This is a genomic window from Paraburkholderia kururiensis JCM 10599 = LMG 19447, from assembly GCF_003986935.1.
Classification (GTDB): Bacteria; Pseudomonadota; Gammaproteobacteria; order Burkholderiales; family Burkholderiaceae; genus Paraburkholderia; species Paraburkholderia kururiensis.
Genome location: NZ_RJZE01000001.1, coordinates 114,673 through 340,282 on the forward strand (window position 1 = coordinate 114,673; position 225,610 = coordinate 340,282).

The following is a 225,610-nucleotide window of genomic DNA, read 5'->3' on the forward strand; positions in this document are numbered from 1 at the left end:
GCATCGGCCGGCACGAAGAGCGGCAGATCGGCACCATCCGGCACGGATCGCACGAGCGCGATTGCCATTTCATAGCCCACGCGCTGCACGCCCGTCATGCGCTGCGAGGCGAACTTTCCGTTTATCGCGAATGTTCCGCCTGCCAGCTCACGCACATGAGGTTTGTCGGCGGCGCTCGCGAGGGGGACTGGTGCGGTCGCGGTGGCGGCTTTGGCCGACATCGTGATCGGATTCATCAGGCACAGCTCCATAGCGTGGATTGCGGTCAAGCGTGGCGCGATGATGCGGCGCACGATTGCATTAGGCGATCACGCAAGGGGGCTGCTCAGTACGATTTCGCACTTAGCTCCAGGCAGATCGAAATTGTTCTCGTGCATCTGCCGGGCATCCCATGTGCTTTCAGTGCGGTGTGTGCCGGGCCTGCAACCGCCCACCGCTAAGTACGGTTCCGAACTGAGCGGCCTTCGGGCGTCGCATAACCTGGCACTTTCAACGGACGGCCGGTGCCGCTGGAGAGCCCGATGTACGCCCGCACCATCTCGATGCTGTTCTATATGTTCTTCACCTGCGTGATCTTCAATCCGCAGGTGAAAGGCGTGACGATCTATCTGTACGTCATGCTGCCGCTGCTCGACCCGGGCTTTGCCTCGTTCGCACTGGCCACCGTGCGCCGCTGGGCGCTGCCGCTCGCCATCGCCGTGGCGGCCTGCCTGATCAGCAGCCCGATGGCGGCTGCACGTGTCGTCTCCATTGCGATCTGCGTGGGTTATCTGATGTACACGTACGCGCGCAAGATCGACTACCTGCACCTCTGGATGGGCATTAACGTGTTGTTCGCCATCGTGCAGTTCATCACGTACTACGCGGACTACAGTCTTGCGGTGCAGCTTGGCCCCGATGAAGTGTCGAAGATGCTCTGGGGAGACTCGGCCACACAGACCAATACGAATTTCTACGAGATCCTCTATTTCGCGCGCGTCTGCGGCTTCTCCCGCGAGGCCGGCTTCTTCTCGTCGTTGCTGGCTGCGTCGTTCGTGCTGTATCTCATGCAGCGCGAGAAAACCAGCAAGTTCATGATGACGCTCTACTGGATCGGCCTCTTCATCAGCCTCTCCAAGGCGTCGGCCGTGCTGGGCATTTTTGCCGTGCTCTACTTTGCGCGCCGTTCGCTGCGTTCGATTCACCCGCTGGTGGCCATTGGGATCTTCACCGGCGTGATGGGAGCGATCGGCCTCTACATGCGAGCGCACGGCTTCTTCGGCGTGCCCACTTTCGCGCACCGCATGGGCGGATACCCGTTCCTGCTCGATGCGCGGTTCTCGGACCTCATCAAAGGTGTGTCCACGCAGCAGTTGCTCAACGACTACGGCTATCTGCCCTACGTACACATGAATCGCGAGGTGTACTACATCAACGAGGTGACGTTCGCGAGTATTCCGGGCCTCATCATCGACATGGGACTCATCCCAGCGCTGATCCTGCTCGGCGTGCTGGGCTTCACCGCGAGCGACGGTTTCGTGATGCTCATGACGCTGCTCATCACGGCCACGCTGGGCCCAACGATGGTGACATCGTTCGTGCCGCTGGCGTACCTGATCTGCTACTGGCCGCGCTTCTCCATCTGGCTTGCCGATGCGCGTGCCCGCATGCCCGTGCCGCAACGAATGCGCCTGCTGGGGCGCCTCAAGCCCGCCCCTGCCGCGCCGCCACCATGGCACGCATTCCGCTAGTAGCGGCTTCGCCTCGACCATTGCAACCCGCACGGCTTTCCACCGTGCAGTCCGCACCATGCCGAAGAAAAAGTCTGCCTCGCGTATCCGCGTCCGTGTCCCGTTTGCCTTTGCGCTGCGTGCGTCCGTGTTGGCGCTCGCGTTTGCCGGCCTGCCGGGCGCGAACGCAGCCGAGCTTCGTGCTGCGAATCGTCCCGACGCATTGATCTCGGCGCCGGGCAAAGCGGTAGCGCTGCAGTTCCAGACGGGCGTGGTCGACTCGCCCGGCGCGACGCTGCGGCTCACGCTGTTCCCCTACGACGACGAGGGCAGACTATCCACCAGGCCTGCGGCTTCGTACCGCACGATGGTTGGCGCAGCGGCACAAGGCAAGACGGTGCAGGTGAACATCACGCCACCGGGGCCCGGACTTTACCGTGTAGATGCCGAACTCGTTGCACAGGACGGCGATGCGTCGGGGCGCACATCGGTCAACATGGCTGTCGTCACGCCGCGCGACAGCGTAGGCCCCTCGGATTTCGGCGTGGTCACGCACTTCGTTCAGGGGCAAGGCTCGCCGCAGGTGGTGCTGCCGCTCGTCAAACAGGCGGGTTTCTCGTGGATTCGCGACGAACTTTACTGGCAGGAAATTGAAAAGACGCCGGGCCGCTTCACGTTCCCGGCCCGCTACGACGACTACGTGGCGCGGGCATCGCAGCTGGGGCTTTCCGTGCTCGGCGTGCTCGATTACGGCAATGCCGGCGTTTATCCCGACCTCTTCAACGGCTCCACGTTCCCCATGACGCCACAAGCGCGGGCCCTGTTCGTGCGTTACGTGGACGCTGTGGTGCGCCATTACGGCAAGACCATCACGCACTGGGAGATCTGGAACGAGCCGGATTTCAACCGCATCGGCTACGACCGCTACCTCGCGCTGCTCAAGGACGCGTATCACAAGATCAAGCAGATCAACCCCAACGCCACGGTCATTTCGTGCGGCGGCGGCGGTTCAGGGGGCGGTCCGGGCGCCGACTGCATGGTTGCGCTCATGAAACGCGGCGGGCTCAACGACCAGGACGGCTTCAGCGTGCATCCGTACATGACGCCGAACACGCCCGAGAAGGGCTATGCGGCGCAGGGCGCGCCTATCCCCTCAGTCAGCATTCCGTCCACGTGGCCGTACCTCAAACGGTTCGCCACGGACAACATCAAGGCCGACGGACGCCCGCTGCAAGTCTGGATAACCGAGCTAGGCTGGCCCGTGAATCCCAAGGTGCCCGGCCAGGACGAAACGAGCCAGGCCGCCAACATTACGCGCAGCTACCTGCTCTCGCGCCGCTACGATTCCGTGCGCGTGCTGTTCTGGTATGACTTCATCGACGACGGCACCGACCCGAACAACTTCGAGCACAACTTCGGACTACTGCATCACGACCTTTCGCCAAAGCCGGCGTTCGTCGCCACTTCTGTGCTGGCTACGACGCTCGGCAATCGTCGTTGGCAGTCAGCGCTTGTGGATACCGACGACGTGAAGGCCTATCGCTACGGCACGCAAGGCGGCGATTCGATCATTGCGGGCTGGACGGTGGGCACGGACGAACGCACCGTGTCGTTGAAGCTGCCGCCGGGCTCGTATGTGGAGCGCGACTGGCAAGGAGCGCAGCGAACGGTGACCGTATCTGACGAAGCCTTCACGTGGCGCGTGGGGCCGTTGCCGCGTTATCTGATTCCTGCCGCGCAGACGGCGTCGCAGTAAGCGACGCACCGTTGTTCAATACGCGCCGTCCCGCCGCAATACCACGCCCACGGTCTTGAACAGAATCGCGATGTCGTACCAGAGCGACCAGTTGCGCACGTACCACGCATCGAGAAACACGCGGCGTGCGTAGTCCGTGTCGTTGCGTCCGCTCACTTGCCAGAGGCCCGTCATGCCCGGTTTCGCGAGCAGATAGTAGGCGGCCTCGTCGCCGTAGCGCGCAATTTCCTTCTCCACCACGGGGCGCGGGCCCACGAGACTCATGTCGCCGCGCAACACATTCCAGAGCTGGGGCAACTCGTCGAGACTCGTCTTGCGCAGCAGCGCACCAACCGGCGTGACGCGAACGTCGTTCTTGAGCTTGAAGTCCTTCTCCCACTCCGCGCGTGCAACGGGGTCGCGATCCAGCAGATCTTTCAGCACCTTGTCCGCATCGCGCACCATGGAGCGGAATTTGTAGCACTTGAAGCGGCGTCCGTTCTGGCCGATGCGCGTGTGCCCATAGAACGGCGATCCGCCGTCTTTCGCCACGAGCGCTGCAAGCAGCAGGAAGATGGGCAGCAGCATCAGCATGAGGAAGCCGCCCGCGAGCACGTCGAAGACGCGCTTGAGCACCTTCGCGGAGAAACGCTCCAGGTTGTTCTGCATGCGCAGCATCATCACTTCGTGGCCGAAGAAGTACGAGATGTCGGTGTTGCAAAGCGGCACGCCGCGCATCGACGTCATGACGGTCACGTCGCGTACGCCGTTCTGCGTGAGGCCGCGCACCCACGCGTTGCGCAACGCTTCCTCTTCTTGCTCCAGTGCGATCACCACCTGCGTGCCGGGCAGCATGCGGAACGTGGCCGGCGTCATGCCGTGCAGCACCGGCGCATCGACTCGGGCCTTCGCTGTGGGGCGGCCGTCCGGTGCGATGTACGCCACCACGTCCGCGCCCAGAAAACGCTGGCTCGTGAGCGCCTGTTTCGCTTCGAGCGCGCTTTCGCCGCAACCCACAATGAGCGTGGAGCGCTTCCAGAGATTGGCCGCATCCAATGCGCGTTTCGTCAACGCCCTGAATGTCGGCACCAATACGAACGCGCCGCTCCACGTCAACGCCCACCAGCCGCGCGAGAACATGCCTTTAGTCAGCGTAGTGAGCGCGAGGTGAATCACGGCGAGCACGAGCAGCGCCTGGAAGATCTCTTCGATCTCGCGCCAGAACGGACGACGGCACGTGTAATGACGCCACCGCAGCCAGAACCATGCGGTACCGGTTCCTACGAGCACCATGTAGATCAGCACGGGGTGCTTCGCCATGGAAGCCCAGACGCTCTGCTGCCCTTCGGTGGAAAACGAGCCGAGCACGTGCGTGGTAATGAGCAGTGCCACGGTGAAGCCCAACACGTCCGAAGCAGCGAGCGCCGCCTTGTTCGTCAAGGACGGGAACGGGCGCAGGAGCTGTCGGGGCGCTGAAGCATAGCCGACGCTGACGGTTGAGTTCACTTGAAATTCCCTCGCTTTACTTGCATGCAGTTCTGGTTATCAGGGACAAGCGCGGAACATCGATGCTCCATGTCAACACGCGGCAACACACTCGAACGGTTGCGGTCGCCGCCGCGTTCAGGTGGGCTCCGCAAGCATCTGTGCATCGAGTACACCGAGCGAAGCCGGCCGGTGCAGCATGGATGGCGCGAGTGCCGCACGAATCCGCTCGCCTGCCGGCAGGTGGCTGCGCGACTCGCTCGCTTCCAGCACCGCGGCGAGCAGGCCGCTTCGAAACGTTGCCTTCGAAAAACGCTCGGCGTTTGCGCGGCAATTCGCCGGTGTGAAACGCTCCTGGTTCGCCTCGAAGCGATCCACGGCGCGGCGAATCGAGTCCACGTTCTGCTCGTCGAAGAAAAGCCCCGTGGGATGCGCGTGCTTTTCGTCGATCACGGTTTCACGCGCACCGCCGCGGCCAAACGCGATGACCGGCGTACCGCATGCCTGTGCTTCGACCACGGAAATACCGAAGTCTTCTTCCGCTGCGAACACGAATGCGCTCGCGCGCTGCAGGTGGTCCTTGAGTACGTCGAAAGGCTGGTGTCCGAGAATTTCGATGTTCGGTCCGGCCTTCGCCCGTACCTTCTCCATGTCGGGTCCATCGCCGATCACCACGAGCTTGCGCTCAGGCATGGCGGCGAAGGCCTCCACGATGAGGTCCATCTTCTTGTACGGCACCATCCGCGAAACGGTTACATAAAAGGGCTCTTTCCGTGCACGCGGCTCGAACGCCTCGATATCCACGGGCGGATTCACCACCACTGCGTCACGCCGGTACACGCGCTCCACACGCCGCGCAATGAAGCTCGAATTCACGACGAACAGATCGACACCGTTCGCCGTGCGCGTATCCCACGTTCTGAGGTAATGCAGCACGATGCGTGCGAGCCATGAACGCAGGCCCTTCGTGAGCCGCGCCTCCTGCAAGTACTGATGCTGCAAATCCCACGCGTAACGGATGGGCGAATGCACATAGCTCACGTGCACCTGGTCTGGACCTACGAGCACGCCCTTGGCCACTGCATGCGAGCTCGATATCACGAGGTCGTAACCGGAAAGATCGAACTGCTCGATCGCCAGCGGAAAAAACGGCAGATAGCTGCGGTAATGACGCTTCGCAAATGGCAGCTTTTGCACGAACGACGTTGTCGCCTTTTTCCCATGCAGGCACGAACGGTCCGACATGAAATCCACGAGACTGAAAACGTCCGCATCGGGAAAGCACTCGATGATCTGCTCGAGCACCTTCTCCGATCCGCCATACGTGACCAGCCAGTCGTGAACAAGCGCGACCTTCATCGAATAAGCCTCCATGAAACGCGCGCCGCGCAACGGCGCACGCGCTTGATCTTCACTGCCGATGCTAGGGGCCGGCCCATTGCCCTTCGGTTCGGATTCGCACAGAAGCCCTGGCGGACAAAAGAGGGCCACGCCCTCATGCAAGAGATGCAGCGGGCCGCACCGCCTGGTCGCGCAACAGATTCATCAGATACGTGCCGTAACCGTTCTTCGAAAGCGGCTGTGCAAGCCGTTCGAGCTGCTCGCGATCGATCCAGCGCTTGCGCCATGCGATCTCTTCGGGGCACGCGATCATCATTCCTTGCCGCTTCTGCAAGGTTGCAATGAAGCTCGTCGCGTCCGTGAGCGAATCGTGCGTGCCGGTGTCGAACCACGCATAGCCGCGCCCCATGATCTCGACGTGCAACTGCTCGCGCCTGAGGTATTGCATGTTGACGTCGGTGATCTCCAGTTCGCCGCGCGCGGAAGGGCGAATGTCTGCGGCGATGTCGCACACGTGGCGGTCGTAGAAATAGAGACCCGTCACTGCGTAATTCGAGCGCGGCGCCTTAGGCTTCTCTTCGATCGAACGTGCCTTGAAATTCGCATCGAATTCCACGACGCCATAGCGCTCCGGGTCGTGCACGTGATACGCGAACACCGTGGCCCCTTCGGTACGCCGGTTCGCGCTTTCCAGTTGCTTCACCAGATCATGGCCGTAGAAGATGTTGTCGCCGAGAATCAGCGCGGAAGGACGCTCCGCCACGAAGCGACGGCCGATCACGAATGCCTGCGCGAGTCCATCGGGCGAGGGCTGCTCCGCGTATTCGATGTTCATGCCGAACTGGCTGCCATCGCCCAGCAGCGCGTGGAAGCACGGCAGGTCGCGCGGCGTGGAGATCACGAGCACGTCGCGTATGCCGGCCACCATCAGCGTGGAGAGCGGGTAATAGATCATCGGCTTGTCGTAGATGGGCAACATCTGCTTCGACACGGCATGCGTGATCGGATAAAGCCGGGTGCCGGAGCCGCCCGCCAGAATGATTCCCTTTCGGTTCACAGCGCTCTCCTTGCGTTTGCCGGCATGCCGTCTGCCACCTGCTGCAATCGCATGCCTTCGCCGATGCCGCGCAGCACGCTGCGTCGTCCTGCCGGCGTGAAGCGCGGGCACTTCACGAGCATGGCGAGCACCGAATACGCCTGCGCCACTGCAGACAACGGAAACCGCAGATTCTTGCGGCTGAAGTAGAGCCGGTTGCGCGTGCAGTAGAACAGGCTGAACGGCGTTTCGTCGCCGCCCGTCGAAAAGCTCACCTTGTGGGCCACATGCGATGCCGGTACATACAGCAGGTGAATGCTGCAACGATTCATACGCCAGACGAAATCGGCGTCGTCGTAGTAGACGAAATAGCGTTCATCCATCATGCCCACGCGTGCAAATACGCTCGCGTGCAGCGCCATGAAGCACGTCGGCGCGTACTCGGAGAAGCGCGTGTGGTCGAACTGACCGTGGTCTTCGTCGCCGTCGCCCACGTGCGTGGTAATGGCTTTCAGCGGCCAGAAGCGGCCACCCGCGCACCAGATGCGATTGGTGCCGTGATACGTGATCTTCGGAAACGTGGCGAGCGACGCGCCGTCGCGTATCGGCTCGATCAGCCGCGCGATGGTCTGCGGGTCGCGAAACTCGACGTCGTTGTTGGCCAGCAGCACGTACTCGCAGTCGTCTTCGAGCGCCATCGCAATGCCCTGGTTGTTGCCGCGCGCCACGCCCACATTCGCGTTGTTGAACAGCACGCGCGCGTCGATACCGGCTTCGGCCGCGAGCTTGCGGGCCAGCACACTGCCGCTGTCTTTCGCGCTGTTGTCGATCACGTAGAGCGTCATGTCCACGCCCTCTTGTGCTTTGAGGCTCGCAAAGAAGTCCTCCAGCACGGCGTCCGACTGATACAGCACCGTGACCACGCCAACGCGACGCCTGGTACGCTCCATGTTCATGTTCCGGCGCTCCTTGGCTCAAGCCGCACGGCTTGCGCGATACAGGCCGCGTGCCTGCATCTCCACGATGCTGCGTTCGTAGCGGTCCGGCTGCACCTCCTGCGCGTCCACCCACTGCGCGAAGCGCTTGATGCCCTCGTCAAAGTTCACCTTCGGCGCATAGCCCAGCCGTTCGCGCGCACGTGTGAGGTCGGCGTAGTTGTGGCGGATGTCGCCCAGGCGGAATGCGCCCGTCACCTTGATGGGCACGTCGCTGTCGTAGAGTTCGCGCAACTTGCGGGCCACGTCGATCACGGGCGTGCGTTCGCCCGAGCCGATGCCGAACACGTAGTCGTTCGCTTCGCTACGAATCAGCGCGGCATGGGTAGCGTCTATCACGTCATCGATATAGACGAAGTCCCGGCTTTCCAGCCCATCTTCGAACACGCTCACCTCGTGGCCGTTCTTGATACGCGTAGAGAAGATGGAAAGAATGCCGGTGTAGGGATTCGAGAGCGACTGACCCGGTCCATAGACGTTCTGATAGCGCAGTGCAGACGCACCGATGCCAATGGAGCGGCACACGGTCATCACCATCAGTTCCTGGTCGTACTTGGTGATGCCGTACACCGATGACGGATGGATCTTCGAATCCTCGTCTGTCGGCAAGCACTCCAGCGGCTCGCCGGATACGGGGCACAGATGATCGAAGCGCCCCTCGCGCAGATCCTCTTCGCGGCGCGCGCCGGGATAGACGATGCCGGCCGCCGGCGAACGGTATTTGCCTTCGCCGTAGATCGCACGCGACGACGCAACCACGACCTTCTTCACCGTGTTCTCGCGGTTCTTCACGAGAATGTCCAGCATCAAGCCGCAGCCGCCCACGTTCACGTCCACGTAGCGACTGACTTCGTACATGGACTGACCAGTTCCCGTTTCCGCAGCAAGATGCACGATGGCGTCCTGGCCTTGCATCGCACGTTCGAGCGCGCGCCGGTTCGCAACCGACCCTTCGATGAAACGCACCGATGGGTCCAGCGACAGAAACAGCGCCGACTTGTGATACGGGTCGTCGCCGTGAATCTGCTGCGAGAGGTTGTCGAGCACCGTGACGTTGGCGTTCTGCTTCGCCAGCTTGTTGGCAAGGTGCGATCCGATGAATCCGGCGCCGCCGGTAATGAGTACGTTCATGATTCGCTTCGCTCCCATGTTCGCGTCTGCCAGTCAAAGCGCTTGATGATGCGAGCCGGATTTCCGGCCACTACGCTGAAGTCCGGCACATCTCGTGTCACTACGGAATGGCTTCCCACCACCGCGTGGCGTCCAATGGCTACGTTTGGCAGGATCACCGACCCGAAGCCGATAAAGCTGCCGGCGCCGATCACGACGCGATTGCCGCGCGTCCTCACACGGCAACCGATGCGCACAGGGTCGTGAACGTCCTCGTACGGATGCTCGACGTCCACAATTGCGCACCCTCCGGTAATCGTGACGTCATCCTGAATTTCGATGGACGACCCGCAGACGATGTGCACGTTCTGCTCGATGTTCACGTCGTTGCCGATGGTGAGATTCGGAGGCGCGGCGGGATCCGTCAGGATCAGTTCGATGCGCGCGCCCTGGCGGATCAGTACGCGTTCGCCGATCCACGCGTGATGTACGTTAGCGAGCAGCATCGGCCTGAAAATCGCGCTGCCTTTACCTACCTTCGCGAACGCGTGCGCGTACCAGAGTTGCGTTTTTGCGCGGTAGTAAGCGAGCTGCAGCGCGTTGATCCGGTCTATCCCGCGCAGTTCGCCGAAGCGGGCAATGGGGCCGGTCAGGACGCTCATGCCCGCACCGGCTGCCGGCCGGCCATCTGCTTCGCGAAGGTGTATAGCGGCCGCAGCGTGCGCGGCCAGCGCCGCATCGCGTACAACCCTTCCTGTTTCGCGCCCACACGCGCGAACTTCACGCTGGTTTCAATGCAGCGCTCGAATGCTTCGTAGTGGCCGCTTTCCAGATACAGAATGGCCGAGCGCAGGAAGAGCCTGGCCCGGGCGCGATCGGTCACGTCTTTTGCCATGCCCATGGCGTCGGCCATCTCGAAAGTGCGCATCATGTCGCGGATGCTGGTTTCGTGCCGCGCGGGGTTGCGGATGACCGTGGACGTGAATCCATTCGGGTTCACGCGATACAAGCCGAGTTCCTCGTCCAGATAGCGCGCCTGCGTGCCATGAAATGACTGCAGCAGATTGGCGACGTCCGCCACCACTTCCAGCTGGAGGTCTACGGCATAACGCTTGCGCAGCGCCGTGCGGAACATCGTGGAGCTCGTGAAGAAGAACGGGCCGTTCTCGATCATGTATTCGCCGTCGAACACCGGCGGCTTCACACGCGGCAACGGGAAGTCCACGGGTTCTTTCGTCATGGCATTTACGGTGCGCATGCGGTGCGTGACCATGCCGAACTCGCGCTGCGTTTCCAGAAGCTCGTACTGCCGCGCCAGCTTGCCGGGCAGCATGAGGTCGTCGCCGTCGATGCAGGCGATGTATTCGCCGCGCACCGGCGCAATGGCGTCGGCAAAATTGCGCGAGTAGCCCACGTTGTGCTCGTGCCGCACGATGCGGATGAGGTGCGGGTAACGCGCCTTGAACGATTCGATGACGGCGAGGGATGCGTCCCTCGAACCGTCGTCGCTCACGATCACTTCGAACGGCACGTCGATCTGCTGGGAGACCACGCTGTCCAGGCATTCGCCGATATATTTCTCCAGGTTGTAGCATAGGACTACTACCGAGATAATCGGCTGATCGGGCGTTTTGACGTGTGATGCGCTCATGGCGGTCCCTTTTAGTTCAGCACGAAGCGTCCGGCCAGGTCGCGGGCCTTGCGCTGCAAAATGGGCGACACGGCCACCGCGGCCGCCACCATCAACAGCCAGATGCAGGGCAACAGGAAGAACAAGGCAATGCGCGGCTGTTGCGAGAGGTCCGCATAGTGGAACGCCACGCCGAGCAGGCCCACCACCGCTACGCGCGTAAACAGCCCCTTGTACCAGGCCAGGTTAATGCCGGGCAGAAACTTGCGATGCACGATACTCACCCACACAAGCAACTGATAAACGTTGACCGCGAGCCACGCGTAGCCCACGCCACGCGCGCCAAGATGAAGCGCGCCGAACAGCACCGCAGGCACGAGAATCGAGATGAACAGCAGGTTGCCCTTGATATGGAGCGACAGGTTGCCGGCCGCGTATTGCACGAGAAACGACAATCCCGCAATGGCAGAGCACGCGTTGCCGATCGCATAGCATTGCAGCACGCGCCACGCTTCCGGCGTGGAAGGCGCACTGGCCGACCACAGTTTCATCACGAGGTCCGGCATGCACGCGAAGATGGTGGCCACCGGAATCACGGCGATCATCATGATTTCGCTCGCGAGGAAGTAGCCAGGCCCAACCTCGGCTTTTTCGCTCGCGCTATCTGCCGTAAAGCGTGGAATGAACGCCTGCTCGATGGGGCTCGCCATCAGCAGAATGCCGCTCGCGAGCAGCGTCGCCATGCTGAATACGCCGAACGCGGAAAGCGGCAGGATCTTCGAGAGAATGAGCTTGTCGATCTGCGTGGACGTGGCCCACACAAGCGCGGAAAACGCGATGGAAAGCGACAGCTTCGCGCGGGCCATCAGCACGGCGCGCGAGAAGGTGCGCGTAAGAAGCGGTGCGTCGATGGCGCGGCCGAGCAGCAGACGCATCGTGAGGCTCTCGCCCACGATTGCGCCCAGTTGCCACAGAAAGAACACCTCCACGCGCGGCCACACCGATATCACCGCCACCACGAGCACGGCTCGAATAATGGCGAACGTCACCACCACGACATTGAGCGTGGCCTGGCGGTTGATACCCACCATACCGCCGCGATACAGCGACGAAAGCCAGCGCGCGGAGACGGTGAACATCATCAGCACGAACGCGATCCTGATTTCCCCCGCCGGCAGCGCCTTCGCGTTGAGCCAGTCCGCCGCGAAGAACGGCGCGGCGGCGAGCGAGCAGAGAATCAGGACCGAACACGTGCCCGCCACGAACTTTTCGAGCGACTGCAACAGCAGGCGTGCTTCCTTCCTCGACGCGCTGTCGCGCATACGCGCGAGCTCCCGTGTCAGCGTGGGCGAGAGACCGAAGTCGAGCACCTGCACCCAGGCGAGCAGCACGGCATTGAAAGCGATCAGGCCATATGCCTCCACCCCGAGGTGGCGAACATAGGTGGGCACCATGACAAGACCGAGCGCGACGGTCACGGCCTGCCCTGCATAGTTGGCGATCAAACTCCGTTTGAGCATCGTGATTGGCGTGAAGGATGGAGGTGGGTTGAAACGGTATGCTGCGCTGCATCTACCGGACCACTGTAACGACGGAACATGCCGAGTAATGTACGGAGTCGAACACACCCCCTGGCACGAATCGGTCATACAGCGGCTTGCAGCAAGGCTTTGCGCGAGAGCGGCAAACCAGGACCCGCGGGCGTGACACGCATGGGGACGGCAACAGGCCGGGCGTATACTCGCCGCAGCAATGGGTCCGGTATTGACGGCACCAACGGAAGGAAGCGGCCGGCAAAATTTCCCGCTTCGCGCCACGCGTCGAATTGCGCCGCGAATCTGCCGCTGTTCGACGAACCGGCGTGCCATGCGGTCGTGGCAAACTTCTGCTGTCGATTCCGTTGCAGATAACGAAGTCGGCACCGTGCTGCCCCGACCCGCAGCCCTTTCTTCGTGAGCGCCATGTACTTCCTCATCATTCTCGCCGTGCTGCAGGTCCTCGCGATCATCGTCGTCGTGGCGCTGTGCGTAGCGGCCCGGCGCGCCGATGAGCGCACCGAGCGCATGCTTACGCGCGACGAAATCGCTGCACGGCGGCAGACGTCCGGCGTACCCTACAGCACGCCGCTCAAGACGCCCACGTGGCTCGCCGCGGGCCGCTGGCTGGCGCGCATCTTCGGCTACGGCAGTAGCGGCGGCACGCGCAGCTAAACCCAGACCACGGGAAAAACGCGGCACGCGCATTGCTGCCCTCGCATTCCGCTTCAATTCAACGCTCCCGCAGACCGATGCATGCCCCACAGGTCTGGCCCCACGACAGGGAACCCCAGCCGCTTTTCGAACCGCACCCTCGCCGCGACAAAGTAGAGCGCGAGCGGAAATGCGAGGCCCATGGCCATGCCCGCCGCGAGATGCACATACAGGTTCTCGACATGCAAATGCATGAGCACCACGCGCGCGCCTGAAGCGCCAAGAATGTGCCCCAGATAGATCGGCATAGAGGCCACGCCGAGCAGCTTGAGCGCCGCAAAGCGTACCGACCCGCTCATTCGTAGCGCGAGCTGGCACACCAGCAGCACGCCGAGGGTGGTGGCCGGCAATGCGCCAATGCCGTTGTAGTCGCCGAGGTCGCGCGCGAAACCGATGGCAAGCCACAGCATGACGGCCACGAGCGCGATCCAGCCGAGCGCCGACACGCGCGCCACGATGTCGCGAAACTGCCCCGCGAGCAGAATGCCCGCTGCGAAGAACAGGAAGAACTTGAGCGCCGTTGTGAAAATGCCGTAGTCCAGAACGCTGCCGATTACATACGCGACGACGGCGAACGGCACGAGTACGACGCGCTGCGTGCCGGTCACGCATACGAATACCTGGCACAGGAAGAGCGCGTAGAGAAACCAGAATTGCCCGAACGGGTCCCACAGAATCGACATGAGTTGCGCGAGCGTGAACGGATGATTCGTATCACCCGACGCCGCCCACTGCACGAGCCCTTGCAGGATCGACCAGAGCAGATACGGATACACCACCGTCTCCACCTTCCGTGTCAGAAAGCCGAGGCGGCCGCGCTTGAGGCTGCGCTCAACGTGCAGCCCGGACAGAACGAAGAAGAGGGGCATGTGGAACGTGTAGATCGCGTAGTCGGTCTGCGCGATCCACTGGTCCGCGTGCACGATGCCCGCACTCATCAAACCGCGCAGCACATGCCCATACACGACGAGCACAATGCCGATGCCGCGGGCGTAGTCCTCGAAGTCGTCTCTCAACAAACCGATGCCCTCCATGTGGGGCGCATGCAGGGGCTCATGCAGCCACGTGGTTATGGTTCGAGTAGACGGACATGTAGCTGTAGCTGCGCCGTTCGCTACGCCGCAACGGCACCGCGTTGAACACCGCGCCCACCACCCAGGCACCCGCGCGTTCCAGCTTGGTCACCGTTTCTTCAATCTCTTCCTCGGTCTGCGTGCCCGAGCGCAATACGAGCACCGTCTTGCCTGCGCGATGCGAGACGATGGCCGCGTCGCTCACGGCGAGCAGCGGCGGCGTATCCACGATCACGAGATCGAAGCGCTGCTTGAACTCTTCGAGCAGACTGCGGAAGTGCGGCATCATCAGCAGCTCCGACGGATTGCCCGGATAGCGCCCGCACGAGAGCAGCGACAACCCGGGCACGCCGGTCTGCCGTATTGCCTGATTGATCTTGAGGCGCCCCGCAAGCAGTTCGGAGAGCCCGTCCGCATTCGGCTGATCGAACAGCGACGCGATGCGGCCGCAGCGCATGTCGGCGTCCACGAGCAGCACACGTCTTGCCGTTTCCGCTTCCAGCACGGCGAGGTTCGCAGCGAGAAAGCTCTTGCCCGTGCCGGGCGTGGGGCCCGTCACCACGATCATGTTGTCCGAGGTCTCCTGCACGTTGAGGTGGAGCGCGGTACGCACACCTCGCAGCGCCTCCACGGAAGGGTCTTGCGGAAAGCTGCGCGCCAGCAGCCGCTGCGCGGCGGGCGGCCACGCCACGGCGTCGGAGCGTCTCTCGCGCTCCGTGCCGAGCAGCGGCATGGCGGGCTCGGCCACCACAGCCCCCGCGCCCGCCGCGGATGCCGAACGATCCAGCCGCGCCTGCTGCGCGCTGTAGAGGATCGACCCGAACACGGGCACGCTCATGCTTCGCTCAACGAAACGCGGGTCCGTCACGCCCGTAAACAGGCGGCGCCGCGTGAACACATAGAGCGAACCGATCATCAAGCCGACGCCGCCACTCGCACCCAGCACGAGCGGCACGTCGGGCGAGACGGGATCGGCAGGGCGCACTGCACCGTCCACGATATGTACGTCACCGGTCGTCGCGCCGCGGCGTACCGTCAGTTCTTCGGCCTTGTTGACCATGGCAACGTAGATCGATTCGGCCACCTTCGCACTACGCGTAAGGTCCGCACTGGTGCGCTCCGACTCCGGCATGCTGTTGAAGCGCGCATCGAACTGGGCCTTTTGCGCGTTCAACTGCGCAAGCTGCTGGTCGATGTTCTGCACCGGCGGGCTGCCGGGCTGGAAGTGCTGGAGCAGTTGCGTGCGTTGCAGTTGCAGCGTCGCGATCTGCCGCTGGAAGTCGATGCCGCCCTGCAGGTACGACTGCGATTCCGCGGTCGGTTGCAGCGAACCCACCTTGGCGCGGTAGTCGGTGAGCCGCGTTTCGGCCTGCTTCAGTTCATCGCGCAGCCGCGGCAATTCCTGGTTGATGAAGTCGAGCGTCTTGCTGTCGTTCGCGCGGCGCTGCGTGACGGTAGCCGCCACGTAGCCCTGCGCAATGGCGTTGGCCACGTTCGCGGCCGTGGCGGCGTCGCTGCTTTCGAACGAGATCTGCACCACACCGGTTTCCTTGCCCTTTTCCACGACCTTGAGGTCCTTCGAAAAGCGCTTGATCGCATTCACTTCGTTCAGCGGCGTAACGTAGAACTCCGTGCCGGGCCGCGCATCGAGCTGCGTGACGACCATCGAAACAGGACCATCGGCGGCGGGCGCGCCCGCGGACCCCGTGAGCAGCGCATTGCCGTCGGGATCGAGCAGCACGTAGCGGCCGTTTTCGAGCACGCGCAGGCGCAGCCGGTTGTTTTCGAGCGTATAGGGCACATGCACGGACTCGACACGAATGCGCTCGCCTCCCCAGGCGAACGCATCGAGCCCGAACCAGGGACGCGACGGCTTGCCGGGCGAAGCGAGCTTCTCCGCGATCGTGCCAAGCACCGGCACCTTGCGCGGCGTGACGCTTACTTCGTAACCGAACTGCCGCATCACGGGCTCCAGCACCCGGCGGCTTTGCATCATGGCGATTTCCGCATCGGTGGCGAGCGGCTTCTGCCCCACCACGATCTCGCCTTGCTGCGCAATGCCGAACGCGTTGGGGTCCTGCGCCTCCACGCGCACCAGCACGTTCGCCGAGTAAGTGGGCTTCATCAAGAACACCACTGCTGCAGCGAGAACGACCGTTCCAGCAGCGATGGCGATGACCGTCCACAAGTGGTCGGATAGCAGGCGGAGTACTTCACGCACGTCAGGCGAGCTGTCGTGCGGTCCTGGTCCTCCCAGATGTCGTGCGTCGATACTGGACGTATTCACGTTTGTCACCCCTCAAGAAAGCAGGATGGTTGGTACAGATTTGCAAAGGCTTTGCAAAAACGACAGGTGTCGTGGTTCATTTGCCCACCGAATAAATGAGGTACAGACTCGTCATGGTCGGCAGCAGCTGTTCCAGCAGGCGGTTGAAGCGTGCGACTTCCGCCGTGCCCACGTACACCACGTCGAGCGGTTGAAGCTCGAATTCAGTGGAAAGCAGAATTGCGTCCACCTGCGTCATATCGAGCTGATAAATGGTTGGCTTGCGCGGATCGTTCGGCGTGCGCCGGATCACGAGAATCTGGCGCGGCTGCGCCGCACGCGGGTCGATGCTGTTCACGTCCGCAATGGCATCGGCGAGCGTGAGCTTGCCCTTGTTCATGAAGAGCGTTTGCGGCTTCGTCACTTCACCCAGCACGAACACGCGGCTCGCGTTGTGATCCGGCACGTAGAGAATGTCGCCTGCACGCAGCACGATGTTCTGCGATACGTCGCCGCGGTCCAGCGTGCGCTGCACGTCGAGCGTGTAGACCTTGCCGTCGCGCGTGAGCTGCACGCGCTGCAAATCGGCATCGGGCTGCGCGCCGCCGGCACGTGCAATGGCGTCCACCACGGTCATCTTGACGTCGGTGATAGGCATGGTGCCCGGGTTCTTCAGATCACCTGCCAGTTGCACCTGCTGGCTGCGAAACTGCGCGACACGCACGTCGAGCTGCGGCTTCACCGCGTAGCTGCCAAGCCGCGTGCGCAGCGTGGCGGCAATTTCGCCGGCGGTCATGCCGGCCACGTGCACGCGGCCCACGGTCGGAAAGTAGATCGCGCCATCCGCCGAAACGCGCTCGCCGTTCGGATCCACGAGCGCGCCCGGATTGCCGGCCCCAGTGGGACCGTTCAGCGCATTGGGGTCCGTCACGTTACCCGGTGTGGCAGCCGTCGCGCCGCCGTTCACCGTGAGTTCGGGGTGCCCCCATACGATGATGTTGAGCACGTCGCCCGCGCCCACCCGGTAATCTCCCTGTCTCGCCACCTCTTGTGGAAGCGCCTGCGTATTGCTCTCGTCGAACTTGATCTGCTGCGCAATGACGCCTGCGTCGATCATATGCACGGGGTAGACCGGCTTTTCCGTGCTCGCTTCGGGCTCTTTCTGCATGCGCGAAGGGTCGAGGTACGGCCCGGGCACTGCGGAACAACCCGCTACTGCCCCACTCACGAGGCAGGCAATGATCCTGTTTTTTCTGCTCATGTCGCTCTTCCGGTAATCGCCGGGCGCTCCAGTCCCGACGAAATGCTCTCCGCTACCGGCCACTGCCGGCATCGAAAATCCACGTTCGAATGGGAAGTTGCCGGCGTCAGGCGCGCGCTTCGAACGAAGCCCGATGCGCGAGGCGCCGCGCACCCGCACTCAGCATTGCGCGGCCTGGGCCAGCCGGCCAAGGTCGAGGCGCGGGCGCGACGGCAACGCCATTGATTCTCGGGAGCCGATGCTTCTGTTCTTTTCTTCTTCAGCAGCGCTGAGGAGCCGCTCGAATTCACGCTTGACGATGCCGTAGCATTCGCAGGCCTGCTCTTCGAGCCCGTCGCGGTCGAGGATGGTGATATGACCACGGCGCTGGCAGATGAGACCCGCGTCGTGGAGCTTGCCGGCGGCTTCGGTTACGCCCTCCCTGCGTACACCGAGCATGGTGGCAATCAGTTGCTGCGTCACGTCGAGCTCGTTGGTCTTGAGCCGGTCCTGCGTGAGCAGCAGCCAGCTGGACACCTGACGCATGATGTGGTGATGCCGGTTGCACAGCGAGCTTTGCGCGATCTGCGTGAGCAACGCCTGGATGTACAGCAGCATCAGCCGGTGAATGAGGCCGTGACGTTCGAATTCGCGCTTGAACGCCTGCGCGCTCATGACGTACGCGTACCCGGCGCTACGCACTTCGATACGTGTGGGCATGGCGAATCCGCCCATGAGTGCGGGCACGCCCACTACGCCTTCATTTCCGACTGCGGCCACTTCGGCGGTGGCGCCGTCGGCCATCAAAAAAATCATGGAAATAATGGCGGTGGCCGGGAAATACACCTGTTTTACAGCCTCGCCGGAATCCGACAGCAATTGGCCGGCTTGCAGCCGCCGCAGTTGCAGGTGAGGAGAGAGAGCATCGAACTCGGCCTCGGGTAGCGCACTGAGCAGGTGGTTCTCGAGTTGCTGGGTCATCAAGTCGGGCATGATCGTTTCCACTGGGTCTGGCCACACGCCTCGTGGGCGTGCGTAGGGTGAAAATGACAGGCTGGCTTACACCGCAGTTACCGCAGTGCACCAGGCGATCTGCCGGTGCATCGGGGCGTCTGGATACCATCCTCCGTTTTGCCGCCGTTCCCAAAGCCAGTTGCATGCCATGTGAATCAATGCCCTGTTTACCAACGATTTTTTTCTGAAGCCATGAAACGGCTTCTACGCGGCATCGCCCGACTGTCTCATATATGAACCATCCGGACGCCAAATGAAGGATATGGATGAGTAGATACAAATAGCTACATTTTGTTGCATTGCGTTCATGCAGATGGAATGCCCCGCCATTAGGGGAATCACGGAATCACGTGTGGCTTGCCGCGCCGCTTCGAGGCCATGAAACACCGCTTGCGGCACATTGCCCGGCGGCCCGAACTGTCTCGTCGATGAAACATTAAAAGGCAAATGAAAGCGATAAGGACGGGCAAGAAATATTGCACGACCGGCCTTTTCCCATTAATTCACACGGTAATTCTCTTATTCAGCGGTGCGAGAACCAAACAAAATGAGTTCTTAAGAGAATCTTAAATATCGCAATTCGCCTTCACTTTGCGTCAGTATTACCGTTTAAAAAGAATAATGAAAGCAGATGAATAACGAAATTACTGATGTGGGAAAGCGCACGTCGCATTTCCCATCAGGTGTGGTACACATCGGGCTTCACCGGCCCACGCGTCGCGGCACTCGTCCCGTACCGCGCAGCAAGAACGCACGTGGCCCCTGACAACGACAACACGGACGCTGTCATGCACCTCATCCTGCACCTTCTGCTCTATCTCACAAACTTCGGAGATCCGTATCTCACCGTGCCGCTCGCGGCACTCGTGCTCGCATGGTTCGCCGCGCAGCGCTTCTGGCGGCCGCTGATGACGTGGGCGTGCTGCTTCAGCGCGGGCGCATTGCTCGTAGCAGCGAGCCGCATCGCCCACGCCGGTTGGGGCATGGCGATGCCCGCACTCGACTTCACTGTGATCAGCGGCCACACCATGCTCTCGAGCGCCGTGTACCCCACGCTGCTCGCGCTCTTTGCGAGCCGCAATTCGCCGCGCACGGTCATGGGTCTCTTCGGGCTGGGGTTCGCGTTCGCCATTGCTATCGGCGCTTCGCGCGTGCTGATCGGATTTCACTCCACGTCGGAAGTGGTGAGCGGTCTTGCCATCGGCACGCTCGTATCGCTCGCCACGTGTGCGCCCATCATGATGCGTCAGGCGCGCGAGGCAACGGGCAACGTCACGACGATGCGCGACCCCACGCCGTTCACCGCATTCGCGCTGGCGCTCGTGGTGATCTGCCATGGGAAGGTGGCGCCGGTGTCGATATGGATCGATCACAAGGCGCCGCAACTCTCGCAGTGGAGCAGAACGCAGTTCGACGACGCGCGTTGATCGAGACGGAGCGTCATGCTCCTTCTGACGTCGTGCTTCTTCTGATCGGCTCAGACCTGCTTGCCGAAGCTGGAGAGCTTCGAACTCATGCTCACGTTCAGGTCCAGCGCTTCATGGCTCGCGGCCGCCGTGACGGCCGCGGTTTGCGCGGCGAGCGCGGCAGCGGTGGTCGGATCGTTCGCTGCGGGGTCTGTCACGGCCCCGGAAAGCGCGCCGTGTGCGCCGTCTGCTTCCAGCGCGCCCGGCACTTCGCTCAACACCGCGTGGCATGCGGCCAGCACGTGCTCGCGCGCGCCGCGATTGAGCACCTCGTGGTCCATGCCGGGAAAGACGAGCGCCTTCACGTACGGCATACGTCTGAGGCTGCGCCCGCCGATGCCGAAGTACATGTAGAACTCGTCGAGGCTGTGGTCCTCCAGGCTGAACACGAGACGCACGCGCACGCCGGAAGCATCGAGCCGCTTGAACATCGAACGCACCTGGTGGTTCGGTGTGGACGTGTAGAACGTGTCGCGCGAGAGCGTTGCAATCGCGGCCTGCACCTGGGCGAGCGCGTGCCGCCACATCGTGTGCAGCACGGGCCGCAACTGCACTTCGCCCCGTACGACCTGGCTCCACTTCGCCGCGCGAATCATGGAGCGCAGATGCGCGCGCGGCGACCCTCGCGGACGCTGCGTGGCGCCCTGAATCGTGCAGTCCTCGGGCAGCAGGAAACTCGCAGGGTTCACGAGCACGAGGCCCCGCACGGCGGGGTTCAGCGTGGCGGCGCGCAGGCCCGCATACGCGCCCGCGCAGATGCCCACCACGACGACATGATCGTAGCCCTGGTCCACGAGCCAGTTCGCGGCATGCGAAAGGTCGGCTGCCATCGCGCCATAGGAAGTCTGACCGGCCACACGCGTATGCATGGCACCCAGGCTCTCGCCGATACCATCGGCATCGATGCGCAGCGACGCGTGGCCGAGTTGCGCCACCTGCCGCGCAAGTTCGACACCGAAGCGGCCGTCGCCCACGTGGTGTGTGGCGCCCGTATTGGCGATCAGCAGCACGGAGCCGTGCCCTTGCGGCCCGCGATGCCGGGTCGGTTCGCAAAGCACGCCGAAAAGGCGCCCGTCGCCGATGCGCAGCGGCGATTCCACGGCGCCTTGCAGCGCGAGCACGGGCGGCACGGTGCTCACCGCGCGCGCCGGCTGCGTGCGCGGCACGGCGTCTTTCGCGAGCCACGTCGCGACACGGCGCAAAGTGGGGTCCGGCGTTTCCGTGAGCCACGGCGGCTGTAGCGTCTGAAGATAGTTCTCGAACGCGATGGAGCTCACGTCGAGGCCCTGTGCGCTCCAGTGCTCCGCGAGATTCGCGCTGCCGTCGCGCAGCCCGCTGTGTGCAATCAGCACGCGTTGCACGGGCGGCGCTTCGAGCTTGCAGAGGTCGAGGTCGCGCAACGCCTGAAGCCCCGCTTCGCTGAAGCGATGACCGAAGATGTCGTGCGCGCCCGCGGCAGGCACCGCATCGGCGCGCGAAATACGGGCTTTTTCACGCCATGTCTGGTGCAGCACGCCCATTTCGCGCATGAAAAGGCGCATGGAAACCACCGGGGCCAGCATGACGAGCGATTCCACGGGTGTGAGCGTTGCGGTCAGCGCGGCCACTGTGGCGCCCAGGCGAAAGCCCGCCAGCGAGACGCGCTCTACCGACGTTTCCCGCTTCAGGTAGTTCACCGCGTCTGCCGCTTCAGCGGCCCATTGAGCGGGGCGCAACCAGTCGCCCGTATCGGCGGAATCGCCTGTGCCCAGATAATCGAAGCGCAGCACGGGCACGCCGCGCGCCGCGAGGTCCATCGCGAGATGGCGTATCGCCTGATGCAGCCACATCGCTTCGTGTCCCGCCGGGTTGCAGAGCACGACGCCCTCGCCACCCTCGGCGTCATGCAGCCAGCCGGCGTGTCCGTTGAAAACGACCGGTCTCATGTCTTTATTTCCTGTTGTGGGTTGACGCGTGGCGTCACGTTGATGTCTCCATCAGCCCTCCCTGCCATTGCAGTATGGGTAAGGAAAATGCATGCGTTGGTGCGTTTTCACACTTACGTGCCGGCGCCCGGCGGGCACGCTGCTGGCTGCATCCTCGGGGTTAGCGAGCGCCGCGGCGGCCAGTAAGTTGGCTTCCGTACAGAGGTCGAACCCCTCGCGCCGTATGGTGATTGCGCATTCTTCGCCAGCATGGAGCCCCGTCGATGAGCACCGAACTTGTGCCACAAGCCGCACGACAGACCAGCACCGCCCCGCACACGACCCTCGTCGTGCAACCCGTGATCCTCGCCGGCGGCGCCGGCACGAGGCTATGGCCGCTGTCGCGCGAGCAGTATCCGAAGCAGCTGATCGAGCTGCTCGGTGAAGAGTCGCTGCTCGCCGCAACGGCGCGGCGGCTGGATGGTCTCGAAACATCGTGGACCGTATCCGATGAATTGCTGCTCGTGTGCGGCGAATCTCATCGACATATCAGCGCCTCGCAACTCGACGAGTGCGGCAAGTGCGCGCGCATCGTGCTGGAGCCGTGCGCGCGCAATACCGCGCCTGCGCTGACCGCGGCAGCACTCGTTGCCGAGGCGAAAGGCGAAGACGCAATCCTCGTCGTCATGCCTGCCGATCACGCGGTGCCGAACGCGGCCGCATTCCAGGAAGCGGTTTCGCGCGCCGCGCGTTACGCGGCCAACGGCGCGGTGGCCACCATCGGCGTATTGCCGCGTCATGCGGAGCCCGGCTACGGCTACATTCGCGTGGGCATGTCGATTGGCGCGGATGGCGGCTACACGATCGAGCGCTTCGTTGAGAAGCCGCATCGCGAGCTGGCCGAACAATACGTGCGCTCGGGCGAATACTGGTGGAACAGCGGCATCTTCGTCGTGCGCGCTTCGGTGTGGCTGAAGGCTATCGAAACGCTGTGCCCCGACATTCACGCAGCCTGTGTGGCAGCGCATCGCAACGCAACCTCGAATGGCCGCTTCGTGCAGTTGCATCCCGAAGACTTCGCGCGTTGCCGCAACGACTCCATCGACTACTCGGTCATGGAACGGCTCGCGGAATGCGGCAACCTGCCGGGCGTCGTGGTGCCCATGGATGCGCCGTGGTCCGACGTGGGTTCATGGGACTCGATCTGGGAAATCATGCCCAAAGATGCGGCGGGCAACGTGTCTCGCGGCCGCGTGATGTTCGAAGACACCACCAACACGTTCGCGCACTCGCAAGGGCGCCTCGTCGCATGTGTGGGGCTACGCGACGTCGTGGTGGTGGAAACGCCCGATGCCGTGCTGGTTGCCGACCGGCGCAATGCCCAGCAGATCCGCAACATCGTTTCGCGCCTGCGCGCGGAGCGCGGTCCCGAGGCGGACAATCACCGCAAGGTGCATCGTCCCTGGGGCTACTACGATTCGCTCGATTCGGGCGAGCGCTTCCAGGTGAAGCGCATCGTCGTGAAGCCGGGCGAAAGCCTCTCGCTGCAGATGCATCACCATCGCGCCGAACATTGGGTCGTGGTGCGCGGCACGGCACAGGTGACGTGCGGCGAGAAGACGTTCCTGCTGACCGAGAACCAGTCGACTTACATTCCGCTCGGCACCGTGCACCGCCTCAGCAACCCGGGCAAGACGCCGCTCGAAATCATCGAGGTGCAGTCGGGCACGTACCTGGGCGAAGACGACATCGTGCGCTTCGACGACAACTACGGTCGGCTCGACAAGGCCGCGGCGACCCAGTCGTCAACGCTGCCGGCGCAGGGGGCGCCGCAGATGCAGGCGCAGGCACACGTCCAGCAACAGCAGCAAGGTCGGAAGAATCCGCGCATTCGCGTAGGCCGCAACGTCAAGACGAGTTGAGCGCCGCGACAGCTTCACGGCGGGCCGTACGAATCGAATCGTGCTAGCATGCAGGGCCCAACGGCGCGTCTCACCGCGCGCCGTGACTCGCCATTAACCGGTACAGCGTGGCGCGCGAAATGCCCAGTTCGCGCGCCGCGCGATGCGGCCGGTCGCCGTGACGCATGAGCGCCACCTCGATCGCCTCGCGCTCGGCAGCGGCCCGCGCCTGCATGAGCGTATTCTCCAGCTCCCCCACGCGGTCCTCCAGTTCGAGGTCCGCGGCCGTGATCACACGCTGCTCCCCCATGACGATGGCCCTCCTGATGCGGTTGATGAGTTCGCGCACGTTGCCGGGCCACGGGTGCTCGTACATCGCGCGGATCGCGCAAGAGGAAAAACCGCGTATCTGGCGCCGTCCGTCGATGGGCAGGTAGCGGTCCAGTACGTGCCACGCGAGCAGCGCGATGTCGCTGCCGCGCTCGCGCAACGGCGGCTGTTCGATGCCGAGCACGCAGAGGCGGTGATAGAGGTCCGAACGAAAACGCCCTTCGGCCACGGCCTCCTCCAGGCTCACGTTGGCCGCGGCGATCACGCGCACGTCGACATCGATCTGTTCCGTGCCGCCGAGCCGCTGTATGTTTCTCTCCTGCAAAAAGCGCAGCAGGATGGTCTGGCTGTCGAGCGGCAGGTCTGCTATCTCGTCCAGAAACAGCGTGCCCCCGTGCGCGGCTTCCACAAGCCCGATCCTGCGCTGCCAGGCGCCCGTAAACGCGCCGCGTTCGTAGCCGAACAGAATCGACTGCGCGAGTTGCTGCGAAAGCGCACCGCAATTGATGGCGACGAAAGGACCGTTACGCCGCGACGAACGTTTGTGGATCACGTTCGCCGTGAGTTCCTTGCCGGTGCCGGACTCGCCCGATATCAGCACAGACGCCTCGCTCTTGGCCACCTTCGCGATGGAGCGGAAGAGTTCTTTCATGGCGTCGCAGGCGCCCACGATCTCGCCGTCCATGCTTTCGCCGGGCGGCGGCGTGTCTTCGAGCATCGCCATGCTGTGTTCTCGCTCCACGGCCTCCACGATCCGTTCCGTTTCGCACGGCAGCGCGACGAAGCGCGAGAAATAGCTGTGGATGGCATGGCGCAGCGCTTCGCTTCCCGTCTGGCCCGGGCCCACCACGCCGACCCAGCCGGGCTCCCGTCGGATGAATGACGAGCGGAATGTGGCGATTTCGAGCGGCGAGAAGCCGCTCGCGAAGTCGAACACGCCCACGGTGGGGCGGTTGCGCGCCAGCTGGCGCCGCAACTGGCTTGCGGAGTTCGCGATCATCACGTTCCAGCCGTGCTGCAGCAGCACGTCGCCGAGCCCGTCGGCGGGCGCGCGCGAAACGAGCACCAGCGAGCGGCGAGCAGGCGCATTCATGACCGCGGGCTCATGCTGAAATCCATGCGCCGCGCGAAGGCCACGCGACGCGAACGTACGCGACTCATACGAGGAAAAGCACCTCGGCCGATTTCAATGAGGGTCGCAATACGCATTGAAAAGCGCGCCACATGAACCCGTAATGGCGCACTCGTGAATTCACGGCACGGCAACGCAAATCGACCGGCAAATGCAGGAGCGTAAAAATTGCCATGCAAAAATAGAACCCTAAACATATCTACCGACTCGCCGTTGATTGAAAAAATCCACGCTTGAATTGTTGTGCCCACCGCTTTTCATCGAGCCTGCTATAGACATAGTTTGAAACGCCATTAACAAACGCTCACGAAACCGCAGTCGCAGCGGTCGCGAATACGAGCAACAAAGAAAGCACGGGCCGCAGCCTCATCGCGGGCTGCGAACCGTTATCCAACCCTTGTTTTGCGGGCTTTTGTGCAATCTGACGCGCGGCGCAGAAGGCGCTGCTTTCGTCAGCGGGCAGCTAAATTTCCAGTACGCAGAAAACGAACTTTCAATTGCCGGAGCGGACGCCAACGCAGTTTGACTGCGCGCTGGCGAGAGAATAATTGCAGCCGTGCTGCCGGTACTTATGTACGCTACCGAACCGAATATGACCCTCCTCGTAAATAGCATCGCCGTAACATATACAGCCCCCTGGCTTTATATGCCGCTGCAAATCAGGCAATAAATACCGCATTAACATTGATACAGGTAAATATCCGCGGTGATGGCCGGCATCGGGAATGACCGAGGCCTGCGGGGCTTGAGTGGGTGCCATGGTCATCAGCGCGGTTGCGAAGCGGCGGTGTCGTGCCCGCAGGGTGACGACGCGGGAGTTCGCCGTTCGATGCACTACCCTACTGCGCCCGCTTCCCGTCCGGCTAGCGGCGCTTACATCCTGTTGCTCCTGCAACAGTTTCCACCGGCTTGTGACAGCCTTTTACGTCGCAGCCCCAGTGTGCCGGACTGACCGTTGTATCCGGGCATCGCATCCACCCTGGAAGGCGATGCGCGACTGCCGAGGGCACCGTGGCAACCCTGCTCACTGAAACAGACGTTCGTGCGAATGAGGGCTTCACCAGGCTCTCAACAGAACAGTTGCACGAACTAAAAGAACGCGGCTTCGTCACCGTACGTGCGATCGCCCCACCGGCCGACGTCGCCATCATGGACGCCGTGATCCGCGACCTGCTTGCGCGCGGCGTGGGCTTCAAGGAAGGCGCACGCCGCGATCTGGTGGACCCGGAAGATGCACGCAGCGCGAACAGCCTGACGGAACTCGTGCGGCCGCAGAATTACGCAGCCGTACTGCGCCGCAGCGCCTACTTCGAATCCGCTTACGCCATTGCGCGCCAGGTGCTGGGCGACGACGCGGAATTCGCGTTCGACCACGCCATTCTCAAGCCGGCCTTTCACGGGGCCGAAACGCCCTGGCATCAGGACGAGGCGTATCAGGCCGAACGCGATAGCGAGCGCGACCAGATCGCATTCTGGATGCCCACCACTATCGCAACCGTCGAAAACGGCTGCATGCGCTACATACCGGGCTCGCACAAGCTTGGGGTGCATCCCCATCAGCCGCTGGGCGGCGACACGCGCGTTCACGCGCTGCAATGCATTGGCGACTTCGATCCGGACAGCGCGGCGTACTGCCCGCTGCAGCCCGGCGACGCCGTGATTCACGCCGGCCGCACGCTGCACTCCGCAGGCCCCAACCTGACCGCGGACCCACGGCTCGCCTATATCCTCGTATTCGCCGGCCCTTCGCGCCGACCCGCCGCGCCACGCGACCACAGCTGGTTGAAGCGGCCCAACGAGACGGCCGCGAGGCGTCGCAAGCTGTGGCTCTGGCGAGGCGGCGCCGTGATCGAGCTGGCACGACGCGTGGCGCGCAACCGCTATTACCATCCGGCGTTTTATGTGGGACGGCTGCGGCGTCTGCTGGCGCGGCAGAGCCGGACGTAAGCCCTTAGCCTCTGCCCGCGCTTGCCGTGCGAGCTTCCCGAGAAGGCGCTACATTGATCGCCATTCACTTCACGAGGAGCCGCGCATGTCCGACGTCAAGGCGAATTCCGCTTCGTCCACGCCCGTGCAACACAGCGTGCAGCCTGTTCGCGAGCAAACCCGCCATCTCGCGATGGCCGCGCGGCTCGACGCCGCCATCGACCGCGCGCTCGACGAGCAACGCATCGTGGGCACCGTGGTGCTCGTGGCGCACCGCGGCGAACGCGCTTACGCGCGCGCCGCAGGCTTCGCGGACCGCGAGGCACACGTCGCCATGCGCGAAGACAGCCTGTTTCGCCTTGCCTCCGTCACGAAGCCCATCGTGAGTCTTGCCGCGATGCGGCTCGTGGAAGAAGGCAAGCTTGCGCTGGACGACGCCGTCACGAAATGGCTGCCCGACTTCACGCCGCATCTGCTCTCGGACGGCCGCAGCACTGCACCGCGCATCACGATCCATCAGTTGCTCACGCACACGGCGGGGCTGCGCTACGGCTTTCACGAGCCGCCCGATTCGCCGTATCACCAGTTCGGCATTTCCGATGGCATCGACCACGTGCCGTTCGATCTCGACGCAAACCTGCGCCGCATCGCGAAGGCCCCGCTCGTCTACGCGCCCGGCACATCATGGCGTTATTCGGTGGCCATCGACGTGCTCGGCGCGGTGCTGGAGCGCGTCACGCACATGACGCTGCCGCAGGCGGTGGAAGCGCTCGTCACGGCCCCGCTCGGCATGCGTCAGACGACCTTCCATGTGCCGCCCGGCACGCCGCTCGTCGTGCCCTACGCCAACAGTTCGCCTGCGCCTGTGAAGATGCATGACGACATGGACGTGTTCCTGCCGCCCGAAGTGGGCTACGCGGTGCGCTTCTCGCCTTCGCGCGCATTCGACGCTCACGCCTTCCCCTCGGGCGGCGGCGGCATGATCGGCACCGCGCCGGAGTTGCTCCAGTTCTTCGAGACCATTCGCACGGGCGGCGCGCCCGTCGTCTCGCCGGAAACGGTGGCGCTCATGATGAAGAACCACGTGCCCCCGTCCATCGAGACGCGCGGGCCCGGCTGGGGCTTTGGATACGGCTGGGGCGTGATCCACGATGCCGCGCTCGCGCAGACGCCGCAACCGGCGGGCACGATTCAATGGGGCGGCGTGTACGGCCACATGTGGTTCGTGGACCCGATCAACCAGTTCACGGTGGTGGCCTTCACGAACACCGCGTTCGAAGGCATGCGCGGCCAGTTCAGCACCGACGTGCGCGACGCCATCTACGGCGCCGCGCCTATCCGTTAGTGCCGCCTCAGAGCCATGACTCAGTGGTTATGCCTGGATTCGCCGCGCGTTTCGATGATGTTGAGGTACAGCGTGGCCGGTTCCAGGCACGCACCGGTCGCATGCTGGCCCACCATGCTGCGATAGATCTCCTCCCACGGCGTCTTGTGCTGCAACACCGGCGCCTTCCACGCAGCACGGCGCGCGGCCATCTCGGCCTCGGGAATCAGTACGTCCACCTTGCGCGTGTTGAGGTCGATGCGGATACGGTCGCCGGTCTTGAGCAGCGCGAGGTTGCCGCCCACCGCGGCCTCGGGTGACACGTTGAGAATGGACGGACTCGCCGATGTGCCGCTCTGCCGGCCATCGCCGATAGTGGGCAGCGTATCGATGCCCTGCTTGAGGAGCGCCGCGGGCGGCTGCATGTTGACCACCTCCGCGCCGCCGGGGTAGCCCACCGGTCCGCAGTTGCGAATGACGAGCACTGAGTGTTCGTCCACGCCCAGCGCCGGGTCTTCGATGCGCGCGTGGTAGTCCTCCGGGCCTTCGAACACCACGGCCTTGCCTTCGAACACGTCGGGGTGCGCCGGGTCGGAGAGGAAGCGCTTGCGGAACGCCGGGTCGATCACGCTGATCTTCATCACCGCGCTTTCGAACAGATTGCCCGTCATCACCACGTAGCCCGCGGCCTCCTTGAGCGGCTTGCCGTAGCCGCGGATCACTTCGCGGTCCGGCTCGGGCACGTCCGCCAGGTCTTCGGCCAGCGTGCGGCCGGTCACGGTGCGCACGCTGCCGTCCAGCTTGCCTGCGGCCAGCAGCTCACGCATCACGGCCGGCACGCCGCCCGCGCGGTGAAACGCTTCGCCGAGAAAGCGCCCGGCCGGCTGGCAGTCCACGAGCAGCGGTACCTCGGGCCCGAGGCGCTGCCAGTCGTCGAGCGAATGGTCCACGCCCATGTGCCGCGCAATGGCCACCATGTGAATCGGGCAGTTCGACGACGCCCCCAGCGCCGCCGCCGCCACCACGGCGTTTTCGAAGGCGCCCTTGGTCATGATGTCCGAGGGACGCAGGTTCTCCGCCACCATCCCCACGATGCGCCTGCCGGTCTCATAAGCCATCCAGCCGCGCTCGCGATGCGGCGCCGGAATCGCGGCGCAGCCGGGCAGCGACATGCCGAGCGCTTCGGCCAGCGAGTTCATGGAAAGCGCGGTGCCCATCGTGTTGCAGTGCCCGGCCGACGGCGCCGACGACGCCACCATGTTCATGAAGCCGTCGTAATCGATCTCGCCCGAAGCGAGCAGCTTGCGCGCGTGCCAGATCACGGTGCCCGAGCCCGCGAGCTTGCCCTGCCACCAGCCGTCCAGCATGGGGCCGCCCGACAGCACGATGGCGGGAATGTTCACGGTGGCCGCGGCCATCAGGCAGGCGGGCGTGGTCTTGTCGCAGCCGGTGGTGAGCACGACGCCATCGATGGGATAGCCGTGCAGCACTTCCACGAGGCCCAGATACGCGAGATTGCGGTCCAGCGCGGCGGTGGGCCGCTTGCCCGTCTCCTGAATGGGATGCACCGGGAATTCGAGCGGCACGCCGCCCGCGTCGCGAATGCCGTCGCGCACGCGGCTTGCCAGTTCGAGGTGGTGTCGGTTGCAGGGCGCGAGGTCCGAGCCCGTCTGCGCAATGCCGATGATGGGCTTGCCCGACTGCAGTTCCTCGCGCGTGATGCCGTAGTTCATGTAGCGCTCCAGATAGAGCGCGGTCATGCCGGGGTCGGAGGGGTCGTTGAACCAGCGGCGGCTGCGCAGTCTGCCCTGTGTGGTGTCGGGTTGGGAGGCGCCGGTTGCTGCGTTGTTGGCCGGATCAGTGGGCGAATGCTTCGACACGCTTGTCTCCTTGTTTTGTCGTGTGGACGCGCGCCACACGGGAAACAAGGCTTCCCGCGCAACGGCACGCCTGAGGAAGCATCAAGCTTAAACGGAACGCGCTGTTCGTGCTGCGCAATAGACGCAAGCGATGCAAACGACGCACGCGACGCAAGCAAAGCAAGCGGCGCGTCCCGTGGTTCCGGCAGGTTCAGTTGGCGCCGCTCGCCGCCTTGGGCGTGCCGCCTTCGTCCGGCGTGAGCTGCGCGTAAACGTCGTGTGCGATTTCGAGCAGTTCCTTGCGGTTGATGCCGCCCGACACCGCGTAGCCCACGTCGCCGTCAATCCAGTAGAAGACGTTCACGGGGCCGTCCTGATAAAGCTTGAATGCCGTGGTGTTGGTGCTCGTCTTGCGCCGCGAAATGCACAGCGTGATGCGCTCGCCGTTGTGGTCGTGGTACATGAACTGCGCCACGGGGCCGTCGGCGCTGGGCAAGAGCCGCCCGCCCATCAGCTCGAAGCCGGTGCGCGTGAGAACGGGCGGACGCACGTCGGTGCCCAACCGGCTGGACACCCACTTCACGAGTTCCTGCTCGCGGTCGGCGCCGACCTCGACGGGGCGCGTCACCTCCGGCGCGTAGACCACGTGCGCGATGGCGGACTGCCGCGCGAACGACTGCCCCGGGTCCGGCGTGAAGCTCGCGTCGCGCACGGGCGCCTGCCCTGCTGCCGGCCCCATGCGGCCCGCCATCATGATGCTGCTGCCGAAGTTGCTGCCAATGCCGATTCCCACGCCCACCAGCAGCGCCGCGGCAATACCCGCGAACTGCGGCCAGTTGGCCGCGTCGCGCCAGCGCCGCTTCGCGGGCAACTGGAGACGCGCCGGCACCGGCTCGTCGAGCACGCGGTCGTAGCGTTCGTGCAGCAGGTTGTTGAGCGAGAAGTAGTGGCTGATGCGGTCCGCGAGTTCGGGCTGCCGCTCCAGCATCTGATCGATCTCGTCGCGGCGCTCGGGCGCGAGCGTGCCGTCCACGTACGCGTGGATCTCTTCTTCGCTGATCGTCGTTTGCCGTTCGTTCATCGCACCACCTTCAGTTTTGCGCTGGATTGCGTGCCCACCATCAAGGCGCGCAGCCGCTCCCGACCCCGCGAGAGCCGCGACATGACCGTGCCGATCGGAATGTCGAGCGCAAGCGCGACATCCGCGTAACTCATTTCCTCCAGCCCCACGAGCAACACCACCTCGCGCTGCTCGGCGGGCAGGCGCTGCAAGGCGAAGTCGAGATCGCGCACCTCCAGCCCGCTGGACGGATTCGTATGCACGGCGAGATCGTTCTCGAACGTGTGCGCTTCGTCGTCGACGGAAACGTGCGTGGCGCGCCCGGCCGGGCGGCGCATCTGGTTCGCGAAGACGTTGTGCATGATCGTGAAGAGCCACGCGCGCAGATCCGTGCCGCGCTGGAACTGATGACCGTTGCGCAAGGCGCGCTCCAGCGTGTCCTGCACCAGATCGTCGGCTAGTTCGCGATTGTGCAGCAGCGCGCGCGAATAGCGTCGCAGGCGCGGTACGTGTTCTATCAGTTCGTCGCGGACACTCATCGTGCTTCCTTTGCGGCTTGGGGCCTCGTGCACGCGCGGGTTACACGCGGATTCACGCGGCGGACGTCGGGGCAAACACGCCTCGCGGTGTTTTATTCCAGCGGTGACAGTTCATGCTTTGCGGCTTTGTCACCGTACGCCGATTTCCCCGGCCCTGCGCTGAACCTGTGCATCGTGAGCGCGTCGGCTGCGTGCATCAGCCCGCGTGCGGCGGCCGCGCCCACCAGCACGTAGCGCGTGTGGCCGTCGGTCCAGTAGAGCGCGCGCATCGTGCCCTGGCGGTAGGCGCGCCACTGCGGCATGGGCTGCGCGGTGAGGTCCCAGGCACGCAGCAGCACGACAGGCTCGCCCGCTGCGTTGCGGTAGACGAAGCCCGAGGCGCGGGTGAACCAGCCTTCCTGCACAGCGAGCGGTGCCACGGGGTACAGGCCGACGCTGGAGATATCGGGAGCGACGCCGGCAAGCGTGGCGCCAGCCTCGCCCGAAGCGCGCACGACGCTGCTGGTCTGATCGGCGGCGGCATGCTGCAAAGCCGTGAACGCCAGATCCGCCAGTTCGGCTTGCGGCACGCGTGTCGCGGCTATCAGCAGACCGCCTGCAACCGCGCTCGCGGCGAGCCCACCTGCAAGCACGCGGACGGCACGTCGCGCGGCGGCGCGCAGCCACGCGCGCCAGAAGGCAGCGCCATCGATGGAGCCTGCGTCGCTATCGTCGGCGGCACGAAAAGCATGCTGCAACTGCGCATTGAGCCGGCCATAGAACGCGACGCGGCGCGCCTCCGAAGGCCGCATTTGCAGATAGCGGTGCAGGCGATCGGCCTGCGCGGACGCTAGTTGGCCGTCGGCGAACGCCTGCAGGTCCGCTTCGGAAAGCGACGGTTCGTGGCGCAGATCGGTGCGGTTCATGGCAGCAGCGGCAGTGGCGCAAAGGTTCGTGGCCCGTCGGGGCACATCGGGGCACATCGGGGCGTTGATCGGGATGCTTATCCGGCTAACACGATCCGGCGCGCGTTATTCCCTTGCCGACCTTTCCGGTCTTTCAGGCCCTTTCGGCCAATTCAGGTTCTTTCCGGCCCGGCGCGATCGATTCGCTCCGCAGGCGAACCGTGCTCAGGGGAAAGCCTCAGGGGAGAACGTTAACCGCCCGCACCGCCTCGCTATTCCTGGCTCGCAACTTTATTTCGCCTTTCATGGTTTTCGCGGTGGGACCGGGAATATCGCCCCCGTGCTCATGGTTCGCCCGTTGCAATCCGCACCACTCCCAAGGAGTCACCATGAAGCTCTCTTCCATGCTCGTTCTCTGCGCCGCCGCGCTCACCTCCACCGCCGTGTTCGCCGAAGGCAAGACGCGCGCGCAGGTGTATCAGGAGTTGATCGAAGCCCAGCAGAACGGCCTCGATTTCGTTACGGACACCTCGTACCCCGACGTCAATCCGATCTTCGCCAACGTCGTCGCGCAGAGAAAGCAGCAGCGCCTCGCGCAGCAACCGCAGGCCGCGCCCGGCGTCGCGAATCGCGCCACGTCCGATGCGGCTTCTCAGTAAGCACGTGCGCAAAATTCGCCCGCGGCGGGAATAAGCCGCATCGGGTGCTGTTCACGGGTTCACCCACCCTGCTCAAACGAGGAATACCCGTGAACAGTCCCTTCAACGCTGCGCCGGTCTGCGTGCCATGCCGGCTCGCTGCCATAGGCGCAGTCGTGCTGCTCGCCGGCGGCGCATTCGTCTGGACCGCCGGCTGGCTGACGCCCAAGCGCCTCTCCGCTACCGCTGTTGTCGATCAATTGCAGACCGACGGCGGCACTCACGCTGGCTACCGACGCAATCATGCGAAGGGCCTGTGTTTCGAGGGCCATTTCGAAAGCAACGGTGCGGGCGAATCGCTTTCCCGCGCGGAAATTTTTCGTGCTGGCGTGACGCCGCTCATCGGGCGCTTTTCGATGCCGGGCAGCAACCCGGGCGCGCCGGACAACAGCGTGCCGGTCAAAAGCATGGCGCTGCTCTTCAAGCTTCACGATGGGGAGCAGTGGCGCACAGGCATGAACACGGTGCCGGTGTTTTCGGTACGCACGCCGGAGCAGTTCTACCAGCAGTTGCAGGCGCTGCAGCCGGTTGCCGCTACGGGCAAGCCCGACCCGGCGCGCGTGGCGGCCTTCTATGCGGCCACGCCTGATTCAGCACCACTGCGCCAGTGGATCGCCACGCACCAACCTTCGTCGAGCTTCGCGAACGCCACGTTCTACAGCGTCAACGCGTTCCGCTTCACCAACGCGAGTGGCCAGACGCAAGCGGTGCGGTGGTCGATGGTGCCCGAGTTGCCGTACATGGCGCTCGATCCGCAGGCGGTGGCGCACAACCCTGGCTTCCTCGCGCAAGACCTGACCCAGCGGCTCGCCGCGGGGCCGTTGCGCTGGCATTTGATATTGACGGTGGCGGCACCCGGCGACCCGGTCAACGACGCCACGCGCGTCTGGCCGGCCGATCGTCCGCACATCGATGCGGGCACGCTCGTGATCGAGCGCAGCGTTCCGCAGGCCGTCGGTGCGTGCCGCGACGTGAATTTCGATCCCACGATTCTGCCCGCGGGCATCAGTCCGTCGGACGATCCGCTGCTGGCCGCGCGTTCGTCCGCGTATTCCGTGTCGTTCAACCGCCGCACGCGCGAAGAAGCGCAGCGTGCCGCGCCGTCCACGCGCGAGAGCGACGAGAACAACGAGGGCAACCCGGGAGACCATTCATGAGGACCACGCGCACCCACTTCAGCCTCGCGGCCCGCGCGCTGCACTGGATCATGGCGGCCGCCATCATCGCCATGCTGTTCATTGGTGTGGGAATGGTCGCAACGGTCTCGCGCGCGCATGACGTGCTGATCGCCATTCACAAGCCGCTCGGCGTCACGCTGTTGCTGCTCGTGCTGGTACGAGCCGGCGTGCGGCTCACGCATGGCACGCCGGCGCTACCCGACGATATGCCCGGCGTGCAGCGCGCCGCCGCGAAGCTCTCGCATCTCGCGCTGTACGCCTTGATGCTGGCCATGCCGCTGATCGGCTGGGCGATGCTTTCGGCCGCGGGCTATCCCGTCACGCTGTACGGGCCGTGGCATCTGCCGCCTATCGCACCACACAGCGTGGCGCTCTACGCGACGCTGCGCACGCTGCACACGGTGCTGGGGCTCACGCTGTTCGCGGTGGTGCTGCTGCACCTCGCCGCCGCGCTGTATCACGGGTTGATACGTCGCGACGGCGTGCTCGCCAGCATGGCACGCGGGGAAGGCCGCGCTTGACGGAAGTGACGAATCCTCAGGGCCACTTCGGGTCGCGCATCGTGCCCTGCTCGACATAGCGCTGGTGCCACGACAGCGACTCGTTGAGCAGATGCGGCGTGTGCTTGCCGTAGCTTTCGCGGCTCGCGCGCTCGAAGTAGTCCATGAGCATGGGCCGATAGTCGGGATGCGCGCAGTGCTTGATGACCTCGCACGCGCGCTGCTTCGGCGAGAGGCCGCGCAGGTCGGCAAGGCCCTGTTCGGTCACGATCACGGCCACGTCGTGCTCGGTGTGGTCCACATGGCTCGCCATCGGCACGATGCGCGAAATCGCGCCGCCCTTGGCCGTGCTCGCGGACATGAAGCACGAGAGATAGCCATTGCGTGCGAAGTCGCCCGAGCCGCCAATGCCGTTCTGGATGCGCGTGCCCATCACGTGCGTGGAATTCACGTTGCCGTAGATGTCGGCCTCGATCATGCCGTTCATCGCGATACAGCCCAGGCGCCGCACCAGTTCCGGATGGTTGCTGATCTCTTGCGGCCGCAGGATGATGCGCTGGCGGAACGTGTCGAGGTTCTTCGCGAAGCGCGTCACGGCGGCGGGACTCAGCGAAAGCGCGGTGGCCGACGCTACGGAGAGCGTGCCGTTCTCGAGCAAATCGAGCATGCCGTCCTGAATCACCTCGGTGAAGGCGGTGAGGTTCTGGAACGCGCCCTTGCCCAGTTCGGCCAGCACGGCGTTCGTGATGTTGCCCACGCCCGATTGCAGCGGCAGCAGCGAGCCCGGCACGCGGCCGTGGCGCACTTCGTGGCGCAGGAATTCGATCAGGTGCCCCGCGATCTGCCGCGAAACGTCGTCCGGCTCGGAAAACGCATTGCTGCGGTCCGGCGCGCTCGTCTTCACGACCGCGATGACCTTCTCCACCGGACAGTGCAGCCACGGCTCGCCGATGCGGTCGCCCGGATGCACGAGCGGAATCGGCCTGCGCCGCGGCGGGAGCGCCGTGCCGTAGTAGATGTCGTGCATGCCGTCGAGCCCTTCGGGCTGCTGCTCGTTGACCTCGATGATCACGCCCGCGGCCTGCTCGATCCACGTCTTGTTGTTGCCCACCGAAGTGGACGGAATGAGCTGGCCATCGGGTGTCACGCCGCTCACTTCGATGACGGCGACGTCGATCTTGCCGAAGAAGCCGAACCACGCGTGCTGCGCGACGTGGCTCAGGTGAATGTCGAGGTAGTCGATGCGGCCCGCGTTGATCTGCTCGCGCAGCGTGGGGTCCGACTGGTACGGCAGCCGCATCTGGATGCCGTCCACGCGCGCCAGCGCGCCGTCGAGTTCGGGCGCCGTGGAAGCGCCGGTCAATACGCGAATGCGGAAGTCTTCGCCGCGCGCGTGCGACTCTTCGATGTGGCGGGCCAGCGCGGCGGGCACCGCCTTCGGGTAGCCGGCGCCGGTGAAGCCGCTCATGGCGACGGTCATGTCAGGGCGAATCAGCTTCGCGGCGTCTTCCGCCGACATGACGCGTTCGAGGAGTTGAGTGTTCAAAATGCGTGTCGATCCCATTGCGGGTCCTCCAGATGAAATCCTCTGATGCCGGACGGTCCCGCCAGGTACGACGCGTGGTGCGAGTAGGTGGAAGCGGCCCGTGGCCGGCGTAACTTCGTAGCTTTTGTCGAGTGCCTGAATGTTCGACGCTGGGCCGCTTCCGCCGCTTGACGTGCGTCAAGCGGTAACGATTCCAGACCTGCAATACAGCGTTACTTGGCCGCAGCCCACAGCGTGCGGCCGAGGAACGTCAGCGTGCGGTCCCATGCCAGTTGCGACCAGACCGGATCGAACTGCGTGGCGGCGATGCGGCCCGGCCCTACGGCCGTTTCGTTGGCGAAGCCGTGATGAGCCAGATAGCGGTGGAACTGCAAGTCGACCTTCGCCTCGGTCAGCTTCGCTTCGAGCCCATCCACGAGTTCCGGCGTGAAGAAGCCGTCCTGCGAGGCCCAGTGGCCCATCACCGGCACCTTGATCTTCGACGCATCCACGTAGTCGAGCGGCGGGCAGCCGTACCAGAGCACGCCCGCGGAGGCTTCCGGCACGTTGCACAGCGCGAGCACCGTGAGCGCGCCGCCCATGCAGTAGCCCATCACGGCCACGCGCTCCGAATGCTGCTTGAGGTACTGCACGGCGCCGCGAATGTCCTGCGTGGCGGCGTCGCCGAAATTGAGCCCGTCCATCAGGTGATGCGCCTCTTCTTCTTCCACCGTGGATTTGCCGCGATAGAGGTCGGGCACGAGCGCGATGTAGCCGCATTGCGCGAGACGGTCGGCCACGCCGCGAATCTGGTCGTTCAAGCCCCACCATTCCTGAATGACGACGACAGCCGGCGCGCCCTCGGGCTTTTCCGGCTTGGCCAGATAGCCTTGCAGCTCCTGACCGTCAGGGCGGCGAAAGGGAACCATGGTTCCCGTCGTGGTACCTGCATTCGGCTTCATGCGACGCTCCTTGTTTGAGGGAGTCGCTAGCATAGCGAAAGTGGTGAGGCGGCGTCGGCAGGGCGCGCAGGCGTGTAAGCCACGAGGGTCACGATAGCGGCCGCACCGCTACTCACGCGCCTCTGCGCCATACACCTCGATCCGGTTGCGCCCGCGCGCCTTGGCCGCATAGAGCGCTTCGTCGCCGCGCGAGAGCGACTGGTAGGCGCCGGTATCGTCGGCGCGCATCGAATCGATACCCACACTCACCGTCATCACGATGGCTACGTCGCCGTGCATCATCGGCGTCTGCAACACGCGCTGCTGCACGCGTTGCGCGAGCACGACGGCCGCCTCCACAGACGCGCCGGGCAGCACCATCGCGAATTCCTCGCCGCCCACGCGTCCGACGATATCGCCCGCGCGCACTTCTTCGCGCAGCAGCGCCGCGAAGTGACTGAGCGCGCGATCGCCCAGTGCGTGGCCCCAGCGGTCGTTGAGCCCCTTGAAGTGATCGAGGTCGAACATCAGCACCGCCGACACGTAGCCGCGCACGCCGCGCAGCCGCACCAGTTCGGCCTCGCTCTGCATGATGAAGTGACGGCGATTGGGCAACTGCGTGAGGAAGTCGATGGTGGCGAGTTCCTGCAACTCGGCCTCCACGCGCTTGAGTTCGGTGATGTCCGTGGAGGTGCCCACCATGCGCAGCGCGCGGCCCTCGCTGTCGCGGCTCACCACTTTCCCGCGGCTGCAGATCCACTTGTAGCGCCCGTCCTTGCAACGGATGCGGTGTTCCACCGAGTAGGTCTGCGTTTGATTCTCGAAGTGCGCCTGCATGGCGGCTCTCACGTAATCCACGTCGTCGGGGTGCAGACGCGCGATGGCGTCTTCGATGCGATCGGTGAGATCGTGCGGCGCGTAGCCCAGCATGGCTTTCCATTCGAGCGAATAGCGGATGGTGCCGCTCGGGATGTCGCGGTCCCACACGCCGGTGCCGCTGCCCGCGAGCGCGAGCGTCACGAGTTCCGCGCACGCCTCCAGTTCGCCGACGCGTGCGCGCAGCGCTGTCACAGACTCGACACGTTCGATGGCGTCCGCAGCGAGCCCGGCGAGTTCGTGGAGAAACGCGCGCTGCGCGTTGTCGAACGTGCGCGGCGTGTGGTCGAGCAGGCACAGTGCGCCCAGATGCCGACCGCTCGATGCCGTGACTGCGCAGGCGGCGAAGAAGCGCGGCCAGCGCGACGGAGCGTCGGACGTGGCGCCCGCCGCCCGCATGGGGATGGCGCGGCTTTGAAAGCGCTCGTCGGCGTGCGTGTCGGGCACGACCACCACAGTGTCCAGCAGGTTTCCGCCCGCCTGGGAAAACGCGAACAGATCGGGCGGCAGCGCCACGGGCAACGGGCCCGAACTGGCCAGCAGACGCTGCCCGTCGCCACCCGCGCGCGTGAGCAGGGCAGCCGCTACGCCGAAATGCGCTTGTGCGAGCCGGGCCAGCGCGGCCCACTCGGCATCGGCCGGACGAGCGTTCGCCGACACCTCTACGGCAGGCGGCCTGGCATCGTCATTGGGATCGGCGCACGTGGACATAGGGAACGCGTGTTCAGAAGACTATCGGGTCTGCCCAGGTCTGCCGGGCTCTGCCTGACAGGTCGGTTTGTTCGGTCCGCTTTCGGTCCGCTGGTTCGGTCCGCGGCGGAATTCATTGATCAGATCAAACAGCCCGTCGAGATGCAGAGCGGGTCAGTTTATAACGGCATTGCATCGGACGGAATTGAGGACTCGCTGCGCTGCGGCACGCGCGCGGGGGCAGGCTGCATGCGGGCGGCGAATTTTGTTCGCGGCCTGCAATGCGCTATTGTTCGTCGCCACAAAAAGAGGAAACCCATGAGCGCCATCCGACTGTCCCGCGTCACCCGCGCCGACGCCGCCGACCTGATCGCCGCCAACCGCGCGAACCAGTCGTACCACCTGCCGTGGGTGGCTTCGTTCACGGACGACGCCGGCTTCGACGCCTGGTTCGGCCGCGGCCTGACGGGGCCGAACGTCAATCTCGTTGCACGTGAGGCGGCGTCGAGCCGCGTGGTGGGCGTGGTCAACATCAACGAGATCGTTGGCGGCGTTTTTCAGAGTGCCTACCTCGGCTACTACGGCATGCAGGAATTCAGTCGCAAGGGCCTCATGACGCAAGCGCTGCGCGCGGCGATCCGCTTCGCGTTCGGCGATCTCGGGCTGCATCGGCTCGAGGCCAACATTCAGCCTGAAAATCGTGCCTCCATTGCGTTGGTGCAGCGGCTGGGGTTTCGGCAGGAAGGCCTTTCGCCGCGGTATCTGCACATCGGCGGCGAATGGCGCGACCACGAGCGCTGGGCGCTGCTTGCCGACGAATCGCCTATCGCGCCGGACGACAACGCGCGCTGATCGCGCCCCGTGGTCTGGTCGTCCCATCGCCCCATCGCCCCATCACGGTAGCCACCACCGGCCGCCCGGCCAAACCGCAAGCCTCAATCATTGCTGCGATCACTGCGATTGCTGCGACTGCTGCGCGCGTCCCGCCGCGAGTTGGTCGTTGCGTTCCTTCAGAAACGCGATGAGCCCATCGATCCCGCTTTCGGTGATCTTGTCGCTGAACTGCTGACGGTACGTCTGCACGAGCCATGCGCCCAGCACGTTGAGGTCGTACACGCGCCAGCCCTGCGGCGACCGGTAGAGCCGATAGTCGATCTCCACGGGCCGCTCGTTGGTCTCCGCGATCGTGCGCACCACTACGTCGGTGTCCGTGGGGGCGATGTGCATGGGCGGGTACTGGATCTTCTGGTCAGGCTTCAGCTGCGCGAGCGCGCCCGAATAGAGATGGATCAGCAGCAGCCGGAACTGTTCTTCCACCTGCTGGCGCTGCTCGGGCGTGGCGGTTCGCCAGTAGCGGCCCATGGAAAGCCGCGTGGTGCGCTGAAAATCGATGTACGGAAGAATGTCGCGGTTCACGATATCGAGAATGCGCGTCATGTCGTCGGGCTCGATCTTGCGTGTGCGCACTTCGTCCAGCACCTGCTGCGTGGCGGTGCGGATCAGCGCCTGCGGGTCCGACTTGTCGTCCACCTGGGCACGCGCCGCGCTGCTGAACGTGAACAGGGCAACGAGCGCAAACGACACAGCCACAACGGGATTCACGAAGAGTTTTCTCATGGATTCAACCTGAGCAAGGGGTTCATGCAACGGTCACGCAAGCAGCACGTGAGCGTCATATAGGCGTTATGCGAGCAACGCGGTGTGCGCGAGCATTTCCCGGTGCAGCGCTTCGGTTGCGGCGGCGAGCACCCGGCCGTCGCTGCCCATGCCGAGGGGCCGGCCCTTCCAGTCCGTCACCACGCCGCCCGCGCCTTCTATCACCGGCACGACCGCGAGGTAGTCATAAGGCGCGAGCCCGGCCTCCACCACCGCGTCGATGTGGCCCGCGGCGAGCATCGCGTAGCTGTAGCAGTCGCCGCCGAAGCGGCGAAACCGCGCGCGTCGGCTCAGCGTGTCGAAGATCGCGTATTCCTCGCCTGAAAACATGTCGGGAGAAGTGGCCGAGACATTGGCCGCCGCGAGCGCCGTGCAGCCGCTGGTCGTGCAGCGCGTGCCCGCGCCGGCGTCGGCGCCCGTTGAAGCAAAGCAGCCTTCGGCCGTGCCGATCCATCGCTCGCCCAGCGCGGGGGCGTCGATCACGCCGAACACGGGCCGCCCGGCGTCGAGAAGCGCAAGCAGCGTGCCCCACAGCGGCATGCCGCTGATGAAGCTGCGCGTGCCGTCGATGGGATCGATCACCCAGACATGCTGCGCGCCGAGGTTTTGCTGCCCGTGCTCTTCGCCATAGATGCCGTGCTCCGGAAACACGGCGGCAATGCGGGCACGAATATGCGCCTCCACGGCGCGGTCCGCGACGGTAACCGGGCTCTCGTCGGCCTTGGTCTGGATGTCGAGGGGCTGCCTGAACTGGGCGAGCGCGATGCGCCGCGTCTCTTGCAGTACGGCTTCCGCAAAGCGGCGATAAGGATCGCTCGGGTCGGTCGGGTCAGTTGGGTCGGTCGGTCCGGTCATGGCTTTCATCCTCTGCCTTGCGGGCGGGCCCCACGCCCGCCCGTCGGTCTTGACGCGTCGCCACATGATCCCATAGCCGCCGCCCGTGCGTGCGCGTGCGGGCACGCCGCGCCCGGTTTTGCCGCTTTTTGCTGCTTTTGCTGCGTTAGCGCATATTCCAGCCGGTTGGACGCAGTAGACGACATGATCGCGTCCCCTTAATTCTTCCGACGAATTGCCGTAAACGCGGTCAAGGCCCCGCCGGAGACCCAAAGGACGGTATTGCACACCGTCGCTGCGGCAACAGAGGGCCTCGGCAGCATGCCCCGGCGACTTTTATGCGGTCGGCATCGGCGTGCGCCACCTTCCTTGCCCCTATGCGGTTTGCAACGGTATCGCAAGTCTTCTGCATCCGGCCTGTCCTGGGCCGGCACGCATGGGTCTTGCCGTTCGCGTTGCGCCGATCTCAAGCATCGTTGATATAGGAATTGCGTTACATGAGGATCTCAAACCTGAGAATCGGGGTCCGGCTCAGTTCGGCATTCGGCCTCGTCATCGCCCTGTTGATTGGCACGGCGCTGGTCGGTGTCCAGCACCTGGACTCGAGCATGGCCAAGATGGACTCCATCGTCAGCGAACGCTACACGCTGATCGCGCTGAGCAACCAGATCAAGAACAACGGCTACAAGGCCAACGGCATTCTGAGCAACCTCCTGCTCGCCACCACGCCCGAGGCCGCGAAGAAGTACATGGACGACTACGTCGTCATCAGAAAGGCCAATGCCGACGCCTACGCGCAGCTGGAGAAGCTGCTCTCGAGCGACGAGGGCAAGGCGCTCTACAAGGAGCAGTTCGACGCGCGCAGCGCCTACGGCGTGGACGTGCGCAAGTTCTTCGACCTCGTGGCCCAGAACCGCCAGCAAGACGCGCGCGAACTCTACCAGGGCGAACTCGCGCAGCGCCAGGACCAGTACTACGTACTCGTCGACAAGATGGTGGACTACCAGGCGGCCCAGATGCAGAGGGACTCGGACCGCGCGCGTGAAGAAGGCCACAACGCCAAGATCCAGATGGTGCTGCTCTCGCTCACCGCGCTCTTCGTCGCGGTGGCCACGGGCTACGTCATCACGGCCAGCATCACGCGGCCCGTCAACCGCGCCTTGAGCCTTGCCGAAGCCGTCGCGCAGGGCGACCTCACGCACCGGCTGGAAGGCGACTCCGACGACGAGATCGGCCGCCTGCTCGGCGCGCTCAAGCGCATGACCGAAAACCTGCACGGCATCGTGGCGAAGGTGCGCAAGGGCACCGAGACCATCACGATGGCTTCGCGCGAAGTGGCGAGCGGCAACATGGATCTGTCGAGCCGCACAGAGCAGCAGGCGAGCGCACTGGAACAAACCGCAGCGGCAATGGAAGAGCTCACGTCCACGGTGAAGCAGAACGCGGACAACGCACGTGAAGCGAACCAGGTGGCGTCGAACGCTTCCGTGATCGCGTCGCGCGGCGGCGAAGCCGTGAACCGCGTGGTGGACACGATGAGCGCCATCAACGAGTCGTCGCGCAAGATCGTCGACATCATCAGCGTGATTGAAGGCATCGCGTTCCAGACCAACATCCTCGCGCTCAACGCTGCCGTGGAAGCGGCGCGTGCCGGCGAAAACGGCCGCGGCTTCGCGGTGGTGGCGGGCGAAGTGCGCAGCCTCGCGCAGCGCAGCGCGGTAGCCGCGAAAGAAATCAAGACGCTCATTCAGGACTCCGTGAGCCACGTGGACAACGGCAGCAAGATCGTCGAGGAAGCGGGCGCGACCATTCGCGAAGTGGTGACGAGCATCACGCACGTCACGGCCATCGTGAGCGAGATGAGTTCGTCGAGCCAGGAGCAGAGCGACGGCATCGAGCAGATCAACCACGCCGTCACGCAGATGGACCAGGTCACGCAGGAAAACGCCGCACTGGTGGAAGAAAGCGCCGCCGCCGCGCAGGCTTTGCGCGACCAGGCCGCGCAACTCACCGACATGGTGGCCGCGTTCAAGCTCGACGACACGTCTTCGTCAGACCGCTGGCAAACCGCTCGCACCACGCGCGGCGCGAGCACGGCCGGCGCACTGGACGTGACGCCGCGGCCGCTGCTGCTCGGCAGCTGACGCAAACGTTTCAAACCTGACAGATACACAAAGAGGACGGAGACACGGGCCGGCCGCGAGGCCGGTCCGCAGATGAAGCAAAGGGGCGCGCGTGCGCGCTCCGGCTGTCTCGCCGCCCGCACGAGGGCACCCGTCCTGCTGACGTATCGCGTCGGCGCCGCGCGCGCCGTACGGACCGGACGTGTGACTCTGGTGCAGACGACGAGATCCGATCAACGGTTTCTCTCGAGTGCCTACCAGACATGTCCAACGACTATTCCGATCACGTTGCCGTTCCGCGGTTTTCTTTCGGCTCGTCGGCCCAGCATGCCGCGGCCGCTGCGGCCGTTCCCGCATTGCAGATTGCGCGGTTCATCGAGGCGCACCGCCACGAGGGCTACCGCATCGCCAACCTCGATCCGCTCGACCTCGCCCCTCGCGCGGACGTGCCTGAACTCACGCCCGCCTTTCATGGGCTCGACCCCGACCAGATCCGGCCTTCGGACAAGGACGGTTTTCCGGCCGCCGTCACCGTCGAAGAACTCGAGCGGCAACTCAAGCGCGTCTACTGCGGCGCGCTCGGGCTGGACACGAGCGGCATGCGCAGCGAAGCGCGCCGCCGCTGGCTCTTCTCGCGCATGGAGGCGGAGCTGCTGTATCCGCGCGCCGCGCCGGAGCAGGGCAAAGCAGGCGAAGCGCTGCTGCGCCGCCTCGTGGAAGCGGAGATGTGGGAACGCCTCGTCGCCGCGCGCAACGAACACGCAAAGCGCTTTTCGCTGGAAGGCTGCGAGAGCCTCATTCCGCTCGTCGACGCGCTGATCGAGCACGCCGGCAGCCACGGCGTGCAGCAGATGTTCCTCGGCATGCCGCATCGCGGGCGCCTGAATACGCTCGTCAACGTGCTGGGTTTTCCGGCGGAGAAGATGCTGGCGTGCCTCGACTCCGAGTCCGACGTCGCGGCCACGCTGACCGATCTCGCCTACCACCTGGGCAGCACGGCGCGCAAAGCAACGCGCCACGGCAACGTGGACGTGTTCCTCGCGCACAACCCGTCGCATCTGCAAAGCGTGTATCCGGTGGTGAGCGGCATGGCGCGCGCGTGGCAGGACGAGCATCAGGGTGCGGGCTGCGTGCCTGTGGTCGTGCATGGCGACGCCGCGTTCGCGGGCCAGGGCATCGTGATGGAAACGCTGAACCTCACGCGCAAGAGCGGCTACGCGCTGGGCGGCACCATTCACGTCATCGTGAACAACCAGATCGGTTTCACCACGCCGAACCTCATGGATGTCTGCGAGCAGACCTGGTGCACAGACATCGCGCGCATGATCGACGCGCCCGTGATCCACGTGAACGCCGACCATCCCGAAGACGTGCTGCGTGCTGCGCGTATCGCGTTCGACTACCGCATGAAGCACGGCGCGGACATCGTCGTCGACCTGATCGGCTACCGGCGCCTCGGTCACTCCGAGCACGACATTCCCGCCATCACGCAGCCGCTCACGCAGGCCGCGGTGGGCGTGCATCCCACGGTGACAGAGCTGTATCACGACGCGCTCGCGCTCGCCACGCCACTCGACGCGCTGCGCGACGAAGCGCTGCGAAAGCTGGAGGCGCAGCAGCCGGAAAGCGATCGTGCGGCTGCGGCTGACGCTATGGCACACCGCGCGCCGCGTACGTCGTTCCAACCCGTCTCGCTCGCGCGCCTTCAGTCGTTGACGAAGACGCTCACCCGCGCCCCCGCCGGCTTCCGGCTGCACGAATTCGTGCGCAATATCGCGGCGCGCTGGCAAGCCACGGTCGCAAGCGAAAGCAATGCCGCAGACTGGACCTTCGCCGAAAACCTCGCCTACGCCACGCTGCTCGAAGACGGCCACGGCATTCGCCTCTCGGGCATGGACGTGGGCCGCGGCACCTTCATGCATCGGCATGCCGTGTGGCACGCCCAGGCCGCACTGCCGGGCATGGGCGGCGTGCATGTGCCGCTCCAGCACATCGGCGAACGGCAAGGCGCGTTCGATATCGTGAACTCGCCGCTCACCGAAGAAGCCGTGCTCGGTTTCGAGTACGGCTACAGCGTGCAGGCGAAGCGCCGGCTCACGATCTGGGAAGCGCAGTTCGGCGACTTCGCGAACGGTGCGCAGGTCTTCATCGATCAGTACATTGCGGCTGGCGAGTACAAATGGGGCTACCAGTCCGCGCTCGCGGTGCTGCTGCCGCACGGCCACGAAGGCGTGGGACCGGAGCATTCGAACGGCTATCTGGGACGCTTCCTGCAACTGTGCGCGGGCGGCAATCTGCGCGTGGCGGTGCCGTCAACGTCGGCGCAATGGTTCCATCTGCTGCGCGAGCAGGCCATGGCGCAGCGGTCCGTGCCGCTTATCGTGATGTCGCCGAAGGGACAGCTCTATGGCAATCCGGCCTCGCATGCGCGGCTCGAACAGTTCGTGGAGGGCGCGTTCCAGCCGGTGATAGGCGATACGGAGATTACGGACGCCCACGCCGTGACGCGCGCCGTGCTGTGCAGCGGCAAGCTTTTCTACGAACTGCAGCGCGCGCGCAACGAGGCGCACGATGCCACGGTCGCGCTGATCCGCGTCGAACAGCTGTATCCGTTTCCGCACGCTGAACTCGCGAGCGAGCTGGCGAAATTCGCGAACCTCACGGAAGTTGTCTGGGCGCAGGAAGAGGACCGCAACCAGGGCGCGTGGCGTTCCGTGCGCGAAGACCTGGAGCGCGTATTGCGCCTATTGCGCGAATTGCCCGCAGGCTGCCGTTTGCGCGACGTGTGCCGCACGGCGACTGCGGCAGGCGCGCATTCGTCGATGCGGCCGCACCGCGAGGAGCAACAGCGTCTCGTGACCGAGGCGCTGCGCACCGTGGAGGACGCACTCATCGGGTAGCATGGCCTTCCACGCCACTCATGCGGCGCGCGGCCTGCCCGCGCGCCGTCGCCTCTTCCCGCATGTCGCGCAGCGCAAACCGGCAGCCCGCGCCGACCATCGTGTTCGGCGCCTTCGATCGACACAACTTCGGCGACCTGCTGTTTGCGCATGTCGCCCAACGCATGCTGCCGGGTCGCGACGTGCACTTCGCGGGTCTCGCCGACCGCGATTTGCGTGAGTACGGCGGTCATTACGTCCACGCGATCGGTCTGCTGCTCGCCACGTTGAAGGGACGCGCGCCGGATGTGATTCACGCGGGCGGCGAGTTGCTCGCGTGCAATGCATGGGAGGCGGCCGTCATGCTCGCGCCGCCGCACGACCTGCAAGCCACGCTCGCGAGCGAAGACGCCTGGAAGCAAGACGGACGCGAATGGGCACAACGCCGGTTCGGCGTGGCCGCGCTCGCACCTTATGTGCTCTCGCGGGCGTCGCTGGGCGGCCCTGGCGAGCGCGACCTGAATCGCGTGATCTTCAATGCCGTGGGCGGCGCCGATCTGGCGTCGCGCGATCCGGCATTGCGCGCCGAAGTGCTCGCCAGTCTTCAAGACGCAAACGACGTGAGCGTGCGCGACCATCAGACGCACGCCGTCTTGCAGGCCCACGGCATCAAGGCGCGGCTCGTGCCCGACCCGGCCGTGATGGTGGCCGAGCTGTTCGGCAAAACGATTCGCCGCCGCGCAGCCGGCAGCATGCTGAAGGCGCTTCACGCCGCCTTCCCGCACGGCTACGCCGCCGTGCAGTTCAGTGCCGACTTCGGCGACGACGCGACGCTCGATACACTCGCCCGTGAAATCGACTGCATGGCGCGCCGTACGGGCCTTGGCGTGGTGCTGTTTCGCGCGGGCGCCGCGCCGTGGCATGACGACGCCGCCTGCTACGAACGGCTGGCCTCGCGACTGAGCGCCGCGACGTCGGTCAGCGTCTTTGCGTCGTTGAACGTGTGGGACATCTGCGCGCTGATTGCGAAGAGCCGCGTGTATTGCGGCAGCAGCCTGCACGGCAGGATCGTGGCCATGGCGTTCGCGCTTCCCCGCGTCAATCTGCAACGCGCTTCGGCCAGGGAATCGACAACCAAGCAGACGGCTTACGCAGCGACCTGGGAGCCCGAGGAAATTGCGCCGGCCGCAGTGGGCATCAACGAAATGGCCGACGGCATCGGCCACGCGCTGACCGCGCCCGCCAGCCTGCTGCGCGACACCGCCGCGGACCTCGCCCGCCGTTACCGCGAAGGATTCGAGCCCGTCCGCCTGGGCCTTGGCTGATCCGATCGAGCGTTTCAATAAGCACGCAGCCCCTCGCCAGGACTCACGCCCCGCAAGGCGTGGCGGCCATACGACAAGCGGCGCTTGTCGGTTGACGACCGTCCTTTTCGCCGATATCGTTGCCGACCATGTCCGATCGCGAATTCATCCACCCCGGCGTTCTCGTCCGTCAGAACTGCCTCGAACGCTTCAATCTGAGCGTGACGCGCTGCGCCGAGGTGCTGGGCGTGAGCCGCCAGGCGCTCACCAATCTGCTGAGCGGCAAAGCCGGCATCTCCCCCGAAATGGCGCTGCGGCTCGACAAGGCGTTCGGCGGCGGCGCCGAAACGTGGCTGCAACGGCAGTTGCTTCACGATCTTGCGCGGGCCCGGCTGCGGCTGGATGAACTGAACGTCACGCCGATGGTGCCGGAGCAGCAAGGCGCGTTGTTCTAGCGCGCGGGTCCGCGCGATTCGCGCCGCCAGGCCTTTGCCGTCGCGTTTGCTGCACCTGCACTACAATGCATGCCGTCTGATGTGTCTTGCAGGTCTCCCACACCATGTCCCCGTTTTTCCGAGCGTCTTCCTTCCTTCTCCTGCCGCTTCTGGCCGTGCTGGCCGCGTGCTCGTCCACGCCACAGAAGAAGTTCCAGGACGAAGAGTTGTTCAACTCGGGCACGAGCCCGTATCTGCACAACTTCGACAACGACAACGCGCGCACCTGCGAAGCCGCGCGCCGCGCGCTGCTGAGCCAGGGCTACATGACCACCATGACGCGCCCGGACACCGTGGACGCGACGAAGAACTTCCAGCCCGCCAGCGATTCGCACGTGGTCATCGAATTCCACGTGGTCTGCACGCAAGGCGACGCGGCCAATACGAGCGTGGTCTACGCGAACGCGGTGCAGAACGGCTACGAAATGAAGAAGAGCGATACGTCGGCAAGCGTCGGGCTTTCCATTCTGGGTTCGCTCTCGCTGCCTATCCGCTCGAACAACGACGCCATGGTGAAGGTGTCGAGCGAAACGATTCAGTCAGGCACGTTCTACGACCGCTTCTTCGACCTCGTGAGCCGCTATCTGCACAGCGAGGCGCAGTCCACGCCGGTGCCGGGCGGCGCAATCGACGTCACGCCACTGCCGCCGCCCCTCGTGCAGCATGTGACGGCGCCTGCTGCGATCCCCGTCGCCGCTGTCGCCGCTCCCGTCGCGGCAAGCGCAGCGAAGGCCGCAGCAGCGAGTGTCGAGACGACCGCGCCCGGCAGCGTCTCTGCAACGCAGGCAGCGGCAAGCGGTAGCGCGCCGGCGAACGTGACGGTGCCCGGTTCGACCTCGGTCGCGACGAGCAACACGCATGCGGCAAACGACGTAGCGACCCACGTTGCCAACAGCGGCAACACCGCCACCACGAGTTCCATCGCGACCGCGGCGGCACTCATGGGCGTATCCGCCACAACGAATTCCACGGCCGCCGCCACCGCTACACCCGCCGCCGTCCCCCTTGCACCGGCCGCGCCAGCAGCCAATCAGTGAGCCGCGCGAGAGGATGGGTAGCGCCACGCGCCTGACCATCCCGCTCACACTCTTCACAAATCTTTCCTCGCACGACGGCCAGTAACGGAAGTCATGCACAAGCACGACGCAAGTCGTGCGCGCCGCACGTGCCCCTCACCGCGCCAGCGCTTTCACACACACTTCGGCGCACGCGCGTTTAGCCCCTGCAGCAAGGGGCGAAACGCACACCACGCCAGTTCAGCAATCCCCTCTCCTCATCGATTACGTCCCGCCGCCGCGCCTCATTACACGCGCCGCGCCGCGAAACGCGCCGTAATCGCGCGCGTTGTCGAAAACCGACAGCGCCGCGCAGCCAATGCGCTTTAATCGCGGCCTGGCGGTCCGCAGAAGACGGTCGCCGGATACGCAACGCATGGCCGGTCTGCAGCGCGGACCCGCTCTCGTCGCCTCTCATTCAGCACTCAAGCAAACGATCTTCGGAGAAGTTTCGATGAAAAAGACACTCATCTCGCTCAGCGCAACCGCGGCGCTCGCGCTCGCGGGAACGGCCCACGCACAAAGCAGCGTGACGTTGTACGGCCTGATCGATGCGGGCATCACGTACACGAACAATCAGGGTGGCCACAGCAACGTTCAAGAAACGAGCGGCGCGGTGAACGGCAGCCGCTGGGGTCTGCGTGGCGCCGAAGACCTGGGCGGCGGCCTCAAGGCCGTGTTCACCCTCGAAAACGGCTTCAGCATCGCCAACGGCAAACTCGGTCAAGGCAGTCGCGAATTCGGTCGCCAGGCATTCGTGGGTCTCGCCAGCTCGCAATACGGCGCGCTCACGCTGGGCCGCCAGTACGATTCCGTGGTCGACTACCTCGGCCCGCTCGCCCTCACCGGCACGGGCTACGGCGGCACCCAGGCTGCGCACCCGTTCGATAACGACAACCTCGACAACTCGTTCCGCGTCAGCAACTCGGTGAAGTACCAGAGCGTGAACTACGGCGGCCTGAAGTTCGGCGGTCTGTACGGCTTCTCGAACGATGCGGGCGGGTTCGCCACCAACCGCGCGTATAGCCTCGGCGTCTCGTACAACTGGAACTCGCTCAACGTTGCGGCCGGCTATCTGCAACTCAACAACAGCGGCACCTCGCTCAATTCGAGCGGCGCCGTCAGCGACGACGCGACGTTCACGGCCAAAACCCAGCGCACGTGGGGCGTGGGCGCGAACTACGGCTTCGGCGGCGCAACCGTCGGCCTGCTCGTCACGCAGACGCACCTGAGCAGCCTGACGGGCATCGGCTCGTCGGCATCGGGCACGTCGAGCGGTCTCACGCTCGCAAGCGGCAGCGCACGCTTCAACAACTACGAACTGAACGGCCGCTATCAGCTCACGCCGGCCCTGTCGGTCTCGGGCGCGTACACGTACACGGACAGCCGCATCGCAGGCGTGAGCCCGAAGTGGAACCAGTTCACGCTGCAGACCGACTATGCGCTCTCGAAGCGCACGGACGTGTACCTGGAAGGCGTGTACCAGCACGTGAGCGACACGGGTAACAGCAGCATCCACGCAGTGATCAACGGCCTCTCGACGTCGGACACGAACCAGCAGGTCGCCGTGACGGTGGGGCTGCGTCACCGGTTCTGAGCGTTATGCGTTTGAGGGTCGAGGCGCTGGAGCTTTGAAGTATTGAGGCTTTGAATCCCGGCTCATCGGACGCGAGAAGCCGTAGCAAGCAGGAAGGGCGAAGTCCGGATAACCGGACCTCGCCCTTTTTCTTGATGCAGCGTGTTGTGCAGATCAATCGCGCCGTGCCAAACGCGCACCGCGAATCAATCCTCCGCCCGCACGCCCACCAGCAACGCCACCCCGCTCGCAAACAGCAGCAGCGCCAGCAGATACAACGCGTTGTCCATGCTGCCCGTGTGCGTCTTGATGAGCCCAATGGCCCACGGACTCACGATGCCGCTCGTAATGCCGATGCTGCTGATCATCGCAATGCCGGAGGCCGCAGCATTGCCCGAGAGCCACGTGGGCGGCACGGTCCAGAAGATAGGCAGCGCCGCGAAGATCAGCACCGCAGCAACAGAAAGAATCGCGAGCATCGCAGCGAGGCTCGAGAGATGCAGCGTGAGCAGCGCCAGCGCGATGCCGCCGCCCACGGTGCACGTCGCAAAGTGCCAACGTCGTTCGCCGCGACGGTCGGAACGACGCGCGATGAGCATGAGCCCCACTGCGCCGACAGCGTTCGGAATCACGGTGTAGAGGCTGATCCACAGCACGTCGTGCACGCCGAAGTCGCGGATCATCAGCGGCATCCAGAAATTGAGCGTGAGCGATGCGCACGTCAGCGAAAAGTAGATGAACGCAAAGAGGTACACGCGCGGGTTGCGCAGCGCATCGGCGAACGAGCGCGACGAATGAGCGTGGCCTGCCGCGCGATGGTCCGCATCGCGCTGTGCGATGAGATAAGCCTTCTCGCTCGCGGTGAGCCAGCGCGCGGCCTGCGGTCCGTCGACGAGCCACCAAGCCGCCATCAAGCCCAGCAATACGGCGGGCACGCCTTCGATGGCGAACATCCATCGCCAGCCTTCAAGGCCCAGCGTGCCGCTCATGTCGCGCATGATCCAGCCTGAGAAGAGCCCGCCCAGCACGCCCGCCACGGCCACGCCCGCAAAGAACACGGAGAGCACGGCTGCCCGCCGACGCGCGGGATACCAGTAGGTGAGATACAGCACGATGCCAGGAAAGAAGCCTGCCTCGAAGACGCCCAGCGCGAAGCGCAGCACGTAGAAATGCGTGGGCGTGGAAACGAACATCATGGCCGTGGAGGCGAGCCCCCACAGCAGCATGATCCGCGTGAACGTGCGCCGTGCGCCGAAGCGCGCGAGCAGCATGTTGCCCGGCACCTCGCACAGCACGTAGCCCACGTAGAAGACCGCTGCGCCCAGGCCATACATGGCGTCGCTGAAGCCCAGGTCGTGCTTCATCTGCAACTGCGCAAAGCCGATGTTGATGCGATCCAGAAACGACACGACATAGCAGACGAACAGGAACGGCACGATGTGCCACGAGACCTTCCTGTACAGCGCATCGTCGTGGGCATGAGCGGCGGGCTGCGCGACGCCGGGCGACGCGCTTCCCTCGGACCCGAGGTCCGATGCAATCGATTGAGGCATGTGTCTCTCTCCAAACAGGGATGAACCCGGAGCCGGGTTTGTCTCGATGCGGCGTCTGGTGCGCCGCTGGTCGTGGGCAATGCGGTTGTGTCTGGGGTCAGGCCGCCATGGGATGCGGCACGGAGGGCGCCTGCGGCGGCTCGCAACCGGGGCGCCGCTGCGCCAGCGCACCTTCGCGCGCGATACGCATGGCTTCGGTCAACGTCTCGTAATCGCCGATGTGATTGGCGAGCAGCAGGATCAATTGCGCGTTGGCCGACTGGCTCTGCGCGTCGTCCAGATCGCGATGCATCTCGATCAGTGCCTCGTAGAAATCGTCGGGGCGCGCGAGGTTCGGTTGAGTGTTGAGTGTCATCTGTCTCCTCCTTATGCCGTGCCGGCCACGCACAGTGCGCGTTTCAGGGCGCTTTCCACGCGGTCCGCATCCGTGTGCCGCCAGCGTGCGCAGACGTGCTGGTCAGGGCGAATCAGATAGAACGCGCCAGGTGTCGCGTCGTAACGTGCAGCCGCAAGGCCTTCCACGTCGCGCAAAACAATGGCCGATGACGGCAAGCCTTCGGGCACGTTCGCGCCATCGCTCACCACAGCGACGATCTTCGTCGGCACTGCGCCTTGTTCGATGCGTTGCAGCGCTGCCTGCGTCTGCGCGTCGAGACGATCAACACCACCGCAGAACAGCAGCCCCGTGAACGACTCTCCAAGCCAGTGCAGCAACCATGCAGACGCGCCCTTTACCTCTGCCGCCGAGGAAGATTCGCCGCACACCTGCACCGGCGCATCACAGCATGCGGCGCCCGGCATCATCTGGCCGGCGAAGCGCTCGACATCCGGCGTATTGAGCACCGACTCGTGCAGCACCGCGGGCACCGAGAGCCGTCCGCTGTTCACGAGTTGGCGCGCAAACGCGTGGTCGCGCGCCAGCGTGAGCACCGCGTCGCGGAACACGCGACTCACGGCGCTCTTCGGCGTGATGAAGTCGGTGGAGCGCGTCGAGTTGCGGATGTTCTCGTCCGCCGCGTATTCGCGTTCGCGGGCGTAGGTGTCGAGCAGCGCGTCCGTGGCGCGCCCTTCCAGCACCATCGCGAGCTTCCATGCGAGGTTTTCCGCGTCCTGCACGCCGCTGTTCGCGCCGCGCGCGCCGAACGGCGACACGCCGTGTGCCGAATCACCCGCAAACAGCACCTGGCCGTGACGGAAGCTGTCCATGCGCAGGCACGAAAACGTGTAGACGCTCACCCATTCCAGTTCGAACTTCGCATCGGGACCGAGCAGTGCGCGCACGCGCGGAATCACGCGCTCCGGCGTTTTTTCGAGCACCGGGTCCGCGTCCCAGCCCAGCTGGAAGTCGATGCGCCAGACGTTGTCGGGCTGCCGATGCAGCAGCACCGACTGGTTCGGATGAAACGGCGGATCGAACCAGAACCAGCGTTCCGTGGGGAAGTCGGCTTCCATCTTCACGTCGGCAATCAGGAAGCGATCCTTGAACGTGCGGCCGTGGCTGTCCAGACCCATGAGCTTGCGCACCGGGCTGCGCGAGCCATCGGCCGCCACGACGTAGCGCGCACGCAGCGTGTAAGTGCCGTCGGGCGTTTCCACGGTGAGCGTCGCGCCGGCATCCGGCGAGCCCGGCGTGCCGTGTTGTTCGATGCCCGTCACGCGGCTCTTCCAGCGCAGATCGATTTGCTCGAACGCCTGCGCGCGTTCCACGAGAAAGCCTTCCAGGTAGTACTGCTGCAAGTTGATGAACGCCGGCCGATGGTGGCCGCTTTCGGGCAGCAGATTGAACGTGTAGACCAGTTCGTCTTTGAGAAAGACCTTGCCCACGTTCCAGCTCACGCCCTTTTCGACCATGCGCTCGGCGCAGCCCAGACGGTCGAAGATGTCGAGCGTGCGCTTTGAAAAGCAGATGGCCCGCGAGCCCGTGGAGAGCGTGCAGTCGTCGTCCAGCACGACGACCGGCACGCCGCGCTGCGCGAGGTCGATGGCCGTGGCAAGCCCGATGGGCCCCGCACCCACGACCACCACCGGATGCACGTTCGCTTCACTGCCTGGCTGTAGTTCGGCACATGGCTTGTACTCGAACGACAGCGTCTGATAGTTGATCATGTTTCGTCTCCACCCTTCTCTTCCTCGCGCTTTTTTCGCTTTGCCTCGCGTTGCGGTGCGATGTCTTCTGGCGCGGGCCAGCCGCGCGCGAGGCCGTTGTTCGCGCGCCGGTCTTAGCCCTGCAATGCCTTCCACATTTCCTTATCGCGCTCGGCGGTCCAGATGCGCGGATGCTCGATGCCGCTCGCCTCGTCGTAGGCGCGCGTCACGTCGAACGGCAGGCAGTGCTCGTAGATGAACACGCTGCCGAACTTCGGGTCCATCGCTTCACGCGTGAGCGCCATCGCGCCCTTGAGGTCCATCTGCTTCGCCACTGCCGCGCGGCCTTGCGCGAGCAGCGTGGTCACGAAGTCCTTCGTGTAGTCGAGCCCCTTGTTCACGTCTTCGGGCGTGGTGAGCGCGGGCCCGCGGCCCGGCACGAGCTTTTCCGCGCCGAGCGCACGCAGTGCTTCGAGCGTGGCGGGCCACTGCGCGAGTTGCGCGTCGCCGCAGTAGCAGGCCGCGTCGTATTCCACGAGGTCGCCCGAGAACAGCACCTTCTGCGAGGGCAGCCACACCACCGTATCGCCCTTCGTGTGACCCGCGCCCAGGTGCGCGATGCGCACTTCGAGCTTGCCGAGAAACAGCGTGATTTCGCGCTCGAACACGAGCGTGGGCCACGTGAGGCCCGGCACCGTTTCGACACCGGCAAAGAGACGCGGAAAGCGCTCGATCTCCGACTTCATGTCCGCCTCGCCGCGCTCCACGATCATTTCGTAGGTGCCGCGGCTTGCGATGATCTGCTGCGCGCCCTCGGCGAAATACGCCGAAGCACCCAGCACGCGCACCGCGTGATAGTGCGAGAGCACGACGTATTTGATGGGCTTGTCGGTAATGGTGCGGATCTTCGCGATGAGGTCTTGCGCCATCGCGGGCGTGGCCGTGGTGTCCACGATCAGCACGCCGTCGTCGCCGACGATCACGCCCGAGTTCGGGTCGCCTTCGGCCGTGTAGGCCCAGGCGTTTTCAGAAAGCTGCGTGAAGGTGATCTGCTTCTGCTCCAGGTCGGCCTGCGAAGCGAATGCCTTTGCCATCGTCTGTCTCCGTGAAAGTCGTGAACGAGGCGAGAGGCCGTGCCGCAACGCAGCACACCGATGAGCGCGCGCGGGCAGCGCCGCGCCGGCATGACGGGAATGTCTCGCCCCGCTTGGACTGGTTGAGTGGCTGTTGTGTCGGGGTGAATCCATCATAGGACGTCGCCTTGTTATTTGTCAATAACGAATGTTGTTGCTATACGCTAATCTCCAGACGCGGTGCCGCGGACCGCACTACAGCAGCCCTACGGCGCCCGCCGGCATGCGGGAAACCCCGAAACCTTCGGTTAACATGAGACCTTTTCTTCCAGCGGACGGAAACGGCGTGACGAGACCAGCCAGGAACGCGACGGCGCAGGCACGCGGCAAAGTGCGCGACGATGCGGGGCACGAACGCCTTGCGGATAACGCCGCGTCTGCCCCCGCATCGGCATCGGCGAGCCGCACGCAACGCGGCATTCAGAGCGTCGAGGTAGGCGGCCGGCTGCTGCGTGCGCTCGCGGACGCGCGCGGACCGCTTGCGCTCTCGGACCTCGCGGCAAGCGGCGACCTGCCGCCGGGCCAGGCCCACGCGTATCTGGTGAGCCTCACGCGTCTCGGGCTCATCAAGCGCGACGAGCTGTCGGGCCGCTACGAGCCGGGGCCGCTCGCGTTGCGACTGGGGCTGCTGCATCTCGAACATCAGCCCGCGTTTCGCGCCGCCGTGCCGCATGCCGCCGCGCTCGCGCAGGAAACGGGCTTTAGCGTGGCAATCTGCATCGCGGGTCCGCAGGGGCCCACCATCGTGCGCTACGAGCATGGCGGTTTGCCGCTGCATGTGAACCTGCATGTGGGCACGGTAATGTCGCTGCCGGGTACGTCGACGGGCCGCGTCTTCTGCGCCTTCCTGCCGCCCGAACGCCTGCAACCGATGTGGGCGAGCCAGTCCGCATCCGCCGAAGGTTCGAGTGCAGCACAGCGCAGCGACAGCACCGAACAAGATGTGCAGACCGCATTCGAAGCCCTGCTGGAAAGCATTCGCGCACGCGGCATGGAGCGCGGCGTCAATGCGCCCACGCCTGGCGTGAGCAGCCTCTGCGTGCCCGTGTTCGATGCGCATAACCAGCTTTGCCTCGCGCTTACCGCCATCGGCGCAACGGGCGCTATCGACGTCAAATGGAACGGCCCCGTTGCGCGCGCCATGCGGGCCGCCGCGCTGGAAATTGGCGCCGCGCTTCAATCTTCGTCCGTCGACACATCATGCGTCGCGTAATGCCGCCCAACGCCGCCCATGGCGATGCCACACGCGGTGGCGCAGCGACCACAGCCCGCAAGAAGCCGCGCGCCGGCATCGACGAAACGGCGAAAGTCGTGGCAACGGCTGAAACCGTGGAAACCAGACAGCAACGCGGCATTCAATCGCTCGACAACACCGGCGAGTTGCTCGCGGCACTCGTTGCGGCCAACACGCCGCTCACGCTACGCGACCTCGCGGCCGCGGCCGGCATGCCGCCAGCGAAAGCGTTTCCGCATCTGGTGAGCCTGCAGAAGATCGGCCTGCTGAGCCGCGACAGCGCCGGGCGCTTCGAGGCGGGACCACTGGGCCTGGAACTGGGGTTGATCGCGCTGGCGAGGCTTTCGCCGCCGCGCGAGGCCGAAGCGGAGATCGTGGCGCTTGCCGCATCCACCGGCATGAGCGTCGCGATGGCCGTGCTCGGGCCGCTCGGGCCTACGGTGGTGCGGCTCGAGGAATCGCCGCGGCCATTGCACGTGAGCCTGCGCCCAGGCACGGTGATGTCGCTCGTGAACACGGCCATTGGTCGCGTGTTCGCGGCGTATCTCGACGACGACGTGCTGGCCCAGCTTCTGCCGCAAGACGATCTGCGGCTCGCGGGCGAGGTGGTCACCAATGCGGCCACAGACACGGCCACAACCACGGCTGCGCTGCAAACCACGCCGCACTACACGGAAGTCCTTACGCAAATCCGCACGAACGGCGCGGATACCGCCATCGATAAGCCCATTCCCGGCATCAGCACGGTGGCCGCGCCCGTCTTCGACCACACCGGCAGCGTGTGCCTCGTGGTCGCGCTCATGGGTCCGTCGGGTGCCTTCGATGCCGCGCTCACGGGCAACCCGGCGCATACGCTCTGCGCCGCCACGCAGCGGCTCTCGCGGCGCTTCGGCTACATCGACATGCAAGCCGCACGCGAAGCCTCCGTTCGCGAACAACCAGGAGAGTGATGATGAACGCCGCAGCCGAACCTCGCACGTCGTGGCGCCAGGTCGCCGACCTGCCCTGCCCGAAGGGTCTGCCGCTCGTCGGCAATCTGCTCCAGCTTTCGCCCGCGCGGCTGCATCTGATTCTCGAACGCTGGGCCGAAGAACTGGGCGCGCCGTTCCGCTTCCAGGTGGGCAACATCCCCATCACGGTGTGGACCGATACCGAACTGATCCAGTCCATCATGCGCGAGCGGCCGCACCGCTACCGCCGCTATCAGCCCATTGAAGCGGTGCTCGAGGAAATGGGCTGCAACGGCCTCTTTTCCGCGGAAGGCGCCGCGTGGGAGCCGCAGCGCAGGCTGGTCATGCAGGCGCTCTCCATTCCGAACGTCCGCGCGTTCTACCCGACGCTCGCGGAGATCACCGAGCGCCTGCGGCAGCGCTGGCTACGCGCCGCGCAACGCGGCGAAACGGTGGAGATGACCGAAGACCTGAAGCGCTTCACCGTGGACGTCACGAGCGCACTCGCCTTCGGCGAAGACCCGCGCACGCTGGAAAAAGAGCACGGCGTGATTCAGGAGCATCTCGAACTGATCCTGCCCACGGTGATGGCGCGCATCAACGCGCTCTTTCCGTACTGGCGCTACGTGAAGCTGCCGCGCGACCGCAAGGTGGACCACGCGCTCGCCGAAGTGCACCGCTACGTGCGCGAGATGATGCAGCGCGCCCGCGACCGCATGCGCGACGAGCCCTCGGAGACGCCCCGCAATCTGCTCGAAGCGATGCTCGCCATGCGCGACGAACCGGGCTCCATACTCACCGACGACCAGATCGCCGCCAACGTACTCACGCTGCTGCTGGCGGGCGAAGACACCACGGCGGATTCCATCGCGTGGACGCTGCCGTACCTCGCCGAAGACCCGGCGTTGCAGACGCAATTGCACAAGGACGCGCGTCGTATCTTCGACGCGGGCGGCAAAGACAACGAACGCGGGGTGTGCCCGGACTACGCCACGCTCAAGGAACTGGACCTGTTCGAAGCCATCGCGACGGAAGCCACGCGGCTGCGGCCCGTGGCCTCCGTGCATTCGTTCGAACCGCTGGAAGACGTGCGCGTGGGCGACGTCGAATTGCCTGCGGGCACGCGCATGTTCTTCCTCGCGCGGCCCGCCATGCTCGACGCGAAGAATTTCGTGGACCCGCAGCGCTACGCCCCGTACCGCTGGATCCGCAAAGGCGAGCACGGCGCCCACGACGTACGCGCCTATCTGCAGTTCGGCGCCGGGCCGCGCGTGTGCCCGGGCCGGCACCTCGCGAGTGTTGAAATGCGCCTCGTGCTTTCCATGCTGATGGCGAACTTCTCAATGGAACTGGCCACCGACCCGGCGAATATTCACGAAGTGCAGGCCTTCACGATGGTGCCCAGCACGATGCCGGTGAAACTCACGTTGCGATAGTTGCGATGTCTTCGCAGCGAAACGTTTTCTCGGGAACAAGGCTTGCTGGCTCTCCGGCGTCAGATGTCTGCACCTTGTCTGCACTTTTCCAGGAGAAATCATCGTGCTGAAATGGGCATTGGTATTCGCAATCATTGCAGTCATTGCCGGCCTGTTGGGGTTCACAGGCATAGCCGCCGGGGCCGCGGCAATCGCCAAATTGCTGTTTGGCATCTTTGTCGTGCTGTGTATCGTCTTTCTGGTGCTGGGGTTGGTTATCGCCAAAAAGGTGGTCGATTAGGGGCGCCTGCCTCCTGACGCCTCAACTTTCGTCGGCCCCGTCCGTGGCCGACATTCGATAAAGCGCGTCGAGGAACGCCGGGACGAAGCTGCCCGGCCCCTCGCTTGCCGCCACCGCCTGCTCGCCCGCGCGCGACATGGTTCGGCATGCCGTGGCTACGGCGGCGAGCCGGTCGCCGTTCGAGTCACGATTCGATGCGCAGAACGCCGCCACCACGGCCGATAGCGCGCAGCCTGTGCCCACCACGCGCGTCATCAGCGGGTCGCCACCGCTTACGGCGTAGTCGCGCGTGCCGTCTGTCACGTAGTCCACCGCGCCTGTCACTGCGACCACGGCGCCCGTTTGTCGCGCGAGGTCGCGCGCGGCAGGCAACGCGGCCAGCGATTCGTCGGCGCTGTCCACACCGCGCCCGCGTGCATCGCGGCCGGCAAGCGCCATGATCTCCGACGCGTTGCCGCGAATGGCCGCGGGCTTCAACGAAAGCAGGCCGCGCGCGAAGGCGGTGCGATAGTCGAGCGCGCCTACCGCAACGGGGTCGAGCACCCAGGGCTTGCCGGCACGCGTGGCCGACGTGATGGCTGCCAGCATGGCTTCGCCGCGTGCGGGATACAGCGTGCCGATATTGATGAGCACCGCGCCCGCTATCGCCGCGAACTGCGTGGCCTCGCTTTCGTCCACCACCATCGCGGGGGACGCGCCCAACGCGAGCAGCACGTTCGCCGTGAAGGTCTGCACCACCTCGTTCGTGAGGCAATGTACGAGCGGCTTCGCCCGGCGAAATTCGGCGAACGTGGTGGCCGCGATGTCGTCGGGCAATTCTTGAACGGATGTGTTTGTCATGGTCGTTGGCATCCCGAATGATGCATATGAGAGAGCGCGCTGCCCTGGTTCGTGAACGCAGACGCGTGCAGCGTTCGTCCAGCGCTGAAAGCGCCGTCACGCTAACCGCGCGCCGCGCGCGACGCAAGCCGCGCCGTGCCGTTTTACGCGCAAACGCAAACTCATTGCATTTCGTCTGCGCTGCCGGCCACCGGTTCGGCATCGTGCGTCAGACGCGCTTTCGCGTGGCGCATCTTCTCGAGCGTCTTCGGGCCCAGTTGCAAGGCCACGCCGATCGAAAGCGCATCCACGATGGAAAGATGCACGAGCCGCGACACGCCAGGCGTATTCGGATCGATGGGCGCCGGTATGCGCAGCAGCAACGGAATATCGACGAGCCACGCCAGCCGCGAGCCCACGTTCGTCAGCCCCACCGTAGTCGCGCCGCGCTCCTTCGCGATCTGGATGCTTTCGTTCACTTCCACGCTGCGCCCCGAATGCGAGATGGCGAACGCGACGTCGCCGGGTTCCATCAGGCCGGCGTAAAGGCGCTGCAAATGGCCGTCCGCGAACGCCGTGGCCGCAATATCGAGGCGCAGCAAACGCAATGCCGCGTCCTGCGCGACGAGGCCCGAACCCGAGCCTACGCCGAAAACGTAGACGCGCCGCGCCTGCGCGAGCGCGGAAATGGCGGCCTCGAACGCGGCGGGGTCGAGCGCATCGCGTGCATGCGTGATGCCCTGCACGGCGGCCTCGCCCACTTTGTCGAGCAGCGTGCGCACGTCGTCGCCATGCGCCACCGCTGTGGAGGCATAGGGCAAACCGCCTGCCACGCTTTGCGCCAGTTGCATCTTGAAGTCGCGCAGTCCATGCGCGCCCACGGCGCGGCAAAAGCGCGTCACGGAAGGCTCCGACACCTCGGCGCGTTGCGCGAGTTCGGTAATGCTCGCGCGCATGGCGAAATCGACGTCGCCGAGCACCATCTCGGCAACCTTGCGCTCAGCGGGCCGCAAACCGGTCAGGGCGTTGCGGATATGGGGAATCAGGTTCGGTGCAGCCAAGCTCTTGCGCTTCCTCTCGTTTACGTGCAACGCGTACCGCTCTGCGTATCGAACAGATGCAGATGCGCCGCGGGCAATCTCAACGTCACGCGCGCGCCGGGGCCTATCGTGGGCCGCTGGCGCGTGGTGACACACCACGTGCTCCCCCCTATTTTCCCGTACAGATGCGTTTCGGCGCCGGTAGGCTCGATCACTTCGATCTCCATCTCCACGTCGCCGGCACGGTTTGCGTCTTCACCGGCAAGTTCGATGTGCTCGGGACGAATGCCGAGCGTGACGCGCGCGCCCGCAGGGGTGGCCACGGCCGCCCCTGCCGGCAGCGCAATGCGGCGTCCGTCTTCGACCAGCAGCGCGAGGCCTGCGTCGCCCGCCACCACTTCCCCTGTTGCGAAGTTCATGGCCGGCGAACCGAGAAAGCTCGCCACGAAGAGATTCGCGGGACGGTCGTACAGCTCCAGCGGCCGGCCGATCTGCTCGATGCGGCCCGCGTTCATCACGACGATGCGGTCGGCCATGGTCATGGCCTCGATCTGGTCGTGCGTCACGTAGATCACGGTGTTTTTGAGCCGCTGGTGCAGCGCCTTGATTTCGGTGCGCATCTGCACGCGCAGTTTCGCGTCCAGATTCGAGAGCGGTTCGTCGAACAGGAACAGCGCCGGCTCACGCACCACGGCGCGGCCCATCGCCACACGCTGACGCTGGCCGCCGGAAAGCGCACGCGGCAGGCGGTCCAGGTATCCCGAGAGGTTCAGCATCTTCGCCGCGGCCTCGATGCGCGGCTTGAAGCGCTCCGTGGGCTCTTTGCGAATGCGCGGACCGAACGCGATGTTGTCGTACACCGAAAGATGCGGATAGAGCGCGTAGCTCTGGAACACCATCGACACGTTGCGCTGCTGCGGCGCGAGCGTATTGGCGCGCGACCCGCCAATCGTGAGTTCGCCGCCCGTAATTTCCTCGAGCCCCGCAATCATGCGCATCAACGTGCTCTTGCCGCAGCCCGACGGGCCAACCAGCACGACGAACTCGCCGTCGTCGATGTCGAGATCGACGCCGTGCACCACTTGCGTCTCGCCATACCGCTTGTAGATGCCGCTCAATTGCACTGCTGCCATTCCAGGACCTCTCCAGTGATGCGTTGCATTCGATGCTGCGATGCGCGGGGACTTCTCGAGCGCGCACTGCGATACCACCACGCTTTTGCTGCGACGAATTACAGCGATTCCAGCGTCAATTCCGCGGCCATCAGCCGGTTGCCCGCCATCAGGCCGCCGTCCACGGGCAGCGCCACACCCGTAATCACGCGCGCCATGGGCGAAGCGAGAAACAGCACGGCGTCCGCGATATCGTCGGGCGTCGCGAAGTCGCCGAGCGGGTACCACTTCTTCAGTGTCTCGAATACCTGGGGATCCTTATCTACGCGCGCCTGCCACGCTTGCGTCTTCACGGTGCCCGGGCAAACGATGTTGGCACGAATGCCATAACGCCCCAGTTCGATAGCCAGCGCCTTCGTGTAGCTGATGAGCCCCGCCTTCGCTGCGCTATACGCGGGGTGCCCCAGCGCCGTTATCCCGTTGACCGAGCCGATCAGCACGAGCACGCCGCTTTTACGCTCGATCATCGATTCGCGTACCGCTTCGACCGTGTGATACGTGCCGTTCAGGTTCAGATGCACGTCGTGCTGCCAGCTCGCGGCATCGGTCTGGGCAAGCGTGCCGGCCAGTGCCGCGCCCGCGTTCGCCACGACCACATCCACTGGACCGCGCTGCGCGACCGCCTGCGCCACGGCTTCGCGCACGGCGGTGGCGTCGGCCAGGTCCGCGACCACGGGCGTGACCTGCGTCGCATCGAGCGTGTCCGCGAGGGCCGCGAGCGCCGTCTCGTTCATATCGAGCGCGAGCACGGTATCGCCCGCTTCCACAAAACGCCGTGTGAGCACGCTGCCGATTCCCCCGCATGCTCCCGTCACCAGCACCACGCGATTCATCGCTGCTCCTCGTGTAAATTTCCTACATAGTGCGCATCGACCGGGATATCGACCACTCGCAGGCGACCTGCCCACAGACGCCGCATCGCACAAAAACGCCTGTTTTACAGTATGTTAGTCACAAAATTTGCCCACCACGAATATCGACAATCCTACGTGACAAGCTTTTTTTCGTCATGTAGGATTTTTTCAAACAATTCAGCCCAAGCCGCCGGCGCTACGGCAGCGGACCCACCCAGGAGAGAGAGAAATGTCGTTACAGGCACGTGTATCCACCGCGCTCGGCAGGCTCGCCGTGGCGCTCGCGTTCGCAGGTATCGCCCATGCGGCGCAGGCCGATACGGTCCGCGTCACCGTCGCGCACTACAGCGACGCCACGGCGCCGTACTTCGAGAAGATGGCCCGCCAGTTCGAGAAGGCGAACCCGGGCACCACCATCAAGATTGAAGACGTGAACTGGGACACGCTGCAACAGAAGTTGCAGACCGACATTTCGGGCGGCGCCAACGCGGACCTCGCCATCGTCGGCACGCGCTGGCTGCTCGACTTCGTGAAAGACGACGTGGCCGAACCGCTGGACGGCTACATGGACGCGAACTTCAAGTCGCGCTTCATCGGCCCGTTCCTCGCGCCCGGCGTAATCAACGGCAAGACCTATGGCCTGCCCATCGCGGCCTCGGCGCGCGGGCTCTACTACAACAAGGACCTGCTCGCGAAGGTGGGCTACCCGAACGGACCGAAGACGTGGAACGACGTGATCGCCGCCTCGAAGAAGCTGAAGGCGATGGGCGTGGCCGGCTTCGGCCTGCAGGGTAAGGAAATCGAAACGGACGTGTACTGGTACTACGCGCTGTGGACCAACGGCGGCGACGTGATCGGCAAAGACGGCAAGGCCGCGTTCGCTTCGCCTGCCGGTGTGAAGGCGGCCACGCTCTACAAGTCGATGATCGACGACGGCCTCACCGAACCGGGCGTGACGGGCTACAGCCGCGAAGACGTGCAGAACCTCTTCAAGCAGGGCCGCGTGGCAATGGTGATCTCCGCGCCGTTCCTCGCGAAGCAGTTGAAGAAGGAAGCGCCGAACATCAAGTACGGCATTGCGCCGGTACCGGTGGGCACCAACAGCGCCACGTATGCGGTGACGGATTCGATCGTGATGTTCAAGAACTCGAAGGCGAAGAAGACGGCGTGGAAGTTCCTCGACTATCTGTTCACGAAGGAACCGCGCGTGGAGTTCACGAGCACCGAAGGCTTCCTGCCCACCACGAAGGCTGAAGCAACCGACCCGGCCTTCAACGATCCGGACACGAAGGCGTTTATCGCGCTGCTGCCGAACGCGCGCTTCGCGCCCACGGTAACGGGCTGGGAAGACACGGCCAAGGCGGTCACCAACGCGATGCAGGCCATCTATCTGGGCAAGGCGAAGCCCGCCGATGCGCTCAATGCCGCTGCGGCCGACGCCAACAAGGCGCTGGGGCATTAACAGCACTAAGGGCACCAGCGGCACTAGCAGCACGGGCCGCAAATGCCGGGCGGTTTGCCACGACGAGTCTATGAACTCATCGCGGTAAGCCGCCCGAAGACCGACGCAACGCACGACGCACCCCGAACGTCAGCAGGAACCCGCAGGACCGCAACGTGACCTTCAACACGACTTCCGGCCGAACCCCGGACACCGCACCTGGCGCGTCGCAGTCCGGCCGCACACGCCTGCGCCGTTCCGCTTCCACGCAGCCACCCGCGCCGTGGCTGCTGATCGTGCCGAGTCTGCTGCTCGCGCTCTTCATCATCAGTTATCCGATCTACAACATCGTGTTCCAGTCGCTGCACGAAGTCTCGCGTTTCGGGGCGATTCGCGGCTTCAGCGGCTTGCAGAACTTCTACAACGTGTTCGCCGACCCCGTGTTCACCGATTCGCTGCGCCGAACGCTGATATGGACGGGCTGCGTGGTGGGCGGCACGGTGCTGATCTCGGTACCTGTCGCGCTGATTCTGAATCAGGACTTCTATGGGCGCGGCGTGGCACGCACCATCATCATGCTGCCGTGGTCCGTTTCGCTCACCATGACCGCCGTAGTGTGGCGCTGGTCGTTCAACGACGACTACGGCATGGTCAACGTCACGCTGCAACGACTGGGACTGATCGCCGGCCCCATTCATTGGCTCGCTACGCCGGAACTCGCGTTTGCAGTGGAAATCGCGGTGGGCATTCTGGTCTCCATTCCGTTCACGGTCACGATCCTGCTGGGCGGCCTGTCTTCCGTGCCCGCTGACATCTACGAAGCCGCCCGCATCGACGGTGCCAACGCATGGCAGCAGTTCCGCAAGCTCACGCTGCCGCTGCTCAAGCCGTTCATCAACATGGCGATCCTGCTCAACGTGATCTACGTGTTCAATTCGTTTCCGATCATCTGGGTGATGACGCAAGGCGGCCCCGACAACGGCACGCACATTCTCGTGACGTATCTGTATGAACTGGGTTTTCGCCTTGGGCGGCCGGGCGAAGCGGCGGCGGTGTCGCTCATCATGCTGGCCATGCTGTTCGTCTTTTCGATGGCCTACCTGCGGCTCCAGGCGAAAGGCGGTAACGCACAGGGAGAACTGGCATGAGCGCCAAGGCCAAACGCACGCTCTGGTGCTGGCTCGCGCTTGCGCCGCTCATCGCGATCGTGCTGTTTCCGTTCGCCGTGATGTTCTTCACCGCACTCAAGCCCGCCTCCGAAGTGTTCGTCTACCCGGCGCGCTGGCTACCTGTGCATTGGCACTGGCAAAACTTCGTGGATATGTGGGACGCCGCGAACTTCGGCGTAGCGCTGCGCAACAGCCTCATCATCAGTTCGCTTTCCACGCTGCTCGCGCTCGCCGTGAGTCTGCCCGCGGCCTACGCGATGGCGCGCTTCCCGTTTCGCGGACGCGGCGCGTATCGCCAGTTCCTGCTGGTTACGCAAATGCTCTCGCCCATCCTGCTCGTGGTGGGCCTGTTCCGCCTTGCCGCGATGATTCCCTACGGCGACGGTAACCTCGTGGATTCGAAGATCGGCGTGATCGTTTCCTACGCGGCGTTCAACATCGCGTTCGCGGTATGGATGCTCTCGTCGTATTTTCAGACGGTGCCGCGCGATCTGGAGGAATCGGCCTGGCTGGAAGGATGCAGCCGCACGCAGGCCGTGCTGCGCGTGTTTCTGCCGCTTGCGGTGCCGGCTGTCGTGGTGACGGCGATCTTCACGTTCATCAATGCGTGGAACGAGTTCGCCGTGGTCTACACGTTGATTCGTTCGCCCGAAAACAAGACGCTCACGGTGCAGGTCACGGACATGGTGGCCGGCAAATACACCGTAGAGTGGCATCTGGTGATGGCCGCTACGCTGTGTGCCACGTTGCCGGTCTCCGTGGTGTTCGCGTGGTTGCAGCGGTATCTGGTGAAGGGGCTGGCGCTGGGCGCGGTGAAATAAGCGCGCGAATGACGAGCCGAGAATTCAGAAGCCCGATTCGTCCCACCGCGCATCGCGTACCTGGACGATGCCCGCTTCGATCTGCACCGGAAACACGGCCACATCTTCATAAGCAGGCGGCGCCAGCACCTTGCCGGTTCTGATGCAAAAGCGCGCGCCGTGTCGCGGGCAGATCACCTCGTCGCCTTCCACTGCGCCGCCTGTCAACACGCCGCCGTCGTGCGGGCAGATGTCTTCGATCGCATAGCAGGTGCCGTCCAGATTGAACACCGCCACCTGAACACCGTCCACGTCGACGCTGCGCACGGCGCCCGGCGGAAAGTCGTCTATTGCGGCCACCTCAACCCAGCGTGACATCTCAAAGCATCCCTAACTGAAGGCGCGCCGCTTCGGACATGCGTTCGAGCGACCACGGCGGTTCCCACACCAGTTCGACGTGAACGTCGTTCACGCCAGCCACGGAAAACACGGCGTCTTCAACGGTGGCGGGAAACGTCTGCGCAACGGGGCAGCCCGGCGCCGTCAGCGTCATATCGATCGCGACCTTGCCTGCGGTGTCGTCTACCTCGAGGCCGTACACGAGCCCAAGGTCGTAGATGTTGACCGGTATCTCCGGGTCGAACACGCCACGCAAGGCTTCGATCACACGGCTGCGCAGTTCGTTATTGCCGGGCTGCGGCAGCTCCTCTTGCCGCGTTTCGTCGAATGCATTCATGGTGCTTTCCTCGCTTCATTCCTCGTCTTATTCGGTAGAGACGGCGTCGCGCTCGCCATGCAGTGCCGCGTGCAACGTATGCCAGGCGAGCGTCGCGCACTTCACGCGTGCGGGAAACTCGCGCACGCCACCCAACGCCGCCAGCTTGCCTAGCGCAGCCTCGTCGTGCACCGGCTCGCCTGGGGGCGCCGTGACCATCTCGTGAAAGCGGCCGAACAGCGTCTCGACTTCGGTCTGCGGGCGGCCCTTGAGCGCCTCCGTCATCATCGAGGCCGACGCCGTGGAAATCGCGCAGCCCGCGCCGTCGAAGGCGGCCTCTTTGACCACACCGTCTTCCACCTTCAGGTACAGCGTGATGCGGTCGCCGCAGAGCGGGTTGTAGCCCTCGGCCTTATGCGTTGCATCAGGCAACGGATGGCAGTTACGCGGGTGCCGATAGTGGTCGAAGATCACTTCCTGATAGAGGTCGCGCAAATCGCTCATGCTCCGAATACCTCCCTCACATGGGTCAGTGCCTGCACGAGTGCATCCACGTCGGCCCGAGAGTTGTAGAGCGCGAACGACGCCCGCACGGTGGCCGGCACGCCGTAGCGCTGCATCACGGGCATCGCGCAGTGGTGCCCCGCGCGCACAGCTACGCCGCAGCGATCCACGATAGTGCCGACGTCGTGCGCATGCACATCTCCAAACACGAACGAGAGAATGCCGGCTTTGTCGGGCGCCGTACCGATCAGCCTGACCTGTGGAATGCCCTGTATGGCCCCGGTCGCGTAGTGGAGCAAATCGGCTTCGTGTGCGCCGATCGCCTCGATGCCGATACGGCTCACGTAATCGAGTGCCGCCGCAAGTCCGACCGCGCCCGCAATGTTGGGCGTGCCCGCTTCGAACTTCCACGGAATGGCGTTGTACTGCGTCTTCTCGAAGCTCACGCTGCGAATCATGTCGCCGCCACCCTGCCACGGCGGCATCGCCTCCAGCCGTTCCGCCTTCGCGTAGAGCACGCCGATGCCAGTGGGGCCGTAGATCTTGTGGCCGGAGAACGCATAGAAATCGCAGCCGATCGCCTGCACGTCCACCGGCACATGTGCAATGGCCTGCGCGCCGTCAACGAGCACCGGCACGCCGCGCGCATGCGCTGCCGCCACGAGCCGCCGTATCGGGTTGATGGTGCCAAGCGCGTTGGACACGTGCGTAACAGCAGCCATGCGCGTGTGCTCGCTCAGCATGCTTTCGAATGCGTCTACGTCGAGCGTGCCGCTTTCGTCGATCGGCACCACCTTCAAGACCGCGCCCGTCTGCTCGCAGACCATCTGCCAGGGCACGATGTTCGAGTGATGCTCCATGGCGGTGATGAGAATTTCGTCGCCCGGCTTCGCGAGTGGGCGCACGAAGCTCTGCGCGACGAGATTGATCGCCTCCGTCGTGCCGCGCACGTAGACGACTTCCTCCTTGCGCGCGGCGTTGAGGAAGCGCGCGATGCGTGCACGCGCGCCCTCGTAGGCATCTGTCGCGCGCTGCGAAAGCAGATGCACGCCACGATGCACGTTCGCGTTGTCGTGCTCGTAGTAGGCGCGCTCGGCTTCGATCACCGTGCGCGGCTTCTGCGTCGTCGCGCCGTTGTCGAGGTACACGAGCGGCGTGTCGTACACGCGTTCGTCCAGAATCGGAAAGTCGCGCCGCCACTGCGCCACGGTCTCTTCATCCACGCCCTGCATGCGTTCCATCGGCTTCATACCATCTCCCGAATACGCTCACCTTCCGGCATGCGCGCGAGCAGCAGCCGCGTGAGCCTGGCCCGTACGCTCTCCATGCCGACGCGGTCTACGCTGTCGCGCGCAAAGGCCCAGATCAGCAATGCGCGCGCCATACGTTCGTCGATGCCGCGTGCACGCAGATAGAAGAGCGGATTCTCGTCGAGTTGACCCACGGTCGCACCGTGCGTGCACTTCACGTCGTCGGCGTGAATTTCCAGTTGCGGCTTGGTGTCGATCTGCGCATCGCGTGAGAGCAGCAGATTGTGATTCGCCTGATGCGTGTCTGTCTGCTGCGCGTCGGGATGCACGACCACGCGCCCGTTGAACACGCCGTGCGAGGCGCCATCCAGCACGCCGCGGTAGTACTCGCGACTCGTGCCGTGCGGCTTCTCGTGATCGACACGCGTGTGATGATCCACATGCTGCCGCGCGCCCACGAAGTAGAGCCCGTTCAATTCCGCATGCGCGTCCACGGCCGAAAGGCGCGTGTCGATCTGCGTGCGCGAAAGCGCGCCGCCAAACGCAAACGAGTGCGACGTAAAGCGGCTCGCCTGCTGCTGCGCGACGTCGACGCGTGAGAAGTGAAACGCGGTGCGTGCCTCCTGCTGCAGCCGGCAATGTTGAATGTCCGCCTCGGCCGCCGCGACGATCTTCGTCACGGTGTTGGCGAGATAGGCGTCATCCGCCACGCCGACGAACTGTTCGACAATCGAGCAGCGCGCGCCGGCATCGGCGAACACGGCATTGAACGCGTGCATGGCAAGCCCGGCTTCGTCCGTGATGAACAGCATCTGCAACGGCGCTTCGATATGCGCTCCGCGCGGTAGCACGACGACGTAACCGTCGCTCATGAACGCTGTGTTGAGCGCCGCGAATGCGTCATGCGGCGCGTGCTGCGCAATGACTGCTTCGAGCCGCTGCGGAATCTCGCGCATCGCGCGCGTGAGGCTGCCGACGAACGTTCCCTCGGGCAGATCGGGTAGACGCGAATAGCGGGGAATGTGCCGTCCGTTCACGAACACGAGTCGTCCTGCGGCTTTGTCGAGCACGAGGTCATTCACGATGCTCGCCACATCCACGTCGTCTCCACGCGGCGACGTGAAGTGCCACGGCCGCTGCGCGACAGTGGCGACGTTCGTGTACTTCCAGTCTTCGAGTTGCGTAGTGGGAAAGCCAAGCGCCTCGAACTGGTCCAACGCATGGCGCCGCGCACTGCGCAGCCAGCCGAGTTCCGCGCCAGGCAGCGTGCGCGCCAGCGTCTTGAACGCGGCGTGGAAAGGGTCGAGCGTGGATGCGCTCATGACTGTGACTCCTGTTTCGATGTCTTTACCGTGCTCAGCGTGTCGCGCGTTGTTCCAGCGCCGGTTGCGGAGGCTGGTCGGGCTGGTCGGGTTGGTCCGCTTCGTCCGCGAGCCAGCCATAGCCCTTGCGCTCCAGTTCCAGTGCAAGCTCACGCGTGCCCGACTTCACGATGCGGCCGCGAGAAAGCACATGCACGTAGTCGGGCACGACGTAGTCGAGTAGCCGCTGATAGTGCGTCACGAGCACCATGGCACGATCCGGACTACGCAGCGCGTTGACGCCGCGTGCCACGAGCTGGAGCGCGTCGATGTCGAGGCCCGAATCGGTCTCGTCCAGAATCGCGAGCCTGGGCTCCAGCACCGCCATCTGGAGCATTTCGTTGCGCTTCTTCTCGCCGCCCGAAAAACCCTCGTTGACGGCGCGATACAGCAGGCTTTCGTCCATCTGCATCAGCGCCATCTTCGCCTTGACGATCTGAAGGAATTCCATCGCATCGAGTTCGGGCTCGCCGCGATGCCGGCGCTGCGCGTTCAACGCAGCCTTGAGCAGATACACGTTGCTCACACCCGGAATTTCCACCGGATACTGAAACGCGAGAAAGAGCCCTTCGCGTGCGCGTTCTTCGGGCGCAAGCGCAAGCAGATCGTGGCCGGCGTATTGCACCTCGCCGCCCGTCACCACGTACTGCTCCCGCCCCGCCAGCACATGAGCGAGCGTGCTCTTGCCCGAACCGTTCGGGCCCATGATGGCGTGCACTTCGCCTGCCTTCACCTGCAGATCGAGACCACGCAGAATCGGCTTGCCTTCCACTTCAACGCTGAGATTGCTGATGTCGAGCATGATGTTTTCCATTCCATTTAACCGACGCTGCCTTCCAGGCTTACGCCGAGCAGCTTCTGCGCTTCCACGGCGAATTCCATCGGCAGTTCCTTGAACACTTCCTTGCAAAAGCCGTTGACGATCATCGACACGGCATCTTCAGCCGACAAACCCCGCTGCCGGCAGTAGAAGAGCTGGTCTTCGCCGATGCGCGACGTCGATGCCTCGTGCTCCACCTTCGCCGTGGGGTTCTTCACCTCGATGTAGGGAAACGTGTGCGCGGCACAGCGATCGCCCAGCAGCAGCGAGTCGCACTGCGTGTAGTTGCGCGCGTTCTCCGCCGCACGGCCCACCTTCACAAGTCCGCGATACGCGTTCTTGCCGCGCCCCGCGGAGATGCCTTTCGAGACGATCGTGCTGCGCGTGTTGCGGCCCAGGTGAATCATCTTCGTACCCGTATCGGCCTGCTGATAATGGTTGGTCAGCGCCACTGAATAGAACTCGCCCACCGAGTTGTCCCCACGCAGGATCACGCTCGGGTACTTCCACGTAATGGCCGAACCCGTTTCAACCTGTGTCCACGAAATCTTCGCGTTGGCCTCGCGACAGTCGCCGCGCTTCGTCACGAAGTTGTAGATGCCGCCGCGTCCGTTCTCGTCGCCCGGGTACCAGTTCTGCACCGTCGAATAGCGAATCTGCGCGCCTTCCAGCGCCACCAGTTCCACTACCGCGGCATGCAGCTGGTTCTCGTCGCGCATGGGCGCCGTGCAGCCTTCCAGGTAGCTCACATACGAACCCTTGTCCGCAATGATCAGCGTGCGCTCGAATTGCCCCGTATTGCGCGCGTTGATGCGGAAGTACGTGGAGAGCTCCATCGGGCAACGCACGCCGGGCGGGATGTAGCAGAACGAGCCGTCGCTGAACACCGCCGAATTCAAGGCGGCGAAGAAGTTGTCCGTGTGCGGCACCACGGTTCCCAGGTACTTGCGCACCAGATCCGGATGTTCCTGTACAGCCTCGGAAAACGAACAGAACACGATGCCCAGTTCACCGAGCTTCTTGCGAAACGTGGTGGCAACGGAAACGCTGTCGAACACGGCATCCACGGCCACGCCCGCGAGAATTTCGCGCTCCGCGAGCGGCACGCCGAGCTTCTCGTACGTACGCAGCAATTCCGGGTCCACCTCGTCGAGGCTCTTGGGCCGGTCTTTCGATGCCGCTCCGCCCACAGGCGCCGAGTAATACGCGATGTCCTGATAGTCGATGGGTGCGTGCTGCACCGTTGCCCAGTGCGGCTCGGTCATGGTGAGCCAATGCCGATAGGCCGCAAGGCGCCATTCGAGCATGAACGCGGGCTCGTTCTTGCGGGCCGAAATCAGGCGAATTACGTCTTCGGAAAGACCTCGCGGCAGCGTGTCGGACTGCACGTCGGTGACGAAGCCGTGCTCGTATTCGCGCCGGATCAGATCGTCGATTCTCGTGGTGACGGTACTCATGCCTGTTCTCCGCTCGGTTCTTGCTGCGCTATTTCTGCTGTGTCCGGGCCGCTGCCTTGCGCGGCGCTCCTGCCGCGATACGGGCCGTGCGTGAAGTCACGACTGGCGCGACTGGCGCGACGGACGGCGACTTCGGCACGCTGCGCGCGCGAATCGCGCTGATATCCACGGCACGCAACGCAGGGCCGGCCATATCGGCGAGCGACACCTGCCGCAGCGCCTCGAATATCACGCGATTGATGCGTTGCCAGTTCGCACGCGCCCCGCACATGGCCTCCTGCTCGCACTGCCCCGGCATGGCGCTGCATTCCGTCATGCCGAACGGGCCATCCACGGCGGTGATGATGTCCGCAAGCGTGATGCGCTGTGCCGCGTACGGCAGCAAATAGCCACCGCTTACGCCGCGCAGCGAAATCGCCATGCCGCCGCGCGCCAGAATCTTCATGACCTTCGATACGGTGGGCGCCGGAATGCCGCTCGCGGCAGCGAGACTGGCGGCGCTCTGTATCGTGTCCGGGTCGCGCGCCATCACGGTCATCATGACGGTGGCGTAGTCCGCCAGCTTGCTCATTCGCAGCATTGAAATGCCTCCGCAAACACGTGCACAAACACGTAAGAATTCGGACTAAATCAGTCCTGATTAAAGGGTTATTGATCCGCGCGGTAAAGCGGAATAGCCCCTACGTCATGGTGGAATTGATGCGTGCGGGCGCATAGCGACATGCGCCGCGACAACGGAATTCATTCTAGACCCGTATGCAAAACCCTGTTACATGCATGGGTCTTGCCACGGTGGGCGCGAGTCGCGAAAACGTGCGGAGGCTTAGTCCGGCCTGTCAGTCAGAATCTGCACGTTAATGGTGTGGTTCTTCCAGTAGATGTTCTGGACGCGTTCCTGGAGCAGGCGCAGCGCCTCGTGCGACAGATCGCCGAACGTGATGAGCGCAGACGGCATGTTGCCCGAGCCGCTGAGACGTTCTATCGCAGTGAAAGGGGGAAAGCCGTAGCGTTGCAGGAATTCGGAGATTTCCTCGTCCGGCACGCTGTCTTCGACGTTACTGAGCAGGATTTCGGCCATGATGTGTCCCTCTTGTACGCCCGGCGCTCGCGGTGTTGCGCAAGCGTGTGGTGGAAGTGTGCGGTCATGATGGACGGCACGGACCGTGCAGTCAATTGCGTGCGCCTTCGTGGCTGATTTGTGCGTTCGCCGGTGCGTCGACTTGTCGCGCGAAGGGCGGCTCTTCACGTCGCGCGATTGCGCGCCCCGCGGCGCGAAGCGGCAACACGGCGGTCAAGACGTGCAGTGCTAGACTCGACGTCCCACCGGCCGAAGCCACGGAGCCACGGAGGAGACCTCATGCAAGCGCTCAATCCCTATTTGCTGTTCGACGGCAACTGTGCGCAGGCGCTGCGCTTCTACCAGCACACGCTGGGCGGCGAACTCGAGGCGATGATGACCTACGCCGACGCGCCCGATACCGCCGACTGCGAGAACTTCGCGCCCGGCACGAGCGAGCGCATCATGCATGCGCGCCTCGTGCTGCACGGCGGCGCCGTTCTGATGGCGTCGGACTGCCCTGTCGGTTATCCCTACGACGGCATGAAGGGTTTTCATCTCTCGCTCACGTACGCCACCGTCGCGCAAGCCCAGCACGTGTTCGCGGCGCTCGCAGAAAACGGCAACGCGATCATGCCACTGCAAAAGACGTTCTGGGCCGAAGTGTTCGGCATGGTGGTGGATCGATTCGGCGCGCCGTGGATGATCGCGGGCGACGTCGTACAAGGCTAGCCAGGAGCCCAACGAATGACGCATAACATCGAAGACCGCAAGCGGTGGCTCGCACTGCTCGTACTCTGCCTCGGCGTGCTGATGATCGTGCTGGACAGCACCATCGTGAACGTGGCGCTGCCTTCCATCGCTGCGGACCTGGGCTTCACCGAGACCTCGCTCGTGTGGGTGGTGAACGCCTACATGCTCACGTTCGGCGGGTTCCTGCTGCTAGGCGGCAGGCTGGGCGACCTCTACGGACACCGCCGGCTCTTTCTCGGCGGCATCACGTTGTTCACGCTCGCGTCGCTTGCGTGCGGCATCGCAAACTCCCAGACGATGCTGGTCTGCGCGCGCGCGGTGCAGGGACTGGGCGGCGCGGTGGTCTCCGCGGTATCGCTCTCGCTCATCATGAATCTTTTCACCGAGCCAGGCGAGCGCGCAAAAGCGATGGGCGTATATGGCTTCGTGTGCGCGGGTGGCGGCAGCATCGGCGTGCTGCTCGGTGGTCTGCTCACGAACGTACTCAGTTGGCACTGGATCTTTCTGGTGAATCTGCCCATCGGTATCGCCGTCTATGCGCTGTGTCTCACGTTGATTCCCGCAGGTCGCGGGCACGCGCATGGCGAGCGCCTGGACGTGAGTGGCGCGGTGACGGTGACGGCTGCGTTGATGCTTGCCGTCTACGCCATCGTCAACGGCAACGAAGCGGGCTGGACTTCGACGCAGACGCTCGGCCTGCTCGGCGCCGCCGTGGTGCTGCTTGCGGCGTTTCTCGTCATCGAGTCGCGCGTGCAGCATCCGCTCATGCCGCTCGGCCTGTTCCGGCTGCGCAGCATCGCGGTGGCCAATGTGGTGGGCGTGATGTGGGCCGCGGCCATGTTCGCGTGGTTCTTCATTTCGGCGCTGTATCTGCAGCGCGTGCTCAACTACCGCCCGCTCGGCGTGGGCCTTGCGTTCCTGCCGGCCAATCTCATCATGGGCGGCTTTTCGCTGGGGCTTTCCGCGCGCATCGTGATGCGCTTCGGCATTCGCGCCCCGCTCGCGGCAGGGTTGCTGCTGGCCGCCGCGGGTTTGCTGCTGTTCGCCCGCGCGCCTGCAGACGGCCACTTCGTCATGGACGTGCTGCCCGGCATGATGCTGCTCGGCTTCGGCGCCGGCATCGCGTTCAACCCCGTGCTGCTCGCCGCCATGAGCGAAGTGAAGCCCACCGAATCGGGCCTTGCGTCCGGCATGGTGAATACCGCATTCATGATGGGAGGCGCATTGGGACTCGCGATACTCGCGAGCCTGGCGGCCGCGCGCACGTCGTCGCTTGCGCAAGCGGGTGCCGACACTACGACAGCGCTGAACGGCGGCTATCACGTTGCGTTCATGTTCGGCGGCGCGCTGGCCGCGGCGGCAGCGCTGATCGGCGCCACGCTGCTCAAGCGCACCATGCAGCCGCCCACGCACGACGACGCGCAAGCGTCGCATCAGCATTCCGAAGCGGGAAGTGAAGCACCGAACGCGTGACGGGCTGCATCGGTGAGGCTCGCGTAGAACCCGCAACCTGTCACATCACCGCGCAAGCGCCGGCCTCAACTGCGTCGTCGCTTGCGCTTCCCGTCCTGCCTCAAGGCTGCGCGTTCGTGTAGTCCGGATTCAGATGAATCCTGTCGCGGATGTTCGCGATGGAGCCGATCCCCTGCGGGTGATCGATCACATCGTCGGCGTCTTCCACCGAAACCCAGCCCACGACTGCCGAATTCGGAATGTGGGTCACGTTGACCTCGCCGCCCGTTTCGTCGGTGTTCTTGTAGCCGTTTTCCATGGTGATGCCGGCCATGTCGTAGGCATGTTCGTTGGGCGGAAGCCGGCGCGTGTCGACGATATAGACGTACCCGTCGCGCTGGCCGCTGTTGCAGTAGGGCAGTGCATGTTCGATCTGCTTCGCGGTGGACACGCCCGACTGCCCCGTGGCGCCCTTGCCCGCAGCAAGGCCCTGCGCTTCGAGTCGGTTGGCGGGCACGTTCAGGTCATTGCGGCTGCGAAACCCGCCGTCGGTTCTGATCTGCTGCGGCGTGCGCGAATCGCCGCGGAAAACCAGGCCTTGAAACTCGAAGAGCCGGTTCTGATCGGCGAGCAGATCGGAGCGGCCGGTCTCCACAACCGTCCCCACTGGCCGGCCGCCTGTGACGAACCGATGCAGGTCGTCGCGCGTGTGGATCGTGGTGTCGGCAGGCGGCTGCGTCCGGGTGCTCGATACGGTGCTCGCCGACGAGGACGAGGATGACGACGACGACGAAGCAGAAGTCGAGCGGCTCAACATGGAACTGCTGGCGGTACTCGCCGCCGGCGACATACCCAGGTCCGCGAAAACACTCCGCGTGAAAGCGCCCTCTTCCTCCAGCGCGGGCATTGGCACCTCAGGCGCCTTCGGCGATACGCGGGTTCTGAGCCGCTCCGCGTCGCCGCCGTGCAGCGCGAACGTGCGGCCCGTTTGCCCGTCGTAGCAGAGCACGGCCGCCACCGGCGCGCGAGGATTGTCGCGGCCCGCGCCCACGCGTTCGGCCTGCCCCTGTCCCGACGCATTCACGATCTTCACCGTCGCGCCCGGCTTGCCGAACACCTGCCCCGCAATGCGCACAATCGCGTCGCGATGCTGCGTGACGTCGACGTGCGTGCCGGGCTGCGCCTGCGTGACCTCTGCGATCACGCGGCGCCGTGCGTCCATCACCTTGCGCTGCATCGCGCTGGACGACGAATCGGTCTTGCCCGACATGTGCTGATACAGCGCGTGCAGCATGGAATCGAGACCCGGCGTGCCGGCGTTGTCGATCACGTTGATGCCCGCGCCCTCCAGGTTGTGCCGCCACGTGAGCGGCTCGCGCGCGTCGGCTTCGTGTTGCGGCATGTGGTCCACCGCCTGCGATGCCGCGTCGCGCCCGCCCTGGTCGAGCATCTGTGTGGAAAAGCGGCGCCGCAGGTTCTCGCCGAAGAGGTGACCCTCCAGCCACGTCGCCGCATCTTTCTTGCCCATGCCTTGCAGCTGCGAGATTTCCGTTTCGCTGAAGCGAAAATCGCGCAGCATGTTGCGCGCGGCGATGGCACGGTCGCCGCCGCCGAACAGGTCGGCAGTGAAAAGCCGCGTGGCAAACGACGGATTGTCGCGTGCGAAACGCTGTTGCAGATCGCGCGCGATGTCTTGCGCAGGCTGGCCTTCGTAGCGTGCCTTGTTCTCGAGACCCATGTCCACCATCGCGGTGCCTGACGAAAGCTGGTGCGCGAGCGTATCGATGCCCGCGGCCGGGTTGTACGAAACGTCGTCGACAAGGTGCTTCTTCAGCGCCTCGAACGTGGCGTCCGGCTCGGACATGTGATTGATTGCAGCAAGCGTGCCGTTTCCGCTCGCCGCAGCTTCGTTGGCAATGAAGTGCAGCGCGTTCTGCTGGTGCCCATCCGTACCCAGCCCCGCGCTTTCTTCGGACAGCACGCGCAGCGCGATCAGCACGTTTGCCTCCGGGTTCTTTTCCGCGAGAAACGCGCGCGCCTCGGCGCCCTTGCCGTCGCGCTCCAGCGTCTGCACTTTGCGGATATCGCCGTCGCTGAGCTTGAGTTCGTCGCGCAGGAACTGCTGCGGATGACGCAAGCGGCTCGTCTGCGCCCCGCCCGCCACGATGCGTTCATGCACCTGCGGCAACGCGCGCAGCAAAGCCTCTTCGCGCATCGCGGCGTTCACGGGTTTCGCGTTCTGCGAGTTGATTTCGCCCACCACGCCGCGCCGCCCCGCATAGGCGAGATAGAACGGGCTCAGCACCGCGCGCGTCGCGCTGATGCCCGCGGCAGCGCCAGGGTTCACCGCGAGTTCGGCCACGCCCGCAGCCGCATTGACCACGCCGTAGCCCACCTGAATCTTCGCGTGGCGCTTTTCTTCCTTGAGCGTGCTGAGCGTGTTGTCCTGATGCGCGAGGATGTGCGCGCGCATCGTATCGACGGGTGCGGGTTGCAGATGCGTGCGGCCCGTTTGCAACGGCAGCACCTTCTGGTTGTAGCGCACCTTCATTGCGTCGAGGCGGTCCAGACTCGCGCCACCCGCGAACTGCTTGATGAGCGCGGCGCGAATGTCGGAGCGCTGATGCTTCGTGGTGGGCAGCGTGGCGTCGCTCTTCCAGAAGCGCCACGAGCCGAAATGCAGCGTGGATTGCAGACGCGTCTTCTCCTCGGGCGGCAGCGCGTTGTAGCGCGCAACGAACGCGGCCTGCTGCCCCGATGCCGCGATCGCCTTCAGCGTATTCGGGCTGAACTGGCTCGCATCGATGCCGGCGTCTTGCATGGTTCGCTGAAGCGCGGCCACGTCGGGCGATGTCTTCGCGCCCAACGCCTCGTTGCGCACGGTCTTGAGTTCATCGAAAAGCGCGGCCGTGCGGCCCGGCCGCACTTCTTTGGAGATGAACGCGTCGATCACTTCTTCGCGCGCGGCGCGGCGCATGCTGGCCGTGTTCAGGTTCGTGGTGCGCCCCATGTTGAGCACTTTCATCGCAATCTGCTCGCCGGGAAAGTGCAGCACTTTCGCGAGGCGCTGCTGGCCGATCGCGCCCAGCGCCGCGAAGTTATCGACGAAGCGTTGCACCTCGGCATCGCTGCGCGTGCGCAGAATCGAATAGACGTTGGGACTGAGATGCCCTGACGCAAAGGCGTCGTCCAGCCTGCGCATGGCTTCGCTTTGCGAGTCCGTGCGCGCACTGGGCGGATTGAGCACCGACGAGCGCAGTGCCTGCGTGCGGTCCACGCCGCGGTCCACCTTCGCGCTTTGCAGCGCGCCCGTTGCGAGATACATGGCGCCCGACGGAATGGCGAGCGCGCCGTCTGCCGTTACGGAGGCCGCCTTGTCGCCGTACATCGAGTGGCCCGGGTGCGCCGCCGTATAGATGCGCCCCGCCAGCCCCGCGGACCCCAAGCCGACGTCGCGAATCGCGCCGGGCGTGGCGCGCGCCAGATTGCCGCGCGCCTGGTTGAGCGCCGTGGACGCGTCGCGTCCCTCCACGCTGCCGGGCGTTTCGGACTTCGCCTTCTTGCTGGCGTCTGCGAGCTTGAACGCCTTGTTGCCGAAGCCCACCGCGGTGGCCGCGACGTCGAGCGCCGAAGGCAGCATGCCGATACCGTTCGCCGCCGCGGATGCCGCCGAGGTGGCGTGATTTGCGCCGCTGAACGTGCTGGCAAGCCCCGAGCCCGCGCCGATCGCGTTGCTCGCCGCCCATAGCTCGTAGCCGGCGGCGGCCGTGGGCGCGAGCACGGGGTCGGTCTTGGCAAGGCCGTTGCGCGTGGCATCCACCGCTTTGCCGCCCACTCGCTTTGCGCCGTTTGCCAGCGCGCCGAGCGTCGAGTGATTGGCCGCCGTGGTGGGCTGCGTGGCCGGCGTGGGTTGGGGAGTGGGTTGGGCGTTCGCGTTCCGGCCATTCACGGGCGCGTTGCCCGTCGTGTGGCCAGCGTTTGCGTCATCGGTGACAGTCGGGTTGTGATGACCCGTGGAACCGGTGATGGGCGTCGACATTGCTCGCTCTCCTGCAAGGCGAGGTCCGGCGCAGGCCGGACCAGCGGGCGCCCGAAACGGCGCCTGACCTTGCAGTACAGCGCAACGGAAAAGACAAACTACTGCGGGGCCGGAACTTGCGTCGCGTCACGCGAAGCTGGCAGGGAATCTGGCCCGCGCTCGCTCATCAGAACATCTGCCGCAGACCCACTGCCGCGCCGACGTTGTTGGTGCGGCCGATGCGATCCACATTGCCGGTGGCCGGATTGGTCACGCCCGGGTAGTCGGCGGCGAAGGCGCCGGTGCCCCGTGCGAAGTCCACCGTGCCATACACTTCGGTGCGCTTCGAGAGCGAGTATTCGGCCAGCATCGTGGCCGAGTAGTTGACGCCCGAGCCCAGCGTGCCGTCCAGGCGTTCGGCATTGCGCGCGTGACCGTAATAGCCGGCCACGGTGATCAGCAGCGGCGGCGTGGCGCGCCAGTTGGCGCCAACGTAAAACGTGTCGTCGATGCGGTTCGGGCTGTGGCCGTTCAGCGTGGGCGCGCCCGCTTGCTGCATGTTGGCGTCCGTCGTGCCGGTCTTGTCCTGACCGTGCAGCCAGCCGGCGAGGAGCCGCACCGTGGAGGTGATCTGATACGCGCTGCTCACGTGCAGGAAGTTGACCTTCGCGCCATTGATCGCGCTGCCATTCGCCGACGACACCGAAGACTGCTGGAAGCCTGCGTTGAGCGACGCGGGGCCGTGCGCATACGTCAATTCGACGCCATACGTGCTGTCGAGGCCCATTGCACCGGCGTGATTGCCGAAGCCATAGATAGCGTCGACGGAGAGGCCGTTGTACGAGGCCGCGTACTTCACCGAGTTCGGCACGGTCAGGTAGTTGCCGATGCCGTTGTACGCCCAGCTGTCTTGCCAGTAGTCGCCCACCGTCATCGGGTCGAAGATGTCGCCCATGGTGTCGTAGAGCGGCGCGTACTGATTACCGAACGTGAGCGCGCCGTAGCGCTTGCTCGACAGACCCACGTAGGCTTGCCGGCTGAACAGCGTGTTCGCCACGTGCAGCCTTCCGTCGCCCAGTTCGAAGCCGTTCTCGAGACGGAAGATGGCCGACAGGCCGCCGCCCAGGTCTTCGGTGCCGCGCAGTCCCCAACGGCTGTGAGTTTCGGGGCCAACCGTCATGCCGATCAGATCTTTGCCATCGGGACCAGCATTGGTCTGATAGCGAATGGCCGTATCGACGAGGCCGTACAACGTGACAGAACTTTGTGCAAACGCCGACGACGCGGCCACCGTGAACAGCGTACCGACACCCGCTGAAATAGCGATTTTCTTCATAAGTTTGATCCCCTAAGCAACTGATTTTCTTCGCGGCTCAACAGCTTGTACATTTGCCGACTGATACCACGGCCGCGAGCATAGTCGGCCAATTCGACGGGTCATATTGCTGGATCCGGATGGGACCTTTGCAGAATCGGCGAGAATCGCGTCACGATGCCGCACGGGCCGCTCCGGTCGGTACGCGGGCCGATGGGTGGTCCGATGGATGGGCCAGCCGGTCCGAACCAACGTGTGGGCAAAAACCGACAAACCGAGGTGGACGATGACGACGCGATACGTGGCGCTGCTGCGCGCCGTGAATGTCGGCGGTACCGGCAAGCTGCCGATGTCCGACTTGCGGGCGATCTGCGAATCCGTTGGCTTGACCAACGTGCGCACCTACATTGCGAGCGGCAACGTGGTGTTCGAAAGCCGGCTCGCGGAAGCGACGGTGAAGGCGCGGATAGAAAGCGGGCTGCAAGCTTATGCCGGCAAGCCGGTGGGTGTGCTGATCCGCACCGGCCCGGAACTGATGGCCGTGCTGGCCGGGAACCCGTTCAAAGCGGCCGCCCCGAACCGGACCGTGGCCATCTTCCTCGATGCCCCGCCGGCCGCGGACGCGCTGTCACGGGTAACCGGTCAGCAGGACGAAGAGATCGCGCTCGGCACGCGCGAGATCTTCGTGCACTACGGCAGCGGCATGGCACGCTCGAAGCTGAAAATTCCGGCTGCGAGCGCAGGAACGGCGCGCAACATGAACACGATAGAAACACTGGCGACGTGGGCGACCGAATAGCTCGCGACGTCGCCCATGTCTTGCGCGATGCCGCCGCTCAACCCTCGCGGAACAGGAAGCTGTAGGCATTGAGCGCCGGCACGCCGCCCAGGTGCGCGTAAAGCACCTTCGACCCTGCCGGGAATTCGCCGTTTCGCACGCGCTCGATCATGCCGTGCATCGATTTGCCCTCGTAGACAGGGTCGGTCAGCATGCCTTCCATGCGCGCGCACAGCCGGATCGCCTCCAGCGTGCCTTCGTTCGGCAGCCCGTATTCGGGACCGCCGAAGCGCTCGTCGAGCACCACGTCGCGTTCGGTGATGTCGCGGCCCAGGTCCACGGCTTCAGCCGTTTGCTTCGCGATACGCGTGATCTGTTCGCGCGTTTTCTCGGGCTTCGCCGAAGCGTCGATGCCAATCACGCGGTCCGCGCGGCCGTCCGCTGCGAAGCCCACGACCATGCCCGCCTGCGTGCTGCCCGTTACCGAACACACCACCACGTAGTCGAACTTGAAGCCCAGTTCGGCTTCCTGCTGACGTACTTCCTCGGCAAAGCCTACGAAACCGAGCCCGCCTAGCGGATGGTCCGAGCAGCCCGCGGGAATCGCGTAAGGCTTGCCGCCCGCGGCGCGCACGCTCTCCAGCGCGTCTTCCCAACTGCGCCGAAAGCCGATGTCGAAGCCGTCCGGCACGAGCCGCACGTCGGCGCCCATGATGCGCGACATCTGGATGTTGCCGACGCGGTCATACACGGCGTCGTAGTAGTTCACCCAGTTTTCCTGCACGAGCACGCACTTCATGCCCAGATGCGCGGCGACCGCCGCCACCTGGCGCGTCTGGTTCGACTGGATGCCGCCGATGGAAACGAGCGTGTCGCAGCCCTGCGCCAGCGCTTCGGGAATCAGATATTCGAGCTTGCGGGTCTTGTTGCCCCCGAACGCAAGGCCGCTGTTGCAGTCTTCGCGCTTGGCGTACAGCTCGACCTTGCCGCCCAGATGGTCGGATAGCCGCTTGAGCGGCTGGATCGGCGTGGGGCCGAACGTGAGCGGATAGCGGGGGAAGCGCTTGAGGTTCATCGCGAGGCTCCAATGCGTAAGCGAGTGATGACGAGTGAGGAAGGGGATGCGTGTGACGCAGAGGCGGTTGCGCCAACGCCGGCACAGAGCGTTCATCTTAGAAAAGCCGCGCGGAAATGAGCTTGCGAAAAAAATAACGTTGCCCTACTTTGCACAGCGTAGTGGGCAACTTTGCTTAACGAAATTGCACGGGAGTCTTTATGCCGACAACGAAATTGCGCGCCTCTTCGTCGCGCCGCACGGCCACCATGCGCCGCCGGACCACCGCCGCCACTGCCGTGCCACGCGGCGCAGACACCGCGGCGCCCGCGGTCGAACTCGATCGCATCGACCGCGCCATCCTGCGCGTGTTGCAGCGCGATGCGTCCATCTCCAACGTGAGCCTCGCGGCCACCGTGAACCTCAGCGCGCCGGCCTGCCTGCGCCGCGTGGAGCGGCTCAAGGCGGCGGGGCTCATTCGCGGCGTCGTGGCGCTGCTGGACCCGAAAGCGCTGGGCGCGGGCATGCTGGTGGTGATCGGCGTGGTGCTGGACCGTTCCACGCCCGAGTCGTTCGCGGACTTCGAGAAGGCCGCCCAAAAAGTGGCCGGCTGCATGGAGTGCCACGTGGTCACCGGCGAATTCGACTATTTCATGCTGGTGCGCACGAAAGACAGCGACAGCTTCAACCGCCTCCACGCCGAACAACTGCTTTACCTGCCCGGCGTGCGCCAGATACGCACGTTCATGGTGTTGAAGGAAATTCTTTCCACCACCGCGTTCCCCATCCAGGGCCTGAAATAGGTTGTCTATTGCCCACTGTTCACTGGATCGGCACGCGGTATGCGGCCCTATGCTCGATTCATGCAGTCTGCTGGAATACCGGCGCAGCGCCAGGTGTTAACGAGGCATGGCAAACGCGCAAGCAACCTTGTCGCGCGGCCACGTCAGCCACGCAAGGCAAACTGAGCAGACCCTATAAGCCAATTACAGGCGTGTGCACGACACGTAGACGCCCAAGGGAGCCGGTTCATGGACATTCTCGAACTCGCACGAAAAGCCGGCATGCAAGTGCTGCTCGATGCGCAGATCGGACAACAGAGCTACCACAGCGTGTGTGGCTCGCTCACGGCGCTGCAGCGTTTCGCCGATGCGGTGTGCGCAGCGAAGACGGAACAAGCGACGGTGCAGAGCAACGGCGCCGTTGCGACGTCCCAGTCCTCTGCTGCAACAGCGGACAGCACGGACGCCGCGCCGCCGCACCCAATGCGCTGAATCGCGCAAGGGCCGCGCAGTCACGCACGGCCCGTCGGTCCTTCGACTTTCACGCGGGCCGATAAACCACGATCGTGAAAGGCTTGTCTTCCTGCGCTTCGAAGCGCCTGATCTGTTCGATCTGATGCGCGTTCACCACGCTCCCCCTCGTCATCAGCAGTACGCCGCGGCCGGTGCGCAGGTCGTCGGCAAGCCGCATACCCTCGCGTAACTGTCCGCTCTGAATCTGCTCCAGCGGGTCGCCGCCCGCCTGCTTCGCCCGTTCCTCCAGCACCGAGAAGAAACGCTCCACCACGAGCGGGTCGTAACGCAGCCCGGACTGCGAGCGGATCATCGCCGCGGCCTTTTGCGGCGTGACGTGGTCTTTCACGAGGCCGCCGCTGCACAGACCCTCGAAGTCGCGGGCCAACGCCAGAATGCGCGCACCCGTCACGATGTCTTCGCCAATCAGGCCATCCGGCACGCCGCGGCCGTTGTACCGCTCGTACTGCTGCCGGATGATCTGCGCGACGTGCGCGAGCTGCGTCACGGGCGTGAGCACCATCTGCGCCCGCAGCGGGTGCTGATAGAAGAGTTGCAGTTCTTCCGGCGAAAGGCGGTCCAGCGACTTGCGCAGCAGTTCGTCGGGCAGCGCGAGTTTGCCGATGCCGTGCAGCAGGCCGGCGTAGAACACGTCCTGTGCCTGCAAGCCGCTCATGCCCAGCGCAAGCGCGATCTGCTTCGCGAGATCGGCCACGCGCGTGGACTGTCCCGCCACGGCGCCGCAGCGCAGCTCGATCATGTTCGCGCACACCTGCACCATGGTCGCGAAGTTGTTCTTCAGGTCGTGCTGCGCGTCTTCGAGAAAGAGCACCGTCTGCCGAATTTCCTCGGTTCGCGCGTGAACCTGTACTTCCAGTTCCGTATTGAATTCGCGCAGCGCCTCGTTCTGCTGCCGCGTGAGTTCCGTGAGCCGTGCGGCCTCGCGCTGCAACGCGCGCTGCTCGACGGCGTTACGCAGCGTCAGCAATAGTTCCTGGTCGTCCCAAGGCTTGTTGAGATAGTGATACACGCCGCCTTCGTTGATGGCATGCACCGCGGAGTCCAGTTCGGAATATCCCGTGAGCAGGATGCGCACAGTGTCGGGATACAGCGCCTTCACGGCAGCGAGAAACTCGGCGCCGTTCATGTTTGGCATGCGCATGTCGGATACCACGACGTCCACTTCCACGGACGCAAGCAGTTCCAGCGCCGCGGCGGCGCTCTCGGCGGTGAACACTCGGTAGCCCGTGGGCCGCAACAGCCGGCGCAGCGCGGAGAGCACGCCGGGCTCGTCGTCCACGAGCAGCACGCAAGGCGTGTTGTCGTCGACGAGAACCGCCTCTACGCGGGCGGCGTCCGTGCCTGCGCCCGCTTCTTCAGTGGCTGCAGGCTGCGCGGCCACCAAAGGCCCCGCCACGGAAGATGCCGAAACGTCGTGCACGTTGTCTTCATACGCCGTCATGAGCGCCCCCATCGTGGTCTTGTTCTCCGAGTCTCTTCACAGCGCCGCAAGAAACTGTTCGAGCGCGGACTTCATCTTCTGGATGGCCGCATCGGGCAACAGCATCACGAGCTTCGCCACAAAGCCGCCGCGTTCCAGCGTGAAATGCACTTCGAGCAGGAGCGCCACGTCCCAGCGGCCCAGGTGCTGTTCGCCGAGCGCGCGCACGAGTCCATCGGGCAGCACGAACGTGGGCCGCGAAAACGACAGCCTCCGGCCCAGTTGCTCGAACACGCTGCACACGCACGCGCCCACCAGCAGGCTCGCAATGTCGGCCAGCACTTCGCTCTCTATATCGCTCGACACGTCCTCGTAGCCCATCAGCTCCTTGAGTTCGCGGCGGCCGTCGCGCCCGAACAGCACGATGGCCTCGCCCGAAATGTCGGACTGAAACGACTGACGCACGGGCGGCGGCACGTCTTTCGCCTGTTCCGCGGCAATCAGCTCGGCGCGCAACTGGTCTGCGCTCACCAGCTTGATGTCGGGGACCGACAGCGTAACGAACGCCCCCAGCAACTCCGCCAGCGCGGCACCGGCCTTGCCCATGCCGATGTTGGAGATTTCCTGGAGCGCGTCGCGGTGCTCTTCGTTGAGAAACAGTTCATTCATAGAGCCCGTACCCCCTCAAAATCGGCACGATGCGATCGGTCGAAACCGGCTTCGGCACGAAACCGATCGCACCCAGCGCCTTCACGCGCTCCACCGCGCCGGACTGAATGTCGGCGGATACCACGATGACGAACGTGTCCATGCCTTCGTGGCGAATGCTTTCGAGCACCGTGAAGCCATCCATGACGGGCATGGTCAAGTCCAGAAAAATCACGGCGCCCTTGCCGGCGCGGTACAGGTCCAGCGCTTCGGCGCCGTTGGACGCCTGCGCGATTTCCACGTCCCAGTCGTCGGGCAAGGACTTGATCAACAACTTGCGAGCGAGCATCGAATCGTCCGCAACGATTACGGGTAAAGCCATACCACCTCCTCATCAGCCTGTTGCCGGCAACGCGGCGTCCGCCGCGCCGTCCACCGGCAGCGCAACGCGGAACGTGGTGCCCACGCCGCGTTCGCTTGTTACCGTGATCCGTCCGTGATGCGCGTTCACGATGCCGTAGCTCACCGAGAGCCCGAGCCCCGTGCCCGTGCCAACGGGCTTGGTCGTGAAGAACGGATCGAAAATGCGCTTCAGGTTCTCCGGTGCGATTCCGCAGCCGGCGTCCTCAATTTCGAACCACACGAAAGGCACGCCGCGCCCCTCATTCGCTTCGTAGCCGGTGCGAATAGTGATCGTGCCGCGCCGGCCTTCGCGGCGCGCACCATCGCCATGCAGCCCCGCGTACGATTGCGCAGCGTTCACCACCAGATTCAGCACCACCTGATTGATCTGCGACGGAATGCAATGCACCTGCGGCACCTCGCCGTACTCGCGCACGAGTTCGGCCAGATACTTGACCTCGTTGTGCACGATGTTCAGCGTGGATTCGATGCAGCGGTGAATGTCCACCCATTCCCACTGATGCGCACTGTCCACGCGCGAAAAATCGCGCAGATCCACCACGATGTCGCGCACGCGCGCGAGCCCGTCCTTCGATTCCGCCACCAGCGCCGGCGCGTCGTCGCGCACGTAGCCCAGGTCCGCCTGCTTTTCGAGCGCAGCCACGGCGGACTTCAAACCGGCGTCGCCGCTGCGCGCCACCGCCGCGCCCACGTCTTCCACGTAACGCGTCAACGTGGCGAGGTAGCCCGAGAGCGTGTTCAGGTTCGAGAGCACGAACCCCACGGGGTTGTTGATCTCGTGCGCGATGCCCGCGGCAAGCTGACCGATGGCCGCGAGCTTCTCGGACTGCAGCAACTGCTGATGCGCCTGCGCCAGCTCGTCGTTCAGCGCCGAAAGCTGCGCGTTGCGTTGCGTCAGTTCCGCAAGCATGTTCGTCGCCATCTTTTCGCGCTCCTGCAACTCGCCATACGCCATGCAGATGTCCGTTGCATCCACGATGGTCACGCCCACGGCGATTACGGCTCCGCTTCCGTCGTCGATGGGAACGAAGCTGCAGTTCTGGCGCATGGCGTCGATCGTTCCCGTAATGGGACGCGAATGCTCGAAGCGAAACAGATACGGCCGGTGCTCCCACGACGAAAACATCGACACGCCCAGCGCGAACACGCTTTCCACTTTCTTCGTGAGCCAGCGGCGCGGCAGGTCGGGGAACAGCGCAAAGAGGTCCTGCCCCAGCACGTCGTCGCAAAGCCGTCCGCTGTGGTACTCCATGAAGCGGTTCCACGAAAGCACGCGCATGTCGCGATCCACCGAGAACACGCCGCAGTTGACGAGTTCGACAATGGCTTCCGACAACTGCGTTCTGGTGACGTCCGGCATGGCGAGAACAGCGCGTTGGCAAACAGGCTGCCTGCTCTAACGGAAGGCTGAGGCGGAACCTGCGCACGCACGATAACGTGATCGACATCTGCGTTAACGGCCGCCGTTCCGTATACAGAATGCGGGGAATCCCTGTGATGCGATGGTGGAGGGGAGCGCGATGAGTAGATCGAAATGAAATGCGGCCCTTTTTGGGCCGCCTCCATGCGTTGTGCACTGCAGGCAGACAGCGCAGGCTACTTGCCGAGTTCGTGTCCGATGATGCCGCCTGCCACCGCGCCGCCTACCGTACCTACGGTGCTGCCGTGCGTCGCCTCGTGGCCCACGTAGCCGCCGGCGGCCGCGCCGCCCAGCGTGCATCCCGAAAGCGGCGCAGCCAGCAACGCCGCGGCCCAGACGCTGACGAAAAGAAGTCGTTTCATGGTCTTGTCCCTGAATTGAAACGGATGTCTCTTATTCAGCAAACGACGTGCCGTTCTATCGTTTTTGATGGTTCGCGACATGGGCGTGAAGCTTGCTCACGGGGTGGCGCCCATTGCGTTCACGCCATGAAGCCAAGGAGAACAACGTATGCGCAAACGTTTCACATCGGTTCATGGTGATTCGACGCTCGCAATGCACGTCGTCATGCGTGCTTTCGGCGTGGTGCTGGCCGCACTGCTCGCCGCATGCAGCACGTTGGGCCATGACGGTGGCGCTGTTTCCGCTGGCACGCCCGATCGAGGCGTAGCCACGGCGCCCGTGCGCTATGCGTTGCCGCCAATGGGCTGGAACTCGTGGAACGCGTTCTCGTGCCGCGTCGACGAAAAGACGATCCGCGCGGTGGCCGACGCGATGGCGTCCAACGGCATGGCCGCGGCGGGGTACCGCTACGTCACCGTGGACGACTGCTGGGTAGGCGGCCGCGATCCGAAGACCGGCAAGCTCTATGCGGATGCGCACGCGTTCCCAGGCGGCATCGCCGCCCTCGCGCGCTACGTCCATAGCAAGGGCCTGAAATTCGGGCTGTACACGTCGGGCAACGTGAGCACGTGCGCGGGCATGACCACCGACCGGCATCCCCCAGGCTGGCCGCAAGGCGCGAAGGCGGGAAGCCTCGGGCACGAGCGCGTCGATGCCCAGACCTTCGCGGATTGGGGTGTCGACTACATCAAGCTCGACCTCTGCGGCGGCCAGCTCAGCACGTTCGCCGCCATGCGGGCGGGCATCGCCGCAACGGGGCGGCCCATGTATCTGAGCATCAATCCGTACAGCTACAACCGCACGCTGCGCACGCGGTTCGCCGACGACGGCGCGTTCTACGCGCCCGCCTACGCGGACACGTCGCGCATTTCGCAGGACATCACGGAACGGTTTGCGTCGGTGGAGTCGATTGTCGATATCGCCGCTGCCGACGTGGCGTGGGCCGTGCCAGGCTATTTCAACGATCTCGACATGCTCGAAGTGGGCCACACGCTGAGCGCCGATCAGGACGCGGCGCACTTCATCATGTGGGCCATCATGTCGAGCCCGCTGAACGCGGGCAACGACGTACGCACGCAAAGCGACGCCACGCGCGCGTTGCTCACGAACCCCGGTGTCATCGCCGTGAATCAGGACGCGCTCGCCCTGCCTGCTGTGCTCGATCAAGCCGACAGCACCGGCGCCGTGCAGGTCTGGACGAAACCGCTCGTGCAAAGCGGCACGCGCGCGGTGTCGCTCTTCAACCGCGGCGCGTCGCCCGTACAGGCGGCCGTGCGATTCGCGGGTATCGGTCTGAATGAGCCGCAAAAGGCGTGGGATCTGCTGACAGGCACGCCGCTGACGATCACAAACGGCGGCGTAAGCGTCACGGTGCCGGCCACGGGCGCGCGACTCATCCGGCTCGATGGACGCGATCCCGTTGCCGTGACGGGGCCGCTCGCCGCGCAGCCGTGGATCTGGATGGCCACGCGCGCAGGCGCGGCGGCGAATGCGCCGGATAGCGAGGTTGGCGTGAAGGTATGGCCGCCTGCCACGGCGCGGCGCCATCTTCCTGCGGGCGCGCGGCCCGCCGCCGCGATTGAGGCGGGCGGCGTGGCGTATCGCGACGGCATCGCCGTCAGCGTCCCCGCCCAGATCGTCTACCGGCTCGGCCGGCAGTGCCGCTCGTTTCAGAGCGACATCGGACTCGACAGCCATGCGCCCGCCACGAGCCGCGCAACGTTCCAGGTCTGGGCCGACAACGTGCTGCTCTACGACAGCGGTCCGCTTACCGCTGCCACGCCGCCGAAGACGGTGCGCGTCGACATCTCCGGGCGCGATACGTTGCGGCTCGTGGTCACGTCGCGCTCGGGCGGACAGGCCGGCGATCGGGCAGCGTGGGCGGATCCCTCGGTGGTGTGTACGAACGACTCGGTGGGCGGGCCGTAGCGAAACGCGTCTCGGCGCGTCTTGCGTCTACGTCTTGTGTCTGCGTCTTGCGCCTGGCCATCCGCCACGAGGCAAGCTCCATTACGCCACCCAACCAGCCACACCGATAGAAACCCTCGCGCGCGGATACAATTCCGGCTTGGTTTGCCGGCTGTCCCTTCCATCACCATTCGAACCCATCCATGCGCCCTGCTTCCCGGGAGTTTCTGCTCGGCCCGCTGCTCAAAGGTGTCTCGCGTTCCTTCTACCTCACGCTGCGCGTGTTGCCGGCAGGCATGCGCGATCCCGTCGGGCTCGCGTATCTGCTGGCGCGAGCTGCCGACACGATTGCCGACACCTCGCTGATTCCACCCGAGCAACGGCTTGCGCTGCTGCTCGCGCTGCGCGCCCACGTGAACGGCACGAGCGACGGTGCGCAGGAGAGCGAAGCCGCGTTCACGCAACGACTCGCCACTGAAGTGGGCGCGCAGCAAACCCAGTCCGACGAAAAGACGCTGCTCGAATCCGTGGCCCCCGCGCTTGCCGTGCTCAGGCAACTGGACGAAACGGACCGTGCCGCCGTGCGCGACATCGTCACGACGCTCACGCAAGGCATGGAATTCGATCTGCGCACGTTCCCGGACGAACGCTCCGGGCAGATCGCCGCGCTCGGCGAGCCGGACGCACTGGACCACTACACCTACCTCGTCGCCGGTTGCGTGGGCGAGTTCTGGACGCGCATGACGTACGCGCATCTGCCCGGCGTGCTCAAGGGCGAGCGCACGGCCACGCTGCAACGCGGCGTGCGCTTCGGCAAGGCCCTGCAGATGACCAACGTGCTGCGCGATTGCGGCAAAGACCTGCGCATTGGCCGCTGTTATCTGCCGGCGTCGATGCTGGCGCGCCATGGCCTGACGCCGCAAGAGCTGTTGCTGCCCGATGCCTCGCGGCGCGCGCGGCCGCTCATGCTCGAACTGGTCGGCACAACGCTGGACCTGTACCGCGACGCCATCGAATACACACTCGCCATTCCCGCGTTTCAGCTGCGGCTGCGCCTTGCCTGCCTGTGGCCCATTCTCATCGGTCTCGAAACGCTGCTGCTGCTCGTGAGCAACGACGCGTGGCTCGACCCGGCGAAGGTCTCGAAAATTCCGCGCAGCCAGGTGTATGGCATCGTGACGCGCTCCACGCTCGTGGCGCCCTCGAACACGATGCTGCGCACGTGGACGGGCCGGCTCATCCGCCGCATCGAGGCGCGGTCATTGCCTGCCAGGTAATCGAAGCAGGTGATCGAAGCAGGTAATCGAATCGCGGCGGCGCGCTCGCCATGATAGAAAACTGCGCGCCGATGCATGGCCCGCGCTCGCGTCACTGGCGTCACACGCGCCTCGCGCTCTGCAAGGTATAGTGCGCGAGCTACGTTGCCAGCTATCAGGTGCCAGGCACCAGGAGCCTTCATGTCCGCTTCCGAATACGCCGTCTACGATGCCGCCCAGCCCTACTTCGATCTGGTTCGACGCGCGCTTGGCGACCTGGTCGACGGCCAGCATTTCTTCGACATCGTCGCGCACGACATCGTCTATGAGGTGCTTTACGACTTTCCCGGCTGGCCTCGCATCATTGAAGGACGCGCCGATTTGATGACGCGGTTCAGGGCCTACAGCGACAACGTCGCGCTTCATTGCGCCGACGAACTCGTCGTACACAAGACCCATGACAACCGCGTGGTCGTGCTCGAATACGAAGTGCACGGCACGATTCTCGCGACCGGCGTCGCATACGACAACCGGTTCTGCTCGATCGCTACGATCGAAAACCGCAAGATCGCGCACTGGCGCGATTACATGGACTCCCTCGCGGCATGGAACGCGTTCACGACGCGTGCCCGCGAAACACCGGGCGCTTAGACTGGCCCAGCCAGCCTTGCCCGAGCGGGCCTGAGGCCGTCCCCCAAAAAATTTTTTGGCCCGATGTCACACGGGCCGTCGTCCATCTCGTCATGTCAGGGAACCCCCACGAAAGGAGATGGAACCATGACTGCCAGACTCGACCCGTTCGCCGCCGCCCCCGCGCTGATGAAGTCCTGGATGAGCACCTCGCTCGCCGCAGCCGGCAGCCTTGAGCCCGGCCTCGTCGCACTTGTCGAGGTGCGCGCCTCGCAGATCAACGGCTGCGCGAACTGCCTTAACATGCACACGGCCGATGCCCGCGAGCGAGGCGAGACCGAACAACGCCTCTACCTGCTGTCGGCCTGGCGCGAGGCGCCCTGCTACAGCGACCGCGAACGCGCAGCGCTCGGCTGGACCGAGGCGCTCACGCGGCTCTCCGAAGGTCCGGCGCTCGAACACGCGCGCGCGGCGCTCAACGAACACTTTAGCGAGGAGGAACAGGTGAAGCTCACGGTCATGATCAACGTGATCAACGGCTGGAACCGCCTCGCAGTCGGCTTCGGCCTGTGGGTCGATCCAGCGGCGGCGAAGGCCCGTGCGCGAGCGGTGGCGGGATGACAGGCCACGACGCGACCGACGCCGCAGCAGACTTCGACCCGCTGCGGCACACGCTGATCCGCGTGGCGTACCGCATGCTGGGTTCGGTCGCGGACGCCGAGGACATCGTGCAGGACGCGTTCATCCGCTGGATGCACGTGGACCGCAGCGAGGTACGCGTGCCCGAAGCATTCCTGCGCCGCATGGTGACGCGCATGTGCCTCGATCAGTTGAAGTCTGCGCGGCACCAGCGCGAAACGTACATCGGCCCGTGGCTGCCCGAGCCTGTCGTGGAAGACGACGAGCAGGAGGACGTCACGTTGCCGCTGATGCTCGCGCTGGAGCGCCTCTCGCCGCTCGAACGCGCGGCGTTCCTGCTGCACGATGTATTCGGTCTCGATTTCGACGAGGTGGCAGGCACGATTCAGCGCGAGCCCGCCGCGTGCCGCCAGCTCGCGGCCCGGGCTCGCGCGCACGTGCGCGAAGCGCGGCCGCGCTTTCGCGTGGAAAAAGCGCGTGGGCTCGAAATTGCCGAAGCTTTTTTCGCCGCCTCGCGCAGTGGCGACATGAGCGCCCTGGGCGCCATGCTCGCCGCGGACGTGAGCATCCACGCGGACGGCGGCGGCAAGCGGCCCGCGGCGGGCAAACCCGTGCTCGGCTTCGACAAGGTGATGAAGGTGCACATGCATCTGGCCGACCTGTTCCGAAAGCATGGCTCGACGCTCGTGCGCACGGGCTTCATCAACGGGCTGCCCGGTTTCGTCACGCTGGAAGCCGACGGCGAATTGCAGACCACGGCACTCGAAATCGAAGACGGCAAGGTGGTGGCCATTTACGTGGTGCGCAATCCGGACAAGCTGCGGCATTTGCATTAGGACCATCAAGCTTCTGCCCGGGACGAAACCTCGCTCGTCCCGTTCTCACTGCGCTGCGATATCATCGGACGCGCTCGCGTCCGGCCTCCTCGTCGTTCGTCAACGCCAGCGTAGAACCCAGGCGCGCCCTGCCGATCGGCGCCGGGCCTCTCCAGAGTTGCATCTTCGAGTCATGTCACTGCATGCCGGGCAACGACTGCGCTTGTCCGGCCGGGAGCCGAAATTGAACTTGAGCGCATTCTATTCAGCCTTCTTTCCCACCCTCTGGGCCGCCTGGCTCGCGACCTGGTTCGCGCTGGCGCGCAACGTCAAGGCGAACGTCCGACGCCAGGCCGCGCTGCCGCGTTTGGCCAACGTGGCGCTGCTGTTCGTCGCGGCCGCACTGTTGACCGCACGGCACGTGGGGGTGCCGGCGCTCATGGCGCGCTTCCTGCCGGCGTCGCAGTGGCAGGCGTGGTGGATAGTGGGCGCGGTGCTGACCGTGGCCGGGTTGCTGTTCACCGTGTGGGCGCGGGTCTACCTGGGACGCAACTGGAGCGGCGTGGTCACCGTCAAGGCCGATCACGAACTCATCACGGGCGGCCCGTACCGGCTGGTTCGCCATCCCATCTATACCGGCCTCGCGCTGGCGTTTGCCGGCACCGGACTCGCCATCGGCCAATGGCGCGCGGTGCTGGCCTTCGCCCTGGTCCTGATCGCGATCGTGCACCGCATCATCGTGGAAGAACGCTTCATGCGCGAGCAGTTCGGCACCGCGTATGACGAGTACGCGCGGCGGGTGAAGGCGCTGGTGCCGGGGGTGGTTTGAGGCGTGGGGGTGGCGGCAGTTCATGCCGCCTGTCTCAAGGCATCCCCCCCAACGAAGGCGAAATCGTGCTGCCGCGATCCGGAGATAGATGCGGGAGCGCCGCAACACACATACCCACCACCAGATAAGGCAGGCACACAGGATGCTCGCGCCCATGCGACGCAACGTCATATCGCTCTGCCCACCATGCCGCCACCGAATCGTCTTTGCCGGGTCTGCCTGCTGATGACGTGCATCGCGCTCGTGAGCGGCGCCCGCAGCGGCGAACTGCCACAACAGCAGCAGCAATCGTGGCAGCTGCGCACAGTACTTTCGTTCGCGCGCTCGGCGTCGCTCGTGCTCGGTGCGTCGCTGCACGGCGACGTACCCGACTTCTACGTGCACAACGCATTGCGCACGCTGTCACGCAACATCGCCACAACGGCCGACGACATCCAGACGTCGTTTCATCACGGTGATCCGCAAGCGGTCCAAGTGAGCGCGCGGGCCACGCAAATCATCCGCTCGCTGGCCGAGGCCGATGCCGCCGTCACAGCACACGACCGTAGTGGCATCGCGCGTGCAAAAGCGATGCTCGACGACGCCAGCGCGCGACCCGCCGCGGCACGCGGCCTCTAGCCGGTCTCTCGACCTTCCGGTACAGCGATGAAGAAATTGCTCCAGATATCGCTCGGCGTGGTGACGAGTGTGGGCGGATTCCTCGAGATGGGATCCATGTCCACGTCGGCACAAGCAGGCGCAGGCTTCGGGTATCGGCTGGGTTGGGCGCTCGTGCTGGGCACGCTCTGCATCGCGTTTCTCGCCGAAATGGCGGGCCGCTTCGCCGCGGTCAGCGGTCATACGATCGCCGACGGCATGCGCGACCGTTTTGGCTTCAAGCTGTTCTTGTGGCCGCTCACGGCGACGCTGCTCGTCAATCTGCTGGTGCTGGTGGCCGAGATCGGGGGCGTCTGCATCGCGCTGGAACTCGCCACGTCCATTAGTTACCGATGGTGGGCGCTGCCGGTCGCCGCGCTCGCCTGGCTGCTGTTGTGGAAAGGCACATTCGGCCTGATCGAGAAAGGGGTCTCGCTGCTCGGACTCGTGACGTGCTGTTTCATTGTCGCGGCGTTGTTTGCGCGACCCGACTGGCACGCCGTCGCCGCGGGGTTAGTGCCCCGCCAACCACCACACGATCCAGCCAATTACTGGTTCATCGCCGTCAGCATGCTGGGCGCTTCCATCACGCCCTCGCTGTTCCTCTTCTATTCGTCGGGCGCGATCGAGGACAAATGGGACCGCCGTATGCTCGGCGCCAACCGCGCCATCTCGGCGTTCGGTATGGGCTTTGGAGGCACGATCGCGCTTGCGGTACTGATCGTGGCAGGCGCCGTGCTGATGCCTCAAGGCGTGCAGCAAGTGGAGGACTACAACCAGTTGCCGCTTCTGCTGGTGCCCACGCTAGGCACGGCCGGCTTCGTGCTGCTGGTGCTGTCGCTTGCCATCGCGTCGTTCGGCGCGACGCTCGAGATCGCGTTGCAGCAGGCCTACATGCTCGCGCAAGCGTTCGGCTGGCGATGGAGCGAAGATGCTAAGCCGCGCGACAACGCTGGATTCAGCCTGACCTATACGGTGTCGCTGCTGCTCGCTGCGCTGCCCATTGTGTGCGGTGCCGATCCGCTGAAGGTCACCATCGTCTCGATGGCGCTCACCGCCGTAAGCCTGCCGTTCAGCGTGTTTCCGTTTCTGGTGCTGATGAACGACACAAGCTATGTGGGTAAGCACGCCAACGGTATCGTCGCGAATCTTTCCGTCATCCTGATCGTTTCGCTTTCGTTCGTGCTGGCCGTGGTGACACTGCCGCTCGAAATTCTCGGAGGGTCGTGATGGAACTGGTGCGCGATCTGCTCGACAAGCAACTGATCGATCGCAACGGCGTCAACACGGGCCGCGTGGACGGCATCGTCGTGGAACTGCGCGAAGACGGGCCGCCGCGGCTCGTTGCGCTCGAAGCGGGTCCGGCCGTGCTCGCGTATCGCGTCGGTCCACGTATGGGGCGCTGGGTGACGTGGCTCGTGAACCGGTTCCGCCGCGCTCGCGACGCAGGCCGTTGCCGCATTCCATGGTCGCAGATCACGTCGGTAGACCTTGACGTCGCGATCGACATCGACGTGAACGAGACGCCACTGCTCGCATGGCAGCGCTGGGTTGCCCGGCGTCTCGTACGTTTGCCGGGGAAAGGCGAATGACGCTCGTGAACATCGAACTCATGGTGGGACGCACGGTTCGTACGCAGGATGGCAAGCGTGTGGGCCGGATCGAAGCCATCTGCGCGCACCGGGAAAACAATGGCGATGCCTGGGTAGTCGACGAATTCCACGTGGGGCCTCATGCGCTGATCGAGCGCCTCTCGCTTTCCGTGATTGCAGCGCTGCTGCCAGCGGCGCTGCGTCCCGAGCGCAGCCCACGGCCGTATCGTATAGCGTGGCAACAGATGGACCTCTCCGATCCGTGGTATCCGCGTTTGATTCGCGGTGCCGAGGTGCGTCTCTGAGCCGGCAGCAACGCCTCAAATAGTCACGCTCTCTGCCGACGGCCGCACAATATGGCACGAATAGGGCATTTCCCGATTGAGGTCGATAGCGAATCTATCGACATTCGTAACGCCCGTTTTCGAGAGCCGCGGCACGGCGGATGACCTGCGGCTACTCTTGCTATAGAAACGAAAGGAGGATTCCCGATGGCAATACGCATCGTAAGACTCGGCGAGCCACGCGAGGCCGATGAAGGTCTGCGTCTTGGCACCGTGCGTCGGCCACCGCGCGGCGTGCCGAAGGACGAGTTTGCGAGCCGCGACTACTACGACGTGTGGTTGCCGCAGCTTTCGCCCGAACCCGACCTCGTGAAGCAGGCCCAGGCGGCCCAGGCCAATGGCGACGCGAAGACGTGGGCCGCCTTCGTGAAGCACTTTCGCGCCGAAATGAACAAGGGCGACTCGTCGCGGCTGCTCGACATGCTCGCAGCGCTCTCGCATCAAACCAACTTCTCGCTTGGCTGCTATTGCGAAGACGAATCGCGCTGTCACCGCTCCGTGCTGCGCGCGATGCTGGAGGAACGCGGCGCGAGCATGGCCGGCCACAAGAACAAAGGCAGCTAAAAACAACGGTGCCGCGCGAAGCGGACCGCATAACAACCAACAACATCAGGGAGCACACGCCGTGAAGGAAACGCTTGTCATAGACGGCATCGATGTGATCGTCGAAAGCGAAGGGAACGGGGAAAGCGCGGAAGCGTCGAGCCGCGAGACCATCGTGATGATCCACGGCTGGCCGGACACGTATCGCCTGTGGGACCGTCAGGCCGAGCACTTCAAGACACGCTACCGCTGCGTGCGCTTCACGCTGCCGGGCTTCGATATCGCGAAGCCGCGCAGGGCGTTCTCGCTCGATGAAATCGTCGAGACCATCCGCCACATCGTGGAGCGCACCTGTGGCGATGGCAAGGCCATCATGATGCTGCACGACTGGGGCTGCGTGTTCGGCTATCAGTTCTGTATGCGCCACCCCGAGCGCGTGGCAAAGATCATCGGCATCGATGTGGGCGACGCGGCCTCGCGGCAGTATCTGAACTCGCTCACGGTGAAGAGCAAGGCCATGATCGTGGGCTACCAGGTGTGGCTTGCAATTGCGTGGCGAGTCGGTGGCGGAATCGCCGATCGCATGACGAAGTACATGGCGCGGCTGCTGCGCGTGCCATCCGACGCGGCCTTCATCGGCTCGCACATGGACTACCCGTACTTCATCCAGTGGACCGGCGCCCACGGCTCGTTTCGCAACATGATGAAGCTCGCGCCCGCGTGCCCCATGCTGTTCGTTTACGGCACGCGCAAACCGTTCATGTTTCACTCGCCGCAATGGGCCGAGGCGCTGGCTGCACAGCCCGGCAGCAAGGTGTGCGCGATTCGCGCGGGGCACTGGGTCATGGTGGACAACGCGCAAGCGTTCAACCAGACCGTGAGCGAGTGGCTGGCTGCAGGCTGAACGGGCCGCGCGATATCATCACGTTGCCCCCATTCCACCACCCTTCCCTGTCAGGCAGACGTCATGGCGCGCGACCGAGGTCTCGAGACACTCTTGAGCGAAGAACTGGGCGCGCTGCCCGGGCTCACTGAAAAGGCCATGTTCGGCGGCTGGGTGTGGATGCTGTACGGCAACCTGCTGTGCGGGGCTCGACTGGACGGCATGCTGGTACGCCTCGGCAAAGGCAACGAGGGCTGGGCGCTGAAAACGCCGGGCATTGCGCCCATGATCTCGCAAGGCCGCGTCATGCCGGGCTGGGTCTGGGCCGCGCCGGAGGCCTATGGCAAAGACGCGTTGCGCCGCAAACTGATCGACGGGGCGCTCGAATTCGTGCGGTCGCTGCCGCCTAAATGAGCGCGCCTTCGATCAGGTTGCAGCGCACCGTCCCAATTGAATGAAGCCGATGCGGCGCAGCGACGCCGCCCCATCGGCCCGCACTGTTTCGTATCGAGGAGACGTCATGTTCGAACACATTCCCGCCTATCCCGGCGATCCGATCCTGAGCCTGAACGAAGATTTTCAGCACGACCCGCGGCAGAACAAGGTCAATCTGAGCATCGGCATCTATTTCGACGATGCGGGCAAGCTGCCCGTCATGGCGGCCACCGGCAAGGCCGAAGCCGCGCTGCTCGGCAACATCACGCCGCGCCCCTATCTGCCGATGGCGGGCCACGTCCAATATCGCGACCTCGCCCAGGCGCTTGTCTTCGGCGCAGAGCACGAGGCACGCAAGAGCGGCCGTATCGCGACGCTTCAAACGCTGGGCGGCTCCGGCGCCCTGAAAATCGGCGCCGACTTTCTGAAGCGCTATTTCCCCGGCGCGCAGGTGTGGATCAGCGACCCGAGTTGGGAGAACCATCGCGCCGTATTCGAGGGCGCGGGCTTCACCGTCAACACCTATCCCTACTACGACGACAACACGGGCGGCCTGCGCTTTCGCGACATGCTGGAAGCGGTGAAGACACTGCCCGCGCAGAGCATCGTGCTGCTCCACGCGTGCTGCCATAACCCGACAGGCGTGGATCTGACCGACGATCAATGGGCCGAACTCGTGCCCGTGCTGCGCGAGCGCAAGCTGATCCCGTTCGTCGACATGGCGTATCAAGGCTTCGGCGCGGGTCTGGACGAAGACGCCGCGTGCATCCGCATGCTGGCGTCGGCGGGCCTGCCGCTCGTGGTCGCCAATTCGTTTTCGAAGAATTTCTCGCTCTACGGCGAGCGTTGCGGCGGCTTGAGCGTGGTTTGCGAATCCGCGGATATCGCGCGCAACGTTCAAGGTCAGCTCACGGCCACCGTGCGAGCGAATTACAGCAATCCGCCCACGCATGGCGCGCGCATCGTGGCCGCCGTGCTGGGTACGCCCGAATGGCGCGAGTCGTGGGAACGCGAACTGGCGTCCATGCGCGAGCGCATCATCGCCATGCGTCACGCCATTCACGAAGGCCTGAAGGGTCACGCCGACGACCGCATGCGGCAACGCTACCTCGCGCAGCGCGGCATGTTCACCTACACGGGACTCACTGAACCCCAGGTGCTGCGCCTGCGCGAAGAACACGGCGTTTATGTGCTGCGCTCCGGCCGCATGTGCGTGGCCGGCCTGAACGCAAGCAACGTCGAATACGTTGCGCGGGCCATCGGAACGGTGCTTTCGACCAGCGCTTAATCTGTTCAGTATCTGGGCGCGCGCCCTTTTTAGCGGGCTTTCCCCTATCCCGCCGGGCGCGCTTCTCAATACGTACCGTTGCAGTGCGGCATGGCGCGGCCCTATAAGGGGAACCCCGAACCCGACCTCAAGCTGGCGCCAGACGGCAAATTGCCGTCGCTTTTATGCATTTTCGTATCATATTGCCAAGTCTCTGCCCGGGTCCTATCGTTGTCGGCGCATCATTACGGCCTCGCTTAAATCCTACAAAAAAACGCGACAGAGCCGATAACCAGACGAACACACCTACAGGAGACACCCATGAGCAGCATCTCTGAGCCGGAAGGCCGGGCCGGCTCGCCCGCGTTTTTTTCCAAAGAAGCCACTGTTGCCCGCCCCGGCTTTTCACGCTGGATGGTGCCCCCCGCCGCGCTTGCCGTGCACCTGTGCATCGGCCAGGCCTACGCTTTTTCAGTGTTCAACGCACCGCTCACGAAGGTGATCGGTATTACGCAATCGGCGCCGGGTGACTGGTCGCTGACCACACTCGGCTGGATCTTCTCGCTCGCCATCGTGTTTCTGGGCCTTTCCGCTGCCTTCGCCGGCAAGTGGCTCGAACACGTGGGCCCGCGCCGCACCATGTTCACCGCAGCATGCTGCTTCGGCGGCGGCTTCATCGTCTCGGCTATCGGTGTGTGGCTGCATCAGATCGTGCTGCTCTACCTCGGCTATGGCGTGATTGGCGGCATCGGCCTCGGGCTCGGTTACGTGTCGCCGGTTTCGACGCTGATCCGCTGGTTCCCGGACCGCCGCGGCATGGCCACCGGCATGGCGATCATGGGCTTCGGCGGCGGCGCGATGATCGCTGCACCGCTCTCCGTCGCGCTGATGAACCACTTCAAGAGCGACACGAGCGTGGGCGTGGCTGAAACGTTCATCGTGCTCGGCATCGCGTATTTCATTTCGATGTCGATCGGCGCGCTTGCCATCCGCGTGCCGCCCACCGGCTGGAAGCCCGAAGGCTGGACGCCACCGGACACCTCGCACCGCATGATCACGCGCAATCACGTGCACATCGATCAGGCGCTGAAGACGCCGCAGTTCTATCTGATCTGGCTCGTGCTGTTCCTCAACGTGACGGCGGGCATCGGCATTCTGGGCCAGGCTTCCGTCATGATTCAGGAGAGCTTCAAGAACACCGTCTCCGCTGCGGCCGCTGCGGGCTTCGTGGGTCTGCTGTCGCTCTTCAACATGGGCGGACGTTTCGTGTGGGCCTCGGCCTCCGACTGGGTGGGCCGCAAGAACACCTACTTCATCTTCTTCGTACTGGGCGCGGTGCTCTACTACTTCGTGCCCGGCTTCGCGGCTTCCGGCAACATCGCGCTCTTCGTGCTGGCCTACTGCGTGATTCTCTCGATGTACGGCGGCGGCTTCTCCACGGTTCCCGCGTACCTCGCCGACATGTTCGGCACCGCGTTCGTGGGCGGTATTCACGGCCGGCTGCTGACGGCGTGGGCGGCCGCGGGTGTGGCCGGCCCCGTGCTCGTCAACTACATCCGCGCCTATGAAGTGGCGCACGGTGTTGCGAAGGCCGACGCCTACACGATGACGGTTCACATCATGGCCGTGCTGCTCGTGGTGGGCTTCATCTGCAACCTGCTGGTCAAGCGTGTGGACGATCGGCATCACATGACCGACGCGCAACTCGCCGCGGACCGTTAATCGATCGACGCGAACGCACAAACGCAGACACGCACGCCGCACAGACACACGCGGCACAGACCGCAAACAAGGAGACTTTCATGAGCAATACGGCCGCGCCGCATCCCACCAACAAGGCCCTGATGGCGCTTTTCTGGGCCTATGTGCTGATTCCGCTGGCGTGGGGCGTCGTGAACACGCTCTTACAGGCAATGAAGCTGTTCAGCTGATCTTCCGCTGCTTCTCCGCTGCAAGCGGCAAGCACCGGGCGGCAAAACGACAGAAGGCCGGGCAGATGCCCGGCCTTCTGTTTTAGCGGCACGTTGGCAGCACGCTTCGCTGCCGCCACCTGCGCTTCAACTGCGCTTCGGAATGTCCAGCGCCCGCTGCACCGCAGGCCGCGCGACGAATACATCCAGCACGCGTCGCACGTTCGGGAAGTCCTGAAAACCAACAAGGTCGCCTGCCTCGTAGAAACCCACCAGGTTACGCACCCAGGGGAACGTCGCCATGTCGGCAATCGTGTAGGCGTCGCCCATGATCCACTCGCGTCCCGCAAGGCGTTGCTCGAGCACGCCGAGCAGCCGGCGCGATTCGGCGACGTAGCGCTCGCGCGGACGCTTGTCCTCGTACGCCTTGCCCGCGAATTTGTGGAAGAAGCCCACCTGCCCGAACATAGGGCCGATGCCGCCCATCTGAAACATCACCCACTGAATGGTCTCGTAGCGGCCTTCAGCGTCCTGCGGAATGAACTGGCCCGTCTTGTCGGCGAGATAGATGAGGATTGCGCCCGACTCGAAGAGACCGAACGGGCGGCCCGCTGGCCCATTGGGATCGACGATGGCGGGAATCTTGTTGTTGGGATTGAGCGAGAGAAATTCCGGCGACATCTGGTCGTTGTTCTCGAAGCTCACGAGTTGCGGCTCGTATGGCAAGCCGGTTTCTTCGAGCATCACCGACACCTTGACGCCGTTCGGCGTGGGCAGCGAATACAGCTGAATGCGATCGGGGTGTTGTGCGGGCCATCTGGCCGTAATGGGAAACGCGGACAGTTCGTTCATGCGAAGGTCCTTCATGGTGAATGGAGGAAACAGGAAGCCGTGAGCAAGACCGGCCTCGAGCGATGACGAATGCAATCGATGCCCGCCGAATTCTATCTGCTTCGCGGTTTTGTCACAGGAAAGCCATTTGCCTGCGCGACGGTCACTCGTGGCGTGATGACGTGTTCAAATATCCGACGAAATTCGCCGCGAGGAGCGGTGTGTGTTGCGTCCCGATTTGCACGCCTTCAACCTGGACCCGAACGATGCAAGCCCTTCCTCTTAGTTCTGCTCTTACTCCGTTACGCCTCGTACCCGGCGACGACGTTCGTATCACGCTTCAGCACGCATTGCGCGACGCCGGTCTGCAGGCCGCGTTCGTCGTTCAGGGCATGGGCAGTCTCAGCGTGGCGCAGTTGCGATACGCGGGCGCGCAAGACGCCACGGCACTGCATGGCGATCTCGAAATTCTCACGCTCGCGGGCTCGCTGTCGCCAGATGGCCCGCATCTGCATATGTCCGTTGCGAACGCTCGCGGCGAAGTCTTCGGTGGACACGTGGCGCCTGGCTGCATCGTTCGCACCACCGCGGAGATATTGCTCGCACTGCTGCCCGAGCACCGTTTCTCGCGCGAAATCGATCCGCGCACGGGCTTCGCCGAACTCGTCGTTCGTCATGCCCGGCACGATGAATGAGTGGCGCACGAGCACGGTTTCATCGGACCATTGCGCGTCATTCATCGAAGCCGTTCGTGTTCGTATTAGAAATGGCTCGCTGCGAAGCGCGCTATGCAGAAGGCACATTTCGTCGTCCGGAATAGCGGTCGAGCCCACACTGTAGGTGAGAACGGCGATTGACCTTCTGCGATAAACCTCACATATTGTTCGAGCGGCCATCCCCGTCGGCACCGTGGGTGCCGATGCCAATCGCGGTGCCAATCGCGATGCCAGCAGGCGATTTAGCGGCAGGCGTTACCGCACGCGTCTGCCGCGATGCAGAGCATGCCTCACGTCGTTCTCCAACGCCGTCAGGACCACCGCATGTTCACTCAGACAGCCCGACATCAGCGTTCCCCCACACCATCATGCAGGCGCTGCGGCACGGCGCTCCGCGAGCACGTCGCGTTCTGCCCGTATTGCGGCGTCGATCACCCGCTTGCCGGGCCAGGCGAAACAACACCCGCCGCCCAGGCAAGCGTTGCGGCCGCCGCGATGCAACCGGCACAACACGCAGCGTTCGCCCCCGCCGCACCCACGGCCGCGCCCTACGCCGACGCCCTCGCCTCGCCGGAGAGCCCGGGCGCCACGCCCCGCGGCAAATCGCGTTGGGGCTTCATGCGCGCTGCGATGATCGTTACCGCGCTGACGCTCGTCTACGTGAGCGTGCTCCTGCTCACCGGCAATCATCCAGACAGACCGTCGGATACGGCCGATATCGCACGTACTGCAACGGGCTCCATCACGCCGTCCATGCAGAGCGCACCGTCCGGTGCCCCGGCGACGAACACCGCGAACGCCCCGCCAGCCACTGCGGACTCAGCCAGGCAGGCTCCGCGGTTTGCGAATCTCGTCGAGAGTCTGCGCGCGGCGCGCGCGAGCCTCGCCGCGAACAATCTCACCGATGCGCGCATTGCGCTCGACGCTGCCGCCGCGATGGAACCGAAACGCGAAGACGTGCGGCAATTCCAGCGTGACCTCGCCACGATCGAAGTGCGTCGCGACGCGGCGCTGCGCAGCGCGCGCCAGTGCGAGCAGAAACGTATGTGGCCCTGCGTGCGGGAATACGCGAACACCGCGCTCAGCATCGACTCCGGCAGCAACGACGCCAAGGCGCTGTTGCAACGCACGATTGTCGCGTCGGCGTGGCCAGCGCTTGCGCAACAGCAGGCGTCGCACGCTGCCGCAGGAGCCAGCGCACCGGCACTGGCGGCGCATGCAGCACGTGCAGAACCCAAGGGAACAGCGACGACCGACACGACAACGAACACAGCCAGCCCGCCCGACACCGCCGACATAGACGCCCAGCAACGCGCCATCGTGGAATCGGGCTGGAAGCATCCGCCGAACAACGCGACGAATCCGCCCGGCAGCACCGCGCCTGCGCAGTAATCGCACGCGCCGCCCCGCGACGATTCGCACCACCAGCACCTCGCACCCCGCAAGAAACGACGACCGTTTCAACACGCTTTGCGCTCCGCGCTTCCACGCTTTGGCGCGCGCGTGCTCCACGCTGAACGATGAGGGGACAACCATGCTGAAGACACTTCTCGGGCGATGGCTCGCACTGACGCTTGCGGCTTTGTTCGCGGCTTCTTCTTTGGCCGCAACGCCGCCGGCGCGCTACAAGATCGTGACCGGCCCTGAGCGCGGCACATACATCCAGATCGGTCAGGATCTGTCGAAATGGGTGGCGCAACCCGCGGGCATCGATCTGGAGGTGATGCCCTCGAAGGGGTCGGCGGAAAACGTGCAGCGCATGCGCTACGAGCCCGGCGTGAAGCTCGCGCTCGTGCAGTCGGACGTCTATCAGGCGTATCTCGACATGGCGAACGCGGGCAACGCGGATGCGGGCAGCGCGATTCGTCCGCTGCGGCTCATCATGCCGCTCTACGACGAGGAGATTCATTTCCTCGTGCGCGCGGACTCGCCGTTGCGAACCATCAACGAGATCAAGGACAAGACCATCAGCGTGGGACTGATAGGCAGCGGCACGGCGCAGTCGGCCACGACGTTGTACCGGCTGATGTTCGGGCAACCCATTCCCGAACAGAACGTGCAGCACTTCAGCAACGAAGACGCGCTCGCCGCGCTGATCGTGAAGAAGATCGACGTGGCCGTGGTGGTGGCCGGGCAACCCGCCAAGCTCTTCACCGACATGAACCCCGATTTGCTGCAGCAGCTGCGCATTCTGCGCGTGGACCCTTCCGCGCCCGAAACGGCACGGGCACAGCAGGCCTATTTCCCCGCAACGATCCGCACGTCGAGCTACCCGAACTGGCTCAAGGAAGACGTGCCCACGTTCACCGTGAAAGCGTTTCTCGTAACTTACGACTATGGCCTGCGCGACACCGTCTTCCATCTCAACCGCTTCGCCGATTCGCTTTGCGAGAACTTCGACAACCTTCAGGAGCACGGGCATCCGAAATGGAAGCAGGTCAAGCTGGAGTTGCCGAATCTCGGCAAGGGCTGGCAATACTATCCGCCCGTAGAAAGGCACCTGCGCGCGTGCATCGCCCGACGTGCGGAAGGCGGCAGCGGAGCGCCGCAACAAGCGGCCACGCGCAGAGCGCCGCCCAGAACGAACTGCACGAATCAGGAACGTCTGCTTCTGCTGTGCAAGTGAGAGGCTAGATCAAACGTTTGTATGAATCGGGCTGGGGCGTTGTACTTACCTCGTGGCCCTGTGCCTTGACATGCAACCTTATGGTTGCATATTATCCCCATCGACGGCAGCGGCTGCGTCGGCATGGCGCCCGACGTCTCACGGTGCCGCGCACGCACCTCATTCCCTGCACAAAGGAGCCCGATCATGGCCGGCAGCACCTTCGTCTACGTCACCTACATTCGCACCTCGCCCGAAGCGCTTTGGGAAGCGCTCACGAGCCCCGCGTTCATGAAGCAGTACTGGTTCGGCATGCATATCGAGGCCGAGTGGAAAGCCGGTGCTTCATGGAAGATGCTGTTCCCGGATGGGCGCGTGGCCGACACCGGCGAGATCGTCGCGTTCGACCCGCCGAAGCGGCTCGCCCTGCGCTGGCGTAACGAATTCAGGCCGGAGCTGAAAGAGGAAGGGTATTCGGTCTGCGTGATGGAGATCGAGCCTCAGCCCAACGCGGCCAAGCTCACGGTCACGCATGGGATGGAACGCGACCTGCCGGATTCCGGCTTCATCAAGGCCGTGTCGGGCGGCTGGCCGCGCATTCTGTCGAACCTCAAGTCGCTGCTCGAAACGGGCGAGGTGGTCGCAGCGGTGCACCCCGAGGTGCATTAATTGGGCGGCGCGACGGCCGCGAAGCGTGCCCTCGCGCCGACGGCCCGCCCAAGCCGGCTCAAACCCGCCTAAGACCGCCCCCGATCCGGCTTGCCATCGTGCGGGCCCATCTCGCGGGCGGGCCAGTCGGTCCATCGGTCCGCGCGCGTCGCCTCGTGCGCCTCATTCATCGGGTAGCGAATGCGGTTCTCGTCCTTCGGCGGCTCGCCAATCACCATCAGGCGCACTTCGGTGTCTGTGTTGTTGATGAACGTGTGGCAAATGCCGGTACCCGCGGGAAACGCCACGGAATCGCCCGGCTCGAGGCGATGCAAGTGGCCGTCTATCCACACGTCCGGCGTGCCTTCCAGCACGAACACAAACTCTTCTTCGGCGCTTTCGGCGTGCGGATACGACGTGCGCCGTCCGGGCAACAAGCGGTTGTGATGAATGCCGATGCGCGTCAGCCCCAACTTGCGGGCAAGCGGCGCGTTGATTGCCATGCGTTCGGTATCGCCGGCGTAGTGCTGGTTATCTTCGCCTTCCAGTTCCGTCCAATGGCGGATGAAGCCGGGTCGTTCCATGTGGGACTCCTCGTCGATGTTGCTTTCGCCCTTCCAACTTCGCCTCTCGCGCCGTGACTGCGCGCTCGCCATTTCAGAACGTGCAACGCGCGTTTTAAACACGTTAGTCATCGCGAATTTAACAATCATACGAAAATACGAAATAGCTCAACAGGCGCAATCTGCCACCTCATTCGACAAATTGGCCGGCACCACTAGAGCAGCGGCCGCTGCGGTTTGCGCCGAGTCCTTGCGGCATCTAAAGATTGCGCGGGCTAAGCCGTTAAAAGAGGGGCAGCACCTCGGATATCGCTCAGTGCCCGCTACATTGTTACCCGTCCAAAAAAGACGGATTTGATGCTATAAACGCGGGACGGCGCCGCAACGCGGCAACCTCTCTCGGGCGAAAAGCTTTATCTGAAGATTGCCGCCCAGCACCACTGCTACACCTTCAAACGCTATGCCGCAGCCCATACGGCTTCGGCTGCTTTGGCCATTGAGCACGCCCCTGGGCATACCCCGGGAGGCAGTTTTGAGTTTGTGCATGTGATCGCAAAGGACGGACAAATGCGCCTCGGCCTCGGCCCTTCCCCATTGCCCCGCCCGCGAAGCCGCCCGAGCCACGTCCGCCGGGGCAGCACTTCGCTCAAGGCGGCGCGCGCAGGCGGGAGTCTTTCTGGCAGCCGTGCGCGTTTTGTGTCGAACGCCTTCGCCGCTCCGTTCTTCTTCGCGTTCTGCGCGGCCCTGCTTCATTCCCTGGTGCGCGGCACTTCGGCGTTTCGTGCGCTGTTGCTTGCAATCGCGTTTCCCGGTTGCCTGCTCGCGACCCTGCCCGCGCTCGCCTACGACAACGTGTTGCGTGTGCTCGCATGGCCGGGCTATGCCGACAGCGACGTCGTGAAAACCTTTGAGTCGCGCTACAACGCGCACGTTGAAGTGACGTTCGTCGATTCGGACGAAGCACTGTGGAGCAAGCTGCATACGGGCGCGGCTCCCCAGTTCGACGTGCTGGCGGCGAACACAGCCGAGATTCATCGCTACACGCAGGAGAACCTGCTCGCGCCACTCGATCTCGCGAGCCTGCCGAATACGCAGCGTCAATTGCCGCGTTTTCGCGCGCTCTCGTCCATCAATGGGCTCACGCAGAACGGCAAGGCGTACGGTATTCCGTTCACCTATTCGTCGATGGGACTCATCTACGATCGCAAGCAGGTGCCGGTAGCCCCGCGCTCGATGAACGAGCTGTGGAATCCGCGCTACCGCGGCAAGGTGCTCGACTTCAACAGCGCTCAGCACAACTTCTCGTTCACTGCGCTCGCGCTCGGCTACACCCAACCGTTCCAGCTGAGCCCCGAGCAGATGCACACCATTGCGCTGAAGCTCGTGGCGCTGCGCCGCAATCTGCTGACCTACTACACGCTGCCTGAGGAAGCTACGGCGTTCTTCATGCAGCACAAGGTTGCGCTCATGTTCGGCAATTACGGCACGCAGCAACTCGAGCAGTTGCGCAAAGCCGGTGCCGATGTCGGTTACGTGATTCCCGACGAAGGTGCGCTCGCGTGGCTCGATTGCTGGGCGATGACGGCCGCAGCGAAGAACCGCACGCTTGCGCTCGAATGGATCAACTACATGCTCGAACCGGACGTGAGCGTGCTGCTGCCTCAACGTCAGGGGCTTGCCAATACGTTGACCGAACCATCGGGCTACACGAGCGAACACGCGCATCTCGTCTGGATCCAGCCGGTGGAAAACACCGAAGAGCGCGAGTCGCTGTGGAACCGCGTCGTATCGGGCGACCGTCCGGAGCGCTTCCAATGATCCGCTCGGGCCTGACTTTCAAGCTCTCGATTCTGCTCGCGCTGATCGGTGTGCTCGCCTCCGGATCGACCGGCTATTACGCGTATCGCGCCAATCGCACCATGCTGGTCGGCGAAGCGAGCCGCAATCTGCTCACCTCGACAGAGCTGCTCGGCCAGCGCTTCTCGCAGACCATCGACGACATGGCCGCCGACACGCTCGTACTTGCCGCCATGCCGTCGTCCTCGCTCGTTGCGGGCGCGACAGACGACAACGCCATCGGGCCAGACCGCACGCGGCTCTCACAAGTGTTCGCGAGCTTCATGAAGCACCATCCCGAGTACCTGCAGGCGCGGCTCATTTCACGCGACCGTTATGGCCTGGAACGCATCCGCTTCGACCGTGAAGGCGGGGGCGCCACCCAGGTCAAGGACGAGAACCTTCAGGAGAAAGGACAGTTCGCCTATGTGTTCGACACGTTGGCGCTGCCGCCGGGCCGCGTGTACGTGGGGCCCATCACCATCAACCATGAACGCGGCGCGCACTATGCCGAAGGCCGCCCCACGCTTCGTCTGGCTACGCCCGTCACGACGCCGGACGGGCGTGTAGTGGGCGTCGTGGTAGTGGACGTAGACCTCGCTGCCATGTTCGAGCGGTTGCGCGCCGACCTGCCTACGGCTTACGACGTGTATCTCGCCAACGAGTGGGGCGACTTCCTCGTGCATCCCGATGCATCGAAGACATTCGGCTTCGACAAAGGCCGCCGCGTCCTCATGCAGGACAGCTTCCCGGCCACGCTGCCGCTCTTCGAACGAACGACGGACACGTTGCTTCTCAACGGCCTCGCTCATCCCAAGCAGGCGCCGGGCGAAGTGCTCGCCTTCGTGCGGCGGCCCTTCGGGCAAACCGCCGGCAATCGCTTCATCGTGCTCGGTCTTGGCAAGCCGCTCGCGGGTGTACTGACGGGGGCCAATCTGCTGGGCGACCAGATCGTGCGCATGGTGCTGTTTTCGAGCGCGGTCGCCCTATTGCTTGCCATCCTGTTCGCCCGCGCGCTCACGAAACCGCTGCAGATACTGACCCACGCTGCCACGCACTTCCTTTCCGAGCACACCATGGACCCGCTGCCGCTCAGGCGCACGGACGAAATCGGCGTGCTCGCGCGCTGCTTCGACCGCATGCGGCGGGAGATCCGCTCACAGGTGAACGCGCTGCACGACAAGCAGCACGAACTCGTGCATCTTGCCAATCACGACATGCTCACGGGTTTGCCAAACCGCATGCTGTTCATGCACAGGCTTGAAACGGCAATACGCCACGCCGCCACGCATCACGACCGGCTCGCTGTGCTGTTCGTGGACCTGGACCGCTTCAAGCAGATCAACGACCAGTTCGGACATTCCGTGGGCGACAGCGTGCTCACGGCCGTTGCGCGCCGGCTGCAGCAAGTACTGACGGGCGGGCACACGGTGGCACGTCTGGGCGGCGACGAGTTCATCGTACTTGTGGAAGGCGCGCAGGCAACTGATCAGGCATCCGAACTGGCTGACTGCATCGTGCGCGCGCTCGACGACGACCTGCCCGTGGACGGCAAACGCATGACCGTAGGCGCGAGCATCGGCATTGCGGAGTATCCGCAGGATGGTTCGTCCGCCCGCGAACTGCTGCTCAACGCGGACGCGGCGATGTATGCGGCGAAGTCCGAGGGACGCAGTTTCTCGCTGCGCTATTGCCAGTTGCCGGAAGTGCAACGCCTGAAGGTGGCCGGGGCGAAGCCGGCGCAACGGAACGACACGGCGCCCATGCCGGCGCCGGACGACGCCGAGCCGGTGGAGTAAAGCACGGCGGCGTGCCCAATAGTTAACGCCGCCGCGCCCCGCCATCACATCAGCGTGCAGCCACCTTGCGCTGCCGCCACAAACAAAGCAGATCGCACGCAATGTGCGCGGCGGCAAGCGCCGTGATCTCGCTCTGATCGTAGGCCGGCGCCACTTCCACTACGTCCGCGCCCACCAGGTTCACGTTGCCGAGTCCCCGCACGATGGCGAGCGCCTGTGCAGACGAGAGTCCGCCTGCCACCGGCGTGCCCGTACCCGGCGCGAACGCGGGGTCGAGGCAGTCGATATCGAAGGTCAGATAGGCAGGGCGGTCGCCCACGATCGAAGCAATGCGCTCGATCGCAGCGCGCGGCCCGTGCTCATGCACCCACGCGGCGTCGAGCAAGTTGATGCCGAGGAAGTCGTCGTTCCACGTGCGAATGCCGACCTGCACCGACGTCTTCGGATCGATCAGCCCTTCCTTCACGGCCTTGTAGAACATCGTGCCGTGGTTGAGGCTGTCGGGGCTGTCGTCGGCCCAGGTATCGCAATGCGCATCGAAGTGAATGAGCGAGAGCGGCCGGCCGTACCTCTGCGCATGCGCGACGAGCAGCGGGTACGTAACGTAGTGATCGCCGCCGAACGTGAGCATCTTCGCGCCCGACTTCAGGATGGTGCGCGCATGCTCGACGATGGCCGGCTTGATCGAAAGCGGATTGTGCGCATCGAACCAGCAGTCGCCGTAGTCGATCACGGCGAGTTCGTCGAACGGATTGAAGCCCCACGGGTATGGGTGCAGTTCCGCGAGTTGCACGCTCGCCGCGCGCACCGCCGCAGGCCCGAGGCGCGCGCCGGAGCGAAACGTCGTGGCAAGATCGAGCGGTATGCCGGAGACAACGACATCTGCACCGTCGAGCGTTCGCGTATACGTGCGTCGCATGAACGAGAGCACGCCCGCGTAAGTGTTTTCGATAGAAGAACCGTAGAGAGAGGGGCGGCGGATCGCGCCGTCGCCATAGAGGATTTCAGTCATGGAATGACCTGATTGGAGGACCGACGCGTGCCCGCCTCACGGGCAACGTGCCGGCAGTCGGATTCATTGGGAACGCGGCGGTACGTTGCGTACGCGCCGCCGCGCTGGCTTGCGAATCCTTTAGCGCAGCCGCACGAGCGTGGACTTCAGCTCGGTGTACTTCTCCAGTGCGTGCAACGACTTGTCGCGGCCGTTGCCCGATTGCTTGTAGCCGCCGAAGGGGAAGTTCATGTCGCCGCCTTCGTCGTAGCAGTTGACCCACACGGTGCCCGCGCGCAGACGGCGGGCCACTTCGTGCGCCGTGGTGAGATTGCCGGTCCACACCGCGGCGGCAAGGCCATAGTCGCTGTCGTTGGCAATGCTGACCGCTTCGTCGATGGAATCGAACGTGATGACCGAGAGCACCGGCCCGAAGATCTCTTCACGCGCGATCTTCGCGTTGGGCGTCGTGTCGAACACGGTCGGCTCCACATAGAAGCCACCCGACGACTCGTTCACGCGAGCGCCACCCGTCAACAGCTTCGCCTCCTTGCGGCCTGCCTCGATATAGCCCAGTACGCGATCAAGCTGCACCTGGTCCACGATGGCCCCCATCGAGACCTTCGGATCAAGAGGATTGCCAGGCACATAGCTGCGCGCCGCGGCGATCAACTTTTCGATGAACGCATCTTTGATGTCGCGATGCACGAGCAGCCGCGAACCGGCCGTACACATCTCGCCCATGTTGTAGAAGATCGCGCCGGCCGCAGCGTTGGCGGCACGGTCCATGTCCGGGCAATCGGGCAGCACGATGTTCGGCGACTTGCCGCCCAGCTCCAGCCACACGCGCTTGAGGTTCGATTGCCCCGCGTACTGCATGATGAGCTTGCCCACGTTCGTGGAGCCGGTGAACGCAAGGCAATCCACGTCGTTGTGAAGCGCGAGCAGCTTGCCCGGTTCGCCGCCGCCCGGCACCACGTTGAAGACGCCCGCCGGAAAACCCGCTTCTTTCGCGAGTTGCGCGACCTTGATCGCCGTGAGCGGCGACTTTTCCGAAGGCTTCAGCACGACGCTATTGCCCGCTGCAAGTGCAGGCCCGAACTTCCATGCGGCCATCAGAATAGGGAAATTCCACGGCACCACGGCGGCCACCACACCAAGCGGCTCGCGCGTCACGAGCCCCACGAGATGATGGTCCGCGGGCGCGACTTCGCCGCCTACTTTGTCGATGGCTTCCGCGAACCATTCGACGCAATAGGCTGCGCCCGGTACATCGACAGTCGTCGTATCGCCAATCGGCTTGCCCGCGTCCAGCGTTTCGAGCAGCGCGAGTTCGTCGAGGTGCTCGCGCATCAACGCGGCCCAGCGCAGCAGAATGGCCTTACGCTTGCGCGGGTTCAGCCCCGCCCACACCTGCGCGTCGAACGCACGGCGCGCTGCGGCCACTGCGGCATCGACATCGGCCGCGCCGCAATCGGCAACCTTCGCGAGCACACGCGCGTCGATGGGGCTCACGCAATCGAACGTCTTGCCCGACTGCGCGTGGCGGTATTCGCCGTCGATGAATGCGCGCCCTTCGATTGCGAGCGTCGCGGCCTTGTCCTGCCAGTAAGCCAGAGTCGTCTTGTCCATCAGGATGCCTCAATGTTGGGCGGCTCGCGTCAGCGCACGCAGCACGACGCTACGTGCGAGTACGAACCGCGTTGGCGCAACGTCAGAAGGTTGGCGGCGAATTCGCCGACACCACCTCGCAGACGTGTTCCGCGCTGGGATTGCGAAAACGGTGCGGCAAGCGGCTTTCGAAGTAGTAGCTGTCGCCGGGGTCGAGCAGCCACGTGGAGCCGTCCACCGTCAGTTCGAGTTGTCCCGCCACGACGACGCCGCCTTCGTGGCCCGCATGCGTGAGCATCTCGGGGCCCGTATCCGAAAGCGGCTGATAGACCTCGCGCAAGATGCCCATGTTGCGGTCTTTCACGCTGGCGCCCGCAAGATAGAACTCGATGGAAGCGCTGCCAAGATTGGGCATCTCGCCGCGACGCGACACCACCGTGCGGTCTTCCACCACTTCGAACGTGAAGAACTCGGCGAGGCTCATCGGAATGCATTCGAGCAGCTTCTTGAGCGAACCTACGGAAGGACTCACGCGACTCTGTTCGATGAGCGAGATGGTGCCGTTCGTCACGCCCGCGCGCTTTGCCAGTTCGCGCTGCGAAAGCCCATGTTTCTTGCGCACGTAACGCAAACGGGTAGCAACTTCAGTGGACGTGGATGCGGCTTCGGACACGATGAGAGAACGTCGGAACACGACGGGTGGATTGGAAAAGTGTTGAATATTCTAATCACTTTCCCCCGTTTTCCGCCTGGGAAAACCCTGCAAGGTGTTCGAAATAATGGACACCTCGAGCGCCATTCCTTTTGCGAATGATTTATTCCGACCTCGGGGAAACCCCTGAGTCGGGTTTTCGAAAAAAAGATTTGACGGCGTTTTTGGCTCGTATATGCTGATCTACAAGGTCGGCATCACGGTGTCGTCACAATGCGCGGTTCAATCAATATGCTGCATCTGCGACGGCTCCCGGCAGCCGGCCAATGTCCCGATTCCTTAAACGCTACGTGCGTTTCATTGATCGGGGCGTTCAATACTTTCAACGTCGTCAGTCGAGTGTAATCGTGAGAGTCCGTGGCCCTCTGGTAAGGTGGGATCGAAGTCATGCGAGGTGTCTTCGCAGTGACTCGTCCATCTCCGACGGCAGTAGCGGCAGGCTTGCCTCTCGCCTGTTCCTGTCCGTCTTCACCATCCTGTCCCGTCGTTCGGTGCGGCGTCACAACGCTACGTCTGCGCGCGCGTTCATCGCCGTGCGCACCGACGAAGTCGCTTCGCTGCTGCCGTAGCGCCTCTCCTCCTTTCGCGGTTCGCTTCACCCGTCTATTGCGGCGCCTCGCTCGTGCGATGGTCCACGCCACGGTATGCGGTCGTCCGTTGCGCGCGCGCTTTAACTGCATTGCGCCGCACATTGGACCGAAGCGGACAGCCTACATGATCGAAACGCGCAGCGCGGTTCGCTAGCGTCGAACCGCCTGTAGTGCCCTTCAAGAAGCGGCTTACGCAATTTGCGTAGCCGAGGGGTCATGTCGTGCCTTTATTTTGTTAATCGCTATTGGCGAAACAAAAAAGGCAATAAAAAGGCAACGTGAAGTCATGCAAAAAAAGCCATTGGTCGGCGTAACAGCCGATAGAACCATGATGGGTTCGCACCCGTCGCACGTCACCGGCGAGAAATACATCGCAGCGGTGGTGGACGGCGCCGGCGCGCTCGCCATGCTGTTGCCCGCGCTCGGTGTGCGGCAGAGAGCGGCAGACATTCTGGATACGGTGGACGGCCTGCTGTTCACGGGCAGCTATTCAAATGTCGAGCCGCACCGTTATGGCGGCCACCCCAGCGCGCCGGGTACGCTGCACGACCCGGCGCGCGACGCCACCACGCTGCCCCTCATGCGTGCGGCCATCGAAGCGGGCGTGCCGGTGCTCGCTATCTGCCGCGGCTTCCAGGAAATGAATGTCGTGTTCGGCGGCACGCTGCATCAGGAAGTACATGCCGTGGACGGCCTCGACGATCACCGCGAGGACAAGAACGAGGAACTCCACGTGCAGTACGGACCCGCGCACGCCATTCGCCTCACGGCAGGCGGCGTGTTGCAGCGCCTCGCTTCAGGCGTCAGCGAAGCTCGTGTGAATTCGCTGCATGGGCAAGGCATCGAGAAGCTGGGCACAGGCCTCACGGTGGAAGCGGTCGCGCCGGACGGCCTGATCGAAGCGGTGAGCGTAGAAGGCGCACGTGCCTTTGCGCTCGGCGTGCAATGGCATCCCGAATGGAAGCACGCCGAAGACGCGCTTTCCACCGCGATCTTCCGTGCGTTCGGCGCCGCATGCCGCGAACGGATGCTTGCCCGAATACAGATCGGGGCCGACCTTCACGCGCCCATCGCCGTGAAAGTCTGAGCCGGCCCTCACAAAGACTGAGAGAACAATCATGCATGAAATAGACGAATTTCTGAAAAAGCATCACATCACCGAAATCGAAGCAATCATTCCCGACATGGCCGGCATTGCGCGCGGCAAGATCATTCCGCGCAGCAAGTTCGAATCAGGCGAGTCAATGCGCCTGCCGCAGGCCGTGATGATTCAGACCGTCACCGGCGAGTATCCGGAAGACGGCACCCTCACTGGCGTGACGGACCCCGATATGGTCTGCGTGCCCGACCCGTCCACCATCCGCATCATTCCCTGGGCCGTCGATCCCACCGCACAGGTCATTCACGACTGCGTCCATTTCGACGGCACGCCCGTTGAAATCTCCCCGCGCCGCGTACTGCGCCGCGTGCTCGATCTCTACAAGGCAAAGGGCTGGAAGCCTGTCATTGCACCGGAACTCGAGTTCTATCTGGTGGAAATGAACAAGGACCCGGACATGCCGCTCGCGCCGCCTATCGGTCGCACGGGGCGTCCCGAAACGGGCCGCCAGGCGTATTCGATCGAAGCGGTCAACGAGTTCGATCCGCTTTTTGAGGACATCTACGAGTACTGCGACGTACAGGACCTGGAGGTGGACACGCTCATCCACGAAGTGGGCGCCGCGCAAATGGAAATCAATTTCCTGCACGGCGACCCGCTCAATCTGGCCGACCGCGTGTTCCTCTTCAAGCGCACGGTGCGTGAAGCCGCGCTGCGCCATCACATGTATGCCACCTTCATGTCGAAGCCCATGGAGAACGAGCCCGGTTCCGCGATGCACGTGCATCAGAGTCTGGTGAGCGAGGAGACGGGCCAGAACCTCTTCACGGGCAGCGACGGCAAGGCCACCGACATGTTCTACGGCTACATCGCCGGCCTGCAGAAGTACACGCCGGCGCTCATGCCCATCTTTGCGCCGTACATCAATTCGTATCGCCGGCTCTCGCGTTTCATGGCGGCCCCCATCAACGTGCAATGGGGCTTCGACAACCGCACGGTGGGTTTCCGCATTCCGTACTCGTCGCCCGCTGCACGGCGTATCGAGAACCGTATCCCGGGCGTGGACTGCAATCCGTATCTCGCCATCGCGGCCACGCTCGCGGCGGGCTACCTCGGCATGACACAGCACCTCAAGCCCACCGACCCGCTCACGAGCGACGGCTACGAGCTGCCGTACCAGTTGCCGCGCAACCTGGAAGAAGGTCTCACGCTAATGGCCGCGTGCGAGCCGCTCAACTCGATGCTGGGCGAGAAGTTCGTCAAGGCCTATCTGGCGCTGAAGGAAACCGAATACGAAGCGTTCTTCCGCGTGATCAGTTCGTGGGAACGCAAACATCTGCTGCTGCACGTTTAAAACAACGCGCAGACACATTGGAGGCAACATGAGTTACCGGACAGAAGAAGCAGCATGGGTACAAGTGGCACCGGCCGCGCCCGTGGCGGGCGCGCAGCAACGTAGCACCGCGGAATACCGTGCGCTCGACGCGGCGCACCACATCCATCCGTTTTCGGACATGGGTTCGCTCAATCGCGCGGGTAGCCGCGTGATCGTGAAGGCGCAGGGCGTCTATCTGTGGGACTCCGAAGGCAACAAGATCATCGACGGCATGGCGGGGCTGTGGTGCGTGAACGTCGGGTACGGTCGCAAAGAACTGGCGGAAGCGGCCTACCGGCAGATGCAGGAGCTGCCCTACTACAACACGTTCTTCAAGACCACGCACCCGCCCGTCATCGAGCTTTCCGCGCTGCTGGCCGAAATCACGCCCGCACCGTTCACGCACTTCTTCTATTGCAACAGCGGATCGGAAGGCAACGACACGGTGCTGCGCACGGTACACCAGTACTGGATTACGCAAGGCAAGCCGTCGAAGAAGTACGTCATCTCGCGCAAGAACGCCTATCACGGTTCGACCATTGCGGGCGCCACGCTGGGCGGCATGGGCTACATGCACGAACAGATGCCTTCGAAAGTCGAGCACATCGTTCACATCGACCAGCCCTACTACTTCGGCGAAGCCGAGGCCGGCATGACGCCCGAGGCGTTCGGCCTTGCACGCGCGCAGCAGCTCGAAGCGAAGATTCTCGAACTGGGTGCGGAAAACGTAGCCGCGTTCATCGGTGAGCCTTTCCAGGGGGCGGGCGGCGTGATCTTCCCGCCCTCCACGTATTGGCCGGAGATTCAGCGTATCTGCCGCAAGTACGACATCCTGCTCGTGGCGGACGAAGTGATCGGCGGGTTCGGGCGCACCGGCGAATGGTTCGCACACCAGCATTTCGGTTTCGAGCCGGACCTCATCACCATGGCCAAGGGCCTCACGAGCGGCTACATCCCGATGGGCGCGGTGGGTCTGCACGAGCGCATTGCGAAGGCGATCATCGAGCACGGCGAGTTCAACCACGGCCTCACGTATTCGGGCCATCCGGTTGCCGCTGCCGTGGCGCTCGCGAATCTGAAACTGCTGCGCGACGGCAAGATCGTGGAGCGCGTGAAGAACGATACAGGTCCGTACTTCCAGCAACTGCTGCGCGAGACCTTCGCGGGTCATCCGTTGATCGGCGAGATTGCGGGTGCGGGCCTCGTTGCGGGGCTGCAGCTCGCGCAAGACCCGAAAACGCGCAAGCGCTTCGAAAACGGCGGCGACGTAGGCACGATTTGCCGCGACTTCTGCTTCAACGGCAACCTCATCATGCGGGCCACCGGCGACCGGATGCTGCTTTCGCCGCCGCTCGTCATCACGAGGCAGGAAATCGACGAACTCGTGTCGAAGGCGAAAAAAGCCGTCGACGCAACGGCGCAACAACTGGGTCTTTCGTAACTGCCACACCTTCGGACGGCGGCCTATGGGGTGCACCGCGGGGGTGTACCGGGGCGAGCCGCCGTCCGGCTCTCACCTTCAGGGGAATAACCATGCGTGTTTGTCATCTTCGTCATGCAGTCGCAAGTGCGGCGGTTCTCGTGGTCGGCGGTCTCGCGGCGTTTTCGAGTCCGGCGGTGCAGGCGGCCGACACCGAGTTGAACGTCTATAACTGGTCCGACTACATCGCGAAGGACACGATTCCGAACTTCGAGAAGCAAAGCGGCGTCAAGGTCAAGTACGACAACTACGACAGCGACGACACGCTGCAAGCCAAGCTGCTTGCAGGCAGCTCGGGCTACGACATCGTGGTGCCCACGTCGAACTACATGGCCAAGCAGATTCAGGCGGGCGTCTACCAGAAGCTCGACAAGTCGAAGATTCCGAATCTGGCGAACCTCGATCCCGTGCTGATGAAGATGATTGCCGACGCCGACCCGGGCAACCAGTACGGCGTGCCCTGGGCGTACGGCACCGACGGCGTGGGCTACAACGTGCAGGCCGTCAAGAAGGCGCTGGGCGACAACGCACCCGTGGATAGCTGGTCCCTCGTGCTCGATCCGCAGTACCTCTCCAAGCTCAAGGGCTGCGGCGTGTCGTTCCTGGATCAGGCTGTAGACGTGTTCGCCGCCACGCTGCAATACATGCACAAAGATCCGAACAGCACGAACCCTGCGGACTACCAGGCAGCGTTCCAGGTGCTCAAGCAGGTTCGTCCGTACATCACGCAGTTCAACTCGTCGGGCTACATCAACGACCTCGTGAACAACGACGTTTGCGTGGCGCTGGGCTGGTCTGGCGACGTCGGCATCGCACGCCGCCGCGCTCAGGAAGCCAAGCGTTCGTATGAGGTCAAGTTCTCGAACCCGAAGGAAGGCGGTCTGCTGTGGTTCGACGTGATGGTGATTCCGAAAGACGCGCCGCATCCCGAAGCGGCCATGAAGTGGATCAACTACATCGAAGACCCGAAGGTCAACGCCGCGATCACGAACGAGGTGTTCTACCCCACTGCGAATCACGCGGCTCGCCAGTTCGTCGTGCCCGCCGTTGCACAGGACACCACGGTTTACCCGCCCGAAGACGTGTTGAAGAAGATGACGCTGATGCGGCCGATGCCGGCAGACATTCTGCGTCTTGAAAACCGTCTCTGGGCTCAGCTGAAGACCGGTCACTAACCCGACGCGCACCACCATCCACGTTTGCGGAAAAGGCGTCGCTCGACACCTCTTCCGCGCGAAGTCAGCAATCCGGCAGTTCGGCAGCGCGCGTGCGAACGCGCGCGGTCTCCCCGATTACCGCAGCAGTCCCCCCTGCGAATCGCCTTGCGCGCCTCGTGTGGGAGCACTCGCGCCTGCAATTGCGCAGGTTCAGCAAGGAAGGAATGGTTACATCATGAAATCGACGCCTTCAGTCAATGCCGCACAGATGGCGCGCCCGCCCGCGGCCGGGCAAGCGAAAACCGACGAGTTCGTCCGCATCGAAAACGTCGTCAAGAAATTCGGCGACAGCACCGCCGTGGACAACGTGAGCCTCAGCATCGCAAAAAACGAGCTGTTTGCACTGCTTGGCAGCTCCGGCTGCGGCAAGTCCACGCTGCTGCGCATGCTCGCGGGACTGGAGACGGCCACCTCCGGGCGCATCTTCGTGGACGGCGAAGACCTCGCCACGCTTCCGCCGTACCGCAGGCCCGTCAACATGATGTTCCAGTCGTACGCGCTCTTTCCGCACATGACGGTGGAAGCGAACGTCGCATTCGGGCTCAAGCAGGAAGGCGCGCCGAAGAACGAGATTCGCGACCGCGTGGCCGACGTGCTCAACCTCGTGCAGATGAGCCGCTACGCGCAGCGCAAGCCGCACCAGCTTTCCGGCGGTCAGCAGCAACGTGTGGCGCTGGCGCGCTCGCTCGTGAAGCGCCCCAAGCTGCTCCTGCTCGACGAACCGATGTCCGCGCTCGACAAGAAGATTCGCCAGAAGACGCAGCTGGAACTCGTGAACATCATCGAGAAGGTGGACGTGACCTGCGTGATGGTCACGCACGACCAGGAAGAAGCCATGACGATGGCGAGCCGCCTCGCCGTGATGAGCGAAGGCCGCATCGTGCAGATTGGTACGCCTAACCAGGTGTACGAGTTTCCGAACAGCCGCTTCTCCGCGGAGTTCATCGGCTCAACCAATCTCTTCGAAGGAGTGGTGGTGGAAGACGAGCCCGACCACATCTTCGTGGAAAGCGAAGACCTCGAAGCGCGCATGTATGTGAGCCACGGTGTGACCGGGCCGCTCGGCATGCCGGTGGGCATTTCGGTGCGTCCCGAACGTGTACGCGTGACGCGCGAGCGTCCCTCGGCACCGCACAACTGGGCGCGCGGCGTGGTGACGGATGTTGCGTACATGGGCAGCTATTCGCTGTATCACGTGCGCCTGCCAAGCGGCAAAGTCGTGGTCTCCAATCTCTCCAGCTCGCACCTCATGCAAGACGGTGCGCCCGACTACAACGACGACGTGTTCGTCTCCTGGTCGCCGGCTAGCGGCGTGGTGCTGACGCAATGAGAAACCCTGCCTCCCCTTCCTTGCCGGTGGTCAACGGCAGCACCGCGTCGGTACGCGCTACGCTTGCGCGCACGCTTTCGCGTTTCGTTCCCTCCGGGCGCTCCACCGTAATCGGTGTGCCGTTCGTGTGGCTCGCGGTGTTCTTCGCGCTGCCGTTCGTGCTGGTGCTGAAAATCAGCTTCGCCGACCAGATGATGAGCATTCCGCCCTACACGGCCTTGATGAGCGTGAAGGACGGCATGGTGCACTTCGCACTGCAGCTCGGGCACTACGCGTTCCTGTTGCAGGACAGTCTCTATATCGCCACCTACATCAGCTCGCTGAAGATGGCGGCGGTATCCACGCTGCTGTGCCTTCTCATCGGCTACCCCATTTCGTACTACATCGCGCGCTCGGCCCCTGGCACGCGCAACATTCTGATGATGGGCGTGATGCTGCCGTTCTGGACGTCGTTCCTGATTCGCGTCTACGCCTGGATCGGCATCCTGAAAGACGACGGGCTGCTCAACCACGCGCTCATGGCCATCGGCCTCATCCACAACCCGCTGCGGCTCTATCACAGCGACGCGGGTGTCTATATCGGCATGGTGTATTCGTATCTGCCGTTCATGGTGATGCCGCTTTACGCGCACCTCGTGAAGATGGACCTCACGCTGCTGGAAGCGGCCTACGACCTGGGCGCGAAGCCGTGGGTCGCGTTCACGCGCATCACGTTGCCGCTTTCGAAGAACGGCATCATCGCGGGCAGCCTGCTCGTGTTCATTCCCGCCGTGGGCGAGTACGTGATTCCCGAACTGCTGGGCGGCGCGGACACGTTGATGTTGGGCCGTGTGATGTGGGACGAGTTCTTCAACAACATGGACTGGCCCATGGCTTCCGCGGTAACGGTCGCAATGGTCATGCTGCTGCTCGTGCCGATGGCCGTCTTTCAGTATTACCAGGTCAAAGAACTGGGGGACGCGAAATGATCAAGCCCAACAAGCCGCTTTCCGTGAGCGTGCTCGCGCTCGGTTTTCTGTTTTTGTATATCCCCATCATCAGCCTCGTCGTCTACTCGTTCAACGAATCGAAGCTCGTGACGGTGTGGTCCGGCTTCTCGTTCAAATGGTACGCGGCGCTGCTTCAGGATGACGAACTACTTTCCGCCGCGTGGCTCTCGCTGAAGATTGGTCTGATGACGGCCTTCGCATCGGTGGTGATCGGCACGTGGGCCGGGTTCGTGCTGGCGCGCTTCGGGCGCTTTCGCGGCTTCACGCTGTACACCGCGATGATCAACGCTCCGCTCGTGATTCCCGAAGTGATTCAGGGCATCTCGCTGCTGCTGCTCTTCGTGGCGATGGAGCAAATCTTGGGCTGGCCCAAGGGACGCGGCGTCTTCACGATGTGGATTGGTCACGTCATGCTGTGCGTTTCGTATGTCGCCATCATCGTGCAGTCGCGCGTGAAAGAACTCAACAAGTCGCTGGAAGAAGCCGCGCTCGATCTGGGCGCCACGCCGCTCAAGGTGTTCTTCGTGATCACCTTGCCGCTGATCTCGCAGGCGTTGATCTCGGGCTGGCTGCTCTCGTTCACCCTTTCCATCGACGACCTCGTGCTCTCCGCGTTCCTCTCCGGGCCCGGCTCCACCACGCTGCCGCTCGTGGTGTTCTCGCGCGTGCGTCTTGGTTTGAACCCCGAAATGAACGCGCTCGCCACGCTCTTCATCACGGCCGTGACAATCGGCGTCATCGTCGTGAACCAGTTCATGGTGGCACGTGACCGACGGCGCCTGCGCGACATGCAGATGGCCTTTTCACAGCCCTCGCCCTCGGAGCCTTCCGACACCGATTCGCCGCAACCCCGAACCGCCGCCGCGCGCAAGACGCTCGGCACGGCCTGAAGCAGACGCCGCACGCATTGAAGCCGAAGTTATCCGCGATACGACCGACGATAAGGAGAATCTAGATGAGAAAGAAGCTAATCTGTCTGCTCGTGGCCGGGGCGTTGCCCGGTATTGCGCTCGCAGACTCCACAAGCGCACAGATCAAGGCCCTGCAGGCGCAGTTGAACGCGCTGCAAAAGGAAGTAAAGGACCTGAAGTCGCAACTGGCCACGAAGCCGACGGCCACTGGTGCAGGCGCGGCAACTGCGGCCGCGCCCGCGCCGGTCGATATCTCGTCGCCGGACTATGGCAAGGCTCGCGCCACACTGACGAACGACGAAGTGACGGAGATGAAGCAGCAGATCGCGAACCAGCAGCTCAAGGTGGATTCGCTCACCGACGCTGCAAATACGGGGCCGATCGCGGGTCTTTCCGTCACGGGCTACATCGATCCGACTTACGTGTATAACCGCGCGCCGGGCACGTCCTCGTTCCTGTTCGCGAATCACGAGAGCGCCTACAACTACTTCAACAGCACGTTCGGCGACCTCTATCTCGACATCAAGAAGACCTTTGGCGTAGGCCCGATGGCGCCGTCCGCCGAAATCACCTTGATGCCGAACCGCGGCAACGGCATCACGCTGCTCACCAACGAGCACGGCAACATCGGCAACAACATCCTGAACACTGCGGTGGTGAACGTGCCGCTCACCGCGACCACGACGCTCGTGGCGGGCTTGATTCCGAGCTTTGGCGGCTACGAAGTGCAGCAGTCGAACCAGATGCTCACGCTCACGCACAACCTGCTGTATGACTTCTCGGATCCGGGCAGCTATATCGGTATCGGCGCGAACTATACGTCGGGCAACTGGGCGTGGAAGTTCTTCCTCGGCAACGAGCAGTACCGCACGTATGGCTCCGTCACGCAGACGGGCACGAATGCGTTCGGCGATCCGATCACCACCAGCAACAAGATTCCGACCTTCACGGCGCGTGCGGACTACACGTGGTCGAGCGCGCTGGATATCGGCGGGTCGTTCAATATCGGGCGGCAGACGCTTTCGAGCGCGACGAATGCGGCGGGTCAGGTGGTGTTCGGCCCGGGCGGTCAGGCAACGAATTCGGCCGGCTACTACGTCTTCGGCGAACTCGACGCAACCTACACGCTCGCAGACGTTCAGTACAACGCCGAAGTCGACTACGGTCAGCAGCAACGCGCCGCGTTCAACGGCGGCAACGCGCAGTGGTATGGCCTGTCGCTCCTCGCGCACCGCAAGTTCAACGTGCCGGGCCTGGGACGCATGGGTGCCACGGCGCGTTACGACCTACTCGTGGATAGCAAGAACGGCGGCGGCGGCGGCGGCATCGTGCTGGGCGGCAACGGCATGGACAGCGCCAACGGCTTCGGCATTGGCGCAGACTGCCTGGCTGCATCGACAGTCAACGGCGGCCTCGGCTTCGAGTGCAAGGGCGCGAACCGTCAGGACGTAGCGCTGGACCTGCTGTTCTACCCGACCCAGCAAATCACGGTGAAGGTCGAATATCGCCACGACTGGGCCAACAAGAACGTGTTCCTGCGCAACGACGGTTCGTACACGAAGAGCAACGACCTGATCGCCACGCAGTTCATCTACTCGTTCTAACGTCTTGCGTTGTAGTTTGACCTGTAGCTGAATCGCGGCGCCGCACTTTTGCGGCGCCGCGTCCTCTTTCGCATCGTCCCTCATGCTCCCATTCTGCAATCAGCCTCACGTCGCGTCGTATTACGCGGCCACCGTCAACGACACCACGCGCTATCCCTCGCTCGAAGGCTCCATTGACGCCGACGTTTGCGTGATCGGCGCCGGCCTCACGGGCGTGTCCGCTGCGCTCAATCTCGCCGAACGCGGCTATTCCGTGGCCGTGCTGGAAGCGTCGAAAGTCGGATGGGCCGCGAGCGGGCGCAACGGCGGGCAAATGATTGGCGGCTTTGCCTGCGATATCGACACGTTCGCGCAATACATGAACGAAGGCGAAGTGCGGCAGATCTGGGACATGGGGCTCGAAACGCTCGCCATCGTGAAAGAGCGCGTCGCGAAGCACAACATAGATTGCGCACTGATGCCGGGCTACCTCACGGCCGCCAACAAGCCGCGCGATGTGCTCGCTTTGCAGCACTGGCGTGACGAAGCGGCCCGGCGCTTCGGCTACGAGGGTTTTCGTTACGTAGAAGGCAGCGAGATGGGCACGTATGTGCAGTCCTCGCGCTACCTGGGCGGCCTGTTCGATCCCGACAGCGGCCACCTGCATCCGCTCAATTACACGTTGGGCCTTGCACGTGCGGCCGCGCAGAACGGTGCACGCATTTACGAAGACAGCTGTGTCATGCGACTTGTCAGCGCGAACGTCGGGCATGTGGTGGAAACCGCACGGGGCTCGGTTCGCGCGAAATTTGTCGTGCTCGCATGCAACACCTACCTCGGTGCGCTTGCGCCCGACGTGGCACGCAAGATCATGCCGGTAGGCACCTACGTGATCGCAACGGAACCGCTCGGCGAGGCCCGCGCCCAGGCGCTGATGCCCGCGCAGGCCGCCGTGTGCGACAGCCGCTTCGTGCTCGATTACTTCCGCCCCGCGCCGGACACGCGGCTGCTGTGGGGCGGCAAGGTGAGCTATTCCACGCTCGCACCGCGCAACCTGGGCGAAGCGATGCGCCGCGATATGCTCAAGACCTTTCCGCAACTGGCCGACGTGAAAATTGATTACGCGTGGGGCGGCTTCGTCGACATCACGATGAATCGCGCGCCGCACTTCGGGCGCATTGCGCCCACGGTCTATTTCGCGCAAGGCTTTTCGGGCCACGGCGTGAACACGACAGGACTTGCCGGCAAGCTGATTGCGGAAGCTATCGACGGACAGGCAAGCCGTTTCGATCTGTTCGGCAAGATTCGCCACCGCGACTTTCCGGGCGGCAGCGCGCTGCGCACGCCGGCCCTCGTACTCGCGATGGCCTGGTATCGAATGAAGGATTTGCTCGGATGACCTCAAGCCTCGACTCGCGCGCCGACGCGCTCGCGAGAAACTCCTGGTATGAAGCCAGCGTGCCGCGCGGCGCCGACGACCCCATGCTCGAAGGCACCGTAGATGCCGACGTGTGCGTGATAGGCGCGGGCTATGCGGGGCTTTCCGTTGCTCTCGAATGCCGCGAGCGCGGCCTCACGGTGGCCGTGGTTGACGCGCATCGCGCGGGTTGGGGCGCATCGGGCCGCAACGGCGGACAGATGCTGGCCGGCTTCGCGAAAGACGAAGTGATGGAACAGCAGTTGGGCGCCGACGGCATGCGTGCGGCGTGGGCGATGTCGGTGGAAGGCGTGGCGCTGGTGCGCGAGCGCATTGAACGCTATGGCATTGAATGCGAGTTCACGCCGGGCTACGCGACCGTTGCGACAAAATCCAAACGCGTGCCGGATCTGCGCCACTGGATGGATGCGGCCACCACGCGCTGGGGCTACAGCGGGCTACAGTGGCTCGACAGCAACCAGGTGCAGAGGTACGTTTCGTCGCCGCGCTACCTTGCAGGCGTCTACGATTCCTTCTCCGGGCATCTGCATCCGCTCAAGTATTGCCTGGGCCTCGCTGCCGCAGCGAGACGCGAAGGCGCGATGCTGTTCGCTCATTCGCCCGTGCTCGACGTGGTACGCGGCGCGAAGCCTGTGGTGCGCACCGCAACGGGCGAAGTGCGCTGCCGCTTCGTGGTGGCGTGCTGCAACGCGGCACCTGGCGGTGTGCTGCCGGCACCCATCGCGGCACGCATTGCGCCGGTCGCGTCGTACATCGTCGCCACGGAACCGCTCGGCAAAGCCCGCGCCGATGCATTGATCCCCAGCCGCGCGGCCATTTGCGACAACAACTTCTTTCTCGATTACTTCAGGCTCTCGGCAGATCACCGCCTGCTGTTCGGCGGCCGTGCGAGTTCCGCTGCCGCGTCGCCCGCGCAACTGGCCGAGGCCATTCGCAAACGCATGGTGGGCGTGTTCCCGTCGCTCGACGACACGAAGGTGCAGCACACGTGGGGCGGTTTCGTCGATGTCACGCGCAACCGTGCACCGGACTTCGGCGCCATCGATCCAAATTACTTCTACGTGCAGGGCTTTTCAGGGCACGGCGTGGCGCTCACGGGTATTGCGGGGCGTGTCGTGACGCAAGCCATCGTCGGGCAGCGCGCCGCGTTCGATCTGTTCGCGCAGATCAAACACGCGCGCTTTCCAGGCGGGCCAGCATGGCGACAGTCGGCGCTCGAACTCGGCATGTTGTATTACCGGGTGAGGGAATGGTTGTAGAGCGGTGAAGCGGCTGCTTCGGCAGCAGCCGTGCTGTTGCTCCTCACGCAGCAGCACCGCAACACAACTGCACAGCGTGCAGCAGCGCCGCAGCCGTTTCGGCGCGAGTCGACGGCCGGATCAAGCGGCCTGTCGCGCGCCACGCCTCGCGCGAAGGCGCAAAACGCGCGGCATGGCATAGCCAGTGCTAGAAGAGCGGACCCGCAGGTACATCGCCTGCCTCACCTCTTCACCTGACCGGCTCGCCTATGAACCAGCTCACTCAACCTGCGCCTTTTCCCGCCACGTCCGCCGTCGACTACGAACAGCTCGCCGTACGATTTCGCCCCATCTTCAAACGAATCGCCGAAGGCGCCCTTCAGCGCGAACGCACACGCGCGCTGCCGTACGAGCAGATCGGCTGGCTGAAGGCTGCCGGTTTCGGCGCCGTGCGCGTGCCGCTCGAATACGGCGGTGGCGGGGCTTCGCTGCCGCAACTCACTCGCTTGCTGATCGAACTGGCTGAAGCGGATTCCGCGCTGCCGCAGGCGCTACGCGGCCACTTCGCGTTCGTCGAAGACCGCTTGAATGCCGCGCCTGGCGCGAGCCGCGATGCGTGGCTCGAACGCTTCGTGGCGGGCGACCTCGTCGGCAACGCGTGGACCGAAGTGGGCGACGTGAAGATTGGCGACGTCGTCACACGTGTGTCGCGTGACGGGGACCGCTGGGTAGTCAACGGTCGCAAGTACTACAGCACAGGCAGCATCTTCGCGGACTGGATCGACGTCTATGCGCGCCGCGAAGACGGCCTCGACGTGATCGCGGCCGTGAGCACACATCAGCCCGGCGTGGGACACCGCGACGACTGGGACGGCTTCGGCCAGCGCACCACGGGCAGCGGCACGTCGACCTTCGAAAACGCCGTGGTGGAAGAGGCGAACATCATCGACTTTTCCACACGCTTCAAATATCAGACGGCGTTCTATCAGCTCGTGCTGATTGCGGTGGTCGCCGGCACGGGGCGTGCCATCGTACGCGACGTGGCCGAGGAGGTTCGCAACCGCAAACGCGTCTATAGCCACGGCAATGCGCTCGCCGTGCGCGATGACGCCCAGGTGCAACAGGTGGTGGGCGAGATCGCCGCGCGCATCTACGCGGCCGAAGCCACCGCATGGCGCGCGGCGGAAGCGGTTCAGCGCGCCTACGATACGCACTTCGGCGAAGACCGCAAGGCCGAGCACGACGCCAACGTCCACGCAGAACTGGAGACGGCGAAAGCGCAGATCGCAGTGGCGCAACTGGTGCTGCCCGCAGCAACGGATCTGTTCAATGCGCTCGGTGCGTCGGGCACGAGCGAGCAGAAGCTGCTGGATCGCCACTGGCGCAACGCGCGAACGGCGGCGTCGCACAATCCGCTCATCTACAAGGAGCGGATCGTCGGCGACTGGGAGATCAATGGCACAGAGCCGCCCTACGTCTGGCAGATCGGCGCAGGCAAGAACGCGCAAAGCGAGCGCGCTGCCAACGCTGCCGATTAAGCCCAACGTGCACACGGCGCATGTTGCCGCGTGCTACTTCAACGCATCGATCTCTCGCGCGCGAATGAGCCGCGCGCGCAGCACGTTGCGGCTGATGCCCAGCAGTCGCGCCGCCTGCACCTGATTCCGATGGCAGTAATCGAACGCCACGCGCATCACCATGTTCTCGATCCGTTCGAACAGCCCGTCGTGGCCTTCTTCGAGAAGCACGCGTAACGCGGCCTCCAACACACGTTCGGTGTTCGCCGCCCACTCAGGTTCGCGTTCCGGCGCAATGCAACGCACGCGTTGCACGTCGAGCGAGGACAGCGGCAAATCCGCTTCGCCCAGCCTGTCGCGCGGGCAAACCAGCAGCGCATGATGAACCACGTTTTCGAGTTCGCGAATATTGCCGGGCCAACTGTACGCACTGAGCTTGTGTTGCGCCGCTTCGTCCAGGTCGCGCGCGCCGTGCCCGATCCGCTCGCGATAGGTCCGCATGAAATGATGGGCGAGCGGAAGAATGTCGCCGGGCCGCTCGCGCAACGCAGGCACCCCAAGCTGAACGACGTTGAGGCGATAGTAGAGGTCCTCGCGAAAGCGACCCGCCACCACCGCGTCGCGAAGATGTACGTTGGTGGCCGCCACCACCCGCACGTCGACGGGAATGCTCCTGCGCGCACCCAGCCGCACGACCTCGCGTTCCTGCAGCACGCGCAGCAATTTCACCTGCATGGGCAGCGGCAAGTCCCCAATCTCGTCAAGAAACAGCGTGCCGCCCTGTGCCGCTTCGAACCACCCGGGCTTCGCAGAAAGTGCGCCGGTGAATGCGCCCTTCTCATGACCGAACAACTCGCTTTCCACGAGCGATTCGGAGAGCGCCCCGCAATTCACCGCAATAAACGGCGCATCGCGCCGATGGCTCAGATGATGCACGTGACGTGCAACGAGTTCCTTGCCCGTGCCTGTCTCGCCCACGATCAGCACGTTCGCGTCACTCGGCGCGACGAGCTGGATGCGCTCCAGCAACGCAAGCGAGCGCGGATCGGCAAACACCTGTGCAGTAGCGCGCGGCGACGCGGCGGCAGGGCTCGCATGCGTGGAGCGCCTGTCGGGCATCGCGATGACTGAAGGTGACGTATGAGGCGCAGCTTCGTGCCGGCGATGTGCAAGGTAGTGGACGGACGGATTCATGGCTTGGGTCTGTCGTCTATCGAAGGTGCATGGGCCGCTGCGTTGCTTTCATCGCACGCGTGCATGTCGGGCAGGTCATTCTGAACAAATCGCGGCGTCGGCAAGCGATTTTGTTTCCATAACCAAAGTCGGATTGCTGCTATGGCAGCACCGGCCGACGCTTCGGACGCGGCACGAGGTTGTTACACGGCGCATCTCGCTGCGGTAAACACCACTTAACGGCGTAGCAGCAGCGCTGCTCCTGGCGCAGCAGCCATGCAGCGGCGCTGCTCGCCTGCGTTCATCACGCAGCCGCATAACGAATCCGCAGTGCGCGATATAGACGGCGTTTCGGCTTGCGCGCCTTGTCCAGCGGCCCGGCAACCCCCATGCGAACGCGGCCCGTCCGTCGCTTTCACGTTGGCATGCTCCTCGCATAGTGATCCTGACGAACCATCACTGTCTTGCGACAAGGACGCAGCCGTATGAGCAGAAAACTGAAAATCGTCGGGGTATCGGGCAGCGTGCACCGGCCGTCGCGCACCCATGTGCTCGTGGAGCATCTGGTGACGACGCTTGCAACCAGCCTTGCTGCGGACACTCATCTCGTGGAGCTTGGCGAGATTGCGCCCCAGCTTGCCGCCTCATTGGATCGCGACCGGCTGACGCCGGACGTGCGCGCCCATATCGACGCCATCGAATCCGCCGATCTGCTCGTTGTGGGCAGCCCCGTGTATCGCGCCTCGTTTACAGGGCTCTTCAAGCACCTGTTCGACCTCGTGCATCACGAAGCGTTGTTCGATATACCCGTGCTGCTCGCCGCAACCGGCGGCAGCGAGCGGCACGCGCTCGTGATCGACCATCAGTTGCGCCCACTCTTCAGCTTCTTCCAGGCACACACGTTACCCATTGGCGTCTATGCGTCCGAACGTGATTTCGATCACTACGCCATTGCCAGCGACTCACTGCGCGACCGCCTTGCACTAGCTGTTTCGCGAGCATTGCCGTTCGTACAGCAGCGGTCTTCGCTATCCAGTGCAGATTCCTTCTCTACGCCCTCACCTGCGCACGCTGTTACGGCCGCTGCGTGAATTCCGATCCATTTGCCTTCACGAGGATTTTCCGATGACCGATACCGTTTCCCGCGACGACGCCGTGAAATTCGCCTACTGGGTGCCCAACGTGAGCGGCGGCCTGGTTGTGAGCACGATCCCGCAACGCACCGACTGGAGCCTCGAATACAACCAGAAGCTCGCACGCGTGGCCGAAGATGCCGGCTTCGAATATGCACTGAGCCAGATCCGCTTCACGGCGGGCTACGGCGCCGAATACCAGCACGAATCCGTGTCGTTCAGCCAGGCGCTGTTGCACGCCACGACGAAGCTCAAGGTGCTTGCCGCCATCCTGCCTGGGCCGTGGCATCCGGCCGTGGTCGCCAAGCAGATTGCCACCATCGACCACATCTCGAACGGGCGCATTGCGATCAACGTGGTAAGCGGCTGGTTCAAGGGCGAGTTCACGGCGATCGGCGAACCGTGGCTTGAACACGACGAGCGGTATCGGCGGTCGAACGAATTCATTCGTGCCTTGAAGGGCATCTGGACGCAAGACCGCTTCACGTTCAAAGGCGATTTCTATCGCTTCAACGAATACACGTTGAGCCCCAAGCCTGTTCAGAAGCCACATCCCGAAATCTTCCAGGGCGGCAGCTCGCGTGCCGCTCGCGACAACGCAGCAAGCGTTTCGGATTGGTATTTCACCAACGGCAATACGGTGGAAAACCTGAAGGCCCAGATCGACGACATTCAAAGCAAGGCCGCAAAGAACGGACACACGGTGCGCATTGGCGTGAATGCCTTCGTCATCGCGCGCGATACGGAAGAAGAAGCGAAGGCCGTGCTCGACGACATCATCCGGCATGCGCACGTGGAAGCCGTGCATGCATTCGGCGATGCGGTGAAGGAGGCAGGCAAGGCGTCGCCCGAGGGCGAAGGCAACTGGGCGAAGTCCACCTTCGAAGACCTCGTGCAGTACAACGACGGCTTCCGCACGAATCTGATCGGCACGCCGCAGCAGATTGCCGAACGCATCGTCGAGCTGAAGTCCGTGGGCGTCGATCTCGTGCTTGCCGGTTTCCTGCACTTCATCGAGGAAGTGGAGTATTTCGGGAAGAAGGTCTTGCCGCTCGTGCGTGAGCTTGAAGCGGCACGCGAGGCGAAGGCGGCATGAACGTGGTGCGCTCATCCGCTACGGGAAGCGTGGCCGCGACACATGCCGCGGACGTCCCGCTGCTTTCGCTCGAGAACATTTCGCTGTCGTTCGATGGTGTTCAGGCCATTGCCGACTTGAGTTTCGATGTGGAGGCCGGCGCCATCTGCTCGCTGATCGGCCCAAACGGTGCGGGCAAGAGTTCGCTGCTGAACGTCATCAACGGCGTGTACGCACCGCAGCGCGGCACGATCCGCTTCGCGGGCCACGCGTATGCGCGGATGAACGCCTACCACGCGGCACACACCGGCATCGCGCGAACGTTCCAGAACATCGCGCTCTTTCGGCGGATGAGCGTGCTCGACAACGTACTGACGGGGCGCAGCTTGCACCGGCACAGCACGTGGATCGAGCAGACCTTCGGCGTAGGCCGCGCGCGACGCGATGAAGTGCAGCAACGCGAGCACGCGGACAACGTGATCGACGCACTCGATCTCACCCGTTATCGCAGCACGCCGGTCGGCACGCTGTCGTATGGCTTGCAGAAACGTGTGGAACTGGCACGGGCACTCGCCGCCGAGCCTCGGCTCTTGCTGCTCGACGAACCGATGGCCGGCATGAATGCCACAGAAAAAGCCGAGATGGCACGTTTCATCGCCGATGCAAACGCGCGGCTCGGCGTGACAGTCGTGCTGATCGAGCACGACATCGGCCTGGTGATGGACATTTCCAGCCACGTCGTAGTGCTCGATTACGGCAAGAAGATCGCCGACGGCACGCCCGCCGAGGTGCGTGCGAACCCGGCTGTGCTCGCCGCCTATCTCGGCACGCGCCACTGACCCATGGATTGAACCGATGGATTTCTTTTTCGAAGTGCTGGCCGGCGGCCTGCTTGCCGGCGTCATGTATTCGCTCGTTGCGATCGGTTTTGTGCTGATCTATAAGGCTTCGGGCGTCTTCAACTATGCGCAGGGTGCGCTGGTATTGTTCGGCGCACTCACGTTCGTGAGCCTCGTCGAGCGGCACATTGCGCCGTGGCTCGCGTTCGCCATCACGCTTGCGGCGCTTGTCGCCATCGCACTCGCGGTAGGGCGGTTCGTGTTGCGGCCGCTCGTGAACCGTGCGCCCATCGTGCTCTTCATGGCGACGCTCGGCTTGAGCTTCATTCTCGAAGGCGCGGCGCAACTCGTGTGGGGCGCACAGGTACACGGTCTCGACATCGGCATCGACGACAAACCGCTCGCGCTCGCGGGCGTGATGATCAGCCAGCTCGATCTATTTGCCGCCGCAACGGCCGGCGTGCTCGTCACCGTGCTCGCGCTGCTCGCGCGATATACGCGCTTCGGCCTTTCGCTGCGCGCCGTGGCCGACGACCCGCTTGCCGCGCTCGCCGTCGGCATACGGTTGCCGCGCGTGTGGGCTGTCGTCTGGGCACTCGCGGGCTTCGCGAGCCTTGTGGCCGGGCTATTGTGGGGCGCGCGGCTCGGCGTGCAGTTCTCGCTGTCGCTCGTCGTGCTCAAGGCGCTGCCGGTGCTGATCATTGGCGGTTTTTCGTCGATCGTGGGAGCGATTGTGGGCGGCCTCATCGTAGGCGGTACTGAAAAACTCGCCGAGGTGTACGTCGGCGCATGGGTAGGCGGCGGCATCGAGAACTGGTTCCCCTACGTTCTCGCGATGCTGTGCCTGCTGGTGCGGCCTGTGGGGCTCTTTGGCGAGCCCGCCGTCGAACGCGTGTGAGGTCCGCCATGTCCACTCGCCTTGCTCCTGCTCCCTCCTCCATCTCCGAATTGCGCGGCCAGCGCGTATGGACGCTTGTTGCAAGAGTCGCCGTCGCGGCCGTTCTATTTGGCGTGGTGCCCGCCTTTGCGAGCGAGTACTGGTTGACCGCCGTGCTCACGCCATTCCTCGTGCTCTCAGCCGCGGCGCTCGGCCTCAATCTCGTCACAGGCTACGCCGGGCAACTCTCGCTCGGCTCGGCCGCGTTCATGGCCGTGGGCGCCTACGCCACCTACAACCTGATCGTGCGCGTGCCAGGGCTACCCTTGCCGGCGGCACTCCTTGGCGGCGGGCTCATCACCGCAGCCGTTGGCGCGCTGTTCGGCCTGCCCGCGTTGCGCATCAAGGGCTTCTATCTGATCGTCTCGACACTCGCAGCACAATTCTTCGTGGAATGGTTGTTCACGAAAGTGAGCTGGTTTTCGAACGACGATACGTCAGGCGTGCTCTCGGCGCCAAGACTTGCCATCGGCAACTGGCAGATCGATACGCCCATGTCCCGCTACCTCTTCGTGTTGGGCACGGTGTTGCTGCTGTTCGCGTTTGGCGCGCGTCTCGTGCGCAGCGAATTGGGTAGGCGCTGGATGGCCGTGCGCGACATGGACACCGCCGCAAGCGTGATCGGCATTCCGGTTGCGGCATCGCGCCTTTATGCATTCGCGCTCAGTTCGTTCGTGATCGGCATTGCCGGTGCGCTGTGGGCGTTCGTCTACCTCGGCACCGTGGAACCGCATGGCTTCGATCTGAACCTGTCGTTCCAGGTGCTGTTCATCGTGATTATCGGCGGCATGGGCAGCGTGGGCGGCAATCTGCTCGGCGCGGCCTTCATCGTGTTGCTGCCCATCCTGCTCTCCAATGCGGCGAGTGCACTGTCGCACGTTGGAATCGAAGCGGGTCAGCTGCAAAACCTGCAGAAAATCGTACTCGGCACGTTGATCATCGTCTTCCTCGTGCGGGAGCCCGAAGGACTCGCACGGCTGCTCCAAACCACCTTTCAACGGTTGCGGGCGCGTCACCTCGCCTGACCGGATCGAACAAGCTCTCTTTTACCTGCACCCTTCACACATCTCAAACTCGATAAGGATCCCACATCAATGAACGGAAAAAGCAAACAGCGGCGCTTCACTCGTGCGCAATTGACGAGCGTACTCGCCACTGCCGCACTGGGCATTGCGCTTGCCTTGAGCAACGCTCCGAATGCGCAAGCGGCCGGCGAACAATACTTCCCGCTGCAAAGCTATCGCGTAGGACCGTATGCGGCCGGCGGCAGCGGCTTCTTCGGCGGCTTCATCGATTACCTGCAACTCATCAACGCGCGCGACGGCGGCGTGAACGGCGTCAAGCTGACATGGAGCGAGTGCGAGACCGAATATGTGGTCGAAAAGGGCGTGGAATGCTATGAGCGTCTGAAGCACGGCCTGAACGGCGCACCGGCCGCGGCCACCAATCCGCTTTCAGTCGGCATCGCCTACGCCACGCTGGACCGCTCTACGGCGGATCGTCTGCCGCTCATCACGATCAACCACGGTCGTACGGATTCGACCGACGGCGCGGTGTTTCCGTACGTCTTTCCGCTTCAGTTGAATCCGTATAGCGAGGTATCGGCGATCATCAATTACATCGGACAGCAGTCGGGCGGACTGGGCGCGTTGCAGGGCAAGAAGATCGTCGTGCTCTATCACGGCTCGCCCTATGGCCGCGAGACGATTCCGGTGCTCGACATTCTTGCGAAGAAGTACGGTTTTTCGCTGACGCAGATCGAGGTGCCGCATCCGGGCAACGAACAAGGCTCGCAATGGCTCACGATTCACCGCATCAATCCTGATTGGGTAATTCTGCGCGGCTGGGGCGTGATGAATCCGGTTGCGCTGAAGTCCGCTCAGAAGGTGGGGTACCCGGCCAACCACATCATCGGCAACATCTGGAGCAATTCCGAAGAAGACGTGCGGCCCGCAGGCGATGCGGCAAAAGGCTTTCTTTCGATCACCACGCATCCATCGGGCACCGACTACCCCGTGGTTCAGGCCATCAACCAGTACGTCATTAAGCCCGGCAACGGCAACCTCAAAGACCCTGCGCGGTTCGGCACCGTGTACTACAACCTGGGCGTGGTCAACGGCATCCTGAACGTCGAGGCGTTGCGCGTGGCGCAGGCCCGCTTCGGCAACAAGCCGCTGACAGGCGAACAGGTGCGCTGGGGCTTCGAGCATCTGAAACTCGATGACGCGCGGCTCAAGCAGCTCGGCGCATACGGTCTCGTGCAGCCGCTCAAGCTTTCGTGCGCGGACCACGAAGGCGGCGGTGCGGTGCGCTTTCAGCAATGGGACGGCACGAAGTGGAACGTGGTGAGCGGCTGGGTGCAGGCGGACCGCGCGTTGCTGCGACCCATCATCGAAAAATCGGCGAACGCGTACGCGAAGGAGAAGGGCATCACGCCACGCGATTGCAGCAAGGACGTAGGCGCATGAGCGACACACCCATCCTCCAGGTCGACGCAATTCGCGTGGCGTACGGCGGGCTCGCGCCCGCTGTGAGCGACGTATCGCTGACCGTTCCGAAAGGGGGTTTCGTTGCCCTGCTGGGCGGCAACGGTGCGGGCAAAACCACGACGCTGAAGGCCGTCTCGAACCTCGTTCGCGCGGAACGCGGCGCACTGGAAGCGGGCCGCATCATCTACCGCGGCGAATCTGTCGCGAACATCGACCCGTGGTCACTCGCTAAGCGTGGACTCGTCCAGGTGCTGGAGGGACGGCGCTGCTTCGCGCATCTCACAGTGGAAGAAAACCTGCGCATCGGCGCGTTCGTGCACAGGCCGACGCGCCGCGCGCTCGGCACCGAAGTGGACCGCGTGTATGCGATTTTTCCCCGACTGAAGGAACGGCGCCATGCGTTGGCCGGCCACACCTCGGGCGGCGAACAGCAGATGGTGGCATTAGGCCGCGCATTGGTTGCGCGGCCCTCGCTGATCTTGCTGGACGAGCCATCGATGGGCCTTGCGCCCCACGTCGTGGAAGAGATTTTCGAAGTGGTGGCGGCACTGAATCGGGATGAAGGCGTGAGCGTTCTGCTCGCCGAACAGAATGCGGCGGTCGCGCTACGGCACGCACAGTACGGGTACGTGCTGGAAAGTGGGCGAGTTGTGGCGCAAGGACCGGCGGCGCAGCTTGCAAGCTCGGACGTGCTTCGGGATGCTTATCTGGGTGGGGGAAAGCGGGCAGGCGTGGACGCGGCTGTCGGCCTTCAGTGACGACTCACGCAATCTGGTTTCCTTGTATTCAAGGTCTTCTTTCGATTTCGATCAGGCCGCGTGTTCATGATCGAGCATCGCGGTACGCACTCGTATGCCGTGTAATCCCGGAAAAAAGCTGCCATGCGAAAATGAGCCCCGCTGCGTAAGGGGGGCCCGACGAGTTTTGCTCGACAACCGAAGTGCCTGAAAAAATGCACTCGCACGGTCATTCCCGCAGCGCGTCTTCAACGATAAGCCGGATGACCGATCATGATGAACCTGATGCATTGGCGGCTGCTGTTGGCCGTGGCTGACGCCCGCTCAATCTCGAAGGCCGCTGCACAGGTCGGCATGACGCAATCCGGCGCGAGCCAGGCCATCAGTCAACTGGAAGACATGCTGGGCGTGAAGGTGCTTCAGCGAGACCGGCGCAGCACCACCGTGACGGCGATCGGCGAGCAGGTGACCGAGCGGGCGCGACGCATGGTCGCCGAATGGGAGTCCATCAAGTCGCTCGTCGATGCGTCACGCGGGCTGCATGGCGGGCGAATCAGACTCGCCACTTTTCCTTCGATCTTTGCGAGCCTGTTGCCAAGCTTTCTGCAATCGTTTGGGCAGCTGTATCCGGGCATTGAGGTCATTTCGCTCGAGGGCACCGACGAGGAAATCGAAACATGGCTTGCAGAGGGGGCCATTGATGTCGGCGTCGTTCTGGATGCCGGTCCCGAACGTGATGCGCTGGTGCTTGGGCGCGATGCATGGGTCGTGGCGGCACCGACCGGCCATCCGCTGGGGCGCCGGTCGAGCAGCATCGCGGTGTCGCTCGAAGAACTCGTAGATCAACCGTACGTGCTCGCCACAGGCGGGTGTCGCCGAAACAGCAAATGGCTGCTGGAAAGTGCGGGATTCGCGTTGTCCGATGTTCGCATCTGCGTGCGCGACTGGTCGACGGCTTTCAAGCTGATTCGCGAAGGCGTGGGGGTGTCGCTCGTTCCCGAGTCGACGTTGCCGGATAAGCGGGAGGGGTTGCGTGTGCTGAATCTGCGTACGCCGATGTACCGCGAGTTCGGCCTTGCGTGTTCCGAAGCCGCCCGCAACGCACCCGCGATCCAGGCGCTGTTCGACCAGTTGCAACGAACCGCCGTGGCGGCCCGCCGGCCCAGGCGCGCCATCTCGACGATGTCATAAGGCGAGCTGATTCCGGCTCGCTCGAATTCTAATTTTGTGGAGCACAGGACAAGGCCATAGGATCGCCTGCAGGGACAGTTCGCCACGCGGCGACGCAAGCCGCGCCGACCATCGCGCCCTGCACCGTCTCGACACGACCAACGATCCATTGCCATGAAACTCTATTTCGCTCCCAACGCGTGTTCGCTTTCGCCGCATATCGTCCTTCGCGAACTCGGTCTGCCGTTCGATCTCGTTCGAGTCAACAACAAAACGAAGCGCACATCCGAAGGTGGGAACTTCCTCGCGGTGAACCCGAACGGCTACGTTGCTGCGCTCATGCTCGACAACGGGGCCGTGCTCACCGAAGGTCCCGCGATACTCCAGTATCTGGCCGACCTGAAACCTCAATTGGGACTCGCGCCGCCGAACGGAAGCTGGGAGCGCGTGCGGCTTCACGAGACGCTCAACTTCATCACCTCGGAAATTCATGCCGGCTGCAGTCCGCTGTTCAATGCCGAAATTCCGGACGCGGTGAAAGGGCTTTTCAAGCAGAAGCTATGCAAACGCCTGGATACGGTCAGCGCCACGCTCTCGCGGCAAGACTATCTGCTGGGCAACTTTGGTGTGGCGGACGCTTATCTGTACACGGTGCTGTCGTGGCTACCGAGATTCTCGATCGATATCGATAGCTGGCCGGCGCTCGCGCGCTTCATGGAACGCGTCGGCGCGCGAGAAACGGTCAAGGCCGCACTCGCCGCGGAAGAAGCGGCGCCCGATGCGTAGCCGGACCCTTCGCGCAGCGGTACCGATCGCAGCCTCCGCTTTCGGGCGACGAGAAGACTGCTCATCTCGCGTCGCTTGAGGTACGGCATAAGTGAGCGCTCACCGGGGCGTCGTTCGTCTGGCAAGCGGATGGTGCTCGACCCGTCGCCCGAGAGCCGCCAACGCGTCCGCTCGACTCCTCATTGACCGTTAGTTGCACGCATGTGCTCGGCAACCGCCTTGTAGTCGTAAGTGGGATAGAACTCGGTGCGATAGCCGCCCCACGCCGTGTTTTCGATGGCGCGATTCACCTCGCGCAAGCGGCTGGCGGGCACACGCAGCGTGACGACCTGGCCCACGCCCATCATCACGTACCACGACACCACCTCGATGCCGGGCGGCGGAAACGTCTTGTAGAACCCCTGCTCGCGCAGTTGTTCGTTGATCTTGGGGAGTGGCTTCGACTCGTCGTGGCGCAGGAAGATGGTGAGCAGGAAGGTGTCGCTGGCGGGCTGCGCTGCGGACGCGGAAACAGCATTTGCCGCCGTTGATGGCGTGGGCGCCGTCGAGGCCGAATTGGCGCTCCACGCCGCGGACGGCACAACCAGCATGGATGCCGTCAACGCGGCGGACAGCGTGGAAAGCAGACTGCAACGGACGAACGCTCGCAACATGAAAGCCTCCGGAAAGACAGGCGACGACCGTCGCCTGGATCGTTGAAGCGTAGCAAACGCACTTCCCGAAGGTGGGTGAAGCGGGCAATTGGGACGTGTTACGAGGTGTGGGACACGGCCACGGTAGAGGGCGCGGGCGTGAACCTCACGGTCGAGCGTCGGCCCTCCACGTGGCCGGCCCTCCTTTCTCGGCCGCTACGCTCACTGCTCCACCGGCCTCAACGCATCACTGCCACCCGACCGCCCTCGCCCTCGCCCTCGCCCTCGCCCTCGCCCTCGCCCTCGCCCTCGCCCTCGCCCTCGCCCTCGCCCTCGCCCTCGCCTCCGCCCGCGCCCGCGCCCGCGCCCGCGAAAAGTTTATGCGCATCAACTTTTGACATTCGGCACCACGCCACCGCGATCCACCGTCCCCCGCGACGCCTGCATTGCCTGGCACCCGCCCCACCACACGGCAATCGCCACCACCGAAAGCGCGCAAGAAACCCACAGCGATTCCCGCATCCCGTCGATGAAACGCGGTTCAACAGCCAACAACGTCCCGAACACCGCGACGCCCAGTGCGGCGCCAGCCTGTCGCGCCGAGTTCAGCACGCCAGCGGCAATGCCCGCGCGGCGCGCATCGACGGTGCTCATCAGCGCCGCAGTGGCAGCGGGCGTCACGAAGCCGCCGCCCAGTCCCACCAGCGGCAGCGGCAACGCGACGAGCCAGTAAGGCGCAGTGGTGTCGGGCAGCGCCAGTGCGGCGAACCCCGCGGCCTGCAGCGCCAGCCCCGCGGTCAACGGCCAGCGCGCACCGTAGGCTTTGACGAGTCGCCCCACCGCGACGTTGCCGCCCGTCACCACCACGGTGAGCGGCAGGAACGCGAGCCCCGTCCACAACGGCGAGTAGCCTCGCGCACGCTGGAAGTACAGGGCCAGCACGAAGACGAGCCCGAACGAGGTGAGCGCCGTCGTCATCGCAGCGAACGCCGCGCCCGTGAACACGCCGTGGCGGAAAAACGCGAGCGGCAGCATCGGCTGCGCGCGCCGCACTTCGATGGCGATGAAACCGGCCCACGCCACAACACTCGCGCCAATGCCGGCCACCACAGCCTGCGAGCCCCACCCCAGCGACCCGCCTTCGATCAGCACGGCAATCGACGCACCTAGCGCGACGATCGCCGCAATCTGGCCCGCGACATCGAGATGTCGAGCGGTCTCGCGTCGTTCGTCGCGAGACACGCGCAGCGTGAGCCAGATGCCAAGCAGACCGATCGGCACATTCACGGCGAAGATGCCGCGCCAGCCCCACACGTCGATGAGCACGCCGCCCGCGAGCGGCCCCGCCGCCAGCGCCGCGCCGCCGCAGCCGGCCCACACGCCGATGGCTCGCGCGCGCTCGCCGGCATCGGGATACGCGCGGTTGAGCAGGGTGAGGGAGCACGGCACGAGCAAAGCGGCGCCCACGCCTTGAAGCACGCGCGCCGCAATCAGCATCGTCATGTCGGGAGCGAAGCTGCAGAGCGCGGACGCCACGGTGAATACGGCGAGTCCGCCAAGATAGCTGTTGCGCGCGCCCCACCGGTCGCCCAGCATGCCGCCCGTCAGCAGCAAACTCGCGAATGCGAGCGTGTAAGCGTTCACTACCCATTGCAGCGCCGTCATGCCGCCGCCGAACGTGGTGCCGATCGATTGAAGCGCCACATTGACGATCGACGTATCGAGAATCACGACGACATAGCTGATGCTCGTCGCTGCGAGCACGCGGCGCTGCGAGGCGCGGCGGCCCTGGGTGGTCAGGAGGCTTTCCATCGTGCGAACGGTCCGAACAGGAACATACGTCCAGTGTGGTGTCGGCCGGGCCTTCAACGCTTCGATGCGCATCGAAGCATGCACGCACGCTGGCGGCCTATCATGACCTCGCAGTTGATCGGGACAACAAGAGACAGCAACGGACAGCAACGGAGACAGACATGGAAGTACACCCGAACATCGCGTCAACCGCGTTCCTGATCGCCGATCCCGCGCGCTCGAAGATGCTGCTCGCACTCGTCGATGGTCGCGCGTTGCCCGCCGGCGAGCTGGCCTACGCCGCGGGCGTCACGGCGCAGACGGCCAGCACGCACCTGGCGCGGTTGCTCGATGGTGGGATGGTCGCGGTGGAAACGGAGGGGCGGCATCGGTATTACCGGCTCAGCGGGCCGCACGTGGCGCTCGTGCTGGAGAATCTCGCGTCCATCGTGCCGCCGTCGGGCGACATACGACGCAAGCCGCTCAGCCCGCAAGCGCAGCGGCTACGTTTTGCACGCTGCTGCTACGACCACCTCGCGGGGCAAGTGGGCGTGGCGGTGACGCAGGCGCTCGTGAGCCGCGGCGCGCTGGTCGAGACCGAAGACAAGCAGTTCGACGTGACGCCGCACGGGCACCAGTGGTTCGCGGGCATCGGGCTCGACGTTAGCGCCGTGAGGCCGACGCGGCGCGGTCTTGCGCGCCAGTGCCTCGACTGGACCGAGCGGCAGCATCACCTCGCCGGGCCGCTCGGCGTGCAGTTCATGGCCGTGATGTGCGGTCATGGCTGGCTGCGGCGCGAGAAGTCGTCGCGCGCGGTGCAAATCACGCCGTCGGGCTGGGACGCGTTGAAAGAGCATCTCGGCATCGAGGGCCGCCTCGGCACGCTTTCGTGCGAGCCGTGATTCAACGCGGCTTCTTTGCTTCCGAGGGCGCCCCAGGGTCGACCTCCGGCGCCTCTTTTGCCATCCCGGCCGCGCGCGCCAACAGCACCTCCCGATCGCGCCGGTTTCGCGTCATCGCTGCGGCGCGCTCGAACGCCGCGCGCGCTTCGTCGCGTCGTCCGAGTCTTGCGAGCAGGTCGCCTTGCACGCCGGGCAGCCACGGGTAGCTCGCAAGCGCGGGATCGTCGGCAAGCTGTTCGACAATTTCGAGCCCCGCTGCAGGACCGAATGCCATGCTCACGGCCACCGCGCGATTGAGTTCGACCACCGGCGACGGCGCGACCTGCGCGAGCGCGTCGTAGAGGGCGACGATCTGCGGCCAGTCGGTCTCCTCCACCGTGCGAGCGCGTACATGGCAGGCCGCGAGCGCGGCCTGCAGCGCGTAGGGTCCGAGCGCACCGCCCAACGCCTCGGCGCGTTCGAGCGCGGCAAGCCCGCGGCGGATCAGGAGCGCGTCCCAGCGGCTACGGTCCTGATCGGCGAGCAACACGGGCCGCCCTTGCGCATCGACGCGCGCGTGAAGGCGTGACGCCTGGATCTCCATCAGCGCGACGAGGCCATGCACTTCGCTCGTCTCAGGCATGAGTTGCGCGAGGATGCGCCCGAGCCGCAGCGCCTCTTCGCACAACGCGGGCCGCATCCAGTCGTCGCCGGCTGTGGCCGAGTAGCCTTCGTTGAAAACGAGGTAGATCACTTCGAGCACCGACTCCAGACGCAGCGCTCGCGCCTCTGCGTGCGGCACTTCGAACGGCACTTTCGCGGCAGAGAGCGTGCGCTTCGCCCGCACGATGCGCTGCGCGATGGTCGGCTCGGCCACGAGAAACCCGCGGGCAATCTCGTCGGTGGTAAGCCCGCCCAGCAGCCGCAACGTGAGCGCGACGCGTGCATCCGTAGAGAGCACCGGATGACACGCCGTGAACACGAGCCGCAGCAGATCGTCGCCGATGTCGTCTTCGCGCGCGGCATCGAGCGCATCGACGAAGTCCGGCACGACGTGCGCTTCGAGCGCATCGAGGTCCGCGCCCAGTTCCTCATGCTTGCGCGCGTGCAGCGCGGCAAGCCGCAGCCGGTCGAGCGCGCGGTTCTTCGCGGTGGTCATGAGCCACGCTCCCGGGTTGTCCGGCACACCGGTTTCGGGCCAGCGCTCCAGCGCGGCGACGAGGGCGTCCTGCGCGATCTCTTCCGCGAGTCCCACGTCGCGCACCACACGCGCCACGTGGGCAATCACCTTCGCTGACTCGATGCGCCATACCGCTTCAATCGCCCGATGCGTCGCGCTGGTCGCCGCACCCGTCACGATGCACCTGTGCCCGCGTGGGCCTGCTCGTGCGATTGCCCGGTTGCGCTGTTCTCTGCACGGCTCTCTGCGCTGCTCTTGTCTGCGTCAGCAGCAGCCGGCGGATCGCCCATCATGTGCACGAGTTCCCAGATGTGCCCGTCCACATCCTCGAAGCTGCGCCCGTACATGAAGCCGTAGTCTTGCGGCGCACGGTCCGATCGCCCGCCCGCGGCAAGCGCCTTCTCCACCAGTGAATCCACTTCGGCACGGCTCTCGCACGACAGACAAACGAGCACTTCGGTGCTCGCTCGCGGATCGGCCAAGGGCCGGCTCGTGAACGTCGCCATGAAATCGGTCTGCAGCAGCATCACGAAGATGTTCTCGCCGACGATCATGCTGGCCGCCTGGTCGTTCGTGAATTTCGGATCGAACGTGAAGCCGAGGTGACTGAAGAAGTCCATCGCGCGCTTGAGGTCGCGAACGCCGAGGTTGACGAAGATTTGCTTGTGCATGGTTCGCTCCTTGTTCAGCGCGTCGTGGTCCTGGTGGTTTCGAGTTCGCGAAAACGCTGGATCGCCTCGCTCTGTTCGAAGTCTTCCAACTCGTAAAGCTGGCGCACTTCGATCTCGCCATCCGCGTCTTCGCCGAACGGCGCCGGGAAGCGCCGCGCCCATTCCATCGCTTCCTCGCGCGAACGCACCTGGATCAGCGTGTAGCCGGCAATCAGCTCCTTCGTCTCCACGAACGGGCCGTCGATCACGCTGCGCTTGCCCGCCGAATAACGGACGCGCCAGCCCTTCGACGTGGGCTGCAGGCCGGACGCATCGAGCAGCACGCCCGCCTTCGCCAGTTCCTCGTGATAAGTCGCCATTGCGGCGAACACGGTGTCGTCGGCGGGCATGATGCCCGCCTCGCTCTGTGCCGTCGCTTTCACCATGATCATGAATCGCATCGCGTTCTCCTTTTGGGCTCGTCGATTGAATGAATGGCCGGCGCTTGCCGGTACGTTTTCATTCACACGACGCACGACGCGCAGGCGAATCGACACGAAAGACGGTGACGAGACGTGTCACCAGGGTAAATACCTGGTCAGGTAAAGCAGGGACCAAGTTCGCGCACTTCCACCGTGGCCCATTGCGCGGCGGGACACTGCTGGGCGATGGCAACCGCTTCGTCGCGGCTCGCGCATTCAATGAGAAAGAAGCCGCCGATCATTTCCTTCGCTTCGGCAAACGGACCATCAACGAGACGCGGACGACCCTCGCGCACCTGCACACGCACGGCGTCGCGGTCCGAGCGCAGCGATTGCGTCATGACGAGCTGACCGCGCTCTTTCAGGTCCGCGGCGAAGTCGAGCATGCGTTGATAGAGCGCTTCGCCCTCGGGCATCGTGCGATCTTCGCGCTGCCCGCGCGGTTCGGCGATGAGTAGCATGTAGGACGCCATGAAAGCTCCAGTGGGACAACACAAACGGGTCAACGGAAACGGCAGAGAACTTCGATGGACAACGAATGGACGCAATAGAACGATGCGTGCTGAGCATACCGCAACTCGCCGCCGCGCGATGCGTCACCCAGGCCAATAACCGCCCGCCCGACAGCCTGCAGCGCTGAGCCGGCTGTTATAGGCTTGAACCCTTTACGGCGTCTTATCGCGGCACGATCGCGCTCGCCGCGCCGTTTGCCCCTGCCCTCTGCTTTCATCAAGGAGAAACAGCAATGGACTATGTCAGGCTCGGTTCCACCGGACTCGAAGTGTCACGCCTGTGTCTTGGCTGCATGACGTACGGTGTGTCCGAACGCGGCAATCACAGCTGGACGCTCGATGAAGATCGCAGCCGTCCGCTCATCCGCGAGGCCATCGAAGCCGCATCAATTTTTTCGACACGGCCAACACGTATTCGGACGGCACCTCCGAAGAGATCGTGGGCCGCGCGCTGCGCGACTTCACGAAGCGCGACGACATCGTGATCGCGACCAAGGTCTATAACCGCATGCGTCCGGGGCCTAACGGCGCGGGGCTCTCGCGCAAAGCGATCTTCAACGAGATCGACAACAGCCTGCGCCGCCTCGGCACCGACTACGTCGATCTCTATCAGATCCACCGCTGGGACTATCACACGCCTATCGAAGAGACGCTCGAAGCGCTGCACGACGTGGTGAAGGCGGGCAAGGCGCGGTATATCGGCGCGTCGTCCATGCACGCGTGGCAGTTCAGCAAGGCACTCTACACATCGCGGCTCAACGGATGGACGTCGTTCGTGAGCATGCAGGACCACCTCAACCTGCTGTATCGCGAAGAAGAGCGCGAGATGCTGCCGCTGTGCGCGGACCAGAAGATCGCCGTGCTGCCCTGGAGCCCCCTTGCGCGCGGCCGCCTCACGCGTGACTGGAACGAGACCACGGAGCGCCAGGAATCCGACGCCGTAGGGCACAAGCTCTACGACGCCACCGCCAACGCGGACCGTGCAGTCGTGGAAGCCGTGGCGCAGATTGCAAATGCGCGCGGCGTGTCGCGCGCGCAGGTGGCGCTCGCGTGGGTCGCGCAGAAGCATCCTGTGACGGCGCCGATTGTGGGTGTATCGAAGCCGCACCATTTGACCGACGCCATTGCGGCGCTCTCGCTCGCGCTCACTGAGGACGAAATCGCGAAGCTCGAAGCGCCTTACGTGCCGCATCACGTGGCGGGGTACGTTTAAACACGCGGGACGCAGCGGTATTCGAGCGGCATAACCCCTGCGTCAAATCGTCTGTCGTTTGCGATGGATCAGAAATCGCCGCGGCGAGCGGCGTAACGTCGAGGCAGGTCACCTTTATCGCCAGGGAGCGAACCGATGCCTGCCTCCACATTTTTCATTCCGTCCGTCAACATGATCGGCGCCGGCTGTCTGGAAGAAGCCGCGAAGTCGATGAAAGAGTACGGCCTGCACAAGGCCCTGATCGTCACCGACAAGGTGCTCAACGAAATCGGCGTGGTCGCCGGCGTACAGAAGCTGCTCGAAGCGCAGCAGATTCAGAGCTGCGTCTACGACGGCACGCGTCCGAACCCGAACACACGCAACGTGGCCGACGGCCTAGCGCTCTTGCGCGAACACGGTTGCAACTGCGTGATCTCGCTGGGCGGCGGCTCGCCGCACGACTGCGCCAAGGGCATTGCGCTCGTGGCGGCCAACGGCGGCGAGATCAAGGACTACGAAGGCGTAGACCGCTCCGCGCGTCCGCAATTGCCCATGGTCGCGATCAACACCACAGCCGGCACGGCTTCGGAAATGACGCGCTTTTGCATCATTACCGACGAAGTGCGCCACATCAAAATGGCGATCGTCGACAAGCACGTCACGCCGGTGCTCTCGGTCAACGATCCTCAGTTGATGACGGGCATGCCGAAGAGCCTGACCGCAGCCACCGGCATGGACGCGCTCACGCATGCCGTGGAGGCCTACGTTTCCACGGCAGCGAATCCGATCACGGATGCCTGCGCACTGAAGGCCATCACGATGATTTCCGGGTCGCTGCGCGCGGCCGTGGCGGACGGCAACAACCTGGCCGTGCGCGAGAACATGGCCTACGCGCAGTTCCTTGCGGGCATGGCATTCAACAATGCGTCGCTGGGTTACGTGCATGCCATGGCTCACCAGTTGGGCGGTTTCTATGATTTGCCGCACGGTGTCTGCAACGCAGTGCTGCTGCCGCACGTGCAGGCGTTCAACGCGCGTGTGGCGGCAGAGCGACTGCGTGACGTGGCCGCGGCAATGGGCGTCAACGTGGTGGGACTCTCGAATTACGAGGGCTCGCAGGCCTGCATTCAGGCCATCAGCAAGCTGGCCCGCGACGTCGGCATTCCGGCTGGACTGCGCGAGCTCAAGGTGAAGGAAGAAGACTTCGATACGCTCGCCACCAATGCGTTGAAAGACGCCTGCGGCCTCACGAATCCCTTGAAGGCAAGCCACGAAGATATCGTGGGCATCTTCAAGGCTGCGATGTAAGCCGCTGCGATTTAAGCCGCTGCGATGTAAGCCGCTTTGAAAGCAGGTCGCATAGCGGCCTGTCACGACACACGAAGGGCGGACTCTCCGCCCTTCGTGCTTTTTGCGCGGCGCGCTTAGCGCACTCAGTATCTCGTTCCCGCCACGTTTCAACCTGCACTGCTAGACTTGCACGGGCCTTCAGCAAGGAGCAGCCATGCAAGTCACCGTTCTCGGGGCAGGCATTACCGGCCTCACCAGCGCCTGGGCACTCTCGAAAGCCGGCCACAGCGTCACGCTCGTCGAGCAGGGATCGATTCCGAACAAGCTTGGCGCATCCGGCGATCAGCACCGCATGATCCGTCGCGCGTACGGCAGCGCCGACGGCTACGCGCGCAACATCAACGAAGCATTCGAAGCGTGGGATGCGCTCTGGAACGACCTGGGTGTCTCGCACTATGCCAGGCGCGGCGTGCTGGGCATTTCGCAGCACGTGGGCGACGACGCCGAGTTGTTCCGTGCAGGACTCGACCGCGTCGGCTTTCGCTATGAAGCGTTGAGCGCACACGAGGCCGCGAGTCTTTATCCGTTTCTCGATGCCTCCACGTTTCGCCACGCATGGCTCGACCGCGAAGGCGGCGCGCTGCTGTGCGAAGGCATCGCGCGCGATCTCTCTGCGTGGCTCGTGAAGCGCGGTGTGGAAATTCGCACGCAGACGCGTGCGCTTTCCGTCGATCCGGCCAGTGCTTCCGTCCAGCTCGACGACGGCAGCACGCTCAAGGCAGACCGCCTCGTCGTGGCTGCCGGCGGATGGGTCACGCGGCTCTTCCCCTCGCTTGTCCGCACGTTGACGACGTGGCGCAACGTCGTGGTCTACGTGCAGCCGCCCGCCGACCTGGAGCCCGCATGGCGCGAGGCGCCGGCCATTGTGGACATTGGCGGCGCCTCGAGCGGCTACGTGCTGCCGCCGGTGGGCACGCTGGGGCTCAAATTCGGAGCGAGTTCGCACAAGACCGTGAATCCCGATGCCGACACGAATCGCGAGCCGTTGCCTGACGAAGGCCAGGCGGTGCGCAGCCTTTTTTCACCACCGCTTGCGCGCATCGACGAATACGCGATCACGAACGTGCGCACCTGCGTCTACACGTTCACCGCGGACACGCGCTTCTTCGCGGAGCAGATTGGCCGCGCGCTCGTGGTATCCGCGTGCTCGGGCCACGCGTACAAATTCGGCGCGGCCATTGGAAAGCGCGTGGCCCGTGCAGTAGGCAGCGGCGACACCGCTTCGCTGCTGCGCTGGCTGCGCGCCGAATAGCGCGTCTCGCAGACGGGGCGCGGCGTCGCGCCTCGAGCTCACATCAAACGGCGAATGATGTCGGCGAGTCGGGCAACGAGCGCATCCGCGTGCTGCGGCGCGATCTCCGCGTAGCCGAGCAAAAAGCCGTTGTAGCGGGCAGCATCCTCCGCGCGAAGGCAAAAGATGCTGAGCGGCGAAACAAGCAGCCCCTGCTCGCGTGCGGCGTCGCTCACGGCAACGTCGTTCACGGGCGCATCCAGTCGCACGCTCAGGTGCATGCCGCCCGCATCCGCGGACACCGTCACGAGCCCGGCCATATGCCGGCCCATCGCCTCGACCAGCGCCGCGCGCCGTTGCTGATAGACGCGCCGCATGCGCCGCAAATGCCGCGCATACCGGCCGCTTTCGATGAAATCCGCCAGCGCGAGCTGATCCGCCACGCGCCCTTGGCGCGCGAGCGAGCCAAGCGCCACGGCCGTGTCCGCGGCAAGCCATGGCGGCACCACCATGAAGGCGATGCGCAGCGCGGGAAACATGGTTTTGCTGAACGTGCCCAGATAGACCACGGGCGCGTCGGCAACCAGGCCTTGAATAGACGGTAACGGCGGGCCGCTGTGGCGTAACTCGCTGTCGTAGTCGTCCTCGATGATCCAGGCGCTGTTTGCACGCGCTTGCTCGATGAGCGCGCTGCGCCGTTCAAGGCTCAACACGCTACCCAGCGGATATTGATGCGACGGCGTCAAATAGACGAGACGCGGCGGCGTGCGCTGCCAGTCGTCGGGCGTGCTGGCCATGCCGGCTGCGTCCACGGGTATGGGCACGAGTTCGAGCCCGGCCGAGAGAAACGCGACGCGCGCGCCGTTGTAGCCGGGGTTCTCAATCCATACGCTGTCGCCCACATCGGCCAGCATGCGGGCGCAGAGATCGAGACTGGTCTGCGTGCCGTCTGTCACGAACACCTGTTCGGCTGTGCAGCGCACGCCCCGCGAAACGCGCACGTACTGCGCAATGGCACGGCGCAGCGCCGGGTGGCCGGCGCTGTCGCCGTAGCCCAGATCGCGTGCGTCGGTGTAGCGCCATGCGCGCTCCAGCGCGACGCGCCACTGCGCGAGCGGAAATTCGTCGAGCGCCGGTACCCCGAGCCGAAAGCCGCTGCTCGCCCCACGGGCGCTACGTCTTGGCGGCAAGGCCAGCACGCGCCGCGATAGCCCCGCGCCCTTTACGTCGTTACGGTCGGCCGGCAGCACAGGGTTGGCCGCGCCCACGCGATTCACCCACGAGCCATGACGGCTCGCCGTAATGAAACCCTCTTCGTTGAGCCGCTCGTAGGCGTACAGCACCGAGTTGCGCGCAATGCCGAGCTGCTCCGCGAGTGCGCGCGTGGACACGAGCTGCGTGCCGCGCCCGATGTCGCCATCCAGAATCGCCTTGCGCAGGCTTTCATACAGCAGGTCTTGCTGCGTGAGCTTGCGGCCCGCCTGCCGCGCGAAGTTCGACATCAACAAAGCGTAGTCCACGCCTGTGGCTCCAGATTTTTCCGTCCATGTGGGACTAACAATGGTGCCACGATTTTTTTAAGCTGAGTCAGGTCGATGGCGCTTCTTCTTTTTTCGCTGCGACGCGTTCAACCCGGCGAGGCACAGTGCATGGCAACTCATCGCGAGACATACGCCCAGAGCGCTGGGCGCACACGGAAGCCCACCCCTTTGCGGCGCGGCGAGCGGCAGACGCGCCCGCGTGGCCTCGCGATGCTCACGGTGAGCGCCGCTATCGCCGCGACAGCAGCGACGGGCTACTACGCTGTGAAGCCTGTCGAAACGGCGCAAGCGAACTTCGCGGCCTGCGTGAGCGACGTCGAACACGAGCAACAGCAGGCTGACGCAACCGTTCGGAAGAAAGAAAGGACGACAGACAACGCGAGCAGCGAACAAAGACTCGCCGCCCTCGCGCAATGCACGGCCGCGCAGTGACACCCGACCCACACACAACGAACCCTTCCAGGAGAGATGATCTTGACTGAAGCCCTCACCGTCCGCCCCGTCGTCCCGCAAGACTTCGAAGCGTGGTTGCCGCTCTGGGACGGCTACAACCGCTTTTACGGACGCCACGGCAAGACCGCGCTTTCCAGCGAAATTACGCGCGCAACGTGGCTGCGCTTCTTCGATGGCTACGAGCCCATGCATGCATTCGTGGCGGAGCGCGACGGCCGCCTGCTCGGCCTCGTCCATTACCTCTTCCACCGCAGCACGACGATGCTGGGTCCGGTCTGCTACTTGCAGGATCTGTTCACGCTGGAAAGCGAGCGCGGCAAGGGCGTAGGCCGCGCGCTGATTCTCGCGGTGTACGACGCTGCGAAAGCAGGCGGCTCAGCACGCGTGTACTGGCACACGCACGAAACGAACCACACGGCCATGCGCCTCTACGACAGCGTCGCCGAGAAGCCCGGCTTCGTCATGTACCGCAAAGACCTCTAACGCGAGCGCTCAGGCAAGGTCGGCCAGAAGCGAGTCGCGCACCGGAGGTCCGATGGTCTGCGTGGGCACGCGGTAGTTCGAATGATCGCAGCCGATCTTGAGCGGCGCGCCGGCCTTGAGGCGTGCCTTCAACGCCTCGCTCAATTCGAAGCGCACGAAATGCACCGCCGACGTTTTCTCGGCGTTCTCGCGTTCCAGGTCTTCGTCTGCGATCGCGTAGACGGGCGGCTCGTCGCCCACCTGAAGAAACACGTGGTCTTCCACGCCGATCAGCCGCGCCAACGCAGCGCGGCGTTCTATCTCGTTCTCGTACTCGATCTGCAAGGTCGCCTTGAGATTGCTGCCATCCGGCACAAGCGGAACGTAGGCATCGAGTTCGCCTTGAATGCCGTCCTCATCGAAAATCTTCTCGATGTGCAGCATTTCCTGAATCTGGTAGCGAATGGTGAACTCGTCTTCGAACAGGAACGTGAGGTGATTACCCAGCGTGACAGTGCGGCGCTTCTTGTGCTCGATCACATCGCCGCGCATGGCGTGGCGCACCTTGGCGTAGGCCTCCAGCGTCAGGAGCGACTCTCTTGCAATAGTCATCGAATGCCCTCTGTGTCGAACGTGAATGGTGAGCGCGCTCAGATTCCGTACGCCCGACGCAGCAGCGTGAGCGGATGCGCAAGCTGCGCCTTGTCCGGCAGCCTGTTTTCCTCGATACCCTGCGCGATGTGATGCCCGGCGAGCGCGCAGTCGGACGCAATGTAGTCGGTCTCGGGCTGCGCCATCGCCTTGAAGACAGGCGTGCCGATCTTCATGGACATCGCGTGAAACTCCTTCTTCACGCCGAACGTGCCCGCATGCCCCGAGCAGCGCTCCACGACGTCTACCTTCGTATCGGGCACGAGCGCGAGCATGTCGAAGGTCTTGCGGCCGATGTTCTGCACGCGGCCATGGCACGGCACGTGATACGAGACCTTGCCGAGCGGCGTCTTGAAGTCGGTCTTGAGCAGCCCGTCGCGATGGCGTGAGACGAAGTACTCGAACGGGTCCCAGAACGCTTCGCTTACAGCGAGCACGTCTTCTTCGCCGGGGAACATCAGCGGCAACTCGTGCTTGTACATGAGCACGCAGCTCGGAATGGCGCCCATCAGCGCATAGCCTTGGCGCGCGTATTTCGCGAGCACCGGCATGTTCTTGTCCTTCTTCGCGGCCACGCCTTCCAGGTTGCCTTGTTCGAGCAACGGCATGCCGCAGCATGCTTCGCTGGATACCAGCACGTACGGAATCTCGTTGTGATCGAGCACGGCGAGCAGATCGTGGCCAATGCCCGGCTCGTTGAAATTGACGTAGCAGGTCGCGTAGATGGCCACCTTGCCCGGCGTGCGTTCGCCGTCCTGCACGCGCGTCGCCGTGGCGGGGCGTGCGGCGCTGCGGAACTTGCGCGGCGCGAAGTCGGGCAGCCAGGCTTTGCGATCCACGCCCAGCGCCTCTTCCATGACACCGCGCGCAGCCGGCGTGTGGTTCACCGCGTTCACGGCTTGCGTCACGATGGGAATGCCGGCGAAGTGCCCGAGTGCATCGGTGTTCGAGAGCACCTTATCGCGCAGCTTCACTTCACCGCGCCGGTACGCAATGGCCTTGGCGCGCAGCATCAGGTGCGGAAAATCCACGTTCCATTGATGCGGCGGCACGTAGGGGCACTTCGTCATGTAGCAGAGGTCGCACAGGTAGCACTGGTCGACCACGCTGCCGAACGATTTCGGATCGACATCGTGTGCCTCGCCTGCGTCTGTGGCGTCCACCAGATCGAACAGCGTCGGAAAGGCGCCGCACAGCGATACGCAGCGGCGGCACCCGGCGCATATGTCGAATACGCGCGCCAGTTCCTTGTCGAGCAGCGCCTCGTCGTAGAACGCCTCGTTTCGCCAGTCGAGCGGATGACGCGTCGGCGCTTCAAGGCTGCCTTCCTTGTGGGGCATGACGTCTCCTGTTCTAGTTATGGAGGCTCGTGTTTTCGTGCGCCGCCTCGCGTGCATTCAGCGCGCGCAACAGCGCCTCGTCCGCTCGCAAAGAGCACGGACGAGGCGCGGCAGCAGTCGTTCTGCCGTGCAATATGCGCGACGCCTTGCGGTCTCAGTCCGCGAGCGCTTCGAGCGCCTTCGCGTAGCGGTTGGCGTGACTGCGTTCGGCCTTCGCGAGCGTTTCGAACCAGTTCGCGATTTCGTCGAAGCCTTCTTCGCGCGCGGTCTTCGCCATGCCAGGATACATGTCGGTGTATTCGTGCGTTTCGCCCGCAATGGCGGACTGCAGGTTCAGCCGCGACGAGCCGAAGGGCAGCCCCGTCGCCGGGTCGCCCACCGCTTCCAGATATTCGAGATGGCCGTGCGCGTGGCCGGTTTCGCCCTCCGCCGTGGACCGGAACAGCGCGGCCACGTCGTTCTGGCCTTCAACGTCGGCCTTCGCTGCGAAATACAGGTAGCGGCGGTTCGCCTGCGATTCTCCGGCAAACGCCTGCTTCAGGTTGTCCTCCGTCTTCGAGCCCTTGAGCTGTGCCATCTGTGCCTCCTTCCAGTCTGTATTGGGGGACGGCGCGCGGCTCGCCACGAACAGGCGCTTTTGCGCACCGTGCCTTTTAATCTAGAAGTTGCGCCTCGCGTTCCCAATTGTGTTTTTCAATCCCGCCGATAGCTGGAACACCATTTGCACGCTCACGTCGCTCAGTCGTGTGTGCTGTAGCGCAGCAACAAGCGCCGTCGCGGCAGCCTTGAATAACGCTTTCGCTGTCATAGACTGGTAAGTCTCACTGCCTTTCCTCCCTCGCACGGAACTGCCATGCGCCTGACCATTCTGATCAACGGTTCCGATCCGACCGTTAATCACGACTACGCTGTGCTATGGCTCGACACCGACGAGCACCGGTGGTCGCGAGAATCACATCAAGGGATCGATCTTCCCGAATGGGGCGAGTTGCGTGACGCCGGCGACGTCACTGCGCTGTGCGCCCCGAGCGTTGCAGAACCGCTGTGCACGCTGCGCGGGCTGCACGTGGACCGCAAGCAACGCATCAGCGCCACACAGGGCGACGCCGCGTGGTCGTCGGCCGGCGCGCGTGCGCAGATGACAGGCTACTGGCGGTTGCAAGCGGTAGACCGGCAGCACGTGCTGGCCGAACACCGCATCTTTGGCGATTAGTCTTCCTCTTGCGGTTGCCCTCCCGTTTTTTTGCGACGCCTGCGCGTCGGGGAAAACGCGTACCTTAAGCGCTTCTTAAGTCTGGCCGCTTAGAGTGGCGCCGTAGTCCACGCATTCAGGCCGCCGCAAGGCGGCCCTTTTTTTGCGCTGTCACTCCACGCCCATTTGCGCCTTGCCCAGCGTCGAGAGGTCGTCCAGCGTCGCGCGTCCCACGAAGTCGGTTTCGAAATGGTCGGCCGGAAAGTCGGGCGGGCTCTCGCCCTTCATGAACGCCGGCAACTGGCGCTTCAGGTACGCGTCGTTCTTCGCGCAGGCCGGCGCGGACGCAATGTACATGACGTTGCTGTAGCCCTTGCCGCGATGTGCGTCTTCCACGGCATGCACCACGTCGCTGTGCCAGAACACGGTGTCGCCCGGTCGCATGAGCGGGATGGACGACAGCGCCCGGAACAGCGGCGCGTGCCATTGGGGCTTGATCGAGAGCGCGCGGCCCGGCATTGCACCGCACAAATCGTCGTCGGCTACGTCGTCCTGAAGTGCGCGCGACAAGATGTAGACCATCGCGTTTGCGATAGGTACCAGTTGCAGCGTGCCGTCGCCTGGACCCTGCTGCGTGAGCGCGGTCCAGCCCTGAAAGGTGCGGAACATCGAGCACACTGCAGGCGACGGCACTTCGCGTACCTCCGTGCGATACGCGCCATCGAAGGGGTCGTAACGGCGCCAGTTTCCATCGAAGACGTGCCGATAGACCTTGCGAAAATTACTCTCGATCCAGCGCTCGACAGACCCGCCATCGCAATGCGCCGAAAGCCCCAGCGATTCCGAGCCCGGCGGCCGGCGCCGCAGCCGGTCGGCATAAACGGGAACGCGTTCGGGATCGAAATGCACGCGCCCTTCGCTTTGCGCGCGCCATAGCCGGTTCAGGAACACGCGCGCCGTGGTGAGCGCCGGCGACTGCCGCGCCATGACCTGCGGCTTCGACCAATAGACGCCGTAAATCTGCGGCTTGCTCGACGCGAGGTTGCCGAAATAGCGGTCTTCGGCTCGATGCTGCAGGCGCTCGTCCAGACGGTTGCGCTCCACGTACCGCGCGATCTCGTCGTCCCACTGCTCGACGAGCCTGGCGTCGAACACGCCTCGAATCACGCACGCGCCGCGCGACTTCACGCGCGCAGTCTGCTCGTCGCGCACGCGGCCCGCGGCAATGTCCGCGAAATCGATCTCCGGAATCACGGCCTCGCCGGCTGCACGTTGGACCTCGATTGCATTCGCCTCGCGGATCATTTCCGCCTCAACCTCGGCGAACACCTCGCGGTAGTTCGGCAGGGCCGCCTTCAATTCGCGTTTGGCTTCGCGGATGGCGGCCGGCAGGTCGTCGATGCTCAGGGGCGTCGTCACGGACGTCATGGTTGTCTCCTTCATGAATCTCGTTGAGATGGGTGCGACGAGCATAGGCGCCGCACGGCGCGGGCGGTGATACGATCCGGCCAATGACTTTGCGGATTCAGACATGAAACCGGCCTACGAACGCGTGGATTTCGGCGAGCATTGTTCGATTCGGGTCTATCACCGGCGCCTGCCGAAGATTCCCTTCGAATGGCACCACCATCCCGAGTACGAGCTGACGCTCACGATGAACAGCCGCGGCAAGCGCTACATCGGCGACAGCGTGAGCGAATACGGCGCAGACGACCTCGTGCTCGTGCCGCCGGATCTGCCGCATACGTGGGCGTCGAATCGGTCCATCGATGCCTCGCTGCCGCAGGTCGCCATCGTGATCTGGTTCGACGGCGACTGGGCGCGGCGCATGGCCGACTGCTGCCGCGAATACGAGCCGCTGCGTCGCCTGCTGCGTCGCTCGGCAAGCGGCCTCGCCTTCGCGAGCAACGCTGCCGCCGCCATGCGTGAACGCCTCGATGCGCTGCTTTCGACTGATGCGCGCACACGCCTCGCCGCTACGCTCGACGTGCTCTGTCTGCTTGCGGATGCCGATGGCGAGCCGCTCGCGTCACCGCATGCGTTTGCGTCGTCGCAAGCGTCCGGTCGAGCAGGCATGCCGAGCGGCCACGAGCCCGAACGCATTAATCGTGTGCTCGCATTGATCGACGCAAGATTCGCCGAGCCGTTGCGGCTCGGCGAATTGAGCGCGGCGGCCAGCCTCTCGGAGCGGTCGCTTAACCGCTGGTTCGTGCAGCACCTGGGCGAGAGCGTGGGCCGCTACGTCACGCGCGTGCGAATCGGACACGCAGCCCGCATGCTCGCCGACACGTCGCTGCCCGTTTCGGTCATTGCGTTGCGCTCAGGCTTTCCCAACGTCTCTCACTTCAACCGCCAGTTCAAATCGATGAAGGGCACCACGCCCGCCTCGTGGCGAAGTCAGTTTGCGAGCGGCAAAACAGCGGCTGCAGCGACAGTCGATCTCACCGAACGCTCGCCGTCATTGCAACGGCGCAAGTCGCGATCAAGCGCAACGAAGCGCGCCTGAACAGCGATGCGCGGGCGTGTCGAAGAGCCCTTCCAGCGCCTCGCCGCATGCAAACGAAACAGACCGTTTCAGCGCGCTGCGCAGCCAATGATCGCCGTTATACTTGCGGCCCCGTTCATCGATACTGCCACTCATGAAGAAGCTGCTCGCCTGCCTGCTGCTCTCCATTGCGGCTCACGCCGCTGCCTCGCCCTCCGCTTCGTCCTCACCCTGCACGCAGTTCGTTCCCGAAGGTCAGTTCCCGCGGCTCACCAATCCGAAGATGGAGCCAAGAACACGGCTCTTGTGCTACTCGGATTTCGTCGTGCTGCACTCCGGTATCACGCACGGGCCGCTCTGGTCCGCAGAACATCTCACGCGCGAGCACATTGCCGACGCGCAGGACATGACGCGCACCAACCGCTTCTTCGAAGACGACCGCCTGCCTGCCGGCGAAGGCGCCACGCTTGCCGACTATAAGCGCAGCGGCTTCGACCGCGGTCACATGAGCCCCGCCGGCAACCGCTGGAATCCGCAGGCAATGGCAGAATCGTTCTCGCTCGCCAACATCGTGCCGCAGAACCGGCAGAACAACGAACGGCTGTGGGCGCGCATCGAATCGACGGTGCGCAAGCTCGCGAGCCGCTATGGCGAAGCGTACGTGGTCACAGGTCCGCTCTTCACGGGCGCGCAGTTGCAGACTATTGGCCCGTCGCGCGTCTTCGTACCCACCGAGTTGTTCAAGGTGGTGTACCTGCCGTCGCGCGACATGGCCTTCGCCATCGTGACGCAGAACGTGGCAACGAACCGCTACGAGATTCGCTCCGTACACGATATTGAAGCGGCGAGCGGCATCCGGTTTCCTGGCATTCCGGAGAATCTGAAGGACCAACGTCCGGGAGGACTCAAAGGTGTTTAAGGCATACGCAAACGACGACGACGTGCTCAACGTTCAAGGCGACGCACTCACGGTAGAGAACGGCACGACGCGCGTCGTCGTGTCGGGCACGCTGGAAATTACGCGTGACAAGCGCGGCCTCAAAGCAGCGCTCGCATTGAAACAGGCGCTCGATAGCGTGGTGGAGACACTGCAGGCGCAATCGGACTTGCCGGAAAAGATCGGCGACGAGCCCGATGCGAAACCGGGCGTGGTCAACAACCCGTTCAAATAGGCAGGATCCCTGTTTATTGCTGGAGCCGTGCGCTTTCGCTACGAAACGAATGCTTGCCTCGCTTACGTTTTGTCACTGCATGAGGGTCAACTCGCGTGTCCACGCTTGCGTTGAATGGGCAGCGCTGACCTTTTTCAGCTGCCAACAAAAGGAGTCAAGTATGAAGACGATTTTCGCTGCGCTCGCATCCGCCCTGCTCGTTTCGACTGCTTTCGCGCAAGCTTCCGCGCCCGTATCGGCGGGCGCCCAGGCGAACCTGAAGGCCACGCCGTCCCTCACGCAAGCGGCATCCGACGTGAAGACCACGGCGCAAGACGGTGCCGCCAAGGTCGAAGAAAAGACCAGCGAAGCAGGCAAGAACGTCACGAAGAAGGCTCACGCAGTGAAGAAGGTCGCAGCGAAGAAGGTTCACGCGACCAAGGCGAAGGTCGAAGAGAAGACCAGCAAGACCACCGAGCCGGCCGCGGAAGGTACATCGGCCAACGTGCAGGCCGGCGCAACGGCCAAGGCCGGTGGCGATACGAAGACCAACGCTACGGAATAACAACGACAGTTGTATGTAGCATGCGCCGCACGGTTGCAGCACGAGACCATTGCGGCGTTGGAAGGGCGGGCTCAGGCTCGCCCTTTTTTCGATTCGGTCCCGTCTGATTCGTTCACGTCGGCAAGGGCCGCAAGCTTTTTCGCGTCCACGATTTCAATCTCCGCGTAGCGCAGCTTCAACGCACCCTGCATCTCGAACTGACGAAGAATCTGGTTGATGGTCTGCCGCGAGAGCGCGAGCATCATGGCCAGGTCTTCCTGCGGCACCTTGACGACGCGCGTGGGCTGCGCAGTCTCGGCTTGTGTGCTGTCGAAGCCGCCTGCCATTAGCATCAACCGCCGCGCTACGCGCTGGGCCGCGGGCAACAGCGCCGCTTCTTCTATGGCTTCAAAGGCGAGGCGCAGTTTCTGCGTGAGCAGCAAACCGAACGTATGCCACCACGCAGGCGTTGCCTCGAGCAGCGCAAGCAACGCGGTGCGAGGCACATGAAAGAGCGTCGAATCGCGCTCGGCGTAGGCATCGTGCGTGCGGGCACGGTCGTCGAACAGCGCGATCTCGCCGAACCAGTTCACGGGCTCGATCACGGCAAGCAACGCTTCTTTCCCCGCGAAGCTGGCCGCGCCGATCCGCACGAGCCCATCGATCACGCAATACAGACCACTGTCCGCGTCGCCGCGCATGAAAAGCCGCTCGCCCGCGAGCAAACGCACCTCGCGCCCCGCGGCGAGCAGCGCCGACTGCAACGCTTGTGGCGCCGAGCGGAACCACAGGCTGCGCCCGAGCGCCGTAGCCAGCGCCTGGTTCGGCGTGGACGCATTCGAGGGATCATTCGAATCGGTAGGCAAGTTCATGGCAGATGCGCTGAAATGTCGGCTACCCGAAGGTCTGTTGCATGACTGCCCGGGATCATAGCGAACTTGCACATAAGGGAGACACCCGTGAAGACGCTGACCCAGCAACTCGCTCAATACGCGGCCTATCATCGCGACCGCCGCAATATTGCGACCCACTTCGTGGGCATTCCCATGATCGTGGTCGCGCTCGCCGTTCTGCTCGCGCGGCCCGCGTCGAACCTCGGCGTTCTGCCGATGACCGTGTCTCCCGCGTGGGCCCTGTTCGGTGCGGCCACGCTCTATTACCTCGTGCTCGACGTGTCGCTCGGCGTGATGATGGCCGTGTTCTCGGCTGCATGCGTCGCCTTCGGGCAGTGGGTCGCCCAGCAGACCATGCTTGTGTGGCTCGCGGTCGGTGCCGGTCTCTTCGTGGTGGGCTGGATCTTCCAGTTCGTCGGCCACGTTGCTTACGAACATCGCAAGCCGGCTTTCGCTGACGACGTGATCGGCCTCTTGATCGGTCCCCTGTTCGTGCTGGCCGAAGCGCTGTTCGGCTTCGGATGGCGCCCTTCGCTGCAAGCCGACATCGAAGCCCGGGTCGGCCCCACGCACATCAACCCGCCGCGCGGGCAGGCCGCTCGCCACGGGCACTGAACGGGCAGCGCTGAAGCCTAACGCGGCAAGGCAACTGAAAGCGGCGCCAGACGGTTCAGCCGGCAGCGCCCCTGCAATCTTTGATGAAGATCAGCCGGCCAGGCGGCACCGCGGCTATCGTCAGAGCATTCCCTGACGTCTTCGCGAGGCAGCTTCGTGCCGGTCGAATCCAATACAGTCGCAGCGCAGTCCGACGAACCCACCGTCAACGCAGCCGCCGCCACAGGCCATGTACTGGCCGTGCGCGGCGCGGTGATCGACGTCGCGTTCCCCGCTGAAGCGCTGCCGCCCATCGACTCCGCCCTTTCCATCGACACGGGCGGCGCCGAGCCCGTCATCGCGGAAGTCCAGGCGCATTTGAACAGCAGTGCGGTTCGGGCGCTCGCGCTGCAATCCACCTCGGGCCTGAAGCGCGGTGCCGAAGTTCGAACGCAAGGCGGCCCCATCGAAGTGCCCGTGGGCGACGCCGTGCTGGGCCGTCTTGTCGACGTGCTCGGCGAAACGCGCGACGGCGGCGAGCGCCCCGGTGCCGACACGCCACGCCGTCCCATTCATCGCAACGCGCCGCCGCTGGCCGCGCAATCTGGCGCGCCGCGCCTCTTCACCACCGGCATCAAGGTCATCGATCTGCTCGCGCCGCTCGCGCAAGGCGGCAAGGCCGCGATGTTCGGCGGCGCGGGCGTGGGCAAGACCGTGCTCGTGATGGAGCTGATTCACGCGATGGTCGAGCAGTACCAGGGCATCTCCGTGTTCGCGGGCGTGGGCGAGCGTTCGCGCGAAGGGCACGAGATGCTGCTCGACATGCGCACCTCCGGCGTGTTGCCGCGCACCGTGCTGGTCTACGGCCAGATGAACGAGCCGCCCGGCGCGCGCTGGCGCGTGCCGCTCACGGCACTCACCATCGCTGAATATTTTCGCGACGAGCATCACCAGAACGTCCTGCTGCTGATGGACAACGTGTTTCGCTTCGTGCAGGCCGGCGCCGAGGTGTCGGGCCTGCTCGGGCGCATGCCGTCGCGCGTGGGTTATCAGCCCACGCTCGCGAGCGAAGTGGCTGCGTTGCAAGAGCGCATCGTCTCCGTGGGCAATGTATCCGTCACCGCGATCGAAGCCGTCTACGTGCCCGCCGACGACTTCACCGACCCCGCCGTCACCACCATCGCGGCCCACGTGGACAGCATGGTCGTGCTCTCTCGCGCCATGGCCGCCGAGGGCATGTACCCGGCCATCGATCCCATCGCGTCGTCGTCCATCCTGCTCGATCCGCTCGTGGTGGGCGAGGAGCACGCCGCGGTGGCGACGGAAGTGCGGCGGATCATCGAACATCATCGCGAGTTGCAGGACGTGATCGCGCTGCTCGGCATTGAAGAACTGGGCGCGGAAGACCGTGTGCGCGTGCAGCGCGCGCGCCGCCTGCAACGCTTTCTCACCCAGCCTTTCGCCGTCACCGAGGCCTTCACGGGCCAGCCCGGCCGCTCCGTGCCGATTGCGGACACGATTGCCGGCTGCAAGGCGATTCTCGCGGGCGACTGCGACACGTGGCAGGAAAGCTCGTTCTACATGGTGGGCACGCTCGAAGAAGCGCGTGAAAAGGAAGCACGCGCCGCCGCAAGCACACCGTCTCCACAGACTCGACAGGCCGCGTCGTGAGCACCGCCATGAACACCGATACACCGGCCCTGGCGCTCACCATCGCCACGCCCGCGGGCGTGCTCGTGGATCGTCTCGGCATCGTCTCGCTGCGCGCCGAAGACGGCAGCGGCAGCTTCGGCATTCGTGTGGGCCACGCGGACTTCGTCACGCTGCTGCGCGCGTCCGTCGTGCGCTGGCGCACCGCCGACGACGTCCAGCACTTCTGCGCCGTGGACGGCGGCGTGCTGATCGTCTCCGACAACGGTAGCCGCATCCAGATCGCTTGCCGCGAGGCCATTCCCGGCGAGTCGCTCGAACGACTGGAAGCGGACGTGCAAGCCACGCGCGCGGCGCAGCTCGAAGCGCGCCGCCGTGCGCGCGTCGATGAACTGCGACTGCATGCGCGCGCCGTGCGCCAGATGGTGCGCTTCCTGCGGCCGGGTGCGTCGGGGGAAGGCGGCATTCCCGTTCGCGAGGAGACCTCTGAATGACCGCCCCCGACGCTCACGATCCTCGCGACCCTCGCGACGCTCACGACATGCCGCCCGCCAACAAAGACGACGCCGAAGACCGCGTGGCGCGCGCCGCAAAAAGCGCGGCGAACCGCGAGGCACGCGGCCGCGCGGAACCGGAACCGTCGCTGGCAAGCCGTCTCGGCCAGATCGGCATTCTGGGCTGGACCATCGTCGTGCCCACATTGCTCGGCTTGCTCATCGGACGCTGGCTCGATCGCTTCTTCGCCACGCGCGTGTTCTTCTCCGCGCCGCTGCTGATGATCGGCGCGGCGGCGGGCTTGTGGTCCGCGTGGAAGTGGATGCATCGGCAACAGGGAAACCATCATGACTAGCTTCGTTTTCTGGCTGATCGCGGGCGCCGCTGTGGGGTTTGGCGCGGGCGTGCTGCACTTCGCGTCGCTGCACTGGAACGGGCGGCTCTTCGCCGCGGGCAGGATGGCGGCGGCGTTCGGCGTGCAGGTGGCGCGCATCGCGCTGGCGTGCGCGATTCTGTTCGTGCTCGCTCGCGCCGGCGCCGCGGCGTTTCTCTCGGGCGCGGCGGCATTCCTGCTGGCACGCCAGGCCATGATGTGGCCGCTCTACCGGCGCGGAGCGTGACATGAGCATGCGCTCGCCGCTCGAATCCGTGCCGGTGCTGCATATCGGACCGGTGCCGATCACGTCTGCCGTGCTCGTGACGTGGGCCATCATGGCGTTGCTCGTCGTGCTCTCGCTGCTCGTGACGCGGCGCCTTTCGCTTGTGCCGTCGAAATGGCAGACGTGCGTGGAACTCGTCGTCAGCACGCTCGATGGGCAGATTCGCGACACCATGCAGGTGGACCCGGCGCCTTATCGTCCGCTCATCGGCACGTTGTTCATCTTCGTGCTGGTGGCCAACTGGTCGTCTCTCGTGCCCGGTGTCGAACCACCTACGGCGCGCCTCGAAACGGACGCCGCGCTCGCGTTGCTCGTGCTGCTCGCCACGCTCTACTACGGCGTTCGCACGCGCGGCTTGCGCGGCTACATGGCCACGTTTGCGGAGCCCACGTGGGTGATGATTCCGCTCAACGTGGTGGAGCAGATCACGCGCACGTTTTCGCTCGTGGTGCGTTTGTTCGGCAACGTGATGAGCGGCGTGTTCGTGATCGGCATCGTGCTCTCGCTCGCGGGGCTCATCGTGCCCATTCCGCTCATGGCGCTCGACCTTCTCACCGGCGCCGTGCAGGCGTACATCTTCGCGGTGCTCGCTACGGTGTTCATCGGCGCGGCCGTGAGCGAATCCGCTCACAAGCCGTCTGAGCCGCCTCATTCCCCGCTTCGTCACGACAATCACGGCAATCACGACAAGGAAGGACACGCATGAACCTCATCGAAATCGTCAGCATTGCAGCGGCGGCGCTCGCCGTTTCGTTCGGCGCCATTGGCCCCGCGCTTGCGGAAGGGCGCGCGGTGGCCGCCGCCATGGACGCCATCGCGCGCCAGCCCGACTCCGCCGGCACCGTGTCGCGCACGCTGTTCGTCGGGCTCGCGATGATCGAGACGATGGCCATTTACTGCCTCGTCATCGCGCTGCTTCTGCTGTTCGCCAACCCGTTCGTGAAGTGACGGCGAACCGCTCCGGAGACAGCACGTCATGCGGATAGACTGGACGACGCTCGCGCTGCAGACCGTCAACGCGGTCATTCTGGTGTGGCTGCTCGCGCGTTTTCTGTTTCGCCCGGTGGCCGACATCATCGCGCAGCGGCAGAAGGCAGCGCAGGCCCTGATGGACGACGCCAACGCGGCAAAGAACGACGCCGAAGCCGAGCGCGACGCCGCACGCGAAGCCGCCACGCAGCTCGCGCAAACACGCGCAGAGGCGTTGCATGCCATCGACACCGAAGTGGCCGCGCAGAAAACCGCGCTGCTCGCCGCGGCCCATGCGGATGCCGATCGCCTGCGCGCCGACGCGCAAGCCGACATGGCACGCGCGCGCGTCGTGCAGGAAAGCGCGGCTGCGGGCCGGGCGGCGGAACTGGCGGTGGATATCGCGAGCCGTCTGCTCGACCGCTTGCCCGCTGCTGCGCGCATCGAAGGCTTCATCGGCGGCATCGTGGATGGCGTGAAAGCGCTGCCCGAGCCCATTCGCGCGGAACTGGGCGCACATGGCGCGCCGCTCGATATCGCCGCGCCGCGCGCACTGTCCGCCGATGAGCAGCACGCGTGTGAAGCCGCGCTCTCTGTGGCACTCGGTCGCCCGGTGGTCATCGCCGTGCGTGAAGACCCGGCGCTCATCGCGGGGCTGGAACTCACGGCGCCGCACGCCACGGTGCGCAACAGTTTTCGCCACGACCTCGCTTCGATCATGACCACCCTACGGTCCGTTCACGATGAAAACGCTTCCTGACGACATGCCCGGCGCCGCCGATAGCGCGTGGCTCGATCAACAGCGCGAGGCCCTTTCGGCTGCACGCCTGGGCCCGCACGCGCAGGCGCTGGGGCGCGTAGAGCGCATCGCGGACGGCATCGCGTTCGTCTCCGGCCTGCCGGATGCCGCGCTCTACGAATTGCTCGACTTCGACGGCGGCGCCAAGGGCTTCGCGCATACGCTGGATGAAGACACGATCAGCGTGGTGCTGCTCGAAAACATCGAGAGCGTGCATGCGGGCACATGGGTGGCGCGCACCGGCTCCGTGCTCGACGTGCCCGTAGGCGAAGGCTTGCTGGGGCGCGTGGTCGATCCGCTTGGCGTGCCGCTGGATCGCGACGAACCCGTTGTTGCGGCAACGCGTTATCCCATTGAACGCAACGCGCCCTCCATTACGGACCGCGATCTCGTGAGCGAGCCCGTGGAGACCGGCGTGCTGCTCGTGGATGCGCTCTTCGCCGTGGGGCGCGGCCAGCGCGAACTCATCATCGGCGACCGCGCGACGGGCAAGACTTCGCTCGCGGTGGACACCATCGTCAACCAGAAGCACACGGACATGATCTGCGTGTACGTGGCAGTGGGACAGCGCGCCGCCGCCGTGCAACGCGTGATCGAAGCCGTGCGCGAGCATGGCGCGCCCGAACGCTGCGTGTTCGTGGTGGCGTCCGCGGCGTCGGCGCCGGGGTTGCAATGGATCGCACCGTTCGCAGGCTTTTCGATTGCCGAATACTTTCGCGACCGCGGCCAGCACGCGCTCATCGTCATCGACGACCTCACGAAGCACGCCGCCACGCACCGCGAACTCGCGTTGCTCACGCGCGAGCCGCCGGGGCGCGAGGCGTATCCCGGCGACATCTTCTACGTGCATGCACGCATGCTGGAACGCGCCGCGAAGCTTTCGGCCGCGCATGGCGACGGCTCGCTCACGGCCTTGCCGATCGCCGAAACGGACGCGGGCAATCTGGCCGCGTACATTCCCACCAATCTGATTTCGATCACCGACGGTCAGCTCGTGCTCGACTCGTCGCTCTTCGCCGCGAACCAGCGGCCCGCCGTCGACGTGGGCCTGAGCGTGAGCCGCGTGGGCGGCAAAGCGCAGTCCGCGGCATTGCGCGACGTGTCGGGACGGTTGCGGCTGGAGTACGCGCAGTTCCTCGAACTCGAAATGTTCACGCGCTTCGGCGGCCTTACGGACGCGCGCGTGAAGGCGCAGATCGAACGCGGCAAACGCATTCGCGCGCTCATCGCCCAGCCGCGCTTCAGCCCGCTGCGCACGGTGGACGAAGTAGCGCTTCTCGCCGCGCTCGCCGACGGCGTATTCGACGACGTACCGGCCGAAGTGGCCGCGCGCGTACGGCAGACGCTCGCGGCATCGGGCAACGGCCGTATCGATGCAGAAGGGGCGAACGTGGCTTCAGCGGCGCTGGATGCCGCCACGCGCGAGCGGCTCGTCGAAGCGGTGCGTGCGCTCGTGAGCGAACACGCTGCGCCGCAAGCGGTGGGAGCGGCGGCATGAGCGGCAAGCTCGGCGCGCTCGAAGCGCAGATCGGCACGGCGCAGCAATTGCAGGCGGTGGTGTCGGCCATGCGCGGTATCGCGGCGGCACGCGCTCGCGAGGCGGAGGGCCGCCTGGCGGGCATACGGTCCACGGCGGCGACGGTGGCGGCGGCCATCGGCGAAGTGCTGCGCGTGGAGCCGGACGGACGCGCCGCTGCAGCACCCGACGAAGCAGGCGGCAAAGCACGATCGCACGCTCGGCACCTCGTGATCGCGATGGGCTCCGAACAGGGCTTCGTCGGCATGTTCAACGAACCGATTCTCGATGCGGCCACGCGCGTGCTTCAGTCCGGTCCGTGTGAATTGATCGTGACAGGCACGCGCGGCGCAACGACAGCCGAGGAACGCGGCTTGTCCATCGCCTGGTCCACGCCGATGGTCACGCATGCCGACGACGTACCCGGCTTCGCGAGCAATGTGACCGACGAGCTTTACCGTCGCCTCGAAGATTCGCTCATTACGCGCGTGTCGATCATTCACGCGCGGCCGGCGCTCGCCACGCAGACGGAAGTCGTGCAGCACCAACTGATTCCGTTCGACTTCGCGCGCTTCCATGTGGCGTCGCGCAAACAGCCTCCGCTGCTGACACTTCCTGCCGACAAGCTGCTGACAGGTCTTGCCGAAGCCTATGTCTACACGGAACTGTGCGAGGCCGCTGCGCTCTCGCTGGCGGCGGAGAACGAAGCGCGCGTGCGAGCCATGATGTCCGCGCACGCGAACCTGAAAGACCGCCTCGACGCGCTCACGCAGCGCTACCGGCTCGTGCGGCAAGACGAGATCACCTCGGACATCGTGGAACTGACGGCGGGGGCGTCCGTCGCTCGAACCGATTAGCGCCGCTATCTAGCGCAGCCCGCGCAACATCAATCCCCCACGAAACGTAGGGCTTCGTGCACGTTGCATGGACTTCGCAAGCGTCATGCACTAGAACGTAAGTCCTGCCACTCTCATCCCGCGTCAGAACGTCTGCCCGGGGTTCGCCTGGTTTTCGCTGATCCGCTGCGTGCGTTGCATGGCGGAGACCCCAAGCGCGAATCTTGCTTCACCTGCTTTGCTTCACCTGCTCACTCTGCTGCCGTTGCCGCCCACATCGCGCGACACGCAACGCGCAGCCGCACGAACTTCGCCACCCATTGCACACCGCCCGACTGGAGCCCTCATGACTCTGCCCGCGCTATCGCAAGATTTCTCCGCTGCCTTCGCCGCCAACGTTCGCGCCGGACTCACGCGCCGCCCGCAAAAGGAATTGCCGTCGAAGTATCTGTATGACGAAGTGGGTTCATCGCTGTTCGAAGCCATTACGACGCTGCCCGAGTACGGCGTGACGCGCGCCGAAGAACGCCTGCTCACGCAGCACGCCACCGACATCGTGGCGCAACTGCCTGCGGGCGTGACGGTCGCGGAACTGGGAAGCGGCAGCGGCCGCAAGACGCGCCGCATTCTGGAAGCGCTGTGCCGCAAGCGCCCTACCGCGTACTGTCCGATTGAAATTTCGCGCACCGCGTTGCAATTATGTCGCCGCGAACTGGGCGACATCGAGCGCATTTCGATTGTGGGTTACGAGCGCGATTACCTCGCAGGGCTCGCCGAAGTGAGCAAGCGCCGTGCCGAAAACGAGCAACTGCTGGTGCTGTTTCTGGGCAGCACGATCGGCAACTTTGCACGACTCGCGGCCACGCGCTTTCTGCGCGACATCCGCGCCATGCTGAAACCCGGCGACGCGCTGCTGCTCGGGACCGACCTCGTGAAGCCCGTGGATACGTTGCTCGCCGCGTATGACGACCCCATCGGCGTAACCGCGGCATTCGACCTGAATCTGCTTGCGCGGATCAATCGCGAACTGGGCGGCGACTTTCCGCTCGACGCGTTCGAGCACGTCGCGCGTTTCAATGCCGACGCGCGCAGCGTGGAAATGCATCTGCGCGCCACACGCCCCGTTACGGCTCACGTGCGCGCGGCGGACCTCGCCGTGACGATGGCTCCCGGCGAAACGATCTGGACGGAGAGCAGCCACAAGTACCTGGCCGACGAAGTGCCGGCCATTGCGGGCGATGCGGGCTTTACGTGCCGGCGTCAGTGGATAGAGCGCGACTGGGGATTTGCAGAGAGCCTGCTCGTGGTGTCGTAACCCGACGAGAGGGATCGCAATGCGGGCGGGGGCGTGGCGCGCGTGCGCCTCTTGCTCTGCTTCTGCTTCTGCGCGGTTGCCGCGCTTGACCTTCGCGCTCCTCAGTGCTGCTCGAAGCGCTCGTAGCGCTTTTCGGTGTAACGCTCTTCGCTTGCCACTTCCGTCACGCGCGCCGACGGCGGTCCGCGACGCAGCCACGAGAGCATCCTGTCCACCTGATTCGCCGACCCCTGCACGACCGCCTCCACCGACCCGTCATCGAGATTGGCCACATAACCGCGGATGCCGAGCGCGTGCGCCTGACGCACCGTGGCATGCCGAAAGCCGACGCCCTGCACGACGCCGCGCACCCGCACGTAGTACGTTTCGATTCGCGAATCCAGGTCCGTACTGGTCATCGCATCGCCTCCTGTATCCTTTCACGCCGGCATTGTAGTCGCGCGCCCGCAAGGCCGTACAATCGCGGGCACCCGCGGGCACTCGCGGTCGCACGGCATCGGCGCTTCTGCGCTCGTGCATGACACGGCGGTGCTGCCGCCTTCTCTTCACCCATCAGGAATCGACTACCGAATGAGCGATCAACATCGCGACCTCGTGCTGGTGACCGGCGCATCGGGCTTCGTCGGCTCGGCTGTCGCGCGCATCGCGCAACAAAAAGGCTTCGCGGTACGCGTGCTCGTGCGCGCGTCGAGCCCGCGCAAGAACCTCGAAGCGCTCGACGCCGACATCGTCGTGGGCGACATGCGCGACGTCGCTTCGATGCGTGCCGCGCTGCGCGGCGTGCGCTACCTGTTTCACGTCGCCGCCGACTATCGGCTTTGGGCGCCGGACCCGGCCGACATCGAACGCGCGAATCTGGAAGGCGCCGAAGCCACCATGCGCGCGGCGCTGCACGAAGGCGTGGAACGCATCGTCTACACGAGCAGCGTCGCCACGCTGAAGGTCACGAGTTCAGGCCAATCCGCCGACGAAACCTCGCCGCTCACGGCAGACCAGGCCATCGGCGTCTACAAGCGCAGCAAGGTGCTTGCCGAGCGCGCGGTGGAACGCATGATCGCGAACGACAAGCTGCCTGCCGTGATCGTGAACCCGTCTACGCCCATTGGTCCGCGCGACGTGAAGCCGACCCCTACGGGCCGCATCATTGTCGAAGCGGCGCTCGGCAAGATTCCGGCTTTCGTCGATACAGGGCTCAACCTCGTGCACGTCGACGACGTGGCCGCGGGTCATTTCCTCGCGCTCGAACGTGGCAAGGTGGGCGAGCGCTACATCCTGGGCGGCGAGAATCTGCCGCTGCAACAGATGCTGGCCGACATTGCGAGCCTCACGGGACGCAAAGCGCCCACGCTCGCGCTGCCGCGCTGGCCGCTCTATCCGCTCGCCGTGGGCGCGGAGGCCGTGGCGCGTTTCACGAAGCGCGAGCCGTTCGTGACCGTGGACGGCCTCAGGATGTCGAAGAACAAGATGTACTTCAGTTCGGCGAAGGCCGAACGCGAACTCGGCTATCGTGCGCGGCCTTATCGCGAGGGACTGAAGGACGCGCTCGACTGGTTCCGCGAGGCGGGGTATCTGAGCGGTAAGTGACGCGCGACAAGTGAAGGGCGGCTTGACGGGCAACCAGGGCCGCTCGCATCGGCGTGCTGTTACACGACTGTTACAACGTCGGGCGACGCGTGGCGGGTCACGGCCTGCGCGCAGCAGTTAAAATCGCGGGTCTTACCTGAGAAGCTCCGCATGAACCTTCAAGACCAGATCGGCGCGCTCGACACGGGCGTCGATCAGCTCATTCAAGCCGTGGCGGCCGCACGCGCCACACGCCCCGCCGAGGCGGCAACCGTGCCGCCCGCCACTCACGACGACACGGCTCCCGCGCAGACCGCCGAATCGGTCGCTGCAAGCGCTTCGGCCTCTGCAGCCGCTGCGGTCGAGCAGAACGCCGAGGCCGAAGCAGCCGAGGCTACGGCCCACGAGCCCGCCGCGCAAAAGCCGACGCTCGAAATTGCGCGCCCCAGCCAGAACGAAATCACGATGACGATTGCGGGCCAGACGGTCACGCTGCGTCCCGAGGAGATCGGTCAGCTGATAGAAGAGCTTTCGAATGCGCGCGCTTCGATGACGCCGGAACCACCCGCGGGTCTACCGCCGGGCTGGCGGTTCGTATCGACGAAGAACCCCGTGATGGCCGTGCAGAAACAGTCGAATGGCGACCGCCTGCTCGTGATGCGCCATACCGGCCACGGCTGGGTGCCATTCACGTTCTCGCCGGACATGGTCATCCAGATGTACATGATGTTGACGCAGCGTTGAGGCGTCAGGGGCCGGTGCGCGCGCCTTCCCAGGGTTGCCGGGTTTGTCGCCGGTTCACGCGTGCCGATGTTGCCGGCCCTTCTTTTCCCGAGTCATTCAACCCGAGTCGTTCAACGGCAGCGAGCGGTGCAATGGGCCTTGAGCCGCGTCATCGTCGCCGCGCCCGCACCGCCCCGCTTCAGCGCTCCTGGGCCGGCGCCTGCACGCGCGCCTTCCACTGCCCGCCCTTGCCGCGCCAGTAGCGCCATGCCGACGCGAACGTGGCGCCCACATAGAACAGCGCGATGAGCGGCAACACCGGCGCCCACAACATCGAGCGACGGTAATAGAGCAGCATCGGCGCATAGGCGCAGCACATGGCGGCCCAGGCGAGCCACGCGGGCCACGCCGCCGCGCCCAGCGCGAGCGCCACGACGGGCGGCACGAGATAGATGATGGCCATGCCCGCCATCGTCCCGGCCAGCAGCCAGGGCGAATAACGCAGTTGCGTGAATGCAGTGCGGGCGATCATGTTCCAGATCTCGCGCCAGCTTTCGTAGGGACGCAGCGATACGCTGCGCGCCGCCACGTCGAGCCGGATCGCGTGACGCCCCTCGCCGCGATGCTTGATGCGCGCCGCAAGACTGCAATCGTCGATCAGTTCGCCGCGAATCGATTCGATGCCGCCCGCTTCTTCCAGCGCCTCGCGCCGCACCAGCATGCAGCCGCCCGCCGCCGCCGCAGTCTTGTTGCGCGGATTGTTGACCCACGCGAACGGATAGAGCTTCGCGAAGAAGAAAACGAACGCGGGAATCAGCGCCTTTTCCTGCAGCGTGTCGCAGCGCAGACGCACCATCAGGGAAACGAGATCGCGCTTTTCCACCGTCGCGCGCATCACGAGCTGCGTGAGCGCCTCGGGCGGATGGCCGATGTCGGCGTCGGTGAGCAGCAGGTAGTCGGCAGGCAGACCCAGCGTTTGCACCGCCTCGATGCCCTGCGACTGCGCCCACACCTTGCCCGACCAGCCCGAGGGCAGCGGCTTCGCGCCGATCACGGTGAGCCGGTCCGGACACTGGAGCTGCAAGGCAGCGGCGCGGGCGGCGTCCGCGGTGCCGTCGGTGCTGTGATCATCGACGACGATCACGTGAAACGCGCCCGCGTAGTCCTGCGTCAGCAGGGACGTGACCGCCTTCGCGATGACGTCGGCCTCATTGCGCGCGGGCACGACCGCCACCACGGCGGGCCAGCCGCCGGCCGGTTCCGCGACGGGCAACGGCGCGGCGGGACGCTCGCGCCAGAAACCGCCGCGCGCGAAGAGCAGCACGCACCAGATCAGGAGCGAGATGCACGACAACACAAATAGAACAGCCATCCGGCATTGCCCTCGAATGATGGATCAGGAGGCCCTAACGTGGCCCAGCGCGGCTCGCGTGGTCCGCGGGCCCGATGCGCGGCATGAGCCGCACGCCACACCGAATTCCGGAGCGCGAAATTTCGCCCGAATTTCGCCTGTAATGCCGACGTAAGGTGCATGGTCACGCAGGCCCATACCGCGCCCCATGAACGACAGCGCACAGGGCGGCATAGTTTAAGGGTTCCGCTCGCCTGTTGCACCGCGCCAGCACCGCCCGCCGACGGTCTTGCGGCATATTTCCGGCCATGTCGCGCGCGAAGCAAAGCGGGCGTGATGAGGTTAGAATGCGCGTTTGGCCCAGGTGTGCCGGCGTTCTGCCGGTTTTCAGAAACACCAATTAATATGATGGTCGCGGCGATAAAGCCGTTTAAGCCCGGTTCGAGCATGGCTCAGGCGTGGCTCAAACGGCTTCTTCGAAACCCGCGTCAGTCGGAGTTCGCCACCCTATGCGAGTCATCCTTGCCCAACCCCGCGGCTTTTGTGCGGGGGTCGTTCGCGCGATCGAAATTGTCGACCGCGCCCTGCAGAAACATGGCGCACCCGTCTACGTGCGCCACGAAATCGTCCACAACCGGCATGTGGTTGAAAATCTGCGCAACAAGGGCGCACGTTTCGTCGAGGAACTCGATGAGGTGCCGCACGGCGCCGTGGCCATTTTCAGCGCGCACGGCGTGGCAAAGAGCGTCGAGGTGGCCGCGCAAGAACGCGACCTCGACGTGCTGGACGCCACCTGCCCGCTCGTTACCAAGGTTCATGTGCAGGGCCGTCAGTATGTGGCAGCGGGACGCACGCTGATCCTGATCGGCCACGCGGGCCATCCCGAAGTGGAAGGCACGATCGGCCAGATTCCCGGCAAGGTGCTGCTCGTGCAGAGCGAAGCCGACGTCGCGAGGCTCGACCTGCCCCTCGACGCACCGCTTGCCTACGTCACGCAGACCACGCTTTCGGTGGACGACACGCGCGGCATCATCGATGCGCTGCTCAACCGCTTCAGCGACATCGTGGGCCCGGACACGCGCGACATCTGCTATGCCACGCAGAACCGTCAGGCTGCGGTGCGCGAACTCTCAACGCTAGTGGACGTGCTGCTCGTGGTGGGCGCAACGAACAGCTCGAACTCGAACCGGCTGCGCGAGATCGGCAGCGAAACGGGTGTGCCGAGCTACCTCGTCGCCGATGGCTCCGAAGTGCAGCCCGAATGGTTTGCGAATGCGCAGGCTGTGGGCATCACGGCAGGTGCATCGGCGCCGGAAGAAATGGTGGAAAACGTAATCGACGCGCTGCGCGCGTTGGGGCCTGTCGAGGTGTCGACGATGACGGGTCAGGAAGAAAAAGTCGAATTCAAGCTGCCGTCGAAGCTGCTGCAACCGCTCGCCGCGCGCGAAGTTTAAGGAGGACATCTCTTGTCTATTCCGCTGCTGCAACAAGTCCGCGTTGGCGCCTACATTGCGCGCCAGCATCTCCGGGGCAACAAGCGCTATCCGCTCGCGCTCATGCTCGAACCGCTGTTTCGCTGCAACCTTGCCTGCAACGGCTGCGGCAAGATCGACTATCCGGACCCCATCCTGAACCAGCGCCTCTCGCTCGAGGAATGTCTGCAAGCCGTGGACGAATGCGGCGCGCCGGTGGTGTCCATTGCAGGCGGCGAACCGCTGCTGCACAAGGAAATGCCGCAGATCGTGAAGGGCATCATCAGCCGCAAGAAGTTCGTGTACCTGTGCACGAACGCGCTGCTGATGGAAAAGAAGATGGACGACTATCAGCCGAGCCCGTATTTCGTGTGGTCGGTCCACCTGGACGGCGACAAGGACATGCACGATCACTCGGTGTCGCAGGAAGGCGTGTACGAGAAGGCCGTCGCCGCGATCCGCGAAGCGAAGCGCCGCGGCTTTCGCGTCAACATCAACTGCACGCTGTTCAACGACGCGATTCCTGAGCGCGTGGCCGCGTTCTTCGACACGCTCGGCCCCATCGGCGTGGACGGCATCACCGTCTCGCCGGGCTACGCCTACGAGCGCGCGCCGGACCAGCAGCACTTCCTGAACCGCGACAAGACCAAGCATCTGTTCCGCGAAATCTTCAAGCGCGGCAATAACGGCAAGAAGTGGTCGTTCAGCCAGTCGAGCCTGTTCCTCGATTTCCTCGCGGGCAACCAGACCTATCACTGCACGCCGTGGGGCAACCCGGCGCGCACGGTGTTCGGCTGGCAGCGTCCCTGCTATCTGGTGGGCGAAGGCTACGCGAAGACCTTCAAGGAGCTGATGGAAACCACCGAGTGGGAAAAGTACGGCACCGGCAACTATGAAAAGTGCGCGGACTGCATGGTGCACAGCGGCTTCGAAGCAACGGCGGTGATGGACACCGTCGCGCATCCGCTGAAGGCGCTCAAGGTGAGCCTCAAGGGCCCGAAGACGGAAGGTGCGTTCGCACGCGACATCCCGCTCGATCGCCAGCGTCCCGCTGAATACGTGTTCTCGCGGCACGTCGAAATCAAGCTCGAGGAAATCCAGCACGCTGCGCAAACGAAGAAGCCGGCGACGGTCGCCGCGCACTGAGTTCGCGCTTCACCGCGTTGGCGCGCGTTCCCGCGGGCGCTTTCGCTACCCGGATTGGCTGCTGAAGGGCGTAACGGCTCATGCCGTTACGCCCTTCCTGTTTTATGCGGATGGATTTATACGGCGCGGCGTGAATAACTCATACGCATTAGCGCACGCTGCCGGAACCGTTATTTCAGCGCGTCGGATCAGTATTCGCTCTCGTAGCAGTTGGTCGGTCTTTCCATACGCATTACAATTTGCTTTCTCTCGATTTGAAATAATCGTCTCGTTTGAGGTAATGCATCGCGTATTACCCGCCGAAACCCTGAACGCCATGACCATGCTGCTCGAACTGAATGCCGTAAAACTCGCCATTGGAACCAACTGCCCTGAGCACAGGAAATTGCGCCCTGATGCCAACGGCTTCAATCTCACGCTCGCACGCGGCGAGATTGGCTGCATCACGGGCGCACCCGGCGCCGCAAAGACGAGATTGCTGCGCGCTATCGCCGGCTTCGAGTCGCTCCACGGCGGCACTATCGCCATCAACGGCAACGCCGTCGCCTCGAAAAGCATGGCGCTTCCGCCGTACAGGCGCCGTATCGGCATGATGGTTCAGGACGACACCCTGTTTCCGGACCGCAGCGTCGCGCGGAACGTCGCGCTCGCGCTCGGCGCGCTGGGCGGCGACCAACAGGGACCGCGTGCGACGGAAGTGCTGGCCCAGGTGGGCATAGCGGACCTGGCCGAAGCGCTGCCCGAGGCGCTCACGCCGGCCCAGGTGCAGCGCGTGCTGCTTGCGCGCGCCATGGCGCCGTCACCCGAACTGCTGCTGCTGGACGAACCGTTCGCGCCGCTCGACCCCGACGCCCGCGAGGCCTTCGCGCAAGACTTGCGGCGCATCCTCAAAGCCACGGGCCAGACCGCGCTGGTCGCCACGCGCGAGCCTATGCCGTCATTCGCTTTCGCCGACCGCGTCGGCGTCATGGCCGAAGGGCTCGTCGTGCGATGGGACTCGCTAGCCGGCGCAAATGGCCTGCAAGAGCGCGAATCGACGGGCTCCACTCACTAGTAAAACTGCTGCCCAGCCGCAGGCGCACGGCGGTGTAGTATTCGCTTTCCCCTTGCTACACGCGCGTGACAGCGTAAGGCCGCTACCGGATTCCCCGTAGCGGCCGCCGTGTTTTCCTACGATGAATCTGAAGACGAGGATCTTCCTGCTAGCCGTGGTGCCGTTTCTCGTGGCAATTGCGGGAATCGGCATTGGCGTGCGCCAGCAGGCGACCGCGCTCGCCCGCACGCAGCACGCCACCATGGAAGCGGCGTACCTCTCCAGCAAGGAAATCGAGCTCAAGCATTACGTCGACCTGGCCACCAGCGCTATTGCGCCGCTCTACGACAACGCGACGGACGACGCGCGCGACGACGCCACGCAGCGCGCCCGGGCGCTGGAGCGGCTCGAAAAGATGGACTTCGGCAAAGACGGCTACTTCTTCGTCTACGACATGCATGGCCGCTCGCTCATGCATCCGCGCGAACCCAATCTGGTGGGCCACGACCTCTGGGACCTGCGCGACCCCGGGGGCACGCTCACCATCCAGCGGCTCATCGCGGCCGCCTCCAGCGGTGGCGGCTATGTGCGCTACATGTGGCACCGGCCGTCCACGGGCAAGCTCGCGCCGAAGCTCGGCTACGTCGTGCCGCTGCCGCGCTGGGGCTGGATGATCGGCACCGGCATCTATCTGGACGACGTGAACGCGACGCTTGCCGGCATCGACGAACACGCGTCGGCCAACATCGAACGCACGATGACGTGGATCGCCGGCATCGCGCTGGCGGGCGTGGCGGTAATCGCCATCTGCGCGCTGGTGCTGAACGTGAGCGAGTACCGCAGCGCGGACGCAAAGCTCAAGCGCCTCGCGCAGCAGGTGGTCGAGTCGCAGGAAAACGAGCGGGCGCGTCTTTCGCGCGAGCTGCACGACGGCATCAGCCAGATGATGGTGTCGGCGAAACTGCTGCTCGAATCGGCGCTCGCGCGGCTGGAACGCGGCGAGACACGCGTGCCCGCCGCCGAAACGGCGCTGGCCACGAGCCTCACGCGGCTCGGCGACACGCTGCGCGAAGTGCGCCGCATCTCGCACGCGCTGCGCCCCGCGATGCTCGACGACCTGGGCCTCGCCGCCGCGCTCGAACAGCTAAGCCGAGAGATGGGGGAAGAGACGGGCATCGAGATCGGTTTCACGCAGATCGCGCACACGCACGCGGCGGCCTTGCCCGACGCCGTGAACACGGTGCTCTTCCGGATCGCACAGGAGGCGCTCACGAACATCGTGCGCCACGCCGAGGCGAAGCGCGCGGCGTTGACGCTGGACGTGGCATCGAGCGCCGTCACGCTGACGGTTGCCGACAACGGTCGAGGCTTCGACGTGGAGCGTGCGCTCGCCGACCCGCGCGCCGGCATCGGCCTGCGCAACATGCGCGAGCGGCTCGAAACGCTGGGCGGCACGCTCGCCGTCGCTTCGCAGCCGGGCCACACGATCATCAGCGCGCGCGTGCCCGTGAGCGCCGCCGCTGAACAACGGTCCAGCGGACGACCTCTTGCGTCATCACAGCCGCCACGGCACACCAACAGCGAGCCCGCCGCGACGACCGCCACGGCTTATGCCGCAGCACCGGCCACGAGCCTGCCTGTGCCGCCCTCCCGCACCGGGACTTCGACATGAACCACACCGCTTCCCCCGCCCGCATCGTGCTCGTCGACGATCATCCGCTCGTGCGCGACGGCCTGCGCGCGCGGCTCGAAGCCGTGCCCAACCTGCAGGTGGCGGGCGAAGCCGGCAACGCCGACGAAGCGCTGGCGCTCGCCGGATCCATCGAACCGGACCTCGTGCTGATGGACGTGGGGATGAACGGCATGAACGGCATCGCGTTGGCCAGCCTGTTTCACGAGCGCTTTCCGGGCATCCGCGTGCTGATGCTTTCCATGCACGACAACATCGAATATGTGACGCAGGCGGTGCGCGCGGGTGCGGGCGGCTACGTGCTGAAGGATTCGCCCGCAACCGAGATCGTGCACGCCATCGAGGCCGTGCTCGCGGGGCAGACGTTCTTCAGCGCGGGCATCGCGAAGAAGATGATTCATGCGTCCGCCATGCAGACGCCGGTGGAACGGCTCACGCCGCGCGAGCGCGACATTCTGGATGCGCTCGCGCTTGGGCTGTCGAGCAAGCAGATCGCACAGCAGTGCGGCCTCTCGGTGCGCACGGTGGAAACGCACCGGCTCAACCTGAAACGCAAGCTGGATATCGAAGGGCAGGCCGAACTGATCAAGTTCGCCGTGGAGCACCGCCGCGGGGCTGACCGCAAGCGGTGACCCCGGGGCTCAGCCCGCCGTTCGGGCGTTGTGTTCGACCAGGAACTTGATGAGCCCTTCGATGCCGCCCTTGGCGATCTGATCGGCAAACTGCGTCTGATACACCTGGATCAGCCACGCGCCCATCATGTTGATGTCGTAAATCTTCCAGCCCGATGCCGTTTTTTCCAGGCGGTAGTCGATGGCGTCGTCGCCGCCGTTGCTGATTACATGCGACTGCACGACGGTATCTTTGGACGCCGATGCCGTGCTGGAAGGCAGGAACTTGAACGTGACGTCCTGATTACGCAGCTGCGAGAGCGATTCCGCGTAGGTGCGCACGAGCAGCGTCTGGAATTGCTGGTACAGCTGTTGCTGCTGCTCAGGGGTTGCGGTCGCCCATGCCTTGCCGACCGCGATGCGCGCCGTGCGCTGGAAGTTCGTGTACGGCACGAAGTGCGTCTGCACCACCTGCGTGATCTTGCCCATGTCGCCGCCGCGCGCCTGCGGGTCGGCCTTCATCGCCGTCACGGTGCCTTCCACGGCGTTCTTCACCACGGCATCCGGCGTGGCCTGGGCAAAAGCCGAGGTGGAGACCACGAAAGCTGCCACAAAAGCTGACAAATAACGTTTCATTGCTGTTCCGGACTTAAAAAGAGGTGCGGATCGCGTCGACCGCGACCCGCAACGGGCCAGTATACCGAGTTTGGTCGAACCGCCCGGTGTGCCGCGCTGCCGCGCCCGCCGGAGCAGGGTCGGTATACTTGTGCGCTCTTTCCAGAAAACCCGCCATCGACAGGGCCCCCGCCTGTATATGCTGAAGCCATTTATCGTCCGCCTCGTCGCCTGGTCCGTACGCCGTCCGGCGTGGGTCATCGCCGTCTCCCTGCTACTCGCCGTTCTGAGCAGCATCTACGTTGTCCAGCACTTCCGCATCAATACCGACGTCAGCCAGCTGATCGAAAACGACAAGGACTGGGCTGCGCTCGGCGACGCCATCGACCAGGCCTTCCCGCAACGTACCCAGACCGTGCTGGTCGTGGTGGAAGCGGACGCCCCCGAATTTGCCGACACCGCCGCCGACGAACTGGCGGCCAGCCTCAGGAAAGATACGAGCGAGTTCAGCTCGGTCACGCAGCCCGCAGGCGGTCCCTTTTTCCAGCACAACGGCCTACTCTTCCTGCCGGTGAACGACGTGCTCAACACCACCGGCCAGCTCGTGCAGGCGCGTCCGCTGGTGAATGCCCTTGCGCAGGATCCGAGCCTGACCGGCCTTGCCGGCGTGCTCACGACGAGCCTGATGCTGCCGCTGCAGATCGGCCAGGTGAAGCTGCCCAACATGGCGCATCTGCTCTCGCAGAGCGCCGACGTGCTGGACCGCGTGCTGGCCGGCCAGCAGCCGGCGTTCTCGTGGCGCGGGCTCGTCGATAAAGACGCCGCCGCGAAGCCCGCTTACGCGTTCGTCACCGTGCAGCCCGTGCTCAACTACGCGAAGCTGCGCGCGGGCGCGAGCGCCTCGGCGGCCATTCGCGCCCAGGCCGCCGCGCTGCACCTCGACACGCGCTACGGCGCGAAGGTGCGGCTCACGGGCGAACAGCCACTCGCCGACGAGGAATTCGCCTCCGTCGAAGACGGCGCCGCGCTGAACGGCGCCATCACGCTGCTCGTGGTGCTCGGCATTCTGTGGCTCGCGCTGCGTTCGGGCCGCATGATCGTCGCGGTGCTCGTGACGCTCGCGATCGGCCTCGCCGTGACGGCCGCGCTCGGGCTGATGATGGTGAGCGCGCTCAACATGATCTCCGTGGCGTTCATGGTGCTGTTCGTGGGGCTCGGGGTGGACTTCGGCGTGCAGTTCGGCGTGAAGTACCGCGAGGAGCGCTACCACGAAGACCGCATCGAGGCCGCGCTCGTCAACACCGGCCGCACCGTGGGCGTGCCGCTCACGCTCGCCGCCGTGGCTGTGGCCGAGAGCTTCTTTTCGTTCCTGCCCACGGCCTACCGTGGTGTATCCGAACTGGGCCGTATTGCGGGCGTCGGCATGTTCGTCGCCTATTTCGCCAGCATGACGCTGCTGCCGGCGCTCATCAAAATGCTCGCGCCGCCGGGCGAGGCCACGCCGCCAGGCTTCAAGCAACTTGCGCCCGTCGACGCGTTTCTGGACCGCCACCGCAAGCCGGTGCTGATCGGCACGCTCGTCGTGGTGGTGGGCGCTTCGCCGCTGCTCGCGCGTCTTCAGTTCGACTTCAATCCGCTGCACCTGAAAGATCCGCATACGGAGTCGATGGCCACGCTGCTCGCACTGAAGAACTCGCCGGTCATCTCCGTCAACGACGTGAGCGTGCTGGGCGCGTCGCTCGCGGACGCGGACCGCATCGCGGCGCACCTCTCGAAGCTGCCTCAGGTGGGCCGCACGACGACGCTCTCCAGCTTCATTCCCGGCGACCAGCAGCAGAAGATGATGCTTGTCGCGAGCGCCGCCCAACAGCTTCTGCCCGCGCTCACGCAAGCGCCGGCCCCGGCCGTCACCGACGCAGTGCGCGTCGCGGCGCTCAAGCGCGCGGCGAACCAGTTGTCGCTCGCCGCCGACGAACACCCGGGCGCGGGCGCTGCCGAAGCGAAGCACCTCTCGGCCACGCTGACGAAGCTCGCCAACGCGGACGCCGCCACGCGCGACCGCGCCGAAAAGGCCATTGCCGAGCCGCTGAGGCTCGCGCTCGGCCAGCTCGCCAACCTGCTGCAGCCCACCGAGATCACGCGCGCCACGCTGCCGCCCGGCATCGTGCGCGACTGGGTGGCGCCGGACGGCCACGCGCTCGTGGACGTCGCGCCCAAAGTGCCGCCCGGCGTGGACCCGAACGACGACGTCATGCTGCGCAACTTCGCGCAAGCCGTGAAGGCCGCCGAGCCCGGCGCGATTGGCGGTCCGATCTCGATCCTCCATTCGGCCAACACCATCATCAAGGCATTCCTGCAAGCCGCCGCGTGGGCTGTGCTCTCCATCACGGTCCTGCTGTGGCTCGCGTTGCGGCGCTTCGCCGACGTGCTGCGCACGCTGATTCCGCTGCTGGTATCGGCCGTGGTGACGCTCGAGCTTTGCGTGGTTTTCGGCATGCCTCTCAACTTTGCGAATATCATCGCGCTTCCGCTGATGCTGGGCGTGGGCGTCGCCTTCAAGATCTACTTCGTGATGGCGTGGCGTTCCGGCCAGACGGGGCTGCTCCAATCGAGCCTCACGCACGCGGTGATGTTCAGCGCCGCCACCACGGCGACGGCGTTCGGCAGCCTGTGGCTTTCGCATCACCCCGGCACCTCGAGCATGGGACGGCTGCTCGCGCTTGCGCTCTTCTGCACGCTGATCGGCGCCGTGGTGTTCCAGCCGGTGCTGATGGGCAGGCCTCGCGTGGAGCGCGCGCGCAAAACAAAACAACTCCAGGGAATCGATCAATGAAGAAGCGAAACGCCGCACTGGTGCTTGCAGCCGTAGGCGCAACCGCCCTGACGGCAGGCTGCGCAACCGGCCCGGAGCGCAAACCCGGCGATCCGCTCGAGCCGATGAACCGCGCCATCTTCAAGTTCAACGACACGGTGGACCAGGCCATCGCCGTGCCCATCGCGAAGGGCTACCAGAAGGTGACGCCGCAGCCGTTTCGCACGGCGGTGAGCAACTTCTTCTCGAACCTCGGCGACATCAGCAACTTCGCCAACGACCTGCTGCAACTGAAGATCACGGACGCCACCGAAGACCTCATGCGCGTGGCGTTCAACTCCACCTTCGGCCTGGGCGGCCTGCTCGACTGGGCGACGCCGGCGGGACTGCCAAAGCACAAGCAGGACTTCGGGCTGACGCTCGGCCGCTGGGGCATTCCGTCGGGTCCGTACCTGGTGCTGCCCATCTTCGGTCCAAGCTCGTTCCGCGACAGCGTGGGCCTTGCCGTGGACGTGCGCTTCAATCCGATGAACTACATGGAGCCGGCGGTACGCAACCCGATGTATGGCGCGCAGTTCGTGAGCGTGCGCTCCGACCTGCTCGGCGCGTCGAGCCTGCTGGAACAGGCCGCGCTCGACAAGTACTCGTTCGTGCGCGACGCCTATACGCAGCAGCGCAAGTCGCTGCTGAAGGGCTCGTCGGCACCGCCTGCGCTGCCGGATTACGGCGACCCGGGCGCCTCGGATGATGGCGATACGGGTGCTGCGGCTGGTGCGGGGAGTGCGGCTGGCGGTGCGGCTGATGTGAGTGCTGCTAGCGGTGCCGCGGCTGGCGGTACTGCGGCTAGTGGCGCGGCGGCGGAAAGCGCTCCAGCAGCAGGGGCAGCAGACAACGGCGCGGCAGCGGGCGCCGCTGGCGCGCCCGGGGCAGGCGTGAGCGGCAAGGCCGGAACGGCGGCGCCGGCCAAGGCCGCGTCCGGGTCGAATGAGACTGCGGCTCCGGCTGCGGCCTCCGATGGCGCAGCGACACCCGCCAGCGCGCCGGCCGGGCAATAAAGGCACGGAGCGCGACGCGGGAAGCCTGGCCGGGAGTGCGGCCGACTGCAGCCGCTCCGGCTCCAGCCCTAGCGTCAGCGAATTCGCCGCGCGGCCCGGCCGCGCGACGCAACAAAAAGCCCTGCAAGGCTTTATGTCTTGCAGGGCTTTGTCTTGTGTGCAACTTCAGGCGTCTTCGCCTTCACCTTCACCAAACCTCGGAACACCTCAGCGGAAAGAGCCTGCGCAAGCAGCGGTCATCTTGCCCGCCGCCACGCGCCGTCAGTGCGCCGCTTCCTCTTGCGCTTCGTGCTCGTGATCCGCCTCTTCGCCGCCTTCCAGCAGCGCGCCGGGCGCCGACGCTACGGCACGAGCCGCAATCTGCGACCGTTCAAGCTGGCGAGCAAACGCTTCGTCGGCGTAGCGGATGCGATCGCGACCGTGCGGCGCCGGATTGCCCTGCTCGTCGAGATTCACGAACACCATCTTCTCGATGGTCAAGATGCTCTTGCGCGTGATCTTGTTGCGTACCTCACAGCGCAACGTGATGGACGTGCGGCCGAAGTGCGTCGCCGTCATGCCCAGTTCGATGATGTCGCCCTGGCGCGCCGAGCTGACGAAGTTGATTTCCGACATGAACTTCGTCACGACGCGCTGGTTGTCGAGCTGGCAAATCGCGTAAATCGCGGCTTCTTCGTCGATCCAGCGCAGCAGGCTGCCGCCGAACAGCGTGCCGTTCGGATTCAGGTCTTCGGGCTTGACCCATTTGCGGGTGTGGAAATTCATCATCTGGCATTCCTCGATCAGAGCGGTCCGGCCCCACATGCTCGGGGTCAAATTAGGGTAATACTTAAATCATAACAGATATAAGGGTTTACCCTAGTCAATACAAGCCCACCCCGATCGTGTTGCGGTGAACCGTCCGTTGAGCCGTGCGAGGTTCGCCGCGCCCGTCTCTAGCGATGTAGCCGCAAACCCTTGAGCGCCTTGTCCACGCGTCCCTTCTCGCCGCGCACGGCGATGCCGACCAGCCGCAGTTCGTCCGTGGGTACCGCGGCCACGGCGGCGCGGTTGTCGTCGTCGTGGCCCGTGTCGAACAGGTCTTCCGTGAAGATGGACATGTCGAGTTCGCGTTCGGACACCCGGTTGAACGCGCGGCGCAGTTCTTCGTCGCGGGCGGCGTAGACGAGCACCGGCTGGCGGAACATCGGCAGATACGACTTGCCCGACCCGTCCACGTAGCGCGGCCCCACCACGCCTTCAACGGTCGCCGCAATGCCGCTCACGATGAACGCCGTGACGTTCAGCTTCTTCCAGACCGGCAGGTCGTCCCGGAGAATCACGGCAATCTTGGTATCGAAAATCACCCGCGCCGGCGCGGCCGGGTCCGCCGATGAGCTAACCGACGAAGCCGAAGCCGGATTAGCAGCCGTATCTTCGTTCGTCAGATCCATACGTCGTTCCTCGCCGTGCGTTCGTTGGTTTCGCGGCCGGTGTTGAGCACGCCGCGCGGCTCGATCACCATCATCTGGACCTCGCCCTCGGCGAACGGCTTGTGCTCCGTGCCCTTCGGCACCACGAACATCTCGCCCGCGCCGATGTGAACGCTGCCGTCGCGGAAATCGATGCGCAGCGTGCCTTCGATCACGATGAAGGTCTCGTCGGTGTCGGGATGGTCGTGCCAGAGGAAATCGCCCTGAATCTTCACCAGCTTGAACTGGTAGTCGTTCATTTCGGCAACTACGCGCTGCTGCCACTGGTCATGGATAAGCGCGAGCTTGGCCGCCAGGTTGATCGGCGCGTAGGCCGCCTTGCCCGGGGCGTGGTGTTCGGTGGGTGTCATGTGCGTCTCCTTCGTCAGATGCGACGAAGGACGAGCGTAGACGGTGCGAGCGCAACGCGTCTTGAACGATTGTGCAAGCGAGCCGGTGAGGCCCGGCGAAGCCAGCCGATCCGCCTGATCCGCTCGATCGGGCCCGCTTCAGGCCCGCTCAGCGCCCCATGCCGGCGAGCGTCTTCAGCCAGCGCGACGGCGACAGGCCATACGTCTTCGTAAAGTGGCGCGTCATGTGGCTCTGATCGGCGAAGCCGGCAGCGGCGGCCGCCTCGGCGAGCGGACGGCCCAGCAGCATCAGTTGCCGCACGCGGTCGAGCCGGCGCATCGTCAGATAGCGGTACGGGCTTGTGCCGAAGAATGCGCGGAAATCGCGCGACAGGCTCCAGCGATCGCGGCCCGTCGCGACGGCCAGATCATCGAGGCTCACGGCGCAGTCGAGCGCATCGTGCAGATATTCGCGAGCCCGCCGCGCCGCGTGGTAATCCGCCGTCTGGCGCAGGCGGCGCGCGCCTGAAACGGCGTCGAGCGCCAGTGCCAGATCGAGAATCGCGTCGTCGCGCTCGAGCGGATCGAGCGGGTAATCCATGCCGCGCAGGAGCACGTTGGTGGCTGCATACAGACGCGGGTCGTCGGAAATGCCGCCCTCCACGAACGGCAGGGGCCGGCCGCCTAGCGCCTGCTGAAACAGCGCCGGCTCGACGTAGACCATGCGATAGCGGAAGCCGTGCTCGGAGCCGGCCTCGCCGTCGTGCGGCTCGTCGGGGTGAATCACGATCGTGCGGCCCGGCTGGCTGTGCACGAAATGGCGTCGATAGTGGAACGACTGGACGCCCGACAGCGTGCGGCCGATCGCGTAGGTGTCGTGCCGGTGCATGTCGTAGGCGTGCGCGTGAAAAAAGGCTTCGATGCGTTCGATGTCGCCCTGGTGCGCACGGTGGATCCAGTCGGTATGAGGCCGCTGCGGCTGCACTCGCGGCTCGGCGCGCGCCTCGGTCCCGACTGCGATTTCGGCCCCTTCTCCTGCTGCCTTCATCCGATTCCCCTTCGCTTCGCTCCACGCCTCTGCGAAACAAGCCTTGCCGCGGCATCCGCGCCGCCAGGCGACGGCGAAAAGCGATGATATAGCGGGCCGGTCAGGCGCGTGCGCGGCACATGGGGCGTCCTGGCGTGGGTCGCCTTACAAGGGTTGCCCTGCCGCGGGCCGCCCTGCGCGGGCCGCCACAAACGCGCTATCTGCGTCGATGGCGCGGCACAGCTGACCGGCAAGACGCGTTCACCATTCGCTGTCCCGCGTGCCGTCAGCGGACGCTACCCACCGAAACCGGCCGCAGCACCCGAGCGCGTTCGAGCACCTGCCGCGCCCGCACGAGAGAGACACGTGCCGCGCGGGCGTCGGCGGCCACCTGCAGAAGCGGGCCGAGCTGCGTCGGCCGCCGCGCCAGTTCGCGCAGCACGGGCAGCACCGCCGTGCTGCCGTCGTCGCGCAACCCCGCCATGGCGGCGGGCGGCAGCGAGCGCCACGCCGGGTCCACCACCGCGCGGCACACCGCGAACGGCACGCCGTGCGCTGCGGCAATAGCGCCTGCGATGTGCGATTCCATATCCACCGCGAGCGCGCCCGTGGACCGGTAGAGCGCCTGCTTGTCCGCTGCCGTCGTGAGCGGCGCCGACACGGCCGCCTGGATGCCGCGCCGCAAGCGCGCTGCCAGCGGCGAGCCCGCCAGCGCCGCCGCGAGCCGCTGGGTCCACGCGGTGTCGGTCATCACGCGGCCGAGCGGGCCGTCCACGGCATCCGCCACGACGATCGTGCCGGGCGTGAGTTCGGGCGCGAGCCCACCCGCCGTGCCGAAACTCAGAATGCCTGCGCAGCCGCGCTGCACCGCGTCGCGCAGCGCGCGTTCGAGCAGATCGGCGCGCGCCGCATAGACCGCCTCCACGCCCTCTCCCCGCGCGATCTGCGCTTCGAACGCCATGCCGGCCACCACGATGACGGGCAGGCCCGCCGACTCTTGGGGCGCGGCAACCGTTGGTGCGCGCATCGGCGTCACATTCCAACCGCGACGCGAGCAACGCCGTCGCGCTTGAGATTGCGATAGCGGGCAAGCGCCCACAGCGGGAAGAACTTGCGATAGCCGTGGTAGCGCAGATAGAACACGCGCGGGAAGCCCGTCGCCGTGAAACGCGTTTCGTCCCACAGCCCGTGTTCCTGCTGGTTCGCCTGAAGGTAGGCGATGCCGCGCGCAACGGCGGGATGATCCACGGCGCCCGCGGCCATCAGGCCCAGCACGGCCCAGGCGGTCTGCGACGCCGTGCTCGGTGCGCGTTCGTAGCCGCGATAGTCGAGCTTGTAGCTCTCGCCGCCCTCGCCCCAGCCGCCGTCGTCGTTCTGGATCGACACGAGCCATTGCACGGCGCGCGTCATGTGCGCGTCGCTGTGCGATAGCCCCGCCGCGTTGAGCGCGCACAGCGCCGTCCACGTGCCGTAGATGTAGTTCATGCCCCAGCGGCCGTACCAGCTGCCATCCGACTCCTGCTCTTTCAGCAGATAGTCGTAGGCGCGACGCGACGGCTCGCTCGTGCCCGGCATCTCGCCCAGCTGCGCGAGCATCGAAAGGCAACGGCCGGACACGTCCGCAGTGGGCGGATCGAGCAGCGCGCCGTGGTCGGAGAACGGGATGTTGTTGAGGTAGTACTGCGTGTTTTCAGGCTCAAATGCACCCCAGCCGCCGTCGCTGCTCTGCATGCCGACAATCCATTCGCGCGCACGCGCAATGGCTTCGCTATCGACGTCCGACTGCGTGAGTCCCGCCGCGCGATGCATGGCCATCACCACGACGGCGGTGTCGTCCACGTCGGGGTAATACGCGTTCGCGTACTGGAACGCCCAGCCGCCGGGCCGCACGTCGGGACGGCGCGAGATCCAGTCGCCGCGCACCTCGAGCTCCTGCAGCGGGCGCAGCCATTCCAGGCCGCGCAATGCCGCTTGCCGGGCCTGCGCATCGCCGGTCTCCAGCAGCGCGTGCGCCACGAGTGACGTGTCCCACACGGGCGAGAGACACGGCTGGCAATACGCCTCGTCTTCGTCCTCGTGAATGACGAGCAGCTTGTCGATGGAACGGCGGGCAATCGCGCGGTTCGGATGATCCGCGGGATAGCCGAGCACGTCGTACATCATCACGGCGTTGGCCATGGCGGGGAAGATCGCGCCGAGGCCGTCTTCGCCGTTCAGGCGCTCGTCGACGAAGGCGACGGCGGCGTCGATGGCGCGCTGGCGCAGATAGCCCGGAAAGAGCGGATCGACGATGCGCAGAATGCCGTCCACGGCGCGGAAGAACGCGAACCAGCCTTCGTTCTGGTGCGGCGCGCGCGGCAACAGGCCCGTGGTGACGGCCGCGCCGCGGAACAGTTCGTCGATACGCACGCCGCGCGGGTTACGCGCGCGCGGCCGCTTCGCGTTGAGCACGAGCAGCGGCACGATGACCGTGCGCGCCCAGTACGACACCTTCGAAAGATGGAACGGAAACCACTTGGGCAGCAGCGTGATCTCGACCGGCATCATCGGCACCGCGTACCAGGTGATGACGCCGTAGAGCGCGAGCAGGATGCGCGTGAACACGTTCACGGCTTCCGCGCCGCCCGCCGCCAGAATCGCATTGCGCGCGCGGACCATGTGCTCGGCGTCTTCGGCGTCGCCGATCATCTTCAGCGCGAAGTACGCCTTCACGCTGGCGCTCACGTCCATCGCGCCGTCGGTGAAAAGCGGCCAGCCGCCATCGGCCAGCTGGATGCGGCGCAGGTAGCGGCCGATCTTGCGCTCCAGTTCGACGTCGGCCGTCTCGCCCAGATAGTGCACGAGCAGCACGTATTCGGCGGGGATCGTGGCGTCGGCTTCGAGTTCGTAGACCCAGTGGCCGTCGGGCTTCTGTGCGGCAAGGATCGCGTCGGTGGCGCGCGCCACGCTCGCATCGAGCGACGCCAGCGCGGGCGCGTGGGCTTCAAGCGGCAACGCGCGGGCGTCGTTCACCGCGTCGTTCGCTGCCTCATTTGCAGCGTCACCTGCCGGCAAGGTCGCGGCATCCGCCGCGGAGTCGTCCATTGGCAGGGCTTGGGTCAAATCGTTCATCGGCGCTCCATCGGTGCAATCGGTACGTCAAGCAGGAGGTCCGCGGCCTTCTGGCCCGAGCGGATCGCTCCTTCAATCGTTGGGGGCAGACCGGTGGCCGTCCAGTCGCCCGCCAGCATCAGGTTGTTCCAGCGTGTGCGCGTGCCGGGCCGGCGCGTCTCTTCTTCCGGCCGGGCGGCAAATGTGGCGCGGGCTTCCGTCACGATCTGCCAGGCTGGCATCGGCCCCACGGGCAGCGACGCGGCCTGCGCGACGTCGGCCCAGATTGCTCTCGCCAGCGCCTCGCGCGGCATCGCGAGCAGGCGGTCCGCAGCGTAGACGGTCGCGGAGAGCCTGCCGTCTGAGGCCACCATCCATTGCGCCGTGCCGTTCAGCAGACTCGTGGCCGCAGGCGTGCCGAACGGCGGCTCCACCGCGAAATGCGCGCTCACCACGGCGCTGGACCGCTGCGGCGTCTGAATGCCGGGCACCAACGCGCGAGCCGCATCCGGCGGGACGGCGAGGATGGCGGCATCCGTTTCGCCGAGCGAGATGATCTCCTCGCCGAAATTCAGCGCGCTCACGCGCGCGGCAGCCATGCCGCTTGCCGTGGCCGGGCGGTCGTCGAATGCCATCGACTGCAGCCGCGAGCCGAGCCGGATCACTGCGCCGCCGTGCTGCAAGAGCCGCAGCGCCGGATCGACGAACGCGCTCGCCAGTCCGTCGCGCGCCACGAGTGGCCGGCACGCGTCGCCGCCTGCCGCGAAGGTTTCCCGCACGAGTGCGCCTGCGAGTTGCGCGGTCGCGTCGCGCGGCTCGGCATTGAGCATGGCGAACAGCAGCGGTTCGACGAGGCGCGTCCAGAAGGCGCCGTCGCAGCGCAGCGTCTGCGCCACCGTGCGGCCCGGCTTCGCCAGCAGCAGCGGCACGAACCGCACGAAATCCAGCGGACGCGCGCCGGGCACGCGCGCCTCAGCATTGAAGATCCAGCGCACCAGCCAGCCCGACGAAAACTGCGCCGTCCAGCGTGTGCGTGCGGCAAGATCCACGAACGCGAATTCAGGACGGTGCGGCCCTTCCAGTTCGTCGCTCGAGCCGATCACGCGCGCGTAGTTGAGCGTGGCGTGATGGCCGGACAGCACGATGTGGTTGCCGTTGTCGATGGTGGCGCCGAGCGCTTCGTCGTAGTAAGAGCGGCAACGCCCGCCCGCCTGCGCCGCCGCTTCGTGCAGCACCACCCGCGCGCCACGCCGCTGCAACTGGACCGCAGCGGCCAGACCGGCCAGGCCCGCGCCGATCACGTGGACAAGCCTCGGCATCAGAACAATGCGTAGCGCGCCACGATCCACAGGAGCCGCGCGCGCGGCTTCCTGACCCGCGTGCGCGGAATGTCGAAGCCGCGATCCAGCGTGCGGTCCAGCAGGCAACGGTAGACGCCCGACATGATGCGCGGCGCCTTTACCTGGGCGCGCGGCGCGGTGTCCATGATCGCGTCGGCGGCGGCAAAGTGCTCTTTGGCGCGCTCGGCGAGCGTCATGCAGACGCGCGGCAGCGAGGGGTCGTCCGCGATGGCGGCCGGGCTGCTCACCGCAATGCCTTCGCGCGCCAGCAATTCGCGCGGCAGATAGCAGCGGTGAATGGCGGCATCTTCGTCGATGTCGCGCAGGATGTTCGTGAGTTGCAGCGCACGGCCGAGGTGATGCGCGAGCTGCCGCCCAGGCTCTTCCTCCATCCCGAAAATCCTCACCGACAGGCGGCCGGCGGCGCTCGCGACGCGATCGCAGTAGAGGTCGAGCGTGGCTTCGTCGGGAGCGCAGATGTCGGCGGCGGCGTCCATGGCCATGCCGTCGATCATCGCGTGAAAGTCTTCGCGCTTGAGTCCGAAGGTGTGGATATGCCGCGTGAGCGCGGCGAGCGAAGCGCGCGGCGTGCCGGCGTAGCAGGCGTCGATGTCGGCGCGCCACGCTTCGAGTGCGGCTGCGCGTTCGGCGCGCGGGCGCTCGCTGTCGGCGATGTCGTCAACGGCGCGGCAGAACGCGTAGACCTGGTACATGGCATCGCGCTGTGCCGCAGGCAGGATGCGCATTGCCAGATAGAACGAGCTGCCGGACGACATGGCAGCGGCATCGGTTGCTGTATCGTCCACGACGAGATTGGAAACGGCCAAGACGATCTCCGCTGGGGCGCCCGCGAGGGGCGGTCAGGAATTCGGGCCCGCAGCACAGCGATCGTGGAGCGGGTCGCCCGCGCGCGCGGACACGCGCGAGGCACCGGCAGCCAGGCCGGAAACGGGCCAAAGTATAACAACCTTTAACGGGCATCGCGGGCCGCTGGGCGGACGGGTCCGGGGACGGATCGTGAAATGCCGTCGTGAAGCCGGTCGCCAGATCGCGCCTCGGCGTCGTTCCGCGCGCTCGCGGCACACTCGAGCAACGCCTATGTGAATGCGACCGACCGGTTGCGGCCTTGCCGTTTCGCGCTGTAGAGCGCGGCGTCCGCTTCGTTGATGAGCGCCTCATAGGCCGACACACCGCTGCGCGCCGCCGCGCCGCCCACGCTCGCCGTCACGGGCACCGGGTCGCCCTGCACGTCCACGGGCGTATCGCAGATCGTCTGACGGATCTTTTCGGCCACGCGCATGGCATCTTCCAGCGGCGTGCACGGCAGCAGCAGCGCGAATTCCTCGCCGCCAAAGCGCCCGAACGTGTCCTGCACGCGCACGACGCCCGCCACGCGCTGCGCCATCACGCGCAGCACGGTGTCGCCCACCATATGGCCGAACTGGTCGTTGATCTTCTTGAAGTGGTCCAGATCGAACAGCAGCACCGAAAGGTCGCCGCCGTAACGCTGCCAGCGCGAGAACTCGTCGCGCAGACGCATTTCGAAGCAGCGCCGGTTGGCAATGCCGGTCAGCCCGTCGCGGTCCGCGTATTCCTGGAGCTTGGCGACGGCTTCCTCGCGTTCGCGCTGCACAATGCTCACGTGGGTCACGTCGGAGACGGTCACGCAAACGGCCACCACCTCGCGCTCGCGCATGAGCGGCATGAACGTGCAGTCCTGCTGCATGTAGTCCACGCCGCCCGTGATGGGCCGGTCATGGTCGAACTTGAAAAGATAAGGCCGCTGCTCCCACGAGCTGAACGCGAAGCTGCCCAGCTGGAAGACGCTTTCCACCTTGCGCGTAAGCCATACGCGGGGCAGTTCGGGAAAGCTCGAAAAGATCGAGCGGCCGATCACCTGCTCGGGCCGCAGGCCGCTGTGGTCCTGCATGAACCGGTTCCACATCAGCACGTTCATGTCGCGGTCGAGCACGAAAATGCCGAATCCGACCCGCTCTACGACGAGGTCGGACAAAGACGGCGTGACTACAGGCGTATTCATAAGCTGGAAAGCAGGGCATCAAGCGCTTCGCTCATGTGGCGAATCGATTCCTCGGCCATCAGCATGACGAGATGCGCGCGGAAGCGCTGGTCTTCGAGCGCGAAGTTGACCTCGATGAGCAGCGCCACTTCCCACGCCAGCACGTTCGGCTGGAAGACTTCTTCGAGCGAGATCGCCTCGCCGAGCAGCCCGGGTGGCGAAAACACGGGCTGACGCCCGAGCTGGTCGAGGATCGACGACACGCACGCACCCGTCAGCACGTTGGCCACGTCGAACACCAGTTCTTCTTCGCTCGTCGCTTCGTAGGCGGACTTGGCGTACGGGTCCTGAACCAGCGAGCACAGGTCGCTCACCTCGCCGCTGCGGCAGATCACGAGCGCCTCGCCGCGAATCTCCGAGCGGAAGCCCTGGCGCACCGCCGTTACCGCATCTTCTATACCCGTCATCTCGCGCAGCGCCTCGGCCGCTTCGCTCACGTCGACCACGCGCACGCGCGGTACCGAAAGCTCGATGAACGTGTCGAGCAGCACCGCGAGCCGGGTCGCGGCCTGCCCCATCGCCAGATTGGCGACCTCCTGCAGCGCGTCGCGCTGGTCTTCGGTGAGGACTGGCTCAGGCATACAACCCGTACTCCTTCAGGATCGGCAACAGCGCTTCGGGCGTGACCGGCTTCGCAACGAACGCGGCCGCGCCGAGCGTGCGCACGCGCTCCTGGGCCATCGGCTGGACGTCGGCGGACACGACAATCACAAACGTATTCAGATCCTCGTGCTGAAGCGCCTCCAGAACCTGATAGCCCGTCATGTCCGGCATCGTGAGGTCCAGAAACATCACCGACGCCTTGCCCGCGCGGTACGCCGCAAGCGCCTCGCGACCATTTGACGCATAGGTGATGTCCACATCCCAGTCCTCCGGCAAGGCCTTGGTGAGCACCTTGCGGGCAAGCAGCGAATCGTCGGCGATCACGATGGGGAGGGACATGGCGGACTTGAATGCAAATGCGGAATGAGTTCGGGCGAGTTAACGGCGACTAACGGCCGTTCTTTAGTCGCCACGCATAGGTACACGGCTGGGGAAAGGTGGCTGCAAGGCCCGCGGACGCATCGCGCAGGCTGCACGCACGCCGCGACGCCAGGTGGGACACGGCCCACGGTTCGCAGCTTGCGAATCCGCAATGGAAGACGACGCCCTGCATGTTCGAATGCCAACCCCGTAAGGAACCTGTACGCGAACGGCTGCGGCGTATCACGAGGCGCCGCGCCGGAATGTCCGCGTCTGCCTTGCCTTCCCGTGCTGGTGCGGGTGGTTTTGGGCTGGCCCTCGCGGCATCTTGCGTCCAGACGTTGTGGACGCGTTCGTTTTTTATCGTGGGGCCGATTTTCAAATTAAAGCGGCGAGAATGCAACTCGCCAATAAGCATCTGACAAACAAAAACAACCCGATTTTCCTGTTTTCCAAAAGATTTGTGCCGCACTTTTGTCATACGGTTAAGTTTTATCCTTTTGTGTACGTTTGCGCTTCGCGATTTTTCGCTGATTCGCGTGAAAGCGCGGTAAAACTGCCGGCCAAGGCCTGTGCACGCGCCTTGCTTTTGCCAGTCATGCCAGACACATACTTCTTCTCGTTTATGATGACGTTCAACCCGATTCCGGTACGATTTTGGTCCGCCGCACGATGACCCCAGACCCATCCGTCACGCCCGCAGGTCGTCCGGGCGCCACGGCGGAAGGAGATGACGCCCCGCTCTTCCCCGCCGTTCCCGAGCACGACTTCGCGATGCGCCGCATCACGCTCATCGCGCTGCTTGTCGCCGCAATCGTGCTGCCTTGCATCTACGTAGCCACCATGGCCTACGACGACCTGCGCAGCCGCGAGGCCGACGCCTCCGACGTCACCGAACGCACTGCGCGCGTCGCGGAAGAACACGCGATCAAGGTGTTCGACATGAACGAGACGCTCGATGCCCGCGTGGTGGACCTCGTTCAAGGGTTGGACGACGCGGGCGTCCGTGCGCGCGGCGCCTGGATTCACGAGAAGCTCAAATCGATTGGCGGCGGCTACCCGCAAGTGGCCGCCGTCTCCATCTTCGGCGGCGACGGCACGCTGCTCGCCACCAGCGCCTTCTGGCCGACACCCGAGGTTTCCATCGCGAACCGGCCGGACTTCGTCGGCATTCGCGACGGCACGGTGCTCGATCACGTCTCCAAAATCATGCAGGGTGCGGTGAGCGGCGAAGCGGTGTTCAACACCGGAATCGCGCGCAAGGACGCATCGGGCGGCTTCGACGGCATCGTTTCGGTCGCCATGCGGCCCTCCTACTTCGACACGTTCTACCGCGAACTGCTCGGCAAATCGCCCATGACGATGAGCCTCGTGCGCTCCGATGGCGCCGCGCTCGTCGGTTATCCCGCTACGACGCACGCGCACGACGCCGTCGACGCAAAATCGCCGCTCGGCGAAGCGCTGGCGCGCGGCAGCACGTCCGGCGTGGTGCGCATGCGCTCGCCCGAGGACCACGACAGCCTGATCCTCGCCTATCGGCGCGTGGGCGCGTATCCCGTGTACGTGGCGTGCGGTTATCGCACCTCGGCCATCTGGGCGCAGTGGTACCGCCACCTGAGCGTGCTGCTGCTCTCGATGTTCACGCCCTCGATTGCGCTGTGGTGCGTGATCTGGCTCTCGCTGAAACGCCTCGCGGCGGAAGAGGAAGCCTGGGAGCGCTGGCAGGCGGAAGCGGCCATGCGCCGCTCGATCGAATCGGCCTGGCGGCAGTCGCGCAAGATGGAGGCGCTCGGCAACCTCGTGGGCAGCGTCGCGCACGACTTCAACAACCTGCTGATGATCATCTCGGCCAACGTGCAGATTGCACGGCGGCGCGGTGTGCCGGGCATCGAACACGAACTCTCGGCGATGGAGCGCGCGTTGAAGAGCGGCCAGTCGCTCACGCGGCAACTGCTGGGCGTCGCGCGCAAACAGCCGTTGCACAGCGAGACGATTGCCGTGGCGCGCTGGCTGCCGGCGTGCCGGGCGTTGCTGAAGGCGTCGCTTGGGGCGAAGGCGTCGCTCGTGATGGACATCGACGAGCACGTCTGGCCCATGGAAGTCGACGTCGCCGAACTCGAACTCGCGCTCATCAACATCGCCGTGAACGCACGCGACGCCATGCCGAACGGCGGTCGCCTCACCGTGCGGGCACGCAACATCAGTTTCCGGCCCGGCGAGGGCTTTCCGCTCACAGGCGACTTCGTACAGCTTTCGCTGGAGGACACGGGGGTCGGCATGCCGCCGGACGTGCTCTCGCGCGCGTTCGAACCGCTCTTCACCACCAAGCCCAAGGGCATGGGAACGGGGCTGGGACTGCCGCAGGTGTTCGCCTTTTGCGAACGATCGGGCGGCCTCGCGGCCATCGACAGCGCGATCGGCGCGGGCACGTCCGTGCATCTTTACCTGCCGCGCGCCTCGGGATTGCCGCACATCGAGCGGCCCGCCGAGCCGGGCGTGGAAGAAGCTGCGGCGGCGCACGGGCTGCGCGTACTGCTCGTGGAAGACAACGACGAAGTGGCGGCCGGCACCGAAGCGCTGCTGCAGATGATGGGCCACCACGTGCAATGCGCGCGCCAGGCCGACGAGGCGCTGAAGCTGATCAACGAAGCCGAGGCCAACGCGGTTCGAACGGGCGGACACCTGCCCTTCGACCTGTTGATTTCCGACATCCACATGCCGGGCACGATGAACGGCATCGACCTGGCCGAAACCGTGCAGCAACGCATGCTGAAGTTGCCGGTGATCCTCGTGACCGGTTACGCCGAAGAACTGGAGCGGGCCCGTCACGTGGATGCGCGGCTGCTCGCGAAGCCCTTCGACATCGCACTGCTCGAGAAAATGCTGCGCGAAATCCAGCGCGAGTTGCCGTCGCATACGCACGCGGCGGACTGAAATGCCGGCCGGTGTTGGTGCGCGACGTTGCGACCGCGCCGTGCTTGTAAAAATGCGCAACGGCGGCGGCGTTTCTGGGAAATTTTTCGCGCCGCCGATACGGCCGGCTTTCTCCTGTTCCCGCAGCATTGACGCAGTCGCGGCGCAATTCATGGAACGCGGCACATCGGTTGCCTATGCTTTTTCTGTGATGTGTTCTGTTCATGCTGCGAAAGTCCATGCTGCAAGACGGCCACGTGCCGCCTGCCGATAACGCCATGCCGAGGAGAAAACGATGCGACACACCGTGACGAGTCTGTTCCAGACCTTCGGCGAAGCCGAAACGGCGCGCAACGCACTGCTGCAGGTCGGCTTCGCGGCAACGGACATCGGCCTGCGCGGACCGGCTGCGGCCGATACGCAAAGCATCGGCGTGGCGGGCGAAGGCGGCCTGCTCGCCAACATCGAACGATTCGTGGCGAGCCTGTTCGCCACCGGTGCCCAACGCTACGACGGCGGCGACCACCCCGAGCAGCCCGAAGCGGTGCGCGAGGCGCTGCGGCGCGGCGCCGTGCTGGTTCGTGTGGAGGCGGACAGCGAAGCGCAGGCGCAACTCGCCGCCCATACCCTGGCGGGGCTCGGTGCGCTGGAGGTCGTGGAGCGTCCGCCGGGTTGGGAGGAGCGAACGGAGCGCGCGGTGGCCCCCGCCACGGCGCGCGAGCACTCGGTGCTCGACGAGCTGGGTCTGCGGCCGGTTGCAGTGCCGCGTCAGCAATCGGTGCACGCAACGTCGCCCCACGGTGAAGCCGTGTCGCCCGCGCCGCCTGAGCCTCAAGCGGGTTCGCCAGCCGAAGCGGCAGCCGCTGCCGTGCCGCCGGAGGGCACCGTGCGAATGAGCGACGACGCGGCGGCCACCGCTATCGCGTCGGCCAGTGCGCCGGGGTGCGGCGCCGTTTTTCCGACCGCGCCCCCGGCCGCCGCGCCCGCCAGCGAATTGCCCGGCGGTACGCAGCTAGCCCGTGAAGAGGAACCGCCGGCGGGATACGAAGCCGCACCGCCGCCAGGAATGCGCCCCGCGCCGGACAAGGCGGCCCCGCCCATACCGGACGAGTACGTCGAATACGAGGAAGACTTTCGCGGCCACCACGCCGGGCAGGTGGAGCGCGAAAGCCAGCCGTTCGAGGACTACGAGAGCGCGTATCGCTACGGCGTGATGATCGCGCGGGATGTGAGATACGTCGGCCGGTCGTGGGACGAAATCGAAGCGGACGCCCGGCACGGCTGGGAAACGACTTTCCCGGCCGATGCCTGGGACAAAATCCGCAGCGCGGTACGGCACGGATGGGAGCGTGCCGGTGGGAATCGCGCAGTGTAACGGGGGCGACAGACGGGTCAGGACGGTGGGAACGTCAGGGGCCTGCGCGGCGCGCAGGCCCCTGGCTTCAACCGCGGCGCAGTCGCGTGGTCCAGTCCACGTAGCGATCGACGAATCCCTGCAGGAACTTGCGCGTGTCCTCATTGACGATGTTGCCGTTGGCGTCGATGCGACTCGCGTCGTGTTTGATGAACATCTCCGGCTGACCGAGTAGCGCCACGTCCAGATAAGACAGCACGTTGCGTAGATGCTGCTGCGCGAGCGCCGTGCCGGTGGCCCCGGGCGACGTCCCCAGCACCGCGCCGGGCTTGCCGGCCCACGAATTCTTGCCCCACGGACGCGAGCCCCAGTCGAGCGCATTCTTGAGTACGCCCGGGATCGAACGGTTGTACTCGGGCGTCACGAACAGCAGCGCGTCGGCGGCTTCAATGCGCGCCTTGAATTGACGCGCGGGCTCGGGCAGGTCGGCGTCGTAATCCTGGCTGTAAAGCGGCAACGTGCCGATGTCGACGAATTCCGCCGTGAAGTCCTGGGGCAAAAGCGAAGTGACGGCGCGTGCCAGCTGGCGGTTGAACGAGTCCTGACGAAGGCTACCGACCAGCACTGCAATGTGACAAGCCATGTTGAGATCCTCCCGGGTGGTCCCGACAAGCGGGACAAGTGGCGACGTGGATGCCTCTCAATCATAGGCGGTGAGGTGCGGCGCGTCTTTTTCGTGTGGCCGTCTGGGGGCGCCGCCCCGCAGGATTTGCCAGCTATCGGTGGATAACCCGCCATGACGGAAAGATATTCACAGATTCACTGAATAACTTTGTGGACAAGTTTGGCTAGGGGCTTGTCCTATGGGGGTTTACGTCGGCCTTCTGGGCGAGGCGTCAGTCCGATGCGACAACGGATGCTGACCGGGCGTTGTGATGTGGGGAAACGTTCGGAACGCGGCTTGCGACGCTGTTGTCCTGCTGGTGCTTCGGCAACCGCTTCGTCTGACGTGGCGAAGAAGGGGCAGAAATACCGGCCGAGACGCAAACCCTAACCGATGGAGGACCGACGATGGCTTCCGGATCACCCCGGCATTACGCCGGCAAATCGCAGGATGAGAGGGTGGCTGCCCGCAAGCATCACAAGCAGAAATCGCAGGAGCAAGCCGGAGGGGAAATGGCTGTGGAAGGCACCGAAGCGGACGCCGAACACAGCTGCGGCGAGTTGTCGGAGCGCGGCAAGCAGATATGGCGGACGGGAAATGGCATAGACGGCGGCGGTCTCACCTGACACCCGACCATGCCGGTCCGAGTGGGGTGGCCATCAATGGGCCATCCCCGCCCGGTGAAAACCTGGGTTACTGCCCGAAAAACACGTTGCAGTACGAAGCCGGGCCTTGGCACGTCGACGCATTGTTCTGCGTCGTTGCTTGAGCAGCATGAGCCGCGCCGGTTGCCGTCGCGAGCAATGCGGCCGACGAGATGATTGCGAGAAGAATGCGTTTCATGGTGTCGCTCCTGATTTAGGTCGATCAACGTTGATCGGTGGCTGGAGAATAGCGACGGAGCGTTCACCTAAAAACATGCCAGCGGAAAAGACATTTTCTCGACAATTGCAATAGTGGCCGCCGACGGGATTGATGGGATTTTTGTCCCTGAGTACTGCTTGTTTGGCCGTACGAAGTGGACCGGCTGGATAAGTCCAATGGGCAAGGGTCTACGCGCTTTGCCGCGTGGAAATTGAGGCACGCCAATAGCATCGGCACCAGCTTGCACGGCTCCATCGTTTCAGGTTTTGCAACGATGTATTTCCGCAGTTGTAAGTGCTGCGAGAGGGCTCGCGCAACTTCGTCATGCATCTGTCATTTGAAGGCGTCTGTGCCGACATAGCCCTGAGGAACTGCGCCCATGCGGGCGCGGATCACATAAGGTGCGGAATGTGAGAGAAAATGCGCTCCGGGTCCGACGGGTCATAACGCCAGATCGCCCTGCAATACACAGCAGGGCCTCATCGGCGCTTGTCGCGCGGCATGGGGCGGCCGGCAGCCGATGCGTCAGCGCGCTGTCCCGGCCGACAATCGCCAATCACATTCCTCGACATGACAAAGCACGAGATGCATCGAGTCTTGCCGGCCATCCCATGCGAGGGAGCCCATGGCAGCGGCCTGGGGGCGGCCGCGCAGCCTGTCCGTTGGACCGCGTTGCGCCGCACGGCAACAGGCACGCGGCCCGCGGTACGCCCGGTGGGGGACGTCGCATGACCGCCGTTGCCGCTCGGCCGGCGCCGGACGATCCGGTCTACCTCGCCCAGTTGCGACGCGACCTGCTCCGCTTCGCGCGGTTGCAGTTGCGAGACGCGGCCGCTGCGGAAGACGCCGTTCAGGAAGCGCTGACCGCAGCGTGGATGCACGCGGACCGCTTCTCCGCGCAGTCCGAGCACAAGACGTGGGTCTTCGGCATCCTGCGGCACAAGCTGGTGGATACGTTGCGCGTGCGCCAGCGCACGGTGAACGTGTCTTCGCTCGAAACCGAACTGGACGAAGATACCGTTCTCGATCGCGAGCTGTTCAAGGACAACGGACACTGGACGGCCTATGCGAAACCGCGTCCGTGGCCGACGCCGGAGATCGTGCTGCAACAGCAGCAGTTCTGGCAGCTCTTCGAGATATGCCTCGACCATCTGCCCGAGCACATCGGGCGCGTCTTCATGATGCGAGAGTTTCTCGACCTCGACATTGCCGAGATCTGCGCCGAACTGGAGCTGACCGCCAACCACTGCAGCGTGCTCATCTACCGCGCACGGCTGCGCTTGCGGACGTGCCTGACCGAAAAGGGCCTTTCAGGCGAGGACGCGCATGGGCAAGTGTAAAAACATCACCCGACTACTTTCTGACGCGCTCGACAGGCGGCTCACGGCAGGCGAATGGCTGGCCGTCCGTATGCACCTGCCCACGTGCAGCGGGTGCCGCAACTATCGGCTGCACATTGCGCTGCTTCGTACGGCCGCGCATGAAATGAGCGGCATGGCGGACCATGAGTCGTCTGGGCGCAGAGAGTGACGATCAGCGCTGCGACGGAGGCTTTGCTGCGTACTGCTGAAGATAACGAGCATGAGAGTCGCGGTCGACGTTCGCATCGCGACGCTCCGTGCTCGCCGGATACTTCGCGAGCATGACCCGCGGACGGACGGGCCGATGTTCAAAGCCGCCGCCGCAGTTCGGACAGACATTACGTAACGTCGTGGTCGCACACGCTTCGCAAAACGTGCACTCGAAGCTGCAAATCATCGCGTCGGATGAGTCGGGTGGCAACGCCTTGCCACATGCTTCACAGGATGGTCGGAGTTCGAGCATTCGCGTTTCTACAGGTAGATGGGGCACTGGACGCGGTCTTTTTTAGTGCACGCGGGGATCGGCGGTTGCGCCGGTAGTCGTGTGAAGAGGCGGTGGCGCCGTTAATCGATCGCGAGAATCACGGCATTTTTAGCGGTGACCTTGTTCGAACCGATTTGCCCCGGTCGCCTCCCCAGCCCCTGCCAGTAAGTCTGCAAGTCTAGTGAGCGCCTCTTTGGCGCCCCTGCCATTTAGGCCTCGAATTCCGCCAGCTGCGAGCGTCGGGTACCGTCGTCGCTCAGTCAAAGCCCGCTCAATCGAAAAGCGCGCTGACGCTCTCCGGCGGACGGCCGATCACAGCCCGGCCATTACGAACGATGATGGGCCGCTGCAGCAGCACAGGATGTTTCGCGAGCGCGTCATACAGCTCGTCGTCGGTTACGCCTTCCCGGTCAAGACTCAGCGCCTTGTACTCGGATTCGGCAGTCCGCACCATGTCGCGTACCGGACAGGCGAGCAAGCGGTTCAGTTCTTTCAACTGAACGACTGACAGCGGATGTTTCAAGTATTCGATGATCTCGACTTTTTCGTGTGCGCCGTTGCTGAGACCGGCAACGAGTTCGTAGGCGCCGCGAGATTTCGAGCAGCGGGGGTTGTGGTAGATGGTGATCATGGGTCGATTGATGTTGAGACGAGTCTGGATGGCGTGCGAGGGGCGATCGGATTGGCCTCGGTAGGGCAACGGCTATCGGGCCGCTGATCGTTCCGCGGCATTGTCGTGAGCGATGGGATAAGAGGTGCTAACGCGCGGCCTCGTGTGCCGGAATTCTAGCTTGCCGCGTTGGAGTCAATGCGTGGAGGCTTTCGCCTGATTCGGAGAGGGCAAGGAAAAGGCAGCTGGCCGAAGAGGCACTGTCTTGCGCACATTCTTCATGGGCTTCGTCGTATCTCATCTTGTAACTCCATCTTTTGTTATTCGACTTATTTCTCACGCGCGCCTATACCTCGCAGGCTGTCCTCGACCCAACGCCATTCCAAACGCAGATCGTTTCTTCCTCATGGCTTGGTTTATGCGCATAAAGCGAGGCGCTCGGAGGCCGCGTCAAGGCCTCGACCAGTCGCTGGCGACAGGGACGCGTCCCACAGTTGACCGCCACGAGCCACGACCCTCCCGGTATTAGGCAGCGGCGGGATTACGGCAGCCGCTTCGCGGGAAGGCGCAACGCCGCCGGAGCTGTGCCCAGTTCGCGCCCGCACGACGAGTTCTCGCCCGGACGGCCTGCAGCTTACCCGCTGCGCCCACCATACGCGACCATCGCACGGGAGGGCTTTTCGACATAAACGCCACTTATCCGCCCCACGAGGTTCCGCTTTAGTGCCTGCCTCGCCCCACCGTTTATGCGCATAAACCCTCGTCCAAATGGCTAATCCGCCTCATCAGCGTGACAAAGTCATTGAAAATAAATTTCTTCAAGGTAAAATTCAGCGGCATCGAAAAGGAGGTAAGAATTGGCGGCTGAAATTATCGCGGTCACTCAGCAAAAGGGCGGGGTCGGAAAAAGCACGATCGCCATGCATCTCGGCGCTGCGTTCCATGAAAGGGGCAAGCGAGTTTTGGTCGTCGATGCTGACGGGCAGAACACCTTGGTTCACTGGGCGAGCGCGTCGGCCGAAGGCGAGACGGGCATCCCGTTCCCCGTGGTCAACCTCTCGGAGGCCGGTGGCCAAATCCACCGTGAGATAAAGAAGTTCATTGGCGACTACGACATCATCGTGGTCGACTGCCCGCCCTCCATCACCGAAAAAGTCTCAGGCGTTGTGCTCCTGGCCGCGACCGTCGCCGTCATACCCACCTCGTCGTCGCCAGCTGACTATTGGTCGAGTGTTGGTTTGGTGAAGCTCATCCAGCAGGCACAGGTGATGAACGAAGACCTTCGGGCGGTCTTCCTGCTCAATAAAACCGAAGAGAAACGCATGCTGACGCGCGAGCTGAAGCGCGCGCTGGAAGAACTCGGCTTTCCTTTACTCAAAACACAAATCCCCACGCGCGAGGCCTACAAGCAGGCGATGGCGTTAGGACAAACCGTCCTGCAAATGAACGATCGCGGCGCAAAGCTGGCAAGCATCGAAATACGGGCATGTGCGGACGAAATCGCCAGCATGCTTCCCTGACTTTATGCGCATAAAGGACCCTGAATGAAATCATCCCAGTTCGCAAAAGGCTTCCAGGCGCGGCCAGACACGACCAGTAGCGAAAAGCGCACTGCGCTCGATCGCCTCAATGCAATCGATGGCCTCGTACAGAACAAATCGAAACCCGGCGAATCAGTCGGCAGGGCAAGTCAGCCTGTCCTAAAGCCAGTCGCCGACGACCCGGAACAGGTGGATATTGCGAGCGAGTCAACGCAGTATCGCGCGTGGCGCATGGCACAGGGATACCGCCCCGGGCAGGTCATCGAACTTGCGCTCAAGTCGATCAAGCCGAGCCCCTTCAACCCGCGATACTTCTATCTGAAATCGTCCATCGCCGAGCTAGCCGTGAATCTGGCGAAGCAAGGTCAACAACAGCCGATTCACGTCATTCCGGATTACGACAATCCCGGCACGTACTTCGTCAGCGACGGCGGGCGACGCGTGCGTGCATTGAAGGAAGCGAACAAGGAAACGGTAAAGGCAGTCGTCATCGATCTGCCGATCGGAATTCAGAGTTACAAGCTCGGCTACGACCTCAACGTACAGCGTGATTCGCAAACCGTCTTCGACAACGCCGTCGTATGGAAGCGCTTCATCGAGGAGAAGCATTTCCAGAGTCAGAAAGAACTCGCCGAACATCTTGGACTCGATGAGTCCACGGTGGCCGTCGCACTGTCCATCGCGAAACTGCCCGAGCCGGTCATGCACGAAATGGTGGCGCGACCCGATCGCTTTGGCTCGAACATGGCGTATCAGGTGGGCCGCTATCACACGGCACGCGGAACTGACTCCACACTACGCCTCATCAACCGGATCCTCGCCGACGACCTCAGTACGCGCCAGGTGGCGGACATCGTAAAGGGCAGGGCAAGCGCGCAAGAGACTCAAAAGCCGGCAGGGCGTCAACGCTACGCGCAACGCCTCGAAGTGAAGCTGGATGGCGTATCGGTCGGCGATCTGAAATCGTATGGGGACGACAGACTCGAACTGAGGCTGCGCGGTCTGGCTAGAGAGAAGCGCGACGACATCCTGCGGCAGATCGAACAAATCCTGGCGCAGAAGTAAAAGCAAACTCTTCGGCGGGCGCCTTCATGGCGCCCGTTGCGCCTGCGTGTCGGCGCTCAACAGTGGTTATGAACGCGAGCGTCGATAAATATCATCGACGCAAGAACCAGCGTCACCACATCAAGCGGCTCTCGACTGGCTCAAGGTGAACGAAAGCAGATCGCCATCCGTCGGCTCGCCCCACGTCTTGCGAGCGAGCCAATCGAAAAACGCCGTTTCAGCCAGCTTTGATTCCAGCCCGCGTCGACGCCAGTCGTCACGAAGATGCGAACCCAGACCGGGCAGTTCGTCTGATTCGAACGTCTCGCGCGCGAGGCCCTGCTCGACCGAGCCCTGCTCCTCATAGAGCGCCTGAGCCTCCTTACGTCGATACGCGGCGTATTCGCTCAACAGGCGAGCCTTCAGATCGTCGGCCGGCACCGTCGCTCCACCGGAGGACTTGCCACCGGCGGACGGCAGCGCATCCACTGGCGGCGCGTAACCCTTCTTCAGGGCGTCCTTGAAGAGTGCCGCCGCGCTGCGCACCGGCGGCAACGTGGTGCTCCGCATGCGCTGTTCGGTCATCTGCAACGCCGCGCGAATCCGGTTTTCCTCGCTATCGGCATATAGCGATTGGGCTTCCTTGAGCGGAATGCCGAGCTTCACCATGCGATCGACCAGCGTGCTGTCGAACACATTGGGATGCTCGTCGAGCGCGAGCATGGGTTGCTTGCGCTCGGTGACACGGAACTGGATCTCCGCCACGCGCCGGCCTTCCCGGTGCTCGATCAACTCGACGAAGATGTTGGTGACCGCGTTCACCTCGGCAATCGCCGGACGCAAATAATCGCGCTTGAAGTATTTGTATTCGCGCTTGGCTTCATCGCCGGCCTCGGTGTCCGGCGTACCGGAGAGAATGGGACGCCACCATTCCCACGGCTCGCGCATCGTCAGATGACTCGGATTGGTGAGGTAACGGACGCAGATCTCGTACAGCGCCAGCCCTGCGCTGCTACGCAGCTGGCTCTGGAACTGGAGGCTCAGTCGGGCGTATTGGACCGGATCGAGGAGCTTTTTCTTGATCTTCGGCGCGAACGAAAATTCGACCCACACACGACGTGTCTGCGGGTCTTCCAGGATTTCCGCGTCGGCGATAAGCGTGGAGATGCCCCACTTGCGGCCCGGCTTCTGGCTTGACGTGCCTTGACTCCACTCCACCTGAACGGAAACCATCCGCCGAAGGTGTTCCTTCACCAGCGCAGTGTCGTTGGAATCGAACGCCGAATTGGCCACGATGTCGGACAGCAGCGCGCGGTACGTGTCGCCCGACTCGTCGGCCTGCTGGGCCACAGCCAGCAACACGTTGAACAGCTTGCGGGTGAGCAGGGTAATCTTGCCGCTCTTGGGCTGGATCGCAATCGCCTCGACGGCTTTGCGCAATTCGGCTGAGCTGGGGCTCACCACATCGGTTTTCTTCGCGCGCTTCGTGGCCATGCGTCGGGTCGATGAGAGATTTTCGCGACAGCATACCGTCACGGGTGATATGCGTCCATAGGGCCTCTCTCACCATTGCCGGTGAACTGCGTTTACGAACCGCGACTCACCGCGAGTATGTCCCGAAAACGCTCACCTTCAATCCAGTCGATCGTTTCGTGGCCGCTATGAGCCTCGTGGGTCAGGCGTAAGCCTGCCGGCTAAACGGTGAGCCAAACGGACGCCTTCACTTCCCGTATCCGCTCACCCTGGAGACTGTGGCAATTTCGCGACGCGATACCTGATAGAAATGCCGCCGGCAAAAGGCCTCGCACGAGCCGCCGCGTCGCTCGCGCCTTGGGCCGTATTTATCCAATACCGGCGCGACGTCCGACCATCCACGGCCGAATTGGACTCTGACAACCCCTTCGCTCCCAACCATCGGACGCGACGCCGCCAGGCGGTCTAAACGCCTTAACGGCCGCTCGTCTGCCCCGCCGCCGATACTTCCGTCTGAATCGGCTCCGTGCCGCCCTGCGACGCACCGAAGCGTGGCGGAAAGACCGACCGACGGTCGAGGATGAGCCTACATGAAGGGGCTGATATATCCGTCACCGGGAAGAAGACTGGCAGACGCCACCCACCACCTGGCGGACGCAAAACAGGCCAGTCCGCTCATCGGACGTTGAGCAGCACGACACTCGCTGCGATGTGCAAAGAGATTTCTGCGGACTCCGCGCTACTTCACAACCCTGTCCTGCGCGCAGCGAGCCTAAAAGCGGGCCAGAATCGCGCACCAGCACTCCAAACACGTCCCGAAAAGTCTCACCATTAGCGTCCAGCGAAGCGGCGCCCAGTCGCGCTCTGCGCTCGCCCCACATCGTCAAGACTGTCCCGATGCTCCCGAAAAGCCTCACTTTGGAGCCGCTCCAGGAGGAACTGCATCCTCGGCAAAGCACCATCGACATCAATCCCGAAAACGCTCACCTCTCGGCTTTCCTGGAGAAATCCCTAATCCTGGCGGGTACTTAGCAGCGTCGAGAGCACTCCAGCGCCACTGCCGCACTCCCGAAAACGCTCACCTGTTTCCAGTTTCCTATTGCTCCGCCCACGTTCCAACCAGCGACTGGCGGTCCCCGAACTGTCTCACCTTTTGCTTGCGTGACAGCACGAAGTACAGGTCCGCAAGCGCCCATCATCCGGGCCTTTGCGGCAATCGCAGCGGAGTTTTCTCCCGAAAAATCTCACCTCACCATGCCACTACCACTGGAAGTACTCCCGAAAACGCTCACCAAACATCCGGTCAGGCCAGGAAGCGACGATAATCGCAAGGGCTTTCATGCCATCCCGTAAGACCTCACCGTTGTGCCGCCCGCCGCAAATCAACACCGAGAGGGCGCGCAACGCACACAGCACAGCACTCCCGAAAACGCTCACCATTACCCTGAGAATGCCCAATATTTGTGCAAAAACTGGGGTTGTTCCTGAAAAATCTCACTTCTGCCGTCCGTTTCTTCCCGGGATCCTTCACCTTCCCACCCGCGGAGGTCCCGAGAACGGCGGTTTTCTTGTTAGCACGCACTCCCGAATAGGCTCACCTCGTTGCGATACACATCGCAGATCGCTGTTCAGGTGCTAAAAGGCCGCCCGCGGATTGTGATCCCGTAACGTCTCACCTATGTAGAACAGCTAGAATGGATGCCTTCCCGAACCCGCTCACTTCGTTTCCCGCAGTTCCTCACCACCGTCCCCGAACCCCGTCACCGGCTTATCCCGTACTGTCTCACCAGGCGTCCCGCAGCATCTCACCTGATTGCCCGGAAACCCTTGTCCAATAAGCCTTTGCCGTGGCGTTAACGTTTTTAACTTGGTTCAAGGGTGTTTACTTTTATATCTCTCAAGCTAAAAGCTGTGAGCCTTCTGAACAATCGCCGTCAAAGACACAGCCAACGATCGCCCGTCTCGTGAAACAGTGACAAAACAATGAAGCCTCTGTAGTTTTCTTTTGAAAACAATTGGTTATGCGCTAATCTTAGCTTTGTTTCACGGAAACGCTGCCAGGCACCGACCTGAGGCACGATCGCAGCATCCAAAAGCGGCTGCAAGGTGCCTCAGGCCCTTCTCAGCCGCAAAACCGTACCATTCGATACGTAATTTGTTATGATTTACACGATCTGACTTCCAGAGACGCGGATGAATCTAGACCAAGAACGTTTAGCAATACGCCAGGAGCTAGAAACCATGCGGGCGAGCGGTGCGCGCCGGCAGGAATTGTCCCTACACGCTTGCAAACGACTCTTCTTCGACCTGGGCATTCGTCCCTCGATGGCCGCCGTCCGCGACCTGACCCAGACCGGCAGTGCGAGCGACATCCCCAAAGACATCGACGTGTTCTGGGAACGCATCCGGACCGCGTCCCGTGTCCGCGTGGGCTCCGGTGTCATTCCGAAAGCGCTTGAGGACCGGGCAGGCGAGCTGCTCGGCTCACTGTTCGAGGAAGCGATTTCGCATGCCAAGACGCTGCTCGAAGGTGAGCGCGCCGAGATCCAACAGGTGCTTGCGGCGGCGGAGCAGAAAGTTCGCGAGGCGGACCTTCTACGTGCGGCCGCTGACGATCACGTTCATCGCAGCGAAGCACGCGCCGAAGCCGCATGGACACGTGTGCGCGAACTCGAGGCCCAACTGGCGGCCTCTACCACGCACGGTGCGGCGCACCAGGAAAACCTGCAAAGCACGACGCGGCGCCTGGAGGCGGAAAACGAGGCGCTGCGTAAGCGGGTCGATACCGAACAAGCGACCAACGCGACCCTACGCGACCGGATCGACGCCCTCCATGCCGACCTCCGCGAAAGCACCGAGCACTACGCGCAGCAGATCAAGGACGCGGTGGCCGAAGCCGAGCGGCGCGTCAAGCCGATGCTGGTGGAACTCGACTCGCTGCGATCGATGGCGGCCACCTGGCAGACCGCGCAGCGCGACGCGAGCCGCAAGGAATTCGACTTCATCCAGCAACTCTCTGCGGCCAAGGCGCGAGCCGACAGACTGGACGCCCAGCTTCGCGAACAATCGGACGAAATCGATGCCCTTACGCGCGAATTGACCGCCTTGCGCTCGCAGAACGGCGTGGATCCGCGCGTTGCCTCGCTTCTTTGTACGCTGGCCACCGCCGGCCGGCTGACAACGGACGAACTCGCGGACGTCGGAACGATGCTGGATGGCCACGTCACCCTGCCATCTCATTGCCCGAAGTGCGAGGACGGTGAACCCGAGCTTTCCGAGGTCGATCACCAGTTCGAGCTGTCGTGTCCTGAATGCGATCACTCGTCGGGCATGGGCGCGTCAAGGCTGCAAGCCGTCACGCGATTCATGGCTGTCGGTGCGCATGCCACTTCGACCTAACATCACTGCTGCCCTGAACGGCGCGGCCACGCGCTTTTCGCGCGCGTACGCCGAGCCCTCATTGGTGAGCCGATGCGGGAGCCACTGATAATAAAAGGGTGAGCGTTTTCGGGACTCCGCACACGTAGCCCCTTAACAACATAGGCCGCTGACGACGTTCAGTGCTTCCGCACACCTATCGCCCAGGCGCGCCCCGGTGGTTCCCCGAGGGCTCATCGGCACGCCTTGTCCCCACTTCGATTCGATCCACCCAGGCCTTCCACGCTCGATGCAGCCGGTTCGCCGACAACACCTGCGCAAATCCGAGCCACTGTCCAACGAGTTCGGGGCTCACGCCGCTTTCGAACAGATCGGCGGCAAACGTATTGCGCAGCGTTTGCGGACTGGCCCGGTCCTCTCGCGTGTTTGCGAGCCCGGCCGTTTCGACGATAGCGTCGACCGCCCGCAGCACCGTCGCCTTATGCATCGGCCGCCCGGACGGCGACGCCGGAAACACCAGATGCCCCGGCAGGCGAGCATCCGAGCGCTCAGTCAGCCACGCGTCGAGCACGGCGACGCTGAACGGCGACAGCCGTGTACGGCGTGTGAATTCCGGGTTGCCCGCTTCGATCACGACCCATGGCGCGCCGCGCGTGACGCAACTAATGGAAAGTTCCATCGCCTCGCCCGTTTTCAGTCCACCGCCCAGGAATACCGCCACCAGCGCGCGATCACGGCGCTCGCGCCAGCGTTGCGCCGCGGAGGCGCTGGAAAGCGGCGTGAACAGGTACGCCACCAGCGCGGCGCGCTCGGCCACCGTGAGAAAACTGGTCGGCTCGTTGTCGCGTGCGGTTCGCCATACTGCATCGGCATCCTGAGCAATGAACCGCGCCGGGTTTGTCGATGCATGTTCGATCTGGCGGACATGATCCAGCACGCGTTCGATGAGCCTTAAATAGCGGGCTTTTTGTGTCTTTCGGATGGAGCGTTCCGCGACGAAGTCCGCGATGGTCTGCATGTCGACCGTGTGGAGATTCATGCTTCTGGACTGGAGCCAGTCGACGAACTGACTCCATTGCGCGCGGTAAATGTCGGCGGATGAAGCGCGGAAGTTTTGCCCCGCTAGCCACGCATCGAATGCGGCGTGCGGATCGCGGCGCCAGTCTTCACGGTGCGGGTCGAAGAGATCGCTACGTTGCACATCGCGCGTTACAGCTGGAGAACGGGACGGTGCAGACATCGGCTATCTCCCATTAGTTGCATTCGATATTGAGACCGGCAACTGCCGCCCCTGCAAGCCAATCGACGGGACTCAGTCGCCCCATGCGCGCAACCGCCGCGCGGAACCGGCTGCCGACGACCGTGTGGAAGCGGACGGATCCACACTTTCAAGTGCTCGCTCGTACGCCGCGACGGCAAATGCGAACACTGGCGGCAACGCGTTGGATGCGCCGAAGTCGACTATGTCGTCAGTCTCCGGATAAGACAGGCCATTCGGACGTTGAAAGAGGCTCAGCATCGCCTCGTCATGGCGGCTGGCGAAGCCCAGGTCGGCGAGCGCTTCAGCCTCGATGGCGTGCAGCAGCCGCCACGTGAGCGGTACGCGCTGGACGATATAGCGCGACGCGATACGTCGCACGATGTTGTTGAGATCGCGCGCCGCGAACTGGAAGCGCAGCGCGGCAAGGTCGTGGTCGTTCGGGGTATTCATGTTCTGCTCCGGTCGATCGCCCAATACTGTACAAACATACAGTATTGGGCGCAACCTCGGCGCTCAGGTGCGAACGGCCGTCCTGCGCAACGCACCGTTCGGAACGCTCCCCCAGTTCCCTCACCCGTGAATGACCACGAGCAGCGCCCGTGCGTCCGCCTTGCCGGCGTTGCGAATGGCGTGCGGCTGATCGGCCACGTATCGTGCGGTTTCCGAGGACTTGAGCCGCCGCTTCGTGCCAGCCGCTTCGACTTCCATCGTGCCTTGCAGAACCGTGAGATGTTCGCGCGTGCCGGGCTCGTGCGCACTCGAAACGAGTGCGCCGCCCGGCTGCAAAGTCAGTTCGTACCACTCGAAGCGGCCCGCGAGTTCGATCGGTCCCCACACGCGCAACTGATAGCCGGCGTCGTGGCCATTCAGCGTGGGAATGTCGTGCGGCCCGGCCACGGCAATGGCCTCCGGCGCCTTTTGCTGCGCAAAGAGCGAGTCGAGATTGACGCCGAGCGCATTGGTAAGCCGCCACGCGACAGCGATTGTCGGGTTCGCCTTGTCGCGCTCGATTTCCGATAGCATCGACTTCGATACGCCCGCGGCCCGCGACAGATCGTCGAGCGTCATGTGCCGCTCGCTGCGCAGCCGCTGGATCTGTTCGCCCACACGCGGCGGCGCAGCGACGGCCGGCGTAGCCGGTGCCACTGTAGCGGCCGGTGCAGATGACTTTGAAAGCGCGGACGTGCGCCGGTTGCCCGAGCTTGCCATTTAATGCCCCATCGTTTAGAGTTGTTCGATATACCGAACTATAGTTCGGAAAAACGAAAATTTCCGGTAAGACTGACGGCGACTATAGCAGCGCGCTACGCCGCTGGATAGTCGGCCGGCCGGTAACTGCCGCCGGGGCCACGAGTCTCGCGCGGCGCGATCCTGTCAGGAGCTTCGCCCATGCGTGAACCCTACCTCGCCCATTTGCGCACCACGCTCGACCAGATTCGCGCGGACGGTTTCTACAAGACCGAACGCGTCATCGCAAGCCCGCAGTCTTCGGACATCCGGCTTGCCAGCGGCGCCGACGTGCTGAACTTCTGTGCGAACAACTATCTCGGCCTTGCGGACGATCCGCGTTTGATTGCAGCAGCGAAAGAAGGCCTCGACAACGACGGCTTCGGCATGGCCTCGGTACGCTTCATCTGCGGCACGCAGACGGTGCACAAGCAGTTGGAAAGCGCGCTGGCCGCATTCCTGCAGACTGACGATTGCATCCTGTATTCCAGCTGTTTCGATGCGAACGGCGGCCTCTTCGAGACACTGCTCGATGAGTCCGACGCCGTGATCAGCGACGAACTCAACCATGCCAGCATCATCGACGGCGTGCGGCTATGCAAGGCGAAGCGCTATCGCTACCGCAACAACGATCTCGCCGACCTCGAAGCGAAGCTGCGTGAAGCCGATGCCGCCGGCGCGCGCTTCAAGCTGATTGCGACGGACGGCGTGTTCTCGATGGACGGCATCATCGCCAACCTGGCCGGCATCTGCGATCTGGCCGACCGATACGGCGCGCTGGTGATGGTCGACGACTCGCACGCAGTAGGCTTCATCGGCGAGCACGGCCGCGGCACGCCCGAGCATTGCGGCGTGGCGGGCCGCATCGACATCATTACCGGCACGCTCGGCAAGGCACTGGGTGGCGCATCGGGCGGCTACGTCGCCGCGCGCAAGGAGATCGTCGAACTGTTGCGCCAGCGCTCGCGTCCCTATCTGTTCTCCAACACGCTCACGCCGAGCATTGCCGCTGCGTCGCTGAAGGTGCTCGAACTGGTTCAAAGCGCAGAAGGCGCGCAACTGCGAGAGCGCGTACGGGCCAACGGTGCGCACTTCCGTCGCGCCATGACCGAACTCGGCTTCACGCTCGTGCCCGGCGAGCATCCCATCATTCCGGTGATGCTCGGCGACGCGCAGATCGCGTCGAGCATGGCGGATGCCTTGCTGAAAGAAGGTGTCTACGTGATCGGCTTCTCGTATCCGGTGGTGCCGAAGGGCCGCGCGCGCATTCGCACGCAAATGAGCGCGGCGCACACGCCGGAGCAGATCGATCGTGCCGTCGATGCCTTCGCGCGCGTCGGCAAGTCGCTGGGCATTGTTTGACACGGGACCGAACGCACATGAAAGCACTCGCAAAACTCGAACGCGCACCGGGCCTCACGCTCACACGCGTAAAAAAGCCTGAAGTGGGCCACAACGACGTGATGATCCGCATTCGCCGCACCGCGATCTGCGGCACGGACATTCACATCTGGAAGTGGGACGACTGGGCCCAGAAGACGATTCCGGTGCCCATGCACGTGGGCCACGAGTACGTTGGCGAAATCGTCGAGATGGGCCAGGAGGTGCGCGGCTTCGCGATAGGCGACCGCGTGTCCGGCGAAGGACACATCACGTGCGGGTTCTGCCGCAATTGCCGCGCGGGGCGCCGGCACCTGTGCCGCAATACCGTGGGCGTGGGCGTGAATCGCGAAGGCGCGTTCGCGGAGTATCTCGTCATTCCGGCCTTCAATGCGTTCAAGATTCCGCCTGAAATTTCCGACGATCTCGCCGCAATCTTCGACCCGTTCGGCAACGCGACGCACACCGCGCTTTCGTTCAACCTGGTTGGCGAGGACGTGCTGATTACGGGCGCGGGTCCTATCGGCATCATGGCGGTGGCCATCGCGAAGCACGTGGGCGCGCGCAACGTCGTTATCACGGACATCAACGACTACCGGCTCGATCTTGCTCGCAAGATGGGCGCGACGCGCGCGGTAAACGTATCGCGCGAGTCGCTGCGCGACGTGATGAGCGAACTGCACATGACCGAAGGCTTCGACGTGGGACTCGAAATGTCGGGTGTGCCGAGCGCATTCACGGCATTGCTTGAAGCGATGAACCACGGCGGCAAGGTGGCGCTGCTCGGCATTCCGCCCGCGCAAACGGCCATCGACTGGAATCAGGTTATCTTCAAAGGGCTGGAAATCAAGGGCATTTATGGCCGCGAGATGTTCGAGACCTGGTACAAGATGGTCGCCATGCTGCAAAGCGGCCTCGACCTGTCGCCCATCATTACTCACCGCTTCGCCGTGGACGACTACGAAAAAGGCTTTGCCGCCATGCTCTCCGGCGAAAGCGGCAAGGTGATTCTCGACTGGACCGAGTGATCCGATCTGATCCTGCGCGGGCCGCACTGGCCCGCTCTCTTCCGCTATTCAGCTTCCGGCCGCCGCGGCCGGCTTCACGAACTCCGCCTCGATGCGAACGCGCACGTCGTCCCCCACTGCGGGATACCACGTCGACAAGCCAAACTTCGCGCGACTGAAGTGCCCCTGTGCAGAGAAACCTAGCGTGGCTTCCTTGGTGAGCGGATTCGGCGCGTAGCCGTTGAACGTCACATCGAGCGTCACGGGCTGCGTTACGCCATGAATGGTGAGGTCGCCCGTGAGCGTGCCGCGCGACTCGCCCGATCCGTCCGACCCGCCCGTTCGTTCGAAACGCGTGCTGACGAAGCGGATTTGCGGATAGCGAGCCACGTCGAACATATCCGTACCCTTCACCATTCTGTCGAGCACCGGCACGTTCGTATCCACGCTCGCGGCGTCTATTGTGGCCGCCACGCTGCTGCCGGCGAGTCCATCGGGACGCCAATCGAGCTGCGCCGTCACCTTGTCGAAGCGCATCGTAAAGTGCGAGTAATGGAAGTGATCGACATCGAACGACACATTCCAGTGATGCGGGTCCAGTTGGTAGCGTCCTGCAGGCACGCTGGCTTCCTTCGTGCTCACGCTATGCGTCACCACCCTCAGCGGTGTGCAGGCGTCCAGCACGACGACGGGCGCCGTCAACGCGAGCGCCAGTGCGCCGCGCGCAACGAGTCTTGCGGCCCCGGCAGCGACAGTTCGGTCCATTCCTTTCTCCATCCCGGTTATGAACGACGTGATGGGCAACACCATAGCGCAACTGCTCGACGCCCGCCCGCGTGGCCACCACCCCGTCCCATCCCCTTCCTCATTCAAGGTACTTGACGCGGGAGAATGATCGTTCTACATTACGTAGACGGAGAATGATCGTTCCACCTGAAATGCAAGGTAGCGAAACAAGGTGGCGAATCAAGAAAGCGAAACACTTGCAAGGACCCACAGATGCCAGCCGCACCGCTCGATGACCCATCCGCAGCATCCCAGGCAGGCGCTCGCGAGCGCCTTCTGGATGCAGCCGAGGCGCTGATCTACGCCGGCGGCATTCACGCCACGGGCGTCGATGCGATCGTGCGCGAGTCCGGCACGGCGCGCAAAAGCTTCTACACGCATTTCGAATCGAAAGACGCGCTGGTGGCCGCCGCGCTCGCGCGGCGCGACGAGCGCTGGATGCGCTGGTTCGTGGACGGCACGCTGAGCCGTGCGCGCACGCCCCGCACGCGGCTGCTCGCCATGTTCGACGTGCTGCGCGAATGGTTTGCTTCGCCGGACTTCCACGGCTGCGCGTTCCTGAATGCGGCCGGAGAAATCAGCTCGCCGGACGATCCCATCCGCGTCGTCGCGCGCGATCACAAGGAGCGCTTACTGCGTTTCGTGCACGAGCAATGCGACGATTACTTCGCAGCCATTGCAGGAGACCGTCGGCATGCGGCGCGCCTTGCGCGCCAATGGCTGATCCTGATCGACGGCGCAATCGGCGTGGCGCTTGTGAGCGGCGACGCCGACACGGCGCTCGACGCCCGTGCCGCCGCCGAACGTCTGCTCGACACCAGTACGAGTTCCGCACGTCCATCGAAGCCGTCGTCGCGGCGGCTTGCCCGTTCCACCTCCCCTAAGGAAACGCCATGACCCAGTCCGCCGAAACTCGCCCGCCCGTTCCGCCCTTCACGCTGGAGACCGCCATCCAGAAAGTCCGCGCCGCGGAAGACGGGTGGAACACGCGCGACCCCGAGCGCGTCTCGCTCGCTTACACGCCGCAAAGCGTCTGGCGCAACCGCGCCGAGTTCGTGACGGGCCGCGAGCAGATCGTGGGACTCTTGCGTCGCAAATGGGCGCGCGAGCTGGATTACCGGCTCATCAAGGAACTGTGGGCGTTCGGCGGCAACCGCATTGCCGTGCGCTTCGCCTACGAATGGCACGACGATTCCGGCCACTGGTTCCGCTCGTACGGCAACGAGAACTGGGAGTTCGACGAAAACGGCCTCATGGCGCGTCGCCACGCGAGCATCAACGACCTGCCCATTCGCGAGAGCGAGCGGCTCTATCACTGGCCGCTCGGCCGTCGCCCCGACGACCACCCCGGTTTGTCGGACCTGGGGCTGTAACGCTGCCTCCGCGCGCGCCTCATCCGCGCGCGGCTTTCCTCGCATCCCGGCAGCACACCACGTTGCGGCGCAGCGATTTTCACGGAACTGACGCCGCTTTCCCTTATGGTTGCGCCCAGGTCTGTACCGCCGCGCAACGCGCGTGCCGCTTTGCCCGAGCACGTCTTCCACTGCGTTTTCCGCCTGTTGCGGTACAGTTCGCGACTCGGGCTAGCTGGCGCCCTTCTTTTTCGGGCACAGAACCCTGACGGACAACAAACGAATCGCGCCGGCACCAGACCGGCGATGGAGAAGACATGCTCTCGAGGCGGAACAACAAGAAGCCCACCTACTTCGCCGCCGCGCTGGCCGCTACGTTGCTGCTGGCCGCGAGCGGCGCCCGCGCGGCCAGCTGGTGCGCGAACGGCCTCTGGGTAGATGCAATGGTGGGCTCCTACCACATCAACCCCGACAAGCATTTCGAGGACTTCAACCCCGGGCTCGGCATCGAATGCTGGCCCGGGCAGCAATGGGCGCTCACCGCAGGCGGCTTTCGCAACTCGCTGCGTCGCCCGTCGTGGTACGGCGGCGCTGTCTGGGCGCCGGAGTTCGCGCATTGGGGTTTCGTGCGCGTCGCCGTGATGGGCGGCATCATCTCCGGCTACAACTACGGCAACTGGGGGCTGGGGCGCGACCACACCATCGGCCCGGTGGTGGCGCCGCTGCTGATGTTCGAATACCGGCGTGTGGGCGCCAACGTCATCGTGATTCCGCCCATTCCCTCGGACGACCTGCCGTTTACCCTCGGCTTCCAGTTGAGGGTGAAGTTCTAGAGCCACCGCGCACGCACTATCGCTTTTCCGGATAGGCCCTATCCGGGCTTTCCCGTTGCTCCAGACCGCGGCCGATGCGAGACTTTGACGCTGATCAAATCCGCGCAACGCGGATCTTGATGCGAAGTCACAAAAAGGACGCGGCAGCCCCGCCGCGCCGACTATAGCGGGAGACACGCGATGAATCGCACCTCGGTCGTCAACGTACAGACCTTCATCAACGAGCAGCCGTTCGGCCGGTTTCAGTGGCTCATCTTCCTCATGTGTTTCGTGATCGTCCTGCTGGACGGTTTCGACACCGCGGCCATCGGCTTCATTGCACCTGCGCTGCTCACCGAGTGGCACCTGACCAAACCGGACCTCGCGCCCGTCCTGAGCGCCGCGCTGTTCGGCCTCGCCTGCGGCGCGCTCGTTTCGGGTCCGCTGTCGGACCGCCTCGGGCGCCGGGCGCTGCTGCTCGGTTCGGTGTGCGTGTTCGGCCTCGTCTGCCTTGCCTCGGCGTTTTCGTCCGGCATCGGACAACTCACGGTGCTGCGCTTCATCACCGGCGTCGGCCTGGGGGCGGCCATGCCGAATGCGGTCACGATGATGGGCGAGTTTTGTCCCGATCGCCGGCGCGCCACCGTCATCAACCTGATGTTTTGCGGCTTCCCGCTCGGCGCCGCGCTGGGCGGCTTTCTCGCCGCATGGATGATTCCGCAATTCGGCTGGCGCAGTGTGCTCGTGCTGGGCGGCGTGGCGCCGCTGCTGCTCGCGGTTGCGCTCATGCTCAAGATGCCGGAGTCGGTGCGCTTCATGGTGGCGAACCGGCGTCCTGCCGAACGCATTCGGGCAGCGCTGGCCCGCATTTCGCCGGATGCGCTGCACGCCTCGTCGTTCGTGATGACCGAAGCGGCGCCGCAAACGGGCGGCAAGGGCCTGGGCGTCGTGCTCTCGCGCTCGTACCTGCTTGGGTCCGTGATGCTGTGGCTCGCTTACTTCATGGGCCTCGTCATCTTCTACGCGTCGATCAACTGGATGCCGATCCTGCTCAAGGACGCCGGCCTCACGCCCAGGAGTGCGACGCTCATTTCGGCGCTGTTCCCGCTGGGCGGTGTGGGCGCGGTGCTGCTCGGCGTGTTGATGGACCGCTTCAATCCGAACCGGATGGTTGCCGCCTGTTATGCGCTCACGGCTGTGAGCGTGTATTGCATCGGCCAGGCCGTGGGCAATATCGGGCTGCTCGTGCTGGTTGTGTTCGTAGCCGGCGTGCTGATGAACACCGCGCAATCGTCTATGCCCGCGCTCGCCGCCGCCTTCTATCCCACCGAAGGACGCGGCACCGGCGTGGCCTGGATGCTGGGCGTGGGCCGCTTCGGCGGCATTGCGGGCTCGTTTCTCGTGGCCGAACTCACGCGCCGGCACTTCACGTTCGCCGGGGTGTTCGCCACCATCGCAGCGGCCGGCCTGCTGGCATGTGCAGCATTGCTGATCAAACAGATGGCGCGGCCGCATGCCATCGAAGCGGCTCCGCGCGAAGTGGAGTCGTTGGGGCATTGATCTCGACAACGGCGCGTGCCCCGCGCCGTTTCGGCAAGAGGTGAGAGTTTTCGGGAGCGTGCGGTGCGCGCCCTGAAATGCGTTCACCTCAACGGCATGCCGCAATGAAAACCCCTGGAAATTCAGGGGTTAACGCACTCTCTTCCATACCATTCACGCGCGCCGGCACGTCCTGAATCTCATCGAATGGTGAGGCTTTTCGGGACCCGCGAATCGAGCCTCATCGCGATGTGCACGCGAGCCTGAGTGCGGTTCTGAACGCGCACCACCGCGCCACTCCATCCACCCGTGCCGGCAACCCGGTGCACAATGCGCGTCATCGTCCGAACCGAAGCGCGTTGCGCATCCATACCGCCATGGCGCCCAAGAACCTGTTGAAGCGGCTCGACCTCACCACGCTGCAACTCTTCATTGCCGTGTATGAGGAAGGCACCCTCACACGTGCGGCGGACCGCGAAGCCATCGCGGTCTCCGCCGCCAGCAAGCGGCTGCTCGAACTGGAACAGGCAGTCGGCTCGACGCTGTTCCAGCGCACCGCGCGCGGCATGACGCTCACGCCCGCCGGCGAGACGCTGCTGCACCACGCGCGTCTCGTCATGAGAGGCATCGAGAACATCGGCATCGAACTGGCCGGCTATGCGAGCGGCGTGCGCGGCTACGTGCGGATGATGGCCAACCTCTCGGCCATCGTCGAATTCCTTCCCGAAGATCTGCGCGCCTTTCTGGCGCTCAACGAGCAGGTCAAGATCGATCTGGAGGAGCGCCCCAGTGCAGGCGTTGTAGAAGCAGTGGCCGACAGTCTGGTCGATCTCGGCATTTGCGCGGGCGAGACCGATGCGCGCGGACTTCACACCACGCACTACCGCCACGACGAACTTTGCGTGGTGATGCGGCAAGACCATCCGCTTGCGGGACTGGAACGCATTGCATTCGCCGATACGCTCGAGAGCGACCACGTCGGCCTGCATTCCGCGAGTTCCATCAACGCGCGCACGCATGCCGCGGCGCGTGCGTGCGGCAAGCCACTGAAGCTGCGCATTCACGTGCCGGGCTTCGATGCAGTCTGCCGGATGGTGCAGGCCGGCATGGGCGTGGGCGTGTTGCCGGCGAACGTGTACGGCATCATGGGCCGGCCGCTGGGTCTCACGGCCGTCATGCTCAGCGACGAATGGGCAAAGCGCGAACTCGTTCTCGTGGTGCGCGACGAAGCGGGGCTTTCGCCCGTGGCTCGCGCGCTGTACGACCATCTGCGCACCGTGGAGGCCAACGCAGGTCCGAACGCCCACTGAGCGTTCGTCAAACGCGAAAGCCCGTTGCCGAATTGCGGTTGGACACACCCGCGCCGCGCTTCTAGTCTCTCTCCCAACATCGATGAAACACGGGAGACAGCAACATGGCCGGTCCGTTGCACGGCATACGCGTAGTCGAAATCGGCACGCTCATCGCGGCACCGTTCGCCGCGCGCCTCTTCGCCGAATTCGGCGCGGAGGTCGTCAAGATAGAAGCCCCGGATGGCGGCGACCCGCTGCGCAAGTGGCGCAAGCTGCACGAGGGCACCTCGCTCTGGTGGTACCTGCAGTCACGCAACAAGAAGTCGATCTGCGTGAACCTGAAGTCCGACGATGGCGTCGAGGTGGTCAAGCGCCTGCTTGCCGATGCGGACGTCCTCGTGGAAAACCTGCGTCCTGGCGCGCTCGAAAAGCTCGGGCTCGGCTGGGACGTGCTACACGCGCTCAATCCGCAGCTCACCATGGTGCGCATCTCCGGCTACGGTCAGACAGGCCCGTACCGCGACCGTCCCGGATTCGGCGCCATTGGCGAGGCGATGGGCGGCATCCGCTACACCACCGGCGACGCGGACGGTGCACCGGCCCGCGCGGGCGTGAGCCTGGGCGATTCGCTCGCGTCGTTGCATGGCGTGATCGGCGCGCTGATGTCGGTGCTGCGCGTGAAGACAGGGCAGGGCGACGGGCAGGTGGTGGACGTGTCGCTTGTGGAAAGCGTGTTCAATCTGATGGAAAGCCTCGTGCCCGAATACGATCTGCTCGGCCACGTGCGCGAGCGCAGCGGCGGCGCACTGCCCGGCATCGCACCGTCGAACACGTATCGCACCGAAGACGGCGCATTCGTCGTGATCGCCGGCAACAGCGATCCCATCTTCAAGCGGCTGATGAACGCCATCGGTCGACCCGATCTCGCCGACGACCCCGCACTCGCCCGCAACGACGGACGCGTGGCACGCAGCGCCGAACTGGATGCCGCGATCGTCGCGTGGACTTCGCATCACTCGATTGCCGACGTGCTCGCCGTGCTGGAACGCGCCGAGGTACCGGCGGGCCGCATCTATTCCGTAGCCGATATCGTTAGCGATCCGCACTATCAGGCGCGCGGCATGTTGCTGGACACGACGCTGCCGGGCGGCGCCACGGTGAGAATGCCCGGCATCGTGCCGAAGCTTTCCGACACGCCGGGCGAAGTACGCTGGAGCGGACCGTCGCTTGGCGAGCACACCCAAAGCGTGCTGGCGGGCCTCGGTTTCGCGCAGGAAGACATCGAGCGGCTGCGCCGCGAAGGAGCCGTGCAATGAACGCCCACGAAAGCGCGCAATACGACACGCTGATCGTGCAGGAAGTCGCACCGCGCGACGGTCTGCAGATCGAGCCCACATGGGTTGAAACAGCCGACAAGATTGCGCTCATCGACGCGCTTTCCACTGCGGGCTTCACGCGCATCGAGGCGGGCTCGTTCGTATCGCCCAAGGCCGTGCCGGCATTGCGTGACGGCGAGGCCGTGTTTCAGGGCATCCGGCGGCATAGCGGCGTGATTTTCGTGGCGCTGGTGCCGAACCTCAAGGGCGCCGAACGTGCGCTGGCATCAGGCGCCGACGAACTCAATCTCGTCATGTCCGCAAGCCAGACGCACAACCGCGCCAACATGCGCATGAGCTGCGAAGCGTCGCTCGAAGCATTCGGCGACATCGTGGCGCTCGCAAAGCGCTCCGGCGTGCGTCTGAACGCGACCGTGGCCACGGCGTTCGGCTGTCCGTTCGAGGGTTCGATAGACGAAGCGCGCGTATTCGCGATTGTCGATGCGTATCGCGAGATGGGCATCGAAGGCGTGACGCTGGCCGACACCACCGGCATGGCGAACCCGCGCCAGGTCGCGCGCATGGTGCGACGCGCGCTCGACCGGTTGCCTCCCCACGCGCTGACGCTGCACTTCCACAACACGCGCGGGTTGGGCCTCGCCAATGTGCTCGCGGCCTACGAGGCGGGCGCGCGCCGCTTCGATGCCGCGCTCGGCGGCCTGGGCGGTTGTCCGTTTGCACCGGGTGCGTCGGGCAACATCTGCACCGAAGACCTCGTGAACATGTGCGAGCAGATGGGCATTCCAACCGGCATCGATCTTCCGAAGCTGATCGCCCTGTCTCGCACCTTGCCTGCGCTGCTCGGGCATGACGTGCCGGGCCAGGTCGCAAAGGCCGGCCGCAACTGCGACCTGCATCCCGTTCCACACGCCGTGCCCGCTTGAAGAAGGCCGCAGCGGGAGACCACGACGCATCACACGCTTTCCGATAACGACACGCATAGCCGCCCCGCATCGCGGGGTACGGCAAGGAGACACCATGAATCATTCCAGCCCGGTTGCCGCGCACAGCGTCGACCACCACGCAAAAGCCATAGCAGACATCGTCAGAAAGGCGGCATGGCGGCTGATGCCGCTCATCATGCTCTGCTACCTGTTCGCATTCTTCGACCGCATCAACATCAGCTTTGCGAAGTTCCAGCTGCAGACGGACCTCGCTTTGTCCGACACCGCGTATGGGCTCGGCGCAAGTCTCTTCGTGATTGGCTACGTGCTCTTCGAGGTGCCGAGCAACATGCTGCTCTACAAGGTGGGCGCGCGCCGATGGATTGCCCGCATCATGATTTCGTGGGGTCTTGCAACGGCGGCCATGGTGTTCGTGAGCAACGAGTGGCAGTTCTACGGTTTGCGGTTCGTTATCGGCGCCATGGAAGCGGGCTTCGCGCCCGGCGTGCTGTATTACCTGACGCTGTGGTTTCCGGCGAGCCATCGCGGACGCATCACGTCGCTGCTGTTTCTCGCTTCCGCGTTTTCAGGGCTGGTGGGCGCGCCGCTGTCGGGCCTCGTGCTGGGTCACATGGACGGTGTGCTGAACGTACGCGGCTGGCATTGGCTCTTTCTGCTGGGTGGCTTGCCTTGCATCGCGCTGGGCCTTCTCGTGCTGCGCGTGCTGAAGGATCGTATCGATGATGCAAGCTGGCTCTCGCCCACCGAAAAGACACAACTCGCCGAGGCCATCGCGCAGCAGCGCCAGCCCGGCAGCGGCGGTCATTCGCTGCTTGGGGCTATCCGCACGCCGGGCTTTCTCACGCTGGCCTTCGTCTATTTCCTGATTCAGGTGGCGTCGTATGGGCTCAACTTCTGGGCGCCGCATCTGATTCGCAGCGCGGGCACGCACAACCCCACGCTCATCGGTCTGCTGACAGCGGTGCCGTACATTTGCGGCGCGGCGTGCATGGTGATCGTGGGGCGTCTTTCGGACGTGAGCGGCGAACGCCACAAGTTCGTGGCGGCGTTGCTTGCCATGTCGGGGGTGGGATTTTTCGCGGCGGGCTTCTTCGATCACCAGACTGCGTTGCTCGTCGCGGCGCTTGCTGTGCTGGGCGCGGGTGTGATCGCTTCCATTCCCGCGTTCTGGGCCTTGCCGCCCAGGCTCGTGACGGGCGCGGGCGCCGCAGGCGGCATTGCGCTCATCAACACGCTGGGGCAGTTGGGCGGCATCGTGAGTCCGGTGATGGTGGGCCGCGTGCGCGATCTCACCGGCAGCACCACACCGGCGCTCTATGTGATCGGCGCAATGAGCCTTGTCTGCGCGGGCATCGTGCTGTACGGCCTGCCGCACACGCTGCGTCGCACGGACCACGCTGACCGTACCGACCGCGCCCTGAACGAAGGAACCGAAGAGCACGCACACACCGCCATGGCGTCACCCAGCACGGCGAGAAGAACCTGAGAGAGAAGCAAAGGTGAGCGTTTTCGGGAGGCGCGCTGTGTGTGCCGCGCTTCCTGGCTTCGCCCTGTGCGAATTGCGTCGATCAGCGTGCGCCACAGGCGGCGGCATGCAGACGCGTGCGCTTCCGAAGCGCGTCATCGTTCAGGGCGTCGTGACGCCGGAGCGAACGCGGTGGCGTCCTGAAGCGTGATCGAAACAGGTGTGGCGATTCGGCCGGCACCCGTTCTCTTTTGTGCGTCGACAGCCAGGTCAATGGCAACCGATGGCGCACACCATGGCCGAAACCGCGGCGACTGCCCCAATGCCCGCGCCCAACGCGAGGTTGCCCACGGTGCTCGCACAGGCTTGCAGCTGCGTGAGGCCCGCGAACGTCAGAACAATGACGAGTCGGCGCATGACATCTCCATGAGGCGTGTTGCGAAAGCGGGTGGATGCCCGCATTGCGGGTGAACGGGCAAAGCCGCGCTTCAGCAGAGTAGGCCCGCCGCGCGGCGCACCGTCAGCCGAAAAGAGCGGCGAATCGGTACAGCCTTACGCGTTCTTTCCCCCGTAAATTTCGTGGGTGACGCCGAAGCCCTGTTGGCGGCAAAGGTGAAGGTTTTCGGGACCGGTGAGCCGTTCCAGGAGGTGAGCGCCGCACAGCCTTGCGCGGCGGGCCTGAGCCGTGTTCAAACCGGGTCGCCCGGACGCTAGAGGTGAGAGTTTTCGGGATGCCGGATTTTTGGACCTGGATGCCTGCCGCCGGACACGCGTGCAAACCGCATGCAACGCGCCGAAGGCGGCCCCTTCATCGGCTGCCCTTGCCTTGGTCCTTCGCCTGTGCCGCCAGCTTGCCCGCCTTCGCCAGCGCTTCCACGATGTCGTCGAATGCACGCTTGCGAGTCGCCGGGTCTGGCGCGCGCAGGGCATACG

The 225,610-nt window shown here is 64.4% G+C and carries 212 protein-coding genes and 3 pseudogenes (2 of these 215 running past the window's edge); 122 read left to right on the top strand and 93 right to left on the bottom strand.

The features are described 5' to 3' along the window. On the bottom strand, positions 1–236 hold the 5' portion of the coding sequence (locus PKKP23_RS00505) for a glycosyltransferase family 4 protein (RefSeq protein ID WP_126875388.1). The gene continues 1,015 nt to the left of window position 1, outside the view; the window shows 236 of its 1,251 coding nt (coding positions 1–236); its start codon is at positions 234–236; its stop codon lies off the left edge, out of view. A gap of 285 nt (positions 237–521) precedes the next feature. On the opposite strand from PKKP23_RS00505, the gene PKKP23_RS00510 reads away from it, so the two are divergent. Further along, positions 522–1,730, top strand: a complete 1,209-nt coding sequence (locus PKKP23_RS00510; protein ID WP_126875389.1) for a hypothetical protein — start codon at positions 522–524, stop codon at positions 1,728–1,730. 58 nt (positions 1,731–1,788) lie between these two features. Next, positions 1,789–3,465 carry a glycoside hydrolase family protein gene (locus PKKP23_RS00515; protein WP_126875390.1) on the top strand — a complete coding sequence of 559 codons (1,677 nt, stop codon included), beginning with the start codon at positions 1,789–1,791 and terminating at the stop codon, positions 3,463–3,465. A gap of 15 nt (positions 3,466–3,480) precedes the next feature. Here PKKP23_RS00515 and wbaP read toward each other — a convergent pair whose 3' ends face one another. The 8 genes and pseudogenes from wbaP to PKKP23_RS00555 form a co-directional block, all read right to left on the bottom strand. Further along, a complete protein-coding gene (gene wbaP, locus PKKP23_RS00520) occupies positions 3,481–4,884 on the bottom strand; it encodes an undecaprenyl-phosphate galactose phosphotransferase WbaP (protein WP_017774716.1) in 1,404 nt (467 codons plus the stop codon). 210 nt (positions 4,885–5,094) lie between these two features. Continuing rightward, positions 5,095–6,351, bottom strand: a pseudogene (locus tag PKKP23_RS00525) (glycosyltransferase family 4 protein); the annotation flags it as partial. A gap of 73 nt (positions 6,352–6,424) precedes the next feature. Continuing rightward, the gene (gene rfbA / locus PKKP23_RS00530; RefSeq protein ID WP_017774714.1) at positions 6,425–7,327 is read right to left on the bottom strand and encodes a glucose-1-phosphate thymidylyltransferase RfbA; all 903 of its coding nucleotides are present in this window, start codon (positions 7,325–7,327) and stop codon (positions 6,425–6,427) included. Further along, positions 7,324–8,262, bottom strand: a complete 939-nt coding sequence (locus PKKP23_RS00535; protein ID WP_126875393.1) for a glycosyltransferase family 2 protein — start codon at positions 8,260–8,262, stop codon at positions 7,324–7,326. Before PKKP23_RS00535 ends, rfbA begins: the two co-directional genes overlap by 4 nt. Positions 8,263–8,280: 18 nt before the next feature. Beyond that, positions 8,281–9,432 carry an NAD-dependent epimerase/dehydratase family protein gene (locus PKKP23_RS00540; protein ID WP_126875394.1) on the bottom strand — a complete coding sequence of 384 codons (1,152 nt, stop codon included), beginning with the start codon at positions 9,430–9,432 and terminating at the stop codon, positions 8,281–8,283. Next, positions 9,429–10,073: an acyltransferase gene (locus PKKP23_RS00545; RefSeq protein WP_126875395.1), complete on the bottom strand. Its 645-nt coding sequence runs from the start codon at positions 10,071–10,073 to the stop codon at positions 9,429–9,431. Before PKKP23_RS00545 ends, PKKP23_RS00540 begins: the two co-directional genes overlap by 4 nt. Continuing rightward, entirely contained in the window at positions 10,070–11,062 is a 993-nt protein-coding gene (locus tag PKKP23_RS00550; protein ID WP_126875396.1) for a glycosyltransferase family 2 protein, read from the bottom strand. The genes PKKP23_RS00545 and PKKP23_RS00550 overlap by 4 nt, the downstream gene beginning before the upstream one ends. 11 nt (positions 11,063–11,073) lie before the next feature. Continuing rightward, on the bottom strand, positions 11,074–12,561 hold the full coding sequence (locus PKKP23_RS00555; protein ID WP_126875397.1) for a lipopolysaccharide biosynthesis protein: 1,488 nt from the start codon (positions 12,559–12,561) through the stop codon (positions 11,074–11,076). Between the two features lie 441 nt (positions 12,562–13,002). On the opposite strand from PKKP23_RS00555, the gene PKKP23_RS00560 reads away from it, so the two are divergent. Then, entirely contained in the window at positions 13,003–13,251 is a 249-nt protein-coding gene (locus PKKP23_RS00560) for a hypothetical protein (protein ID WP_017774708.1), read from the top strand. 53 nt (positions 13,252–13,304) lie between these two features. On the opposite strand, the gene PKKP23_RS00565 is transcribed toward PKKP23_RS00560, so the two are convergent. From PKKP23_RS00565 to PKKP23_RS00580, 4 genes are all read right to left on the bottom strand, one after another. Then, a complete protein-coding gene (locus PKKP23_RS00565; protein ID WP_240658664.1) occupies positions 13,305–14,309 on the bottom strand; it encodes an acyltransferase family protein in 1,005 nt (334 codons plus the stop codon). A gap of 34 nt (positions 14,310–14,343) precedes the next feature. Next, a complete protein-coding gene (locus PKKP23_RS00570; RefSeq protein WP_338120122.1) occupies positions 14,344–16,659 on the bottom strand; it encodes a polysaccharide biosynthesis tyrosine autokinase in 2,316 nt (771 codons plus the stop codon). Between the two features lie 67 nt (positions 16,660–16,726). Further along, on the bottom strand, positions 16,727–17,890 hold the full coding sequence (locus PKKP23_RS00575) for a polysaccharide biosynthesis/export family protein (RefSeq protein ID WP_033350715.1): 1,164 nt from the start codon (positions 17,888–17,890) through the stop codon (positions 16,727–16,729). A gap of 159 nt (positions 17,891–18,049) precedes the next feature. Next, positions 18,050–18,862, bottom strand: coding sequence for a Crp/Fnr family transcriptional regulator (locus PKKP23_RS00580; protein ID WP_033350732.1), 813 nt, complete (start codon positions 18,860–18,862; stop codon positions 18,050–18,052). Positions 18,863–19,671: 809 nt separating this feature from the next. Between PKKP23_RS00580 and PKKP23_RS00585 the strand changes: the two genes are divergently transcribed. Continuing rightward, positions 19,672–20,310 (top strand): phosphatase PAP2 family protein, encoded by a 639-nt coding sequence (locus PKKP23_RS00585; RefSeq protein WP_161978058.1) that lies wholly within the window; start codon positions 19,672–19,674, stop codon positions 20,308–20,310. Between the two features lie 50 nt (positions 20,311–20,360). Here the strand turns inward: PKKP23_RS00585 and PKKP23_RS00590 are convergent, their stop codons facing one another. Continuing rightward, positions 20,361–22,274 carry a serine aminopeptidase domain-containing protein gene (locus PKKP23_RS00590; protein WP_126875400.1) on the bottom strand — a complete coding sequence of 638 codons (1,914 nt, stop codon included), beginning with the start codon at positions 22,272–22,274 and terminating at the stop codon, positions 20,361–20,363. A gap of 263 nt (positions 22,275–22,537) precedes the next feature. On the opposite strand from PKKP23_RS00590, the gene PKKP23_RS00595 reads away from it, so the two are divergent. Next, positions 22,538–24,175, top strand: a complete 1,638-nt coding sequence (locus tag PKKP23_RS00595) for a mannose-1-phosphate guanylyltransferase/mannose-6-phosphate isomerase (protein ID WP_126875401.1) — start codon at positions 22,538–22,540, stop codon at positions 24,173–24,175. A gap of 70 nt (positions 24,176–24,245) precedes the next feature. Here the strand turns inward: PKKP23_RS00595 and PKKP23_RS00600 are convergent, their stop codons facing one another. Continuing rightward, the gene (locus PKKP23_RS00600; protein WP_126875402.1) at positions 24,246–25,577 is read right to left on the bottom strand and encodes a sigma-54 dependent transcriptional regulator; all 1,332 of its coding nucleotides are present in this window, start codon (positions 25,575–25,577) and stop codon (positions 24,246–24,248) included. Between the two features lie 1,119 nt (positions 25,578–26,696). Between PKKP23_RS00600 and PKKP23_RS00605 the strand changes: the two genes are divergently transcribed. Together PKKP23_RS00605 and PKKP23_RS00610 are read left to right on the top strand one after the other, a co-directional pair. Further along, positions 26,697–27,563: a phytanoyl-CoA dioxygenase family protein gene (locus tag PKKP23_RS00605; RefSeq protein WP_017773960.1), complete on the top strand. Its 867-nt coding sequence runs from the start codon at positions 26,697–26,699 to the stop codon at positions 27,561–27,563. Between the two features lie 85 nt (positions 27,564–27,648). Next, positions 27,649–28,887, top strand: a complete 1,239-nt coding sequence (locus PKKP23_RS00610; RefSeq protein ID WP_126875403.1) for a serine hydrolase domain-containing protein — start codon at positions 27,649–27,651, stop codon at positions 28,885–28,887. Positions 28,888–28,907: 20 nt separating this feature from the next. On the opposite strand, the gene PKKP23_RS00615 is transcribed toward PKKP23_RS00610, so the two are convergent. The 4 genes from PKKP23_RS00615 to PKKP23_RS00630 all read right to left on the bottom strand — a co-directional run bounded on the left by PKKP23_RS00615 (position 28,908) and on the right by PKKP23_RS00630 (position 33,229). After that, positions 28,908–30,746: an IlvD/Edd family dehydratase gene (locus PKKP23_RS00615; protein ID WP_126875404.1), complete on the bottom strand. Its 1,839-nt coding sequence runs from the start codon at positions 30,744–30,746 to the stop codon at positions 28,908–28,910. 190 nt (positions 30,747–30,936) lie between these two features. Then, positions 30,937–31,806 carry an anti-sigma factor family protein gene (locus PKKP23_RS00620; protein ID WP_126875405.1) on the bottom strand — a complete coding sequence of 290 codons (870 nt, stop codon included), beginning with the start codon at positions 31,804–31,806 and terminating at the stop codon, positions 30,937–30,939. After that, the gene (locus tag PKKP23_RS00625) at positions 31,803–32,324 is read right to left on the bottom strand and encodes an RNA polymerase sigma factor (RefSeq protein ID WP_017773964.1); all 522 of its coding nucleotides are present in this window, start codon (positions 32,322–32,324) and stop codon (positions 31,803–31,805) included. The genes PKKP23_RS00620 and PKKP23_RS00625 overlap by 4 nt, the downstream gene beginning before the upstream one ends. 92 nt (positions 32,325–32,416) lie before the next feature. Beyond that, a complete protein-coding gene (locus PKKP23_RS00630) occupies positions 32,417–33,229 on the bottom strand; it encodes an anti-sigma factor family protein (RefSeq protein ID WP_126875406.1) in 813 nt (270 codons plus the stop codon). Positions 33,230–33,597: 368 nt separating this feature from the next. Here PKKP23_RS00630 and PKKP23_RS00635 point away from each other — a divergent pair, with 368 nt between their 5' ends. The 3 genes from PKKP23_RS00635 (at position 33,598) to PKKP23_RS00645 (ending at position 35,605) form a co-directional block, all read left to right on the top strand. Further along, positions 33,598–33,867, top strand: coding sequence for a DUF4148 domain-containing protein (locus tag PKKP23_RS00635; protein ID WP_126875407.1), 270 nt, complete (start codon positions 33,598–33,600; stop codon positions 33,865–33,867). Positions 33,868–33,956: 89 nt separating this feature from the next. Continuing rightward, entirely contained in the window at positions 33,957–35,063 is a 1,107-nt protein-coding gene (locus PKKP23_RS00640) for a catalase family peroxidase (protein ID WP_126875408.1), read from the top strand. After that, positions 35,060–35,605 carry a cytochrome b gene (locus tag PKKP23_RS00645; protein ID WP_126875409.1) on the top strand — a complete coding sequence of 182 codons (546 nt, stop codon included), beginning with the start codon at positions 35,060–35,062 and terminating at the stop codon, positions 35,603–35,605. Before PKKP23_RS00640 ends, PKKP23_RS00645 begins: the two co-directional genes overlap by 4 nt. 16 nt (positions 35,606–35,621) lie before the next feature. Here the strand turns inward: PKKP23_RS00645 and PKKP23_RS00650 are convergent, their stop codons facing one another. The 3 genes from PKKP23_RS00650 to PKKP23_RS00660 all read right to left on the bottom strand — a co-directional run bounded on the left by PKKP23_RS00650 (position 35,622) and on the right by PKKP23_RS00660 (position 39,637). Next, positions 35,622–37,148: an acetyl-CoA hydrolase/transferase family protein gene (locus PKKP23_RS00650; protein ID WP_017773969.1), complete on the bottom strand. Its 1,527-nt coding sequence runs from the start codon at positions 37,146–37,148 to the stop codon at positions 35,622–35,624. A gap of 194 nt (positions 37,149–37,342) precedes the next feature. Beyond that, on the bottom strand, positions 37,343–38,071 hold the full coding sequence (locus tag PKKP23_RS00655) for a dienelactone hydrolase family protein (protein ID WP_126875410.1): 729 nt from the start codon (positions 38,069–38,071) through the stop codon (positions 37,343–37,345). A 108-nt stretch (positions 38,072–38,179) separates the two neighbouring features. Then, positions 38,180–39,637 (bottom strand): sensor domain-containing diguanylate cyclase, encoded by a 1,458-nt coding sequence (locus tag PKKP23_RS00660; RefSeq protein ID WP_126875411.1) that lies wholly within the window; start codon positions 39,635–39,637, stop codon positions 38,180–38,182. Positions 39,638–39,934: 297 nt separating this feature from the next. Between PKKP23_RS00660 and PKKP23_RS00665 the strand changes: the two genes are divergently transcribed. Next, positions 39,935–40,468: a GNAT family N-acetyltransferase gene (locus PKKP23_RS00665; RefSeq protein WP_126875412.1), complete on the top strand. Its 534-nt coding sequence runs from the start codon at positions 39,935–39,937 to the stop codon at positions 40,466–40,468. A 99-nt stretch (positions 40,469–40,567) separates the two neighbouring features. On the opposite strand, the gene PKKP23_RS00670 is transcribed toward PKKP23_RS00665, so the two are convergent. Then, positions 40,568–41,233 carry an MlaC/ttg2D family ABC transporter substrate-binding protein gene (locus PKKP23_RS00670; protein ID WP_017773973.1) on the bottom strand — a complete coding sequence of 222 codons (666 nt, stop codon included), beginning with the start codon at positions 41,231–41,233 and terminating at the stop codon, positions 40,568–40,570. 66 nt (positions 41,234–41,299) lie between these two features. Continuing rightward, the gene (hisN, locus tag PKKP23_RS00675) at positions 41,300–42,136 is read right to left on the bottom strand and encodes a histidinol-phosphatase (RefSeq protein WP_126875413.1); all 837 of its coding nucleotides are present in this window, start codon (positions 42,134–42,136) and stop codon (positions 41,300–41,302) included. Between the two features lie 467 nt (positions 42,137–42,603). On the opposite strand from hisN, the gene PKKP23_RS00680 reads away from it, so the two are divergent. From PKKP23_RS00680 to PKKP23_RS00705, 6 genes are all read left to right on the top strand, one after another. Next, positions 42,604–44,250, top strand: coding sequence for a methyl-accepting chemotaxis protein (locus PKKP23_RS00680; protein ID WP_051061967.1), 1,647 nt, complete (start codon positions 42,604–42,606; stop codon positions 44,248–44,250). 242 nt (positions 44,251–44,492) lie between these two features. Beyond that, positions 44,493–47,129, top strand: coding sequence for a 2-oxoglutarate dehydrogenase E1 component (locus PKKP23_RS00685; RefSeq protein ID WP_126875414.1), 2,637 nt, complete (start codon positions 44,493–44,495; stop codon positions 47,127–47,129). Between the two features lie 62 nt (positions 47,130–47,191). Beyond that, the gene (locus tag PKKP23_RS00690; RefSeq protein ID WP_126875415.1) at positions 47,192–48,433 is read left to right on the top strand and encodes a polysaccharide pyruvyl transferase family protein; all 1,242 of its coding nucleotides are present in this window, start codon (positions 47,192–47,194) and stop codon (positions 48,431–48,433) included. A gap of 128 nt (positions 48,434–48,561) precedes the next feature. After that, entirely contained in the window at positions 48,562–48,867 is a 306-nt protein-coding gene (locus tag PKKP23_RS00695; protein ID WP_017773979.1) for a HigA family addiction module antitoxin, read from the top strand. A gap of 104 nt (positions 48,868–48,971) precedes the next feature. Further along, positions 48,972–49,943 carry a DUF2242 domain-containing protein gene (locus tag PKKP23_RS00700; protein WP_126875416.1) on the top strand — a complete coding sequence of 324 codons (972 nt, stop codon included), beginning with the start codon at positions 48,972–48,974 and terminating at the stop codon, positions 49,941–49,943. 472 nt (positions 49,944–50,415) lie between these two features. Next, complete coding sequence (locus PKKP23_RS00705; protein WP_126875417.1) at positions 50,416–51,558, top strand: porin; 1,143 nt, start codon at positions 50,416–50,418, stop codon at positions 51,556–51,558. Positions 51,559–51,743: 185 nt separating this feature from the next. Here the strand turns inward: PKKP23_RS00705 and PKKP23_RS00710 are convergent, their stop codons facing one another. The 4 genes from PKKP23_RS00710 to PKKP23_RS00725 all read right to left on the bottom strand — a co-directional run bounded on the left by PKKP23_RS00710 (position 51,744) and on the right by PKKP23_RS00725 (position 56,269). Further along, positions 51,744–53,090 carry an MFS transporter gene (locus PKKP23_RS00710; RefSeq protein ID WP_017773982.1) on the bottom strand — a complete coding sequence of 449 codons (1,347 nt, stop codon included), beginning with the start codon at positions 53,088–53,090 and terminating at the stop codon, positions 51,744–51,746. Positions 53,091–53,187: 97 nt separating this feature from the next. Further along, positions 53,188–53,445, bottom strand: coding sequence for a DUF2783 domain-containing protein (locus tag PKKP23_RS00715; protein WP_017773983.1), 258 nt, complete (start codon positions 53,443–53,445; stop codon positions 53,188–53,190). A gap of 11 nt (positions 53,446–53,456) precedes the next feature. Beyond that, the gene (locus tag PKKP23_RS00720; RefSeq protein ID WP_126875418.1) at positions 53,457–55,196 is read right to left on the bottom strand and encodes an FAD-dependent oxidoreductase; all 1,740 of its coding nucleotides are present in this window, start codon (positions 55,194–55,196) and stop codon (positions 53,457–53,459) included. 113 nt (positions 55,197–55,309) lie between these two features. Beyond that, positions 55,310–56,269: an MBL fold metallo-hydrolase gene (locus PKKP23_RS00725; RefSeq protein ID WP_017773985.1), complete on the bottom strand. Its 960-nt coding sequence runs from the start codon at positions 56,267–56,269 to the stop codon at positions 55,310–55,312. A gap of 370 nt (positions 56,270–56,639) precedes the next feature. On the opposite strand from PKKP23_RS00725, the gene PKKP23_RS00730 reads away from it, so the two are divergent. From PKKP23_RS00730 to PKKP23_RS00745, 4 genes are all read left to right on the top strand, one after another. Next, positions 56,640–57,521, top strand: a complete 882-nt coding sequence (locus PKKP23_RS00730; RefSeq protein ID WP_126875619.1) for an IclR family transcriptional regulator — start codon at positions 56,640–56,642, stop codon at positions 57,519–57,521. Then, complete coding sequence (locus tag PKKP23_RS00735) at positions 57,509–58,492, top strand: IclR family transcriptional regulator (protein ID WP_240658666.1); 984 nt, start codon at positions 57,509–57,511, stop codon at positions 58,490–58,492. The genes PKKP23_RS00730 and PKKP23_RS00735 overlap by 13 nt, the downstream gene beginning before the upstream one ends. Continuing rightward, positions 58,492–59,928 (top strand): cytochrome P450, encoded by a 1,437-nt coding sequence (locus PKKP23_RS00740; RefSeq protein WP_126875419.1) that lies wholly within the window; start codon positions 58,492–58,494, stop codon positions 59,926–59,928. The genes PKKP23_RS00735 and PKKP23_RS00740 overlap by 1 nt, the downstream gene beginning before the upstream one ends. A gap of 103 nt (positions 59,929–60,031) precedes the next feature. After that, on the top strand, positions 60,032–60,208 hold the full coding sequence (locus PKKP23_RS00745; protein WP_017773989.1) for a DUF1328 domain-containing protein: 177 nt from the start codon (positions 60,032–60,034) through the stop codon (positions 60,206–60,208). A gap of 21 nt (positions 60,209–60,229) precedes the next feature. Here the strand turns inward: PKKP23_RS00745 and thiM are convergent, their stop codons facing one another. The 4 genes from thiM to PKKP23_RS00765 form a co-directional block, all read right to left on the bottom strand. Next, positions 60,230–61,048, bottom strand: a complete 819-nt coding sequence (gene thiM / locus PKKP23_RS00750) for a hydroxyethylthiazole kinase (RefSeq protein ID WP_126875420.1) — start codon at positions 61,046–61,048, stop codon at positions 60,230–60,232. 161 nt (positions 61,049–61,209) lie between these two features. Beyond that, complete coding sequence (locus PKKP23_RS00755) at positions 61,210–62,088, bottom strand: MurR/RpiR family transcriptional regulator (protein ID WP_126875421.1); 879 nt, start codon at positions 62,086–62,088, stop codon at positions 61,210–61,212. 20 nt (positions 62,089–62,108) lie between these two features. After that, positions 62,109–63,200, bottom strand: a complete 1,092-nt coding sequence (locus tag PKKP23_RS00760) for an ABC transporter ATP-binding protein (RefSeq protein WP_126875422.1) — start codon at positions 63,198–63,200, stop codon at positions 62,109–62,111. Positions 63,201–63,298: 98 nt separating this feature from the next. Beyond that, entirely contained in the window at positions 63,299–64,072 is a 774-nt protein-coding gene (locus tag PKKP23_RS00765; RefSeq protein ID WP_126875423.1) for an SDR family oxidoreductase, read from the bottom strand. A 250-nt stretch (positions 64,073–64,322) separates the two neighbouring features. Here PKKP23_RS00765 and PKKP23_RS00770 point away from each other — a divergent pair, with 250 nt between their 5' ends. From PKKP23_RS00770 to PKKP23_RS00780, 3 genes are all read left to right on the top strand, one after another. After that, the gene (locus PKKP23_RS00770) at positions 64,323–65,555 is read left to right on the top strand and encodes an ABC transporter substrate-binding protein (protein ID WP_017773994.1); all 1,233 of its coding nucleotides are present in this window, start codon (positions 64,323–64,325) and stop codon (positions 65,553–65,555) included. A 227-nt stretch (positions 65,556–65,782) separates the two neighbouring features. Then, on the top strand, positions 65,783–66,682 hold the full coding sequence (locus PKKP23_RS00775) for a carbohydrate ABC transporter permease (protein WP_026121284.1): 900 nt from the start codon (positions 65,783–65,785) through the stop codon (positions 66,680–66,682). Further along, positions 66,679–67,524 carry a carbohydrate ABC transporter permease gene (locus PKKP23_RS00780; RefSeq protein WP_017773996.1) on the top strand — a complete coding sequence of 282 codons (846 nt, stop codon included), beginning with the start codon at positions 66,679–66,681 and terminating at the stop codon, positions 67,522–67,524. The genes PKKP23_RS00775 and PKKP23_RS00780 overlap by 4 nt, the downstream gene beginning before the upstream one ends. Before the next feature lie 24 nt (positions 67,525–67,548). Here PKKP23_RS00780 and PKKP23_RS00785 read toward each other — a convergent pair whose 3' ends face one another. The 9 genes from PKKP23_RS00785 to PKKP23_RS00825 all read right to left on the bottom strand — a co-directional run bounded on the left by PKKP23_RS00785 (position 67,549) and on the right by PKKP23_RS00825 (position 74,688). Continuing rightward, complete coding sequence (locus PKKP23_RS00785) at positions 67,549–67,881, bottom strand: Rieske (2Fe-2S) protein (RefSeq protein WP_126875424.1); 333 nt, start codon at positions 67,879–67,881, stop codon at positions 67,549–67,551. A 1-nt stretch (position 67,882) separates the two neighbouring features. Further along, positions 67,883–68,239, bottom strand: a complete 357-nt coding sequence (locus PKKP23_RS00790) for an SUF system Fe-S cluster assembly protein (RefSeq protein ID WP_126875425.1) — start codon at positions 68,237–68,239, stop codon at positions 67,883–67,885. 27 nt (positions 68,240–68,266) lie between these two features. Continuing rightward, the gene (gene sufU, locus PKKP23_RS00795) at positions 68,267–68,722 is read right to left on the bottom strand and encodes a Fe-S cluster assembly sulfur transfer protein SufU (RefSeq protein WP_126875426.1); all 456 of its coding nucleotides are present in this window, start codon (positions 68,720–68,722) and stop codon (positions 68,267–68,269) included. Continuing rightward, positions 68,719–69,972, bottom strand: coding sequence for a cysteine desulfurase (locus PKKP23_RS00800; protein WP_126875427.1), 1,254 nt, complete (start codon positions 69,970–69,972; stop codon positions 68,719–68,721). Before PKKP23_RS00800 ends, sufU begins: the two co-directional genes overlap by 4 nt. Next, positions 69,969–71,294, bottom strand: coding sequence for a Fe-S cluster assembly protein SufD (gene sufD / locus PKKP23_RS00805; protein ID WP_126875428.1), 1,326 nt, complete (start codon positions 71,292–71,294; stop codon positions 69,969–69,971). The genes PKKP23_RS00800 and sufD overlap by 4 nt, the downstream gene beginning before the upstream one ends. A gap of 34 nt (positions 71,295–71,328) precedes the next feature. Further along, complete coding sequence (gene sufC, locus PKKP23_RS00810) at positions 71,329–72,135, bottom strand: Fe-S cluster assembly ATPase SufC (protein WP_126875429.1); 807 nt, start codon at positions 72,133–72,135, stop codon at positions 71,329–71,331. A gap of 17 nt (positions 72,136–72,152) precedes the next feature. After that, positions 72,153–73,610: a Fe-S cluster assembly protein SufB gene (gene sufB / locus PKKP23_RS00815; protein WP_126875430.1), complete on the bottom strand. Its 1,458-nt coding sequence runs from the start codon at positions 73,608–73,610 to the stop codon at positions 72,153–72,155. A gap of 28 nt (positions 73,611–73,638) precedes the next feature. Then, positions 73,639–74,190, bottom strand: a complete 552-nt coding sequence (locus PKKP23_RS00820; RefSeq protein WP_126875431.1) for an SUF system Fe-S cluster assembly regulator — start codon at positions 74,188–74,190, stop codon at positions 73,639–73,641. A 243-nt stretch (positions 74,191–74,433) separates the two neighbouring features. Next, positions 74,434–74,688, bottom strand: coding sequence for a hypothetical protein (locus tag PKKP23_RS00825; RefSeq protein WP_017774005.1), 255 nt, complete (start codon positions 74,686–74,688; stop codon positions 74,434–74,436). 279 nt (positions 74,689–74,967) lie between these two features. On the opposite strand from PKKP23_RS00825, the gene PKKP23_RS00830 reads away from it, so the two are divergent. After that, a complete protein-coding gene (locus tag PKKP23_RS00830) occupies positions 74,968–75,399 on the top strand; it encodes a VOC family protein (RefSeq protein ID WP_126875432.1) in 432 nt (143 codons plus the stop codon). Between the two features lie 15 nt (positions 75,400–75,414). Further along, on the top strand, positions 75,415–76,893 hold the full coding sequence (locus PKKP23_RS00835; RefSeq protein WP_126875433.1) for a DHA2 family efflux MFS transporter permease subunit: 1,479 nt from the start codon (positions 75,415–75,417) through the stop codon (positions 76,891–76,893). A 100-nt stretch (positions 76,894–76,993) separates the two neighbouring features. Here PKKP23_RS00835 and PKKP23_RS00840 read toward each other — a convergent pair whose 3' ends face one another. Beyond that, on the bottom strand, positions 76,994–80,911 hold the full coding sequence (locus tag PKKP23_RS00840) for an enterotoxin A family protein (RefSeq protein ID WP_126875434.1): 3,918 nt from the start codon (positions 80,909–80,911) through the stop codon (positions 76,994–76,996). 166 nt (positions 80,912–81,077) lie between these two features. Next, positions 81,078–82,226, bottom strand: coding sequence for a porin (locus PKKP23_RS00845; protein ID WP_126875435.1), 1,149 nt, complete (start codon positions 82,224–82,226; stop codon positions 81,078–81,080). A gap of 265 nt (positions 82,227–82,491) precedes the next feature. Between PKKP23_RS00845 and PKKP23_RS00850 the strand changes: the two genes are divergently transcribed. After that, on the top strand, positions 82,492–83,004 hold the full coding sequence (locus PKKP23_RS00850; protein ID WP_017774011.1) for a DUF1697 domain-containing protein: 513 nt from the start codon (positions 82,492–82,494) through the stop codon (positions 83,002–83,004). Positions 83,005–83,041: 37 nt separating this feature from the next. Here PKKP23_RS00850 and PKKP23_RS00855 read toward each other — a convergent pair whose 3' ends face one another. Then, positions 83,042–84,058, bottom strand: a complete 1,017-nt coding sequence (locus PKKP23_RS00855) for a 1-aminocyclopropane-1-carboxylate deaminase (protein ID WP_017774012.1) — start codon at positions 84,056–84,058, stop codon at positions 83,042–83,044. A gap of 248 nt (positions 84,059–84,306) precedes the next feature. Between PKKP23_RS00855 and PKKP23_RS00860 the strand changes: the two genes are divergently transcribed. Further along, complete coding sequence (locus tag PKKP23_RS00860; RefSeq protein WP_126875621.1) at positions 84,307–84,840, top strand: Lrp/AsnC family transcriptional regulator; 534 nt, start codon at positions 84,307–84,309, stop codon at positions 84,838–84,840. A gap of 228 nt (positions 84,841–85,068) precedes the next feature. After that, positions 85,069–85,311: a hypothetical protein gene (locus tag PKKP23_RS33955; protein WP_126875436.1), complete on the top strand. Its 243-nt coding sequence runs from the start codon at positions 85,069–85,071 to the stop codon at positions 85,309–85,311. A gap of 49 nt (positions 85,312–85,360) precedes the next feature. On the opposite strand, the gene nosR is transcribed toward PKKP23_RS33955, so the two are convergent. From nosR to PKKP23_RS00890, 5 genes are all read right to left on the bottom strand, one after another. Further along, positions 85,361–86,794, bottom strand: a complete 1,434-nt coding sequence (nosR, locus tag PKKP23_RS00870) for a response regulator c-di-GMP phosphodiesterase, NosR family (protein ID WP_240658668.1) — start codon at positions 86,792–86,794, stop codon at positions 85,361–85,363. Positions 86,795–86,830: 36 nt separating this feature from the next. After that, on the bottom strand, positions 86,831–87,442 hold the full coding sequence (locus tag PKKP23_RS00875; RefSeq protein ID WP_017774016.1) for a chemotaxis protein CheC: 612 nt from the start codon (positions 87,440–87,442) through the stop codon (positions 86,831–86,833). Then, positions 87,435–87,803, bottom strand: a complete 369-nt coding sequence (locus PKKP23_RS00880) for a response regulator (protein ID WP_017774017.1) — start codon at positions 87,801–87,803, stop codon at positions 87,435–87,437. The genes PKKP23_RS00875 and PKKP23_RS00880 overlap by 8 nt, the downstream gene beginning before the upstream one ends. A gap of 12 nt (positions 87,804–87,815) precedes the next feature. Beyond that, a complete protein-coding gene (locus PKKP23_RS00885; RefSeq protein WP_126875438.1) occupies positions 87,816–89,204 on the bottom strand; it encodes an ATP-binding protein in 1,389 nt (462 codons plus the stop codon). A 236-nt stretch (positions 89,205–89,440) separates the two neighbouring features. Next, entirely contained in the window at positions 89,441–89,626 is a 186-nt protein-coding gene (locus tag PKKP23_RS00890; protein ID WP_026121287.1) for a glycine zipper 2TM domain-containing protein, read from the bottom strand. Positions 89,627–89,774: 148 nt separating this feature from the next. Here PKKP23_RS00890 and PKKP23_RS00895 point away from each other — a divergent pair, with 148 nt between their 5' ends. From PKKP23_RS00895 to PKKP23_RS00970, 16 genes are all read left to right on the top strand, one after another. Then, positions 89,775–91,595 carry an NPCBM/NEW2 domain-containing protein gene (locus tag PKKP23_RS00895; protein ID WP_126875439.1) on the top strand — a complete coding sequence of 607 codons (1,821 nt, stop codon included), beginning with the start codon at positions 89,775–89,777 and terminating at the stop codon, positions 91,593–91,595. A gap of 182 nt (positions 91,596–91,777) precedes the next feature. Next, positions 91,778–92,851, top strand: a complete 1,074-nt coding sequence (locus PKKP23_RS00900) for a phytoene/squalene synthase family protein (protein ID WP_126875440.1) — start codon at positions 91,778–91,780, stop codon at positions 92,849–92,851. 180 nt (positions 92,852–93,031) lie between these two features. Beyond that, positions 93,032–93,481, top strand: coding sequence for a nuclear transport factor 2 family protein (locus PKKP23_RS00905; protein WP_126875441.1), 450 nt, complete (start codon positions 93,032–93,034; stop codon positions 93,479–93,481). A 126-nt stretch (positions 93,482–93,607) separates the two neighbouring features. Next, a complete protein-coding gene (locus tag PKKP23_RS00910; protein ID WP_126875442.1) occupies positions 93,608–94,081 on the top strand; it encodes a carboxymuconolactone decarboxylase family protein in 474 nt (157 codons plus the stop codon). After that, a complete protein-coding gene (locus tag PKKP23_RS00915; RefSeq protein ID WP_017774024.1) occupies positions 94,078–94,935 on the top strand; it encodes a sigma-70 family RNA polymerase sigma factor in 858 nt (285 codons plus the stop codon). The genes PKKP23_RS00910 and PKKP23_RS00915 overlap by 4 nt, the downstream gene beginning before the upstream one ends. Before the next feature lie 229 nt (positions 94,936–95,164). After that, on the top strand, positions 95,165–95,743 hold the full coding sequence (locus tag PKKP23_RS00920) for a methyltransferase family protein (protein WP_205702989.1): 579 nt from the start codon (positions 95,165–95,167) through the stop codon (positions 95,741–95,743). 186 nt (positions 95,744–95,929) lie between these two features. Further along, positions 95,930–96,361, top strand: coding sequence for a hypothetical protein (locus PKKP23_RS00925; RefSeq protein ID WP_126875444.1), 432 nt, complete (start codon positions 95,930–95,932; stop codon positions 96,359–96,361). Positions 96,362–96,388: 27 nt separating this feature from the next. Next, positions 96,389–97,609 (top strand): NRAMP family divalent metal transporter, encoded by a 1,221-nt coding sequence (locus tag PKKP23_RS00930; RefSeq protein ID WP_126875445.1) that lies wholly within the window; start codon positions 96,389–96,391, stop codon positions 97,607–97,609. Then, positions 97,609–97,971: a hypothetical protein gene (locus PKKP23_RS00935; RefSeq protein ID WP_126875446.1), complete on the top strand. Its 363-nt coding sequence runs from the start codon at positions 97,609–97,611 to the stop codon at positions 97,969–97,971. The genes PKKP23_RS00930 and PKKP23_RS00935 overlap by 1 nt, the downstream gene beginning before the upstream one ends. Further along, positions 97,968–98,276, top strand: a complete 309-nt coding sequence (locus tag PKKP23_RS00940; RefSeq protein ID WP_126875447.1) for a hypothetical protein — start codon at positions 97,968–97,970, stop codon at positions 98,274–98,276. The genes PKKP23_RS00935 and PKKP23_RS00940 overlap by 4 nt, the downstream gene beginning before the upstream one ends. A 186-nt stretch (positions 98,277–98,462) precedes the next feature. Further along, complete coding sequence (locus PKKP23_RS00945; RefSeq protein ID WP_042300758.1) at positions 98,463–98,879, top strand: DUF488 domain-containing protein; 417 nt, start codon at positions 98,463–98,465, stop codon at positions 98,877–98,879. 61 nt (positions 98,880–98,940) lie between these two features. After that, positions 98,941–99,762 (top strand): alpha/beta fold hydrolase, encoded by an 822-nt coding sequence (locus PKKP23_RS00950; protein ID WP_126875448.1) that lies wholly within the window; start codon positions 98,941–98,943, stop codon positions 99,760–99,762. A 63-nt stretch (positions 99,763–99,825) separates the two neighbouring features. Next, a complete protein-coding gene (locus PKKP23_RS00955; protein ID WP_017774032.1) occupies positions 99,826–100,155 on the top strand; it encodes a hypothetical protein in 330 nt (109 codons plus the stop codon). Between the two features lie 106 nt (positions 100,156–100,261). Further along, on the top strand, positions 100,262–101,464 hold the full coding sequence (locus PKKP23_RS00960; protein ID WP_126875449.1) for an amino acid aminotransferase: 1,203 nt from the start codon (positions 100,262–100,264) through the stop codon (positions 101,462–101,464). A 300-nt stretch (positions 101,465–101,764) separates the two neighbouring features. Further along, the gene (locus tag PKKP23_RS00965; RefSeq protein ID WP_017774034.1) at positions 101,765–103,165 is read left to right on the top strand and encodes an L-lactate MFS transporter; all 1,401 of its coding nucleotides are present in this window, start codon (positions 101,765–101,767) and stop codon (positions 103,163–103,165) included. A gap of 80 nt (positions 103,166–103,245) precedes the next feature. Further along, on the top strand, positions 103,246–103,374 hold the full coding sequence (locus PKKP23_RS00970; protein WP_017774035.1) for an MFS transporter small subunit: 129 nt from the start codon (positions 103,246–103,248) through the stop codon (positions 103,372–103,374). A 126-nt stretch (positions 103,375–103,500) separates the two neighbouring features. On the opposite strand, the gene PKKP23_RS00975 is transcribed toward PKKP23_RS00970, so the two are convergent. After that, positions 103,501–104,205 (bottom strand): glutathione S-transferase N-terminal domain-containing protein, encoded by a 705-nt coding sequence (locus PKKP23_RS00975; protein ID WP_126875450.1) that lies wholly within the window; start codon positions 104,203–104,205, stop codon positions 103,501–103,503. Positions 104,206–104,450: 245 nt separating this feature from the next. Between PKKP23_RS00975 and PKKP23_RS00980 the strand changes: the two genes are divergently transcribed. The 4 genes from PKKP23_RS00980 (at position 104,451) to PKKP23_RS00995 (ending at position 108,174) form a co-directional block, all read left to right on the top strand. Further along, on the top strand, positions 104,451–104,879 hold the full coding sequence (locus tag PKKP23_RS00980; protein ID WP_126875451.1) for a PPC domain-containing DNA-binding protein: 429 nt from the start codon (positions 104,451–104,453) through the stop codon (positions 104,877–104,879). 345 nt (positions 104,880–105,224) lie between these two features. Beyond that, the gene (locus PKKP23_RS00985; protein ID WP_126875452.1) at positions 105,225–106,292 is read left to right on the top strand and encodes a zinc ribbon domain-containing protein; all 1,068 of its coding nucleotides are present in this window, start codon (positions 105,225–105,227) and stop codon (positions 106,290–106,292) included. A 142-nt stretch (positions 106,293–106,434) separates the two neighbouring features. After that, positions 106,435–107,526, top strand: coding sequence for a TAXI family TRAP transporter solute-binding subunit (locus tag PKKP23_RS00990; RefSeq protein WP_126875453.1), 1,092 nt, complete (start codon positions 106,435–106,437; stop codon positions 107,524–107,526). A gap of 186 nt (positions 107,527–107,712) precedes the next feature. Continuing rightward, complete coding sequence (locus PKKP23_RS00995) at positions 107,713–108,174, top strand: SRPBCC family protein (protein WP_017774040.1); 462 nt, start codon at positions 107,713–107,715, stop codon at positions 108,172–108,174. A 68-nt stretch (positions 108,175–108,242) separates the two neighbouring features. On the opposite strand, the gene PKKP23_RS01000 is transcribed toward PKKP23_RS00995, so the two are convergent. Continuing rightward, entirely contained in the window at positions 108,243–108,737 is a 495-nt protein-coding gene (locus tag PKKP23_RS01000; protein WP_126875454.1) for a cupin domain-containing protein, read from the bottom strand. A 765-nt stretch (positions 108,738–109,502) separates the two neighbouring features. On the opposite strand from PKKP23_RS01000, the gene PKKP23_RS01005 reads away from it, so the two are divergent. After that, positions 109,503–110,534, top strand: a complete 1,032-nt coding sequence (locus PKKP23_RS01005; protein ID WP_420873177.1) for an extracellular solute-binding protein — start codon at positions 109,503–109,505, stop codon at positions 110,532–110,534. Next, a complete protein-coding gene (locus PKKP23_RS01010) occupies positions 110,531–112,351 on the top strand; it encodes a sensor domain-containing diguanylate cyclase (protein ID WP_126875456.1) in 1,821 nt (606 codons plus the stop codon). The genes PKKP23_RS01005 and PKKP23_RS01010 overlap by 4 nt, the downstream gene beginning before the upstream one ends. Before the next feature lie 49 nt (positions 112,352–112,400). Here PKKP23_RS01010 and speB read toward each other — a convergent pair whose 3' ends face one another. The 3 genes from speB to PKKP23_RS01025 form a co-directional block, all read right to left on the bottom strand. Then, entirely contained in the window at positions 112,401–113,363 is a 963-nt protein-coding gene (speB, locus tag PKKP23_RS01015) for an agmatinase (protein WP_126875457.1), read from the bottom strand. Between the two features lie 120 nt (positions 113,364–113,483). Next, positions 113,484–114,974, bottom strand: a complete 1,491-nt coding sequence (locus tag PKKP23_RS01020; RefSeq protein WP_126875458.1) for an aldehyde dehydrogenase — start codon at positions 114,972–114,974, stop codon at positions 113,484–113,486. Between the two features lie 82 nt (positions 114,975–115,056). Continuing rightward, positions 115,057–115,626: a cupin domain-containing protein gene (locus PKKP23_RS01025; RefSeq protein WP_026121288.1), complete on the bottom strand. Its 570-nt coding sequence runs from the start codon at positions 115,624–115,626 to the stop codon at positions 115,057–115,059. 386 nt (positions 115,627–116,012) lie between these two features. Here PKKP23_RS01025 and PKKP23_RS34385 point away from each other — a divergent pair, with 386 nt between their 5' ends. The 12 genes from PKKP23_RS34385 to PKKP23_RS01090 all read left to right on the top strand — a co-directional run bounded on the left by PKKP23_RS34385 (position 116,013) and on the right by PKKP23_RS01090 (position 130,453). After that, a complete protein-coding gene (locus PKKP23_RS34385) occupies positions 116,013–116,234 on the top strand; it encodes a hypothetical protein (protein ID WP_232833271.1) in 222 nt (73 codons plus the stop codon). A gap of 307 nt (positions 116,235–116,541) precedes the next feature. Continuing rightward, positions 116,542–117,342: a gamma-glutamyl-gamma-aminobutyrate hydrolase family protein gene (locus tag PKKP23_RS01040; RefSeq protein WP_126875459.1), complete on the top strand. Its 801-nt coding sequence runs from the start codon at positions 116,542–116,544 to the stop codon at positions 117,340–117,342. Between the two features lie 31 nt (positions 117,343–117,373). Then, positions 117,374–118,708, top strand: coding sequence for a glutamine synthetase family protein (locus PKKP23_RS01045; RefSeq protein ID WP_017774048.1), 1,335 nt, complete (start codon positions 117,374–117,376; stop codon positions 118,706–118,708). 28 nt (positions 118,709–118,736) lie between these two features. After that, the gene (locus PKKP23_RS01050) at positions 118,737–120,170 is read left to right on the top strand and encodes an aspartate aminotransferase family protein (protein ID WP_126875460.1); all 1,434 of its coding nucleotides are present in this window, start codon (positions 118,737–118,739) and stop codon (positions 120,168–120,170) included. A 92-nt stretch (positions 120,171–120,262) separates the two neighbouring features. Then, complete coding sequence (locus PKKP23_RS01055) at positions 120,263–121,384, top strand: polyamine ABC transporter substrate-binding protein (protein WP_126875461.1); 1,122 nt, start codon at positions 120,263–120,265, stop codon at positions 121,382–121,384. Positions 121,385–121,601: 217 nt separating this feature from the next. After that, positions 121,602–122,756, top strand: a complete 1,155-nt coding sequence (locus PKKP23_RS01060) for an ABC transporter ATP-binding protein (RefSeq protein WP_017774051.1) — start codon at positions 121,602–121,604, stop codon at positions 122,754–122,756. Further along, entirely contained in the window at positions 122,753–123,724 is a 972-nt protein-coding gene (locus tag PKKP23_RS01065) for an ABC transporter permease subunit (RefSeq protein ID WP_026121291.1), read from the top strand. The genes PKKP23_RS01060 and PKKP23_RS01065 overlap by 4 nt, the downstream gene beginning before the upstream one ends. Further along, on the top strand, positions 123,721–124,635 hold the full coding sequence (locus tag PKKP23_RS01070; RefSeq protein ID WP_126875462.1) for an ABC transporter permease subunit: 915 nt from the start codon (positions 123,721–123,723) through the stop codon (positions 124,633–124,635). Before PKKP23_RS01065 ends, PKKP23_RS01070 begins: the two co-directional genes overlap by 4 nt. A 65-nt stretch (positions 124,636–124,700) precedes the next feature. Then, positions 124,701–126,260: a DUF3138 family protein gene (locus PKKP23_RS01075; protein ID WP_126875463.1), complete on the top strand. Its 1,560-nt coding sequence runs from the start codon at positions 124,701–124,703 to the stop codon at positions 126,258–126,260. A gap of 82 nt (positions 126,261–126,342) precedes the next feature. Next, positions 126,343–127,638: an NAD(P)/FAD-dependent oxidoreductase gene (locus tag PKKP23_RS01080; RefSeq protein ID WP_126875464.1), complete on the top strand. Its 1,296-nt coding sequence runs from the start codon at positions 126,343–126,345 to the stop codon at positions 127,636–127,638. Beyond that, entirely contained in the window at positions 127,635–128,936 is a 1,302-nt protein-coding gene (locus PKKP23_RS01085) for an NAD(P)/FAD-dependent oxidoreductase (RefSeq protein ID WP_126875465.1), read from the top strand. Before PKKP23_RS01080 ends, PKKP23_RS01085 begins: the two co-directional genes overlap by 4 nt. A gap of 248 nt (positions 128,937–129,184) precedes the next feature. Next, a complete protein-coding gene (locus PKKP23_RS01090; RefSeq protein WP_126875466.1) occupies positions 129,185–130,453 on the top strand; it encodes an acyl-CoA dehydrogenase family protein in 1,269 nt (422 codons plus the stop codon). A gap of 33 nt (positions 130,454–130,486) precedes the next feature. Here the strand turns inward: PKKP23_RS01090 and PKKP23_RS01095 are convergent, their stop codons facing one another. Continuing rightward, positions 130,487–131,551: a sigma-54 interaction domain-containing protein gene (locus PKKP23_RS01095; RefSeq protein WP_126875623.1), complete on the bottom strand. Its 1,065-nt coding sequence runs from the start codon at positions 131,549–131,551 to the stop codon at positions 130,487–130,489. 539 nt (positions 131,552–132,090) lie between these two features. On the opposite strand from PKKP23_RS01095, the gene msuE reads away from it, so the two are divergent. The 9 genes from msuE (at position 132,091) to gstA (ending at position 140,771) form a co-directional block, all read left to right on the top strand. Then, a complete protein-coding gene (msuE, locus tag PKKP23_RS01100) occupies positions 132,091–132,696 on the top strand; it encodes an FMN reductase (protein WP_126875467.1) in 606 nt (201 codons plus the stop codon). A 34-nt stretch (positions 132,697–132,730) separates the two neighbouring features. After that, a complete protein-coding gene (gene sfnG, locus PKKP23_RS01105; RefSeq protein ID WP_126875468.1) occupies positions 132,731–133,834 on the top strand; it encodes a dimethylsulfone monooxygenase SfnG in 1,104 nt (367 codons plus the stop codon). After that, positions 133,831–134,652, top strand: coding sequence for an ABC transporter ATP-binding protein (locus tag PKKP23_RS01110; protein ID WP_126875469.1), 822 nt, complete (start codon positions 133,831–133,833; stop codon positions 134,650–134,652). Before sfnG ends, PKKP23_RS01110 begins: the two co-directional genes overlap by 4 nt. A gap of 16 nt (positions 134,653–134,668) precedes the next feature. Then, positions 134,669–135,550: a branched-chain amino acid ABC transporter permease gene (locus PKKP23_RS01115; protein WP_126875470.1), complete on the top strand. Its 882-nt coding sequence runs from the start codon at positions 134,669–134,671 to the stop codon at positions 135,548–135,550. Between the two features lie 8 nt (positions 135,551–135,558). Next, entirely contained in the window at positions 135,559–136,614 is a 1,056-nt protein-coding gene (locus tag PKKP23_RS01120) for a branched-chain amino acid ABC transporter permease (protein WP_126875471.1), read from the top strand. Between the two features lie 69 nt (positions 136,615–136,683). Continuing rightward, positions 136,684–138,057 (top strand): ABC transporter substrate-binding protein, encoded by a 1,374-nt coding sequence (locus PKKP23_RS01125; protein ID WP_176048804.1) that lies wholly within the window; start codon positions 136,684–136,686, stop codon positions 138,055–138,057. Next, entirely contained in the window at positions 138,054–138,836 is a 783-nt protein-coding gene (locus PKKP23_RS01130) for an ABC transporter ATP-binding protein (RefSeq protein WP_126875472.1), read from the top strand. The genes PKKP23_RS01125 and PKKP23_RS01130 overlap by 4 nt, the downstream gene beginning before the upstream one ends. 264 nt (positions 138,837–139,100) lie before the next feature. Further along, positions 139,101–140,006: a LysR family transcriptional regulator gene (locus PKKP23_RS01135; protein ID WP_325101046.1), complete on the top strand. Its 906-nt coding sequence runs from the start codon at positions 139,101–139,103 to the stop codon at positions 140,004–140,006. A 153-nt stretch (positions 140,007–140,159) separates the two neighbouring features. After that, positions 140,160–140,771 carry a glutathione transferase GstA gene (gstA, locus tag PKKP23_RS01140; RefSeq protein ID WP_126875474.1) on the top strand — a complete coding sequence of 204 codons (612 nt, stop codon included), beginning with the start codon at positions 140,160–140,162 and terminating at the stop codon, positions 140,769–140,771. A 179-nt stretch (positions 140,772–140,950) separates the two neighbouring features. Here the strand turns inward: gstA and PKKP23_RS01145 are convergent, their stop codons facing one another. From PKKP23_RS01145 to PKKP23_RS01150, 3 genes are all read right to left on the bottom strand, one after another. Further along, positions 140,951–141,424, bottom strand: coding sequence for a hypothetical protein (locus tag PKKP23_RS01145; RefSeq protein WP_126875475.1), 474 nt, complete (start codon positions 141,422–141,424; stop codon positions 140,951–140,953). Between the two features lie 218 nt (positions 141,425–141,642). Further along, positions 141,643–141,804 (bottom strand): hypothetical protein, encoded by a 162-nt coding sequence (locus PKKP23_RS34275; protein WP_205702990.1) that lies wholly within the window; start codon positions 141,802–141,804, stop codon positions 141,643–141,645. Continuing rightward, positions 141,791–143,215: an MFS transporter gene (locus tag PKKP23_RS01150; RefSeq protein WP_126875476.1), complete on the bottom strand. Its 1,425-nt coding sequence runs from the start codon at positions 143,213–143,215 to the stop codon at positions 141,791–141,793. The genes PKKP23_RS34275 and PKKP23_RS01150 overlap by 14 nt, the downstream gene beginning before the upstream one ends. A 161-nt stretch (positions 143,216–143,376) precedes the next feature. Between PKKP23_RS01150 and PKKP23_RS01155 the strand changes: the two genes are divergently transcribed. Then, positions 143,377–144,096, top strand: a complete 720-nt coding sequence (locus tag PKKP23_RS01155; protein WP_126875477.1) for an ArsR/SmtB family transcription factor — start codon at positions 143,377–143,379, stop codon at positions 144,094–144,096. A 1-nt stretch (position 144,097) separates the two neighbouring features. Here PKKP23_RS01155 and PKKP23_RS01160 read toward each other — a convergent pair whose 3' ends face one another. The 4 genes and pseudogenes from PKKP23_RS01160 to PKKP23_RS01175 form a co-directional block, all read right to left on the bottom strand. Then, entirely contained in the window at positions 144,098–145,432 is a 1,335-nt protein-coding gene (locus tag PKKP23_RS01160; RefSeq protein WP_126875478.1) for an RNA polymerase sigma factor, read from the bottom strand. A gap of 89 nt (positions 145,433–145,521) precedes the next feature. Further along, a pseudogene (locus PKKP23_RS01165) lies at positions 145,522–145,926 on the bottom strand (VOC family protein); the annotation flags it as partial. A gap of 14 nt (positions 145,927–145,940) precedes the next feature. Next, the gene (locus PKKP23_RS01170; protein WP_126875480.1) at positions 145,941–146,366 is read right to left on the bottom strand and encodes a YciI family protein; all 426 of its coding nucleotides are present in this window, start codon (positions 146,364–146,366) and stop codon (positions 145,941–145,943) included. A gap of 137 nt (positions 146,367–146,503) precedes the next feature. Further along, positions 146,504–146,860: a YciI family protein gene (locus PKKP23_RS01175; protein ID WP_017774075.1), complete on the bottom strand. Its 357-nt coding sequence runs from the start codon at positions 146,858–146,860 to the stop codon at positions 146,504–146,506. A gap of 272 nt (positions 146,861–147,132) precedes the next feature. Here PKKP23_RS01175 and PKKP23_RS01180 point away from each other — a divergent pair. From PKKP23_RS01180 to PKKP23_RS01190, 3 genes and pseudogenes are all read left to right on the top strand, one after another. Continuing rightward, positions 147,133–148,112, top strand: a pseudogene (locus PKKP23_RS01180) (aldo/keto reductase). Between the two features lie 135 nt (positions 148,113–148,247). Further along, complete coding sequence (yiaY, locus tag PKKP23_RS01185; RefSeq protein WP_126875481.1) at positions 148,248–149,399, top strand: L-threonine dehydrogenase; 1,152 nt, start codon at positions 148,248–148,250, stop codon at positions 149,397–149,399. A gap of 196 nt (positions 149,400–149,595) precedes the next feature. Further along, entirely contained in the window at positions 149,596–150,693 is a 1,098-nt protein-coding gene (locus PKKP23_RS01190; protein WP_017774078.1) for an NAD(P)/FAD-dependent oxidoreductase, read from the top strand. Positions 150,694–150,731: 38 nt separating this feature from the next. Here PKKP23_RS01190 and pdxR read toward each other — a convergent pair whose 3' ends face one another. Continuing rightward, positions 150,732–152,192: a MocR-like pyridoxine biosynthesis transcription factor PdxR gene (gene pdxR / locus PKKP23_RS01195; protein WP_168724512.1), complete on the bottom strand. Its 1,461-nt coding sequence runs from the start codon at positions 152,190–152,192 to the stop codon at positions 150,732–150,734. 129 nt (positions 152,193–152,321) lie between these two features. On the opposite strand from pdxR, the gene PKKP23_RS01200 reads away from it, so the two are divergent. Together PKKP23_RS01200 and PKKP23_RS01205 are read left to right on the top strand one after the other, a co-directional pair. Continuing rightward, positions 152,322–152,645: a hypothetical protein gene (locus PKKP23_RS01200; RefSeq protein ID WP_126875482.1), complete on the top strand. Its 324-nt coding sequence runs from the start codon at positions 152,322–152,324 to the stop codon at positions 152,643–152,645. A gap of 36 nt (positions 152,646–152,681) precedes the next feature. After that, positions 152,682–153,149 carry a GNAT family N-acetyltransferase gene (locus tag PKKP23_RS01205; protein WP_017774081.1) on the top strand — a complete coding sequence of 156 codons (468 nt, stop codon included), beginning with the start codon at positions 152,682–152,684 and terminating at the stop codon, positions 153,147–153,149. Between the two features lie 9 nt (positions 153,150–153,158). Here PKKP23_RS01205 and PKKP23_RS01210 read toward each other — a convergent pair whose 3' ends face one another. From PKKP23_RS01210 to PKKP23_RS01220, 3 genes are all read right to left on the bottom strand, one after another. Beyond that, entirely contained in the window at positions 153,159–153,740 is a 582-nt protein-coding gene (locus PKKP23_RS01210; protein ID WP_017774082.1) for a DUF3501 family protein, read from the bottom strand. A gap of 38 nt (positions 153,741–153,778) precedes the next feature. Next, positions 153,779–155,119: a heterodisulfide reductase-related iron-sulfur binding cluster gene (locus tag PKKP23_RS01215; protein WP_126875483.1), complete on the bottom strand. Its 1,341-nt coding sequence runs from the start codon at positions 155,117–155,119 to the stop codon at positions 153,779–153,781. Between the two features lie 154 nt (positions 155,120–155,273). Next, entirely contained in the window at positions 155,274–155,696 is a 423-nt protein-coding gene (locus tag PKKP23_RS01220) for a rubrerythrin family protein (RefSeq protein ID WP_017774084.1), read from the bottom strand. A gap of 276 nt (positions 155,697–155,972) precedes the next feature. On the opposite strand from PKKP23_RS01220, the gene PKKP23_RS01225 reads away from it, so the two are divergent. Then, positions 155,973–156,332, top strand: a complete 360-nt coding sequence (locus tag PKKP23_RS01225) for a DUF3564 domain-containing protein (protein WP_126875484.1) — start codon at positions 155,973–155,975, stop codon at positions 156,330–156,332. A 150-nt stretch (positions 156,333–156,482) separates the two neighbouring features. Here the strand turns inward: PKKP23_RS01225 and PKKP23_RS01230 are convergent, their stop codons facing one another. Beyond that, positions 156,483–157,739, bottom strand: a complete 1,257-nt coding sequence (locus tag PKKP23_RS01230; RefSeq protein ID WP_126875485.1) for a DUF1479 domain-containing protein — start codon at positions 157,737–157,739, stop codon at positions 156,483–156,485. 103 nt (positions 157,740–157,842) lie between these two features. Between PKKP23_RS01230 and PKKP23_RS01235 the strand changes: the two genes are divergently transcribed. From PKKP23_RS01235 to PKKP23_RS01250, 4 genes are all read left to right on the top strand, one after another. Continuing rightward, positions 157,843–158,817 carry a helix-turn-helix domain-containing protein gene (locus tag PKKP23_RS01235; protein ID WP_126875486.1) on the top strand — a complete coding sequence of 325 codons (975 nt, stop codon included), beginning with the start codon at positions 157,843–157,845 and terminating at the stop codon, positions 158,815–158,817. Between the two features lie 133 nt (positions 158,818–158,950). Beyond that, positions 158,951–159,715 (top strand): DNA/RNA non-specific endonuclease, encoded by a 765-nt coding sequence (locus tag PKKP23_RS01240; RefSeq protein ID WP_017774089.1) that lies wholly within the window; start codon positions 158,951–158,953, stop codon positions 159,713–159,715. Beyond that, positions 159,708–159,968, top strand: coding sequence for a hypothetical protein (locus tag PKKP23_RS01245; RefSeq protein WP_126875487.1), 261 nt, complete (start codon positions 159,708–159,710; stop codon positions 159,966–159,968). Before PKKP23_RS01240 ends, PKKP23_RS01245 begins: the two co-directional genes overlap by 8 nt. Positions 159,969–160,128: 160 nt before the next feature. Then, the gene (locus PKKP23_RS01250) at positions 160,129–160,512 is read left to right on the top strand and encodes a hypothetical protein (RefSeq protein ID WP_126875488.1); all 384 of its coding nucleotides are present in this window, start codon (positions 160,129–160,131) and stop codon (positions 160,510–160,512) included. Positions 160,513–160,583: 71 nt separating this feature from the next. On the opposite strand, the gene PKKP23_RS01255 is transcribed toward PKKP23_RS01250, so the two are convergent. Further along, entirely contained in the window at positions 160,584–161,363 is a 780-nt protein-coding gene (locus PKKP23_RS01255; RefSeq protein ID WP_126875489.1) for a Crp/Fnr family transcriptional regulator, read from the bottom strand. 87 nt (positions 161,364–161,450) lie between these two features. Here PKKP23_RS01255 and PKKP23_RS01260 point away from each other — a divergent pair, with 87 nt between their 5' ends. The 11 genes from PKKP23_RS01260 (at position 161,451) to egtD (ending at position 170,217) form a co-directional block, all read left to right on the top strand. Beyond that, positions 161,451–161,999, top strand: coding sequence for an Mpo1 family 2-hydroxy fatty acid dioxygenase (locus tag PKKP23_RS01260; RefSeq protein WP_126875490.1), 549 nt, complete (start codon positions 161,451–161,453; stop codon positions 161,997–161,999). 156 nt (positions 162,000–162,155) lie between these two features. Further along, positions 162,156–163,649: a F0F1 ATP synthase subunit beta gene (gene atpD / locus PKKP23_RS01265; protein ID WP_161978059.1), complete on the top strand. Its 1,494-nt coding sequence runs from the start codon at positions 162,156–162,158 to the stop codon at positions 163,647–163,649. Positions 163,650–163,657: 8 nt separating this feature from the next. Then, positions 163,658–164,122, top strand: coding sequence for a F0F1 ATP synthase subunit epsilon (locus PKKP23_RS01270; protein ID WP_026121295.1), 465 nt, complete (start codon positions 163,658–163,660; stop codon positions 164,120–164,122). 47 nt (positions 164,123–164,169) lie between these two features. Beyond that, positions 164,170–164,478: an AtpZ/AtpI family protein gene (locus tag PKKP23_RS01275; RefSeq protein ID WP_126875626.1), complete on the top strand. Its 309-nt coding sequence runs from the start codon at positions 164,170–164,172 to the stop codon at positions 164,476–164,478. Continuing rightward, complete coding sequence (locus PKKP23_RS01280; RefSeq protein WP_126875491.1) at positions 164,471–164,743, top strand: N-ATPase subunit AtpR; 273 nt, start codon at positions 164,471–164,473, stop codon at positions 164,741–164,743. The genes PKKP23_RS01275 and PKKP23_RS01280 overlap by 8 nt, the downstream gene beginning before the upstream one ends. Before the next feature lies 1 nt (position 164,744). Continuing rightward, entirely contained in the window at positions 164,745–165,488 is a 744-nt protein-coding gene (locus PKKP23_RS01285) for a F0F1 ATP synthase subunit A (RefSeq protein WP_126875492.1), read from the top strand. After that, on the top strand, positions 165,485–165,730 hold the full coding sequence (locus PKKP23_RS01290; protein WP_017774099.1) for a F0F1 ATP synthase subunit C: 246 nt from the start codon (positions 165,485–165,487) through the stop codon (positions 165,728–165,730). Before PKKP23_RS01285 ends, PKKP23_RS01290 begins: the two co-directional genes overlap by 4 nt. A gap of 28 nt (positions 165,731–165,758) precedes the next feature. Next, positions 165,759–166,511, top strand: a complete 753-nt coding sequence (locus PKKP23_RS01295; protein ID WP_126875493.1) for a F0F1 ATP synthase subunit B family protein — start codon at positions 165,759–165,761, stop codon at positions 166,509–166,511. Continuing rightward, on the top strand, positions 166,495–168,048 hold the full coding sequence (locus tag PKKP23_RS01300) for a F0F1 ATP synthase subunit alpha (protein WP_126875494.1): 1,554 nt from the start codon (positions 166,495–166,497) through the stop codon (positions 168,046–168,048). Before PKKP23_RS01295 ends, PKKP23_RS01300 begins: the two co-directional genes overlap by 17 nt. Further along, on the top strand, positions 168,045–168,923 hold the full coding sequence (locus PKKP23_RS01305) for a F0F1 ATP synthase subunit gamma (RefSeq protein WP_126875495.1): 879 nt from the start codon (positions 168,045–168,047) through the stop codon (positions 168,921–168,923). The genes PKKP23_RS01300 and PKKP23_RS01305 overlap by 4 nt, the downstream gene beginning before the upstream one ends. A 325-nt stretch (positions 168,924–169,248) precedes the next feature. After that, positions 169,249–170,217 (top strand): L-histidine N(alpha)-methyltransferase, encoded by a 969-nt coding sequence (gene egtD, locus PKKP23_RS01310; protein ID WP_126875496.1) that lies wholly within the window; start codon positions 169,249–169,251, stop codon positions 170,215–170,217. A 101-nt stretch (positions 170,218–170,318) separates the two neighbouring features. Here the strand turns inward: egtD and PKKP23_RS01315 are convergent, their stop codons facing one another. After that, complete coding sequence (locus tag PKKP23_RS01315) at positions 170,319–170,615, bottom strand: acylphosphatase (RefSeq protein WP_017774104.1); 297 nt, start codon at positions 170,613–170,615, stop codon at positions 170,319–170,321. A gap of 172 nt (positions 170,616–170,787) precedes the next feature. Here PKKP23_RS01315 and hpnA point away from each other — a divergent pair, with 172 nt between their 5' ends. Both hpnA and PKKP23_RS01325 read left to right on the top strand, forming a co-directional pair. Then, positions 170,788–171,801: a hopanoid-associated sugar epimerase gene (hpnA, locus tag PKKP23_RS01320; protein ID WP_126875497.1), complete on the top strand. Its 1,014-nt coding sequence runs from the start codon at positions 170,788–170,790 to the stop codon at positions 171,799–171,801. Between the two features lie 150 nt (positions 171,802–171,951). Then, positions 171,952–172,524, top strand: a complete 573-nt coding sequence (locus tag PKKP23_RS01325; RefSeq protein WP_126875498.1) for a hypothetical protein — start codon at positions 171,952–171,954, stop codon at positions 172,522–172,524. A gap of 178 nt (positions 172,525–172,702) precedes the next feature. On the opposite strand, the gene PKKP23_RS01330 is transcribed toward PKKP23_RS01325, so the two are convergent. Next, complete coding sequence (locus tag PKKP23_RS01330) at positions 172,703–173,875, bottom strand: glycosyltransferase (RefSeq protein ID WP_126875499.1); 1,173 nt, start codon at positions 173,873–173,875, stop codon at positions 172,703–172,705. A gap of 488 nt (positions 173,876–174,363) precedes the next feature. Here PKKP23_RS01330 and ispH point away from each other — a divergent pair, with 488 nt between their 5' ends. From ispH to PKKP23_RS01355, 5 genes are all read left to right on the top strand, one after another. Beyond that, complete coding sequence (ispH, locus tag PKKP23_RS01335; RefSeq protein ID WP_126875500.1) at positions 174,364–175,308, top strand: 4-hydroxy-3-methylbut-2-enyl diphosphate reductase; 945 nt, start codon at positions 174,364–174,366, stop codon at positions 175,306–175,308. 12 nt (positions 175,309–175,320) lie between these two features. Beyond that, the gene (gene hpnH / locus PKKP23_RS01340) at positions 175,321–176,472 is read left to right on the top strand and encodes an adenosyl-hopene transferase HpnH (RefSeq protein ID WP_126875501.1); all 1,152 of its coding nucleotides are present in this window, start codon (positions 175,321–175,323) and stop codon (positions 176,470–176,472) included. A gap of 280 nt (positions 176,473–176,752) precedes the next feature. Next, the gene (locus tag PKKP23_RS01345; RefSeq protein ID WP_126875502.1) at positions 176,753–177,526 is read left to right on the top strand and encodes an ABC transporter ATP-binding protein; all 774 of its coding nucleotides are present in this window, start codon (positions 176,753–176,755) and stop codon (positions 177,524–177,526) included. A 121-nt stretch (positions 177,527–177,647) separates the two neighbouring features. Beyond that, positions 177,648–179,177, top strand: coding sequence for a cache domain-containing protein (locus PKKP23_RS01350; RefSeq protein ID WP_126875503.1), 1,530 nt, complete (start codon positions 177,648–177,650; stop codon positions 179,175–179,177). Next, entirely contained in the window at positions 179,174–179,827 is a 654-nt protein-coding gene (locus PKKP23_RS01355) for a response regulator (protein WP_126875504.1), read from the top strand. The genes PKKP23_RS01350 and PKKP23_RS01355 overlap by 4 nt, the downstream gene beginning before the upstream one ends. A gap of 9 nt (positions 179,828–179,836) precedes the next feature. Here PKKP23_RS01355 and PKKP23_RS01360 read toward each other — a convergent pair whose 3' ends face one another. Continuing rightward, complete coding sequence (locus PKKP23_RS01360) at positions 179,837–180,442, bottom strand: MlaC/ttg2D family ABC transporter substrate-binding protein (RefSeq protein ID WP_026121297.1); 606 nt, start codon at positions 180,440–180,442, stop codon at positions 179,837–179,839. A gap of 178 nt (positions 180,443–180,620) precedes the next feature. Here PKKP23_RS01360 and hpnN point away from each other — a divergent pair, with 178 nt between their 5' ends. Both hpnN and PKKP23_RS01370 read left to right on the top strand, forming a co-directional pair. Next, positions 180,621–183,254 carry a hopanoid transporter HpnN gene (gene hpnN, locus PKKP23_RS01365; protein ID WP_126875505.1) on the top strand — a complete coding sequence of 878 codons (2,634 nt, stop codon included), beginning with the start codon at positions 180,621–180,623 and terminating at the stop codon, positions 183,252–183,254. Then, complete coding sequence (locus PKKP23_RS01370; RefSeq protein WP_126875506.1) at positions 183,251–184,288, top strand: MlaA family lipoprotein; 1,038 nt, start codon at positions 183,251–183,253, stop codon at positions 184,286–184,288. The genes hpnN and PKKP23_RS01370 overlap by 4 nt, the downstream gene beginning before the upstream one ends. A gap of 261 nt (positions 184,289–184,549) precedes the next feature. On the opposite strand, the gene PKKP23_RS01375 is transcribed toward PKKP23_RS01370, so the two are convergent. The 11 genes from PKKP23_RS01375 to PKKP23_RS01425 form a co-directional block, all read right to left on the bottom strand. After that, positions 184,550–185,053, bottom strand: a complete 504-nt coding sequence (locus PKKP23_RS01375) for an acyl-CoA thioesterase (RefSeq protein ID WP_033350783.1) — start codon at positions 185,051–185,053, stop codon at positions 184,550–184,552. A 170-nt stretch (positions 185,054–185,223) separates the two neighbouring features. After that, a complete protein-coding gene (locus PKKP23_RS01380) occupies positions 185,224–185,721 on the bottom strand; it encodes a DUF2000 domain-containing protein (RefSeq protein WP_126875507.1) in 498 nt (165 codons plus the stop codon). Then, positions 185,712–186,110 carry a cupin domain-containing protein gene (locus PKKP23_RS01385; RefSeq protein ID WP_033350785.1) on the bottom strand — a complete coding sequence of 133 codons (399 nt, stop codon included), beginning with the start codon at positions 186,108–186,110 and terminating at the stop codon, positions 185,712–185,714. Before PKKP23_RS01385 ends, PKKP23_RS01380 begins: the two co-directional genes overlap by 10 nt. Before the next feature lie 148 nt (positions 186,111–186,258). After that, positions 186,259–187,137 carry an AraC family transcriptional regulator gene (locus PKKP23_RS01390; protein ID WP_205702991.1) on the bottom strand — a complete coding sequence of 293 codons (879 nt, stop codon included), beginning with the start codon at positions 187,135–187,137 and terminating at the stop codon, positions 186,259–186,261. A gap of 265 nt (positions 187,138–187,402) precedes the next feature. Next, positions 187,403–188,143 carry a phosphorylase gene (locus PKKP23_RS01395; RefSeq protein ID WP_126875508.1) on the bottom strand — a complete coding sequence of 247 codons (741 nt, stop codon included), beginning with the start codon at positions 188,141–188,143 and terminating at the stop codon, positions 187,403–187,405. A gap of 5 nt (positions 188,144–188,148) precedes the next feature. Further along, complete coding sequence (gene shc / locus PKKP23_RS01400; RefSeq protein ID WP_126875509.1) at positions 188,149–190,227, bottom strand: squalene--hopene cyclase; 2,079 nt, start codon at positions 190,225–190,227, stop codon at positions 188,149–188,151. Beyond that, positions 190,224–191,525, bottom strand: a complete 1,302-nt coding sequence (hpnE, locus tag PKKP23_RS01405; protein WP_126875510.1) for a hydroxysqualene dehydroxylase HpnE — start codon at positions 191,523–191,525, stop codon at positions 190,224–190,226. Before hpnE ends, shc begins: the two co-directional genes overlap by 4 nt. Next, complete coding sequence (hpnD, locus tag PKKP23_RS01410) at positions 191,525–192,373, bottom strand: presqualene diphosphate synthase HpnD (RefSeq protein ID WP_017774123.1); 849 nt, start codon at positions 192,371–192,373, stop codon at positions 191,525–191,527. The genes hpnE and hpnD overlap by 1 nt, the downstream gene beginning before the upstream one ends. 269 nt (positions 192,374–192,642) lie before the next feature. Then, positions 192,643–193,587 carry a sensor domain-containing diguanylate cyclase gene (locus PKKP23_RS01415; RefSeq protein ID WP_017774124.1) on the bottom strand — a complete coding sequence of 315 codons (945 nt, stop codon included), beginning with the start codon at positions 193,585–193,587 and terminating at the stop codon, positions 192,643–192,645. Continuing rightward, positions 193,584–194,207 carry a chemotaxis protein CheC gene (locus PKKP23_RS01420; protein WP_017774125.1) on the bottom strand — a complete coding sequence of 208 codons (624 nt, stop codon included), beginning with the start codon at positions 194,205–194,207 and terminating at the stop codon, positions 193,584–193,586. Before PKKP23_RS01420 ends, PKKP23_RS01415 begins: the two co-directional genes overlap by 4 nt. Then, positions 194,200–194,568, bottom strand: coding sequence for a response regulator (locus tag PKKP23_RS01425; RefSeq protein ID WP_017774126.1), 369 nt, complete (start codon positions 194,566–194,568; stop codon positions 194,200–194,202). The genes PKKP23_RS01420 and PKKP23_RS01425 overlap by 8 nt, the downstream gene beginning before the upstream one ends. 418 nt (positions 194,569–194,986) lie before the next feature. On the opposite strand from PKKP23_RS01425, the gene PKKP23_RS01430 reads away from it, so the two are divergent. From PKKP23_RS01430 to PKKP23_RS01440, 3 genes are all read left to right on the top strand, one after another. Next, a complete protein-coding gene (locus PKKP23_RS01430; protein ID WP_126875511.1) occupies positions 194,987–195,265 on the top strand; it encodes a hypothetical protein in 279 nt (92 codons plus the stop codon). Further along, positions 195,262–197,523 (top strand): hybrid sensor histidine kinase/response regulator, encoded by a 2,262-nt coding sequence (locus PKKP23_RS01435; protein WP_126875512.1) that lies wholly within the window; start codon positions 195,262–195,264, stop codon positions 197,521–197,523. Before PKKP23_RS01430 ends, PKKP23_RS01435 begins: the two co-directional genes overlap by 4 nt. 274 nt (positions 197,524–197,797) lie before the next feature. Then, the gene (locus PKKP23_RS01440) at positions 197,798–198,877 is read left to right on the top strand and encodes a hypothetical protein (RefSeq protein ID WP_126875513.1); all 1,080 of its coding nucleotides are present in this window, start codon (positions 197,798–197,800) and stop codon (positions 198,875–198,877) included. Between the two features lie 67 nt (positions 198,878–198,944). On the opposite strand, the gene PKKP23_RS01445 is transcribed toward PKKP23_RS01440, so the two are convergent. Beyond that, positions 198,945–199,499: an NADPH-dependent FMN reductase gene (locus tag PKKP23_RS01445; protein ID WP_126875514.1), complete on the bottom strand. Its 555-nt coding sequence runs from the start codon at positions 199,497–199,499 to the stop codon at positions 198,945–198,947. 428 nt (positions 199,500–199,927) lie between these two features. On the opposite strand from PKKP23_RS01445, the gene PKKP23_RS01450 reads away from it, so the two are divergent. Further along, entirely contained in the window at positions 199,928–200,146 is a 219-nt protein-coding gene (locus PKKP23_RS01450; protein ID WP_017774130.1) for a hypothetical protein, read from the top strand. Positions 200,147–200,213: 67 nt separating this feature from the next. On the opposite strand, the gene PKKP23_RS33965 is transcribed toward PKKP23_RS01450, so the two are convergent. Further along, positions 200,214–200,363, bottom strand: a complete 150-nt coding sequence (locus PKKP23_RS33965) for a hypothetical protein (RefSeq protein WP_017774131.1) — start codon at positions 200,361–200,363, stop codon at positions 200,214–200,216. A gap of 749 nt (positions 200,364–201,112) precedes the next feature. On the opposite strand from PKKP23_RS33965, the gene PKKP23_RS01455 reads away from it, so the two are divergent. Further along, positions 201,113–201,724, top strand: a complete 612-nt coding sequence (locus PKKP23_RS01455) for an RNA polymerase factor sigma-70 (RefSeq protein WP_126875515.1) — start codon at positions 201,113–201,115, stop codon at positions 201,722–201,724. Continuing rightward, entirely contained in the window at positions 201,711–201,914 is a 204-nt protein-coding gene (locus PKKP23_RS01460; protein ID WP_126875516.1) for a zf-HC2 domain-containing protein, read from the top strand. The genes PKKP23_RS01455 and PKKP23_RS01460 overlap by 14 nt, the downstream gene beginning before the upstream one ends. Positions 201,915–201,917: 3 nt before the next feature. Here the strand turns inward: PKKP23_RS01460 and PKKP23_RS01465 are convergent, their stop codons facing one another. Together PKKP23_RS01465 and arsC are read right to left on the bottom strand one after the other, a co-directional pair. Beyond that, positions 201,918–202,208 (bottom strand): DUF1272 domain-containing protein, encoded by a 291-nt coding sequence (locus PKKP23_RS01465; RefSeq protein ID WP_126875517.1) that lies wholly within the window; start codon positions 202,206–202,208, stop codon positions 201,918–201,920. Between the two features lie 292 nt (positions 202,209–202,500). Then, positions 202,501–202,860 (bottom strand): arsenate reductase (glutaredoxin), encoded by a 360-nt coding sequence (arsC, locus tag PKKP23_RS01470; protein WP_126875518.1) that lies wholly within the window; start codon positions 202,858–202,860, stop codon positions 202,501–202,503. 836 nt (positions 202,861–203,696) lie between these two features. Between arsC and parA the strand changes: the two genes are divergently transcribed. After that, a complete protein-coding gene (gene parA, locus PKKP23_RS01475) occupies positions 203,697–204,359 on the top strand; it encodes a ParA family partition ATPase (protein ID WP_017774135.1) in 663 nt (220 codons plus the stop codon). Positions 204,360–204,383: 24 nt separating this feature from the next. Continuing rightward, a complete protein-coding gene (locus tag PKKP23_RS01480; protein WP_126875519.1) occupies positions 204,384–205,445 on the top strand; it encodes a ParB/RepB/Spo0J family partition protein in 1,062 nt (353 codons plus the stop codon). Between the two features lie 120 nt (positions 205,446–205,565). On the opposite strand, the gene PKKP23_RS01485 is transcribed toward PKKP23_RS01480, so the two are convergent. Beyond that, on the bottom strand, positions 205,566–206,918 hold the full coding sequence (locus PKKP23_RS01485; RefSeq protein ID WP_126875520.1) for a replication initiation protein: 1,353 nt from the start codon (positions 206,916–206,918) through the stop codon (positions 205,566–205,568). 2,172 nt (positions 206,919–209,090) lie between these two features. Between PKKP23_RS01485 and PKKP23_RS01490 the strand changes: the two genes are divergently transcribed. After that, a complete protein-coding gene (locus tag PKKP23_RS01490) occupies positions 209,091–210,296 on the top strand; it encodes a DNA-binding protein (protein WP_126875521.1) in 1,206 nt (401 codons plus the stop codon). A gap of 175 nt (positions 210,297–210,471) precedes the next feature. On the opposite strand, the gene PKKP23_RS01495 is transcribed toward PKKP23_RS01490, so the two are convergent. The 3 genes from PKKP23_RS01495 to PKKP23_RS01505 all read right to left on the bottom strand — a co-directional run bounded on the left by PKKP23_RS01495 (position 210,472) and on the right by PKKP23_RS01505 (position 212,745). After that, a complete protein-coding gene (locus tag PKKP23_RS01495; protein ID WP_126875522.1) occupies positions 210,472–211,515 on the bottom strand; it encodes a tyrosine-type recombinase/integrase in 1,044 nt (347 codons plus the stop codon). Between the two features lie 72 nt (positions 211,516–211,587). Further along, positions 211,588–211,986, bottom strand: coding sequence for a DUF2471 family protein (locus PKKP23_RS01500; RefSeq protein ID WP_126875523.1), 399 nt, complete (start codon positions 211,984–211,986; stop codon positions 211,588–211,590). A gap of 120 nt (positions 211,987–212,106) precedes the next feature. Continuing rightward, entirely contained in the window at positions 212,107–212,745 is a 639-nt protein-coding gene (locus PKKP23_RS01505; RefSeq protein ID WP_017774142.1) for a helix-turn-helix domain-containing protein, read from the bottom strand. Positions 212,746–212,925: 180 nt separating this feature from the next. Between PKKP23_RS01505 and PKKP23_RS01510 the strand changes: the two genes are divergently transcribed. Both PKKP23_RS01510 and tdh read left to right on the top strand, forming a co-directional pair. Next, on the top strand, positions 212,926–214,125 hold the full coding sequence (locus tag PKKP23_RS01510) for a glycine C-acetyltransferase (RefSeq protein WP_126875524.1): 1,200 nt from the start codon (positions 212,926–212,928) through the stop codon (positions 214,123–214,125). Between the two features lie 17 nt (positions 214,126–214,142). Then, on the top strand, positions 214,143–215,171 hold the full coding sequence (gene tdh, locus PKKP23_RS01515) for an L-threonine 3-dehydrogenase (RefSeq protein WP_017774144.1): 1,029 nt from the start codon (positions 214,143–214,145) through the stop codon (positions 215,169–215,171). 48 nt (positions 215,172–215,219) lie between these two features. On the opposite strand, the gene PKKP23_RS01520 is transcribed toward tdh, so the two are convergent. After that, complete coding sequence (locus PKKP23_RS01520; RefSeq protein ID WP_126875525.1) at positions 215,220–215,915, bottom strand: YceI family protein; 696 nt, start codon at positions 215,913–215,915, stop codon at positions 215,220–215,222. A 234-nt stretch (positions 215,916–216,149) separates the two neighbouring features. On the opposite strand from PKKP23_RS01520, the gene PKKP23_RS01525 reads away from it, so the two are divergent. The 8 genes from PKKP23_RS01525 to PKKP23_RS01560 all read left to right on the top strand — a co-directional run bounded on the left by PKKP23_RS01525 (position 216,150) and on the right by PKKP23_RS01560 (position 224,698). After that, on the top strand, positions 216,150–216,833 hold the full coding sequence (locus tag PKKP23_RS01525) for a TetR/AcrR family transcriptional regulator (RefSeq protein ID WP_126875526.1): 684 nt from the start codon (positions 216,150–216,152) through the stop codon (positions 216,831–216,833). Further along, positions 216,830–217,309, top strand: a complete 480-nt coding sequence (locus tag PKKP23_RS01530; protein WP_017774147.1) for a nuclear transport factor 2 family protein — start codon at positions 216,830–216,832, stop codon at positions 217,307–217,309. Before PKKP23_RS01525 ends, PKKP23_RS01530 begins: the two co-directional genes overlap by 4 nt. 296 nt (positions 217,310–217,605) lie before the next feature. Further along, positions 217,606–218,121 (top strand): hypothetical protein, encoded by a 516-nt coding sequence (locus PKKP23_RS01535; protein WP_017774148.1) that lies wholly within the window; start codon positions 217,606–217,608, stop codon positions 218,119–218,121. 180 nt (positions 218,122–218,301) lie between these two features. Further along, positions 218,302–219,660, top strand: coding sequence for an MFS transporter (locus tag PKKP23_RS01540; RefSeq protein WP_126875527.1), 1,359 nt, complete (start codon positions 218,302–218,304; stop codon positions 219,658–219,660). Between the two features lie 356 nt (positions 219,661–220,016). Next, positions 220,017–220,949 carry a LysR family transcriptional regulator gene (locus tag PKKP23_RS01545; protein WP_126875528.1) on the top strand — a complete coding sequence of 311 codons (933 nt, stop codon included), beginning with the start codon at positions 220,017–220,019 and terminating at the stop codon, positions 220,947–220,949. Positions 220,950–221,053: 104 nt separating this feature from the next. After that, entirely contained in the window at positions 221,054–222,247 is a 1,194-nt protein-coding gene (locus tag PKKP23_RS01550; protein ID WP_126875529.1) for a CaiB/BaiF CoA transferase family protein, read from the top strand. Continuing rightward, positions 222,244–223,191 (top strand): hydroxymethylglutaryl-CoA lyase, encoded by a 948-nt coding sequence (locus tag PKKP23_RS01555; protein WP_126875530.1) that lies wholly within the window; start codon positions 222,244–222,246, stop codon positions 223,189–223,191. The genes PKKP23_RS01550 and PKKP23_RS01555 overlap by 4 nt, the downstream gene beginning before the upstream one ends. A 94-nt stretch (positions 223,192–223,285) precedes the next feature. Continuing rightward, a complete protein-coding gene (locus tag PKKP23_RS01560; RefSeq protein WP_126875531.1) occupies positions 223,286–224,698 on the top strand; it encodes an MFS transporter in 1,413 nt (470 codons plus the stop codon). Positions 224,699–224,947: 249 nt separating this feature from the next. Here PKKP23_RS01560 and PKKP23_RS33695 read toward each other — a convergent pair whose 3' ends face one another. Together PKKP23_RS33695 and PKKP23_RS01565 are read right to left on the bottom strand one after the other, a co-directional pair. Beyond that, positions 224,948–225,094 carry a hypothetical protein gene (locus PKKP23_RS33695; RefSeq protein ID WP_017774154.1) on the bottom strand — a complete coding sequence of 49 codons (147 nt, stop codon included), beginning with the start codon at positions 225,092–225,094 and terminating at the stop codon, positions 224,948–224,950. 391 nt (positions 225,095–225,485) lie between these two features. After that, positions 225,486–225,610, bottom strand: the end of a protein-coding gene (locus tag PKKP23_RS01565) for a UdgX family uracil-DNA binding protein (protein ID WP_126875532.1). Its footprint extends 550 nt past the window's final position; 125 of the gene's 675 nt are visible here — the last part of the coding sequence; its start codon lies beyond the right edge, outside the window; it ends in the stop codon at positions 225,486–225,488.

Coding starts and splice junctions, on each gene's coding strand:
- PKKP23_RS00590 (WP_126875400.1), bottom strand. CDS start 22,274: ATGAGACCGGTCGTTTTCAACGGACACGCCGGCTGGCTGCATGACGCC.
- PKKP23_RS01060 (WP_017774051.1), top strand. CDS start 121,602: ATGAAATCGACGCCTTCAGTCAATGCCGCACAGATGGCGCGCCCGCCC.
- PKKP23_RS01120 (WP_126875471.1), top strand. CDS start 135,559: ATGTCCACTCGCCTTGCTCCTGCTCCCTCCTCCATCTCCGAATTGCGC.
- PKKP23_RS01555 (WP_126875530.1), top strand. CDS start 222,244: ATGAACGCCCACGAAAGCGCGCAATACGACACGCTGATCGTGCAGGAA.
- PKKP23_RS00890 (WP_026121287.1), bottom strand. CDS start 89,626: ATGAAACGACTTCTTTTCGTCAGCGTCTGGGCCGCGGCGTTGCTGGCT.
- PKKP23_RS34275 (WP_205702990.1), bottom strand. CDS start 141,804: ATGTCAAAAGTTGATGCGCATAAACTTTTCGCGGGCGCGGGCGCGGGC.
- PKKP23_RS01510 (WP_126875524.1), top strand. CDS start 212,926: ATGCGTGAACCCTACCTCGCCCATTTGCGCACCACGCTCGACCAGATT.
- PKKP23_RS00850 (WP_017774011.1), top strand. CDS start 82,492: ATGACGACGCGATACGTGGCGCTGCTGCGCGCCGTGAATGTCGGCGGT.
- PKKP23_RS00770 (WP_017773994.1), top strand. CDS start 64,323: ATGTCGTTACAGGCACGTGTATCCACCGCGCTCGGCAGGCTCGCCGTG.
- PKKP23_RS33695 (WP_017774154.1), bottom strand. CDS start 225,094: ATGCGCCGACTCGTCATTGTTCTGACGTTCGCGGGCCTCACGCAGCTG.
- PKKP23_RS00915 (WP_017774024.1), top strand. CDS start 94,078: ATGACAGGCCACGACGCGACCGACGCCGCAGCAGACTTCGACCCGCTG.
- PKKP23_RS01250 (WP_126875488.1), top strand. CDS start 160,129: ATGAAGACGATTTTCGCTGCGCTCGCATCCGCCCTGCTCGTTTCGACT.
- PKKP23_RS00585 (WP_161978058.1), top strand. CDS start 19,672: ATGCACCTCATCCTGCACCTTCTGCTCTATCTCACAAACTTCGGAGAT.
- PKKP23_RS01505 (WP_017774142.1), bottom strand. CDS start 212,745: ATGGCAAGCTCGGGCAACCGGCGCACGTCCGCGCTTTCAAAGTCATCT.
- PKKP23_RS00555 (WP_126875397.1), bottom strand. CDS start 12,561: ATGCTCAAACGGAGTTTGATCGCCAACTATGCAGGGCAGGCCGTGACC.
- PKKP23_RS00800 (WP_126875427.1), bottom strand. CDS start 69,972: ATGAAGCCGATGGAACGCATGCAGGGCGTGGATGAAGAGACCGTGGCG.
- PKKP23_RS01305 (WP_126875495.1), top strand. CDS start 168,045: ATGAGCGGCAAGCTCGGCGCGCTCGAAGCGCAGATCGGCACGGCGCAG.
- PKKP23_RS01520 (WP_126875525.1), bottom strand. CDS start 215,915: ATGGACCGAACTGTCGCTGCCGGGGCCGCAAGACTCGTTGCGCGCGGC.
- PKKP23_RS01500 (WP_126875523.1), bottom strand. CDS start 211,986: ATGAATACCCCGAACGACCACGACCTTGCCGCGCTGCGCTTCCAGTTC.
- PKKP23_RS01215 (WP_126875483.1), bottom strand. CDS start 155,119: ATGCCCCACAAGGAAGGCAGCCTTGAAGCGCCGACGCGTCATCCGCTC.
- PKKP23_RS01330 (WP_126875499.1), bottom strand. CDS start 173,875: ATGGCTGTTCTATTTGTGTTGTCGTGCATCTCGCTCCTGATCTGGTGC.
- PKKP23_RS00725 (WP_017773985.1), bottom strand. CDS start 56,269: ATGGCAAAGGCATTCGCTTCGCAGGCCGACCTGGAGCAGAAGCAGATC.
- PKKP23_RS00645 (WP_126875409.1), top strand. CDS start 35,060: ATGAGGACCACGCGCACCCACTTCAGCCTCGCGGCCCGCGCGCTGCAC.
- PKKP23_RS00700 (WP_126875416.1), top strand. CDS start 48,972: ATGTCCCCGTTTTTCCGAGCGTCTTCCTTCCTTCTCCTGCCGCTTCTG.
- PKKP23_RS01560 (WP_126875531.1), top strand. CDS start 223,286: ATGAATCATTCCAGCCCGGTTGCCGCGCACAGCGTCGACCACCACGCA.
- PKKP23_RS00705 (WP_126875417.1), top strand. CDS start 50,416: ATGAAAAAGACACTCATCTCGCTCAGCGCAACCGCGGCGCTCGCGCTC.
- PKKP23_RS00955 (WP_017774032.1), top strand. CDS start 99,826: ATGGCGCGCGACCGAGGTCTCGAGACACTCTTGAGCGAAGAACTGGGC.
- PKKP23_RS00760 (WP_126875422.1), bottom strand. CDS start 63,200: ATGGCAGCAGTGCAATTGAGCGGCATCTACAAGCGGTATGGCGAGACG.
- PKKP23_RS01425 (WP_017774126.1), bottom strand. CDS start 194,568: ATGTCCCTCCCCATCGTGATCGCCGACGATTCGCTGCTTGCCCGCAAG.
- nosR (WP_240658668.1), bottom strand. CDS start 86,794: ATGACGGCGTATGAAGACAACGTGCACGACGTTTCGGCATCTTCCGTG.
- PKKP23_RS01350 (WP_126875503.1), top strand. CDS start 177,648: ATGAATCTGAAGACGAGGATCTTCCTGCTAGCCGTGGTGCCGTTTCTC.
- PKKP23_RS01450 (WP_017774130.1), top strand. CDS start 199,928: ATGGCTTCCGGATCACCCCGGCATTACGCCGGCAAATCGCAGGATGAG.
- PKKP23_RS01375 (WP_033350783.1), bottom strand. CDS start 185,053: ATGAATTTCCACACCCGCAAATGGGTCAAGCCCGAAGACCTGAATCCG.
- PKKP23_RS00935 (WP_126875446.1), top strand. CDS start 97,609: ATGGAACTGGTGCGCGATCTGCTCGACAAGCAACTGATCGATCGCAAC.
- PKKP23_RS01070 (WP_126875462.1), top strand. CDS start 123,721: ATGATCAAGCCCAACAAGCCGCTTTCCGTGAGCGTGCTCGCGCTCGGT.
- PKKP23_RS01085 (WP_126875465.1), top strand. CDS start 127,635: ATGACCTCAAGCCTCGACTCGCGCGCCGACGCGCTCGCGAGAAACTCC.
- ispH (WP_126875500.1), top strand. CDS start 174,364: ATGCGAGTCATCCTTGCCCAACCCCGCGGCTTTTGTGCGGGGGTCGTT.
- PKKP23_RS00650 (WP_017773969.1), bottom strand. CDS start 37,148: ATGGGATCGACACGCATTTTGAACACTCAACTCCTCGAACGCGTCATG.
- PKKP23_RS01055 (WP_126875461.1), top strand. CDS start 120,263: ATGCGTGTTTGTCATCTTCGTCATGCAGTCGCAAGTGCGGCGGTTCTC.
- PKKP23_RS00965 (WP_017774034.1), top strand. CDS start 101,765: ATGAGCAGCATCTCTGAGCCGGAAGGCCGGGCCGGCTCGCCCGCGTTT.
- PKKP23_RS00665 (WP_126875412.1), top strand. CDS start 39,935: ATGAGCGCCATCCGACTGTCCCGCGTCACCCGCGCCGACGCCGCCGAC.
- PKKP23_RS01345 (WP_126875502.1), top strand. CDS start 176,753: ATGCATCGCGTATTACCCGCCGAAACCCTGAACGCCATGACCATGCTG.
- PKKP23_RS00980 (WP_126875451.1), top strand. CDS start 104,451: ATGCAAGCCCTTCCTCTTAGTTCTGCTCTTACTCCGTTACGCCTCGTA.
- PKKP23_RS01355 (WP_126875504.1), top strand. CDS start 179,174: ATGAACCACACCGCTTCCCCCGCCCGCATCGTGCTCGTCGACGATCAT.
- PKKP23_RS01370 (WP_126875506.1), top strand. CDS start 183,251: ATGAAGAAGCGAAACGCCGCACTGGTGCTTGCAGCCGTAGGCGCAACC.
- PKKP23_RS01095 (WP_126875623.1), bottom strand. CDS start 131,551: ATGCCCGACAGGCGCTCCACGCATGCGAGCCCTGCCGCCGCGTCGCCG.
- PKKP23_RS01415 (WP_017774124.1), bottom strand. CDS start 193,587: ATGAATACGCCTGTAGTCACGCCGTCTTTGTCCGACCTCGTCGTAGAG.
- PKKP23_RS00945 (WP_042300758.1), top strand. CDS start 98,463: ATGGCAATACGCATCGTAAGACTCGGCGAGCCACGCGAGGCCGATGAA.
- PKKP23_RS01545 (WP_126875528.1), top strand. CDS start 220,017: ATGGCGCCCAAGAACCTGTTGAAGCGGCTCGACCTCACCACGCTGCAA.
- PKKP23_RS00765 (WP_126875423.1), bottom strand. CDS start 64,072: ATGAATCGCGTGGTGCTGGTGACGGGAGCATGCGGGGGAATCGGCAGC.
- PKKP23_RS00975 (WP_126875450.1), bottom strand. CDS start 104,205: ATGAACGAACTGTCCGCGTTTCCCATTACGGCCAGATGGCCCGCACAA.
- PKKP23_RS01205 (WP_017774081.1), top strand. CDS start 152,682: ATGATCTTGACTGAAGCCCTCACCGTCCGCCCCGTCGTCCCGCAAGAC.
- PKKP23_RS01235 (WP_126875486.1), top strand. CDS start 157,843: ATGAAACCGGCCTACGAACGCGTGGATTTCGGCGAGCATTGTTCGATT.
- PKKP23_RS00875 (WP_017774016.1), bottom strand. CDS start 87,442: ATGAATGAACTGTTTCTCAACGAAGAGCACCGCGACGCGCTCCAGGAA.
- PKKP23_RS00630 (WP_126875406.1), bottom strand. CDS start 33,229: ATGAACCGCACCGATCTGCGCCACGAACCGTCGCTTTCCGAAGCGGAC.
- PKKP23_RS00895 (WP_126875439.1), top strand. CDS start 89,775: ATGCGCAAACGTTTCACATCGGTTCATGGTGATTCGACGCTCGCAATG.
- PKKP23_RS00695 (WP_017773979.1), top strand. CDS start 48,562: ATGTCCGATCGCGAATTCATCCACCCCGGCGTTCTCGTCCGTCAGAAC.
- PKKP23_RS01385 (WP_033350785.1), bottom strand. CDS start 186,110: ATGACACCCACCGAACACCACGCCCCGGGCAAGGCGGCCTACGCGCCG.
- thiM (WP_126875420.1), bottom strand. CDS start 61,048: ATGACAAACACATCCGTTCAAGAATTGCCCGACGACATCGCGGCCACC.
- shc (WP_126875509.1), bottom strand. CDS start 190,227: ATGAACGATTTGACCCAAGCCCTGCCAATGGACGACTCCGCGGCGGAT.
- PKKP23_RS01130 (WP_126875472.1), top strand. CDS start 138,054: ATGAGCGACACACCCATCCTCCAGGTCGACGCAATTCGCGTGGCGTAC.
- PKKP23_RS00655 (WP_126875410.1), bottom strand. CDS start 38,071: ATGAAGCCGAATGCAGGTACCACGACGGGAACCATGGTTCCCTTTCGC.
- PKKP23_RS01395 (WP_126875508.1), bottom strand. CDS start 188,143: ATGCGCGCACCAACGGTTGCCGCGCCCCAAGAGTCGGCGGGCCTGCCC.
- PKKP23_RS00635 (WP_126875407.1), top strand. CDS start 33,598: ATGAAGCTCTCTTCCATGCTCGTTCTCTGCGCCGCCGCGCTCACCTCC.
- PKKP23_RS00925 (WP_126875444.1), top strand. CDS start 95,930: ATGCCGCCACCGAATCGTCTTTGCCGGGTCTGCCTGCTGATGACGTGC.
- PKKP23_RS01285 (WP_126875492.1), top strand. CDS start 164,745: ATGAGCATGCGCTCGCCGCTCGAATCCGTGCCGGTGCTGCATATCGGA.
- PKKP23_RS01270 (WP_026121295.1), top strand. CDS start 163,658: ATGAACACCGATACACCGGCCCTGGCGCTCACCATCGCCACGCCCGCG.
- PKKP23_RS00550 (WP_126875396.1), bottom strand. CDS start 11,062: ATGAGCGCATCACACGTCAAAACGCCCGATCAGCCGATTATCTCGGTA.
- PKKP23_RS00820 (WP_126875431.1), bottom strand. CDS start 74,190: ATGCTGCGAATGAGCAAGCTGGCGGACTACGCCACCGTCATGATGACC.
- sufD (WP_126875428.1), bottom strand. CDS start 71,294: ATGAGCGCATCCACGCTCGACCCTTTCCACGCCGCGTTCAAGACGCTG.
- tdh (WP_017774144.1), top strand. CDS start 214,143: ATGAAAGCACTCGCAAAACTCGAACGCGCACCGGGCCTCACGCTCACA.
- PKKP23_RS01115 (WP_126875470.1), top strand. CDS start 134,669: ATGGATTTCTTTTTCGAAGTGCTGGCCGGCGGCCTGCTTGCCGGCGTC.
- PKKP23_RS01535 (WP_017774148.1), top strand. CDS start 217,606: ATGCTCTCGAGGCGGAACAACAAGAAGCCCACCTACTTCGCCGCCGCG.
- PKKP23_RS00735 (WP_240658666.1), top strand. CDS start 57,509: ATGCGTCGCGTAATGCCGCCCAACGCCGCCCATGGCGATGCCACACGC.
- PKKP23_RS01390 (WP_205702991.1), bottom strand. CDS start 187,137: ATGAAGGCAGCAGGAGAAGGGGCCGAAATCGCAGTCGGGACCGAGGCG.
- PKKP23_RS00540 (WP_126875394.1), bottom strand. CDS start 9,432: ATGAACGTACTCATTACCGGCGGCGCCGGATTCATCGGATCGCACCTT.
- PKKP23_RS01080 (WP_126875464.1), top strand. CDS start 126,343: ATGCTCCCATTCTGCAATCAGCCTCACGTCGCGTCGTATTACGCGGCC.
- PKKP23_RS00685 (WP_126875414.1), top strand. CDS start 44,493: ATGTCCAACGACTATTCCGATCACGTTGCCGTTCCGCGGTTTTCTTTC.
- PKKP23_RS00510 (WP_126875389.1), top strand. CDS start 522: ATGTACGCCCGCACCATCTCGATGCTGTTCTATATGTTCTTCACCTGC.
- PKKP23_RS00930 (WP_126875445.1), top strand. CDS start 96,389: ATGAAGAAATTGCTCCAGATATCGCTCGGCGTGGTGACGAGTGTGGGC.
- PKKP23_RS00715 (WP_017773983.1), bottom strand. CDS start 53,445: ATGACACTCAACACTCAACCGAACCTCGCGCGCCCCGACGATTTCTAC.
- arsC (WP_126875518.1), bottom strand. CDS start 202,860: ATGATCACCATCTACCACAACCCCCGCTGCTCGAAATCTCGCGGCGCC.
- PKKP23_RS01150 (WP_126875476.1), bottom strand. CDS start 143,215: ATGGAAAGCCTCCTGACCACCCAGGGCCGCCGCGCCTCGCAGCGCCGC.
- hpnN (WP_126875505.1), top strand. CDS start 180,621: ATGCTGAAGCCATTTATCGTCCGCCTCGTCGCCTGGTCCGTACGCCGT.
- PKKP23_RS00610 (WP_126875403.1), top strand. CDS start 27,649: ATGTCCGACGTCAAGGCGAATTCCGCTTCGTCCACGCCCGTGCAACAC.
- PKKP23_RS01295 (WP_126875493.1), top strand. CDS start 165,759: ATGCGGATAGACTGGACGACGCTCGCGCTGCAGACCGTCAACGCGGTC.
- PKKP23_RS00545 (WP_126875395.1), bottom strand. CDS start 10,073: ATGAGCGTCCTGACCGGCCCCATTGCCCGCTTCGGCGAACTGCGCGGG.
- PKKP23_RS00670 (WP_017773973.1), bottom strand. CDS start 41,233: ATGAGAAAACTCTTCGTGAATCCCGTTGTGGCTGTGTCGTTTGCGCTC.
- PKKP23_RS01200 (WP_126875482.1), top strand. CDS start 152,322: ATGGCAACTCATCGCGAGACATACGCCCAGAGCGCTGGGCGCACACGG.
- PKKP23_RS00515 (WP_126875390.1), top strand. CDS start 1,789: ATGCCGAAGAAAAAGTCTGCCTCGCGTATCCGCGTCCGTGTCCCGTTT.
- PKKP23_RS00970 (WP_017774035.1), top strand. CDS start 103,246: ATGAGCAATACGGCCGCGCCGCATCCCACCAACAAGGCCCTGATGGCG.
- yiaY (WP_126875481.1), top strand. CDS start 148,248: ATGCCTGCCTCCACATTTTTCATTCCGTCCGTCAACATGATCGGCGCC.
- PKKP23_RS01075 (WP_126875463.1), top strand. CDS start 124,701: ATGAGAAAGAAGCTAATCTGTCTGCTCGTGGCCGGGGCGTTGCCCGGT.
- hisN (WP_126875413.1), bottom strand. CDS start 42,136: ATGAAAGCCATGACCGGACCGACCGACCCAACTGACCCGACCGACCCG.
- PKKP23_RS01495 (WP_126875522.1), bottom strand. CDS start 211,515: ATGTCTGCACCGTCCCGTTCTCCAGCTGTAACGCGCGATGTGCAACGT.
- PKKP23_RS01210 (WP_017774082.1), bottom strand. CDS start 153,740: ATGACTATTGCAAGAGAGTCGCTCCTGACGCTGGAGGCCTACGCCAAG.
- PKKP23_RS00740 (WP_126875419.1), top strand. CDS start 58,492: ATGATGAACGCCGCAGCCGAACCTCGCACGTCGTGGCGCCAGGTCGCC.
- PKKP23_RS01455 (WP_126875515.1), top strand. CDS start 201,113: ATGACCGCCGTTGCCGCTCGGCCGGCGCCGGACGATCCGGTCTACCTC.
- PKKP23_RS01430 (WP_126875511.1), top strand. CDS start 194,987: ATGCAACTCGCCAATAAGCATCTGACAAACAAAAACAACCCGATTTTC.
- PKKP23_RS01480 (WP_126875519.1), top strand. CDS start 204,384: ATGAAATCATCCCAGTTCGCAAAAGGCTTCCAGGCGCGGCCAGACACG.
- PKKP23_RS01045 (WP_017774048.1), top strand. CDS start 117,374: ATGCATGAAATAGACGAATTTCTGAAAAAGCATCACATCACCGAAATC.
- hpnE (WP_126875510.1), bottom strand. CDS start 191,525: ATGCCGAGGCTTGTCCACGTGATCGGCGCGGGCCTGGCCGGTCTGGCC.
- msuE (WP_126875467.1), top strand. CDS start 132,091: ATGAGCAGAAAACTGAAAATCGTCGGGGTATCGGGCAGCGTGCACCGG.
- PKKP23_RS00845 (WP_126875435.1), bottom strand. CDS start 82,226: ATGAAGAAAATCGCTATTTCAGCGGGTGTCGGTACGCTGTTCACGGTG.
- PKKP23_RS01550 (WP_126875529.1), top strand. CDS start 221,054: ATGGCCGGTCCGTTGCACGGCATACGCGTAGTCGAAATCGGCACGCTC.
- PKKP23_RS01065 (WP_026121291.1), top strand. CDS start 122,753: ATGAGAAACCCTGCCTCCCCTTCCTTGCCGGTGGTCAACGGCAGCACC.
- PKKP23_RS01090 (WP_126875466.1), top strand. CDS start 129,185: ATGAACCAGCTCACTCAACCTGCGCCTTTTCCCGCCACGTCCGCCGTC.
- PKKP23_RS00785 (WP_126875424.1), bottom strand. CDS start 67,881: ATGTCACGCTGGGTTGAGGTGGCCGCAATAGACGACTTTCCGCCGGGC.
- speB (WP_126875457.1), bottom strand. CDS start 113,363: ATGACTGAAATCCTCTATGGCGACGGCGCGATCCGCCGCCCCTCTCTC.
- PKKP23_RS01540 (WP_126875527.1), top strand. CDS start 218,302: ATGAATCGCACCTCGGTCGTCAACGTACAGACCTTCATCAACGAGCAG.
- PKKP23_RS01170 (WP_126875480.1), bottom strand. CDS start 146,366: ATGCGATTCATGATCATGGTGAAAGCGACGGCACAGAGCGAGGCGGGC.
- PKKP23_RS01040 (WP_126875459.1), top strand. CDS start 116,542: ATGCAAAAAAAGCCATTGGTCGGCGTAACAGCCGATAGAACCATGATG.
- PKKP23_RS01280 (WP_126875491.1), top strand. CDS start 164,471: ATGACTAGCTTCGTTTTCTGGCTGATCGCGGGCGCCGCTGTGGGGTTT.
- PKKP23_RS01435 (WP_126875512.1), top strand. CDS start 195,262: ATGACCCCAGACCCATCCGTCACGCCCGCAGGTCGTCCGGGCGCCACG.
- sufC (WP_126875429.1), bottom strand. CDS start 72,135: ATGCTCGACATCAGCAATCTCAGCGTTGAAGTGGAAGGCAAGCCGATT.
- PKKP23_RS00560 (WP_017774708.1), top strand. CDS start 13,003: ATGTACTTCCTCATCATTCTCGCCGTGCTGCAGGTCCTCGCGATCATC.
- PKKP23_RS00910 (WP_126875442.1), top strand. CDS start 93,608: ATGACTGCCAGACTCGACCCGTTCGCCGCCGCCCCCGCGCTGATGAAG.
- PKKP23_RS01000 (WP_126875454.1), bottom strand. CDS start 108,737: ATGGAACGACCCGGCTTCATCCGCCATTGGACGGAACTGGAAGGCGAA.
- PKKP23_RS01300 (WP_126875494.1), top strand. CDS start 166,495: ATGAAAACGCTTCCTGACGACATGCCCGGCGCCGCCGATAGCGCGTGG.
- PKKP23_RS00825 (WP_017774005.1), bottom strand. CDS start 74,688: ATGGCCGAAATCCTGCTCAGTAACGTCGAAGACAGCGTGCCGGACGAG.
- PKKP23_RS01010 (WP_126875456.1), top strand. CDS start 110,531: ATGATCCGCTCGGGCCTGACTTTCAAGCTCTCGATTCTGCTCGCGCTG.
- PKKP23_RS00780 (WP_017773996.1), top strand. CDS start 66,679: ATGAGCGCCAAGGCCAAACGCACGCTCTGGTGCTGGCTCGCGCTTGCG.
- PKKP23_RS01135 (WP_325101046.1), top strand. CDS start 139,101: ATGCATTGGCGGCTGCTGTTGGCCGTGGCTGACGCCCGCTCAATCTCG.
- PKKP23_RS01145 (WP_126875475.1), bottom strand. CDS start 141,424: ATGTTGCGAGCGTTCGTCCGTTGCAGTCTGCTTTCCACGCTGTCCGCC.
- PKKP23_RS01460 (WP_126875516.1), top strand. CDS start 201,711: ATGGGCAAGTGTAAAAACATCACCCGACTACTTTCTGACGCGCTCGAC.
- PKKP23_RS00580 (WP_033350732.1), bottom strand. CDS start 18,862: ATGCCCGACTTGATGACCCAGCAACTCGAGAACCACCTGCTCAGTGCG.
- PKKP23_RS01020 (WP_126875458.1), bottom strand. CDS start 114,974: ATGGACAAGACGACTCTGGCTTACTGGCAGGACAAGGCCGCGACGCTC.
- PKKP23_RS00680 (WP_051061967.1), top strand. CDS start 42,604: ATGAGGATCTCAAACCTGAGAATCGGGGTCCGGCTCAGTTCGGCATTC.
- PKKP23_RS00690 (WP_126875415.1), top strand. CDS start 47,192: ATGTCGCGCAGCGCAAACCGGCAGCCCGCGCCGACCATCGTGTTCGGC.
- PKKP23_RS00835 (WP_126875433.1), top strand. CDS start 75,415: ATGACGCATAACATCGAAGACCGCAAGCGGTGGCTCGCACTGCTCGTA.
- sfnG (WP_126875468.1), top strand. CDS start 132,731: ATGACCGATACCGTTTCCCGCGACGACGCCGTGAAATTCGCCTACTGG.
- PKKP23_RS01230 (WP_126875485.1), bottom strand. CDS start 157,739: ATGACGTCCGTGACGACGCCCCTGAGCATCGACGACCTGCCGGCCGCC.
- PKKP23_RS01360 (WP_026121297.1), bottom strand. CDS start 180,442: ATGAAACGTTATTTGTCAGCTTTTGTGGCAGCTTTCGTGGTCTCCACC.
- PKKP23_RS01255 (WP_126875489.1), bottom strand. CDS start 161,363: ATGAACTTGCCTACCGATTCGAATGATCCCTCGAATGCGTCCACGCCG.
- sufU (WP_126875426.1), bottom strand. CDS start 68,722: ATGAGCGATTTGCGCGACCTCTATCAGGAAGTGATCTTCGACCACTAT.
- egtD (WP_126875496.1), top strand. CDS start 169,249: ATGACTCTGCCCGCGCTATCGCAAGATTTCTCCGCTGCCTTCGCCGCC.
- PKKP23_RS01240 (WP_017774089.1), top strand. CDS start 158,951: ATGAAGAAGCTGCTCGCCTGCCTGCTGCTCTCCATTGCGGCTCACGCC.
- PKKP23_RS00840 (WP_126875434.1), bottom strand. CDS start 80,911: ATGTCGACGCCCATCACCGGTTCCACGGGTCATCACAACCCGACTGTC.
- PKKP23_RS01110 (WP_126875469.1), top strand. CDS start 133,831: ATGAACGTGGTGCGCTCATCCGCTACGGGAAGCGTGGCCGCGACACAT.
- PKKP23_RS00960 (WP_126875449.1), top strand. CDS start 100,262: ATGTTCGAACACATTCCCGCCTATCCCGGCGATCCGATCCTGAGCCTG.
- PKKP23_RS00625 (WP_017773964.1), bottom strand. CDS start 32,324: ATGAGTGTCCGCGACGAACTGATAGAACACGTACCGCGCCTGCGACGC.
- PKKP23_RS01315 (WP_017774104.1), bottom strand. CDS start 170,615: ATGACCAGTACGGACCTGGATTCGCGAATCGAAACGTACTACGTGCGG.
- PKKP23_RS01290 (WP_017774099.1), top strand. CDS start 165,485: ATGAACCTCATCGAAATCGTCAGCATTGCAGCGGCGGCGCTCGCCGTT.
- gstA (WP_126875474.1), top strand. CDS start 140,160: ATGAAACTCTATTTCGCTCCCAACGCGTGTTCGCTTTCGCCGCATATC.
- PKKP23_RS00985 (WP_126875452.1), top strand. CDS start 105,225: ATGTTCACTCAGACAGCCCGACATCAGCGTTCCCCCACACCATCATGC.
- PKKP23_RS01155 (WP_126875477.1), top strand. CDS start 143,377: ATGGAAGTACACCCGAACATCGCGTCAACCGCGTTCCTGATCGCCGAT.
- PKKP23_RS01490 (WP_126875521.1), top strand. CDS start 209,091: ATGAATCTAGACCAAGAACGTTTAGCAATACGCCAGGAGCTAGAAACC.
- PKKP23_RS33955 (WP_126875436.1), top strand. CDS start 85,069: ATGGACATTCTCGAACTCGCACGAAAAGCCGGCATGCAAGTGCTGCTC.
- PKKP23_RS00790 (WP_126875425.1), bottom strand. CDS start 68,239: ATGAATGCATTCGACGAAACGCGGCAAGAGGAGCTGCCGCAGCCCGGC.
- PKKP23_RS00905 (WP_126875441.1), top strand. CDS start 93,032: ATGTCCGCTTCCGAATACGCCGTCTACGATGCCGCCCAGCCCTACTTC.
- PKKP23_RS33965 (WP_017774131.1), bottom strand. CDS start 200,363: ATGAAACGCATTCTTCTCGCAATCATCTCGTCGGCCGCATTGCTCGCG.
- PKKP23_RS00885 (WP_126875438.1), bottom strand. CDS start 89,204: ATGCCGGACGTCACCAGAACGCAGTTGTCGGAAGCCATTGTCGAACTC.
- PKKP23_RS01525 (WP_126875526.1), top strand. CDS start 216,150: ATGCCAGCCGCACCGCTCGATGACCCATCCGCAGCATCCCAGGCAGGC.
- hpnA (WP_126875497.1), top strand. CDS start 170,788: ATGAGCGATCAACATCGCGACCTCGTGCTGGTGACCGGCGCATCGGGC.
- PKKP23_RS00995 (WP_017774040.1), top strand. CDS start 107,713: ATGGCCGGCAGCACCTTCGTCTACGTCACCTACATTCGCACCTCGCCC.
- PKKP23_RS01380 (WP_126875507.1), bottom strand. CDS start 185,721: ATGGATCTGACGAACGAAGATACGGCTGCTAATCCGGCTTCGGCTTCG.
- PKKP23_RS01190 (WP_017774078.1), top strand. CDS start 149,596: ATGCAAGTCACCGTTCTCGGGGCAGGCATTACCGGCCTCACCAGCGCC.
- PKKP23_RS01125 (WP_176048804.1), top strand. CDS start 136,684: ATGAACGGAAAAAGCAAACAGCGGCGCTTCACTCGTGCGCAATTGACG.
- sufB (WP_126875430.1), bottom strand. CDS start 73,610: ATGAGTACCGTCACCACGAGAATCGACGATCTGATCCGGCGCGAATAC.
- PKKP23_RS01440 (WP_126875513.1), top strand. CDS start 197,798: ATGCGACACACCGTGACGAGTCTGTTCCAGACCTTCGGCGAAGCCGAA.
- PKKP23_RS01530 (WP_017774147.1), top strand. CDS start 216,830: ATGACCCAGTCCGCCGAAACTCGCCCGCCCGTTCCGCCCTTCACGCTG.
- PKKP23_RS00830 (WP_126875432.1), top strand. CDS start 74,968: ATGCAAGCGCTCAATCCCTATTTGCTGTTCGACGGCAACTGTGCGCAG.
- PKKP23_RS00880 (WP_017774017.1), bottom strand. CDS start 87,803: ATGGCTTTACCCGTAATCGTTGCGGACGATTCGATGCTCGCTCGCAAG.
- PKKP23_RS00595 (WP_126875401.1), top strand. CDS start 22,538: ATGAGCACCGAACTTGTGCCACAAGCCGCACGACAGACCAGCACCGCC.
- PKKP23_RS00855 (WP_017774012.1), bottom strand. CDS start 84,058: ATGAACCTCAAGCGCTTCCCCCGCTATCCGCTCACGTTCGGCCCCACG.
- PKKP23_RS01465 (WP_126875517.1), bottom strand. CDS start 202,208: ATGCTCGAACTCCGACCATCCTGTGAAGCATGTGGCAAGGCGTTGCCA.
- PKKP23_RS00720 (WP_126875418.1), bottom strand. CDS start 55,196: ATGATCAACTATCAGACGCTGTCGTTCGAGTACAAGCCATGTGCCGAA.
- PKKP23_RS01445 (WP_126875514.1), bottom strand. CDS start 199,499: ATGGCTTGTCACATTGCAGTGCTGGTCGGTAGCCTTCGTCAGGACTCG.
- PKKP23_RS01485 (WP_126875520.1), bottom strand. CDS start 206,918: ATGGCCACGAAGCGCGCGAAGAAAACCGATGTGGTGAGCCCCAGCTCA.
- PKKP23_RS00860 (WP_126875621.1), top strand. CDS start 84,307: ATGCGCCGCCGGACCACCGCCGCCACTGCCGTGCCACGCGGCGCAGAC.
- PKKP23_RS00940 (WP_126875447.1), top strand. CDS start 97,968: ATGACGCTCGTGAACATCGAACTCATGGTGGGACGCACGGTTCGTACG.
- PKKP23_RS00900 (WP_126875440.1), top strand. CDS start 91,778: ATGCGCCCTGCTTCCCGGGAGTTTCTGCTCGGCCCGCTGCTCAAAGGT.
- PKKP23_RS00620 (WP_126875405.1), bottom strand. CDS start 31,806: ATGAACGAACGGCAAACGACGATCAGCGAAGAAGAGATCCACGCGTAC.
- PKKP23_RS01220 (WP_017774084.1), bottom strand. CDS start 155,696: ATGGCACAGCTCAAGGGCTCGAAGACGGAGGACAACCTGAAGCAGGCG.
- PKKP23_RS00575 (WP_033350715.1), bottom strand. CDS start 17,890: ATGAGCAGAAAAAACAGGATCATTGCCTGCCTCGTGAGTGGGGCAGTA.
- PKKP23_RS01225 (WP_126875484.1), top strand. CDS start 155,973: ATGCGCCTGACCATTCTGATCAACGGTTCCGATCCGACCGTTAATCAC.
- PKKP23_RS01275 (WP_126875626.1), top strand. CDS start 164,170: ATGCCGCCCGCCAACAAAGACGACGCCGAAGACCGCGTGGCGCGCGCC.
- PKKP23_RS00710 (WP_017773982.1), bottom strand. CDS start 53,090: ATGCCTCAATCGATTGCATCGGACCTCGGGTCCGAGGGAAGCGCGTCG.
- PKKP23_RS00990 (WP_126875453.1), top strand. CDS start 106,435: ATGCTGAAGACACTTCTCGGGCGATGGCTCGCACTGACGCTTGCGGCT.
- PKKP23_RS01175 (WP_017774075.1), bottom strand. CDS start 146,860: ATGGCGTCCTACATGCTACTCATCGCCGAACCGCGCGGGCAGCGCGAA.
- PKKP23_RS01420 (WP_017774125.1), bottom strand. CDS start 194,207: ATGCCTGAGCCAGTCCTCACCGAAGACCAGCGCGACGCGCTGCAGGAG.
- PKKP23_RS01050 (WP_126875460.1), top strand. CDS start 118,737: ATGAGTTACCGGACAGAAGAAGCAGCATGGGTACAAGTGGCACCGGCC.
- PKKP23_RS01325 (WP_126875498.1), top strand. CDS start 171,952: ATGAACCTTCAAGACCAGATCGGCGCGCTCGACACGGGCGTCGATCAG.
- PKKP23_RS00535 (WP_126875393.1), bottom strand. CDS start 8,262: ATGAACATGGAGCGTACCAGGCGTCGCGTTGGCGTGGTCACGGTGCTG.
- PKKP23_RS00600 (WP_126875402.1), bottom strand. CDS start 25,577: ATGAATGCGCCTGCTCGCCGCTCGCTGGTGCTCGTTTCGCGCGCGCCC.
- PKKP23_RS00660 (WP_126875411.1), bottom strand. CDS start 39,637: ATGTCCACGTGCGCCGATCCCAATGACGATGCCAGGCCGCCTGCCGTA.